The 175,978-nt window shown below is 66.5% G+C and carries 149 protein-coding genes, 2 tRNA genes and 1 other RNA gene (1 of these 152 running past the window's edge); 82 read left to right on the forward strand and 70 right to left on the reverse strand.

Annotated elements, in window-relative coordinates; all coding sequences use genetic code 11:
• From leuS to BP26_RS0103630, 4 genes are all read left to right on the forward strand, one after another.
• Positions 1-2,278: the 3' portion of a leucine--tRNA ligase gene (gene leuS, locus BP26_RS0103615; RefSeq protein ID WP_029919220.1), read on the forward strand. The gene continues 320 nt to the left of window position 1, outside the view; 2,278 of the gene's 2,598 nt are visible here — the last part of the coding sequence; its start codon lies beyond the left edge, outside the window; it ends in the stop codon at positions 2,276-2,278.
• A complete protein-coding gene (locus BP26_RS0103620) occupies positions 2,275-2,928 on the forward strand; it encodes an LPS-assembly lipoprotein LptE (protein WP_029919221.1) in 654 nt (217 codons plus the stop codon). The genes leuS and BP26_RS0103620 overlap by 4 nt, the downstream gene beginning before the upstream one ends.
• A 149-nt stretch (positions 2,929-3,077) precedes the next feature.
• Entirely contained in the window at positions 3,078-3,797 is a 720-nt protein-coding gene (locus BP26_RS0103625; protein ID WP_029919222.1) for a DUF481 domain-containing protein, read from the forward strand.
• A 12-nt stretch (positions 3,798-3,809) separates the two neighbouring features.
• Entirely contained in the window at positions 3,810-4,124 is a 315-nt protein-coding gene (locus tag BP26_RS0103630) for a (2Fe-2S) ferredoxin domain-containing protein (protein ID WP_029919223.1), read from the forward strand.
• On the opposite strand, the gene mltF is transcribed toward BP26_RS0103630, so the two are convergent.
• Positions 4,090-5,565: a membrane-bound lytic murein transglycosylase MltF gene (gene mltF, locus BP26_RS0103635; RefSeq protein WP_051748224.1), complete on the reverse strand. Its 1,476-nt coding sequence runs from the start codon at positions 5,563-5,565 to the stop codon at positions 4,090-4,092. The two genes, BP26_RS0103630 and mltF, sit on opposite strands and share 35 nt — an antisense overlap.
• 296 nt (positions 5,566-5,861) lie before the next feature.
• Between mltF and BP26_RS0103640 the strand changes: the two genes are divergently transcribed.
• Positions 5,862-5,954: transfer RNA gene (locus tag BP26_RS0103640), tRNA-Ser, on the forward strand.
• Between the two features lie 110 nt (positions 5,955-6,064).
• Here BP26_RS0103640 and BP26_RS30050 read toward each other — a convergent pair.
• A complete protein-coding gene (locus tag BP26_RS30050) occupies positions 6,065-6,355 on the reverse strand; it encodes a putative quinol monooxygenase (protein WP_029919225.1) in 291 nt (96 codons plus the stop codon).
• A 393-nt stretch (positions 6,356-6,748) separates the two neighbouring features.
• Between BP26_RS30050 and BP26_RS0103650 the strand changes: the two genes are divergently transcribed.
• The 4 genes from BP26_RS0103650 (at position 6,749) to BP26_RS0103665 (ending at position 9,019) form a co-directional block, all read left to right on the forward strand.
• Positions 6,749-7,015 carry a hypothetical protein gene (locus BP26_RS0103650; RefSeq protein ID WP_029919226.1) on the forward strand — a complete coding sequence of 89 codons (267 nt, stop codon included), beginning with the start codon at positions 6,749-6,751 and terminating at the stop codon, positions 7,013-7,015.
• A gap of 96 nt (positions 7,016-7,111) precedes the next feature.
• Positions 7,112-7,537 carry an RNA polymerase-binding protein DksA gene (gene dksA / locus BP26_RS0103655; protein WP_029919227.1) on the forward strand — a complete coding sequence of 142 codons (426 nt, stop codon included), beginning with the start codon at positions 7,112-7,114 and terminating at the stop codon, positions 7,535-7,537.
• A gap of 280 nt (positions 7,538-7,817) precedes the next feature.
• Positions 7,818-8,030 (forward strand): cold-shock protein, encoded by a 213-nt coding sequence (locus tag BP26_RS0103660; protein ID WP_029919228.1) that lies wholly within the window; start codon positions 7,818-7,820, stop codon positions 8,028-8,030.
• 122 nt (positions 8,031-8,152) lie between these two features.
• Positions 8,153-9,019: a PA4780 family RIO1-like protein kinase gene (locus tag BP26_RS0103665; RefSeq protein WP_029919229.1), complete on the forward strand. Its 867-nt coding sequence runs from the start codon at positions 8,153-8,155 to the stop codon at positions 9,017-9,019.
• Positions 9,020-9,044: 25 nt separating this feature from the next.
• Here BP26_RS0103665 and BP26_RS0103670 read toward each other — a convergent pair whose 3' ends face one another.
• Positions 9,045-9,521, reverse strand: coding sequence for an Lrp/AsnC family transcriptional regulator (locus tag BP26_RS0103670; protein ID WP_029919230.1), 477 nt, complete (start codon positions 9,519-9,521; stop codon positions 9,045-9,047).
• 211 nt (positions 9,522-9,732) lie between these two features.
• On the opposite strand from BP26_RS0103670, the gene BP26_RS0103675 reads away from it, so the two are divergent.
• The 4 genes from BP26_RS0103675 to lpdA are packed head-to-tail and all read left to right on the forward strand — an operon-like array spanning position 9,733 to position 14,692.
• The gene (locus BP26_RS0103675; protein ID WP_029919231.1) at positions 9,733-10,980 is read left to right on the forward strand and encodes a 3-methyl-2-oxobutanoate dehydrogenase (2-methylpropanoyl-transferring) subunit alpha; all 1,248 of its coding nucleotides are present in this window, start codon (positions 9,733-9,735) and stop codon (positions 10,978-10,980) included.
• A 2-nt stretch (positions 10,981-10,982) separates the two neighbouring features.
• Positions 10,983-11,996, forward strand: coding sequence for an alpha-ketoacid dehydrogenase subunit beta (locus BP26_RS0103680; RefSeq protein ID WP_036516115.1), 1,014 nt, complete (start codon positions 10,983-10,985; stop codon positions 11,994-11,996).
• 1 nt (position 11,997) lies between these two features.
• A complete protein-coding gene (locus tag BP26_RS0103685; protein ID WP_029919233.1) occupies positions 11,998-13,284 on the forward strand; it encodes a dihydrolipoamide acetyltransferase family protein in 1,287 nt (428 codons plus the stop codon).
• A gap of 4 nt (positions 13,285-13,288) precedes the next feature.
• Positions 13,289-14,692 carry a dihydrolipoyl dehydrogenase gene (gene lpdA, locus BP26_RS0103690; RefSeq protein ID WP_029919234.1) on the forward strand — a complete coding sequence of 468 codons (1,404 nt, stop codon included), beginning with the start codon at positions 13,289-13,291 and terminating at the stop codon, positions 14,690-14,692.
• Positions 14,693-14,974: 282 nt separating this feature from the next.
• On the opposite strand, the gene BP26_RS0103695 is transcribed toward lpdA, so the two are convergent.
• Positions 14,975-17,635 carry an MMPL family transporter gene (locus BP26_RS0103695; RefSeq protein ID WP_029919235.1) on the reverse strand — a complete coding sequence of 887 codons (2,661 nt, stop codon included), beginning with the start codon at positions 17,633-17,635 and terminating at the stop codon, positions 14,975-14,977.
• On the opposite strand from BP26_RS0103695, the gene BP26_RS30055 reads away from it, so the two are divergent.
• Complete coding sequence (locus BP26_RS30055) at positions 17,618-18,421, forward strand: ABC transporter substrate-binding protein (RefSeq protein WP_281172674.1); 804 nt, start codon at positions 17,618-17,620, stop codon at positions 18,419-18,421. The two genes, BP26_RS0103695 and BP26_RS30055, sit on opposite strands and share 18 nt — an antisense overlap.
• Positions 18,422-18,528: 107 nt before the next feature.
• Positions 18,529-21,033 carry a TonB-dependent receptor gene (locus tag BP26_RS0103705; protein WP_169740639.1) on the forward strand — a complete coding sequence of 835 codons (2,505 nt, stop codon included), beginning with the start codon at positions 18,529-18,531 and terminating at the stop codon, positions 21,031-21,033.
• Between the two features lie 58 nt (positions 21,034-21,091).
• Here the strand turns inward: BP26_RS0103705 and BP26_RS0103710 are convergent, their stop codons facing one another.
• The 5 genes from BP26_RS0103710 to gloA form a co-directional block, all read right to left on the reverse strand.
• Complete coding sequence (locus tag BP26_RS0103710) at positions 21,092-21,706, reverse strand: PqiC family protein (protein ID WP_029919238.1); 615 nt, start codon at positions 21,704-21,706, stop codon at positions 21,092-21,094.
• Positions 21,706-22,659 carry an MlaD family protein gene (locus BP26_RS0103715; RefSeq protein WP_029919239.1) on the reverse strand — a complete coding sequence of 318 codons (954 nt, stop codon included), beginning with the start codon at positions 22,657-22,659 and terminating at the stop codon, positions 21,706-21,708. The genes BP26_RS0103710 and BP26_RS0103715 overlap by 1 nt, the downstream gene beginning before the upstream one ends.
• Before the next feature lie 39 nt (positions 22,660-22,698).
• Positions 22,699-23,511 carry an ABC transporter ATP-binding protein gene (locus BP26_RS0103720; RefSeq protein ID WP_029919240.1) on the reverse strand — a complete coding sequence of 271 codons (813 nt, stop codon included), beginning with the start codon at positions 23,509-23,511 and terminating at the stop codon, positions 22,699-22,701.
• Positions 23,495-24,655 carry an ABC transporter permease gene (locus BP26_RS0103725; RefSeq protein WP_084182771.1) on the reverse strand — a complete coding sequence of 387 codons (1,161 nt, stop codon included), beginning with the start codon at positions 24,653-24,655 and terminating at the stop codon, positions 23,495-23,497. The genes BP26_RS0103720 and BP26_RS0103725 overlap by 17 nt, the downstream gene beginning before the upstream one ends.
• Positions 24,656-24,744: 89 nt before the next feature.
• Positions 24,745-25,158 (reverse strand): lactoylglutathione lyase, encoded by a 414-nt coding sequence (gloA, locus tag BP26_RS0103730; protein WP_029919242.1) that lies wholly within the window; start codon positions 25,156-25,158, stop codon positions 24,745-24,747.
• Positions 25,159-25,408: 250 nt separating this feature from the next.
• On the opposite strand from gloA, the gene BP26_RS0103735 reads away from it, so the two are divergent.
• From BP26_RS0103735 to BP26_RS30825, 4 genes are all read left to right on the forward strand, one after another.
• Entirely contained in the window at positions 25,409-25,924 is a 516-nt protein-coding gene (locus BP26_RS0103735; protein WP_245611698.1) for an HNH endonuclease, read from the forward strand.
• Positions 25,925-25,997: 73 nt separating this feature from the next.
• The gene (locus BP26_RS0103740) at positions 25,998-26,684 is read left to right on the forward strand and encodes a M24 family metallopeptidase (protein WP_029919244.1); all 687 of its coding nucleotides are present in this window, start codon (positions 25,998-26,000) and stop codon (positions 26,682-26,684) included.
• 41 nt (positions 26,685-26,725) lie between these two features.
• Positions 26,726-28,084 (forward strand): DNA recombination protein RmuC, encoded by a 1,359-nt coding sequence (locus tag BP26_RS0103745; RefSeq protein ID WP_051748228.1) that lies wholly within the window; start codon positions 26,726-26,728, stop codon positions 28,082-28,084.
• Between the two features lie 243 nt (positions 28,085-28,327).
• Positions 28,328-28,456 (forward strand): hypothetical protein, encoded by a 129-nt coding sequence (locus tag BP26_RS30825; RefSeq protein ID WP_281172676.1) that lies wholly within the window; start codon positions 28,328-28,330, stop codon positions 28,454-28,456.
• Between the two features lie 169 nt (positions 28,457-28,625).
• On the opposite strand, the gene BP26_RS30280 is transcribed toward BP26_RS30825, so the two are convergent.
• Positions 28,626-30,386 (reverse strand): hypothetical protein, encoded by a 1,761-nt coding sequence (locus BP26_RS30280; RefSeq protein WP_211254818.1) that lies wholly within the window; start codon positions 30,384-30,386, stop codon positions 28,626-28,628.
• Between the two features lie 16 nt (positions 30,387-30,402).
• Here BP26_RS30280 and BP26_RS0103760 point away from each other — a divergent pair, with 16 nt between their 5' ends.
• Positions 30,403-30,873, forward strand: coding sequence for a hypothetical protein (locus tag BP26_RS0103760; RefSeq protein WP_157572343.1), 471 nt, complete (start codon positions 30,403-30,405; stop codon positions 30,871-30,873).
• A gap of 14 nt (positions 30,874-30,887) precedes the next feature.
• Here the strand turns inward: BP26_RS0103760 and BP26_RS0103765 are convergent, their stop codons facing one another.
• Positions 30,888-31,982 (reverse strand): OmpA family protein, encoded by a 1,095-nt coding sequence (locus tag BP26_RS0103765; RefSeq protein WP_084182772.1) that lies wholly within the window; start codon positions 31,980-31,982, stop codon positions 30,888-30,890.
• A gap of 438 nt (positions 31,983-32,420) precedes the next feature.
• A tRNA-Gly gene (locus tag BP26_RS0103770) sits at positions 32,421-32,494 on the reverse strand.
• 304 nt (positions 32,495-32,798) lie between these two features.
• On the opposite strand from BP26_RS0103770, the gene thiS reads away from it, so the two are divergent.
• The 5 genes from thiS to BP26_RS0103795 all read left to right on the forward strand — a co-directional run bounded on the left by thiS (position 32,799) and on the right by BP26_RS0103795 (position 36,683).
• A complete protein-coding gene (gene thiS, locus BP26_RS0103775) occupies positions 32,799-33,047 on the forward strand; it encodes a sulfur carrier protein ThiS (RefSeq protein ID WP_084182773.1) in 249 nt (82 codons plus the stop codon).
• Between the two features lie 106 nt (positions 33,048-33,153).
• Positions 33,154-33,960 carry a thiazole synthase gene (locus BP26_RS0103780; protein ID WP_029919250.1) on the forward strand — a complete coding sequence of 269 codons (807 nt, stop codon included), beginning with the start codon at positions 33,154-33,156 and terminating at the stop codon, positions 33,958-33,960.
• Between the two features lie 2 nt (positions 33,961-33,962).
• A complete protein-coding gene (trmB, locus tag BP26_RS0103785) occupies positions 33,963-34,691 on the forward strand; it encodes a tRNA (guanosine(46)-N7)-methyltransferase TrmB (RefSeq protein ID WP_029919251.1) in 729 nt (242 codons plus the stop codon).
• Positions 34,692-34,700: 9 nt separating this feature from the next.
• Positions 34,701-35,597: a phosphoribulokinase gene (locus tag BP26_RS0103790; protein WP_029919252.1), complete on the forward strand. Its 897-nt coding sequence runs from the start codon at positions 34,701-34,703 to the stop codon at positions 35,595-35,597.
• A 51-nt stretch (positions 35,598-35,648) separates the two neighbouring features.
• Positions 35,649-36,683 (forward strand): NADP(H)-dependent aldo-keto reductase, encoded by a 1,035-nt coding sequence (locus BP26_RS0103795; RefSeq protein WP_029919253.1) that lies wholly within the window; start codon positions 35,649-35,651, stop codon positions 36,681-36,683.
• A gap of 551 nt (positions 36,684-37,234) precedes the next feature.
• On the opposite strand, the gene BP26_RS0103800 is transcribed toward BP26_RS0103795, so the two are convergent.
• Positions 37,235-38,068, reverse strand: a complete 834-nt coding sequence (locus BP26_RS0103800; protein WP_029919254.1) for an MBL fold metallo-hydrolase — start codon at positions 38,066-38,068, stop codon at positions 37,235-37,237.
• Positions 38,069-38,105: 37 nt separating this feature from the next.
• Complete coding sequence (gene modB / locus BP26_RS0103805) at positions 38,106-38,810, reverse strand: molybdate ABC transporter permease subunit (protein WP_029919255.1); 705 nt, start codon at positions 38,808-38,810, stop codon at positions 38,106-38,108.
• Between the two features lie 102 nt (positions 38,811-38,912).
• Between modB and BP26_RS0103810 the strand changes: the two genes are divergently transcribed.
• The gene (locus tag BP26_RS0103810; RefSeq protein ID WP_051748232.1) at positions 38,913-39,536 is read left to right on the forward strand and encodes a GNAT family N-acetyltransferase; all 624 of its coding nucleotides are present in this window, start codon (positions 38,913-38,915) and stop codon (positions 39,534-39,536) included.
• On the opposite strand, the gene BP26_RS0103815 is transcribed toward BP26_RS0103810, so the two are convergent.
• Together BP26_RS0103815 and BP26_RS0103820 are read right to left on the reverse strand one after the other, a co-directional pair.
• On the reverse strand, positions 39,496-40,836 hold the full coding sequence (locus BP26_RS0103815) for an AmpG family muropeptide MFS transporter (RefSeq protein ID WP_029919257.1): 1,341 nt from the start codon (positions 40,834-40,836) through the stop codon (positions 39,496-39,498). The two genes, BP26_RS0103810 and BP26_RS0103815, sit on opposite strands and share 41 nt — an antisense overlap.
• Before the next feature lie 8 nt (positions 40,837-40,844).
• Complete coding sequence (locus tag BP26_RS0103820; RefSeq protein ID WP_029919258.1) at positions 40,845-41,621, reverse strand: exodeoxyribonuclease III; 777 nt, start codon at positions 41,619-41,621, stop codon at positions 40,845-40,847.
• Between the two features lie 75 nt (positions 41,622-41,696).
• On the opposite strand from BP26_RS0103820, the gene pyrE reads away from it, so the two are divergent.
• The 10 genes from pyrE (at position 41,697) to coaD (ending at position 53,257) form a co-directional block, all read left to right on the forward strand.
• The gene (gene pyrE, locus BP26_RS0103825) at positions 41,697-42,350 is read left to right on the forward strand and encodes an orotate phosphoribosyltransferase (protein ID WP_029919259.1); all 654 of its coding nucleotides are present in this window, start codon (positions 41,697-41,699) and stop codon (positions 42,348-42,350) included.
• A 45-nt stretch (positions 42,351-42,395) separates the two neighbouring features.
• Positions 42,396-43,088 carry a hypothetical protein gene (locus BP26_RS0103830; RefSeq protein ID WP_029919260.1) on the forward strand — a complete coding sequence of 231 codons (693 nt, stop codon included), beginning with the start codon at positions 42,396-42,398 and terminating at the stop codon, positions 43,086-43,088.
• Positions 43,089-43,172: 84 nt separating this feature from the next.
• Positions 43,173-43,760 (forward strand): Maf family protein, encoded by a 588-nt coding sequence (locus BP26_RS0103835; RefSeq protein ID WP_029919261.1) that lies wholly within the window; start codon positions 43,173-43,175, stop codon positions 43,758-43,760.
• The gene (gene rng / locus BP26_RS0103840; protein WP_029919262.1) at positions 43,757-45,214 is read left to right on the forward strand and encodes a ribonuclease G; all 1,458 of its coding nucleotides are present in this window, start codon (positions 43,757-43,759) and stop codon (positions 45,212-45,214) included. Before BP26_RS0103835 ends, rng begins: the two co-directional genes overlap by 4 nt.
• Before the next feature lie 114 nt (positions 45,215-45,328).
• Complete coding sequence (locus BP26_RS0103845) at positions 45,329-49,306, forward strand: YhdP family protein (protein WP_169740640.1); 3,978 nt, start codon at positions 45,329-45,331, stop codon at positions 49,304-49,306.
• Between the two features lie 16 nt (positions 49,307-49,322).
• Complete coding sequence (locus tag BP26_RS0103850; protein WP_029919264.1) at positions 49,323-50,156, forward strand: carbon-nitrogen hydrolase family protein; 834 nt, start codon at positions 49,323-49,325, stop codon at positions 50,154-50,156.
• Positions 50,157-50,200: 44 nt separating this feature from the next.
• Positions 50,201-51,643, forward strand: a complete 1,443-nt coding sequence (gene tldD, locus BP26_RS0103855; protein WP_029919265.1) for a metalloprotease TldD — start codon at positions 50,201-50,203, stop codon at positions 51,641-51,643.
• A 45-nt stretch (positions 51,644-51,688) separates the two neighbouring features.
• Positions 51,689-52,171 (forward strand): Rv1443c family protein, encoded by a 483-nt coding sequence (locus BP26_RS0103860; RefSeq protein ID WP_051748236.1) that lies wholly within the window; start codon positions 51,689-51,691, stop codon positions 52,169-52,171.
• On the forward strand, positions 52,171-52,749 hold the full coding sequence (gene rsmD / locus BP26_RS0103865) for a 16S rRNA (guanine(966)-N(2))-methyltransferase RsmD (protein WP_029919267.1): 579 nt from the start codon (positions 52,171-52,173) through the stop codon (positions 52,747-52,749). Before BP26_RS0103860 ends, rsmD begins: the two co-directional genes overlap by 1 nt.
• A 19-nt stretch (positions 52,750-52,768) precedes the next feature.
• Complete coding sequence (gene coaD, locus BP26_RS0103870) at positions 52,769-53,257, forward strand: pantetheine-phosphate adenylyltransferase (protein ID WP_029919268.1); 489 nt, start codon at positions 52,769-52,771, stop codon at positions 53,255-53,257.
• A 1,069-nt stretch (positions 53,258-54,326) separates the two neighbouring features.
• Here the strand turns inward: coaD and BP26_RS0103875 are convergent.
• Together BP26_RS0103875 and BP26_RS0103880 are read right to left on the reverse strand one after the other, a co-directional pair.
• Complete coding sequence (locus BP26_RS0103875) at positions 54,327-55,604, reverse strand: metal-dependent hydrolase family protein (protein ID WP_029919269.1); 1,278 nt, start codon at positions 55,602-55,604, stop codon at positions 54,327-54,329.
• Positions 55,605-55,675: 71 nt separating this feature from the next.
• On the reverse strand, positions 55,676-56,641 hold the full coding sequence (locus BP26_RS0103880; protein WP_029919270.1) for an isoaspartyl peptidase/L-asparaginase family protein: 966 nt from the start codon (positions 56,639-56,641) through the stop codon (positions 55,676-55,678).
• A gap of 418 nt (positions 56,642-57,059) precedes the next feature.
• Between BP26_RS0103880 and BP26_RS0103885 the strand changes: the two genes are divergently transcribed.
• Together BP26_RS0103885 and BP26_RS0103890 are read left to right on the forward strand one after the other, a co-directional pair.
• Positions 57,060-57,728 carry a CsgG/HfaB family protein gene (locus BP26_RS0103885; protein WP_036516116.1) on the forward strand — a complete coding sequence of 223 codons (669 nt, stop codon included), beginning with the start codon at positions 57,060-57,062 and terminating at the stop codon, positions 57,726-57,728.
• A 29-nt stretch (positions 57,729-57,757) separates the two neighbouring features.
• Positions 57,758-58,612: a CsgG/HfaB family protein gene (locus BP26_RS0103890; protein ID WP_029919272.1), complete on the forward strand. Its 855-nt coding sequence runs from the start codon at positions 57,758-57,760 to the stop codon at positions 58,610-58,612.
• 39 nt (positions 58,613-58,651) lie between these two features.
• Here the strand turns inward: BP26_RS0103890 and BP26_RS0103895 are convergent, their stop codons facing one another.
• Positions 58,652-59,284 carry a thioredoxin family protein gene (locus BP26_RS0103895; RefSeq protein ID WP_029919273.1) on the reverse strand — a complete coding sequence of 211 codons (633 nt, stop codon included), beginning with the start codon at positions 59,282-59,284 and terminating at the stop codon, positions 58,652-58,654.
• A 42-nt stretch (positions 59,285-59,326) separates the two neighbouring features.
• Positions 59,327-61,450 (reverse strand): protein-disulfide reductase DsbD family protein, encoded by a 2,124-nt coding sequence (locus BP26_RS0103900; protein WP_029919274.1) that lies wholly within the window; start codon positions 61,448-61,450, stop codon positions 59,327-59,329.
• Positions 61,451-61,724: 274 nt separating this feature from the next.
• Between BP26_RS0103900 and cysC the strand changes: the two genes are divergently transcribed.
• The 3 genes from cysC (at position 61,725) to BP26_RS0103915 (ending at position 63,969) form a co-directional block, all read left to right on the forward strand.
• Positions 61,725-62,273, forward strand: a complete 549-nt coding sequence (cysC, locus tag BP26_RS0103905) for an adenylyl-sulfate kinase (RefSeq protein ID WP_036516117.1) — start codon at positions 61,725-61,727, stop codon at positions 62,271-62,273.
• A 137-nt stretch (positions 62,274-62,410) separates the two neighbouring features.
• On the forward strand, positions 62,411-63,586 hold the full coding sequence (locus BP26_RS0103910; protein ID WP_029919276.1) for a saccharopine dehydrogenase family protein: 1,176 nt from the start codon (positions 62,411-62,413) through the stop codon (positions 63,584-63,586).
• Positions 63,583-63,969 (forward strand): DUF423 domain-containing protein, encoded by a 387-nt coding sequence (locus BP26_RS0103915; protein WP_029919277.1) that lies wholly within the window; start codon positions 63,583-63,585, stop codon positions 63,967-63,969. Before BP26_RS0103910 ends, BP26_RS0103915 begins: the two co-directional genes overlap by 4 nt.
• Before the next feature lie 30 nt (positions 63,970-63,999).
• Here the strand turns inward: BP26_RS0103915 and BP26_RS27270 are convergent, their stop codons facing one another.
• Positions 64,000-65,004 (reverse strand): response regulator, encoded by a 1,005-nt coding sequence (locus BP26_RS27270; protein WP_029919278.1) that lies wholly within the window; start codon positions 65,002-65,004, stop codon positions 64,000-64,002.
• A gap of 193 nt (positions 65,005-65,197) precedes the next feature.
• Between BP26_RS27270 and BP26_RS0103925 the strand changes: the two genes are divergently transcribed.
• Positions 65,198-65,494, forward strand: coding sequence for a YciI family protein (locus BP26_RS0103925; RefSeq protein WP_029919279.1), 297 nt, complete (start codon positions 65,198-65,200; stop codon positions 65,492-65,494).
• A 6-nt stretch (positions 65,495-65,500) separates the two neighbouring features.
• On the opposite strand, the gene BP26_RS0103930 is transcribed toward BP26_RS0103925, so the two are convergent.
• The 6 genes from BP26_RS0103930 to BP26_RS0103960 all read right to left on the reverse strand — a co-directional run bounded on the left by BP26_RS0103930 (position 65,501) and on the right by BP26_RS0103960 (position 77,424).
• Complete coding sequence (locus BP26_RS0103930) at positions 65,501-66,094, reverse strand: DUF6438 domain-containing protein (RefSeq protein ID WP_029919280.1); 594 nt, start codon at positions 66,092-66,094, stop codon at positions 65,501-65,503.
• Between the two features lie 91 nt (positions 66,095-66,185).
• Positions 66,186-70,382 (reverse strand): M36 family metallopeptidase, encoded by a 4,197-nt coding sequence (locus BP26_RS0103935; protein ID WP_029919281.1) that lies wholly within the window; start codon positions 70,380-70,382, stop codon positions 66,186-66,188.
• 611 nt (positions 70,383-70,993) lie between these two features.
• Complete coding sequence (locus tag BP26_RS0103940; protein ID WP_169740641.1) at positions 70,994-73,726, reverse strand: choice-of-anchor D domain-containing protein; 2,733 nt, start codon at positions 73,724-73,726, stop codon at positions 70,994-70,996.
• Positions 73,727-74,095: 369 nt separating this feature from the next.
• Positions 74,096-75,106, reverse strand: a complete 1,011-nt coding sequence (locus tag BP26_RS0103945) for a hypothetical protein (protein WP_029919283.1) — start codon at positions 75,104-75,106, stop codon at positions 74,096-74,098.
• A 28-nt stretch (positions 75,107-75,134) separates the two neighbouring features.
• Positions 75,135-76,163: an AI-2E family transporter gene (locus BP26_RS0103950; RefSeq protein ID WP_029919284.1), complete on the reverse strand. Its 1,029-nt coding sequence runs from the start codon at positions 76,161-76,163 to the stop codon at positions 75,135-75,137.
• A gap of 550 nt (positions 76,164-76,713) precedes the next feature.
• Entirely contained in the window at positions 76,714-77,424 is a 711-nt protein-coding gene (locus tag BP26_RS0103960; protein ID WP_029919285.1) for an esterase/lipase family protein, read from the reverse strand.
• A gap of 67 nt (positions 77,425-77,491) precedes the next feature.
• On the opposite strand from BP26_RS0103960, the gene BP26_RS0103965 reads away from it, so the two are divergent.
• The gene (locus tag BP26_RS0103965) at positions 77,492-77,971 is read left to right on the forward strand and encodes an OsmC family protein (protein ID WP_029919286.1); all 480 of its coding nucleotides are present in this window, start codon (positions 77,492-77,494) and stop codon (positions 77,969-77,971) included.
• Between the two features lie 232 nt (positions 77,972-78,203).
• Here BP26_RS0103965 and BP26_RS0103970 read toward each other — a convergent pair whose 3' ends face one another.
• Entirely contained in the window at positions 78,204-78,557 is a 354-nt protein-coding gene (locus tag BP26_RS0103970; RefSeq protein WP_157572345.1) for a hypothetical protein, read from the reverse strand.
• Between the two features lie 527 nt (positions 78,558-79,084).
• Here BP26_RS0103970 and BP26_RS0103975 point away from each other — a divergent pair.
• The 3 genes from BP26_RS0103975 (at position 79,085) to BP26_RS0103985 (ending at position 82,040) form a co-directional block, all read left to right on the forward strand.
• Positions 79,085-79,297: a cold-shock protein gene (locus BP26_RS0103975; RefSeq protein ID WP_029919288.1), complete on the forward strand. Its 213-nt coding sequence runs from the start codon at positions 79,085-79,087 to the stop codon at positions 79,295-79,297.
• A 250-nt stretch (positions 79,298-79,547) separates the two neighbouring features.
• A complete protein-coding gene (locus BP26_RS0103980; protein ID WP_029919289.1) occupies positions 79,548-80,693 on the forward strand; it encodes an acyl-CoA desaturase in 1,146 nt (381 codons plus the stop codon).
• 93 nt (positions 80,694-80,786) lie between these two features.
• Complete coding sequence (locus BP26_RS0103985) at positions 80,787-82,040, forward strand: serine hydrolase domain-containing protein (protein ID WP_029919290.1); 1,254 nt, start codon at positions 80,787-80,789, stop codon at positions 82,038-82,040.
• 15 nt (positions 82,041-82,055) lie between these two features.
• On the opposite strand, the gene rluF is transcribed toward BP26_RS0103985, so the two are convergent.
• A complete protein-coding gene (gene rluF, locus BP26_RS0103990) occupies positions 82,056-82,754 on the reverse strand; it encodes a 23S rRNA pseudouridine(2604) synthase RluF (protein ID WP_029919291.1) in 699 nt (232 codons plus the stop codon).
• Positions 82,755-82,773: 19 nt separating this feature from the next.
• Complete coding sequence (locus tag BP26_RS0103995) at positions 82,774-84,432, reverse strand: AMP-binding protein (protein ID WP_051748237.1); 1,659 nt, start codon at positions 84,430-84,432, stop codon at positions 82,774-82,776.
• A gap of 376 nt (positions 84,433-84,808) precedes the next feature.
• On the opposite strand from BP26_RS0103995, the gene BP26_RS0104000 reads away from it, so the two are divergent.
• On the forward strand, positions 84,809-86,572 hold the full coding sequence (locus BP26_RS0104000; protein WP_029919293.1) for a TonB family protein: 1,764 nt from the start codon (positions 84,809-84,811) through the stop codon (positions 86,570-86,572).
• 131 nt (positions 86,573-86,703) lie between these two features.
• On the opposite strand, the gene BP26_RS0104005 is transcribed toward BP26_RS0104000, so the two are convergent.
• The 3 genes from BP26_RS0104005 to BP26_RS0104015 all read right to left on the reverse strand — a co-directional run bounded on the left by BP26_RS0104005 (position 86,704) and on the right by BP26_RS0104015 (position 92,412).
• Positions 86,704-88,974 (reverse strand): acyl-CoA dehydrogenase, encoded by a 2,271-nt coding sequence (locus BP26_RS0104005; protein WP_029919294.1) that lies wholly within the window; start codon positions 88,972-88,974, stop codon positions 86,704-86,706.
• Positions 88,975-89,036: 62 nt separating this feature from the next.
• Positions 89,037-91,184 carry a 3-hydroxyacyl-CoA dehydrogenase NAD-binding domain-containing protein gene (locus BP26_RS0104010; RefSeq protein ID WP_029919295.1) on the reverse strand — a complete coding sequence of 716 codons (2,148 nt, stop codon included), beginning with the start codon at positions 91,182-91,184 and terminating at the stop codon, positions 89,037-89,039.
• Positions 91,185-91,206: 22 nt separating this feature from the next.
• Positions 91,207-92,412 carry an acetyl-CoA C-acetyltransferase gene (locus tag BP26_RS0104015; protein ID WP_029919296.1) on the reverse strand — a complete coding sequence of 402 codons (1,206 nt, stop codon included), beginning with the start codon at positions 92,410-92,412 and terminating at the stop codon, positions 91,207-91,209.
• Between the two features lie 277 nt (positions 92,413-92,689).
• On the opposite strand from BP26_RS0104015, the gene BP26_RS0104020 reads away from it, so the two are divergent.
• Together BP26_RS0104020 and BP26_RS28270 are read left to right on the forward strand one after the other, a co-directional pair.
• Positions 92,690-93,337, forward strand: coding sequence for a TetR/AcrR family transcriptional regulator (locus tag BP26_RS0104020; RefSeq protein ID WP_245611700.1), 648 nt, complete (start codon positions 92,690-92,692; stop codon positions 93,335-93,337).
• Between the two features lie 72 nt (positions 93,338-93,409).
• Entirely contained in the window at positions 93,410-93,937 is a 528-nt protein-coding gene (locus tag BP26_RS28270; RefSeq protein WP_084182782.1) for an REP-associated tyrosine transposase, read from the forward strand.
• Positions 93,938-94,081: 144 nt separating this feature from the next.
• On the opposite strand, the gene BP26_RS0104030 is transcribed toward BP26_RS28270, so the two are convergent.
• The 3 genes from BP26_RS0104030 to BP26_RS0104040 all read right to left on the reverse strand — a co-directional run bounded on the left by BP26_RS0104030 (position 94,082) and on the right by BP26_RS0104040 (position 96,525).
• Positions 94,082-95,044 carry an alpha/beta hydrolase gene (locus BP26_RS0104030; protein WP_051748239.1) on the reverse strand — a complete coding sequence of 321 codons (963 nt, stop codon included), beginning with the start codon at positions 95,042-95,044 and terminating at the stop codon, positions 94,082-94,084.
• 69 nt (positions 95,045-95,113) lie between these two features.
• Positions 95,114-95,743 carry a LysE family translocator gene (locus tag BP26_RS0104035; protein WP_036516118.1) on the reverse strand — a complete coding sequence of 210 codons (630 nt, stop codon included), beginning with the start codon at positions 95,741-95,743 and terminating at the stop codon, positions 95,114-95,116.
• 2 nt (positions 95,744-95,745) lie between these two features.
• The gene (locus BP26_RS0104040; protein ID WP_029919300.1) at positions 95,746-96,525 is read right to left on the reverse strand and encodes a glutathione S-transferase N-terminal domain-containing protein; all 780 of its coding nucleotides are present in this window, start codon (positions 96,523-96,525) and stop codon (positions 95,746-95,748) included.
• Positions 96,526-96,710: 185 nt separating this feature from the next.
• Here BP26_RS0104040 and BP26_RS0104045 point away from each other — a divergent pair, with 185 nt between their 5' ends.
• From BP26_RS0104045 to BP26_RS27275, 3 genes are read left to right on the forward strand one after another with little or no spacing between them, the layout of a single operon-like run.
• On the forward strand, positions 96,711-97,331 hold the full coding sequence (locus BP26_RS0104045; protein WP_084182784.1) for an RNA polymerase sigma factor: 621 nt from the start codon (positions 96,711-96,713) through the stop codon (positions 97,329-97,331).
• On the forward strand, positions 97,328-97,840 hold the full coding sequence (locus BP26_RS0104050; RefSeq protein WP_029919302.1) for a hypothetical protein: 513 nt from the start codon (positions 97,328-97,330) through the stop codon (positions 97,838-97,840). The genes BP26_RS0104045 and BP26_RS0104050 overlap by 4 nt, the downstream gene beginning before the upstream one ends.
• Positions 97,837-99,186 (forward strand): DUF4097 family beta strand repeat-containing protein, encoded by a 1,350-nt coding sequence (locus BP26_RS27275; protein WP_051748241.1) that lies wholly within the window; start codon positions 97,837-97,839, stop codon positions 99,184-99,186. Before BP26_RS0104050 ends, BP26_RS27275 begins: the two co-directional genes overlap by 4 nt.
• Positions 99,187-99,340: 154 nt before the next feature.
• On the opposite strand, the gene purH is transcribed toward BP26_RS27275, so the two are convergent.
• The 9 genes from purH to cutA form a co-directional block, all read right to left on the reverse strand.
• Positions 99,341-100,909: a bifunctional phosphoribosylaminoimidazolecarboxamide formyltransferase/IMP cyclohydrolase gene (gene purH / locus BP26_RS0104060; protein ID WP_029919304.1), complete on the reverse strand. Its 1,569-nt coding sequence runs from the start codon at positions 100,907-100,909 to the stop codon at positions 99,341-99,343.
• Positions 100,906-101,226 carry a helix-turn-helix domain-containing protein gene (locus BP26_RS0104065; protein WP_084182785.1) on the reverse strand — a complete coding sequence of 107 codons (321 nt, stop codon included), beginning with the start codon at positions 101,224-101,226 and terminating at the stop codon, positions 100,906-100,908. The genes purH and BP26_RS0104065 overlap by 4 nt, the downstream gene beginning before the upstream one ends.
• Before the next feature lie 314 nt (positions 101,227-101,540).
• Positions 101,541-102,446: a 50S ribosomal protein L11 methyltransferase gene (gene prmA, locus BP26_RS0104070; protein WP_029919306.1), complete on the reverse strand. Its 906-nt coding sequence runs from the start codon at positions 102,444-102,446 to the stop codon at positions 101,541-101,543.
• Between the two features lie 115 nt (positions 102,447-102,561).
• Positions 102,562-103,917, reverse strand: coding sequence for an acetyl-CoA carboxylase biotin carboxylase subunit (accC, locus tag BP26_RS0104075; RefSeq protein ID WP_029919307.1), 1,356 nt, complete (start codon positions 103,915-103,917; stop codon positions 102,562-102,564).
• 109 nt (positions 103,918-104,026) lie between these two features.
• Positions 104,027-104,515, reverse strand: coding sequence for an acetyl-CoA carboxylase biotin carboxyl carrier protein (gene accB / locus BP26_RS0104085; RefSeq protein ID WP_029919308.1), 489 nt, complete (start codon positions 104,513-104,515; stop codon positions 104,027-104,029).
• A 46-nt stretch (positions 104,516-104,561) separates the two neighbouring features.
• The gene (gene aroQ / locus BP26_RS0104090; RefSeq protein WP_029919309.1) at positions 104,562-105,005 is read right to left on the reverse strand and encodes a type II 3-dehydroquinate dehydratase; all 444 of its coding nucleotides are present in this window, start codon (positions 105,003-105,005) and stop codon (positions 104,562-104,564) included.
• Between the two features lie 117 nt (positions 105,006-105,122).
• A complete protein-coding gene (locus BP26_RS0104095) occupies positions 105,123-105,656 on the reverse strand; it encodes a TlpA family protein disulfide reductase (RefSeq protein ID WP_029919310.1) in 534 nt (177 codons plus the stop codon).
• 20 nt (positions 105,657-105,676) lie between these two features.
• Positions 105,677-106,150 carry a protein-disulfide reductase DsbD domain-containing protein gene (locus BP26_RS0104100; RefSeq protein WP_029919311.1) on the reverse strand — a complete coding sequence of 158 codons (474 nt, stop codon included), beginning with the start codon at positions 106,148-106,150 and terminating at the stop codon, positions 105,677-105,679.
• Positions 106,147-106,473: a divalent-cation tolerance protein CutA gene (gene cutA, locus BP26_RS0104105; RefSeq protein WP_029919312.1), complete on the reverse strand. Its 327-nt coding sequence runs from the start codon at positions 106,471-106,473 to the stop codon at positions 106,147-106,149. The genes BP26_RS0104100 and cutA overlap by 4 nt, the downstream gene beginning before the upstream one ends.
• Before the next feature lie 107 nt (positions 106,474-106,580).
• Between cutA and BP26_RS0104110 the strand changes: the two genes are divergently transcribed.
• The 3 genes from BP26_RS0104110 to putA all read left to right on the forward strand — a co-directional run bounded on the left by BP26_RS0104110 (position 106,581) and on the right by putA (position 112,838).
• Entirely contained in the window at positions 106,581-108,752 is a 2,172-nt protein-coding gene (locus tag BP26_RS0104110) for a sensor histidine kinase (RefSeq protein ID WP_029919313.1), read from the forward strand.
• A gap of 184 nt (positions 108,753-108,936) precedes the next feature.
• Positions 108,937-109,584 carry a response regulator transcription factor gene (locus BP26_RS0104115; protein WP_029919314.1) on the forward strand — a complete coding sequence of 216 codons (648 nt, stop codon included), beginning with the start codon at positions 108,937-108,939 and terminating at the stop codon, positions 109,582-109,584.
• Between the two features lie 89 nt (positions 109,585-109,673).
• Entirely contained in the window at positions 109,674-112,838 is a 3,165-nt protein-coding gene (gene putA, locus BP26_RS0104120; protein ID WP_051748243.1) for a bifunctional proline dehydrogenase/L-glutamate gamma-semialdehyde dehydrogenase PutA, read from the forward strand.
• A gap of 789 nt (positions 112,839-113,627) precedes the next feature.
• Here the strand turns inward: putA and BP26_RS0104125 are convergent.
• Positions 113,628-114,983 carry an adenylate/guanylate cyclase domain-containing protein gene (locus BP26_RS0104125; protein ID WP_036516121.1) on the reverse strand — a complete coding sequence of 452 codons (1,356 nt, stop codon included), beginning with the start codon at positions 114,981-114,983 and terminating at the stop codon, positions 113,628-113,630.
• Positions 114,984-115,105: 122 nt separating this feature from the next.
• Between BP26_RS0104125 and BP26_RS0104130 the strand changes: the two genes are divergently transcribed.
• Together BP26_RS0104130 and BP26_RS0104135 are read left to right on the forward strand one after the other, a co-directional pair.
• Positions 115,106-116,497: an MATE family efflux transporter gene (locus BP26_RS0104130; protein WP_029919317.1), complete on the forward strand. Its 1,392-nt coding sequence runs from the start codon at positions 115,106-115,108 to the stop codon at positions 116,495-116,497.
• Between the two features lie 106 nt (positions 116,498-116,603).
• On the forward strand, positions 116,604-117,239 hold the full coding sequence (locus tag BP26_RS0104135; protein ID WP_029919318.1) for a peroxiredoxin: 636 nt from the start codon (positions 116,604-116,606) through the stop codon (positions 117,237-117,239).
• A 179-nt stretch (positions 117,240-117,418) separates the two neighbouring features.
• On the opposite strand, the gene ilvD is transcribed toward BP26_RS0104135, so the two are convergent.
• Positions 117,419-119,338, reverse strand: coding sequence for a dihydroxy-acid dehydratase (ilvD, locus tag BP26_RS0104140; RefSeq protein ID WP_084182787.1), 1,920 nt, complete (start codon positions 119,336-119,338; stop codon positions 117,419-117,421).
• A gap of 395 nt (positions 119,339-119,733) precedes the next feature.
• Between ilvD and BP26_RS0104145 the strand changes: the two genes are divergently transcribed.
• From BP26_RS0104145 to lysM, 6 genes are all read left to right on the forward strand, one after another.
• Positions 119,734-120,219, forward strand: coding sequence for a hypothetical protein (locus BP26_RS0104145; protein ID WP_029919320.1), 486 nt, complete (start codon positions 119,734-119,736; stop codon positions 120,217-120,219).
• Between the two features lie 51 nt (positions 120,220-120,270).
• Complete coding sequence (locus tag BP26_RS0104150; protein ID WP_029919321.1) at positions 120,271-120,525, forward strand: type II toxin-antitoxin system HicA family toxin; 255 nt, start codon at positions 120,271-120,273, stop codon at positions 120,523-120,525.
• Positions 120,522-120,857, forward strand: coding sequence for a type II toxin-antitoxin system HicB family antitoxin (locus BP26_RS0104155; RefSeq protein WP_029919322.1), 336 nt, complete (start codon positions 120,522-120,524; stop codon positions 120,855-120,857). The genes BP26_RS0104150 and BP26_RS0104155 overlap by 4 nt, the downstream gene beginning before the upstream one ends.
• 171 nt (positions 120,858-121,028) lie before the next feature.
• Entirely contained in the window at positions 121,029-122,444 is a 1,416-nt protein-coding gene (locus BP26_RS0104160) for an AAA family ATPase (protein ID WP_281172677.1), read from the forward strand.
• A 100-nt stretch (positions 122,445-122,544) separates the two neighbouring features.
• The gene (locus tag BP26_RS29165) at positions 122,545-122,766 is read left to right on the forward strand and encodes a hypothetical protein (protein WP_157572346.1); all 222 of its coding nucleotides are present in this window, start codon (positions 122,545-122,547) and stop codon (positions 122,764-122,766) included.
• 252 nt (positions 122,767-123,018) lie between these two features.
• The gene (gene lysM, locus BP26_RS0104170; RefSeq protein ID WP_029919324.1) at positions 123,019-123,519 is read left to right on the forward strand and encodes a peptidoglycan-binding protein LysM; all 501 of its coding nucleotides are present in this window, start codon (positions 123,019-123,021) and stop codon (positions 123,517-123,519) included.
• A gap of 202 nt (positions 123,520-123,721) precedes the next feature.
• On the opposite strand, the gene BP26_RS0104175 is transcribed toward lysM, so the two are convergent.
• The 3 genes from BP26_RS0104175 to BP26_RS0104185 form a co-directional block, all read right to left on the reverse strand.
• Complete coding sequence (locus BP26_RS0104175; RefSeq protein ID WP_029919325.1) at positions 123,722-124,504, reverse strand: TatD family hydrolase; 783 nt, start codon at positions 124,502-124,504, stop codon at positions 123,722-123,724.
• A 240-nt stretch (positions 124,505-124,744) separates the two neighbouring features.
• The gene (locus BP26_RS0104180; RefSeq protein ID WP_029919326.1) at positions 124,745-126,583 is read right to left on the reverse strand and encodes an HTTM domain-containing protein; all 1,839 of its coding nucleotides are present in this window, start codon (positions 126,581-126,583) and stop codon (positions 124,745-124,747) included.
• A gap of 173 nt (positions 126,584-126,756) precedes the next feature.
• Positions 126,757-127,404, reverse strand: coding sequence for a hypothetical protein (locus BP26_RS0104185; RefSeq protein ID WP_029919327.1), 648 nt, complete (start codon positions 127,402-127,404; stop codon positions 126,757-126,759).
• Positions 127,405-127,660: 256 nt separating this feature from the next.
• Between BP26_RS0104185 and BP26_RS0104190 the strand changes: the two genes are divergently transcribed.
• The 3 genes from BP26_RS0104190 (at position 127,661) to BP26_RS0104200 (ending at position 129,497) form a co-directional block, all read left to right on the forward strand.
• Positions 127,661-128,344: an alpha/beta hydrolase gene (locus BP26_RS0104190; protein ID WP_029919328.1), complete on the forward strand. Its 684-nt coding sequence runs from the start codon at positions 127,661-127,663 to the stop codon at positions 128,342-128,344.
• Complete coding sequence (locus BP26_RS0104195; protein ID WP_051748247.1) at positions 128,341-128,991, forward strand: DUF3047 domain-containing protein; 651 nt, start codon at positions 128,341-128,343, stop codon at positions 128,989-128,991. The genes BP26_RS0104190 and BP26_RS0104195 overlap by 4 nt, the downstream gene beginning before the upstream one ends.
• 71 nt (positions 128,992-129,062) lie before the next feature.
• A complete protein-coding gene (locus BP26_RS0104200; RefSeq protein WP_029919330.1) occupies positions 129,063-129,497 on the forward strand; it encodes a tellurite resistance TerB family protein in 435 nt (144 codons plus the stop codon).
• Between the two features lie 7 nt (positions 129,498-129,504).
• Here BP26_RS0104200 and metW read toward each other — a convergent pair whose 3' ends face one another.
• The 4 genes from metW to proC form a co-directional block, all read right to left on the reverse strand.
• Entirely contained in the window at positions 129,505-130,128 is a 624-nt protein-coding gene (gene metW / locus BP26_RS0104205; RefSeq protein WP_029919331.1) for a methionine biosynthesis protein MetW, read from the reverse strand.
• Positions 130,129-130,911: 783 nt separating this feature from the next.
• Entirely contained in the window at positions 130,912-132,081 is a 1,170-nt protein-coding gene (gene metX, locus BP26_RS0104210; RefSeq protein WP_029919332.1) for a homoserine O-succinyltransferase MetX, read from the reverse strand.
• A 1-nt stretch (position 132,082) separates the two neighbouring features.
• Positions 132,083-132,637 carry a YggT family protein gene (locus tag BP26_RS0104215; protein ID WP_029919333.1) on the reverse strand — a complete coding sequence of 185 codons (555 nt, stop codon included), beginning with the start codon at positions 132,635-132,637 and terminating at the stop codon, positions 132,083-132,085.
• 15 nt (positions 132,638-132,652) lie between these two features.
• On the reverse strand, positions 132,653-133,483 hold the full coding sequence (proC, locus tag BP26_RS0104220; protein WP_029919334.1) for a pyrroline-5-carboxylate reductase: 831 nt from the start codon (positions 133,481-133,483) through the stop codon (positions 132,653-132,655).
• A 129-nt stretch (positions 133,484-133,612) separates the two neighbouring features.
• Between proC and ilvA the strand changes: the two genes are divergently transcribed.
• Positions 133,613-135,151, forward strand: a complete 1,539-nt coding sequence (gene ilvA, locus BP26_RS0104225; RefSeq protein WP_029919335.1) for a threonine ammonia-lyase, biosynthetic — start codon at positions 133,613-133,615, stop codon at positions 135,149-135,151.
• Positions 135,152-135,312: 161 nt separating this feature from the next.
• On the forward strand, positions 135,313-137,736 hold the full coding sequence (locus tag BP26_RS0104230; RefSeq protein WP_051748252.1) for a putative bifunctional diguanylate cyclase/phosphodiesterase: 2,424 nt from the start codon (positions 135,313-135,315) through the stop codon (positions 137,734-137,736).
• Positions 137,737-137,865: 129 nt separating this feature from the next.
• Here the strand turns inward: BP26_RS0104230 and BP26_RS0104235 are convergent, their stop codons facing one another.
• The 9 genes from BP26_RS0104235 to sohB form a co-directional block, all read right to left on the reverse strand.
• Positions 137,866-138,324, reverse strand: coding sequence for an EVE domain-containing protein (locus tag BP26_RS0104235; protein ID WP_029919337.1), 459 nt, complete (start codon positions 138,322-138,324; stop codon positions 137,866-137,868).
• An 11-nt stretch (positions 138,325-138,335) separates the two neighbouring features.
• On the reverse strand, positions 138,336-138,920 hold the full coding sequence (locus tag BP26_RS0104240; RefSeq protein WP_029919338.1) for a hypothetical protein: 585 nt from the start codon (positions 138,918-138,920) through the stop codon (positions 138,336-138,338).
• 125 nt (positions 138,921-139,045) lie between these two features.
• The gene (locus BP26_RS0104245; RefSeq protein ID WP_029919339.1) at positions 139,046-139,621 is read right to left on the reverse strand and encodes a 5-formyltetrahydrofolate cyclo-ligase; all 576 of its coding nucleotides are present in this window, start codon (positions 139,619-139,621) and stop codon (positions 139,046-139,048) included.
• A 163-nt stretch (positions 139,622-139,784) separates the two neighbouring features.
• A non-coding RNA gene (ssrS, locus tag BP26_RS28275) (6S RNA) lies at positions 139,785-139,968 on the reverse strand.
• A gap of 97 nt (positions 139,969-140,065) precedes the next feature.
• Positions 140,066-140,431 (reverse strand): cell division protein ZapA, encoded by a 366-nt coding sequence (locus BP26_RS0104250; protein WP_051748254.1) that lies wholly within the window; start codon positions 140,429-140,431, stop codon positions 140,066-140,068.
• 19 nt (positions 140,432-140,450) lie between these two features.
• A complete protein-coding gene (locus BP26_RS0104255; protein WP_245611702.1) occupies positions 140,451-140,744 on the reverse strand; it encodes a protein bicaudal D homolog in 294 nt (97 codons plus the stop codon).
• 49 nt (positions 140,745-140,793) lie between these two features.
• Positions 140,794-142,197: a DegQ family serine endoprotease gene (locus tag BP26_RS0104260; protein WP_211254822.1), complete on the reverse strand. Its 1,404-nt coding sequence runs from the start codon at positions 142,195-142,197 to the stop codon at positions 140,794-140,796.
• Positions 142,198-142,385: 188 nt separating this feature from the next.
• Positions 142,386-143,021, reverse strand: a complete 636-nt coding sequence (locus BP26_RS0104265; RefSeq protein ID WP_029919343.1) for a YbhB/YbcL family Raf kinase inhibitor-like protein — start codon at positions 143,019-143,021, stop codon at positions 142,386-142,388.
• A 35-nt stretch (positions 143,022-143,056) separates the two neighbouring features.
• A complete protein-coding gene (sohB, locus tag BP26_RS0104270; RefSeq protein ID WP_029919344.1) occupies positions 143,057-144,085 on the reverse strand; it encodes a protease SohB in 1,029 nt (342 codons plus the stop codon).
• A 144-nt stretch (positions 144,086-144,229) separates the two neighbouring features.
• Here sohB and BP26_RS30830 point away from each other — a divergent pair, with 144 nt between their 5' ends.
• Complete coding sequence (locus BP26_RS30830; protein ID WP_084182789.1) at positions 144,230-145,234, forward strand: OmpA family protein; 1,005 nt, start codon at positions 144,230-144,232, stop codon at positions 145,232-145,234.
• 108 nt (positions 145,235-145,342) lie between these two features.
• Here the strand turns inward: BP26_RS30830 and hemH are convergent, their stop codons facing one another.
• From hemH to BP26_RS0104290, 3 genes are read right to left on the reverse strand one after another with little or no spacing between them, the layout of a single operon-like run.
• Positions 145,343-146,446: a ferrochelatase gene (gene hemH / locus BP26_RS0104280; protein WP_051748256.1), complete on the reverse strand. Its 1,104-nt coding sequence runs from the start codon at positions 146,444-146,446 to the stop codon at positions 145,343-145,345.
• Positions 146,447-146,497: 51 nt separating this feature from the next.
• Entirely contained in the window at positions 146,498-148,162 is a 1,665-nt protein-coding gene (locus tag BP26_RS27280) for an alanine/glycine:cation symporter family protein (RefSeq protein ID WP_051748279.1), read from the reverse strand.
• An 11-nt stretch (positions 148,163-148,173) separates the two neighbouring features.
• A complete protein-coding gene (locus BP26_RS0104290) occupies positions 148,174-149,577 on the reverse strand; it encodes an amino acid permease (protein ID WP_029919348.1) in 1,404 nt (467 codons plus the stop codon).
• A gap of 360 nt (positions 149,578-149,937) precedes the next feature.
• Here BP26_RS0104290 and BP26_RS27285 point away from each other — a divergent pair, with 360 nt between their 5' ends.
• Positions 149,938-154,197 (forward strand): NAD(P)-binding protein, encoded by a 4,260-nt coding sequence (locus tag BP26_RS27285; protein ID WP_157572348.1) that lies wholly within the window; start codon positions 149,938-149,940, stop codon positions 154,195-154,197.
• Positions 154,198-154,361: 164 nt separating this feature from the next.
• Here BP26_RS27285 and BP26_RS0104300 read toward each other — a convergent pair whose 3' ends face one another.
• The 3 genes from BP26_RS0104300 to BP26_RS0104310 all read right to left on the reverse strand — a co-directional run bounded on the left by BP26_RS0104300 (position 154,362) and on the right by BP26_RS0104310 (position 161,211).
• Positions 154,362-155,387: an acetoacetate decarboxylase family protein gene (locus tag BP26_RS0104300; RefSeq protein ID WP_029919350.1), complete on the reverse strand. Its 1,026-nt coding sequence runs from the start codon at positions 155,385-155,387 to the stop codon at positions 154,362-154,364.
• A gap of 119 nt (positions 155,388-155,506) precedes the next feature.
• Positions 155,507-159,676, reverse strand: a complete 4,170-nt coding sequence (locus BP26_RS0104305; protein WP_029919351.1) for an AAA family ATPase — start codon at positions 159,674-159,676, stop codon at positions 155,507-155,509.
• Positions 159,677-159,933: 257 nt separating this feature from the next.
• A complete protein-coding gene (locus BP26_RS0104310) occupies positions 159,934-161,211 on the reverse strand; it encodes an acetyl-CoA C-acetyltransferase (RefSeq protein WP_029919352.1) in 1,278 nt (425 codons plus the stop codon).
• Positions 161,212-161,405: 194 nt separating this feature from the next.
• On the opposite strand from BP26_RS0104310, the gene BP26_RS27290 reads away from it, so the two are divergent.
• The 11 genes from BP26_RS27290 (at position 161,406) to BP26_RS0104365 (ending at position 171,810) form a co-directional block, all read left to right on the forward strand.
• The gene (locus BP26_RS27290) at positions 161,406-162,140 is read left to right on the forward strand and encodes a TorF family putative porin (RefSeq protein WP_051748283.1); all 735 of its coding nucleotides are present in this window, start codon (positions 161,406-161,408) and stop codon (positions 162,138-162,140) included.
• Positions 162,141-162,255: 115 nt separating this feature from the next.
• A complete protein-coding gene (locus tag BP26_RS0104320; RefSeq protein WP_029919354.1) occupies positions 162,256-162,843 on the forward strand; it encodes an RNA polymerase sigma factor in 588 nt (195 codons plus the stop codon).
• Complete coding sequence (locus BP26_RS30835) at positions 162,840-163,520, forward strand: zf-HC2 domain-containing protein (protein WP_051748285.1); 681 nt, start codon at positions 162,840-162,842, stop codon at positions 163,518-163,520. The genes BP26_RS0104320 and BP26_RS30835 overlap by 4 nt, the downstream gene beginning before the upstream one ends.
• Complete coding sequence (locus BP26_RS0104330) at positions 163,517-164,824, forward strand: S8 family peptidase (protein WP_036516122.1); 1,308 nt, start codon at positions 163,517-163,519, stop codon at positions 164,822-164,824. Before BP26_RS30835 ends, BP26_RS0104330 begins: the two co-directional genes overlap by 4 nt.
• A 263-nt stretch (positions 164,825-165,087) precedes the next feature.
• The gene (locus BP26_RS0104335) at positions 165,088-166,947 is read left to right on the forward strand and encodes a TIGR03118 family protein (RefSeq protein WP_169740642.1); all 1,860 of its coding nucleotides are present in this window, start codon (positions 165,088-165,090) and stop codon (positions 166,945-166,947) included.
• 76 nt (positions 166,948-167,023) lie between these two features.
• A complete protein-coding gene (locus BP26_RS27295) occupies positions 167,024-167,566 on the forward strand; it encodes a hypothetical protein (RefSeq protein ID WP_051748287.1) in 543 nt (180 codons plus the stop codon).
• On the forward strand, positions 167,563-168,660 hold the full coding sequence (locus BP26_RS0104345; RefSeq protein ID WP_029919359.1) for a putative porin: 1,098 nt from the start codon (positions 167,563-167,565) through the stop codon (positions 168,658-168,660). Before BP26_RS27295 ends, BP26_RS0104345 begins: the two co-directional genes overlap by 4 nt.
• A gap of 64 nt (positions 168,661-168,724) precedes the next feature.
• Positions 168,725-169,033: a hypothetical protein gene (locus tag BP26_RS0104350; protein WP_157572349.1), complete on the forward strand. Its 309-nt coding sequence runs from the start codon at positions 168,725-168,727 to the stop codon at positions 169,031-169,033.
• A 162-nt stretch (positions 169,034-169,195) separates the two neighbouring features.
• Positions 169,196-169,486 carry a co-chaperone GroES gene (locus BP26_RS0104355; protein ID WP_029919361.1) on the forward strand — a complete coding sequence of 97 codons (291 nt, stop codon included), beginning with the start codon at positions 169,196-169,198 and terminating at the stop codon, positions 169,484-169,486.
• A 77-nt stretch (positions 169,487-169,563) separates the two neighbouring features.
• The gene (gene groL / locus BP26_RS0104360; protein WP_029919362.1) at positions 169,564-171,204 is read left to right on the forward strand and encodes a chaperonin GroEL; all 1,641 of its coding nucleotides are present in this window, start codon (positions 169,564-169,566) and stop codon (positions 171,202-171,204) included.
• A 294-nt stretch (positions 171,205-171,498) separates the two neighbouring features.
• Complete coding sequence (locus BP26_RS0104365) at positions 171,499-171,810, forward strand: hypothetical protein (protein ID WP_029919363.1); 312 nt, start codon at positions 171,499-171,501, stop codon at positions 171,808-171,810.
• A gap of 12 nt (positions 171,811-171,822) precedes the next feature.
• Here the strand turns inward: BP26_RS0104365 and BP26_RS0104370 are convergent, their stop codons facing one another.
• Entirely contained in the window at positions 171,823-173,076 is a 1,254-nt protein-coding gene (locus BP26_RS0104370; RefSeq protein ID WP_029919364.1) for an NAD(P)/FAD-dependent oxidoreductase, read from the reverse strand.
• A gap of 68 nt (positions 173,077-173,144) precedes the next feature.
• Between BP26_RS0104370 and glnE the strand changes: the two genes are divergently transcribed.
• Positions 173,145-175,940, forward strand: a complete 2,796-nt coding sequence (glnE, locus tag BP26_RS0104375) for a bifunctional [glutamate--ammonia ligase]-adenylyl-L-tyrosine phosphorylase/[glutamate--ammonia-ligase] adenylyltransferase (protein WP_029919365.1) — start codon at positions 173,145-173,147, stop codon at positions 175,938-175,940.
• Positions 175,941-175,978: the final 38 nt, after the last annotated feature.

The following is a 175,978-nucleotide window of genomic DNA, read 5'->3' on the forward strand; positions in this document are numbered from 1 at the left end:
CATGTGCGGCCAGCTGCGCCAGCTCGGCTTCGCCTACGACTGGGAGCGCAAGTTCGCCACCTGCGAGCCGGACTACTATCGCTGGCAGCAGTGGTTCTTCGTCCAGTTGTTCCGCAAGGGCCTGATCTACCGCAAGAATTCCATCGTCAACTGGGATCCGGTGGACCAGACCGTGCTGGCCAACGAGCAGGTCATCGACGGCCGCGGCTGGCGTTCCGGCGCGGTGGTCGAGCAGCGCGAGATTCCGCAGTGGTTCCTCAAGATCACCGCCTACGCCGACGAGCTGCTGGACGAGCTGAAAAACCTGGAGCACTGGCCGGAAGCGGTCAAGACCATGCAGGCCAACTGGATCGGCCGCAGCGAAGGCCTGGAGATCGACTTCAGGCTGGGCCAGGCCAGCGCCACCGGCGCCGACCACCTGACCGTCTTCACCACCCGGCCGGACACCCTCTACGGCGTCACCTACCTCGCCGTCGCCGCCCAGCACCCGCTGGCGCTGGAAGCGGCACAACGCGATCCCAAGGTCGCCGCCTTCGTCGAAGAGTCCAAGCTGGGCGACGTCACCGAAGCCACGCTGGAGACGATGGAAAAGCGCGGCGTGCCCCTGGGGATCGACGTCATCCATCCGCTCACCGGCGCCAGGGTGCCGGTATGGGCCGCCAACTTCGTCCTGATGGGCTACGGCAGCGGCGCCGTCATGGCCGTTCCCGGCCATGACCAGCGCGACTGGGAATTCGCCCGCGCCTACGGTCTGCCGATCCAGGTCGTGATCGGCGCCGAGCCCGGCAAGCCGTCGGATATCAGCGAAGCCGCCCACGAGGACAAGGGTTGGCTGATCAACTCCGCCGAGTTCGACGGCCTCGAGTTCAAGCCGGCCTTCGACGCCATCGCCGCCCGCCTCGAAGTTCTGGGGCAGGGCCGCAAGCGCATCAACTACCGCCTGCGTGACTGGGGCGTCTCGCGCCAGCGCTACTGGGGCTGCCCGATCCCCATCATCTACTGCGAAAGCTGCGACGCCGTGCCGGTCCCCGAAGACCAGCTGCCGGTGCGCCTGCCGGAAGACCTGGTGCCGGACGGCCGCGGCAACCCGCTGCTGCGCCTGCCGGAATTCGTCAACGTGCCGTGCCCGCAATGCGGCAAGCCGGCGCGGCGCGAGACCGACACCTGCGACACCTTCGTCGATTCCTCCTGGTATTTCGCCCGCTTCGCCAGCGCCACGCAGAAGGATGCCATGCTCGACGGCCGTGCCGCCTACTGGCTGCCGGTGGACCAGTACATCGGCGGCATCGAGCACGCCATCCTGCACCTGCTTTACGCCCGCTTCTTCCAGAAGCTGATGCGCGATGTCGGCGTGTCCAACGTCGGCGAGCCGTTCAAGCGCCTGCTGACCCAGGGCATGGTGCTGGCCGAGGCCTACTACCGCACCACCGACAGCGGCGGCCGCGAGTGGATCGCCCCCAAGGATGTGGAAGTCGAGCGCGACGCCAAGGGCGCCGCCCTGGGCGCAGTGCTGAAAAGCACGCGCGAGCCGGTCACGGCCGCCGGCCTCGGCACCATGTCCAAGTCCAAGAACAACGGCGTCGACCCGCAGGAGATCATCGACTCCCACGGCGCCGACGCCGTGCGCCTGTTCATGATGTTCACCGCCCCGCCGGAACAGACCCTGGAATGGAGCGATGCCGGCATCGACGGCGCCGCGCGCTTCCTGCGCCGCGTCTGGAAGCTGGTCTACGAACACACCCAGCAGGGCGCAGTCCAGCCGCTGGACGTCGTCGCCCTCAGTGCGGACCAGAAAGAACTGCGGCGCAAGCTGCATGATTCCCTGGCCCGCATCGGCAACGACTTTGAACGCCGCTTCAACTTCAATACCGCCATCGCCGCCTGCATGGAGCTGGTCAATGCCGTCTCGCGCTTCGATGACACCAGCCCCAACGGCTGCGCCGTCATGCAGGAAGTGCTCGATGCCCTAGTGCGCGTGCTGTCGCCTATCGTGCCGCACATCACCCACCAGCTGTGGTTCGCGCTGGGGCATGCGCGGCCGGTGATCGACGCGGCTTGGCCCCAGGCCGAGGCCTCGGCTCGCGTGGCGGACACGGTCCTGCTGGTGGTGCAGATCAACGGCAAGCGGCGCAGCGAGATCACCGTGCCCAGCGACGCCGGCAAGGATCAGATCGTCGAAGCGGCCCTGGCGGACGAGAACGCGCAGAAATTCCTCGCCGGCCAGCCGCTCAAAAAGACCGTCGTGGTGCCGGGGAAGCTGGTAAATTTCGTAGTGTGAAAATCCGATCTCTCCATCAGCGGCCGCGCTGGTCCGGCCCATTCCTGGCGCTGGGCGGCCTGTTGCTCGCCGGGGCGCTTGCCGGCTGCGGCTTCCACCTGGCCGGTGACCGCCCCGTGCCGCCGGCCCTGAGCTCGGTCTATATCGACCTGGTGCAGCCCTACCGCGTGGGTACGCCGCCGCTGGAGACCTCCCTGCAGTCGCGCATCACCGCCCGCGGCGGGGTGGTCAAATCCCACATCGGCGATGCCAAAGCCGTTCTGCGCCTGTCCGATCTCAGCGAAACCCGCGAGACCCTGTCGGTCGGCGCCGACGGCGAGGCCAACGAATATCGCCTGGTGACCCAGGTCACCTACGAGCTGCACAGCGGCGATCAGGAACTGATCGCGCCGGAGGCGCAGGGCATCTCCCGCTCCTACAGCTTCAGCGTCAATGAAATCCTCGGCAAGGAAGCGGAAGAGGTGCGCCTGCGCAGCTACATGCAGGACGAACTCGCCGCCCTGATCCTGCTGCGCATCGACGCCACCCTGGCGCGCACCGCAAAGCCCATACCCGCAGCGGAGCCGAACCCGCCGGTACCCGCAGCGGAAGCGCCAGTCGCTCCCGCCGTGGTGCCGACGCCCCCCGAAGCCGCTACACCGCCGTCCTGAATCTCCGCCGTCCCGGTCCGCCGCGAAATTTCGCCGGCATTCCTGCTGGCCGCGCGTAAGGCAGCCTTCGTATAATTCGGCAGCCCTCGCGCAAGGACGCCGCGGCGGCCCACCCAATCCGATTTGATTTGCCAAGGAATACGATCATCATGAAGCAATGGAAGCTGATTGCCGTCGCCGCCTGCCTGAGCCCGCTGGCCTGCTTTGCCGATTCGCCCTGGAGCGGCGATGCCGCCGCCGGCTACATCCGCACCACCGGCACCAGCAACAGCACCGCGCTCAATTTCAAGGGCGACCTCGACTGGAAGTCCGCTCCCTGGAGCAACCATTTCCAGACGCAGGGCGCCTACGGCAGCAGCAAGGGCGAATCCTCCGCCGAGAATTACCAGTTCGGCGACAAGCTCAACTACGACCTCAATCCGGACAGCTACGTCTTCGCCAGCCTCGACTACTCCAACGACCGTTTTGCCGGCGTGGTGTCACGCTACTCCGAAGCGGTCGGTTACGGCCGTCATTTCCTCAAGACCGACCTGCAGACCCTGGACGTCGACGTCGGCGTCGGCGGCAGCCAGACGCGCGACGACTTGGCCACCGACTACGACAACCAGTTCATCGGCGTCTTCAACATCAATTACCTGCTGAAATTCGCTCCCAATGCGCAGTTCCATCAGACCCTGCACGTCGAAGGCGGCGCCGACAACGTCTTCATCAATCCCGTCGCCGAACTGAAGCTCAACATCATCGGTAACGTCTTCGCCACTTTCGCTTACGACTGGCGCCACAACACCTCCGTGCCCGACGGCAGCGTTCATACCGACACCATCACCACCATCAACTTCGGCTACACCTTCGGCAAGAAGCCGACCTGAGGCCACGCCGCCATGGACCCGAACTACTACAAGCATCACGTCTTCTTCTGCTGCAACCAGCGCGACGGCGGCCGCCCCAGCTGCAACGACAAGGGTGCCACCGATCTGCGCGACTACTGCAAGAAACAGGTCAAGAAACTTGGCCTGGCCGGCCAGGGGCGGGTCCGCGTCAATATGGCCGGCTGCCTGGATCGCTGTGAGGAGGGCCCGGTGGTGGTGGTCTATCCGGAAGGCGTGTGGTACCGCTACGCCGACCAGAGCGACGTCGACGAGATCGTCGAGAGTCACCTGCTCAATGGGCGTGTAGTGGAGCGTCTGCGGATCTGATCTCCGCCAACCTCGTCGTTGCGGGTTGCGCCGTAGCGGTGACTTTGTCGCCCGCGCCGGGCTGAGCCGGCGCGGCCTCTGCCTGCGTCATCCAGGCGAGCATGTCGTAGTAGTTGCGCACGTTGCCGACGAAGCCCACCGCCTCGCGGCCACGGGCATAGCCGTGGCGCGTCTTCTTGAACCAGCGTTCGCGGCTGAGCAGCGGCAGCGCATTGCGCACATCCAGCCAACGGTTGGGGTCGCCGCCGAGCTGCGCGGCGAGCGCGCGCGCATCGAGCAGGTGGCCCACGCCCTGGTTGTACGCCGCCAGCGCCATCCAGGTGCGGTCCGGCTCCGCGATCTGCGGCGGCAGCTGCCCCATGATCTGCTGGAAATAGCGCGCCCCGCCGCGGATGCTCTCCGCCGCGTTCTCGCGGTTCGCCACTTTCAGATCCGCAGCCGTTTCCGTGGTCAGCATCATGATGCCGCGCACACCGGTCGGACTGATCGCCGCCGGATCCCAATGCGATTCCTGGTAACCGATGGCCGCCACCACGCGCCAATCCAGCCCGTAGCGCTTAGCCGCATCCTCGAAATAGGCTCGGTAGCGGGGCAGTCGCGCCTGCACATCGGTGGTGAACTGCGTTACGCCCTGGTAGTCGGTCTCGTTGATGTGCCCGAAGTAACGGTCGCGCAGGCGCGCCATCTCGTTCTCGCCGAGCTGGCGCAGGTACTCCTGCACGGCGTTGTAGAGCGAGGCATCGCCGTCGTGAGGCAGCGCCCAGGCGAGATCCTGCTTGTCCGAAACCGCGAACGCCACCCGCAGGTTGGGGTAATAGCGCTGGTTGATTGCCACCAGGTCGGAATTGGCGACGGTGTAATCGATCTCGCCCTTGGACACCTGATACAGCAGGTCATCCACGTCGTTCTCCGGCTCCGCCCGGTTCCATTTCAGCGCCGGATAGCGCGCCTGGTCCGCGGTCAGGATTTCTTCCCCGCTGCTGCCCGGCACCACCTCCAGATCGCCGTCCAGGTCACCGAGATTCTGCGGCGCGATGTCGTCGCTGTTGTAGACCAGTTGCAGCACCACCTGCTGCAGCGGGTGGGAAAACCGCACGCGCGCCTGGCGCGCCGGCGTGATATTGATGCTTGCCGCGGCGACATCGGCCCTGCCCTCGGCCACTGCGTCCACCGTCTCCGGCGTGCTGTCGAAAAACTGCAGGTCGAGTTTCACGCCCAGCTTTTTGGCGAGCCCCTGCAGCAGATCGCACTCGTAGCCGGTCAGGCCTTGCGGACCGTCGTAACAGGTGGTGGGGCTGTTGGTGGTGGCCACCACCAGCTTGCCCGTCATCTGCATCCGTTGCAGCGCTGTGGGTTTGGGCGAGCACGTCGATAGCGGCAACAGGCTGAACAGCAGCAGCCACCGCAACACGGCGTTCGTCTGGCGCAACAGGGTATTCATCAGGTATTGCGGTGTTTCTTCCTAATTCCCGGCCGTATTTAATCCAGTGCGGGCGGGGACTTGGCCCCATTCTGGCTGCGGGTGGCCAGGATCGCTGGGCCATTTGACCGCATTTTCCTGCCTCAATTCCGTGCCGCCTGCCTCAGTGCCTCGTGGCGCTGCGGCCAATCGTGAAAAATGGAGCGCCGATTCGGCGGCGAAGCTGCTAAAATAACAGTTCGGGCGCCAGCATCGTGATTTCGGGCTCCCGCAGCAGCGTTAAAGATCATAAATCAGCGCTGCACAGCAACAAACCCGGAGAGGTACCGAAGCGGTCATAACGGCGCCGACTCGAAATCGGATGGGGGACGAAAATCCCCACAAGGGTTCGAATCCCTTCCTCTCCGCCATCTTCAAATGCAAAGCCGGCCTCGCGCCGGCTTTGCATATTTACCGGCGTGGCGAAAAGGCTGTCTTGCCCCTGTGCTGCTGATTCTGCGCCGTCACCGGGTGTCCGCACCTATTCCACCACGCCGTCGAAATACTCCACTTCGATACCGCTCAGCAGCGAGCGGATCGCCGGGAAATAGCGGGCACCGTAAGCCGATGCGCGGTGCGCGTCCAGCGCAGCCTGGTCGGCATATTGTTCATGCAGCACGTAGGAATCGCGGGTCATCCTGGAACTGAGCAGCACATAGGCCATGCAGCCCGGCTCGTTCCTGCGTATCTCTTCTCGGAGTTCCCGGAACAACTGCTCGAACTGTTTTTCGCGGCCCGGTTTCACCGACATGATCTTCATGCCGCCAATCATTGATGTTCCTTTACTGCTTCTGTTGGACTGCATGGAGCAACGCGGCTGTCGCATGCAGGTTGCAAATGGGACCGGTATTTCAGGGAGTTGATACAGGCGCCATGATGATCCGCTGCGTGTTCGCCCTGGCGGCCGGATGTGCGGCGAGGATGGGATACAGCGCCTGGAATGTTGCCGCGGAATGAGATGCAGGGCGCCTGAGTATGCGCCGATCATTTCCGCCTGTCCCAGGCAAGGCACGCATCGCCTTGCCGGATGCGCCGGAGCGGGCTGCGAATTGCTGCCGCTCGTCAGGGCCTGGCGTCGCAACAGGGCGGTTCGGAGTATGCTGCGTCCGCCCGACCGGATGCTGGGTCGCGCAAATCATGTTTTCGTTCCGCGGAGGAACCGGACATGTACGAGCTGACCGAGACCGAGCAGCACTGGCTCGCGGCACAGGCGGATGGTGAAAGAACTATTGTCGTGCCGGGCAGTCTAGAAGTGCGGTTGCGACAGATGGATCTCATCGCCGCACGTTACGACAGATCCTTCGTCCTCACCGGACTCGGACTGGGGTTGGCGCTGCGGCTCAAGTACCGTCTCAAGTTGTCGATTGGTTATGGGGCGGGCCGCAACCAGCTTCGGCCGGGGTTGCCTTTGCCGCCGCAAAATGTTTCATAATTCCACTTCGTTTCCTTCATGAAAAAGCCCGCCTTGTCCACTACCTCCAGCAAACCCGCCGCGGCCCGCAAGCCGTCCGCCAAGCCGGCGCATGCGCTGACCGAAGCGGAGATCCGCAGCATGCCGGCATCCGACTACATGAACGAGGCGCAGCTCGAGTTCTTCCGCAAGCGTCTCACCGAGATGCGCGAGGAGATGCTCAGCCGTGAGCAGGGCTCCAAGGAGCGCCTGCACCAGAACGAATCGCACGCCGATCCCGCGGACCGCGCCACCGCAGAGGAAGAGCACTTCCTCGACCTGCGCCTGCGCGAGCGCGAAGCCACGCTGCTGCGCAAGATCGACGAATCGCTGCGCCTGATCCATTCCAAGGATTACGGCTACTGCGCCAAGACCGGCGAACCGATCGGCATCCCGCGTCTGCTGGTGCGCCCCACGGCCACCGTCTGCATCGACGTCAAGGACCGCGACGAGCGGCTGGCAACGCACTCCTACGCGGCGCAGCACGCGAGCCGGCGCGGTTAGCAAGCAGGGCCGCCGGCGCTTCGGCGCCGCTCATGCGGCGAGCGGCTCTTGGACCATCAATGCGCGGGCTCCGCGCGGCATCTGCGCATTCCTTGCGCTTCTCGCAGATTCGACTTTTGGCGGTCAAGCGCGTATTGTGGCCCCCGCAGTCGCTCAAGCAGCTTAGTTCAGCGCGGTTTCCCTCAGTTTCTGTCGGGCTCGAATCTCACTCAGCTTTTTTCTTGATGGCCTGCAGCCTTGCGGGCGGCGTGCCCGCGCAATCGTCAAAGGAAACAAGCAAATGAGCGATGTATCTACCGGTACCGTGAAGTGGTTCAACGACGCCAAGGGTTTTGGCTTCATCACCCCGAGCGAAGGCGGTGAAGACCTCTTCGCCCACTTCAAGGAAGTGCAGGGCAGCGGCTTCAAGACCCTGACCGAAGGCCAGCGCGTCGAGTACAAGGCCGCGCGCGGCCCGAAGGGCATGCAGGCGACGCAGATCCGTCCCCTGTAAATAATGCGCAAGCATTGAAAGAAGCCGCGACTTCGGTCGCGGCTTCTTTTTTGGTGTCGACCCCTGATAAATTCTCCAAACATACCCCAAGAAAGACCTGATTCCGGTCCTCATGGTGCTCCATGAAAACCCCGCCTGGCCTGCAAGAGCTGATTGAAGACGGCATCATCGACGAGGTGATCCGCCCGCTCAAGAGCGGCAAGGAAGCCGCCGTCTACCTCGTCGCCAGCGGCGCGGTGATCCGCTGTGCCAAGGTCTACAAGGACGCCAACAAGCGCGGCTTCCACAAGCTCGCCGAATACCAGGAAGGCCGCAAGGCCCGCGGCAGCCGCGATGCGCGCGCCATGGGCAAGCGCAGCCGTCACGGCCGCAAGGAACAGGAAGCGGCGTGGAAGAACGCCGAGGTCGACGCGCTCTACCGTCTCGATGCCGCCGGCGTGCGCGTGCCCAAGCCCTACGGCTTCTTCAACGGCGTGCTGCTGATGGAAGTCATCACCGACGAACACGGCGACCCCGCCCCCCGCCTCAACGATGTACAGGCCACGCCCGAGCAGGCGCGCGAGTGGCAGAAATTCCTCATGTCGCAGATCGTGCGGATGCTCTGTGCCGGCCTGATCCACGGCGATCTGTCCGAATACAACGTGCTGCTCGATGCCAACGGCCCGGTCATCATCGACCTGCCGCAGGCGGTCGATGCCGCCAGCAACAACAACGCCTTCGCCATGCTGCAGCGGGATGTCGACAACATCACCGCCTACTGCGGCCGCTACGCCCCCGAGTTGCTCGAAACCGAATACGCCTACGAAATCTGGAAGCTGTTCCAGACCAGAAAGCTGCGCCCGGATTCCGAGCTGACCGGCCTGTTCGTGCACGACGAGACCGAGGCCGACGTCGACGGCGTGCTGCTGCAGATCGAAGAGGCGCGCCAGGAAGCCGAACGCCGCCAGCGCGGCCGCGACGAGGCGGAAGCCGCGCACGGCGCGGAATAGCGCCGCCAGCCGCAGGGGCGGACCCTTACTCCGATACTTCCAGCGGCAGCCGGTTTGCGTCAATCAACTGGTTCAACGAAATCGAAGAGCTGACCTCGCGCACGCCTTCGATCTGCGACAGCTCGTTCCAGACGAACTGCTGGTAGCGGTCCACGTCGCGCACCACGATCTTCAGCAGGAAATCCACGTCGCCCATCAGGGTATGGCATTCCACCACCTCGGGATGGCGGTTGATCGCCAGCACGAACTTGTGCAGCGCGTTCTTGCCATGCCGCGCCATCTTGACGTGGGCGAACACCGTCACCCCAAGCCCCACCTTCTTGGTGTCGAGCACCGCCACCCGCTGCTTGACGATGCCGCTGTCGAGGAAGCGCTGGATGCGGCGCCACACCACCGATTTGGAAGAGGCCACTTTTTCGGCGATGTCGTTGACCGGCGTGGTCACATCCTGCTGCAGCAATTCCAGGATGCGCAGGTCGAGTGCGTCGAGCGTTTCGGACATTTATTCCTCAAAATTTCATTTATGGGGAATATTATCCCAGGCATGTGATGTTTGCCGGGAAAATCAAGGAAGAAATACCCCCGGAAAGGTTTATGCTGATATGAACAATCGGCGGTCCCCGTGCGCGCCCTGGAATCCTGGGTGCGGCACGGATCGCCGGCCCCGCCAGCCGGCCTGCCGCCGCCTTGCCGGGATCAATCAGGAGGAGAGGATGGACAAGAGCACCCCCAAGCATGCGCAAGGCCCGCTGAGCCTGCACATCCCCGAGCCCACGGCCCGCCCCGGCGACGCCCCGGACTTCAGCAAGCTGACCATTCCCCCCGCCGGCAGCCAGGCGCGTCCCGCCGCCGACACGCCGGCCGCGCAGCTGCGTGATTGCGCCTACGACCTGGTGCGCGTGCTGGACGAGTCCGGCAACGCAGTCGGTCCGTGGAACCCCCGGCTTTCGCCCGACAGGCTGCGCAAGGGGCTGCGCGACATGCTGCTGACCCGGGTGTTCGACGAGCGCATGATCCGCGCCCAGCGCCAGGGCAAGACCTCGTTCTACATCAAGTGCACCGGCGAGGAAGCCGTCTCGGTGGCGCAGGCCTACGCGCTCGACCCGAAGGACATGCTGTTCCCCACCTATCGCCAGCAGGGTCTGCTGGTGGCGCGCGACTGGCCCCTGGTCGACCTGATGTGCCAGATCTACAACAACACCGGCGATCGCCTCAAGGGCCGCCAGCTGCCCATCATGTACTCGGTGCGCGACGTCGGCTTCTTCTCCATCTCCGGCAACCTCGGCACCCAGTTCCCGCAGGCGGTGGGCTGGGCCATGGCCTCGGCCTACAAGCACGACACCCGCATCGCCGCCGCCTGGGTCGGCGACGGTACCACCGCGGAAGGCGACTTCCACCACGCCCTCACCTTCGCCGCCGTGTACCGCGCGCCGGTAGTGCTCAACGTGGTCAACAACCAGTGGGCCATCTCCTCCTACCAGGGCTTCGCCGGCGGCGATGAAACCACCTTCGCCGCGCGCGCGGTCGGCTACGGCCTGCCGGGCCTGCGCGTCGACGGCAATGACTTCCTCGCCGTCTACGCCGTTACCCAATGGGCCGCGCAGCGCGCCCGCGACAACCACGGCCCCACCCTGATCGAGTTGTTCACCTATCGCGCCGCCGCTCATTCCACCAGCGACGATCCCTCCAAGTACCGCCCCGAGAACGAAGCCGAGAAATGGCCGCTGGGCGATCCCATCGCGCGCCTCAAGCAGCACCTGATCCGCATCGGCGAGTGGAGCGAGGAGCAGCACGCGGCACTGACCACCGAACTGGAAGAGCACGTGAAGACCGCGCAGAAGGAAGCGGAGAGCAAGGGCACCCTCGGCACCCAGCCGGCCAGCCCCAGCACCATGTTCGAGGACGTGTTCAAGGACATGCCCTGGCATCTGCGCAAACAGCGTCAGGAGGCCGGATACTAGCCATGGCGACGATGAACATGATCCAAGCCATCAACTCCGCCATGGACGTGATGCTGGCGCGCGATGAAAACGTGGTGATCTTCGGCGAGGACGTCGGCTACTTCGGCGGCGTGTTCCGCGCCACCGCCGGCCTGCAGCAGAAGCACGGCCGCACCCGTGTCTTCGACACGCCGATCTGCGAGGCCGGCATCATTGCCACCGCCATCGGCATGGGCGTCTACGGCCTGCGCCCGGTGGCGGAAATCCAGTTCGCCGACTACATCCTGCCGGCCTTCGACCAGCTGGTGTCCGAAGCCTCGCGCCTGCGCTACCGTTCCGGCGGCGAGTTCTGGGCGCCGATCACCGTGCGCACCCCCTGCGGCGGCGGCATCTTCGGCGGCCAGACCCACAGCCAGAGCCCGGAGTCGATCTTCACCCACGTCTCCGGCCTGAAGACCGTGATGCCGTCCAATCCCTACGACGCCAAGGGCCTGCTGATCAGCGCCATCGAGGAGGACGACCCGGTGATCTTCCTCGAGCCCAAGCGCATCTACAACGGCCCCTTCGACGGCCACCACGACCGGCCGCTCACCTCCTGGGCCAAGTACCCGCAGAGCGAAGTGCCGGACGGCTACTACAAGATCCCGCTGGGCAAGGCCGCCGTGGTGCGCGAGGGCAGCGCCGCCACCATCCTCACCTACGGCACCATGGTCCACGTCTCGCTCGCCGCCGTCGCCGAATCCGGTCTCGATGTCGAAGTGATCGACCTGCGCAGCCTGTTCCCGGTCGACGTCGAGGCCATCGCCGCCTCGGTGAAAAAGACCGGCCGCTGCGTCATCGTCCACGAAGCCAGCCGCACCTCCGGCCTGGGCGCGGAACTGATGGCCCTGGTGCAGGAAAACTGCTTCCATCATCTCGAAGCACCGGTGCAACGCGTCACCGGCTGGGACACGCCGTACCCGCACGCCTTCGAGTGGCAATACTTCCCCGGCCCCGACCGCGTGCGCGCGGCGCTGGCCAAGGTGATGGAGTCCTGACATGAGCAAATTCACCTTCAAGCTGCCGGACATCGGCGAAGGCATCACCGAGGCCGAGATCGCCACCTGGCGCGTCGCCGTCGGCGACACCGTCAAGGAAGACCAGCCCCTGGTCGACGTGCTGACCGAAAAGGCCGCGGTGGAAATCCCGTCGCCGTTCGCCGGCAAGGTGCTCGAGCTGAAGGGCAGCCCCGGCGACTTCGTGCCGGTGGGTTCGGTCATGGTGGTGCTGGAAGTGGCGGGCGAGGGTGCGGTTGAAGAACCAGCCGCCGCTGCTCCCGCCGCGCCAGTTCAGCCGGCAGCTGTCGCCAAGGAAAAGCCCGCGAAGCCAGTAGCTACGCCCGCTCCGACCGCCGCAGCGGTGGTGCAGCCAGCCCCCAGCGCACCCGTGCCCCTGGTGCCGCGCAGTGAAGGCGAGAAACCCCTGGCCACCCCTGCGGTGCGCCAGCGCGCCCGCGATCTCGGCATCCAGCTTTCCTACGTGCCCGGCAGTGGCCCGGCCGGCCACATCACCCACGCCGATCTCGATGCCTTCATCGCGCGCAAGCCGGTCAGCGGCGCCGCGGTATCGAACGCACGGCAGAAGCGCGAAGGCGTGGAGCAGTTCAAGGTCATCGGCCTGCGCCGCAAGATCGCCGAGGCGATGCAGCGCTCCAAGCAGCGCATTCCGCACTTCGCCTACGTCGAGGAAGTGGACGTCACCGAGCTGGAAGCCCTGCGCACCCATCTCAACAACAACCGCAAGCCCGATCAGACGAAGCTGACACTGCTGCCCTTCCTGGTGCTCGCCCTGGTGCGCGCCGTGCCGGATCATCCGGAAGTGAATGGCACCTTCGACGACGAAGCCGGCATCGTCCACCATCCCTCCGCCCTGCACATTGGCATCGCCGCCCAGACCCCGAACGGCCTGGTGGTTCCGGTGATCCGCCACGCCGAAACGCTGGACCTGTGGCAGGCCGCCGCCGAGATCAAGCGCCTGGCCGAGGCCGCGCGCAGCGGCAAGGCCAGCCGCGAGGAGCTGTCCGGCTCCAGCATCACCATCAGCAGCCTGGGCCCGATGGGCGGCATCGTCTCCACCCCGGTGATCAACGCCCCGGAAGTCGCCATCGTCGGCGTCAACAAGATGGTCGAGCGCCCCATGGTGCGTAACGGCCAGATCGTCACGCGCATGATGATGAACCTGTCCTCCTCCTTCGACCATCGCATCGTCGATGGCTGGAACGCGGCCGAGTTCATCCAGCACATCAAGCGCTTGTTCGAAAATCCCGCCACCCTGTTCATCGATTAAGCCCATGGCCAAGACGATCACGACGAAAGTACTGGTGGTGGGCGGCGGCCCCGGCGGCTATGTCGCTGCCATCCGTGCCGGCCAGCTCGGCCTGGACACCACCCTGGTCGAGGAAGACCGTCTCGGCGGCACCTGCCTGCTGCGCGGTTGCATTCCCTCCAAGGCCCTGATCCACGCGGCGAGCAAGTTCCACGAACTGGGCCATGCCGGCAACATCGGCATCACCTTGCCGCAGGCGGCGAGCTTCGACATGGCCAAGGCCGTCAGCTGGAAGGACGGCATCACCGGCAAGCTCAACAGCGGCGTCGCCGGCCTGCTGGCCAAGGCCAAGGTACGCACCGTCAGCGGCCGCGCCGTGTTCAGCGATGCCAAGACCTGCACGGTGCAAACCGCCGAAGGCCCGCAGACCATCACGGCCGAGCACGTCATCCTGGCCACCGGCTCGGTGCCGGTCGAGCTGAAGATCCTGCCTTTCGGCGGCGACATCCTCTCCTCCACCGAAGCCTTGTCCCTGGCCGAGGTGCCCAAGCGCCTGGCTGTGGTCGGGGCCGGCTACATCGGTCTGGAGCTGGGCATCGCCTTCGCCAAGCTCGGCAGCCAGGTCACCGTGGTCGAAGCGCAGGAACGCATCCTGCCGCTGTATGACGCGGAGTTGACCCGTCCGGTGGAGCGCTGGCTGAAGAAGAACGGCGTCACCGTCCACCTCAAGTCCATGACCACCGGCTTCGCCGGCAAGGGCAAGAGCCTCAAGCTGCAATATCAGTCGGCCGATGGCGCCAGCCAGGACATCCCCTGCGACAAGATCCTGGTCACCGTCGGCCGCCGTCCCAACACCCAGGGCTGGGGCCTGGAGAACATGGCCGTCGATCTGGCCGGCCCCTTCGTCAAGATCGACGAACAGTGCCGCACCTCGATGCGCAACGTCTGGGCCATCGGCGACCTCGTCGGCGAACCGATGCTGGCGCACAAGGCCTCCAAGCAGGGCGAGATGGTGGCCGAGATCATCGCCGGCCGGAAGCGCAGCTTCGATCACGTCTGCATCCCCGCCGTGTGCTTCACCGAGCCGGAGATCGTCAGCGCCGGCCTGAGCCCGGAGCAGGCCAAGGCCGCCGCGCATCAGGTCAAGGTCGGCATCTTCCCCTTCGCCGCCAGCGGCCGCGCCATGAGCATGGAAGCGGGCACCGATGGCGGCTTCGTGCGCGTCGTCGCGCGAGCCGATAACCACCTGGTGCTTGGCATCCAGGCCGTTGGGGCGCACGTCTCAGAACTGTCGGGCGAATTTGCGCATGCGCTGGAGATGGGTTCGCGCCTGGAAGACATCGCCGGAACCATCCATGCGCATCCGACCTTGAGTGAGGCTTTGCCGGAGGCGACGTTGGCGGCTTTGGGGCATGCGCTGCACATCTGAATTGTGGGGAATGTGTGCCGCAAGCTGCTTGCGGCTGTTTCCTCTCCCCATGTTCATGGGGAGAGGGCTGGGGTGAGGGGCCGCTTTCCTGTCTGAACAACACCTCCCTCCGTTCGCCCCGAGTGCCCGCGCAGCGGGTGTGCTTTTCCGAATGTCCCGAGTGAATCGCGCAGCGATTTGTATCGAGGGAGGGGCCAAGCACGGAACCCTTCCCCATTGTCATTCCCGCGCAGTCGGGAATGACGTTCGGTCAAGGGCGCGCGCCCCAAACAAAGACGCCTCTCACCCCTTCGGCTTCCCATACCGCCAAGCCAGCAAACTCGGCAACAACACCAACGCACAAATCAGGGTCATGCTCAGCCCCACCGTCAGCAAGATGCCCATGCTGACAATACCCGGATGCCTGGCCAGCATCAGATCGCCGAAGTTGGCCGTGGTGATCAGCGCCCCGAACAGCACCGCGCGCGCGGTGCCGGTCTGCAGCAGGTTGACGTTGGTGGAAGCGGCAACACGTCCGCGCTGCGCCAGGTACACGCCGTAGTCGACACCCACGCCAAGGATCAGCGGCAGCGCAATGACATTGGCGAAGTTGAACGGCACGTTGAACAGCACCGACCCGGCCACGGTGAGCAGCCCGGCCAGCAGCAGCGGAATCAGCACCAGCAACATGTCGGCGAAGCTGCGCAGCAGCACCAGCAGCAGGATGGTGATGGCGATGAAGGAGTAGACGAAGGCCTGGCGGAAAGCGCCGACCACGGCGTGGCCGGACTCGATGTAACCGATGGCGCCGCCGGTGGCCTTGGGCGCCGCGCTGCGTACCTGGGTGACGAAACGCTCCATCGGCTCGGGGCCGTCGAGCACTTCCTTCGGCCAGATTTCGACGCGGTACTGGCCATCGGCGCTCTTCCAGCGCCGCGTGATCTGCGCCGGCAGATCCTGCTCCGTCACCGGTGCCGCCTGCAAGGCATCGCGCAGGCCGCCGATCTGCCCCGGCAGGGCCGACAGCAGGCCGTCGCGCAGGCGCCCCAGCAGGTGCTCGTGGACGGCGCTGTCGCCCTGCTGCCAGGCGGTATCCAGCTTCTGTATGGCTTCGAGCAGCTTCTGCCCGGCAGCCGCGGCGGGCTTGCCCTGGTTCTGCTGGATGAAGGCGGGCAGGTCGGCGCCGAGCTGGTGGATGGCGGCGTAATCGTCTTCCCGCGCGGCGACCTTCAACGGGCTACCGTCGCCCATCAGGGTCGGGCCCAGGGTGAGGTTGAGATCGCTGACGATGCCGAGCTTGACGTCCTGATCGCTGGGCACCAAGTCGAGCAGGCTGATGGCGCGCCGCACCAGCGGCAGCTTGCCCAGCTGCTGTGACATGGCCTTGGCCTGGCCGGTGCTGTCGGTCAGCACCGACAACGTCAGGGTCGGGATGCTGGGATCGCGCAGCAGGTCGCGGAAGGTGCTGACCGACTCGCTGTTGGGATCGCGCAGGTCGATCGGGTCGTAGTCGAAGCGCGCCTTCGGCGCCAGCAGCAGCGAGCCCACGGCGAGCAGGGCGGCGCCGATCCAGATGGCGCGCGCATATCTGTACGGCCAGTTCAGCACGCGGCCCAGCAGGCCCTGGTCCGGCGGACTCAGCCTGACCTGCGCCGCGCTGGGCGGGAACAGGCTGATCAGCGCCGGCAGCAGGCTCAGGCTCACTACCAGGCTGATGAACATGCCGGCACCCGAGATGATGCCCAGCTCGGCGATGCCGGTGAACGGCGTGGGGATGAAGGCGAAGAAGCCGAGCGAGGTGGTGGCGGCACAGACCATCATGAAGCCGCCGACATCGCCTGCGGCGCGCGGCAGGGCCTGCTGCTGCGGCAGGCCGGCGCCCAGCAGCTCGCGGTACTGCATGCACAGGTACAGCGCGTAGTCGATGCCCAGGCCGACGTAGAGCACGCTGAAGGCGATGGAGATGAGGTTGAGGTGGCCCACGGCCGCGGCGGCGAAGCTGGCGGTGACCAGCAGGCCGAACAGCAGGGTGATGATGGCGGCCACCACCAGTCGGCCCGAGCGCAGCGCCAGGTAGAGCAGCACCACCACCATCAGCAGCCCCACGGCGAAGGCCTTGAGGCCGCCGCTGAAGGCCATCTTCAGCTCCTCGTGCTCCAGTGCCTTGGAACCGGTGAGGCGCACCGTCACGCCCTGCGCCTTGCCCAGGTGCAGCTCGGCGACAGTGGCGCGGAACGCGGCGATGGACTCCTCGGTGGGAAACAGCAGGGCGAAATCGAGCTTCGGCTTGATCTCGACGAAGCGCCGCGCGGCGTCGTCGGCAGTGACGCCGGTACCCATCAGTGTCTGCCAGGACAGCGGCTGGAAGCGGTCTGCGACGGCCGCATCGATGCCCCCGGCCACCTGGCCCAGGGCGGGAGACAGATCGAAGCTGCCCGCGGCCGGATTGGTGGCGGCGCGGTCGAGCAGGGTGAACAGCCCGTGCAGGCTCGGATCGTGGGTCAGCGCGCCGAGGAAGGGTTGCGCCGCATTGAGGCCGTCGGCGAGCTTCTGCAGTGCCGGGGTTTCCAGATACAGGAAGCCGTTGTGACGGAAATAGGGGTCGGTTTCGGCGGCATACACCTCCAGGAACTGCTGCGGCTGGGCGCGCAGGCGCTCCACCAGGCGGCGCTGTGCCTCGTCCGCCACTTCCGGCGTGCTGCCGTCGATCACCGCCACCAGCCCCTCATCGAGATCGGGGAACAGCTGGTCCATGCGATGCTCGGCCTGCCGCCAGGGCAGCTGGGCGGAGAGCATGTTCTCGGGGTTGGTGTCGACGCTCAGATGGGTCCAGGCATAGTGGCCCAGGCCGATGCCGAGCACGACGGCCACCGCCAGCACCCAGGCGGCGCGCCGCTGCATCAGGCCGACCCAGGCGAGCAGGGCGCGGGTGAGGGCGGTATCGGTATGTGCGGTCTGCGCCATGCTGTCTTTTTTCCGTCAAAATCAGGGCCAAATCAACGGGTTCCGCTTGCGTCCGGACTGCCGGAAGCGGCCCGGAGTCGTGTAAACTTATCGCCGCGTCGGCAGTCAAAAGGCGTGTGCGGTGACGTCTGGCGCCGCCCGACAGCTCAAACCCCGTTTTCGGAGAACGCTTTGCGACTCTTGCGAACCCCTCTATTGTCGCTTTTTTTCGGGCTCGTTTTCTGTGTCCCCGCGGCATTCGCTGCCGGCGCGCCGGCGGACGTGGTCAATAACCTTCATGCCGCGCTGCTCAACAACATGAAGCACGGCAAGGAATACGGCTGCGATGGCCGTATCAAGCACCTGCAACCGGTGCTCGATGCCAGCTTCGACGTGCCCCTGATCGCGCAGACGGTGATGCGCCGCCACTGGGCCGAGTTGTCCGAGGCGCAACGCAACCAGCTGATCGCCGAGTTCCGCGAAGTCACCGCGGTCACCTACGCCAGCAACTTCAACAGCTTCGACGGCGAAGCCTTCACCACCCAGGACACCCAGTCGCTGCCCAACGGCGACCAGCTGGTGCATGCCCGGTTGCAGCCCGGCCGGGGCGACAGCGTCGCCTTCGACTACATCCTGCACGGCGACAAGGACGGCAATTTCCGCATCATCAACGTCATCGCCGACGGCGTCAGCGACCTGGCGCTGCGTTCCACCCAGTACAACTCCCTGTTCGACCAGAAGGGCTTCAACGGCCTGATGAGCTGGCTGCAGGATCAAAGCAGGAAGATGCGCGCGAATTGCGATTGAGGCACAGCCGGCACAGACTGGCGCGGCAAGCGGCACCATAAAAAAGCCAAAGAATCCGGATATCAGGCGGGGGAGTGATGGGTCCCAGACTTCGCGGGCGGCGGAGAGTGGAGCGGTGCGGATATTTGCTGGCGGCCTGCGCCGCGGGTTTCAGTGTCGCGGCTCCGGCCGACGACAGTGCCGGCCAGCAACAGCTCAAGGAAGTGGTGGTTACCGCGCAGAAGATGCGTCAGACGCTGGAGCAGGTGCCGGCTTCGGTCACCTCCGTCGGCGGCGACTACATCCGCAGTACCGGCGCGCATGACTTCCAGGACCTGTCCAGCTACACCGCCAATACCAACCTGCAGGTCTCCTCGTCCTCGACCCAGCTGCTGGTGCGCGGCTTCGGCACGCTCAACGATGTTCCCGGCCTGGACCCTTCCGTCGGCGTGGTGGTGGACGGCGTGGTCTATACCTATCCCGAATACCTGACCGCCTTCTTCGGCGACCTCGATCGCTACGAAGTGCTGCGGGGCCCGCAGGGCACCCTGTTCGGCAAGAACGTCACCGCCGGCCTGCTCAACATCACCACCAATGCGCCGGACCAGCAGCGGCTGTTCCGCTGGGACCTGGACATGCGCAGCAGCGGCGACCGCGCCTTTCGCCCGGTGATCAACCTGCCGCTGGGGCGCGACATGGCCTTGCGCCTGACCGGCAACTTCGAGCACGGCGATCGCGGCCTGCTCTACAACACCGATCTCGACCGCCGCGAGCAGAACCAGCAGCAGGATTCGGGACGCGTACGCTTCCGCTACGACTCGCACGAAGGCTGGACCGTGGACATCGGCGCTTTCTTCGCTTACCACGAGGAAAACTTCGACAAGCAGCAACTGTTCATCGCCGGTCCCAACATGCAGGCGCTGGCCCGCAGCTTCGATCCCCGCTTCGAGACCCACATCGACAGCACCGTGTCGGAAGACGTGCCCGCCACCGAGAACGCCACCAGCCGCGGCGCCTCCGTCACCTTCGAAGGCGACCTCGGCCACCCCGGCGGCATGAAGTCGCTGAAGATCACCTCGATCAGCAGCGTCGCCGAGAACATCATCGGCGCGCGCGACATCGACGCCGACTTCAGCCCGGTACCCTTCATCCAGGACTCCCTCGGCGCGCCGGAGCCGGAGCGGCAGGTGACGCAGGAGCTGCGCGTTAGCGGCGTCGGCAAGGACCTGTTCGGCCTGGGTCACGAAGCCAACTTCGTCGCCGGCCTGTACTACGACAACTACACCCTGAGGACCTCGGACCGCTTCCTGGTCAAGGATCTCGGAGCCACGCTCAACTACGTCATCGCCGCCGGTTGTGACTCCAACAAGGTTCCTGTCGGCGCCTGTTCCCTGACCCGCGCCCTCGGCGTGGGGCTCGACGACGTACTGAATCTGTTGCAGGGCATCATCGGCCGGCCGCCGCTGGGCGAGCAGTCGGCGCTGTCCGGACTGGACCAGCGCACCAAGGACTACGCTGCCTTCGGCCAGGGCGAGTGGTATTTCCTCGAACACTGGTCGCTGATCGGCGGCCTGCGCTATGCCAAGGAGAACCGTACCGGCCAGCCGCACAGCTTTTCCAACAGCCTGATCATCAAGGCCATTGCCGACCAGAAGGATTTCGACGATACCGGTGCCAGCGCCCTGCGTCGCACCGAGACCGATTTCTCACCCAAGGCGGGCCTGAAATACCAGCCGAACAAGCATGTCGAGGGCTACCTGACCTGGGCCGAGGGTTACAAGAGCGGCGGCTTCAACGGCATTCCGCTCAATCCGAGCGCCATCGAATACGAACCGGAAAAGGCCACCAGCATCGAGGGCGGCTTCAAGATCAAGGACCGGCTGTTCGACGGGCCGATCCGCGGCTCCCTGTCGCTGTACCACACCAGCTTCAACAACCTGCAGGTCTCCACCTTCCAAGGCACCAACGTCATCATCGTCAACGCCGCGCAGGCGCGCTCGATAGGCTTCGAGGCCGACCTGATGTGGCTGCTGCCGATCCGCGGCCTGTCGCTGTACAGCTCCTTCGGCTTCGCCGACGCGCGCTACACGTCCTATCCCAACGGCCCGGCGCCGGGCGATTTCGACTGCGGCAAGGTGGGTGATTCAGGGCCGCCGGCACAATGTACCTGCCCCCCTGATAACGGCACCGTGCCGGGACAGCCCACACAGTCCGGCAGCAACAAGCTCCCAGGGCAACGTAGACAGGGTTGCGGCAAGAACCTCACCGGCCAGCCGCTGCCGTTCGCGCCGCAATGGACCGCGGCGATGACGCCGGCCTACACCTTCCTGCATCTGCCCTATGGCATCAGCGCCAGCCTCGCCACCGACGTGCTGTTCCAGGGCAAGCGCTACCTCAACTCGGAAGATGATCCGCGTCAATTACAGAAGGCCACGCTGATCGTCAATCCGCGCCTGGTCTTTGCCGATGAAACCAATGGCGACTGGGGCCTCAACCTGGGCATCCAGAACCTGACCCGCGAAACCTACAGCGACCAGGTCATCGACCAGCCGCTGGGTCCGGGCAATTTCGCCGCGATCCGCGGCGACCACGGGCGTCTCTACACCGGCAGCTTCTTCATCAACTTCCATTGAGGAAGGCGGCGCCGAAGGACTTCGCCAAGGGGGCTGTGCCCCGCCCTTGCAGGATTTTCTACTTGCCTGCCGATAGCGGCATCTGCCGAACCTGCGCAGCGATGCCGTCGCTGGCCTGCTTCAGCGCCGTGCGCATCGCCGCCACGGTCGTGGCCGCGTCGAGGGTGGCCATCGGCACATCGGCGGAGAGGCGCCCGTCCGTAACCGCGCCGCCGGCAAGATGCCAGGCGCCGCGCAGGCGCAGCATGGCGGCGCCGCCCGCGGCGGCGTCCGGTTCGAAGCTCTGCAACTCCATATTCAGGGCCAGCGCGGGCGACTTCTCGCTGGCCGCGCCGAAGGCTTCCACCTCGTAGGCGGGCAGATCCGCGGCCAACTGCAGCGCCATCCAGCGCGTCACGCTCTCGCCCAGGCGCTCGGCCCAGACCTGGTCCGGGAAGCGCTTCAGCTCGGCATCGGCGCTGCGGTAGAGGATGCTGCGGCGGTCGAGATATTCGGGCATGGTCACGGTACGCACCACCAGTATCGGGCGCTGTATCATGGCCGAGGCCGGCGGCACGGCGACATCGTTGCTGAGCAGCATCAGACGCGGCGGCGGGGCGCCGGCGCAGGCGCCCAGCAGTGCGGACCAGGCGAGGGCTGCGCCGAGGCAGAGGGACCGGAAGCAGGAAGTCATTACCGTTGTACTCCGGTGATCAGTGATTGCGGATTACGGTCGATGGTTTCGGAAAAGTTGCGCAGCGCTTCCGAGGCGATGGCCAGGTTGCGCAGCGCCTGCTCCAGGTCGGCGCGCATCGGCGCGCCGGGAGCGGTCAGTTCGGAGGTGTGGGCCAGGGTGGCGTCGGCATCCTTCAGCGCGCTCTGCGCCGTCAGCAGGGTCTGGTTCAATTGCGGCGACAGCGTGGTCACGGCGGTATCGACATGGTCGCTCAGCTTCTGCACCGAGGCCAGGGTGCGGGCGGTATCGCTCTGCAGCTGGCCGACCGCCTTGGTCAGGGCATCGGTGGTCTGGCGTGCCGAGCCGGCAGTGGAGGCCAACTCGGAATTGGCGGTAACGGCCAATTGCCGTACCACCTGCATGGTTTCGCGCAGTTCGTCGGTGATCTGGCGCAGCGGCAGCTGCGACAACTGATCGCGGAAGGTGTCGAAGTCCGAACGCATCGCCGGAATCTCGTTCGAGTCCGGATCGTCGCCAATGAACACCGCCGGCGTATCCGGCTGGAAGTCCAGTTCAACATCGAGCTGCCCGGTGACCAGGCTCTGGATCGCCAGCTGGGCACGCATGCCCTTCTCGATGAACTTCTCGAACGGCACATCGACCACGCTCAGCTTCTTGCCGCCGAGCATGCGGATCTTGCGCGGGTTGATGGTGATGTAGACCGGAATGCGTGCCGACAGGTTGCTGGCGTCGAACTGCAGGCGGATATCGGTGACCTGGCCGACACGCACGCCGCGGAAGTTCACCGGCGCGCCGATCGCCAGGCCGGTGACGGAGCCGCTGAAATAGATCACCGCATACTGCTTGCGCTGGAACAGCTGACCTCCGCCGATGGCCAGCACCGCCACCGCGCCAAGCAACAGGGCGCCGACGACGAAGCCGCCGATCAGCGCGGGATTGGCCTTTTTCATGACTGTGCCCTCATGCCCCTGCTCTCATGACATTCGCCTTCATGGCTCTTCCCTCACCACCGTATCGTGAGTGCCTGCGTCCTTCACCGGCTCGCGGCGCAGGAACGCCTGCACCGTCGGATGATCGCAATGCGCCAGCATTTCCTTGGGCGAACCGTGTGCGATGGGGCGCTTGCTGTCGGCATCGAGGAAAATGCCGTTGTCGCCGATGGCGAACAGGCTGGCCAGTTCGTGGCTGACCACCACGATGCTGGCGCCGATGCCGTCGCGCAATTGCAGGATCAGGTCGTCGAGGCGGCGCGAGCTGACCGGATCGAGGCCGGCGGAAGGCTCGTCGAGGAACAGCATCTCCGGATCCAGCGCCAGCGCGCGCGCCAGGCCGGCGCGCTTGCGCATGCCGCCGCTGATCTCGGAAGGATAGAACTCCTCGTAACCGCGCAGCCCCACCAGGCCCAGCTTGTAGCGCACCAGGGCGCGCGTCTCCACCGCGTTGGCCTCGGTGTAGAGCTGCAACGGCAAGGCCACGTTCTCGAACAGGGTCATGGCGCTGAACAGGGCGCTGCCCTGGAACAACACGCCGAAGCGCTGCCGGATGGTGTCCTGCTGCTGCGGCGTGCAGTCCCAGTAGTCCTTGCCGCCGAATCGGATGCGTCCGGCCGAAGGCTTGAGCAGGCCGATCATGTGGCGCAGCAGGGTGCTCTTGCCGCAGCCGCTGCCGCCCATGATGGTGAAGATCTCGCCGCGGCGGACCTCGAACGAGATGTCGGCCTGGATCAGGCGGCGGTCGAAGGACATGCGCAGTCCTTCGACCTGGCACATCACTTCTGCGGCGGACTCAGATGCCGAGGGCATTGGCGCACACCGCGAAGATGGCATCGACCACGATCACGCCGACGATGCCGGTGACCACCGCCGACGTGGTGGCTTCGCCCACCGCCGCCGCATTGCGCCCCGCGCGCAGGCCGTAATAGCAGCCGGCCATTGCCACCAGCGCGCCGAATACGAAACTCTTGGAAATGCCGATGGCGAACTGATGCCAGTTGAGCGCGTTGACGGTGCGTTCCACGTAATTGGCCAGCGACAGGTCGAGCATGCCGGTGCCGACCAGGAAGCCGCCGAGAATGCCCAGCGCGCAAGCGTAGAGGTAGAGCAATGGCGCCATCAGCGCCAGCGCCAGCACCCGCGGCAGCAGCAGGAACTCCACCACCGGGACACCCATCACGCGCAGCGCGTCGATCTCCTCGTTGCCCTGCATGGTGGCGATCTGGGCGGCGAAGGCGGCGCCGGTGCGGCCCGACAGCACCACCGCGGTGATCACCGCCGCCATCTCGCGCACGGTGGCGAGGGCCACGCCGTCGGCGAGCAACTCGCCGGCGCCGAACTGCTGAAGCTGCACCGAGCCGACGAAGGCGATGATCGCACCCACCAGCAGGTTGACCAGGCCGACGATGGGCAGGGCCTCGGCGCCGCAGGCCTGCAGCACCGCCCAGGCATCGGCACGGTAATAAGTGGCCTTGCCGCGCAGCAGCTGGCCGATGGCGATGACCACCTCGCCCAGCAGCGTCACCGTCTCGCCGGCCTTGGCGGAATATTGCAGGGTGCGCTGGCCGACGCGCCGCAGTACCGGCACCGGCCGTGGCGCACGCGCCGAGGCCGGCGGCGACAACTCGTCGGACATCTTCAGCACGGTGCGCAGCCCGCCGGGCAGGCGCCCCGCATCCAGCGTCCAGCCCTGGCTGCGGCAGTACTCCGCCAGCGCCAGCAGGAAAGCGGGGAGGGTGCTGTCCCAGCGAGTGATGCCGCTGGTGTCGATGCGCAGGCTTTGCCCGCTGGCGAGGTCGATCTGTGCCGCCGCCGACTCGGGGATGCCGCTCAGGCCGCTGTACAACGTCCAGTCGCCGGCCAGAGCCAGTTCCACCACGCCGGACTCCTTGCGCAGGGTCCAGCGGGGTGCGACGGTCGCGTCCGGCGTGAGTGTCGCAGTCTGAGCCCCCATGCCCCGAATCTTCGCAGATTTAGGGGGGTGGAGAAAGGCGAAACGCTGCTTGATTCCGGATCGCGCCCGCGCCCGATCCGGCGGCCGGTTTAAGCGGCCTGGCCCGGTTTGCGCTGGATGAATTCGATCTTGTAGCCGTCCGGATCCTCGACGAAGGCGATGACGGTGGTGCCGTGCTTCATCGGCCCGGCCTCGCGGGTGACCTTGCCGCCGCGCTGCTTGACCAGTTCGCAGGCCTGGTAGGCATCGTCCACCTGCAACGCGATGTGGCCGTAGGCGCTGCCCAGTTCGTACTTGTCGACACCCCAGTTATGGGTCAGCTCGATCTCGGCGTCGCCGACCTGCTTGCCGTCGACGCGGTCGTCGAAGCCGACGAAGGCCAGGGTGAACTTGCCGTCCGGATAGTCCTGCCGCGACAGCAGCTTCATGCCCAGGACCTTGGTGTAGAAGTCGAGGGAGCGATCGAGGTTGCCGACCCGCAGCATGGTATGGAGGATGCGCATGGGGGATTCCGGTTGGAGAATGGATGGTCGCTCAGGGACCGTGCGGCGGCCGGACGGTTCCGTGGATTTTCAGCGCATTTTAAGCCGCGGCTGGAGCCGGCTTCAGTGGATTCGCCGCTTTTTAGCGCCTCCGTGTCACGAAACTTGCGCAATTCGGTGCAACCATCGCTTTTGAAACACAAAAGGCAGGTTTTACGCTAGAGTTAGGGTTACGATGATTCCATCGATCCTCAAGCTTGATAAGGGCGGTATGCCAGTCGCTTGGATTCGCTGGCAGACGGCCGCCACTCTCTACGCCCGCAAGCGTGTGTGCTGGGAAGCGGGTGAGGAGCGTTTTGTCGTTCGCGGCGGCACCTGTGCCCGTACCGGCCGGGTTTCCGAGCTGCGCATCGGCTCCATCATCGCCGTCGCCGATCGCTCGCGGCGCTTCGAAGGCAGCGCCCCGCTGCTGACCAACCGCACCCTGTTCCAGCGCGACCATAACCTGTGCATGTACTGCGGCAACCAGTTCTCGCCTGGCCTGCTGACCCGCGACCATGTGGTACCGGCCTCCCGCGGAGGCTCCAGCGCCTGGGAGAACTGCGTCACCGCCTGCCGCCACTGCAACCAACGCAAGGACGACCGCACGCCCGAGGAAGCCGGCATGAAGCTGCTGGCGATTCCCTATACGCCGAATCTTGCGGAGTACCTGATCCTGAGCAACCGCCGCATCATGGCGGACCAGATGGAATTCCTGCTCAGTTTCGCCCGCAAGAAAGCGGCATAAGGATTCGCTGCGCCCGCGCGTTTCGGGTTCAATACGGACCCCAGGCCCGTATATCGCAGCCCTCCGACTTCCCATGCACAGTGAAACCCAGCGGGTCGCCGCGCTTGCCGAAGCGCAACGCAAAGCCGCGGCGTTTTTCGATCGCATCGCCGCGAGCCTGATCCGCCCGGGCATCAGCGAATCGCAGTTGACGCGCGAGATCGCCGAGTTGGGGTGCCGTGAATTCGGCATCGGGCGGAACTGGCACAAGCGCATCGTCCGCGCCGGCATCAACACCCTGGCGCCCTACGATGAAAATCCGCCGGACCTGACCCTCGGCGCGGACGACATCCTGTTCATCGACCTGGGGCCGGTGTTCGAGGAATGGGAGGCGGACTTCGGCCGCACCTACGTGATCGGCAGCGATCCGCACAAGCTGCGCCTGCGCGACGACGTGGCCGCGGCCTTCGCCGCCGGCAAGAAGTACTACCAGGAACATCCGCACATCACCGGCAGCGGGTTCTACGCCTACGTCCGGCAACTGGCGGAGCGGGCCGGCTGGGAATTCGGCGGCAGCCTCGCCGCCCACATGATCGGCGAGTTTCCGCACAAATCCCTGCCGGTGGACAAGAGCGTGGCCTGGGCCGATGCCGGCAATCACACGCCGATGCGCGGGCTCGATCCCCTGGGCCGCGAGCGCCACTGGATCCTGGAAATCCACTTCGTCGACCGCACGCGCGGTATCGGCGGTTTCTACGAAGAGCTGCTCACCATTGGCTGAAGCGCCGTGCCGGCTTGCCGCATAGGGCCTAAAATCGGCGGATGACGCCTTCCACCCTCCTGATCGTAGTCCTGGCCGCCGCGCTCGGCGCGCTGCTCGCCTGGCTGGCCGGACGGGCCCCCACCGAACGCCAGCGCGCCAATGCCGCCGCCGCCGAGGCGAGCGCAGCGGCACAGGCGCAGGCCGCGGCCGCGCGCGAGCAGGAACTGAGCGGTGCCCGCGCCGTCGGCGAGCAGCTGCGCGCGCAGCTGGCGGCGGCGCAGTCGGAAGGCGCCGTGCTGCGCATCACGCTCGACAAGGAGCGCGAGGCCGCCGCCGACAAGCTCAAGCTGCTGCAGCAGACCGGCGAAGAAATGACGCTGCGCTTCAAGCAGCTGTCGCAGGAGATCCTGGAAGACAAGTCGCGCCGCTTCACCGAGCAGAACCAGCTGAACATCGAGCAGATCCTCAAACCGCTGCGCGAGAAGATCGCCGGCTTCGAGCAGCAGGTGAAGCAGTCCTACGAACTGGAAACGCGCGACCGCGTCGCGCTGAAGGAGCAGATCGCCCAGCTGGCGCGGCTCAACCAGCAGGTCTCGGCCGAGGCCAACAACCTGGCCGGCGCGTTGCGCGGCCAGGCCCGCACCCAGGGCGCCTGGGGCGAGCTGATCCTGGAGCGCATCCTGGAGCTGTCCGGGCTGGAGAAGGGGCGCGAATACGAAACCCAGTTCGCCACCCGCGACGAGGCCGGCCAGCGCTACCGGCCCGACGTGGTGGTGCACCTGCCGGGCGGACGCGACATCATCATCGACGCCAAGGCCTCGCTCAGCGCCTATGCGCGCTTCAGCGAAGCGGTGGACGAGGCCGCGCGCGAAACCGCGCTGGCGGCCCATGTGACCTCTTTGCGCGGCCATATCCGCGAACTCGGCGGCAAGAACTACCAGTCGCTGGAAGGCATCGGCTCGCTCGATTTCGTGCTGATGTTCGTGCCCAACGAAGCGGCTTATATCGACGCGGTGCGCTCCGCCCCGGGGCTGTACGAGGAAGCGCTGACGCAGAATATCGGCCTGGTCTGTCCCTCGACCCTGCTGCCGACCCTGCGCACCGTCAACAACCTGTGGAAGGTCGAGCGCCAGGGCCGTAATGCGCAGCAGATCGCCGAGGAAGCCGGGCGTCTCTACGACAAGTTCGTCGGCTTCGAGCAGGATCTGAGCCGGCTCGGCAGCGCGCTCAACAGTGCCAGCAAGGCCTACGCCGATGCCCGTGGCAAGCTGCTGGAAGGGCCGGGCAACGTGGTGCGCAAGATCGAGCTGCTGAAGAAGATGGGGGCCAAAGCCAGCAAGCAGCTGCCCGATGCGCTGCGCAGCCAGGCGCTGCCCGATCTCGACGAGGAAATCGAAGAAGGCGGCGGGGAGTCCTGAGCGGTTCGAGCGCAGGCCGGCGTTTCCGGCGTTCTCAGGTGCATCGCCCGAGGCAAGCCCCCCGGCCTTCCACCCGGAGCCTGTCCCATGTCCCTCAAAGTGCTCTATAACCGCCCACGCCACCGCCGGCGGCGGCCGTAATGGCCATACCGCTTCGTCCGACGCATCGTCTCGGTCGATCTATCCTCTCCCAAGGCCACGGGCGGTTCCACCGATTTCGTCGCCAAGCAGCAGAAGCCGGCGGTGAGCGAAATCAAGATGGAGGCGGCACTGGGCATCGGCACCGTGTCCAAAGGCGGCTTCGGCCTCAAGGTCGACCGCACCGTCACCGTCAAGAGCATCGCCCAGGCCGAGGCCGAAAAGCCGGTGTAGGAGGCGCACCGGTATTCCAACGCCCCCGCGGCAACATCGAAGTCACGCTCAAGGCCATCGCTGCCTGAGCCGCCTTCCTGACCAGCTGCCCATCGGCGGGTCAGGATTCCAGGCAAAAAAAAAGCCCGGTGCGTCTTGCGACGGACCGGGCCGTAAGGAGTGTCGGATCCTAGGGCGTGCTGACGCAGGCCTGGTAGAGATTGGCCTGGTCGAGCACCGCGAGCAGGTTGCCGTCGGTGAATGCCAGTCCGTTGAAGTCCTTGGTCGTCTTGAAGCTGACGAAGGAGGCGTTGGGGTTGGAGAGCAGGGTCAGCAGGTCGAGATGCAGCAGCCCGCTGGCGCCGGTCGCAGTCTCCAGCACTGTGCCATCCTTCAACGTGCTGATCGAAAAACTATTCAGCAGAGCCGCTGTAAGCAACTCGCCCGGCTTGGAGGCGATGAAGCCGGCGACAAGCCCACCGGTGAAGGTCTTCTTGTTGGTCACCACCAGCGACTCGGTTGAGAGCAGGCCTACCGCGGAGTTGACGATGGCGTAGTTGGTCGGATCCTGATTCAACACGTTCTGCGGCTGCTGCACCGAGCAGCCCACGCATATGCCGCTGCTGCGGCTGGCAACGCTGGCATCTGCATCGGTCCAGCTCAGGGTCGGCAACGCTGTGCCATCGGCTTTGACAGCCCCGCAATCGATGGCGGTAGGTGCCGGCAAGCCGACATACAGGCTTGCCGTAGCCGAGCTGGTGCCGCCCAACGGCACGCTGCAGCTGAGGCTGTAGGTGTAGATGTTGGGATTGGTCGGCGCGACCAGTATCAGGCTGCCGCCGGTGTCAGCCACCGGCTGGGACCAGTTCGGATCATTTGCCGTATTGGTTGCGGTGCAGGAATTGCCGCCGGTGGTGCCCGGGCCCGTGTAGGTCAGTTTGAAGGAGGCTCCGGGGACGACCACCGCACTCGGGGCGTTCGGGTCTGTCGACGAAATGGTGATCGACACCGGACCGGCCGGGGGCGTGGCGCCGCTGCTGCCCGAGGACGAGCCGCTGCTGGACGAACCTGAACTGCTGCCCGAGGACGAGCCGCCGCTGCTGCTCGAAGAGGACGAGCTGCTGCCGCCCGAAGAACTGCTCGAGGAAGACAGCTGGGTGCTGATGCAGGCCTGATAGACATTGGCCTGGTCGATTACCGTCACCAGGCCGCTGCTGACGACCTGCACCGCATCGAATTCCTTGGTGGTGGTAAACCCAAGGAACTTCGACTTCGGGCTGGCGAGCAGCGTCAGCAGGTCCAGGCGCAGCGGAGTGCTATCAGTCACGCCGGCCGAATCCTGCAAGGCGCCCTTCAGGTAGGTGTTGATCGTGAAGCCCCGGAGCAATTCGAGCGTCAACAACTGAGCCGGGTTGGATACCACGAAGCCCGCGATGTGCCCGGCCGTGTAGGAATTGACCGTATCGGTCACGGTCAACGCCTCGCTGCCGGCCAAGGAGACCGGCTTGTTCAAGGTCGCGTAGTCGGTCGGATCCTGGTCGACGACGTTGTTGGGCTGCGAGGTGGAGCAGCCGACGCACAGGCCGGCGGTGGTGGTTGACACCACAGCCTGCGGCGCGAGCATGTCCCGGGTGGGGATCGGCACACCGAAGTTGTCGGTGACGCCGCAATCGGTGGGCACCGGAATCGGCACGCCGTCGAACAGGAACGCCGAAGCGGACTCGGTCACCTTGTTGGCGCCGGTGCCGGTGGTGCAGCTGATGGCGTAGGTATAGATATTGGCCTTGGACGGAGCAGTCAAAGGCACCGTGCCGCCAGCGCTGGAGACCGTGCTGCCGGCGGTGCCACCCCAATTGGGGTCATTGGCCGAGTTGGTGGCGGTGCAGATCGTGCTGCTGTCCGGAGCCTTGGGGCCGGTATAGATCAGGTTGAACGCGCCGTTGGGCAACACCTGGTTGGGATCCAGCTTGATCGTTACGCCGGTGGCGCCGCCGCCGCTACTGCTGCTTGCGCCGCTGGAGGATGAGCCACTTGCTCCGCTCGACGAAGCGCCGCTGGACGCACCGGAAGATGCGCCGCTGCTGGCTCCGGAGGAAGCGCCGCTGCTGGCACCCGAGGAGGCGCCGCTGGACGCGCCGGAAGATGCGCCGCTGCTGGCTCCGGAGGAAGCGCCGCTGCTGGCGCCCGAGGAGGCGCCGCTGGACGCACCGGAAGATGCGCCGCTGCTGGCTCCGGAGGAAGCGCCGCTGCTGGCGCCCGAAGAGGCGCCGCTGGACGCACCGGAAGAAGTGCCGCTGCTGCCGCTACTGCCGACGCCGCCAGGGCCGCCGTTGGCCGAACAACCGGCCAGCGTCAGTCCCGCGGTGACCAGCAGCGCAGCCGCGCTGCGCGACAACCTACCCAACTTGATCGAGCTATTCATGATGACGTTTCCCTGAACCTGAGTCCTGTATTACTTATCCAGCACGCGGAATTCGACGCGACGGTTACGCTCGCGATCGTCCGCGGTCCGTTCCGGCGAGATCAGCGGCTCGGTCTTGCCGTAGCCCTTGGCGCGCAGCTGATCCGGCTTGGCGCCCTTGGCGATCAGGTACGCCCGCACCGCCTCGGCACGCTTCTGCGACAGCGTGAGGTTGGCGGCGGCGCTGCCGATGCTGTCGGTGTGGCCGGCGATCTCGACACGCAGGCCTGGCTGGCCGATGAAGGCCGGGGCGATGGTGTCGAGAATGGTCTGGGCGTTGGCGCTCAGGCGGGCCTTGTTGAACTCGAAGGTGACGCCGTTGAGCTCGATGGTCTGGCCGGGGATGACGCAACCGTGCGCATCGACCTTGAGGCCGTGCGGGGTGTTGGGGCACAGATCGTGCTCGTCGTCCACGCCGTCGCCGTCGCTGTCGATCCAGGGGCGCGGCACTTCCTTGACCAGCGGCTCCATCGTCGGCGGGATCGAGGGCGGCACTTCGATGACGCGCTCGACCACGCGACCCAGCGGGATTTCGATGCCGATCAGGGCACGGTAGTCGTTGAAGCCATCGTGATAGAAGTCGCGGATGTAGCGGCCTTCGCCGCGCAGCTTGATGCCGTCATACAGCGACTTGGTGACGAAGCCGATGCCGGCTTCGGCAACGAAACTGGTGCTGTCGTCGCTCTGCGGATTGACGTCCTGATACAGGGCGCCGATGCCGACCAGGCCGTACGGGGTGATCGCGGCCTTGCGGCGGTCCCACAGGCTGTATGCCAGGTCCACCGTGCCGCCCCACTGGTAGAAGTCCGTGCCGTGATTGCGGCCGGTCTCGAAGATCGAGCCCTGGATGTTCCCTTCGATCGAGAAGTGATCGCTGAACTGGTTGCCGTAGATCACCGAGGTGGTGAAGCCGTTCCGCTGGGTGCCGCGGCCGCTGTCCGGAATGGCGTATCCCGGCAGGATGGCGATGTAGTCGCTGGAGATCAGCTGCTCCTGGATGCGGACGACAGGAGCGTCCTGGGCAGTTGCAGCGGCGGAGAACATCGCGAGCACGGCGGCTGCGATAGGAGCTAGACGAATGCGCATTGGCACTACTTCCCTGCTTATAAGTCCCGATTTTCCCAAGCGCCCGAATGAACTTCAGGAGCGTGGCCCTGAGTACTGCTCACCATTCACGATGCCGAACGAACCACTTCACTTTGCAGTCGCAACCGCATCTGCCGGCGGCTTTTTTATTGGTGAATATTGAAAGCTGCATACCGCTACATACTGAGTGTAACTGAAATTGTTGGCAAAGGAGAAAGCATGTTTCGCGCCAGTACCCTGGCGTCGGGGCATAAGCCGGGTCTGACGCCGACATCAGGACGCCGGATAGGTGCCGGGCGGGGCTGGTACGGTTGTAGCTGCTGGAAACGGAGGCTGGGGGCCTTGATTTGACCCGAATTTCCAGCCTCGCAAAACCGTGGACCGGTCGCCGGCACCGCGCTGCGACGGAATTGTGCGGCCGGGACGGCAAGGGGAAAGTGGAGCGGGTGATGGGAATCGAACCCACGCTAGCAGCTTGGGAAGCTGCAGTTCTACCATTGAACTACACCCGCGTGCCCGTGCGAATAGTCTAAACGATGACCGGCTGGCGGGTGCAATGCCGGGGGCGGCTTTTAAGCGCTGGTGGAGGATCCGCCAGCTTTCAGGCTGCTACTGCCCGCCACAAACGGCCGGCAGGAACTGCTGCTCCAACCGCATGGCCCCGGAGTGCCTCGAGCCCGCTACCAGACGATTCCGGACGGTCGGGGGAGAAATAGGCAAAACCTGGGGTGCAAAGGCAGGGGTGATCCCGCTGGAGGTCGCGTTCCATCCGGAGGAGATGCAACACGGAGAGCCCCGTGGCTGGAGTAAAGTAAAATGAAGCGTTCCGACGCCCCCTTACCGGTATATTTCCTGGCCATCGTGATGCAGATTGTCGTCAACGGCGAAAATACCGCCGTCTCCGAGGGAATCACCCTAGCCGAGCTGGTCGGGAGCCTGCAGCTGGCCGGGCAGCGTCTGGCCATCGAATTGAACGGCGATATCGTGCCGCGCAGCCGCTGGCCGGAAGTACACCTGAACGGCGGCGACCGCGCCGAGATCGTCCGGGCCATCGGCGGCGGCTGAAACCGCGCCTGTCGCCCGATTTTCAGCATACTCGGCGGCCGCGGGGCGCCGCAGCCGCGCTTCCCGGTGCCTCTGCCCGGATGCCCGCAACCAAGGATTCTGACCGATGACCCAAGCCCAACCGACCCAGTCCCTGCCCGACGCCCTGCGCATTGCCGGGCGTTCCTACGCCTCGCGCCTGCTCGTCGGCACCGGCAAATACAAGGACCTGGAGCAGACGCGGCGCGCGGTCGAGGCCAGCGGCGCCGAAATCGTCACGGTCGCCGTCCGCCGGACCAACCTGGGACAGAAGCCGGGCGAGCCGAACCTGCTCGATGTCCTGCCGCCGGACCGCTACACCATCCTGCCCAATACCGCCGGCTGCTATAGCGCCGAGGACGCGCTGCGCACCTGCCGCCTGGCACGCGAACTGCTGGATGATCACCGGCTGGTCAAGCTGGAAGTGCTGGGCGATGCCAAGACCCTGTTCCCGGACGTGACCGCCACCCTGGCTGCCGCCGAGCAGCTGGTGAAAGAGGGCTTCGAGGTCATGGTCTACACCAGCGACGATCCGATCATCGCCAAGCGCCTGGAAGAACTCGGCTGCGTCGCGGTGATGCCGCTGGCGGCCCCCATCGGCTCCGGACTGGGCGTGCAGAACCGCTACAACATCCTCAGCATCATCGAGAACGCGCGGGTGCCGATCATCGTCGACGCCGGCGTCGGTACCGCCTCCGATGCCGCCATCGCCATGGAACTGGGCTGTGACGGCGTACTGATGAACACCGCCATCGCCGAGGCCAGGGACCCGGTGCTGATGGCCAGCGCCATGAAGCACGCCATCATCGGCGGCCGCGAAGCCTTCCGCGCCGGGCGCATGCCGCGGCGGCGTTACGCTTCGGCCTCGTCACCCCTCGACGGCACCGTCGTCTGATCGTGACCGAAGCCGCCCGCCACGATTCCGCCGATTCCGGCGCCCCCGTCGAGGGCGCGCCGGCGCACCATATCCGCAGCTACGTGCGCCGCGAGGGCCGCATCACCTCGGCCCAGGAAGAAGCGCTGGAACAGCTGTGGCCGCGCTACGGCATCGACCCCGCCGGTACGGTGCTCGACCTGCCGACGATCTTCGGGCGGCGGGCGCCGCTGGCGGTGGAGATCGGTTTCGGCAGCGGGGACCACCTGCTGAGCAGCGCCCAGGCGCGGCCGGATACCGACTTCATCGGCATCGAGGTGCATCGTCCCGGCGCCGGTCGCGTCCTGCAGCAGGCGGACAAGCTGGGACTGACCAACCTGCGCGTGCTGTGCACCGACGCGGTGGAAGTGCTGCGCCAGTCCCTGCCCGCGGCCAGCGTCGACGAGGTGGTGATCTTTTTCCCCGATCCCTGGCCCAAGAAGCGCCACCAGAAGCGGCGCCTGGTGCAGCCGGCCTTCGTCGAACTGCTGGCGCGGGTGCTGCGCCCCGGCGGGCGGCTGCGCATGGCCACCGACTGGGCCGACTATGCCCGCCACATGCTTGAAGTAATGGCTACGGCGTCGCAATTCAGCAACGTCGCGGGTGAAGGCGGCGCCATCCCGCGCCCGGCCGACCGGCCGCTGACCCGCTTCGAAGCGCGCGGCCTGCGCCTCGGCCACGAAGTCGCCGACTTCGAGTTCGTCCGGAAATAGCCTCTAACCATGTCCGTCGAACATCCCATCATCGCGGTCACCGGCTCCTCCGGCGCCGGCACCAGCACCGCCCGGCGGGTGTTCGAGCGCATCTTCGACAGCCTCAAGCTGGAAGCGGCCTACATCCCCGGCGACAGCTTCCACGCCTATGATCGCGAACAGATGCGCGCCCTGGTGGAGAAGGCGCGCATCCGCGGCGAGAACTTCAGCCACTTCGGTCCCGGCGCCAACCTGCTGGACCGCCTGGAAAAGCTGTTCCGCGACTACGGCGCGCGCGGCACCGGCATGGTGCGCAGCTACCTGCATACCGAGGCCGAGGCACAGGAAGCGGAGCAGCCGGTCGGCACCTTCACCCCCTGGACGCGCTTGCCGCCGGATACCGACGTGCTGTTCTATGAAGGCCTGCACGGCGGTGTCGTCACCTCCGAGGTCAACGTCGCGCGCCATGTCGACCTGCTGATCGGCGTGACGCCCATCGTCAACCTGGAGTGGATCCAGAAGATCAAGCGCGACCGCGACGAGCGCGGCCAGACCGTGGACGACGTCACCGGCACCATCCTGCGCCGCCTGCCGGACTACGTCACCTACATCACGCCGCAGTTCTCGCGCACCGACGTCAACTTCCAGCGCGTGCCGCTGGTGGATACCAGCAACCCCTTCGTCGAACGCGATATCCCCACCGCCGAGGAAAGCCTGGTGGTGATCAGCTTCCGCCTCAACTCCAGGGTCGAGGCCGACATCGGCAAGCTGGTCGACGGCATCCCCAACGCCTTCCTGTCGCGTTCCACCACCGTGGTGGTCCCCGGTACGGAGATGGAGGTGGCGATGGAAGCCACCCTGCGCCCGGCCGTGAAACGCCTCGCCGCCGCGCGGCGCAAGGCGCTCAAGGACAAAGAAAAGGACTAGGGCTGCACCAGCCTGCGTCCGTCCATTCATTCGCTATCAGGACCGATCCGCATGCGCACCCGCAAGCTTGGCCCCACCGACCTCGATGTCACCCGCATCTGCCTCGGCACCATGACCTGGGGCGAGCAGAACACCGAAGCCGAGGCGCACGAGCAGCTCGATTACGCCGTGGCCCAGGGCATCAATTTCATCGACGCCGCCGAGATGTACCCGGTGCCGCCCAAGGCCGAGACCCAGGGCCGCACCGAGCAATACCTCGGCACCTGGCTCAAGGCGCGCGGCAACCGCGACAAGCTCATCATCGCCACCAAGGTCATCGGCCCCGGCGAATTCCCCTGGCTCCGCGGCGGTCCGCGGCTGGATCGCGCCAGCGTGCTCGCCGCCTGCGACACCAGCCTGCAGCGCCTGCAGACCGACTACATCGACCTGTACCAGGTGCACTGGCCCGCGCGCAGCACCAACTACTTCGGCCAGCTCAACTACCGCGCCACCAACGATCGTGCCGCCACGCCCATCGAGGAAACCCTCGGCGCGCTGGGCGAGCTGGTGCGGCAGGGCAAGGTGCGCCACATCGGCATTTCCAACGAGACCCCCTGGGGCGTCGCCGAATACTTCCGCCTGGCGCGCGAGCGGAACCTGCCCAGGCCGGTGTCGATCCAGAATCCCTACAGCCTGCTCAACCGCAGCTTCGAGGTCGGCCTGTCGGAATTCTCGCACCGCGACAAGCTGGGCCTGCTGGCCTATTCGCCGCTCGCCTTCGGCGCCCTGTCCGGCAAATACCTCGGCGGCGCCCGGCCCCCGCAGGGGCGCCTCACCCTGTTCGCGCGCTTCAGCCGCTACAACGGCGAGCACGCCGACCACGCCATCGGCGAGTACGTCGCACTGGCGCGGCAGCACGGCCTCGACCCCGCGCAGATGGCCCTTGCCTTCGTCACCGCGCGGCCGTTCACCACCTCCACCATCATCGGCGCGACGACCATGGAGCAGCTACGCTCGAATATTGCTTCGAGCGAGATCAAGCTTTCGGATGAGGTGTTGCAGGGGATCGAGGCGATTCACAAGCGATACACGATTCCCTGTCCCTGATACCCCTGTTTTTCCCCATGGGTGCCATGCGTGCCAAGGTTTTTTGTTGGCACGCATGCGGCGAGCGTGTTCCTTTCCACCGGAAAAAAGGCCGCGAAAGTCGGGGCTGTACATCCCTGCGTTGAGGGCAGCAGAACTGTATCCCCGCCTGCGCGGGGATGACGAAAAGGGCTAGGGAGTGTTCAAGAGCGACGTTTCGGCTTTTGATGTTCCCCCCGTTGCCTGCGCCGAGCATCGCAGCCCGCGGCGACGTAGGCTCGCGCCTGTTTGGCGCGAGGCGAGGCAGGATGCCGAAGCGTTTTTGTACAGGCCAGGGATGGCCTGTACAAAAACCCCGCCGCGGGCGAGAAGCGCAGGGGACCCATCAATCACCAAAGGTGATTGATGGGCGCAGGCTCCGGGGCGGCGCTTCTTTGGTTACTTTCTTGTCGCTGGAGACAAGAAAGTGACCCGCCTTCAAGGCGGAACCGCAATCTCAATCTGCGACTCCAACGCCTCGCGCGCAAGCGCGTACATCAAGGTTTCAATGAGCATGCAAGGAGCTACGCAGGCTAGCCCGTATACCGCGCCAACTCCACCGGATCATGCGCACAAATCAACTCCACCTCCTCCCCCTTGCTGCGCGCCAGCTCCAGCAACCGCGCCTGGTTGGCCTTGCGCTGCTGGCCATCCACCTGCACCAGGTTCTGGAACAGGCTCAACCCCGGCGTGCAATACGGATGCGCCGGATTGACCTCGTCGCGATAGAAGTAGGCATCCCCGCAATGCAGCAGCCATCGGGCGCCATTCTTGCCGCCGCCGTTGATCGCCACGCCGCAATGGCCCCGCGTATGCCCGATCAAGGGCACCAGCAGGATTTCGTCGCGGCTGCCGGGCAGGGTGCGGATGCTGTCGAAGCCGTTCCAGCGCTCGCCCTGGATTTCGTGCATGACCCACTTCGGCCGGTGGGCGAAGTGCGCGGGCCGGTAGCGGCCTTTCTCGCCCAGGCTGGGGCGCTCCATCGCGGCGTGATGTTCAGGCTTGAAGATATGGACCTGCGCGTCGGGGAAATCGGACAGGCCGCCGGCATGGTCGAGGTCGAGGTGGGTGACGACGATGTGGCGCACGTCGGCGGCCTTGAAGCCCAGCGCCTGCACCTGGTGCAGGGCGGTCTCCTCCATCAGCAGCTTCGGCTGCACCACGAGGTTGAAGGCGGCGCCGAGCTGGCCGGGATTGCGCACGTCGCCGGTGCCGAGGCCGGTCTCCACCAGCACCAGGCCGTCGGCACCCTCGATCAGCAGGCAATGACAGCACATGTCGGCGGCTTCGAGCAGGCCGCCGTGGCCGTTGATCAGGCGCTTGCCGAGCGGGCACATGCTGCCGCAGTTGAGATGATGGATCTTCAATGACATGCGGGCTCCTCCCGGATCGTTGTTTGAACGGTCAGCGCGGCTGCGGCCTGGGCGGCGCCGGCGTGCGCTGGCGCAGCCAGGCGATGAACAGCAGCATCGCCAGGGACGAGGCCAGCAGCACCAGGGCGTAAGTATGCGCCACGCTGTAGTTGAGTTTCTGCGTTTCGTCGTACAGCGCGATGGAGGCGACCCGCGTCACGCCGGGGATGTTGCCGCCGAGCATCAGCACCACGCCGAACTCGCCCATGGTGTGGGCGAAGGACAGGGCGGCACCGGTGATGATGCCGTTGCGCGCCACCGGCACCATCACTTTCCAGAACACCTGCCGCGCACGGGCGCCGAGGGACACGGCCGCTTCGATCAGGCCGGCGTCGACATCACGCAGCGAGGACTGCATCGGCTGCACCGCGTAGGGCAGGCTGTACAGCACCGAGCCGACCACCAGGCCGGGGAAGCTGAAGGCCAGGGTGCTGCCGAACAGCGCCTGCCAGGCCTGTCCGATGGGGCTGCGGTTGCCCAGCGCCAGCAGCACGTAGAAGCCGATCACGGTTGGCGGCAGCACGATCGGCAAGGTCACCATGGCTTCCACCAGCGGCGCCGCGTGCGAACGCGAACGATTGAGCCAGCCCGCCAGCGGCAATCCCAAGGCCAGCAGGATCACGGTCGAGGTGGCCGCCAGGCGCACCGTCAGCCACAGCGAAGCCCACAGCTCGGGGCTGAGTGCGGCGAGATTCAAGTGACCGGTACTCCCGGCATGGCGGCGCTAATCCTGTGATCCGGGGCGCAGTGTGCCAGCAGGCTGCCGCCCGGTGCCAGACCGCGGTGCTAGACTCGATTCATGCTCGGGCTCTTCCGACCGGCAGCACCGCCCGCCGCCTGCGAATACGGACTGGCGGACGGCAGCCGCGCGCTCCTGCGCCGCCTGCGCCCGGACGACGCCGAACGCCTGCGCACCGGCTACATCCTCCTCTCCGAGGAATCGCGGCGCCTGCGTTTCTTCGACCAGGCCAGCGAGCCGCAACTGGATTTCCTCGATCGACTGGATGGGAAAGACCATGTCGGCTGGGGCGCGCTCGACGCCAAGGCGCCGGACGGCGTGTTCATGGGTATCGCCCGCTACGTGCGCACCGCGCCCAGGCTGGATTGCGCCGAGGTGGCGCTGACCGTGCTGGATCCCTACCAGAGCCGCGGCGTCCGCATCCTGCTGCACGCCTGCCTGCACCGCTGCGCCGCCAGCAACCGGGTGCGCCGTTTCTTCTACGACGTCAGCGAGGACAACCCGCGCTTCCTGCACCACCTGCGCGACCTCGGCGCCAAGCGCGGTCCCACCGAGCGTCACGTGGTGCGGCTGGAACTGCCGGTGTATGGGAAATCATCGCGGGTGCCCCGCGACACGCCGGCTGGCCGGCGCTTCCATGCCGTCATGTGCGGATTGGAGCGGGCGCGGGCGGTTGCCGCATGAGCCAGAACAGCAGCGCTACCCCGGGTATACCCAGCACGGCCGAGTAGACGAAAAATCCCGGATAGCCAATGGCATCGACCACATTGCCGGAGAATCCTGCGATGAACTTGCCAGGCAACGGCCAGAGAGAGCCGAACAGTGCGTACTGTGTCGCAGTGTAGGCTGCGCTGGTGAGGCCGGACAGGTAGGCGACGAAAGCGGTGCCGGCGATGCCGATGCCGAAGTTGTCCAGGCTGATCGCCGCAACCAGTCCGCTCATTCCCGGCTGGGCCCAGGCCATCCAGGCGTAAAACAGATTGGCAAAGAAAATAACCAGCGCACCGACGAGCAGCGTGCGCAGAATTCCATGTCGGGCCATCAAAGCGCCGGCGGCGGCGATGCCCACCATGGTCATGATCACGCCGTAGACCTTCGAAACACCCGCGATCTGCGTCAAACCGAAGCCCAGGGACAGGTAGAAATTGTTCGCCATCGCGCCCATGGTGTAGTCGGTGAGGCGGTAGAAGCCGATGAACAGCAGGATCAACAGTGCATGACGGACCGGGTAGCGATTGAAGAAGTCGACGAAAGGGCAAACCACCGCGCCGATGAACCAGCCGGCCACGCTGCGTGCCGATTCAGGCCAGTGTGCCGTCCTTTCCAGAAAATCGATCACCCGCTGTTCCTGCGCAAGTGTGCGGCGGTCGATGGCAACGGCAGGTTCGGAGATCAGCCAGGTCGTGATTGGTCCCACTAGGCCGAGTGCCGCCATGCACAGGTATGCCGCGCGCCAGCCGTAGGTCGAGGCCAGCACCAAGGCGCCGGCACCTGCAACGATCAGGGCCACGCGGTAGCCGAACTGGTAGGCCGCCGCTTTGGCGTCCTGGTGATCCAACGGCGGCGTCTCGATGCGAAACGCGTCCAGTGCGATGTCCTGCGTCGCCGAGCAGAAGGCGACGAACACGGCAAGCAAGGCGACGGTTGCCAGTTCAGTGGCAGGATCGCGAAGGGCGATTTGTGTGAGGCCCAGGGCAATGCCGCACTGTCCCAGCATCATCCAGCTTCGGCGCCGGCCAAGCTGGCCCAGCAGGGGCAGGTGCACGCGGTCCACCACGGGTGCCCAGACGATCTTGAGCGTGTAGGTCAACCCCACCCAAGCGAAGGATCCGATGGTGGCCCGCTTCACCCCGGCTTGGGTGAGCCACGCGGTCAGTGTCGAGAACACGAGTAGGAACGGCAGGCCAGCGGAGAAGCCCAGATACAACATGGACCGCAGCCCGGGTCGCGTGAACTGTTTCAGATTATCCAGCCAGCCCTGCACAGCTCGGTTCAAAGTTTGTAGTCCAGCGTCAACGGCGCATGGTCGGAAAATCTCCGATCCTTGTACACCGCCGCCTCCTTGATCTTGCTCTTCAGTCCCGGCGTGACGATGTGGTAGTCGATGCGCCATCCCACGTTGTTGGCGTAGGCATTGCCGCGGTTGCTCCACCAGGTATAGGCCTCGCCTTCCAGTGCGGGGTGGAGAGCGCGGTAGCCGTCGACCCAGCCGACCTCGTTGAACAGGGTGTCGAGCCAGGCGCGCTCGTGCGGCAGGAAGCCGGAATTCTTCTGGTTGCCGCGCCAGTTCTTCAGGTCGATGTTCTTGTGCGCGATGTTCCAGTCGCCGCAGATCACGTATTCGCGGCCGTTGGCTATCCACTCGCGCAGCTTGGGCAGAAAGAATTCCAGGAAGCGGTCCTTGGAGGCCTGCCGTTCCGGGCCGGCCGAGCCCGAAGGCAGGTACAGCGAGATCACGGAGAGATTGCCGTGGCGCAATTCGAGGTAGCGCCCCTCGTCGTCGAATTCCTTCTCTCCAAGCTTGTCCAGCACGTCGTCCGGCTGCTTGCGCGAGAACACGCCGACGCCGGCGTAGCCCTTCTTCTGCGCGTGGTTGAAATGCGCGTGCCAGCCCTTCGGCGAAAACGTGATGTCGCCCTCCAGGTCGCTGAGCTGGGCCTTGATCTCCTGCAGGCAGAGGTAGTCGGCTTTCTGCTCCGGCAGCCAGTCGAACAGGCCTTTTTTGGCGGCGGAGCGGATGCCGTTGGCATTGAGTGAGATGATGCGCACGCTGACCTCTGGAAAAGGGCTGTCGGAACTGCCGATTAGTCTTGCACAATAACGTACCGTTCGATGCCTATCCCCATGCAAAACTACAAGACCACCTTCTTCAAGCTCGCCCTCAAGCACGAAGTGCTGCGCTTCGGCTCCTTCACCCTCAAGTCCGGGCGCGTCAGCCCCTACTTCTTCAATCTCGGCCGTATCGCCAGCGGCGGCGCCCTGCGCGAACTGGCGCATGCCTATGCCGATGCCATCCAGGCTTCAGGGCTTGAATTCGACCTGCTGTTCGGGCCGGCCTACAAGGGCATCCCCCTGGCGGCGGCGGTGGCCTGCGCCATGGCCGAGCGCGGCCGCGACCTGCCCTTCGCCTACAACCGCAAGGAAGCCAAGGACCACGGCGAGGGTGGGGTGCTGGTCGGGGCGGACGTGAGCGGCAAACGCATCCTGATCGTCGACGACGTGCTCACCGCCGGCACCGCCCTGCGCGAATCGCATGGCCTGCTGGTCCGGGCCGGCGCATTGCCGGTTGCGGCAATAACTGCCCTGGATCGTCAGGAGGTCGGCCCGAATGGCCGTGGCGCGGTTGCAGAACTTGTTGAAAATACTAAGATCTCAGTGATATCCCTGGTCACGGTACAGGACTTGCTCCTGTACCTGCAGGGCAGCGATGGCGATCCGGCCACGATCGCTGCCATCCAGGCCTACCAGGCGCGCTACGGTGTTCCTGCGTCAGCATGATTTTTGGGGGGAGGGCCGCGTCGTTTGAGGACGCATACAAGGGCGTTGATCGGGCTGGCAGCCGTGCTGGTGAGCACGGCTGCCAATCTGCCTGCCAGCGCCGACGATCCAGGCAAGAACGGTATCGTCTGCTGGCTGGACGATCACGGCCAGCGTGCCTGCGGCGACCATGTACCGCCCCAATACGCCCGCAAGCAGCGCGAGATCTACGACCGGCGCGGCGTGCTGGTGCACACCCTGCCGGCGGAGCAGACCCCGGAGCAGCGCGCCGAGGATGAGCGCAAGCAGCGCGAGGCCCAGCGCCTCCTGCAGCAGCAGCAGAACGACGACTTCATGCTGCAGACCTACCGCAACGTCGACGAGTTGAAGGCGGTACGCGACGGCCGCCTGCAGACCCTGGACACCCGTATCGACCTGGCCGAAAAGGCGGTGCGCGATGGCGCCGCCTCGGTCAAGGACCTGCAGGACCGCGCCGAAGCCGAGCGCACTGCCGGCCGCGATGTCAGCCCCGAACTGCTCGGCCAGATCAAGACGTTCGAGGGCGCGCAGGCCGACAATATCCGTGCCCTGGCCCAGGTGAAACAGGATCGCGACGCCACCGCCAGCGAGTTCGAGCGCGAAATCCTGCACTTCCAGGAGATGCGCGGCGGTGCCGCAGGCACGCCAGCGCCCCCGGCCACGCCGCAGCCGCCTCCTCCAGCTGCCGCACCCAGTCCGCAGCAGGTGCCCAAGCCCTGAGCGGCCTCGACCCGGCAGCGGGTCGGGATGGCCTCGTCCCGCTGCGGGTTTCAGAGCACCGGCGAATCGCGGACAATCAGGCCCATGTCCGCCCAACTCTATCTCGCCTCGCGCTCGCCGCGCCGCGCCCAGTTCCTGCGCCAGTTGGGCCTGCGCTTCGAAACGCTGCCCGCCGATGTGCCGGAGCAGCCGGCCCCGGGACAACTGCCCGCCGACTACGCCCTGGCCACCGCGCTGGCCAAGGCCCGCGCCGCCGCCGCGGGGGCGACGCTGGCGCTGCCGGTGCTGGGCGCGGACACCGATGTTTCCATCGACGGCGAAATCCTCGGCAAGCCGCGCGACCGCGACGATGCCCTGGCCATGCTGGCGCGCCTGTCCGGCCGCACCCACGAGGTATGCAGCGCCGTGGTGGTGATCGCCGGTACGCGGGTGGAAAGCGCGCTGACGGTGACGCGCGTCAGCTTCGGCGCCATCGATCCGGCGCAGGCGCTGGCCTACTGGGCCTCGGGTGAGCCCGCGGACAAGGCCGGCGCCTATGCCATCCAGGGCCATGCCGCGCGCTGGGTGAAGCGCATCGAGGGCAGCTACAGCGGCGTGGTCGGCCTGCCGCTGTACGAAACCTGCGAGCTGCTGCAGCGCTTCGGCGTGGATTGCACCGGTGCCCCCGCATGAGCACCGAGATCCTGGTCAACATCGGCACGCAGGAAACCCGCGTGGCCCTGGTGGAAGGCGGCGCGGCCCAGGAGATCTACGTGCAGCGCGCCGCCCGCCACGGCCTGGTCGGCAATATCTACAAGGGCGTGGTGAAGCGCGTGCTGCCTGGCATGCAGGCGGCATTTGTCGATATCGGCCTGGAGCGCACGGCGTTCCTGCACGTGGCCGACATGCTCAATACCGAGACCCATACCGCGCCGCTGCCGCCGGTGGAGCGTCTGCTGCACGAGGGCGAGGAAGTGCTGGTGCAGATTCTCAAGGATCCGCTCGGCACCAAGGGCGCGCGCCTCACCACGCTGCTGTCGATCCCCTCGCGCTACCTGGTGCTGATGCCGTTCGAGAAGCACGTCGGTGTCTCCGCCAAGATCGAGGACGAGGCCGAGCGCACGCGGCTCAAGGGCATCCTGGAGACGCTGGTGCCGGAGCTGGCGCCGGAGTGGGGCGTGATCGCCCGCACCGCGGGCGAGGGCGCCGACGCCGAAGCCTTGAAGCAGGACCTGCTGTTCCTGACCCGGTTGTGGGGCTCGGTCAGCCAGCAGGTGCGGCAGGCGCAGCCGGGAACCCTGGTGCACGGCGATCTGCCGCTGTCGATGCGCATCCTGCGCGATCTGCTCGGCACCGCGGTGGAGCGGGTGCGCATCGACAGCGCCGAGGAGGCGCGCCGGGTGCAGCAGTTCGCCAGGGTGTTCGTGCCGCAGGCGGCGGCGAAGATCGAGCCGTATTGCGGCCAGGCGCCGATCTTCGACCTCTACGGCGTCGAAGACGAATTGAACCGCGCGTTGGAGCGCAAGGTCGAACTGAAGTCGGGTGGGCATCTGGTGATCGACCAGACCGAAGCCATGACCACCATCGACGTCAATACCGGCGCCTTCACCGGCCATCGCAACCTTGAAGAGACCATCGTCAAGACCAACCTGGAAGCTGCCTCCGCCATCGCGCGGCAGCTGCGCCTGCGCAACCTGGGCGGCATCATCATTCTCGACTTCATCGACATGCGCAGCGAGGAGCACCGTGCCCAGGTGTTGCGCACCCTGGAGAAGGACGTGGCGCGCGATCCCGCGCGCACCCGCATCTACCCCTTCTCCGAACTGGGCCTGGTGCAGATGACGCGCAAGCGCACCCGCGAAAGCCTCGGCCACATCCTGTGCGAGCCCTGCGGCGCCTGCGGCGGCCGGGGTTGCGTCAAGACGGTGGAGACGGTGTGCCACGAGATCGCCCGCGAAGTGCAGCGCGCGGCGCGCATGTACGATCCGAAATCCTTCCTGGTGCTGGCGGCGCCCAGTGTCGTCGCGCGCCTGCAGGAAGAGCAGGCCGGCGGCGTGGCCGAACTCGAGGCCAGCCTGAAGCGGCCGATCAAGCTCCAGCCCGAGGCGCACTACCAGCAGGAAGTGTTCGACGTGGTTCCGGTGTGAGGCGCCTGCGGCGCAGTGACCAGTGGCTAGTGGTTGGTGGCCAGTTAAAAGCATGCGTGGCTTTTACTGGCCACTGGCCACTGATTACCAATCACTTGGCCCAGAGGGCCATGCGTGGAGCGTAAGCGCCGCCGCTGGTGGACCTGGGGTTTGAGCACGGTTGCGGCGCTGGTGGTGCTGGCCGCCACTGTGAGCCTGGTGTTCCGCCTGGTGGTCGACGCGGTGCCGGACTACCGCAACAAGCTGCAAGGCCTGGTGACGCAGGCCGCCGGGCATCCCACCCGCATCGGCTCGATGGCGCTGACCTGGCAGCGGCTGCAGCCCAGCCTCGACCTGCGCGACGTCGCCCTGCTCGACGAGCAGGGCAAGCCCCTGCTGCAGCTGTCGCGGCTGCGCCTGGGCTTCAGCCTGGGCCGGCTGCTCACCACCGACTGGATGCCGGGCACCATCGAGGTCTACGGCCTGCAGCTGGAGGCGGACGTCGATATCCTCGGGCGCTGGTCGCTACGCGGCTTCAGCGGCGCCGGCGGCAGCAAGCTCGGCGACGCCGAATTGCAACGCCTGGAGCGCCTGGACCGGGTGCGCCTGCGCGACAGCCTGCTGCTGGTGCACGATCCGCAGTTCAGCCGGCAGCCGCTGAGCGTCGGCGTCACCGATGCCGAGGTGCATCATGAGGGATCGCGTTACACCCTGACGGCGCGGCTGCGGCCGCCCCCTGAACTGGCCACCGCTGCCAGCGCTTCGGCCACCTTGCAGGGCGATCTGTCGCAGCCGCAAAGCTGGCAGGGCAGCGCCGCCTTGCAGCTCGACGACATCCAGGGCTGGCCCTGGCTGGCTGGCACGCTCGGGCCCGGCGTGCGGCTTACGCTGCAACAGGCGCAGCTGCGCCTGAGCGGCCGCGTCGAAGCCGGCCACATCGCCGAAATCGACGCGCAGGCCGGCGCCGCCGCGATTGCCGCGGTCCGCGGCAGCGATACGCTGGCCCGCGTAACCCAGCTGCAGCTCGATGTCGCCGCTTGGCCGGAACCGCAGGCCTGGCGCACTGAAGTGCGCAAGCTGGCACTGAACGGCGCGCGCGGCACGACGACTGCGCAAGGCCATTTCCGCTATGCAGTGAGCGACGACGGCACCAGCCTGGATGGCGGTGCCGATGGCTTGCGCCTGGACGATCTGGCGCCCTGGCTGGCGCTGCGGAAGGATCTCCCGGCCAGCGCGGCGCGCCTGCGCGATGTGCGCGGCGACGTGCATGAGCTGACGGTCCATTACGAGCAGGCCAACGCCGGCGGCTCCACGGCGGCCAGGTACAAGGTCCATGCGCGGCTGGCCGGCGCCGGGCTCGCCGCGGATGCGACGCAGGCCGGCTTCTCCGGTCTGGACGCCGTGGTCGAAGCCGACCAGGACGGCGGCCAACTGCAATTGCAGAAGGCCGCGCTGGGGGTGCAGTTGCCGGATGCGTTCGAGCAGGCGCTGCCGGTGGCCTCACTCAGCGGCGACTTCGGCTGGAAGCGCGACGCCGCCGCGCCCGGCTGGCGCATCGGCGCACCGCAGTTCGACTGGAAGCTGCTCGGCACCAGCGGCCACGGCCAGTTCAGCCTGCTGCTGCCGGAACAGGCCGATGCTTCACCGAACCTGCAGCTCACCGCGGATTTCGCGGCGGAAGACGTGATCGGCCTGAAGCCCTGGATCCCGAAGGACTGGGGTGCCGGTACCCGCGACTGGCTGACCCGCGCCCTGCAGCGCGGCCGCGTCTCGCAAGGGCATCTGCAACTCGATGGCCCGCTGGCCGATTATCCCTTCGTCGAAAAGCCCACCGGCCACTGGCTGCTCGACCTGGTCGTGGCCGATGGCACGCTGCTCTATGCGCCGGGCTGGCCGCAGGCGGAAAAGCTCCAGGCGCAACTGCGCTTTCGCGGCCATGGTTTGCAGATCAGTTCCAGCGGGGCGCAGATCGCCGGCAACGCGGTCGATCACATCGAGGCGCAGATTCCGGACTTCCGCCAGGCCCGCCTGACGGTGGACGGCAGCACCCACGGCGACGCCGCGCGCTACTACGCCCTGCTGCGCAACAGTCCGCTCAACAAGAAGCTGTCGAGTCTGCTGACGCAAACCGATGCTTCCGGTCCCGCGGCGGTGGACGTGCACCTGGACATCCCGCTCAACGTCGATGATCCGCCGGTGCATGTCGCGGGTACGGCGCGCTTCGACGGCGGCACGGTGAAGGTGCGCGCCATCGATCCTCCCGTAACCGGCCTGCGCGGCAGCCTGGCGTTCGACGATAACGGTGTCACCAGCAATGGCCTCAGCGGCCAGCTCTACGGCGCCACCCTCAACGCCACCATCCGCGCCGAGCCGGAGAGTCCCGATGGTGTGCTGCTGGTGCAGACCGACGCGCCGGCGCAGCAGGCCGACGGCCTGCTCGCCGCATACACGCCGGAATGGTTGCGGCAGCGCATCGACGGTACCGTGCATATCGCCGCGCGCCTGCCGTTCGCCGGTCCGCACAGCGGCCAGCTCAGCCTGAGCACGGATCTGCGCGGCGTCGCCGTGAAGCTGCCGCCGCCGGTGGCCAAAAGCGCCGAGGACAGCCTGCCGCTGACCGTCACCGTGGGCGAGGGCGGCAGCGCCAAGCCCAATGACGCCGATGCCTTGCGGGTGCGCATCGACGGCGGCGATCGTTTCGCCGTGGCCCTGCGCTTCGGCAAGGAGAAGCCCGGCGGCGATGCGCTGCTGACGCGCAGTGTCGAGGTGCGGCTCGGCTCCGGCGAGATGCCGCGCGCCGATGCCGGCGGCGTCTTCATCAGCGGCGCGCCCGCCGTGCTGGACGCGATCGCCTGGACCGATCTGTTCGATGCGATCGACGCCGCCGGCGGGCAGAAGCCGGAGAAGCCACCCGTCGCCGCAGCGGCGGTCGCCGAAAGCCTGCAGTTCCGCGGCTTCGACCTGACGCCGCAGCAGCTGGTGTATCGCGGCGCCACCCTGCAGCAGGCCCATCTGCTGGGCAAGCCCGAGGCCGACGGCTGGAGCGTGCAGGTCGACGGCGCCAACGCGCAGGGACACATCGCCTTCAGCCGCGCCAACGGCGGCCGCCTGCAGGCGCGTTTGCAGCGGCTGCAGCTGCAGCCGCTGGCCGAGATGAGCCAGCCTGGCGGCGGCGATGCCGCCGCGCCCAGCCCGCCCTTCGATCCCAACCAGGCGCCGCTGCTGGATCTTGCCTGCGACTCGCTCAAGCTCGGCGACGCCGATCTCGGCCGTTTCAGCATGCTCACCTCGCGCACCGCCGGCGGCCAGGCGCTGGATCTGCTGAAGTTCGAGGGCGGCCAGCTGCAAACCAATACGCGCGGCAGCTGGCTGCGCCGCAACGGCAGCTCCTATGCGGATTTGTCGTTCGAGTTCGATGCGCGCGACCTGGGCAAGGTGCTGCAGGCTTTCGGCTACGCCGAAACCATGGACGGCAAGAACGCCAAATTCTCCGGCACCCTGACCTGGCCGCAGAGCGCGAACGGCCTGGAGCTGGCGCAGGCGCGCGGCAAGGTCACCCTGGCGGTGCAGAAGGGTGCGCTGAAGGCGGTGAAGCCCGGCGCGGGCCGGGTGCTCGGCATCCTCAACCTGTATGCCCTGCCGCGGCGGCTGCTGACCCTGGATTTCCACGATGTGGTCTCCACCGGCCTGGGCTTCGACACCCTCGGCGGCAGCTTCAACCTGGCCGACGGCCAGGCCCAGACCACCGACCTACAGGTCGACGCGCCCTCGATGAAGCTGCAGATGAGCGGCCGCATCGGCCTCGCAGCGCGCGATTACGATCAGAAGATCACGGTCTATCCCAATGTCACCACCGGCGTCACCGTTGGCGCCACCCTGATCGGCGGCCCCATCGCCGGCGGCATCGCGCTGCTGGCGCAGGAAGTGTTCAACAAGCCGTTCAACGCGCTGAGCCAGTTCAGCTACCGCGTCACCGGCAGCTGGGACAATCCGCAGGTCAGGGTGGGTACGGTCAGGCCCAGCTCGGACAAGGACGCGCCGGATCCGCCGCAGCCCCCCGCACAGCCGGCGCCGGGCGCCGCACCGCCAGCCCCTTCTCAAAATGCCGGATAAGCAGGAGGATTCCGCCATGACTACTCCGGATGCGCCGATCGGCGCCGCCATCCAGCTCGCCTCCATCGCGGATCGCGACGCCAATCTCGCCGCCGCCGGACGCCTGCTGCGCCAGGCTGCCGCGGCCGGCGTCGCCCTGGCGGTGCTGCCGGAGAATTTCTCCTTCATGGGGGTGAAGGAGCGCGACAAGCTGGCCATCGCCGAGCCGGACGGCACGGGACCGATCCAGGATTTCCTCGCCGCCACGGCGCGCGAGCTGAAGCTGTGGATCGTGGCCGGCACGGTGCCGTTGCAGGTGCCCGGCGATGCCGACAAGGTTTACGCCGCCTGCCTGGTCTATGACGCGCAGGGCCGGCGCGCCGCGCGCTACGACAAGATCCACCTGTTCGACGTCGAAGTGCCGGGCGGCGAGCGCTACCGCGAATCCGCCAGCATTGCACCCGGTCCGATCACGCCGGTGGTGGTGCAGACCCCCATCGGCAGACTCGGCCTCAGCGTCTGCTACGACCTGCGCTTTCCGGAGCTGTACCGGGCGCTGGCGGCGCAGGGCGCCGAAGCCCTGTGCGTGCCGGCCTCCTTCACCGCCCGCACCGGCCAGGCCCATTGGGAGTCCCTGTTGCGCGCCCGCGCCATCGAAAACCAGTGCTTCCTCATCGCGCCCGGCCAGCACGGCATCAACCCCGGCGGCCGCGCCACCCACGGCCACAGCCTGATTCTCGATCCCTGGGGCGAAATCCTGGCCCAGCAGGCCGAGGGCGACGGCGTGGTGGCCGCGCCGCTGCCGCGCCAGCGGCTGGAGCAGGTGCGCAGCAGTTTCCCGGCGCTGACCCACCGCCGCATGGGCATTTAAGCCCATAATCTTGGAAGCGCCCGCTTTTCCCCCATAATTTCCCCATGAGCCAATCCCTAGACCTCGCCCGCCGCACCCTGCTGGCCCCCGCCGAACTCGATGAGTCGCGCATCCAGCGCGTGCTCAGCGGTCTGATGAAGCCCGGCGTCGACGCCGCCGACCTGTATTTCCAGCACGCGGTCACGGAGAGCTGGTTCTTCGAGGACGGCATCGTCAAGCAGGGCAGTCACCACACCGAGCAGGGCGTGGGTGTGCGCGCCATGGCCGGCGAGAAGCAGGGCTTCGCCTATTCCGACGAGATCGCCCTGCCGGCGCTGACCGATGCCGCCGGCGCCGCCGGCGCCATCGTGCGCCAGGGCCAGACCGGCAGCCTGGCGGTGGCGCATGCCACGGCCACGCCGGCGCTGTACGGCCCGGCCAATCCGCTCGACTCCTGGCCGGTGGAAAAGAAGCTGGACCTGCTGCGGCGCGCCGATGCCGCGGCGCGTGCCGCCGATGCGCGCGTCACCCAGGTGATGGTGACGCTGGCCGGCAGCCACGAAGTGATCCTGGTCGCGGCCACCGACGGCACCCTGGCCGCCGACGTGCGGCCGCTGGTGCGCCTGAACGTCTCGGTGATCGTGGAGGACAACGGCCGGCGCGAACAGTCCAGCACCGGCGGCGGCGGCCGCGGCGCTTATGCCGATTTCTTCGGCGGCGACACCGCCGAGCAGTATGCGAAGGAAGCGGTGCGCCAGGCCATCACCCTGCTGTCGGCGGTCGCGGCCCCCGCTGGCTCGATGCAGGTGGTGCTGGGCCCGGGCTGGCCCGGCGTGATGCTGCACGAGGCGGTGGGTCACGGCCTGGAAGGCGACTTCAACCGCAAGGGCACTTCCGCCTATTCCGGCCGCATCGGCCAGAAGGTGGCGAGCCCGCTGTGCACGGTGGTCGATGACGGCACCCTGCCGAACCGCCGCGGCTCGCTGACCCTCGACGACGAGGGCACGCCGACCCAGTGCACCACCCTGATCGAGAACGGCATCCTCAAGGGCTACATCCAGGACAAGCTGAATGCGCGCCTGATGGGCATGCAGCCCACCGGCAACGGCCGCCGCGAGTCCTTCGCCCACCTGCCGATGCCGCGCATGACCAACACCTACCTGCTGGCCGGTCCGCACGACCCGGAAGAGATCATCCGCTCGGTGAAGAAGGGCCTTTACGCCGTGAACTTCGCCGGCGGGCAGGTCGATATCACCAACGGCAACTACGTCTTCTCCGCCAGCGAGGCCTACCTGATCGAGGACGGCAAGGTGACGCGCCCGGTGAAGGGCGCCACCCTTACCGGCAACGGCCCGGAGTCGCTGTCGCGGGTGTCGATGCTGGGTACCGACATGAAGCTCGACAGCGGCATCGGCGTCTGCGGCAAGGACGGCCAGAGCGTGCCGGTGGGCGTGGGCCAGCCGACCCTGAAGATCGATGCCATGACCGTGGGCGGCACGCATGTCTGAGGGGGGACAGGAGGCCCGGTCCGCGTCATCCGCCGCACGCCGTCCTTGAGCGTCCGGCTGAATTTCAGCAGCGACGTGGCCGCACCGGTCGATACCGTGTGGGGCCATGTCAGCAGCATGGCCGGCGTCAACTACGAGCTGGGCCCCTGGGTGACGATGAGTTATCCGCCGCGTTACGCCAGCATCGAGGGTGCAACCGCGGAAGCGGAGCCGCTCGTGCCGGACCGCACCCTGTTCCATAGCTGGATCATGCTGGCGCGGCTGATTCCGCTGGATCGGCATGCGCTGGGGATGGATCGCATCCTGCCCGGCGAGGGCTTCGAGGAGCGTTCGCATTCCCTGACGCAGCGGGTATGGCTGCATCACCGCAGGCTGAGCGCCGTTGCCGGCGGCACGCGCGTCACCGACCTGCTGGAGTTCGAGCCGCGCCTGTCCCTGTGTGCGCCCACCCTGCGCTTCATCATCCACCTGCTGTTCCAGCACCGGCATCGCCGTCTGCGGCGGCACTTCGGCGAGATCACCGGCTAATGGCAAGACGTGCCCTCGGTACCCTGCGCATCATCGGCGGCGAATGGCGCAGCCGCTTGATCGAGTTCGACGCCGAGGCCGGTGTGCGGCCCACGCCGGACCGTGTGCGGCAGACCGTGTTCGACTGGTTGACGCCCCTGATTCCGGGCGCCAGCTGCCTGGACCTGTTCGCCGGCAGTGGCGCGCTCGGCTTCGAGGCCCTGTCGCGCGGCGGCGCCCATACCAGCTTCATCGAGCAGGGCCGGGAGCAGGCCGCGGCGCTGCGCGCCGCCGCCGCCAAGCTCGCCGCGGGTGAGCGCGCCGAAATCGTGCAGGGCGATGCCCTGTCCTGGCTGCGCAACACCGCGCGCCGCTACGACGTGGTGTTCCTCGATCCGCCCTACGATGCCAAGCTGTTGGTGCCTGCGTTGACGGCCTTGCCCCGCGTGCTGAAGTCGATGCATCGGGTGTACCTGGAGTGGCCGCAGGGACAGCCGCCGGAATGGCCGGCCGGCTACACCCTGTTGAAGGAAAAGAGCGCCGGTCAGGTAAGCTACGGGCTCGCGATCTTTAACGCCGAAGCGCCGCCGGGGAGCTGAGGCAACAGGGAGAAAACACGTGAGCGTCATCGCCGCCTACTCGGGCACCTTCGACCCGATCACGCTGGGCCACAACGACATCATTCACCGCGCCGCGCGCATGTTTCCCAAGCTGATCGTGGCGGTCGGCCTGAACATCACCAAGAATCCCAAGTTCACCATCGACGAGCGCATCGCGCTGATCCGCGCCTCGGTGCAGGACCTGGCCAATGTCGAGGTGGTCGGCTTCACCGGCCTGGTGGTGGACTTCGCGCGCGAGCATGGCGTCACCGTGCTGGTGCGCGGCGTGCGCACCGTCGGCGATGTCGATTACGAGAAGCAGATGGCGGTGATGAATCGCGACCTGTATCCGGAACTGGATACAGTGCTGCTGGCGCCTTCGCCACAGTTCGCGCATCTGTCTTCCAGCCTGGTGCGGGAGTTGACCAGCCTGGGGGCGCCGGTGAAGAAGCTGGTGCCGAAGGCGGTGATGCCGTTGTTGCTGGAGCGGTTTGGGCGGAAGAAGTAGGGCTTGTGGCTGTCATCCCCCGACTACAACCTCGAGGGCAGGCTCTGAGCGCAGCGAAGGATCTGGCCTCGCAGCTCTGAAACTTCACGACGTGCGCTTGCGCGCGTGCCGGATCCTCCTGAACGTCTGGGCGGAGTTTTCGCCTGCGGCGAGTCACTTTTCTTGACGCAAGAAAAGTAACCAAAAGAACATGCCCCGGAGTTTGCGCCGGACTATCGCAAAAGAAGAAGCGCGATAGCCCGGTGCCCTGCGCTTCTCGCTCGTGGCGGGGTCTGAAGACAGGCCATCCCTGGCCTGTCTTCAGACGCTTCGGCATCCTGCCTCGCCCGGCGCGAACACACGCGCCGGCTGATGCCGCCACGAGCTGTGATGCTCGGCGCAAACTACGGGGCGGAAAATCAAAAGCAAGAAGTCACAGCAACATCAAAAGCGTCACCACTCCACCCTCGTCATTCCCGCGAAAGCGGAAATCCAGAGCCCAAGCGCCGCACTCCGCTACCTGCCCCTCACCCTAACCCTCTCCCCACATTCGTGGGGAGAGGGGACTAAAGGCAGGGGGAGTGCGACGCTTTTGCCGTTGCTTTTGATTTGGCTTTTGATGTTCCCCCCGTTGCCTGCGCCGAGCATCGGAGTCCGCGGCGACGTAGGCTCGCGCCTGTTTGGCGCGAGGCGAGGCAGGATGCCGAAGCGTTTTCAGACAGGCCAGGGATGGCCTGTCTGAAAACCCCGCCGCGGGCGAGAAGCGCAGGGTGAGGGCCTGTTGGAGTGACTCAATGTCACTCCAACAGGCCCGAACGCCCGGCCATGGATGGCCGGGCCGGGGGTGGGTAACAGCAATGAAGTCTCGCCAGGGACGGCAAGGATGAACTCGAAAACGAAATGTGGGCGCAGGCTCCGGGGCGGCGCTTCTTTGGTCACTTTCTTGTCGCTGGAGACAAGAAAGTAACCCGCCTTCAGGGCGGAACCGCATTTTCAATCTGCGACTCCAATGCCTCGCGCGCTAGCGCGTACGCCGAGACTCCAGAGCGCATAGTGCAGAAAGCGCATGATGCAGAAAGAGCTCCAGCGCCTAAGGCTTCTTGTAAACCGTCCCCGCCTTCATCACAAACTCGACGTGTTGAAGGAGCTTCACGTCCTGCAAAGGATCGCCTTTCACCGCAATCAAATCAGCGGCATAACCCGGTGCAAGTTGCCCCAGCGTATCGGCATGTTTGAGCAACTCCGCCGCGTTGACGGTAGCCGCCCGGATGGTCTCGATGGCCGGCATGCCGGCCTGCACCATGTAGGAGAATTCCTGCGCGTTGTCGCCATGCGGGTAAACGCCGGCATCGGTGCCGAAGGCGATCTTGATGCCATACTTGTAGGCGCGGCCCAGGGTGTCGATGAGCTTGGGGCCGATGCCGGCGGCTTTCGATGCCACCTGCGGCGGGTAGTAGCCGGGGATTTGCGCCTTGGCGCTGGCGGTTTCGCCGGCGATGACGGTGGGCACGTACCAGGTGCCATGCTCCTTCATCAGCTTCATGTCCTGTTCATCCATGAAGGTGCCGTGCTCGATCGAGTCGACGCCGCCGACCACGGCGCGGCGGATGGCTTCGGCGCCGTGGGCATGGGCGGCGACGGTGAAGCCGTAGTCGTGCGCGGCGGCGACGACGGCCTTGATCTCTTCTTCGGTGAGTTGTGGATTGTCGACCGAGCGCGATTCGTCGAGCACGCCGCCGGAGGGCATGATCTTGATCAGGTCGGCGCCGTCCTTGTAATGCTGGCGCACCGCCTTCCAGGCGTCGGCCGGGCCGTTGATGATGCTGTGCATTGCGTCAGGATCGCCCGCCAGGTCGCTGCGGTAGCCGTCGCTGGGATCGGCGTGGCCGCCGGTGGAGCCGATCGGTTCGCCGGCGGTGTACATGCGCGGGCCATCCACCAGTCCGGCGTCGATGGCCTTGCGCAGGGCGATGGAGACGTTGTTGCTGTCGCCGAGATTACGCACGGTGGTGAAGCCGGCTTGCAGGGTGCGCTTTGCATAGACGGTGCCGCGGATGGCGTAGTCAGCGGGGTTGAGGCGGAACTGGTCGCTGTAGGTGGTGGGGCCGAACTGGTCGGTGAGATGGGTGTGGCTGTCGATCAGGCCGGGCAGGCAGTTATAGGCGCGCAGGTCGATATGGTCGCCGGCACCGCCGGGCTGCTGTGCGTCGATGGACACGATCTTGCCCTGGTCGATCACCACGCTGACGTTGTCGCGCCACTTGCCGGACTTGACGTCCAGCAGGTGGCCGCAGTCGACGGTCAGGGCCTGGGCGGAATTGGCGAACAGCAGGCTCAGCGCCAGCGGCGCGGCATATGAATAACGCATTGAATACTCCCCGGTTTATATGCGGGGAGCATAGCGCGTGCGATTGAAATCGTCAGCGCCGCCGGTGGGGTTCAGGCCCCATCGCCGCCAGGTCCGATTGCAACCCGTATCCGTCCGTCCGCTTCGACCCAGGCGCGGTACATGCTGCGCGAGTTGAAGGGCAGGGCGATGTTGCCCTTGCTGTCGATGGCGATGCAGCCGCCGCGGCCGTGGTAATGCGCCACGGTATCCAGGGCCTCGGCGCAGGCGCGGTCGAGGTCCCAGCCGCACCAGGCGATACGCGCGTGCAGGGAGAAGCCGAAGCCGCTGCGGATGAAGGACTCGCCGGTACCGGTGCAGGAGACGGCGGCGCTGCGGTCGTCGGCGAAGGTGCCGGCGCCGATCACGGGAGTGTCGCCGACGCGGCCCGGCAGCTTGTTGGTGAGGCCGCCGGTGGAGGTGGCGGCGGCGAGATGACCCTGCGCGTCGCGGGCCACGGCGCCGACGGTGCCGAAGGCGGCATCGTCGTCGCAGAAAGCGTGGTCGTCGTGGTCCAGGGTGATGGCACCGGCCCGGCGCGCGGCTTCCAGCTGGTGCAGGCGCTCGGCGGTGATGAAGAAGCCGGGCTCGACCATTTCCATGCCCAGCTCGCGGGCCAGGTGTTCGGCGCCGGCGCCGCCGAAGAATACGTGCGGCGTGCGTTCCATGATGGCGCGGGCGAAGCGGATCGGGCTGCGCACCCGGCTGATACCGGTGACCGCGCCGCAGGCGCGGTCGGCGCCGTTGACGATGGCGGCATCCAGTTCCGGCTGGCCGTCACGGTTCAGTACCGCGCCAATGCCGGCGTTGAACAGCGGGCAATCTTCCATCAATTCGACGGCGCGGGTCACCGCGTCGAGGGCGGAGGCGCCGTTCCGCAGCAGGGCCAGGGCCTCGGTCGCCACGCGTTGCAGTGCAGCACGCTGTTCCGGCTGCGCGCCGGCGCCGGGGGGCGGGTCTCCCGCGCCGCCGTGCAGGGCGAAGCGGATCGGGTTCGAATCCTGGGTCGGGGTAGTCATGGGCGGAATTATGCGCGGAATCGCGCCGATCCTGGCGAGCCCGAATCCGCGGCACGGCTGTGGCGCAGGTCGCGGTACGGTGCGCTGGCTTTGGGTAAGCTAGGCGAATGCCGTACAGCCTTAAAATCTACAACAACAGCGGGGTCTGTTAACACTCATTTGATCGCTGCGTTGCCCCCGAAATAGCGCCAGGCTAGGCGCGAGGAGCGAAGTTTAGTATCACTAAATGAGCGACGAGCAACGACGCATGGCGCTATTTCGGGGGCAACCCTTCGGGACCGGGGTAATTTTCGCGCATTGCGTCGTCATTCCTCGCTTATGTATGGTTGATACACTTCGCTCGTCATTTCTAGCACTGCACGAAAATTACCCCCGTCGCAGCGATCAAATGAGTGTTAACAGACCCCAGGAGCATCCCATGCGTATCGTCAGCCCCCTCATCCGTCTGTCCCTGCTGGGCGCCCTGGCCCTGGCCGCCGGCTGCACCAGCACCGCCACGGTGGTCAGTTCCGGCAACGGTCCGACCATTGCGCAGGCGCAGGCCGTGCCGTACAACGGCCCACAATACCGCGTCGCCATCAGTGCCTTCGACTACAAGGCGGCCAAGGGCGCCGAGATCGGCGGCGGCATGGCCGACATGCTGGCCGACTCGTTGTTCAACACCGGCCGCTTCATCGTGCTGGAGCGCGAGCACCTCAACGAGGTGACGCAGGAGCAGGATCTGTCCAACAGCAGCCGTTTCAAGCCGCAAACCGCGGCGCCGATCGGCCAGCTGGAAGGCGCGCAGTTGCTGATCCGCGGCTCCATCACCGCCTTCGAGCCGGCCTGCAAGGGCGGCTCACTGATCATCCTCTCCGGCAACCAGGCCTGCGTCACCATCAACATCCGCATCATCGACGCCGCCACCGGCCGCGTGGTCAACGCCACCACGGTCAACGGCACCTCGGCCAGCAACACCGTGGGCCTGGTCTTCGCCCGCGGCGATATGCCGATCGGGCTGGGCGCCTACAGCAAGACGCCGATGGAGCAGGCGATCCGCAACTGCATCGAGGCGGCCGTGAACAGCATCGCGGCGACCAAGCTCTAACGCTCCACGCACCGATGTCAGGGGGAGCGATGCGCGCACTGGCGCTGGCCGGCATGGCGCTGCTGCTGTGCGCCTGTACCAGTACCACGGTAACGCGCGGCGGTGGCCAGACCATCACCGAGGCGCAGGCCGAGGTGTCCAACGGGCCGAAGTATCGCATCGCCGTCGGCGGCATCCTCGACAAGACCGATCCGCTGACCGATCAGTCGGTGGTGAAGCAACTCGGCCTGCTCAACGCCGGCAGGCCGCAGGACCAGCAGATGACGCCGGACGCCCTGACCCAAGGCGTGCGCGACATGCTGGTGACCGAGCTGTTCAACACCGGCCAGTTCATTGTGCTGGAGCGTGACGCGCTCAACGAGGTGACGCTGGAGCAGGAGTTCTCCGCCTCGGCCCGGGCCGGCGATGCCACGCGCATTCCGCAGGGGCAACTGGAAGGCGCGGAACTGCTGGTGGTGGGCGCCATCACCGCCTTCGACGCGGGGGCGGGTCCGGGCGGGTTCGCCTTGCCCATCCCGGTGCCGCTCGGCACCAATTACAGCAACGGCGCCGCGGTGTTCAGCCTCAGTTTCAAGCGCGGCTACGTGGCGATGGACCTGCGCATCATCGACGTCGCCACCGGCCGCATCGTCGCCACCACCGCGGTGGAAGGCAAGAACACCAAGTACGGACTCAGCCTGAAAGGCCTGGCGGGCGGCCACTTCGGCTACGTCCCGCTGCCCAAGGGTCTGGTCGGTTATTTCCAGAACACGCCGGTGGAGGAGGCGCTGCAGAAGATGGTGACCGCCGCCATCGGCGCCATTGCGGCGCAGAAGCCGAGCAAGACCTTGCCGGCGATGCCCGTGGCGAGCCCGGCGCCGAGGACCGCGGTAACGACGCCCTAGGGGGCGAATGGATTCCTGTCGCCTCGATTTTCCGCCTTCCTACTCGTACTTGACCGAACAGCCATAAGGCGACGTCAGCGGCTTGCTCACCGCCTTGCCCGCAAGCGCTTCGTCCAGCGCGGTCTTGACGTAGGGGCTGGCCCTGCCGATGTCGGCCGGATCGGTGCTGGGCAGGCTGTCGATGCCGCCGGCGTAGATCAGCTTGCCGTAGCCGTCGACAATGAACATGTCCGGCGTGGTCTTGGCGTCATACAGATGCCCCAGCTTGCCGCTCGGATCGAGCAGCACCGCGCTCGGTGCCGCCCCGCGCAGTTTCGTCAACCGGTCGGCGCGCGCGCCGTCGGCATAGCCCTGGGTGCCGGGGGCCGAAGAGATCACCGAGAGCCATACCACGCCCTTGCCGGTGTATTCCTTCTGCAGGGCCTGCATATTGCCCTGCTTGTAGTAATGCTGGACGAAGGGGCAGCCGTCGTTGGTCCACTCCAGCACCACCAGCTTGCCGCGGTAGTCGGAGAGCGAGACGGTCTTGCCGTGGCTGTCGACGGCGCTGAACTCCGGCGCCGGACGGCCGATGCGGGATGCGTCGGCTGCCTGTGCCGCGCCGCCCAGGATGGCGCCGAGAAGAGCAATCAGAAGTCCGCTTAATACAACTGGCTTGTGCTGTGTACGCATTGCAGCCTCCCTGAAGGCCTGGGGCGTTCTTTGGCCGGACCTTCAACTCGGCTTGAGCGAATCCACCACGATCGACGGCGTCAGCAGTTGCGGCAGCACTTTCGGCTCGCCGCCTTTCACGTATACCAGATAGAGCGGCACGCCGGAACGCCCATAGCGCGACAGCAGCTGGGTGATGGCCGGGTCGGCGCGGGTCCAGTCGCCTTGCAGCCACGCCACCTGCTGGTCGGCGAAGGCCTTGCGCACGGTATCGGTGTCCAGCGCCACATGTTCGTTGACCTTGCAGGTGATGCACCAGTCGGCGGTGAGGTCGACGAAGACGGTGCGACCCTGGCTGCGCAGTTCGCCGACGCGCTGCTCGCTCCAGGGTTCGATCGCCGCGCTGCCCGGCTTGGCGTTGGCCTCACCGGAGGACACAGTGCGGATCTGTGGCGAGGTGAGCAGGCCCAGCGCCGCCAGCAGCGCGGCGATCTTGAGCAGCAGGGCGACGCGCCCCGGCCGGTTCCACAGCCACAGGGCGAAGGCCAGCAGGGTCAGGCCGAGCAGGGCCACGGCCATGCCGCTGCGGTCGGTGATGCCGCCCAGCACCCATAGCAGCCAGACCACGCTGAGGTAGAGCGGGAAGGCCATCACCTGCTTGAAGGTTTCCATCCAGGCGCCGGGACGCGGCAGCAGCTTGCCCAGTTGCGGGAAGAAGCCGATCAGCAGGAACGGCAGCGCCAGGCCCAGACCCAGTGCCAGGAACACCAGCATGGCCACGGCCGTCGGTTGGCCCAGGGCGTAGCCCAGGGCAGTGCCCATGAAGGGCGCGGTGCAGGGGCTGGCCACCGCCACCGCCAGCACGCCGGTGAAGAAGGAACCGCGGTAGCCGCTGTCGGCGGCGAGGCCCTGGCCCACGCCCATCAGGCGCGTGCCGAACTGCACTACGCCGGACATGGACAGGCCCATGGCGAAGAACAGGTAGGCCAGCACCGCCACGAACACCGGCTGCTGCAGCTGGAAGCCCCAGCCGACGGCCGAGCCGCCGCCGCGCAGGGCCAGCAACAGGCCGGCCAGGCCACCGAAGGTGGCGAGCACGCCGAAGGTGTAGGCCAGGGCATGGCCTCGCTGGCGCCGGGCCACCTTGGCGCGCGCCTCGATCAGGCTGATGGCCTTGATCGACAGCACCGGGAAGACGCAGGGCATCAGGTTGAGAATCAGGCCGCCGAGCAGGGCCGAGAGCAGTACCAGCGCCAGGCTCAGCGGAGCAGCGGGTTCGCCGGCCACCGAGCTTGCGCCGGACGCGGTGCTTTTCGGCAGCGCTTCCACGGCACCGGGCTGGGCGTGGATCTCCCAGGCCTTGACCGTGTCGCCGTCGTGCACCACCAGGGCGCCGTCCACCTGGGCGGGCGCCTTGACGAAGTAGTCGCCCAGGGTCTGCGAGATGCGCAGGCCACGCTCGGCATTATTGGAGACCCGTTGCGGCGCCGAATGCTTGAGCAGGTCGCTGGTGTAGGGGAAGAACTCGATGGCGCCTCCGGCGGAGAACTGCGCGCCCTTCACCGCCAGCGAGAAGTCTCCCTCGCCGGCGCCGCCATGGGTGGCGAACTGCACTTTCCAGTCGGCCGGTGCCGGTTGCGGCAGCTGCGCGCGCGCGGCGCCGAAGGCGTCACGCCAGCGCGGATCGGCCTGCTCCGGGGTGCCGGCGGCGGTGACCGGGAGGGTCAGGCTGAGGTCGGCGCTGCCGGGGATGCAGATGTCCTTGCACACCAGCCATTTGGCCTTGACCTGCAGCGGCAGGGTGGCGCTGCCGGACCAGCCGGCGGGCACGGTCAGCGGCACCAGCATCAGGGTTTCCTTGCTGTAGCCGTAGTTGACGATGTCGCCCAGGGCGCTGCGGTGCGGATACGGCCACTGGATATCCCCGGCGCTGATCCCGGCCGGCAGGTTCCAGGTCAGGGTGGTAGCCAGCCCGGAGTCGCCGGGGTTGCGCCAGTAGACGTGCCAGCCGTCCTCGGGGGCGATGCGCAGGGCCACCCAGTTGTCGCCGCCGGCGGCGAGGCTGAGGTTTTCGGCGATCAGTTCCGCTTCGACGTGCTCGGCCTGGACCGGCGCGGCATGGCCGGGGAGGGTCAAGGCGGCAAGCAGCAGGCCGAGGGCCGGAAAACAGGAACGAAACGGGCGCATGCGGAAGGGAGGCCGTGACGGGGCAAGGGAAGGAGTGTAATGACCTTCGCCGGCGCGTGTGGTTCCGTGGCGCCGGCCCGGGCCGGCAAATATAAGATCCGACCGCAGTTCCGGGATTGGCGGAGCGCCTGACGACATGCCGGAAAGCATGGCTACAATAGGCTCATTACGGCCCGGGAGCCGCCGCCTGCGGGCTGCGGCAGTGGCCGGCTGCTGGCCCCCGGCATACGCCGGGGGCGACCAACACATAAATATCTTTGGGAGAGTGTTTGCAATGACCGCCAGCCCACGCCGCGGTTTCACCCTGTTCATGACCGGGCTTTCCGGTGCCGGCAAGTCGACCCTGTCCGAGCGCGTGGCGCAGGTGATCAAGTCCGACTACCAGCGTCCCGCCACCATCCTCGACGGCGACATCGTGCGCGAGATGCTGTCCAGCGGGCTGACCTTCTCCCGCGCCGATCGCGAGCTGAACATCCGCCGCATCGGCTACGTCGCCGGCGAGGTGACCAAGCATGGCGGCATCTGCATCTGCGCCGCCATCGCGCCGTTTCGCACCGCACGTTCCGAGGTGCGGGCGCGCATTTCCCAGCTCGGTGGTTTCTACGAGGTGTACATCGCCACGCCGCTGGCGGTGTGCGAGAGCCGCGATCCCAAGGGTCTCTACAAGAAGGCACGCCGCGGCGAGATCAAGGGTTTCACCGGCATAGACGATCCGTTCGAAATTCCGGAGCACGCGGAAATCTCCATCGACACCAGCAAGATCGCGATCGACGACGCGGTGAAGAAGATCCTGGCCCTGCCGGAGCGCGACGGACTGCTGTGAAGCAGTGACTAGTGGCCTGTGACTGGTGGTTGGTGGCCGCTGCGTCAATGACCCCGGGTGCCCCGAGCGTACAGACTGTCGTGCGGTTACCAACCACTAGTCACTAACCACGAATCACTTTCTTCCCAGGAATCCGCATGGCTGCCAAACGTCAATACGATCTCGTGCTGTTCGGCGCCACCGGCTTCACCGGCGGCCTTACCGCGGAATACCTGGCGCTGCATGCGCCGGCGACGACGCGCTGGGCGCTGGCCGGGCGCAACCGCTCCAAGCTCGAGGCGGTGCGGACGCGGTTGGCGGCGCTCAATCCGGCCTGCGCCAAACTGCCCCTGATCGAAGCCGACGTCGGCGACGCTGAAGCGCTGCGCCAGCTGGCGCAGTCGACCACGGTGGTGCTGACCACGGTCGGCCCCTACATCCTCCATGGCGAGCCGCTGGTGGCGGCCTGCGCCGCGGCGGGAACGCATTACGTCGATCTCACCGGCGAGCCCGAGTTTGTCGACCTGATGTGGCTGAAGTACCACGAGCTGGCGCAGAAAACCGGCGCGAAGATCGTGCACTGCTGCGGCTTCGACAGCATCCCGCACGATCTCGGCGCCTATTTCACGGTGCTGCAACTGCCGCAGGGCGTGCCGCTCAAGGTCGAGGGCTTCGTGCGCGCCGGCGGCACCTTCTCCGCCGGCACTTATCATTCCGCCATCAACGCCTTCGGCCGCATGCGCGAATACGCCAAGGTGGTGAAGCAGCGGCGGGCGCGCGAACAGTATCCGCAGGGACGCAGGATCGGCTCGACCCGCCAGGCGGTGCGCTACGAGAAGTCGCTGGGCACCTGGGTGGTGCCGTTCCCGACCGTCGATCCGCAGGTGGTGCGGCGTTCGGCGGCGGCGCTGGACCGTTACGGTCCGGAATTCCGTTATGGACATTACGTGCAGGTGAAGAAGCTGGCGAGCGTGGCGGCCTTGATCGGCGGTGTTAGCGCGCTGTTCACGCTGGCCCAGGCCGGCCCGACGCGGCGCTGGTTGCTGTCGAAACAGACCTCGGGCCAGGGCCCTTCGGCGGAGCGGCGCGCCAAGAGCTGGTTCCGTGTCCGCTTCCACGGCGAAGGCGGCGGCAAAAAGGTCGTTACCGAGGTGAAGGGCGGCGATCCGGGTTACAGCGAAACCGCCAAGATGCTGGCCGAGTCGGCGCTATGCCTGGCGCACGACAAGCTGCCGGATCGCGCCGGGCAACTCACCACCGCCGCGGCAATGGGCGATGCCCTGCTGGCGCGGCTGCAGCGCGCCGGCATCAGTTTCGAAGTGGTGGCGCAGTGAGCAGCGCCGCGCGCTTGTTCCTGCTGTTCGGGGCGGGCTATGGCCTGCTCGGCGTGGCTTTCGGCGCATTCGGCGCCCATGCCTTGCGCGCGCGTCTGGAGCCGGACCTGCTGGCGGTGTTCCACACCGGGGTCGAGTACCAGTTCTACCACGCCTTTGCCCTGCTGGCGGTCGGCGTGCTGCTGCTGGTGAAGCCGATGCCCGGCCTGACCGTGGCCGGCTGGTGCTTCGCTATCGGCGTGCTGCTGTTTTCCGGCAGCCTCTATGCGCTGGCCTTGAGCGGCACGCGCTGGCTCGGTGCCATCACACCGTTCGGCGGCCTGCTGTTCCTGGCGGGCTGGGGCGTGCTGTTCTGGAGCGTGTTGGGCTCCGACCGGGGCTGAATCCGGAAGTCCGGAATCAGCCCGCGCCGGCTAGCCCTGCGCCGCCGCCGGCTTGAGCACGCGCAGGATCGACTCGGCGATCTGGTCGGAAATGCGCTGCGCCGCGTTCATCATGACCCGTTCGGACACGGCGTGCGCTTCCTCGATCACCGCCTGCCGCAGGCTCTGGCCGAGCTGGTCGATGCGCTGATTCTGCGCCGCCAGCAGCTCGTCGACATCGCCACGCAGACGGGCCAGCAGGGTATCGACATTGCGGCTGAGGGAGTCGAGCTGCGGCTCCATCGCCCGCACGACCATATCCTGCAGATGCTGCTCATCCCGTGAGGACTGCGCGGCGCCCTCGACATGGGCCAGTTGCGCCCTGATCTCGCCGATCTGCACGAACAGGTCCTGGGTGATCTTGCGCAGGCGCGCTTCCATCTCCTCGCGCAGGTTGTCGATGCGCGGCGCGCTTTCATCGCGCGGTACGGGGCCGCGGACGGCCATCGGTTGTTCCTGCGGCGCGACGAAACGCGGCGCCGCGGCCAGCGGGGCCAGGGCTGCCGGCGGCAGGGCATCACGCAGGTTTTTCATCACCGCCTGCTCGATCGCCACTTCCGGTTCGCGGATCGACTGCACCTTGCTCGGCGCGGCCGGTGCCAGTGCGGCGGGCGGAGCGGCATCCTGCAGGCGCTTGAGGTTGTCCAGGACGCTACGGATCTGGTCCGGGCTGGGCGGCTTCTGCAGCACGTCGATGGCGCCGCAGACGCGGGCCTGGCGCAGGAAGTCGTCCCCCTCGTTGGAGGAACACAGCACCACCGGCAGGCCCGCGGTGAGGGCGTTCTGCTTGATCGCCTTGATCGCCTCGAAGCCGTCGGTGCCGGGCATGATGTGGTCGAGGAACATCACTTCCGGCAATTTCTTGCGCAGGTAGATGTAGGCGTCCTCGGCGCTTTCCGCGGTGTCGACCTGGTAGCCGAAGCTTTCCAGGAACTTGCGCATGGCGAAGCGCGCGGATTTCGAATCATCCACGACCAGTGCTGTTTTGGCGTTCATCCTTGATCCCCCAAAGATCATTCGGTCAATCTTGAATCACCCCGCATCTCGGCCGGGGGAACCACTTGTTACCATTGTCGGCGCCGCCGCGCAAGGGTTGGGCGGCGCCCGGACGGTCGTTTCCACCGAACGGCGGTTCCGCGCCGGCCCTGCGGTAGACTGCCGACCGGTCCCGTTTTCGAGGTTGCCGGCCATGTCGCATTACATCGTGGAAATCATCTACCGCGTACCCTTGTCACGGATCGAGCAGACGGTGACGGCACACCGTGCCCACCTGCAAACCGGCTACGATCGCGGCCTGTTGCTGGCTTCCGGACCGCAAAACCCGCGCCAGGGCGGCATCCTGATTGCCCGCGCCGCCGCGCGGACGGAGCTGGAGGCGTTCATCGCACAGGACCCCTACCGCCAGGAAAACCTGGCGGACTATCGCCTGATCGAGTTCCAGCCGGTCATGCACCAGTCCTGGACAGCGGAGTGGTTCGGCGCCTGATGGTGCTCAATAAGTAGACCGGCCCGAGACCCACTGTTCGGAGCGGCCGGCCGTGTCGATGGCGCGCTCCAGCGCCTTGAGCGCGGTGGGTGCCTTGTAGCAGCCCAGATCGTGATTGATGCGCTGCCAGCGGTCGCCGACATAGGCTTCAATCGTCACCCCGGGCATATCGGTGGCCCAGGGGCCGCAGCCGGGTTTGCCGCGGGTATAGCTGCCCCACAGATCGAACGCGGGATCGGCGAGCTGCGCGCGCAGCGCCGCCAGCGCCTGCATGTCGGCCTGGCCATGCTGGACCCCGCTGACCGCTACGTGACTGCCGCCGCGGAAATCAACTTCGCCGTTGCCATGGATGACGAGTTCATAGGCGGGACAGATGCCGTAGCAAGCGCTGCGCTGCATGCGCAATTCGAAGCCGTCGGCGGGTGCCGGGCGCGGAGGCGCGGGCAGAACATATTGCGTGCGCGGTTTTGTGTTGCCGAATACGGCGGATGGCGGCATGGCCGGCGCGGCGGTGGCGGGCGCAGCATCCGATTCCGCCGGTTGGGTCGCGGCGCAGGCGGCAGCGGACAGGATCAGGCCAAGACCGGCTGCGTATTTCATGGCTTCAGCTTACGCGCATGCCGGCGCCCGGACAAAAAAATCCCGGGGAGGCCTGGGGCCTCCCCGGGATGGTTACAAGGCTTGCTTCCGCTTAGCTGCGCTTGCGGCGCCGCAGACCAGCCAGGGCGAAGCCCGGCAGCAGCAGCCACAGGCCGAAGGCGCCGCCGCCGTCACCGCCGTGCGAGCCGACCGTGATGCTGACCGAAGCCGGGGCCGAGCTGCGGCCGACCTTGTCGGTGACCACCAGCTGGAAGCTGTACTGGTCGGCAAAGGTCGGCACGAACGTCGGATTGACGGTGTTGGCCCCATTCAGGTTCACCGTGGGCCCTCCGGTCTGCGTCCATGCATAGGTCAGCGCAGTGTTGTAAGGATCGCTGGACTTGCTGCCGTCCAGCGTCACCGTCGCACCGGTCTGTACCGTCTGAGCTGGGCCGGCATCGGCGGTCGGAACCCTGGTGGCGGTGCCTGCATCCGGCACGGTGATGCTGAAGGGCAGGTTGGTGACGCCGCCGAAGGTGATGTTGTCCACCACCCAGCCGAAGACGCCGGTTGCCTCGTCGGTGACTTCGCGGAAGCGCACCTTTACTTTCTGTCCCTTCAGCGTGTCGCCGAAGTTGATCACCACGTGCTCCAGCACCGGATTGTTCGGATCCTCGTTCTCGGCGATGAAGCCGGCGTGCAAGGGCTTCGGTGAAGTTTCCGAGGGATCGAATGTCCCATCGTCCGACAGGGACAGGATCAGGCCGTCGTAGCCCTGGCCGGTGGTGACCTGGCCGCCGATGTCGCTGCTGAAGGCATCCTTCCAGTTGTTGCCGCCATCGGTGCTGACCTCGATGACGCCGCCGTCGTAGCCGTAGGCGGTGCCCGCTTTGTCAAAGCCGGCGAATTCGAGGTAGTAGAAGTGATCGAAGGCCAGTGTGAAATTGCTGTCGCTTGCCACGTCCACTTCCGGGGAAGCCAGGGTGATGTCCGACGGATGATCGTTGTCCGGCCCGAACCAGTACTGGCCTGAGCCGAACAGTGAACCGCCGAACAAGGTATCGTCGGTCGCCAGCTGCCAGCCGGGGCCGGCTGTGCCGTTGACGCTCAAGGACCAGTCGCCGAGGTTGGCCTGGGTGTCGGAGACATCGTCGCTGGTCGAGGCCTTCTGCAGGTTGTAGTTGACCACCGTATCCAGCTCGGCGCCGGTGGCTACGGTGCCGCCGTCCGCAACGGTGCCCTGCGGGCTGTTGGCGTCGGGGAAAGTCAGCGTCAGCGCCACCGGTACCGCCGTGCCGGAAGCACTGCTGAGCGTGACGAGCACGGTGACCTTTTCGCTTTCGCCCACTTTAAGCGGCGGCACCGTCACGGCGCCGTTGCCGGGGATGCCGAAGCTGGCGCTGCCCGAGCCGGTTGCAGCGGCAGTCAGGGTGCCGGTGAGAGCGCCGGCCATGTCGGCCGTGCCGTTGTTGACCAGCGTGAAGTTCAGGCTGGCGGTTTCGCCCACATCGAGCACGCCGTCGCCATCGTTGTCGCCGACCGTGGTGGCAGGAACGCCGGTGAAGTCCAACGTCGCGTCCGTCACCTGCACGCCGGCGGCAATGGCGTTATAGCTTTCAACCACGCCGAGGTTCTGCGGATCGGCGCGATCGGGACCGATCGCGTCCACGCCCATGCCGCGCTTGGCGAAGGCCTTGGCCATCAGCGTGAAATCACCGTCGTCGGTGGCTTTCGCCGCCGCCAGCAGGGCATCGCGCGCTTCCAGGATGGTCGGCGCGTTCGGGGTCATTTTCAGACCCTCGATGATGTAGTCCTGCATACGGCTCCTGGCCTGCGCGAATGTATAGCGGGGGTCATTGAGCAGGCTGGCGTAGATCTCCCACAAGGTATTGCACCAGATCTCGCCGGTGTCGTGCACCTCGGCATTGCCGATGGGGTTGCCGGCGCTGTCGGTGAACGCCTTGCCGGTCAGATCCGTGCCCGGTGCGGCCGGGGCCGTGGTGGGCAGCGCCTGACCGAAGGAGATGTGCTTGAAGGTCAGCGGATCGATCGCCATGTCCGTGGAGTACGGATAGCGGCGGATGCCGAAATACTGATGGAAGGTCACGTACGAGGACAGCGGGTAGGCGCCCTGGTACTTGTCGTTGCCGCCGACCGCCGCGTCTTCCGGACGCACCGTCAACAGCATGGCGTCGAAGTCGCTCCAGCCCTCGCCCATGCCGCCGCCCTGGGTGCTGCTCAGTCCCAGCGCATCGCCGACCAGGCGGTTGCTGACGTAGTGGAAGAACTCGTGCGCCACGATCTGGATATCCATCGTGCCGTCGCGGTCGGCCTGGTACTGCACCACGACGTTCGCGCTCACCGCGCCGCCGGCCAGAGCCGTCTTGATGGCGGTGCCGGAGTCCTGGGTGACGGAGACCGTGCCGATGTTGATGGTATCGGTGATGGTGGCGTCATCGCCCAGTCCGGGCGGTGTCGAGCCTGCGGCGTTGTTGGCGATGATCACCGCAGCTGCGCCGGCCGTCTGCGCATGCAGGGTTTTGGTTTTGAACGAACAGCTGCCGCGATCGATCAGTGCAACGGCGCCGGTCATGTCGGTGGTGATGGCGGCGCAGCCGTTGGTGTTGCCGGTCTCGGCGACTTTCACGGCGCCGCTGGCGGTGAAGGCATGCGGACCGAAGTCGGCTGTGCCGAAAGGTACCGCGCCGACGCCCGCGGAGATGGTCACCGCGGCGGTGCCGGTGAGCGGACCATCCCACAGGAACATGCGCTGGATCGGCGAGCCGCCGTCTGGCGGCGTCTGCATGTTGGCGTTGTTGCGGCCGCTGTCATCCTGGGCCTGCGCCTGGATCGGATCGCTGTCGACGCCGCCGCGGCCGTAGTTGTTCGTCTGGGCGTTGCCGGAGGCTTCGTCGAAGCCGTGGTCGTACCAGGCATCATGCAGCCAGTTGTCGACGAAGAACTGGTTGACGATCGCCGCCTGCCGCTGGCTGGCGGTGGTGGGATCGGAGTCGATGGCATAGGGATAATCGAAGGTGTCGGCGCTGCTGATGGCGCCGCGGACGTCGCCGGCATCGAAGCCGTCGTCGCCGACCAGATTGGCGAAGGCGTCGACGTTGTTGCCGGTGGTGACCGTCGCGCCGGCTGGAAGCCAGGGATCGTTCTTGGCTGCAACGGTGGCGGTGGTATTGCCCAGCAGGGTGCTGTTGTTCAGGGCCACCAGGTTATAAGTCCCCTGGGTGCGGCCCTGGTCGCCGGTCGGGCCGGCGGTGAACGGATCCAGGGTGTTGTCGTTGATCGGTTCGTCTTCCGGCTGGAACGGCGCCGCCGAACCGGCGAAGACGCGGTAGCTGTAGCTCAAGGTGTCGGAAGCGGTCAGGTTCTTGCGGAACAGCACCTTGCCGTCCGCGGCGGAAATGACATAGCCGAAGGCGTCGTTGGTGGCGTTGTCGACGGTACGCGCATGCACCTCGACGAACCACGAAGGGATATAGCTCCCTTCGTTGTAGTAATACACCTGCTTGGCGCGCTGCGTGCCGAAGACGTGGTAGTCGCTGGTGGTCTTGCCGGCCGAGTAAAGGGCGTAGTCGCCCGATTTGCCCTTGGCGCTGAAGGCGAATGGGGAGACCTTGCCGCCCATGTCCGCGAACGCGCTGCTCAGCGCCGTCTCCGCGCTGATGGCGAAGTTCGGCTTGGCGGTGGCGGGTGCGGCGCCCAGGATCTTGGACTTCGATTTGGTCTGCACCGACGGCGCGAAATAGCCCGAGGTGGCGACCGCGTTCATGTTGCGGTCCATCATCACATTGAGCGAACGGCCGAACACTTCGAGGCCGTCCTTGTACTGCTGGAAGCGGGCGATGATCGGGCCGCGGCCGAGATCGTGCACGCTGTTCAGCTTGGCGTTGGCGACGCTGTCGCGGTCCAGGCGCAGGAATGACGCCTGCTGGCCGAGATAGCCGCGGGCGACGGTTTCGGCGCGCAGTTCGGGCTTCAACGGCGAATAGGCGAGCGATTTCGCCGTGGCGGTGGTGGCGGTCTTCGAGCCGGCCGGGGCCCACAGGAAGGTCGAGGTGCCCAGCTTCTTGTCGAAGCTGGACGGAAATCCCTTGATCTTGAGATTGGGTTTGCTCAGCAGGCTGGCATGCAGGCTCGCGTTGAGGCTCGCGAACTTGTTGCCGCCCTGCAGGGTGGAGCTGGATAGCGCAGTGTAGGAGGCGTCGTAATTCGGCCTCGCCGTGCCGCTGATGGAGCCGTAGGCGCTTGCGCTGGCAAGCACGCCCGCGGCCAAGAAGGCAACGAGTTTCTTCATCGAATTTCCCCTGTTTCGTTGTGGACGTCGCCCACGGGCGACTCCCTGTCGCATAACGGATGTCTCATCGAACCGCCGCGAGGCAGTGCGAGGTTGACGACAACAAAGCCCGCCATCCCCGGCGGGCTTTGTTGCAAACACGTGAAGCGATCTTAGGCGCGCATTCCCGCGCTTGCAAACCCCGCGCCCGGAGTACGGGTGGATGCTGTGATGCAACAAAATTTGCCGCGGCACCGTTGTGGTGCGGTATATCGCGCCGGCTGCGTTTGCCATCCGCGAAGCGCGGTCTTACGTACCGCAGCGTATGAGCGCGGCAATCGATATCAGGTCACGACGCGGGTGTTGTCGGTCCCGACCGATGCGGAATCCGCGACCGCTGCCGCTCTGGTTTTGTGCGGGGTGAATGCCGCGGCGCCCCCTGATCGTGCAATCGAATTCCGTATGGCGTCGGGCCGCCGCGACAATTTGATGCGCATGCGCGCATTCCCTCGGCTACAACGTGGTTCAGGCTGGTGACCCGGTTTCTACATTCAGCCGGGCAGTCCGCGAAGGCAAAAAAACCCCGGGGAGGCGTGAAGCCTCCCCGGGATGATGATCAGCCTGCTTCTTGTTTAGCTGCGCTTGCGGCGCCGCAAACCGGCCAGGGCGAAGCCGGGCAGCAACAGCCAGAGGCCGAAAGCGCCGCCGCCGTTATTGGCGTTTACCACCGCCGCAACCGACACGTTGGCCGTGCCGCCCGGCACATTGGTGGCATCGGTGGCGATGACCAGCGTCCCGATATCGGCACCGACGGTGCTGGTGTTCAGGGTCAGCGTCACCGTGCAGGTCGCGCCGGCTGCCAGCGGTGCATTGCAGGTGTTGGTCTGCGTCACCGAGGCCGGGCTTACGGTCACGCCGCTGACGGTCAGTTGCCCGAGTCCGGAATTCGTCACCGTCACCGCCTGTGTCGCGGTGCTGCCTTGCTGTGCCACCAGCTTGACCGATTGCGGCGCCACCGTGATCTGTGCCGGCACGCTGATCGCCACTGAAGCAGAGCCGCCTTGACCTTGTGCATTGGTGGCGAAGGTCAGCGCGCCCTGATTGCCGCTGGCGCCGGTCGCGCCAATGGTCAGCGTGATGGTGCAGCTTGCGCCCGCCGCGACGGTGGCCGGACAGTTGTTGGTCTGTGTCACGCCGGACGGGCTGACCTGGATATTGCCGACGGTCAACGGACCGGTGCCGGAATTGGTCACCGTCTCGGTCTGCGTGCCGGCGCTGCTGAAGGTCAACGTCGATGCGGACAGGGTGAGCTTGGCCGGCAGCAGGGCTGCGACCGCCGCGTCGGCCTGGAGGAAGCCGAAGCCGCTGTCATAATCGAAGCCGGGCGAGTTCATGTCCTGCGCCGATGCCATCATGGCGGCATAGACGTCGGTGTTCTTTACCGTGACATTCGCCGCCGCTGCCGCTTCGAGCATCAACGCTGCCACGCCGGCGGCATGGGGAGCGGCGGCCGAAGTGCCGGCGAAGCTGAACGGATAGCTGGTGCTCGGCTGGCATTCGGGAGCGGTCTCGTAAATGCCGTTGAGCGCGCCGCCAAAGAAGGTGTTGTTGCCACGGTCCGGCGCCACGATCTGCGGCTTCTGCGGGATGAACGATTTCGCCAGCGGCGCAGTGCTATGCAGATCGAAGAGGAAGGGGTCGCCGCCGGCCGAGGAGAACAGTTCCAGCGAGGCCGTGGAGTAGTTGCCGCACAATGTGGTGCGATAGTACGGGGCGGCACCCACCGCCATTGCACTTTCGGCCAGGGGATGGCCCTGGATGGTCGGGCTTGCGGTGACGAACTGGGTGATTTGCGTGCCGCGGCCATCATCCAGGGCGATCATCTTGATGCGGCCGGGAAGCGGCGACGGCGTCACGCCATCGGGCCCGGTGCCGGGCACGAAGCCGACGATCAGGCTCAGGTTGGTCGGGGCGCTGGTGGTCTTGCCACTATTGACGATCGGGACCAGATCCCAGGGGTCGGTGCCGGCCGGGCTGATGCCCCCGCAATAGATGATGTTGCCCTTGTCGTCGCCAATACAGATGTCGAGCGCGTTGGCGGATCCCTGCGGACTGGGGATGGTGGCGCCGGTGGCATAGGGCTGATCCCATTCCAGCAGCACGTAATAGCCATCGCCGGGCGCCAGGGAAGGAACCGTGAATGGCAGGTAGTCGGTGTGGGTGGCGCCGCTCGGGTCCATGTTGAGCAGCTGCTCGGCGCCGTCCGGTGTAGCGACCGCGGTGGTCTCGAACTGCGGCGCGGTGTTCTCGTAGGAGTCGCGGCCTTCATTGCCCGCGGCGGAGAAATACAGGGTGCCGAACTGTTGCGCTACCGTGTTGATGGCATCGCCGACGATGCCGTCCTGGTAGATCGGCTCGTCGAAGTAGCCCACGTCGTCCACCACCACCTGCGCGCCGCCGCCCGGGAAATTGTTCGGTGCGGGACCGGTCTGGGTGGTCGGGGTGGCAAGGGTAATGATGCCGTTGGCGAAATCGGCCTCGCTGTAATCGGCCGAGTAGAACGCCAGCTTGGCGCCCGGAGCGACGTCATAGGCGATCTGCGACATGGCGCGGCCTTCGTCGGTTCCGGATACGCAGTTGCCGGATTCGTCGACCGCGTCGTCCTCGATGACGTTGACGTCAGGCGGCAGATCCCCTGTCTTGATGTCCTGGGCGTAGCCACCCTGACAGTTGAAGCTGTCCGAGATCAGGCCGATGGTGATGCCGCTGCCGGTGAGGCCGGCGCCCTTGGCACCGGTGTAGAGCGTGGAGGCGCGCAAGCCCAGGCTTTTCTCGACGTAGTCGCCCTGGTCGTCGATGGCGCCGGTGCGCAGATGCATCATCGAAGCGTGCAGGTGGTGCACGCCACCGAGCGCCGCCGCGGCGCCGATCTTGTCCAGCGGCAGCCAGCCGCCGATGTCGTTTTTGTAGACGGCGTTGGTCTGGAAGCCGATTTTTTCCAGCTGTGCCCGGGTTGCCGCCGGGTCGCCCTTGGCGGTGACGTCGACCACGATGGACGGCTTGGCCAGCGGCGACCGCGGCGAGATATGGGCGTGTGGTGCCACGCTGCTCAGGTCGACGGCGGCCGGATTGCTTACGCCGGTGAGCTTCTGATTGATGTGCAGCAGGGTACTGTCGAGTTTCGCATTGACGCCGGATGAACGTTGCTTCAACGTCATCGCCGGCATCTGCACCTTGCGGAGTTGTGCGGTCAGATCGGCGCCCGCATCAACCTTGATTTCAGCTACAGCAGCAGAATAGACGGTTGGTGCGGCGACGATGGCCGAGGCGGAAAGGCAAAGCCCCGCCCAAAAAGGCTTTTTCAAGCGCATTCGTGAATCCCCCAAGTAGAAGTGGAAGCGTGGAACCGTCGGGTTCAGACGCTCCAGGCCGTTCCGGAATCCTCAGGGGCCGCGAGAAAAATCGAATCCCTGAAGACGAAAGACCTGCCAAGCCACGTCTATCCAACGATTGCACGCGAACGCTTCGATCTTAGGCGCGCTGTCACGGTACTGCAATAACTTATTGAATTGTAATGATTTTGTAAGGAATGTAATCCGCGCGCATCAAAGTGGTGCGCCCCGTCCTGCTTCCAGCGCACTGTGTCTTTCAGCAGCAAGGGCAGTGGATGCGATGTGCGAATTCGGTTCATCGCCGCGCGGGATGGATATACCGATTGGTACGATAGTGCCTCGCTAGTGCGCCCGCCGCGAAGCCTGCTGCGCCCCCCGCAACAAAGCCTGGTTGTAGCGCGCGATCTGCGCCAGTGCCGCAAACTCGAATTCCGCACCGAGGCGCAGCGGCGCGGTTGCCGCGGCGATGACCAGGCTCAGGTGCACATTGGGATCGGCTACGGCGTCGCCGACCTGTTCGCGGGGGCGCTTGCGCAGCGCGGCGAGGAATACCAGCAGGCCGCGGATGCGTGCCAGCACGTGATCCTTGGTTTTGGCATCGCCGCTGACGGCCTCGTGCACTTGCAACGCCGCGGCGATGATCGGGTGCGTGGCGTCCTCGGTGATCAGCGCTTCGATGCGGCCATCGCGGCTGAGCGCCGCCACGGCGCGCTCTTCGCTGGCCGTGTCACGGGTTTGCGCCAGGGTGGTGAAGCGCAGGAAGTAATCGTGGAAGCGATCGGGGCGGATCACGCGCAGCGGCTCGGCCGAAACGCTCCCCTGGTCGAGCATGGCGGCAGTGGCATCGAGGTGCACGGCAAGTGAGCGCAATTCCACGAGGCCGCGGCCGCCGAGGGTTTCGTCGTCGTTGCGCAGGCCCTCGTAGAGCCGGTAGATCGCCAATGCCAGCGTCTGGTGCGGAGCGGGCACACCCGGCTCCGCGGCGGCCACGTAATGCTCCAGCGCGCTCGCTGCCTTGAGCAGCGCGGGCGCCTGTGCCGCAGCCGCAGGCAACAGCCGGCTCAGTGCCTCGATCGCATCGGCGTCGGATACCGCTTCGAATTCCCCGTTGTTGTCGGCGCGGCCGAACACCAGTGCGTGGTGCGCGGACAGGGCCGCGCGCAGCAGCAGGATCAGCGCGCCGCCGCGGGTCCGGCCGGTGGTCGCCGCAGCGGCCAGCACCGCAAAGGCTTCGTCGGCTGGCGTCTCGCCGTCCAGCAGCACGCCATCCAGGTCGGACAACACCTGCCGGATCAGCTGCTCGGAAAAATCGTGGGGATGGGGGATGTCGTCGGCTGCGGGGGGCTGGTTCATGCGAGCTTCAACAAGGAGATAAGGAGTTTCAGACCAGGCCCTTTTCGGCGAGCTGGTTCTTGAAGTAGGCGTAGAAGATCGGTGCGGCGATCACGCCGGGAATGCCGAAGGTCGCTTCCATCAGCACCATCGCCACCAGCAGCTCCCAGGCCCTGGCGCGGATATGCGAGCCGATGATGCGCGCGTTGAGGAAATATTCCAGCTTGTGCACGCCGATCAGGAAGGCCAGCGAGGCCACGGCCACCGGCAGCGAGCTGCTCAGGCTGACGATGACGATGACCGAGTTGGAGATCAGGTTGCCGACGATCGGCACCAGCCCCGCGAACAGGGTCAGCGTCACCATGGTCTTGGTCAGCGGCAGGTGGATGCCGCACAGCGGCAGGATCACCATCAGGTAGATCGCGGTGAAGACGGCGTTGATGCCGGCGATCCAGGCCTGGGCGAAGACCACGCGGCGGAACGCCTCGCTCAGCTTCGCGCCCTGCTCGGCGATGGCCGCGGCAAGGGGGCCGCGCTCGGCCAGCTTGCCGCTGTCGCCGCGCAGGGCCAGCAGGGCGCCGATGACCATGCCGATCAGGATATGGGCGAAGACCCGGCCGGCAATGACACCGGCGCCGCCGACCGCGCCCGAATGCGCGCGCAGCCAGCCGGTGAGCTTTTCGCGCAGTTCGTCGGCGTCGGTCGGCAGGTAGTCGTTCAGCGATTCCGGCAGCCGCTGGCGCGAGTTGTCGAGGATCTCCGCCAGCTTTTGCAGCAGCGCCGGCAGGCTGTCGTTGCCATGGCGCAGCGCCGAGGCCACGCCGATGATCAGCAGGGTCAGTGCCAGAACCACGGTGCCGGTGAGCAGGGCCACCGCCACCAGTTTGGCGTTGTTGCGGCTGATCGAGCTGAGTTTGAAGCGGTCGGCCAACACATGCACCAGTTCGTACACCAGCAGTGCCGACAGCAGGCCCGAGAGCAGCTTGAGCTGCATGATCAGCACCAGGAACCCCGCCGCGACGGCCCAGGTGGCCAGATCGGCGTTGGCTACGGCGGGAAACGGGCGTTCGCGTTGCATGGGCGGCCAGAGCGGGGTCGGGCGCTCATCATAAACAAGCGCGGGGCGGGCTGGCCGCTTCGGACCCATGGGAAGTGGTGGCGAGGGCCGCGTCGGCGCCGCTGCGCCGGAAGTTACGGGGAATTACAGGAGGAAATCGCGGGCAATAAAAAAGGCCCGGCGTCTGGGGCGCCGGGCCTTAAGATCGGGGCAAACGCCGATTTACTTCTTTTTCTTCTTTGCGGCAGCCTTCTTCACCGGAGCCTTTTTCTTGGCAACGGCCTTCTTTTTCACAGCCTTCTTCGCAGCGGGCATGGGAACCTCCCAACTTCAAAATATGGCTAGTGCTATCAACGCCCATCGCTGACAGTCACGGGCCACGACCCATAGTGGCAAAGCTTGAGAAAAAACACAAGATCTAGTAGACGAAAATCTGTCAAGGCACAGAAGGCGAAATTTTCCCGTCCGCAAAAAAATGTTTCGTCCCCGCTTGCACAATTGCTCAAAACATGCGGTGGATACTGGGTTTTTTGCGATTTTGAAGACTTGATTTTTGTGCCGCGATGAGGGCCTAAACGCGCGTCAGGCGATCGGCGATGACGCGCAGCACCTGGCGGTTAACCACCAATCCGAAGTGACTTCCGCGCACTTCCGCGCATTCCGTGTTCGCCGCGGGGTCTTCCATCGAGCACTGCCAGGCGACGATGCCGTCGCTCTTCGAGTAGATCGCGGTGCATGGCACCGGCGGCGGCGTTGTGCGTTTGCGAAATCCTTCCCAGTCGAGATTCACCGGCTTGCCGCGATTGGCGAGACGGAACAATGCGAGCATGTTGTTGGCGTCGGGGCGTCCATTGATCGGACTGCCGAGCGTGAATACGCGCCGCACCAGTTGCGGCTGATGCCGCGCCATCTCACGCACGAACACGCCGCCGAGGCTCCAGCCGATCAGGCTCACCGGCGACTGGTGTTCGGAGCTGAGTTTCTCCAGCCGCTGCGTCAAAGCGTTCTTCAGCGCGGGACGCATGCCGAAGTTGGTGCCTTGATCCCAGCCGTAAGCCGCGTAACCCAGTTGATTCAATGCGCGGCGCAAAGGCAGCGTGGTGAGATCATTCGCGCCGAAGCCCGGCACGATCATCACCGGGTGGCCGTCGCCGGCCGGCATTCCGCGGATGCTCAGGCTGCGCAGCAGAAACCAGGGCATCTCTGCGAACACGCGCAGCTCCAGCGCAAGCAGGTGCAGGCGCGGTGCGCGGATGTCCGGCATCCCGGATGGCTGGCTCATGCTGATTCCCCCCTCGTTGTTTACGGTGCATTATCACCGCAACGCCTCGGATAAATCAGGAGCGGATATGAGCGGCGGCAAGCACGATTATTTCGCTACGGTCTTGTGGCAGCGCAACAATGACGAGAAGTACACCGATAACCGCTACTCGCGCGCGCATCAATGGCGCTTCGATGGCGGCGTGGTGGTGGCGGCTTCGAGTTCTCCCAAGGTGGTGCCGTTGCCGATGTCGGCGGAAGCCAACGTCGATCCGGAAGAGGCCTTCATCGCAGCGCTGTCGTCTTGCCACATGTTGTTCTTCCTTTCTTATGCGGCGCAACGCGGCTTCGTTGTCGATCGCTACGAGGACCAGGCGGTCGGCACCATGGGCAGGGATGCGCAAGGACGTACTGCGATGTTGAAGGTGACGCTGCGTCCACGCATCAGCTTCAGCGGCGACAAGCATCCGAGTGCCGCCGACATCGACACACTCCACCATCGTTCGCACGACGATTGTTTCCTGGCCAATTCGGTGAAGACCGAAGTGGTGGTGGAGAACCCTGCATGAAAGTGGAAAAAGATGCCCTGGCGGAGGGTTTCAGCCGATTGCCGCTTTCTTGCACTTTGCGGCCTAAAAGAGCCTGTTGATGTGGTTTTGGGGTTTTCCTGGGATGTTCCCGGGCGCTACCCTCCGAGCGGGTAGTCTGCACCAGAATAGTGCGTTTTGGGGAAGGATCAGCCTGCCGGTATTTTCCAGGCCTATGGGAGGACCGCCGGCGGATGAAAACGCTCAGCCTTGGCTAGGCGGGCTGGTGCGCCAGCCCGGTTTCGCAGACTTGCTCGGGCAGGCGCTCGAGCTCCATTGCGGTGAGTCGGGCCAGAATCAGGGTGCCGTGATTGCTCAGCAGCGGCTTGTAGCCGTCCCGGACAATGCCGGCGCGGGCCAGGGCGCGGTGCAGCTCGGCGTCGCGCAACACGATCTGGTCTTCCTCGCAGATCCAGTCGATATCGACGGTTGCCGGAAGCGGCGGTCCAAAGCCGCGCGGCTCGCGCAAGGACAGGCGCAGGCGCCGGCCGCCGGGGTACAGGCTCCAGATCGGGCGCAGGGAACGCCCCGAGTGTTGTACCAAGGCCAAGCCGTCTGTTGCTGGCATACGCATCCTTGCCGATCCAGATCCGGTAGTCATGGGCATGTGACACCGTAACCACGGCGGAACTCTGCGTCAGGTGGATCGGAGGACGGTCATGACCGATGGATGGCGCAAAATATGAATTAGTCCTCATGTTTTGCGTCTGCTGGAGTGGCCGATGACGAGCCGGAGCGGGCCGCGCCTGTCTGCCATCCCTTTTTGCGGATTTTCGATGCCGGCGCTCCTTATATAAGGAAGGCGCCTGCTCCGGCCCGCCCGGCCTGTGCCGGGGCCATGCCGGCGGCCCGCAAGGCGCGCCCCCGCCTGCTTTGCGGCCTTCAGCCCGGAAAGTCCCCGGGGCGTAAGGGATTCGACAGCGGCCAAAGAACGGGGTAGAGTGCTCTCCGCAATTGTTTCAAGCAGTCCGTACCGCGGTCCTTTACCCGCTTCCCAAAGCGGCGCTTTGTAATGTCTCCCGGCACCTCCTTGATCGCTTGCACACCCGGGTTAACGCCCGTCCATCATTTGTTTTATCGTAAAAGGAATGTCGTATGGCAGATAATTCTACTGGTACCGTGAAGTGGTTCAACGACGCGAAAGGCTTCGGCTTTATCACGCCGTCGGATGGTGGTGAAGACCTCTTCGCCCACTTCAAGGAAATCCAGGGCACGGGTTTCAAGACCCTCAAGGAAGGTCAGCGCGTTGAGTACAAAGCTGCGCGCGGCCCGAAGGGCATGCAGGCGACTCAGATTCGCCCGCTGTAACCCAAGCAGCACCGCTTAGAAAAACCGCGGCTAATCACCGCGGTTTTTTTTATGGGCGAAGGGTCTGCCGGAGCGGATCTCCCGGACCGGCCGGCCCCGGTGGTCCGGCCCCGCTTGACCGCTCGACGGGTGCCTTCGCTTCCAGTGAGTTTTGACTATTGGCGGCGCGCCCCGCGGCATGCTCCAATAGCCCTCGCAATCGACCCCGATTGTTTGCCGCATGCGGCCTGGATGCCGCCAGAGTCCATACATGACCGATGCTGTCGCGGAAGCCCCCAAGGCTTCCATCAACACCCCCGCCGTCATCATGTTTTCCATCTCCACGGTTGGCGCCCTGACGGTGCTGCCCTGGTATGCCTGGAGCCACCATCTCGGCGCCGGGCCCTGGATCTTCTTCGCCTTCACCATGTGGGCCACCGGCCTGTCGATCACCGCCGGCTACCACCGCCTGTGGTCGCACCGCGCCTATGAAGCGCACTGGACGCTGCGCCTCTTCTACATGCTGTTCGGCGCCATGTCGCTGCAGAACAGCACCCTGATCTGGGCCTCGATGCACCGCGTGCATCACAAGAACGTCGACGATATCGACAACGACCCGTATTCGATCAAGCGCGGCTTCTGGTACGCCCACATGGGCTGGATGCTGCGCAATTATCCCAGCAGCGCGCTGGACTTCAGCAATGCCCGCGACTTGCAGCAGGATCCGCTGGTGGCGTTCCAGCACCGGCATTACCTGGGCCTGGCGCTGGGCATGAACATCGCGTTCCCTGCCCTGGTCGGCGCTGCCTTCGACGATCCCTGGGGTTTCATGCTGATCGGCGGCCTGCTGCGCCTGGTGGTCAACCACCACCTCACCTTCTTCATCAACTCGCTGGCCCATTACTGGGGCCGCCGCCCATACACCGCCGACAACACCGCGCGCGACAACGACATCATCGCCCTGTTCACCTACGGCGAGGGGTACCACAATTTCCATCACCTGTTCCAGTGGGATTACCGCAACGGCGTGCGCTGGTGGCAGTTCGATCCGACCAAGTGGTGGATCGCCGGCTGGTCCGCCGTCGGCGTGACCCGCGGCCTCAGGCGCGTGCCCGAGTTCAAGATCCAGCGCGCCATGCTGCAGCGCCAGTTCGAGCGCACCCAGGAAAAGCTGCGCGCCTGCAGCCATCCGGGCCGCCTGGCCGAATTGCAGAAGCTGTTCGAGCACGAGATGGAGGCCTTCTCCGTCACGCTCAACGAGTGGAAGAAGCTGCAGGCCGAGCGCATCGATGCCGCGCGCAAGCAGATCGCCGGACAGTGGGAGCATAGCGAGGCGCGGCGCCGCTTCCAGGCGCTGGAGCATAGTCTGCGTCTACAGCGCCGGCGCGTGCGCCTGCTGCGTCTGCAGACCGCCTGATCGCCCGCCCCTGACATAAGAAACGCCGCGCCGGCAACCGGCGCGGCACCATCGCATCCAGGGCTCCAAGAAGCCCATCGGGAGAGCAGGCCAATGCCAGTGTTCCGCCGGCAGCAGCACAGCATCGTGGTCCCCCACGATCTGCGCGCGCTGACCACCATCGACCGCGCGCACGAGGTGTTTCCACCGCGCGCCGGCCTGGCCCGCGAAGATGCCCGCGAGATCTGGCACGCCGTGCAGGCCCTGTACCGCTCCGGCGCGCATCCGGCGATGAGCCTGTGCCTGCGGCGGCGCGGCCAGATCGTCTTCAACCGCAGCATCGGCCACGTCTTCGGCGGCGGCCCGCGCGACCTGCACGATGCCCATCGCATGCTGCTCACGCCGGAGATGCCGGTGTGCCTGTTCTCCGCGTCCAAGGCCGTCACCGCCATCCTGATCCACAAGCTGGCCGAAGACGGCGCCATCGATCTCGACGTCCCCGTGAGCCGCTACCTTCCCAAGTTCGGCCAGGCCGGCAAGCAGGGCATCAAGGTGGCGGATGTGCTGTCGCACCGCGGCGGCTTCCCCTCCATCGCCCTGCCCAAGGCCGAGCGCAAGATCGAGTTGCTCAATGATTGGGACCGGGTCATCGAGCTGATCTGCCGTGCGCCGCAGACCCACAGCCGCCAGCTGGCCTACCACGCCATCACCGGCGGCTTCATCCTGGCCGAGCTGCTGCAGCGGGTCACCGGGCGGTCCCTGCGCGAGTACCTGGATCAGCACATCCGCCAGCCGCTGGGCATGAAGCACTTCACCTACGGATTGCCGGCGCAGTACCGCGGCCAGGTGGCGGTGAACTACGTTGCCGGGCCGCCGGTGCGCTTCCCGCTATCCAAGGTGGTGGAGCGCGCCCTGCTGGCGCCGTTCGACGAAGTGGTGGAAGCATCCAACTCGCAGACCTTCATGGATGCCGTGATCCCCGCCGGCAACATCTACTCCACGGCCGAGGAGCTGTCGCGCTTCTTCCAGATGCTGCTCGATGGCGGCGTGTGGAACGGCCGGTGCATCCTCAAGCCCGAAACCGTGGCGCGGGCCGTGGCGCCGCGCGGCCGCCTGTCGGTCGATCGCATGCTGATGATCCCGATGCGCTACAGCGAGGGCATGATGCTCGGCGCCAATCCCTTCGGCCTCTACGGCCCGGATACGGCGCAGGCTTACGGCCATCTCGGCTTCATCAACATCCTCGGCTGGGCCGATCCGCAGCGCGAGATTTCCGCTGCCCTGCTCACCACCGGCAAGGCCATCCTGGGCAAGCACCTGGTGCTGCTGGGCAAGCTGCTCTCGGCCATCGCGCGGCGCTGCGAGTAGTTCGCGCCGCCCGCTTCAGAACTCGCGCCCCGGCAACAGCCCGCGCAATTCCTCGGCCGTCAGGTCGCGCCAGGCCCCGACCTTCAGGTTGCCCAGGCGCAGATTGATGATGCGCACCCGTTGCAGACGCCGCACGTCGTAGCCGAAGGCTTCGCACATGCGGCGGATCTGGCGATTCAGCCCCTGCGTCAGCACGATACGGAAGACGCGGTCGCCGACGCGGCTGGTGCGGCAGGGCTTGGTGGTCGTTTCCAGCTCCGGCAGGCGCACGCCCTTCGCCATCCCGTCGAGAAAGTCGGCCGTCACCGGGCGGTCCACGGTGACGATGTATTCCTTCTCGTGCTTGTTTTCGACGCGCAGGATCTCGTTGACGATGTCGCCGTTGTTGGTGAGCAGGATCAGTCCTTCGGAATCCTTGTCGAGGCGGCCGATGGGGAAGATGCGGTCGGGGTGGTTGACGAAGTCGATGATGTTGCCGGCGATGTGGCGTTCGGTGGTGCAGGTGATGCCCACCGGCTTGTTCAGCGCGATGTAGACCTGCCGCTTCTTCGCCCCCACCACGCGCCCATTGACCCGGACCTCGTCGCCCTCGCTGACCTGCGCGCCCAGCTCGGCGCGCTTGCCATTGATGCTGACGCGCCCCTGCTCGATCCAGCTGTCGGCTTCGCGGCGGGAGCAGATGCCGGTTTCGCTGATGTATTTGTTGAGGCGCATGCGTAATGCAAGAAGCAGCCTAAGCCTCCCAAACCACCTTCACATCCCGCCGGTTCTCACAAGCATGCAACGCATCCCCAAACCGCTTCTCCACCTCGTTGCGCCGCACCTTCATGGTCGGCGTCATCAGGTTGTTGTCGATGGTCCAGGCATCCTTGCAGATGTAGATCTTGGCGATGGCCTCGTGCGCTTCCAGGGCGGCGTTGACCTGCTCCATGGTGGCCACCAGTTCCTTCTCCACCACCTCGCGCGGCTTCTTGGCCGCATCGGGGGTCAGCGACAGGACCATGATCGGCTGGAACAGGCCGGAGCCGACCAGGCACATCTGGTCGATATCGTTGTTGCTGCTGAAGGCGCCTTCGATCGGGGCGGGCGTGACGTACTTTCCCTTCAGGGTCTTGAAGATTTCCTTGACGCGGCCGGTGATGTACAGATAGCCGTCCTGGTCGAGGCGGCCGACGTCGCCGGTGTGCAGCCAGCCGTCCGGGGTGAACAGCTCGGCGGTTTTCTGCGGGTCCTTGTAGTAGCCGGGTGTGACGCCGGGATGCTTGTTCTGGATCTCGCCACCGTCGCCGATGCGCATCAGTGAATCGGCGTAGGGCTTGCCGACGCTGCCGATGCGGTTGGCGCCGGGCAGGTTGACGCTGGCGTAGATCGAGTTCTCGGTCATGCCGTAGCCTTGGTAGATATCGATGCCGAGCTTGCTGTAGAAATTGAGCACCGGCACGGGCAGCGGTGCGGCGCCGCTGACGCGCAGCCAGCAGCGGTCCAGGCCCAGGCCCTTGCGGACCTTTTTCTTGATGTAGCCGGACAGCAGGGGAATCTTCAGCAGCTTGTCGAGTTTCTTCTGCGGCAGCTGCTTGAGGATCTGGCCCTGGATGCGGGTCCACACCAGGGGCACGCCGTAGAAGCGGGTCGGCCGCACTTCCTTCAGGGTGTCGCCCAGCTTTTCCAGGTTTTCCAGGAACCATACTTGCGCGCCGAGGTAGACACTGACGCTTTCCACCGCGCCGCGTTCGAAGGCGTGCGCCAGCGGCAGGTAGGACAGGAAATGCTCGCCTTCCGGGCGCGCCGGCATGGCTTTCACCGCGCCGGCGATGGTGAACATCAGGTTGCGCTCGGTGACGATCACGCCCTTGGGATTGCCGGTGGTGCCGGAGGTGTAGATCAGGCTCCAGGGATCGTCCGGCTGGCGCGGCGCCGGCTGCGCCAGGGGCGCGTGCTTGGCGATGAGGTCATCCCAGTTATGTTCGCAGGCGGGCACGCCGGGATAGGGCAGGGCGATGCGGATCACGTCCTTGGGCAGGCAGGACATGAAGCTGTCCACGTCCGGCATCGGCCCGACGAAGACCACCTTGGCCTCGCAGTGTTCCACGATGAAGCGCACCGCGTCCTCGGACTGCTTCGGGTACAGGCCGACGCCCACATAGCCGCCGATGCCGGCGGCGAAATCGGCCATGAACCAATGCGCGGTGTTCATGCCGGTAATGGCGATGGCGCTGCCGGCCGGTACGCCCAGCGCTTGCAGCGCGGCAGCCATGCGCCGCGACTGCTCGGCCACTTCGGCCCAGGTATAGGTCTGCCAGACGCCCTTGCGCGGCTGGTGCAGATAGGGGGTATTCGGCGTGGTTTGTGCCCTGTGAAGCAGCATCTGCACCGGGTTCAGCGTTTCGCTCATCGTCTCCTCGACTTTTTGGAGGTTTTTCGGGAATTTGGTGAAGCGGGCGGGTTTTTGCCAGAGCCCGTTCCTGAGGCGCTCATCGTAACCAAACGCCCGTCGCCACGCTCGAATCTGCGCATTTGGTGTGGGTTTTGGCCATTGCGCCAGAACTTTACGTGGGCGGCGGGCGCCGCCACTTGACGGCAAGATTGTTGCAACCCTGAAATACAGGCATATCAAGGTTCCGGTACCCGGCCGGCGGGTCCGCCCAGGCGGACTCCCCCCATGGCATCGGCACATCAACCAAGCGTGATGCCGGCGGATCCACAGGACCGCCGGCAGCCGTGCAATCGCCGAAACATACGGCGGGGCGCGGCGGGGAAAGGGAGTCACAATGAGTACTGCGCAGACTGCGTCGCCTCTGGCGGCGGGTACGCGGCTTGATGCGTATGAAATCGCCGGCGTACTGGAGCAAGGACGTTTCAGCATTACCTACCTGGCCCGAGACGGCGTCGGTGGCGAGGTAGCCATCCAGGAGTTCCTGCCGCACGAGTTCGCGGTGCGCGAGAATGGTGTGGTCCGGGCGCGGGAGGTGGACGATCGCACCCCTTTGCGTTTCTGGCTGCGCAGCTTCCTCGACAAGGCGATGCTGTTGCAGAAACTCAATCACCCCGGGCTGGTGCGCGTGCTGCGGCAGTTCGAAGCCAACGGTACCGGTTACTACGTCACCGAGCGTGTTGCCGGGGAGACCCTGGCCGCCATCGTCGAACGCGAAGGCGTACTGGGCGAGGCGCAACTGCGCCGTTTGTTGACGCCGGTGCTGGCCGGCCTGGAGCAGGCCCATGCGGTGGGGCTGCTGCACCGGGACATCCGCCCGGAAAACCTGCTGGTGCGGCCGGACGACAGCGCGGTGCTGACCGGATTCGGTGTGCTGCGGGCGCCCATCCGCTTCAAGGCGCGCACCGTGTTCAGCGCCGGCACGCCGCCTTACGCCGCGCCCGAAGAGTTCTACATGGCCGGCCCGCATGGTCCCTGGACCGACCTCTATGCGCTCGGCGCCACCGCCTACCGCGTCATCACCGGCGAAGCGCCGCCGGATGCGCGCAGCCGCGCCAGCGGCCCGGCCCTGGCCCCGGTGGCGATGAAAGCGCGGGTGCGCTGCTCCGAGGCCCTCGCCTCCGCCATCGATGAAGCCCTGCACCTGCCCGCCGAGCAGCGGCCGCAATCGGTAGCCGCCTGGCGCAATGCCTTGCAGGGTACGGGCTCCGAGGAGCGGGAGCCGATTGTCGAAGGCTTTCCCTCCCTGGCTCCGCGTGCGGCTCCCCGGTCGCGCTCCAAGCTGCCGTTGTTGATCGGCGTGGTGGCGATCGCGGCCGCGGCCGGCGGCTATTTCCTGCTGGACTCCAAGGGCGCCATGGAGCAGCCGACCGCGGCGGCGCCGCCGCCGCCGTCCCAGGCCCGAGCGGTCGCAGCGCCCGCACCGGCGGCCGCGGTGCCGCCAGTTGCGGATACCCCCAGCGCGGCGGCTGCGCCCGCACCGGCACAGGGCGACGCCGGGCTCGACCGCCTGGCGCTCGACCTGATGGCCAAGGAAAAGAAGGTCGCCGAGGCACGCGATCAGTTGCAGACGCAGCGGGAGCAGGCGGCGCAGGAAACGAAAACCAGCTCTGCCGCCAGCGGCAGGACGGCCGCCACGGCAGCTGCGGCGCCACCGGCGCCTTCGCAGGCGGAACTCGAGGCCGCCGAGCATCTGCGGCAACTGCAGGCGGAGGTGGACCGGCTGCGCAAGGAAAAGGAGGCGCAGGCCGCCGCCGCGCCGGCCATGGTTGCCAGTGCCGCCACGCCGACCCGCAGCGGTCCGGACTGGTCGACCTGGTATCGGGAAGCCACCGGCAACGTCCGGCAGAACCTGCACTATCCGCAGGACTCCCTGCAGTCCGGGGAGGAAGGCGACATCCTGGTCAAGGTCAGGCTGCGCCGCGACGGCACCGTGGTCCGTGCCGAGATGCAGCAGCGCAGTCCGTACTCTCAGCTCAATCGCGAGGCGCTCGAAGTATTTTCTCGCATCGGCCGTTTCGCGCCGTTGCCCAGCGATTACCAGCCGAACAACGCGGAAGTCGATCTCAGCATGCCGATCAACTTTAAATTGAACGACTGACGTCCTGTCCAAGCACCGCGCCGTCCCTGGCGCGGACTGTTGAAACAAGCGGGGCGCGGCTGCTTCTCCAGCTTCAAATAAAAAGCCCGTCGCGGGTATCCCGCGACGGGCTTCTTTTCTTCGAGCCGGGCTCAGCCGTTGGCGGCCCGCTTCAGCTGCGGGGCCTCGCCCAGCTGCAGGCCGCCGTTCTTGGCGACCACGCCGAAATACTGCTCCGGCGTGAACACGTCCACCTCGATCGCTTCCAGCCGTGCCGCGCTGGCCTTGCGCAGCAGGGCGGCTTCCTCGGCGCTGATGATGCTCTGGTTGGCCGCATCCTGAGCCAGTTCCTCGGCGGCGCCGCGCGGCAGCTGCTTGTTCTTCTGCGCCGCATGGATCTTGGCCAGTACCGGCTCGGCCTGGGCCAGCAGCTTGAACGCCTTGATCAGGCGGCCGGTGCCGAGGCTCTCGTCCGGCGAGATGAACACGCCGTTGGTGAGGCGACGGTACTGCTCGCTGGGCGACTGGATCGCCAGGGCGGCCTGGTTGCCGAGCTTGTCGCCGGGAAGGTGCCCGACCGGATTGATGCGCAGGAACAGCGTGCCCACGGTGCGCAGCCAGAAGCCGAGCAGGCCGCCGCCGAAATTGGCGTAGATGCCGGCGAAGGCTTCCTGCACCCTGGCCAGGGCGTACTGCACCGAGTAATGCACCAGCGGCAGGTCTTCCTGCTTGCGGCCTTCGGCCTCGAAGCGGCGCAGCGCGCCGGTGGCCAGGATCATCCAGGCCAGCGCGTCGGAGTAGCGGCCGGTGAGCTTGCCGCGCACCTTGAGCTTGCCGCCGATGGTGAACATGGCCAGGTCGGTGAGCACGGCGAAGCGTGTCGCGCTCCAGCTCATCAGGCGATAGTAGCGGGCGGTGGGGCCGCTCACCGGCGAGCCGGCGGTGAGGCCGCGGGTCAGGTAATGCACCCAACTGCGCAGGATGTTGAGGATGAAGTGGCCGATCCAGCCCACCAGGTTCTTGCGGAACAGGGCGACATTGTTCTCCTCCACGCCCTGGACCACCTTGAGCGCGTAGGGATGGCAGCGGGTGGCGCCCTGGCCGAATACCATCAGGGTGCGCGTCATGATGTTGGCGCCTTCCACGGTGATGCCCACCGGCGCCGACTTGTAGCCCATGCCGAGGATGTTGTTCGGGCCCTGCATCACGCCCGAGCCGGAGAACACGTCCATGCCGTCGGCGGTGAGTTCGCGCGCGAGGTCCGTGGTGTAGGCCTTCATGATCGCCGACACCACCGGCGGCTGGATGCCGCTGTCCACCGCGGAGCAGCCGAAGACGCGCGCGCCGTCGAGCATGTAGGTGAGGGCGGCGATCTTGCCGATCTTCTCCTCGATGCCTTCCATGCGGCCGATGGAGATGCCGAACTGCTGGCGCACCATCGAGTAGGGGCCGGTGACGGCCGCCACCGCCTTGGCGCCGCCGACCGCGCCGGCCGGCAGGCTGACCATGCGGCCGCCGGCCAGCTGTTCCATCAGCATGCGCCAGCCCTGGCCGGCGCCTTTCTCGGCGCCGATGATGTTCTTCACCGGCACCACCACGTCCTTGCCGATCAGCGGGCCGTTGTAGAACGGATCGCCGATGGGATCATGGTGATCGCCGTTGGTGAAGCCCGGCGTGCCCTGATGCACCAGCACGCAGGTGATGCCCACGTCCTCGCCCTTGCCCAGCAGGTTCTGCGGATCGTGCAGGCGGCAGGCGATGGTGGCGAGATTGGCGATCGGCGCCAGCGTGATGTAGCGCTTGCGGAAGTTGAGCTTGATCTTGGTCTCGCCGTCGCTGTCCTTGAACACCAGGCCTTCGGCCTTGATCGAGGCGGCGTCGGAGCCGGCGGTCGGCTCGGTCAAGCCGAAGCAGGGCACATACTCGCCGGCGGCCAGCTTGGGCAGGTAGCTGTCCTTCTGCTCCTGCGTGCCGTAATGGATGATCAACTCGGCGGCGCCCAGCGAATTGGGGATCACCACGAAGGTACCCACCGTGGCGCTGACCGGGCCGATCTTGGCCATGATGGTGCTGATGCCCAGGATCGAGAACTGCTTGCCGCCGTACTGCTTCGGAATGAGGAAGCCCATCATGCCGGACTTCTTGATGAACGCGAGGATCTCCTCGGGCATCTGCTTGGTGCGCCCGATGTCGTAGCGGTCGACCATGCGGCACAGCTCTTCCACCGGTCCGTCGAGGAAGGCCTGCTCTTCCGCCGACAGCTTGTTGTAGTTCTCCGCCAGGATCTTCCTGAAATCCGGCTTGCCGGCGAAGAAGCCGCCGTCGATCCACACCTTGCCGGCTTCGAGGGCCTGCCGCTCGGTATCCGAGATCTGCGGCAGGATCTTGTTGGCCTTCATCCAGTTCATCAACAATCCAAACATGGCGTCTACTCCGGAATTCGTTTCATACGCACCGCTCATGCGGCGCGGCAACAACTAAAACATTACGTGAAGCTCTTGCCGGCCTTGGCCATTTCGACCAGGATCGCCGCCGGCTTGAAGCGCGGGCCGTATTTCGCCGCCAGCTCTTCCGCGCGCTTGACGAACTTGTCCACGCCGTAGGCATTGATGAACTGCAGCGCCCCGCCCTGGTGGGGTGCGAAGCCCCAGCCGAAGATCGAGCCGATATTGGCATCGGCCACGGTCATGACCACCTTCTCCTCGTAGCACCTTGCCGCCTCGTTGGCCTGGGCGAACATCAAACGGTCCATCAATTCCTGCTGGCTCAACTGGTCCTTCGACAACGGGAAGTACTTGCTTAGTTCCGGCCACAGGTATTTCTGCCCGCCCTGCGGGTACTCGTAGAAGCCCTTGCCGGCCTTCTTGCCCGGGCGGTCGAGTTCCTTGACCATCAGCACCACCGCCTTCTCGCCGGGATGACCGGTGTAGGTCTTGCCCTCGGCGGCGAAGTCCTTGCGGGTCTGTTCCATCACGTGCAGCGACAGCGACATCGAAACCTCGTCGTGCACCGCCAGCGGGCCGACCGGCATGCCGGCCTGCACGCCCGCCACCTCGATCGAACGCGGATGCTGTCCGTCCAGCAGCAGCGCCAGGCCCTCCATCACGTAGGTCGAGAACGAGCGCGAGGTGTAGAAGCCGCGCGAATCGTTGACCACGATCGGCGTCTTCTTGATCTGCTGCACGTAGTCGAAGCCCTTGGCCAGCGTCGCTTTGGAGGTCTGCTCGCCGAGGATGATCTCGACCAGCGGCATCTTGTCCACCGGCGAGAAGAAATGCAGGCCGATGAACTGGTCCGGCCGCAGGCTGGCCTTGGCCAGGCCGGTGATCGGCAGGGTCGAGGTGTTGGAGGCGAAGGTCGCCGTGGCCGGGATCACCGCTTCGGTCTTCTTCGTCACGTCGGCCTTGATGGCGCGATCCTCGAACACCGCTTCGATCACCAGGTCGCAGCCTTCCAGGTCCTTGTAGTCGGCGGTCGGCTTGATGCGGTCGAGGAACACGCCCTTGCCGGCCGGGGTCTCGCGGCCCTTCTTGATCGCCTTGTCGAGCAGGCCGGCGGAATAACTCTTGCCCTTCTCGGCGGCTTCGGCGGTCGCATCCAGCAGCACCACTTCGATGCCCGCCTTGGCCGAGGAGTAGGCGATGCCCGCGCCCATCATGCCGGCGCCGAGCACACCCAGCTTCTTCACCGTGGACTTTTCGAAGCCTTCCGGTCGCGACTTGCCCTTGTTGATGGCATTGAGCTGGAACCACAACGTGCCGATCATGTTCTTCGACACCTGGCTCACGCCGAGGTTGGCGAAGTAGCGCGACTCGATGCGGCAGCCGCTGTCGAAATCGACGATGCCGCCCTCGAACACGCAGCTCATGATGTTGGTCAGCGCCGGGTAATTGCCCTGGCTCTTGGCGTCCGCCATGGACGGGGCGATGGCCCACATCTGCGCATTGGCGGGGGACTTGGAATCGCCGCCCGGCCACTTGAACTTCTTGTCGTCCCAGGGCTGCACCGGCTTCGGATTGGCCAGGCACCAGGCCTTGGCGCGCGCCAGCATTTCGGCGCCGTCCTTCACCAATTCATTGAGGATGCCCTGCTGCCTGGCCTGGTCGGCGCGCAGTTCCTTGCCTTCCAGCATCAGCGGCAGCGAGGCCTGGATGCCGATCAGGCGCGGCAGGCGCTGCGTGCCGCCGCCGCCGGGCAGCAGGCCCAGCTTCACTTCCGGCAGGCCGAACTTGGCTTTGGGATTGTCGACCGCGATGCGGTAATGGCAGGCCAGCGCCAGTTCCAGTCCGCCGCCGAGGGCGGTGCCGTTGAGCGCGGCGACCACCGGCCGGCCGGACTTCTCCAGGCGGCGCAGGATGTCCTTGAAGGCTTCTGCCATGTCGTACACGGATTTGACGTCCGTGTTCTTGTAAAGGCCTTCGATGTCGGCGCCGGCGAGGAATTCCTTCTTGCCGGAGGTGACGATCACGCCCTTCACACCGGCATCCTTCTCGATGCGCGCCACCGCCTCGGCGAGGCCGCGGGTGAGGGTCTCGTCGAGCACGTTCATCGAACGGCCCGGCAGGTCCAGGGTCAGGGTCACGATGCCGTCGGCATCCTGCTCGTAGCGCACTGCGGTATTGGTGTCGGCCATGGTTCTGGTGCCTTGTTCCTGATTAGACGCGTTCGATGATGGTGGCGATGCCCATGCCGGCGCCGACGCACAGCGAGATCAGCGCGGTGGACTTGTCGGTGCGCTCGAGCTCGTCGAGCACGGTGCCGAGGATGATGCTGCCGGTGGCGCCCAGCGGGTGCCCCATGGCGATGGAGCCGCCGTTGACGTTGACCTTGGCCAGGTCGATGTCCAGCGCGCGCACCGCTTTCAGCACCACCGCGGCGAAGGCCTCGTTGATCTCGAACAGGTCGATGTCCTTCACCGCCATGCCGGCCTTCTTCAGCGCCTTCTGCGCCGCCGGGGCGATGCCGGTGAGCATGATGGTCGGCTCGCTGCCGATCACCGCCACCGAGCGGATGCGCGCGCGCGCCTTCAGGCCCAGCGACTTGCCCTTCTCGCCCGAACCGATCAGCACCAGCGCGGCGCCGTCGACGATGCCGGAGGAATTGCCGGCGTGGTGGACGTGATTGATCTTCTCGATGGTGGTGTACTTGCGCAGGGCGGTGGCGTCGAACGCCATCTGGCCCATCTGCTCGAACGAGGGCTTCAGCGTCGACAGCCCTTCGACCGTGGTTTCGGGACGGATGAACTCGTCGTGGTCCAGCACCACCATGCCGTTAAGGTCGGTGACCGGGATCACCGACTTCTTGAAATAGCCCGCTTCGCGCGCCTTGCCGGCCAGCTGCTGCGAGCGCACCGCGAAGCTGTCCACGTCGTTGCGGGTGAAGCCTTCCAGCGAGGCGATCAGGTCGGCGCCGATGCCCTGCGGGGCGAAGCCCAGCTGGTGGTTGATGCGCGGATCCATGGCCCAGGCGCCGCCGTCCGAGCCCATCGGCCAGCGCGACATGCTCTCCACGCCGCCGGCCACGATCAGGTCTTCCTGGCCCGACATCACCTTCATCGCCGCCAGGTTCACCGACTCCAGGCCGGAGGCGCAGAAACGGCTCTGCGTCACGCCCGGCACGTTCTCCGCCCAGCCGGCGTACAGCACCGCGGTGCGCGCGATGTCCGCGCCCTGCTCACCCACCGGAGTGACGCAGCCCAGCACCACGTCGTCGACCTGGCTGGTGTCCAGCTGGTTGCGCTGCTGCACGGCGTTGAACAGGTTGCCGAGCAGGTGCACGGGGGAGACCTCGTGCAGGCTGCCGTCCTTCTTGCCCTTGCCGCGCGGCGTGCGCACGGCGTCGTAGATGAAAGCTTCGGTCATGGGAGACGGTCCTTGGGGCGACGTTGGGGTTGAATAGCTTGTATTGGGGGGGGAGGGCGGTTGAAGATGGCGGTAATGTATATTACTCTTACATCTCGCCCTGCAGCCCGAGTCGAGGCTGGCGGCGAAGATAGCGTGGCGCTCCGCGCAGAAATCTTGACCCGGCGAGCATAATCCTATGCTACGCCGAGGTCAATACGCCTGCGTATGGTGTGGCGCCACATGGATTCAGCTCTAGTAACTACTATTACTGCGCTTCCGCGCTTCGGGAACGAACATGGGTACGGCTTTGGATGAGAACGGCGCGCCGGCGGAGCGCGAAATGCAGCCGGTTGCGGATCGCTCGCAACTCGATCCGGAAACGCGCCTGCGCATCGAGCAGGCGGTGCTGGATATCTTCTCGGAACGCGAATTCCATCGCGTCGGATTGATCGAGGTGGCGCGCGGCGCCAACGTTTCGCTGCAGACCATCTACAAGTATTACGGCAGCAAGGAAGCCCTCCTGTTCAGCAGCCTCGATACCTGGATGGGCAAGCTCGGCACCCGCATGATCGACCACCTGCAGGGCATCGAGGATTACAAGGAGCGCTTCCGCAAGGTGTTCTGGGTCTCGCTCGACTTCTTCGAGCGCAATCCCAAGGTCATGCAGCTGGTGATGAGCTCGGTCTACCTCAATACCTGGCGCAAGCAGGAAACCTTCCAGAACCCCGAACTGTTCGGCACCTTCATCCGCGTCCTCGGCGAAGGCCGCGCCAAGGGCGTGCTCAACGACCAGGTCGACGAGAAGATCCTGCTCGACTACATCTTCGGCGTCATGTTCCGGCTGGTGCAGATGTACTTCCACCGCGGGCAGCGCGAGTCGCTGACCAAGCAGGCGAATGTGTTGTTCGAGATGTTGTGGCGGGCCCTGTCCAAGCCGACGTGATGGGGCTTGACTCGTCGTGGGTAGGGCGGGAGTAGCGCAGCGAATCCCGCCTTCCGCGCCGACACTTCAGACATGTCGCAATACGTCCGAGCTTTCGTCCCTGGTGGAACATTCTTTTTCACTGTTGCCACTCTGGAACGACGACGTCAGCTATTGACCGCGCATGTCGATCTGTTACGCCGATCACTTTCAAACGTCCGCGCCGTGCGACCATTTCGCATCGATGCCATGGTGGTTTTGCCGGACCACTTGCACTGCATCTGGACCCTGCCGCCGGACGATGCGGATTTTTCATCCCGCTGGCATGCTGTGAAATCGACTTTCTCGCGTGGTATTGCGCGAGGGGAACGGTTATCGGAACGACGGCTGATCAAAGGCGAGCGCGGCATCTGGCAGCGGAGATTCTGGGAACATGCCATTCGTGATGAACGAGATTTTGAAAGACACGCGGATTACATTCACCACAATCCGGTCAAGCACGGTCATGCGCGGACGGTAGCGGATTGGCCTCATAGCAGCTTTCACCGGTTTGTGGCTGCCGGAATCTACCCTTCGAATTGGGCGGCAGGAGACGAGGTTCGAAAGCTGGAATTTGAGTGAGCACGCGACAGGCGGGATTCGCTGCGCTACTCCCGCCCTACTACGGTGTTCATGGCCCCAAGATATGGCCCACATCAAATCAGCATGGTAGGGCGGGAGTAGCGCAGCGAATCCCGCCTTCCGCGAAAGCACCGCCCGCTGCTTTTACTTCGCCTTCAACACCCGCACAAAAAACTCCGTCTGATCCCGCGAAGCATTCTCGAACCCCTCATCGACATAAATGTCGAAATGCCCGATGGGATACCGCTTCACCTCGACCTTGCCGCCGCTGCGCCGTGCACCATCCTCCATCGCCCCCGGCGGCACCACCACATCCCCGGTGGCAATGCAGAACAGCGCCGGGCAAGGCAACCGCGGCGTCATCGTATTGGGCCGGTACATCGCCAGTCCCAGCGCCCAGGTACAGGTGATCTCGTTGCGCCAGTCCGCCGGCGCGATATTCAGATAGCCCGGCTTTGAATCCGGCGTGGTCAGCGCCGCGTTCTCACCCGGCATGCCCACCACCGGAATCCGCACCCGCCCGAGCCCCAGCGCGCCGCGCATGCCATCGGCCAGGCCGAAGGCGGTGAGCTTGAGCACATGCACCGGCCCGACCTTGCGCAGCAGATTGAGCAGGGAGGCGAAGCCATCCATCATCGCGCCCTGCGAGCTGACCGCCGCGATCTTGCCGTCCGCTACCGCGGCGGCCACCGAATGCGCCCCGGAGAACGAACTGCCCCAGGTGGCGATGCGGCTGGCATCCACGCCGGGCAGCGTGCGCGCATAAGCGATCGCCACGGCGAAGTCCTGCAACTGCCGTCCCACGCTGACCCACTGCCGCGGTTCGCCGTCGCTCTTGCCGAAATAGCGGTAGTCGAAACACAGCACGTGCAGGCCGGCTGCGGCGAAGCGCCGCGCGAACGGCTCCAGGCCGGCGGCGCGGGTGCCGCCCAGACCGTGGGCCATGACCACGCAGGGCAACTCGCCCCGGGCGTTCTTCAGGGATTCCTGCCCCGCGCCGGCGGCCGGCAGGAAATGCCCGCCGCGCAGCGTGACGCCATGGCTCGGAAACTCGACTTCCTCGACCGTGACGGCCAGTTCCGCCGCGCTCAGCTTCACATTCCCCATCCTGTTCTCCCCTCAAGCCTGTTGTGTGTCCCGCACTTTACGCCCCGGGCGATTGCACGGCCGTGTCGCTCAACCGACCAAACCCTCCAGCAGCATGCCGCAACCCAGCACCAGCAGGATCGCACCCATCACCCGGTCGATCCAGTGTCCGTAAGCCTGCAGCCGCGCGCGCACCCGCGGATGGCCCAGGGTCCAGGCGACGAAGCAGAACCACAGCCCGGTGGCGAAAATCATCCAGGCCCCCAGTGCCAGCCGCAGTTGTACCGAGGTGCCCACGGTAATCACCGCCGAGCACAGCGCGACGAAGAACAGCATCGCCTTCACATTCAGCGCATTGGTCAGGAAGCCGATGCCGAAGTCGCGCGCCGCGGCGCGCGCACCGGCGGCGACCGGCACCGCCCCGGTGGAGGGTTTTGCGCGCAGCGCGCCCCAGCCGATCCACAACAGCAGCAGGGCGCCGATATAACGCAGTCCCGTCAGCAGCGGCGGGTACTGCTGAATCGCCCAGGCCAGGCCGAACATGGCGTAGGTGATGTGCACCGAGATGCCGCTGGCGATGCCCAGCGCCGTGCGCAGCCCGGCGGCGCGGCCGTGCGCCAGGGTCTGGCGGGTGACGATGGCCAGGTCCGGCCCCGGGCTCATCACCGCCAGGGCATGCGCGGCCGCCACCACTGCGAACAGGGAAGCGGGATCAGCCAAGTTCAGATCTCTGCGACGCCGTATTGCCGCTTCAGGTAGCGGATGATGTCGTCCGACTCATACATCGCCGTGCCGGTATTGGCGTCCACCAGGTAAGGTACCTGCACCCGCCCGGTCAGCTCGAGCAGGCGCAAGCGATTGCGCCCCTCCACCGGCAGGTCGGGAAACAGCTTGCGGCGCAGCGAAGGCGGCCCCATGTCCTCCCAGCGCGCCTTGGCCGTGTTGCGCAGCAGGTAGGGCAACTCCAGCTCGCACAACAGTTCCCGCACCGGGCGCGAATAGGGGCTGGATTCGAAGCTGTACAGCTCCAGCGGCTGCGCCGGGGCCCGCGAAGGCCGCGCGCTGTAGCCGCGGAAGCTGCGCAGATTGGTCCGGGCGCAGGCGGCGAGGAAGGCGCTGCCCACCGCCACGCCGCGCAGGCTCCGGCTGGCCGGCGCGCGCCCGCCATAGTTGGCACGGAGGTAGTCGATGATGTCGGCCGACTCATACAGCTCCCGGCCGCTGTTCGGATCGACCAGGTAGGGAAACTGCTGCTTGCCGCCCCGCGCCTGTACTTCCGGCCGGAAGCGGCTGCCGCCCTGCGGGCACGGCAGGATCAGCGCGTCCAGGTCCAGCTCGGTCAGCGCCTCGCGCACCAGCCGGCAATAGGGGCTGGCCTCGTATTCATACAACCGTAACGGCTGCTCCGGTTGCACGGTGCGCGGCCGGAAGGCGGCGGTGCCGCGCCAGCCGCGCAGGCTGCTGGCCACGAGCGAACTGGTGAGGACGAGGGGATTGGGCACGGGTCGGTTCGGCGGCGGGAGTCGCCCATTATGCGTCTCCCGCCCCCCGCTCTGCATGCAAGCCGATGATTTCAGGTGGGTACTTCCCGGGAAGGCGTAGAATCACGGCCATGGGCGGCTACGCCATCCGGCGCGGGGCGCAAGGGGTTCAAACCTTACGCGGCGCTGGCGTATCTGAATAGCAAATGACGACGGCAACCCTATGTCCCACCCTGGAAGCCGGCTTGACTGCCGTGGCGGCGAGCGTGGTTAGCGGAAGCGCGGTAGTGGATTCCGAAGACCTGGCGCTGGTGCGGCAAGCCGCCGCCGGGGATTCGCGCGCCTTCGAGCAACTGTATCGACTGCACGTCGACCGGATTTACGGCCTGTGCTGCCGCCTGTGTCACGGCGACACCGCGCGCGCCGAGCAGTCCACCCAGGACGCCTTCGTGCGCGCCTGGGAGAAGCTCGGCAGCTTCCGCGGCGAGAGCCGTTTCGGCACCTGGCTGCACCGCCTGACGGTGAACGTGGTGCTGGGCGAGCACCGCCTGCTCAAGCGCTGGGTCACTTTCGAGGATGGGGTCGGCACGGAAGATGATTCCTCAAACGATGCGGTGATTCCATCGCAGCATGAGGATGCCGGCCTGAAGATGGATTTGGAGCGCGCGCTTTCACGCTTGCCGAACGGCGCGCGCACGGTATTGGTGCTGCATGACATCGAGGGCTACCAGCACGAGGAGATTTCCTCGCTGACCGGCATCGCTGTCGGAACTTCGAAAGCGCAGTTGCACCGCGCGCGGCGCCTGATGAGAGGATGGTTGGAATGAACGAGTTCGAACAGCGGCGCATGCAGGATGCGCACGGCGGCGATGAACAGCCGCCGATTCCCGGCCTGTCGGCCTTGAAGAAGGATTGTGCCCCGCAGCGCGACCTGTGGACCGGCATCGATTCCCGCATCCGCGTGCAGCGCGTCCGCCAGCAGCGCGCCCCCTGGCTCGCCGCGGTCGGCATCGCCGCCTCGCTGGTGCTGGTGCTGACCGCGTCCATCGGCCTGCAGGGCCTGCGCGGCAACCACCAGTCTTCCCCACTGCACGCCCCGGCCAACCTGCCGGTGATGGCTTCCGCCGCCGACAACTCCCTGCTGCCCGCCACCAACCGCATGCATCCGGAAACGCGGGCCCTGGTCAAGGCCAACCTGAAGATCGTGGACAGCGCGGAAAACCAGCTCAAGCGCGCCATCGCGGCCGATCCCGAGAGCGAATACCTGAAGAGCCTGCTGACCACCACCCGTCAGCAGAAGGAACAACTGCACGTGGTGCTGGCGGACGCGCGATGAACAGGCTGATTTTCACCCGGGCGCAGCCGAAGCTGTTGCTCGCCATCCTGCTCGCCGCTGCCTGCGTGGCGCCGGCTTATGCCGGCGAAACCGAAGGCCAGGATGAGCGGCAGCGTATTGCCGACGATGCGCGGCAAGCAGCGGCCGATGCCCGGCAGGCCGCGATGGACCGGCTGGAGGCGGCGCAGGAGCGGGCGAACGACGCACAGGTCGAAGCCACCCTCGATCATCAGGCCCTGGCCGAAGTCCAGGCCGAGGCGAAAGCCGAAGCCGCGCGGGTAAAGGCCTTCAAGCAATACGACCAGGCCCGCATCGAGAAGCTGACCGAGCTCGCCGCGCTCAACAGCCTGCCCTTCCTGGCGGTTTCCCCGGAGTCGCACAAGCATCGCCATGAAGATGCCGATTCCAGCGAGGACTCCGGCGGCCGCAACGACAGCCAGGTCAACGAACGTCACCCGCTCAACGGCGACGGCAGGATCTATGTCAACAATGTTTCCGGCACCGTGGTGGTCAATGCCTGGGACAAGAACGAGGTTCAGATCAACGGCAGCCTCGGCTACGGCGTCGACCACCTGGAAGTGACCGGTGATGCCGGCAACCTCAGCGTGGTGGTGAAGCTGCCCAAGCATTCGCACAACTCCGGCGAAAGCGACCTGCGCCTGATGGTGCCGGTGGGCGCGAGCGTCGAGCTGGAAACGGTCAGCGCCGACGCTTCGGTGCGCGGCACCCGCGGTCCGGTCAAGATCAGCACCGTCAGCGGCGACGTCGGCATCGACGTGCAGTCGCAGCAGGTGGCGGTGCAGACCGTCAGCGGCGACATGATCCTGCGCGCGCCCTCCAGGCTTACCCAGGCCAACACGGTCAGCGGTGACGTGCACCTGAGCGGTCTGGAAGGCAAGCTTTCGGTGGAAACGGTTTCCGGCAACCTTTCGGTCAAGGGCAGCCGCTTCTCCGAGCTCAAGCTCAAATCCGTCTCCGGCGACATGGGGCTGGATGCTTCGTTCCTGCGGGAAGCAATGGTGACCGGCGAGACCCTCTCCGGCAACATCACCCTGCATGTGCCGACCGATGTGTCCGGCACCGCCATGATCAAGAGCTTCAGCGGCGAAGCGCAATGCGACCTGCCGCAGAGTGCTTCCGCTTCCGCTGCTTCCAGTTCGCGCAATTCCAGCAGCAAGAAGCGGGAGTTCGTGTTCGGCGACGGCAAGGGCGTCAACCTGCAGCTGTCCACCTTCAGCGGTGACGTGCGCATCGACCGCCTGATGAGCCCGCCCGCACCACCTGCCCCCCCCGCACCGCCGGCTCCGCCTTCGCCGCCGTCTCCGCCGTCGCCGCGCGGCGGCTAGGCAGGATTGTTCGCCTCCTCTCCTGGTACACGGGAAGAGGATCGAACTGGAGAGGGAGCGTTCTGAATTGGCCCGGGTCGGGATGAGCGCAGCGAATCGCGACACCTCGCGACCAGGCAGGCGAGAGGTGCCTTGCGAAAACGGTTCCCGGCAATCAGTGCCTGAAGTGCCGGATGCCCGTGAACACCATCGCCATATCGTGCTCGTCGGCGGCGGCGATGACTTCGCCGTCGCGCATCGAGCCGCCCGGCTGAATCACCGCGCGGATGCCGGCGGCAGCGGCGGCGTCGATGCCGTCGCGGAACGGGAAGAAGGCGTCACTGGCCATCACCGAACCGGCCACCGTCAGCTTCTCGTCGGCGGCCTTGATGCCGGCGATTTTCGCCGAGTAGACCCGGCTCATTTGGCCGGCGCCGACGCCGATGGTCTGGCGGTTGCGGGCATAGACGATGGCGTTGGATTTGACGAAGGTCGCCACTTTCCAGGCGAACACCAGGTCATGCAGCTCGGCCTCGGTCGGCGCCCGCCTGGTCACCACCTTCAGCTCTTCCACCTTGATGCGGTGGGCGTCGCGGTCCTGCACCAGCAGGCCGCCGCCGACGCGCTTGTAGTCCAGCGCCGGCGCGGGCTCGTCCGGCCAGGGGCCGGTTTCGAGCAGGCGCACGTTCTGCTTGGCGGCGACCACCTTCTTTGCCGCTTCGGACACCAGCGGCGCGATGATCACCTCGACGAATTGGCGGTCGACGATGGCCTGCGCGGTGGCGGCGTCGAGCTCGCGGTTGAAGGCGATGATGCCGCCGAAGGCTGAAGTCGGATCGGTCTGGTAGGCCAGGTCATAGGCCTTGCCGATGCCGTCCAGGCTCACCGCCACGCCGCAGGGATTGGCATGCTTGACGATGACGCAGGCCGGCTTGACGAAGGACTTGACGCATTCCAGCGCGGCGTCGGCGTCGGCCAGGTTGTTGTAGGACAGTTCCTTGCCCTGGATCTGGTGCGCGGCGCCGACGCTGCCCAGCGGCGCATTGCGTTCGGTATAGAACGCGGCGCGCTGGTGCGGGTTCTCGCCGTAGCGCATCACCTGCTTCTTGTCGAATTGCAGGCCTAGCACGCCGGGGAAGAAATCGCGCGTGCCGTCGGCTTCCAGGCTGGAGAGGTAGGCCGCCACCGCCGCGTCGTAACGCGAGGTGTGGGCAAAGGCCTTGGTCGCCAGGGTGCGGCGCATGGTGTCGCCGATGCCGCCGCCGTCCAGCGCGGCCAGCACCGCGGCGTAGTCGGCCGGGTCGACCACGATGGCGACGTGATCATGATTCTTGGCGGAGGCGCGCACCATCGCCGGGCCGCCGATGTCGATGTTCTCGATCGCCTCGGCGACGCTGACGCCGGGCTTGGCCACGGTCTGCTCGAAGGGATACAGATTGACCACGATCAGGTCGATCGCCGTGATGCCGTGCTCGGCCATCACCGCTTCGTCGGTGCCGCGGCGCGCCAGGATGCCGCCGTGGATCTTCGGATGCAGCGTCTTGACGCGGCCGTCCATGATCTCCGGGAAGCCGGTGACATCGGACACTTCCTGCGCCGCGATGCCGGCGGCGTGCAGCGACTTCCAGGTGCCGCCGGTGGAGATCAGTTCGACGCCGTGCGCCGCCAGCTGCGCGGCGAATTCGATCAGGCCGTGTTTGTCGGAAACCGACAGCAGGGCGCGGCGCGGCTTGAGCGCGCTCATCGGACGTACGACGCGTCGGACGGCAGGTCGGTGGATCGGTCGGATTGGTGATCGGATGAGCGGTCGGAGCGTGCGGCGATCTTGTACTGGCTCAGTTTCTTGCGCAGCGTGGCGCGGTTGAGGCCGAGCAGGTCCGCGGCCCGGGACTGGTTGCCGTCGCAGTAACGCAGCGTGGCGCGCAGCAGCGGCGGCTCCACCTGGCCGAGGATCGTTTCGTACAGATCCTTCGGCGCATGGCCGTTGAGCGTACTGAAATATTCGTCGAGGCAGTCCGCCACCGAGTGGCAGAGCGCTTTGTTGTCGTCAGATTTGGACATACAAGAGAATGATGCAGCCCTGTTTGTCATGGTTGTTATCGATAAGGCCCGCAACATCCTTGCTGGCCTCCTTCAGGCGGACTACGCGCGGCGGGGGCCGCGACCATCCATTGATTCCAATGATTCAACAAGCCGAATCGTTGACGACAGCGTCATTCGGTCAGGCCGGTGCGATGCTTGAAATTAACCCGTTCGATCGTCCGGCTCTGCCTCCGTCCGTGGACACTTTTTGGCCAGATCGAAAAACGGGGAGGCGATAATACTCAAGTCGTTGCGGCAGCGAAAGCACCGTTCGTCACGTTACAGTCATCAAATCACGACGACGTCACACGCCGCGTGCCGCTGATGCGCGCCCAGTCTTCCTGGTGGCTGTCCTCGTCGAAGTCGAACCACGGCGCATAAGCGCCGCGCACCTCGTCCGCCTGCGATTGCAGCACCCCGGCGAGGACGATGTTGCCGCCGGCGCGGACCCGCTGCGCCAGCATCGGCGCGAGCTGCATCAGCGGCTTGGCCAGAATATTCGCCAACACGATGTCCACAGGTTGATCCACAGCTTGTTCAGTGAATTGTTCAACGCTCGCGCAACGCAAACGCTCATGCACATCATTGAGTTGGGCGTTGCCGACGGTCGCGATGAGGGCTTGCGGATCGATGTCCACTGCATCAGCATGCACCGCGCCCCGTTTCAGCGCAGCGATGGCCAGGATGCCCGAACCACAGCCGTAATCGAGCACGCGCTTGCCGGCCAGCGTGTGCAGTGCCAGCCATTGCAGGCACATCGCGGTGCTGGGATGGGTGCCGGTGCCGAAGGCCAGGCCCGGATCGAGCTGCACCACGGTGGCGCCCGCTTCCTCGATGCGGTGGCCGCTGGGACAGATCCACAGCCCCGGCGTCTCCGCCGCGCCGAAGCGCATCGGCTTGGCATGCTGCAGCCAGGCGTTGATCCAGTCCTTGTCCTCCACCGTGCGCAGCTCGAACACCAGCTCGTCGCCGTCGGGCAGCAAGTCGCGCAACACCTTGCGCACCTGCTCCAGGTCGATCTCCGGATGGAACAGGCCGCGCGTGATGGTATGCGGCCACAACGGCGTCGCGCCCGGCGCCGGTTCCAGCACCGGTTCGTCGGCGGCGTCGGTCATGGTGACGGAGACCGCGCCCTGCGCCAGCAGCGCCTCCTCGGCGAAATCGGGATAGCGGCTGGCGACGAGAAGTTCGTTCCACATAAAGGCAGTGATTAGTGGTTAGTGACTAGTGGTTAGTAAAAGCAAAAGCAGTGGAGTGGCCGGATTCCGTCTTTACTAACCACTAATCACTGACCACTAACCACTAACCACTGCTTCACTGCTCCGCCGCCCACTCCGGTATCCGCTCGCCGAGATAGTGGATGTGGTGCTCGCCGCGCACGAACACCTCGTCTTCGAGGATTTTGCGCTGCAGCGGGATATTGGTGTGGATGCCTTCCACGATCATCTCCGCCAGCGCCGTGCGCATGCGGGCGATGGCCGACTCGCGCGTCGGGCCATAGGCGATCAGCTTGCCGATCATCGAATCGTAGTTCGGCGGCACGCGATAGCCGGCGTAGACGTGCGAGTCCATGCGGATGCCCGGCCCGCCGGGCGCATGGTACTTCTTCACCTCGCCCGGCGAGGGAATGAACTTGAACGGGTCTTCGGCGTTGATGCGGCACTCGATGGCGTGGCCGCGCAACTGGATGTCCTCCTGCCGGAACGGCAGCGGCTCGCCGGCCGCCACCATGATCTGCTGGCGGATCAGGTCGATGCCGGTGACCATCTCCGTCACCGGATGCTCCACCTGGATGCGGGTGTTCATCTCGATGAAGTAGAAGCGGCCGTTGTCGTAGAGGAATTCCATGGTGCCGGCGCCGCGGTAGCCGATGCGCCTGCAGGCGTCGGTGCAGAGCTTGCCGATTTCCTCGCGCTGCGCCTGCGTGATGTGCGGCGCCAGGGCCTCTTCCACCACCTTCTGGTTGCGGCGCTGCATCGAGCAGTCGCGCTCGCCCAGGTAGACGGCGTTGCCGTGCTCGTCGGCCAGCACCTGGATCTCGATATGGCGCGGCACCTCGAGATACTTCTCCAGGAACACCGAGCCGTCCTTGAACGCCTGCAGCGCCTCGTTGCGGGCCAGCTGGATCGAGTGGATCAGATCCTCTTCCCTGCGCACCACGTGCATGCCGCGGCCGCCGCCGCCGGCGGCGGCCTTGATCAGCACCGGGTAACCGACCTTGGCGGCCGTCTCGCGGCACTTGGCCTCGTCGTCCGGCAGGATGCCGTCGGAGCCGGGCACGCAGGGCACGCCGGCGGCGATCATCTCGGCCTTGGCGGTGGTCTTGCCGCCCATCAGGCGGATCGTTTCCGAGCGCGGGCCGATGAAGACGAAGCCGCTCTTCTCCACGCTTTCGGCGAAGTCGGCGTTTTCCGACATGAAGCCGTAGCCGGGATGGATCGCATCCGCCTCGGTGACCTCGGCGGCGCTGATGATCGCCGCCATGTTGAGGTAGCTGCCGGTGGCCGGCGCCGGGCCGATGCACACGGTCTCGTCGGCCAGGCGCACATGCTTGAGGTCGCGGTCGGCGGTGGAGTGCACCGCCACCGTCTTGATGCCCAACTCGCGGCAGCAGCGCAGGATGCGCAGCGCGATCTCGCCACGGTTGGCGATCAGGATTTTCTGGAACATATAAGTAGCACCACCCTGCGATGTCAGCGCAACCGCGTGTGGATTTCGCTGACCTGATTATTTGAATAGTCCCGGCCATGGATGGCCGGGTGCTTGAACAGGATGTTCACTACGCCGGATCTATTGCGAAAAGGGGCTGATCGAATTCGACCGGCTTCTCGTTGTCGGCCAGCACCTCGACCACCACGCCGGCGCGATCGGCCTCGATCTGGTTGAGCATCTTCATCGCCTCGATGATGCACAGGGTCTGTCCGGCCTTGACCGTCTGGCCCACTTCGACGAACGACTTGGCGCCCGGCGAGGGCGAACGGTAGAAGGTGCCGACCATCGGCGACTTGACGATATGGCGGTTGTCCGCGGCCTTCGGCGCCGGCGCGGCCGGTGCGGCGGCCACGGGCGCGGGTGCGGGGGTAGCCGCCGGAGCGGGCGCCGGTGCCGTCAGCTGTTGCGGAGGCGGCGCGTAATACTGTGCCGGCATCGGCGCGCCGGTGGGCTGGCGGCTGATGCGGACGGATTCCTCGCCCTCCTTGACCTCCAGTTCGGAGATGCCGGATTCCTCGACGAGTTCGATGAGGGTCTTGATTTTGCGCAGGTCCATGGCCTTGCTGTCTCCCTGGTATTACTTGATGTCGGTTTTGTGTGGGTCAGATCTGCTGGAGCCGCTCGTGCGCGGCCAGCAGCGCCAGCCGGTAACCCAGCGGCCCCAGGCCGAGGATCACGCCGGCGGCGATATCCGAAAAGTAGGATTTGTGGCGGAATGTCTCGCGTGCGTGGACGTTCGACAGGTGAATCTCGATGAACGGAATCGCCACCCCCAGCAGGGCATCGCGCAAGGCGACGCTGGTGTGGGTGAAGCCGCCCGGATTGAACAGGATGAATGCCGCCCCATCCTGCCGCGCCTGGTGGATGCGTTCGATCAGCAGGCCTTCATGATTGCCCTGGAAGCAGTCCAGCACATGCCCCAGTCGCTGCGCTTCCCCGCTCAGGCCGGCCTCGATCTGCGCCAGCGTCTGCGTGCCGTAGACCCCGGGCTCGCGCGTACCGAGCAGGTTCAGGTTGGGGCCATTCAGCAGCAGCAATCGGCTCACGCAATGCGCTCGTCAAGGTGTCGCCGCATTGTGCATGAATCGTCTTCCGGAAACAACACGGAAGCGAAGTTAAGCGATTATCGCCGCATGATGGCAGCGGTTAGGCGCAGATTCGAGCTACTGAGCAGCGGCCGGAGGGAGGTGGCTTTCGATCAGCTTGACCAGCTGCGCCGGAGTGAATTCACCCAGCTGGCGATCCAGGATCAGGCCGTCCGGGCTGACCAGGATCGAGAACGGCAGGCCGCCCGGACCGTTGCCGAGCTTTTCCATGATATCGATCATGGAATCCGGCGTACCCGACAGTACAGGGTAGTTGATGCCGAGCGGGCCCAGCATGCTGCGCACCGCATCGGGATCATCCACCGCAGGCCCTACGATCTGCAAGCCGCGTGCCGCGTACTGCTTCTGCAACTTCACCAGCTCCGGAATCTCGTGCAGGCAGGGCGTGCACCAGGTAGCCCAGAAATTCACCAGCAGCAGCTTGCCGCGCCATTCCTCGAAGCCGTGCGGCTTGCCGTCCAGGCCACTCAATTGCAGGCCGGCCGGCAGGGGTTCGGCGGCGACCGTGCCCTCGTGCGCGTAGCGGTAGAAGCCGTAACCCGCCGCCGCCGCGATGATGCAGGCAACCACAATCAGGATGATGGAACGCATTGTGTTCTCGGAATATTAAGTTAGTGCGACAGGTCGATCACATCGATCGTCCTGCTCTGCGGCGGATAACACACGCCGGCTTCGGCGCAGCCCTGATAGCTCACCCGCAGCCGCTGCGGCGCGGCGGCGCCCTGCGGCCAGTGCAGGTCCGCCTTCAGGCTGCCCCGGTAGATCTCGGTCTTGCCTTCATGTTCGTCCTGGATCGGCTCGCCCCTGGGCAGTTCCGGCGTGTCCAGCCGCGCACCCTCCGGGGCCAGCGCCAGGAAGGCGATCCGCTTGCGGTACAGATAGTATCCCGGGGCGATTTCCCAGCTTACCTTGAGGGAATTCCCCTCGCGTTCCGCGGCCAGCAGCTGGAAGGCCTGGTCGGCTTTCAGCAGTTCATGGCTGGCGCCGGCGGCTGCTCCGTCCTTTTTCGGCCAAAAGCCGTCCGCCGCCGCCGTGCCGGTGAGCAGGGCGGCACCGATCGCCATGCAGAGCGCGGCGTTTTTCATGTGGTTGAATCGTGGATCCATTGCAGGTAGGCGGGCAGCCCGCAAGCCAGATTGACCGCAACCACTTCGGGAAGTTCGTAAGGATGGAGCCGCCGCACTTCCGCCTCCAGCTCCGTATAGCGGGCCTGGCTGGTCTTGGCGATGAGCTGGACCTCCTCGGCGCGTTCCACCGTCCCCTGCCAGCGGTATATCGAGCGGCCCGCCGGCAGCAGATGGACGCAAGCGGCCAGCCGCGCCTCCACCAAGGCGCCGGCCAGGGCATCGGCGGCGGCGGCAGGGCAGGTGACGAATACCAGGAGGGTATCTTGCGGGGAAACGGACATGGAGCGCGCAAAAGGCGTGGGCAGCGGAGTCTAAAGCGGCCGCGGTTGCCTCGCTACTGTGCGCTGCGGCATGGCGCCGGGCCGGCGGCCTCGCTACAGTCGCAGCAATGAGCAGCCTTGCCGCCAGCCCCGATAGCGCCAGCCAGGCCCGCGCCCTGCCGCCCTCGCGGGCGATCGGCTTTGCCGTGGCGCTGTCGCTGGCCACCATCGTGCTGTGCCTGGAACTTGCCTCCGGCCGGCCGCATCCCGGCATCGAGCTGCACAGCGTCGGCGCCGATCGGCCGCCCATGCTGTACGAAGCCGACATCCAGCCCGAGCCATTCGAGCCGGGCACCGTCATCGCCGCCATCTCCACCGCCGGCGGTCAGCCTTTCGCCCTGCGCGGAGACGATCTCTCGGAGGAGCCGGATTCGATGTTCATCGGCTACCCGGCGTTCAACGCCTTCTTCCAGAGGCAGCAGCAGATCGCCGCCATCCAGCGCGCGCCCGAGATGGAACTGCACGCCGCCGACGGCCGCATTGCCACGCTGCGGCCGGCGCGGCACCGCCCCCTGTCCGATCTGCCTTTCATCTTCTGGCTGCAGCTGGTCTGCGCAGTGGGTTGCTGGATCACCGGCGCCGCCATCTTCGCCTTCCGCCCGGAGCAGGCCGTCGCCCGCTACTGCGCGGTGACCGGCTTCGGTGCGCTGCTCATGGCCGGAAGCGCCGCCATCTACAGTTCGCGCGAGCTGGCGCTGCCCGGCGAGCTGTTCCGGACGCTGTCGAGCGTCAACCACTTCGGCGCCTTGTTGACCATCGGCGCCTTCGCCGCGGTGATGTGGCACTACCCGCATCCGCTGGGCCGGGCAAGGCCCGCGCCCTGGCTGATCGCCGGCTGCCTGCTGGTGTGGCTGGCCGACTTCCTGCAATGGCTGCCCTTCGGCAATCTGTTCCAGCAGGCCGTCATCATCCTGGGCTATGTGTGCAGCTGGTCGCTGGCCGTCTTTCAGTGGCGTGCCGCGCGTGGCGATCCGCTGCGGCGCGCCGCGTTGCAGTGGTTCCTCCTGTCCTGGTTCGTCGGCAGCGGCGCGGTGCTGGCGCTGGTGTCGGTGCCGGCCATGGCCGGCATCGACAGCGGCAGCCTGCAGGCCTACGCCTTCGGCTTCCTGCTGCTCAATTCGGTGGGCCTGGCGCTGGGCATCTCGCGTTACCGCCTGTTCGACCTGGAAACCTGGTGGTTCCGCGCGGTGGTGCTGGTGGTGGGCGGCTTCTCGGTGGTGGTGCTGGACGTGATCTTCGCCGCCGCCCTGCATTTCGAGGCGCCGGCCGCGCTCGCGGCCTCGCTGATCCTCTCCGGCTGGATGTATTTCCCGGCGCGGCAGTGGCTGATGTCGCGCTTCCTCACCGGCGCCCGGCAGCTGCGCGTCGACGACGTGCCGAGCCTGCTGCGCGACGTGCTGGCGCCGAATGCCTATGCCGTGGACGAGCTGCTGCCGGAAGCGCTGCGGCAGCTGTTCAACCCGCTGTCGCTGCATCCGCAGCAGACGCCGCAGACGGAAGTGGCCATCGCCGAAAACGGCCTGGCCCTGCGCGTGCCGGGTATCGGCGCGCTGCCGGCCTGGGAGGCGCGCTTCGCCGGCGACGGCCAGCGACTGTTCACGCGCCGCGATGTGCAGGTCGCCTCGGCGGTGCGCGCGGTGCTGGATCGCGTCGCCGCCTACCAGGTGGCGGTGGAGCGCAGCATCGAGCAGGAGCGCGCGCGCGTGGCGCAGGACCTGCACGACGATATCGGCGCGCGCCTGCTGACTTTGCTGCACCGCTCGGAAGGCGAGGCGGCGCAGTCGATCCGCGAAGTGCTGGCCAGCTTGCGGTTGACGGTCTACGGCCTGGGCGCGCGGCCGCAGTCCGTCGGCAATTGTCTGGCGCACTGGCGCGCCGAGGCGGGCGAACGCTGCGAGGCCAGCGGCGTGCAACTGGTCTGGACCGAGCGTGCCTTGCTCGCGACCACGCTGCTCGATGCGCCGCAGCAGCTCAACCTGGCGCGGGTGCTGCGCGAGGCGCTGAGCAATGCCCTGCGCCATGCCGCGCCGACACGCATCGGCATCGACGTCGCCATCGTCGAACAGGCGCTGGAAATCACCGTGGTCAACGACGGCGCGACGGCGCCGCCCGAGCAGTGGCGCAGCGGCCTGGGTCTGCGCGGCATGGACCAGCGCATGCAGCGCCTCGGCGGCAGCCTTACACTGCATGGCGACAGCGGCAGCACCCGGGTGGTCATCCGCCTGCCCTTGCACGCGTGACCGCTTCACCGATAGGCGCTTAACCGTTTCTTTACACGCCCGGCAATTCCCTATACGCCGTTATTGCGTTAAAACCGCCATGGCCGGGTATCACGGCTTATCCACCCCTTTTCAGGGGGTGACTAGAATCAAGGATGAGGACGACACTGTGACGCAGCGCAGACAATTTCTGGGAGTGGCGGAGATGCGGCACGGGTTGGTGGTGGAGGATCTTGCCGCCTCGGCGCAGTGGCTTGCGCGGGTATTGACGGAAGCCTTCCCCGGAATTGTCGCCATCACCGCCGAAACCCTGCAGGAAGCCCGCGCCGCCGCTCTGAAAACCGAACCCGACATCGCCCTGGTCGATCTCGATCTGCCCGATGGTTCCGGTGTCGACCTGATCCGCGAATTCACCCGCGCCTATCCGTCCTGCCGTTGCATCGTCGCCACCATCTATGCCGACGACCGCCACCTGTTTCCGGCGCTGCGCGCCGGCGCTCAGGGCTACCTGCTCAAGGACCAGCCGATCGACCGCGTGGTCGCGGCCCTGCAGGCCATCGGCGGCGGCGAGCCACCGCTGTCGCCCGCCATCGCCCAGCGCCTGCTGCGCGTATTCAGCGACGAGCTGACCCAGAATGCCTCCGAAGAGGCGCGACTGACCGCGCGCGAACGCGAAACCCTGGTGCTGATCGCCAAGGGTTTCCGCCTGCCGGACGTGGCGCAGCAACTGGGCGTGACCCGCCATACCGCCGCCGGCTTCATCAAGGCCATCTATCGCAAGCTCAATATCTCCAGCCGGGCCGAAGCCGCGCTGGAGGCTGCCCGCATGGGGCTGGTCCGCACCGACCTGTAGGACCCCCCTACGTTCTGGCTTCCCCGGCCCCTCCGCCCGGGGTTGCGGCATGCGAAAATGGGAATATTCCCATTCCTTCTCGCATGCAAATGCCCAATCCCCAACCGTCTTTCCTGTTCGCGGAGCCCCTGCCGGCGCGCACGCCGCTGCGTGCCGCGATCACCGAGCTGTACCTCGCCGACGAGACCGCCCTGGTCAACCGCCTGCTGGCCATCGCCGAACCGCCGCCCGAGCTGAGCGGCCGTATCATCGAACAGGCCTCCGACTGGGTGCGGCGGGTGCGCCTGCTGAAGGAATCGCAGAGCGCGCTGGACGCCTTCATGCGCGAGTACGACCTGTCCTCCGAGGAAGGTGTGCTGCTGATGTGCCTGGCCGAGGCGCTCTTGCGCATCCCGGATGACGAGACGGCGGAGAAGCTGATCGCCGACAAGCTGTCCGAGGCCGACTGGGACAAGCACCTGGGCGCCAGCGATTCGCTGTTCGTCAACGCCTCCACCTGGGGCCTGATGCTGACCGGCCGCATCGTGCGCCTGCCGCTGGAAACCCCCGGCAACTTCCGCTCGGTGTGGTCGCGCCTGATCAACCGCAGCAGCGAGCCGGTGATCCGCGTCGCGGTGCGCCGCGCCATGCGCATGATGGGTAGCCAGTTCGTCATGGGCCGCACCATCGAGGAAGCGCTGAAGCGCTCGCAGAGCCGCGACCAGCGCGCCTACCTGCATTCCTTCGACATGCTGGGTGAAGCGGCGCTGACCGCCGCCGACGCCGAGCGTTATTTCAAGTCCTACCAGGCCGCCATCGCCAGCATCGGCAGTTTCGGCAGCGATCACGCCAGCCTGCCGGTATTCCTGCGCCCGAGCATCTCGGTCAAGCTGTCGGCGCTGCATCCGCGCTACGAATACGGCAACCGCGCCCGTGTGCTGGCCGAGCTGACGCCCAAGCTGCTGATCCTGGCGCAGGCCGCGCGCGCCCACGACATCGGGCTCACCGTCGACGCCGAGGAAGCCGACCGCCTGGAGCTGTCGCTGGACGTACTGGAGGCGGTCTACCGCGATCACTCCCTGCGCGGCTGGGAAGGCCTGGGCCTGGCGGTGCAGGCGTTCCAGAAGCGCGGCATCGCCGTGATCGAGTGGCTCGAAGGCCTGGTGCGCGAAGTCGGCCGCCGTATGCCGGTGCGCCTGGTCAAGGGCGCTTACTGGGATACCGAGGTCAAGCGCGCCCAGGAGCAGGGCCTGCCGGGCTACCCGGTGTTCACCCGCAAGGCCAATACCGATGTGGCCTATCTGGCCTGCGCGCGCCGCCTGATCGCCGCGCGCGAACTGTTCTATCCGCAGCTGGCTACGCATAACGCCCACACCGTGGCCGCGGTGCGCGCCTATGCCGGCAACGACCAGGGCTATGAATTCCAGCGCCTGCACGGCATGGGCGAGGCCCTGTACCAGGTGGTACACGAGGACGCCGCCATTCCCTGCCGCGTCTACGCGCCGGTGGGCAGCCATGAGGACCTTTTGCCCTACCTGGTGCGGCGCCTGCTGGAGAACGGCGCCAACACCTCTTTCGTCAACCGCATCTTCGACGAGGCCGTTCCCGCCGAGCAGCTGGTGGCTGATCCCGTCGCCGCGGTGAAGGCCCTGGCGGTCAAGCCCAATCCCGCGCTGCCGCTGCCGGGCGAGCTGTATGGCGCGACGCGGCGCAACTCCGCTGGCCTCAACCTGCCGGACGAAGCCCTGCAGACCGCCTTCGCGCGCGAGCTGGCCGCGGTGCCGTCCCTGCCGCGCGCCGCTTCGCTGATCTACGACGGCGCCGTCAGCATCGGCGACGTGCGCGCCATCACCAGCCCCGCCGATCGTCACCAGGTGGTGGGCGAATGGCTGGCACTGGAGCCGGGCAAGGTGGGCGATGTGGTGGCCGCCGCCGTCGCCGCCTATCCGCGCTGGAACGCGACGCCGGTGGAAAGCCGCGCCGCCATCCTCGAGCGCGCCGCCGACCGCCTCGAAGCGCGCCGCGCCGAGTTCATGCGCCTGCTGATCCTCGAAGCCGGCAAGACCGTGCTCGACGCCCTTGCCGAAGTGCGCGAAGCGGTGGACTTCCTGCGCTACTACGCCGCCCTGGCGCGGCGCCTGCTGGCCCATGCCGAGACCCTGCCCGGGCCCACCGGCGAGCACAACGAGCTGCAGCTGCACGGCCGCGGCGTGTTCGTCTGCATCAGCCCGTGGAATTTCCCGTTGGCCATCTACACCGGCCAGATCGCCGCCGCCCTCGTGGCCGGCAACCCGGTCATCGCCAAGCCGGCGGAACAGACCAACCTGGTCGCCGCGCAGATGGCGCAGCTGCTGCGCGATGCCGGCGTGCCCAGCTACGTCTTCCAGAACGTGCTGGGCGAGGGCAACGTCGGCGCCGAACTGGTGGCCGATCCGCGCATCGCCGGCGTCGCCTTCACCGGCTCGGTGGAAGTGGCGCAGCTGATCAACCGCAAGCTCGCCGCCCGCACCGGCCCCATCGCCACCCTGATCGCCGAGACCGGCGGCCAGAACGCGATGATCGTCGATTCCTCGGCGCTGCCGGAGCAGGTGGTGAAGGACGCGCTGTACTCGTCCTTCTACTCCGCCGGCCAGCGCTGCTCGGCGCTGCGCGTGCTGTTCCTGCAGGAAGAGATCGCCGACAAGACCATCCACATGCTCAAGGGCGCGATGCAGGAACTGAGCATCGGCGATCCGGCCCTGCTCGCCACCGACGTCGGCCCGGTCATCGACGAAACCGCGCGCGCGCGGCTTGCCGCACACGGCGAGGCCATCGGCAGGATCGGCAAGACCATCCACCAGCTGGCCCTGCCGGCGAGTTGTGCCCGCGGCACCTACTTCGCGCCGCTGGCGGTGGAGATCGAGAAGCTGGAACAACTCGAACAGGAACACTTCGGCCCGATCCTGCACATCGCCCGCTTCCCCGGCCGCGGCCTGGAGCGGGTGATCGAGTCGATCAACCAGTCGCAATTCGGCCTGACCCTGGGCGTGCACAGCCGCATCGAATCCACCTGGCGCAAGGTGCAGACCCTGGCGCATGTCGGCAACTGCTACATCAATCGCGGCATGACCGGCGCGGTGGTCGGGGTGCAGCCGTTCGGCGGTGAGGGACTGTCCGGTACCGGGCCGAAGGCGGGTGGGCCGCATTACCTGCTGCGGTTCATCACCGAACGCACGCTGACGGTGAATACCGCAGCGGTTGGCGGCAATGCACGTCTGCTGGCTGCGTCGGGCTAAAGCCCGGCTTGGTTTGACCCCCCTGCTGTTCCCCCTCTCCCCACGCATGTGGGGAGAGGGTCGGGGTGAGGGGTGCTTTTCACCTGACTGAACACCACCCTCCGTTCGCCCCGAGTGCCCGCGAAGCGGGTGTGCTTTCCCGAATGTCCCGAGTGAATCGCAAAGCGATTTGTATCGAGGGAGGGGCCAAGCGCGGACCTCTCTCCCGTCGTCATTCCGGCGAAAGCCGGAATCCAGGCTTCGGTGAACTTGGGTGCTGGATCAACTCGCTTTGGACGCTGAAACCTCCGCGTACGCGCTTGCGCGCGAGGCATTGACAGCGCTTGCTGAGAGCCCGGTTCCGCCTTGAAGGCGGGTCACTTTCTTGTCTCCAGCGACAAGAAAGTAACCAAAGAAGCGCCGCCCCGGAGCCTGCGCCCATCAATCACCTGTCGGTGATTGATGGGTTCCCTGCGCTTCTCGCCCGCGGCGGGGTTTTCAGACAGGCCATCCCTGGCCTGTCTGAAAACGCTTCGGCATCCTGCCTCGCCTCGCGCCAAACAGGCGCGAGCCCATGTCGCCGCGGACTGCGATGCTCGGCGCAGGCAACGGGGGGAACGTCAAAAACCACGTCAAAAGCGCAAAGCAACGTCAACAGCCTAAAACAACAGCAAAAGCGGTCTGCGGCTGATTTTTAAATGGGTTTCCGTCCTTCCCGCCGGTTCAAAATGCGCTGGCACATAGCGCGCTGGCCGCATGCGTGCCAACAACAAACCTTGGCACGCATGGCACGCATGGAGAATTCGGCCCTCAATCCCGCTTCGGCGCTTCCACCGAATACAGCGGCCACTTGCTCGGCACGCCCTTCAGCTCATGGATGCCGCGCTCCTTGAACTTGTAGCGCGATCCGATCAGCACGTCGCGCACGGTGCGCGACACCAGCACGTCGCCGCCGTGGGCCAGGCCGAGGACGCGGGCGCCGATGTGTACGGCGGTGCCGCCGACGCGGCCGTCCTCGCGCAGTTCGAGTTCGCCGATGTGCAGGCCGGCGCGGATCTTGATCTTGAGGTTCAGTTCCTTCAGCTCGGCGTGCAGGGCATGGGCGCAATCGATGGCGTTGCCGGGGGTGTTGAAGATGGACAGGGCGCCGTCGCCGGCGGAGTCGACCAGGCGGCCGCCGTAGCGTTCGATCTGGCCGCGTACGACCTGGTCGTGACGGTCGAGGACCTGGCGCCAGGCGGCGTCGCCGATCTTGGCGGCGAGGCGGGTCGAGTCGACCATGTCGGTGAACAGGACCGTGGCCAGCACCCGTTCCGGCTGGCTGCCGCGGCGCTGGCCGGTGATGAATTCCTCCATCAGGCCCAGGTATTCGTCGGCGCCATCCCAGGCGAAGTCGCCGTCGCCGCCGGACAGCTCGACATACTGCGCGCCGGGGATGTGCTCGGCGATGTAGCGCGATTGCGCGGCGGTGAACAGCTTCGCCTCGCGCCGGCCCAGCACCAGCGTCGGCACGCGCACCGTCGGCAGCACCGGGCGTGCGTCGATCCGCTGGCTTTCGCTGAGGTTTTCCACCACCTTGCGCGGCGAGGCCATGGCGCGCTGGAATTTGGCGAACCAGCGCATCACGGCCGGGTTCTGCGCCTGGCTCGGCACCCATAGCGCGGCGAATTCCTCGCTGCCCCATTTCTCGGCCACCAGCTCCAACAGCTGCTTCGCCGCCTTCGGCGAATGGCCCTGTGGATAGCCTTCGGCCTGAAGCAGGCTGGCGGTGGTGCTGCCCAGGATCAGGCCGGAGCAGCGCTGCGGGTGCTGTTCCACGAATTTCAGGATCAGCGGCCCGGCGTCCACCGTCCCGGCCAGTACCGGCGCTCTTGCGCCGGTGGCTTCGAGCACGGCGAGCAGGTCCTGCGCCCAGTGCAGGTCGATGGAGCCGCCGTCATCGGGGCGCGGGTCGGAAACGCCGGAGCCGCGCCGGTCGAAGCGGATCAGCCGGCAGAAGGAAGCGATGCGGCGGTTGATGCGCGCATAGCTCGGCTCCTCCAGCTGGAGGTCGAGATGGCTCCATAGGCCGCTGGAGAAAACCATGTCGCGCGGCCCCTCGCCGAAGACCTGGTAGGCCACGCGGTCGTTGCCGACCTTGGTGAACTTCGTTTCTGGCTGAATCAACGGCTTTTTCTGCCTGTTTTGCTTGTTCCGTATCGTAGCTGTACGGGGCGCCGCTTGTCCCGCTGGCTTATCATTGCGCCCCGGTACCGGGCCCCAATCCGGTGCAAGAAAATCCGCCTGTCATGTCCCAGCCGTCCTCCAGTCCTGTCAGCGCCGCCGTCCGCACGGAGATCCGCGCCAACCTGAAGCTGGCGCTGCCGCTGATCGCCGCGCAGCTGGCCGGTGTGGGCATGGGCGCCATCGACACCATCTTCGCCGGGCGCCTCGGCGCGCAGGCGCTGGCGGCGGTGGCGGTGGGCGTCAATTTCAACGTCATCTTCTTCGTGCTGTTCATGGGCCTGTTCATGGCCTGCTCGCCGGTGGTGGCGCACATGGTCGGGGCGGGGCGGCCGCAGGCGGACATCGGCGCTTTCATCCGCAAGGCGAGCCGCTTCGCCTGGATCGCCGGCGCGGTGTGGGTGCTGCTGCTGAATCTGAGCGCGGCCCCGGCCCTGCGGCAGCTCAACTTGGACCCGCGCACCACCGACCTTGCCATCACCTTCGTCCGCGCCCTGTCCGGCAGCGGCTTCGGCCTGAGCCTGTGGTTCACCCTGCGCTTTTCCGCCGAGGGCCTGGGGCAGGTGCGGCCGATCCTCTATGCGGGGCTGGTGGGCCTGCTGTGCAACGCGGTGCTGGACTGGCTGCTGCTGTTCGGCCACTTCGGCATGCCGCGCCTGGGCGCGCCGGGCTGCGGCGTCGCCACCACCGTGTCCAGCCTGGCCATGGCCGGCGTGCTGCAATGGCAGTTCGGCCGCCGCGCCGGCCTGCGCGAAGTGATGCGGGCCAGCGCCAACGGCGCCGTCTGCGCCGAGGGCGTGCGCGAGATCCTGCGCATCGGCACGCCCATCGGCCTGATCCTGCTGGCCGAGGCCGGCCTGTTCGTCACGGCGGCGATGCTGATGGCGGAGTTCGGCGACACCACCGTGGCGGCCTACCAGGTGGCGATCAACTTCGCCTCGATGGTGTTCATGATCCCGGTGGGCGTGGCCCTGGCCACCACCGTGCGCGTCGGCCATGCCGCCGGCGCCGGCCAGCACCGCACGGCGCGCTTCCGCGGCTTCGTCGGCATGGGCCTGGGACTGGCCAACGCCGCTTCCAACGCCGCCATCATGGCGCTGTTCGGCGGCGTCATCGCGGGGTTCTACACTGCGGACGCCGGCATCGCGGCGGAAGCGACCTATTTCATGCTGCTGGCCGCCGCCTTCCAGTTCTTCGACGGCCTGCAGGCCACCGCCAACGGCGCCCTGCGCGGGGTCAAGGATACGCGCCTGCCGATGCTGATCACCCTGGTGTCCTACTGGCTGGTCGGCATGCCGGTGGCGTGGTGGCTGGCGTTCCACGGCGGCCTGGGGCCGGGCGGGCTGTGGTGGGGCCTCACCGCCGGCCTCGGCGCGGCCTCGATCGGGCTGTCGCTGCGTTACTGGCTGCAGACACGGCACGCGGCCGAGGCGAATCGATCTGAGCTTATGGCTTGATTAGTTCTAAGGCCGGTGCATCATAATGGACATCCTGCCCAAGCCGCCGGGCATCCATGCCCGGACTGTTGAAACAAGCGGGCACCTGCCCACCGGAGGAAACAACATGTCACTGCAACTCGGCGATATCGCCCCCGATTTCGAAGCGGAAACCACCCAGGGCAAGATCAAGTTCCACGACTGGCTGGGCAACTCCTGGGGCGTGCTGTTCTCGCACCCCAAGGACTACACCCCGGTCTGCACCACCGAGCTGGGCTACACCGCCAAGCTCAAGCCGGAATTCGACAAACGCGGCGTCAAGGCCATCGGCCTGTCGGTCGACGCGCTCGGCGCGCACGAAGGCTGGTCGAAGGATATCGAGGAAACCCAGGGCCACGCGGTCAATTTCCCGATGATCGCCGACGCCGACCGCAAGGTCTCCACCCTGTACGGCATGATCCATCCCAACGCCAGCGACACCTTCACCGTGCGCTCGCTGTTCATCATCGACCCGAACAAGAAGATCCGCCTGACCATCACCTATCCGGCCAGCACCGGCCGCAATTTCGACGAGGTGCTGCGCGTCATCGACTCGCTGCAGCTCACCGACAAGCACAAGGTGGCCACCCCGGTGAACTGGAAGCAGGGCGAGGACGTGATCATCGTCCCCTCGGTCAAGGACGAGGACGCGCAGAAGCTGTTCCCCAAGGGCTGGAAGGCGCTGAAGCCCTACCTGCGCCTGGTGCCGCAGCCCAAGAATTGACCGGCGGCCAACGGCCGCCGACCACCGTCCCTCTCCCTTTGGGAGAGGGGAGGGCCGAGCGCGGAGCGCTTGGCGGGGTGAGGGCGCACTTTCCACATTGCGGCTCACTCGTTGAGTGAGTCCCTCACCCCTGCCCCTCTCCCGGAGGGAGAGGGGAAAGCCCGTGTGTTTGAATCGCCTTAGCTGCGCGGTTCCTTGATCGGCGCCTGCGCGGGCTTGGCGGTGGGGCCTACGCCGGGCAGGCGGATGCTCGACAGGTCGCGCACCGCGCCGCGATCGGCCGATGTCGCCATCAGCGCGTAGGCCTGCAGGGCTTGCGAGACGTAGCGCGTGCGGTTTTCCGGCTGCCAGCTCGCCGGGCCGCGCGCTTCCATCGCCTGGCGGCGTGCCGCCAGCTGCTCTTCGCTGACCACCAGGCGGATGCTGCGCTTCGGGATGTCGATGGCGATGGTGTCGCCGTCCTCCACCAGGCCGATCATTCCGCCTTCCGCCGCTTCCGGCGAGACGTGGCCGATCACCAGGCCGGAGGAGCCGCCGGAGAAGCGGCCGTCGGTCAGCAGCGCGCATTGCTTGCCCAGGCCCTTCGACTTGATGTACGAAGTCGGGTAGAGCATTTCCTGCATGCCGGGGCCGCCGCGCGGGCCCTCGTAGCGGATGACGATGACGTCGCCGGGCTGCACCTGGTCGCCGAGGATGCCGTCGACGGCGTCTTCCTGGCTTTCGAACACGCGGGCGCGGCCGGTGAATTTGAGGATGCTGTCGTCCACGCCCGCGGTCTTGACGATGCAGCCGCGCTCGGCGATGTTGCCGTAAAGCACGGCGAGGCCGCCGTCCTGGCTGTAGGCATGGGCGCGGTCGCGGATGCAGCCGTTGGCGCGGTCGAAGTCCAGCTTGTCGAAGCGGCGGTTCTGGCTGAAGGCCACCTGCGTCGGCACGCCGCCCGGCGCGGCGAGAAACATCTGGTGCAGTTCCGCGCTGTCGTTGAGCAGCACGTCATTGGCTTCGATGGCCGCGCCCAGGCTGGGAGCGTGCACGCTGCCCACCGAGGTATCCAGCAGACCGGCGCGCGACAGCTCGCCGAGGATGGCGAAGATGCCGCCGGCGCGGTGCACGTCCTCGATGTGGTACTTCTGCGAGGCCGGCGCCACCTTGCACAGGCAGGGCACGCGGCGCGAGATGCGGTCGATGTCCGCCATCAGGAAATCCACGCCGCCTTCCTGCGCCGCCGCCAGCAGGTGCAGCACGGTGTTGGTGGAGCCGCCCATGGCCACGTCCAGCGTGATCGCATTCTCGAACGCCGCCTTGGTGGCGATGGAGCGCGGCAGCACGCTGGCGTCGTCGTTCACGTACCAGCGCTTGCACAGCTCCACCACCAGGCGCCCGGCCTTCAGGAACAGCTCCTTGCGGTCGGCATGGGTGGCCAGGATGGTGCCGTTGCCCGGCAGCGACAGGCCCAGCGCCTCGGTCAGGCAGTTCATCGAATTGGCGGTGAACATGCCCGAGCAGGAGCCGCAGGTGGGGCAGGCCGAGCGCTCGACGGCGGCCACGTCCTCGTCCGACACGTTGATGTCGCCGGCCTGGATCATCGCGTCGATCAGGTCCAGCTTCACCACCTCGTCCTTGCCGTGCTTCGAGGCAATGACGCGGCCGGCTTCCATCGGGCCGCCGGAGACGAACACCACCGGGATGTTCAGGCGCATCGCCGCCAGCAGCATGCCCGGCGTGATCTTGTCGCAGTTGGAAATGCACACCATGGCATCGGCGCAGTGCGCGTTGACCATGTATTCCACCGAATCGGCGATCAGCTCGCGCGAGGGCAGCGAATAGAGCATGCCGCCGTGGCCCATGGCGATGCCGTCGTCCACGGCGATGGTGTTGAATTCCTTGGCCACGCCGCCGGCCGCCTCGATCTCGCGGGCGACCATCTGGCCCAGGTCCTTCAGGTGCACGTGTCCGGGCACGAACTGGGTGAAGGAATTGACCACGGCGACGATGGGCTTGCCGAAATCGCCGTCCTTCATGCCGGTGGCGCGCCACAGCGCGCGGGCGCCGGCCATGTTGCGGCCGTGGGTGGAAGTGCGGGAGCGATAGTGCGGCATGGTCTGGCCTGCGCGAAGAATGCGGTGGGGTCTGCAATTCTAGCCCGTATTGCCCGCGGAAACAGGTGCGCCGGGGTGCCCGGGCGGTCAAACCTGCTTTGTGATGAAGGGGTTAGCGGGCACGGAGCTGGCTGCCTTGCGCCGGAAGCCGTGTTGCGTGCGTGCACGTGCGGGGGGAGTTGCGCGCGCACGCGCCGGGTGCGGGCGGGGCAGGGTTGCCGCCCCGGCGAAGGCGCCCGTCGTTTATCCCGCCGGTGGGCGCGGGCATACTGGCGCACCCCCTTCTGGCCGCGCGGCGGTAAAGGAAGCCGCGCCTGCCGACCCAGCCCAAGCCCAAGAAGCCGCCCGCGCGGGGCACGCCCACGCTGCGCCTGACGGCGCGGCACCGTGCGCTGGTGCTGGAGGACCTGCTCAACATTCCCGCGCGTGATCCGCGGGCTGCCGCGCTGATCAAGCAACTGGAAACCCTGCTGGCGGTGGGCCGTGCGGAACTGACGCGCGTAGCCATGGAGCCGCTGGCGCCGCATCTGCGCGCCGAGATCAAGCCCATCGCCGCCGCCGCGAAGAAGCTGGCGGCCCTGCTCGATCCGCAACAGCACACTGGCGCCGCCCGCTCGCGCCTGGCCAAGCACGGGGGGCCGAACCCGGACCTGCTGCGCAAGCACCTGGCCGGCCTGGAATTCGCCTGCGCACAGGCCGACAAGGCGCTGCTGGCGCAAGGCAAGGGCAGCGGCGGCGAATTGCGGCGGCGGCAGAAGCAGGTGCGCGACACGCATCGGCGCATGCACAGCAGCTTCTTCGACCGCTGCGCCGTGGACGGCACCGCCGAGGACAAGCAGGAATTCCTTGAGCTGTGCGAGAAGTATCTGCGCGCCGCATAGGATGAAGGATGGTAATTGTAAGTAGTATCTATTAGTGATACTATTTGGGTGGTGAAACGCAAGCATGCCAAAACCCTTGCCACGATCTTCGCGCGCCCGACCTCGGCCAATATCCAGTGGCGTGATGTCGAGGCTTTGTTCAAGTCCCTCGGCGCGGACATTGAAGAGCGGGAAGGTTCGCGGGTTGCGGTGATCCTGTTCGGTGAAGTCCAGGTATACCACCGGCCTCACCCGGAGCCGACAACCGATAAAGGGGTGGTGGCCAGCGTTCGCAAATGGCTGGAGTCACACGGAGTTATCCCATGAACAACGTAATGAACATCGAGGGCCACACGGCCGTCATCACCTTCGATCCTGAGCTGAACCAGTTTCGCGGCGAATTCACAGGGCTTAACGGCGGCGCGGATTTCTATGCAAGCAGCGTTGACGCATTGCGCAAAGAGGGGGTGCGTTCGCTCAAGACGTTCCTGGCGGTATGCAAGGAGCGCGGCATCGAGCCGCGCAAGACATTCTCCGGCAAGTTTGTAGTCCGGGTTCCGGCGAATCTGCATGCCCGTGTCACCGAGGCGGCCAGCGCCGCCGGCGTGAGTCTGAATCAATGGGTGCAGCAGGCTCTTGAGCGCGAGGTTCACCCGTAGGAGCTGTAACGGGCCGCTCAAAATCGCGTCAGGCAATCCGCAACAAGCCTTCCATCGCGCCCCGCCGAAAGCGGGTATCCGCCACCCGCATTCACTCCGGCCGCCCCCGGCAAGAGGCATAAAACAGCAGGCGTACTTTCCATCCGGAGCACGCCCATCAGCACCGTTTCCATCACCGCCAGCCGCTCTCTCCACGCCCCCGGCAATACCGACGCGGAGCATTTCGTCCTCGGCGCCCTGCTGAGCCGGCCGCAAGCCTGGCCCCAGGTGCGCGGCCTGGTCCAGGCCGAGGACTTCAGCGGGGCCAATGCCGTCGTCTTCACCGCCCTGGCGCAGCTGCTCGAAAGCGGCGCGGCGGTGGATTACGCCACCCTCGGCGAACACCTGCGCGCCTGCGGCCGGCTGGAGGCGGCGGGCGGCATCCACCACATCGCCCAGCTTCAGCTCGACGCCGTCGCCCCCGGCAATTGCGTCGCCCACGCCCGCATCGTCGCCGACTACGCCGGGCGGCGGCGCCTGCAACAGGCCCTGCGTCAAGGTGCCGATGCCTTGCAGACACAGGGCATCGGCCACATCGCGCCGCTGCTGCTGGACGAAGTGCAGCACGCCCTGCGCCGCGCCGACCCGGAGCAGGACCGCGGCCCCCGCGTCTGCAGCGCCGAGGAACTGCTGAAGATGGAGCTGCCGCCCCGGCAGGTGCTGTTGGCGCCGTGGCTGCTGTCGCAGTCCCTGGCCATGGTCCACGCCTGGCGCGGCGTCGGCAAAACCCACTTCTGCCTCAACATCGCCCACGCCCTGGCCAGTGGCGGCAGCTTCCTCGGCTGGCGCGCCGTCGCCGCCGTGCCGGTGCTCTATATCGACGGCGAAATGGCCGCCGTCGATCTGCAACAGCGCCTAGAGCAGATCGTCGCCAGCAGTCCCATCCGCATGCCGAAAAACCACCTGCGCCTCATCACCCCCGACCTGCAAAACAACCAGCCGGTACCCGACCTCTCCACCCACGAAGGCCAGCAGGCCCTCGAATCCCGCATCGGCGATGCCCGCGTCATCATCGCCGACAACATCAGCTGCCTCGTCCGCCAGGGCAAGGAAAACGAAAGCGAGAGCTGGATGCCGGTCGCCGCCTGGGCCCTGCGCATGCGCGCCCTGGGCCGCAGCGTCGTCTTCGTCCATCACGCCGGCAAGGGCGGCCAGCAGCGCGGCACCTCCAAGCGCGAAGACCTGCTCGATACCGTCATCGCCCTCAAGCGCCCCAACGACTACCGCTCCGAACAGGGCGCCCGCTTCGAAATCCACTTCGAGAAGGCCCGCAGCCTCCATGGTGGCGATGCGCAGTCCATGGAAGTGCAACTGGAGAAACTGCCGGACGGCACCCAGCGCTGGTCCTCACAATTCTGCGCCGACCAGACCGAGCAGCAAATGATCGAACGCGCCAACCTCGGCCTCAACTACACCGAGATCGGCCAGGAACTGGGATGTCATCGCTCGACGGTGATGCGGACGTTGAAGAAAGCGGCGGCGGAGGGGCGATACAAGCCCGCTATCGGCGGGAAGGAGGAGCAGCTTGTGCTTGGGGAGGGGGCTTGAGGGGAGTGTTGCGTGCGTGCGCGTATAGGGGGATGCACGCACGCGTCCGGATGAAATTCGTAGGGCGGCTCCGCGACCCGCCTGTCGCGAAGAGGACGCGGTGAACGGCGGGTCGCAGACCCGCCCTACGGTCCTGATTGGTTTAAATGCCGCAGCCTGTTTTGGCGCGCCAGAATTGCTCCTGGCATCGGGTTTGGCTGCTAGTGGAGTGAAAATGGTGGCTGACAAGATCGACGAATTGAAAGAACAGAATCAGCTTAGGGAATTCAAGCATTACTTTCTTTGGAAGGTGTCCCACGATGCTGGAAAGCGTAACTCGTAGGGCGGTGCATCGATCCGCCTGTCCCGAAGTAGCCCCACGGTCCCGGATGATGGGCGTGTTGCAGCGTGCGTATGTATGGGGATGCACGTACGCACGTTTGAATGCGGATTCACGGCTCGCCGGCTCGTGCGAGCCCCGGGTAACGTTGTATGTTTCACGGGCTACGGCGCCTGGCCGCGAAGTGACATATTGAAGTCATTGCCGATGCGCTAAGCTGAACCCGCGTCGCATCCACCACACGGAGGTAGTGCCATGGGTCTGTTCAGTTTCGTCAAGGCGGCCGGGGAAGCGTTGGCGGGCGGCAAGCCGCCCAGCGCCGAGAGCCTGGTCGAGCACATCAAGGCTTTGAACCTGAAGATCGACAAGCTGTTCATCTCCTGGGACGGCAAGACCTGCATCCTGTTCGGCAACGTGCCCGACCAGGCGGAGAAGGAGAAGGCGATTCTCGCGGTGGGCAACCTCAGCGGCGTCGACCAGGTGGTGGACAAGCTGAAGATCGAGGCGGGCGCCGGTGCCGGCGGTACCAGCACCGCGGCGGCGGCGCCGGAAGTAGTTGACCCGTCCAAGGAGCCGGCCGGGCAGAGCGATGCGGCGTTCTATACGGTCAAGTCGGGCGACAACCTGTCGAAGATCGCCAAGGAGCACTACGGCGACGCCAACAAGTACCCGGCGGTGTTCGAAGCCAACAAGCCGATGCTGAAGAGCCCGGACAAGATTTATCCCGGGCAGGTTTTGCGTCTGCCGAAGTTGTAGGGGGCGCCGGACAGGTCGTAGGGCGGGTCTGCGACCCGCCGATCGTGAAGAGCGCTCGGTGAACGGCGGGTCGCAGACCTGCCCTACGGTCTGGGTTGCTCCGGGTTTGGCGACCAAAGTGGATTCATCCAGAACTCGGTTTCGCCGAAGCCTGGATTCCCGCGTTCGCGGGAATGACGATACTTGCCGGTCGGGAATTTCCTCAGGTGATCCCGAATAGCCGCCGCGTATTGGCGGCGGTTTGCGCCGCCAGTTGCGCGGCATCATCGCCGCGCACTTCGGCGATGGCCTTCAGCACCCAGGGCAGGTAGGCCGGTTCGTTGCGGCGGTCCTTCGGCGAAGGCTTGATGCTGCGCGGCAGCAGGTAGGGCGCGTCGGTTTCGATCAGCAGGCGCTCGGCGGGGATGCGCTTCACCAGTTCGCGCAGGCCCAGGCCGCGGCGTTCGTCGCAGACCCAGCCGGTGATGCCGATGTAGCAGTCCAGCGCGAGGTAGGCGTCGAGGGCTTCGGCGTTGTCGGTGAAGCAGTGCACCACGCAGCCGGGAATGGCGCGGCGGTAGTCGCGCAGGATGGCGTGGAAGTCGGCGTGGGCGTCGCGCTGGTGCAGGAAGACCGGCTTGTCCGCCTGTATGGCCAGGCCCAGTTGCGCGATGAAGGCGCGGCGCTGGTCTTCGTGTGGCGAGTGGTTGCGGAAATAGTCCAGGCCGCATTCGCCCAGGGCCACCACCTGCGGCTCGCGGGCCAGTTCGGCGATGCGCGCGGCCAGCGTTTCGTCCCACTCGGTGGCGTGGTGCGGGTGCAGGCCGGCGGTGGAATAGAGCCGGCGGGGATGGGCGCGCGCCAGCTGCAGCGCCTGCTCGTTGCTGGCGGCGCTGCTGCCGGTGACGATGATGGCTTCGAGCCCGGCATCCCAGGCGCGCTGGAGGAGCGCCTCGCGGTCGGCGTCGAAGCTGTCGTGCGCGAGGTTGGCGCCGATGTCGATCAAAACGTGTTTCCTATCAACGTAATTCAAATCGTAGGGCGGCCCCGACACGGTGTTTGCGAAGCAATGGGCGCGGGAGGGGCCGCTGACGCCCGCGCTAACTGTATCTTACGGGGCCGCATCCGCCCGCTCCCGCACCCACCGTTCCGGGCACCGTGTCGCGGGCGGCCTGTGGCCGCCGGCTTTTTTGCATTTGAATGCGGCGCAGCGGCGGCCACGGGCCGCCCTACAAAAGCGGCGGCTTCAGTTGGCGTGCAGCGGGATGATTCCATCCGAACCGGGGACGGGATCGCTACCGCATTCCTGCCGCCACAGGATGCGCTGCTCCACGGCGGCGGGTGCCTGCCCCGGCGGCGGCGACAGTTCCAGCATGTAGATCATCTTGAAGCCCTTCAGCGCCTGTTGCGCGGGGTGCGCGCTGTTCCACTGGCGGCACAGGTAGCGGCCGAAGTAGGGGCGGTTGTTGGCGTACTGCGGCAGCCAGAGGTTTTCCTCGTACTGGTGCCAGCGGCTGTCCGGATAGCTGCTGGAGATGGTTGCCGGCTTGTCGTAGCTGATGCCGGAATGTCCCGGGCGCAGCACGTCGAGCTGCGTGCCGTCCGCCAGTTCGCCGGGGAAGACGAACCAGCCGTCGTCCTTCGAAGGCGCCGGGGCGAACAGATTCCACTGCTGGTCGATGCGCAGCAGGCGCAGCGGCGGCGTCAGGGCGCGGTGCAGCAGTTGCGGCAGCCAGTGCACGGTGCACAGGTTCCAGGCCAGCACGATGAACAGGAAGAATCCGGCCAGGCGCTGCATGAAGCGTCCACCTTCCAAGGCGGTCTCGCGGTAGGGCAGCAGCGCGCCGGAGAGCTTGCCCAGCGCGCCGCGGCGGCGGCCGACGAAATCGTACAGCGCGTTACCCGGCGCCACCGCCCAGCCTCCGGAGAGCAGCCAGCCCTTCCAGGCGAACAGGGGCGAGCGCCGCAGCAGCAGCACGAACGCCGGCCATTTCAGGTAGGCGTGGTCGTCGTGGTCGATGACGACCCAGGAGCGGTTCGCTTCCAGCAGCGCGCGGGCGCGCGGGTAATCCTGTGCCGGCACGATCTCGGCGCGGGGCAGGATCAGGAAGGTGCGCAGCAGCAGGCACTGCTTCAGGCAGAACTCGCAGTCGCGGTCGTAGTAGAGGCGCAACGGCAGGGTGCCGAGCGCCTGCTCGCGGCGCTGGGCGCGCCCCCCGAGCCCGTCCCAGATCCAGCCGCCCGCCAGCACGGTGAGCGCGGCAAGACTGACACAGGGGAAGACGCCCAGTTCCAGGCACAGCAGCAGGCCCAGTTGCATGGCGGTGAACAGCAGCATCACCAGGAAGCGCAGCGGACGGCCCAACACCGGGGAGAACACCAGCAGGGGCCCGAACAGTTCAATGAACCAGATGGCATAGGTCAGCACCGGCAGCAGGTCCGCGTACTGGCGCAGCCACAGCCCGGTTGGTGTGGCGTAGCGGTCGAGCTGGAGGGCGTAATACACCGCGCTGCCGTCCGGCCACCACTCGGCGCCGCTTTGCAGGACGGCGCCGAAGAAGTAGACCGACATCACCTGCACCAGCAGCGCCGCCGAGGCCCAGGACAGGTACTGATGGTCCCGCGGCGGCGGCAGCTTGCTGAGGGCGGCATCGACGCTCCAGCGCGCCCCCAGCGGCAGGAACAGGCTCCAGAACAGCAGGCAGACCGCCAGCACGTCGCCGCCGTTCAGCACCAGCTCGTTGCGGTTGAGCAGCGAGGCTTCCAGCACGAAGCAGAGCAGGACGGCGAGGCGCGTGCGCCAGCCCAGCAGCAGGGCCAGGGCGGCCAGGGCCTGCAGCGCCAGCAGGGCGATGGCGAACCAGGCCTGGCCGTTGGCCAGGTAGAGCGAGGCGCGCCAGGATTCGCCATAGGCCGCCAGCCAGCTGCGCGGCAGCACGCCGCCGTCGCTGTAGAGGCTGCCGGCGTCGCCCACGCGGCGGCACAGGTCGACGAACAGCACCGCGCCGAGCGCGGCGCGGAACAGCGCCAGCGTGCGCAGGTCGATGCCGAACATCAGCGGCAGGCGGGAGCGTAGCCAGTTCATCGCCGGTTGATTGATGGGGGAGTGGTCCTTTGTTCCATGATATATGCAGCCACGGCGGCCGTCCCGTCTTCGGCGCGCCGGCGGACCGCGGAGCGTCGGCCCGGGGCGGCTTGTCCGAACGTGCAAACAAAAAGGGGAGCCCGGAGGCTCCCCTTGAGTCGGTGCGGAGCGGCTCAGCGGCGGCTGAGGTCGCCCATGTGGCCGGTGCCGCCGTCGAGCCACTGGATCTGCTCGGGGGTGACCTGCTCGTAGTTGATGCCGCTGCCGTCCGAAGTCAGGCAGCCGCTGCCGATGACGCCGAGAATGCAACCACCGCCGCTGCTGGAACCGGAACTGCTGCCCGGCTTGGCGTCCGGGCTGTCGTGGCCCTTGGTGGCGTCATAGATCAGGTAGCCGGCGCCGCCGACACCCACGGCCAGCAAGGTCCAGTCGAAGAACGACCAGCCGGAATCGCTGCTGCCGCCGGTGCTGGAACTGCTGCCCGAGCTGTCGCTCTGGTGCAGCCGCAGGTTGCGGCCGGCGAAGGTGATGCCGCTGGCCGAGGCCAGGGTCTGGCCGCGGCTGTCGTGATCGAGCTGCAGCACGGCCGGCAGGGTGCCGAAGCTGCCATCGCCGGCGCGGCTCTCATGGTCGAGGCGCAGGCCGTAATGCAGGGGGGCGGGCATGGTGCGGTCGTTGTGGCCGCCGAAGCTGTAGCTCAGGTAAGCGCGCGCGGCGGGCTGATCATGGAACTGCTGCTGGTACTGTTCCGGATACGAGGCATCCGCAAAGGCCGCACCCATGGTGGTGGCCGCAATGATGGCTACAAATGTCTTACGCATCCTGATCTCCCCGCGCTGGCATGTTTTTTAGTCGCGCCTTGCCGCTCGTGGCGCGTTGCCTTTGCACTATAAGGGCCGGTGCGCAGGCCTGACAAGCCCGTCACGGCTCCGCCGTGGGCGGCCGGGCGCGGCGGGGACATGGACCGGGGCGGCATGGAAATTGAACCCTGGAAGCTCCGGGCCGGTCATACCCGGCGCATGCCCGGCCAGCCGTGGCATGCTTGCACCCCGATCAACGCATCCACCCAGCCTGAAGATGCCCCCCCATACCGTCGATCTGCCCGCTGATCTGCCTGCTCCGGGTGAAACCCGGCAATTGTTCGTCGACGGCCCGGCCGGTCGCCTGGAAACCCTGCTCGCCGCGCCACGCGAGGGCGCCCCGGTCGGCATCTGCGTGGTCTGCCATCCGCATCCGCAATTCGGCGGCGCCATGAGCAACAAGGTGGTGTACGCGCTGGCCTCGACGGCGTTGCAGGCCGGATTGCTGACCGCGCGTTTCAACTTTCGCGGTGTCGGCCGCAGCGAGGGCCAGTACGACCAGGCGCGCGGCGAGACCGACGATGCCCTGGCGGTGACCGACTGGCTGCGGCGGCAACTGCCGGGGGTGCCGCTGGTGCTGGCCGGCTTTTCCTTCGGCGCTTTCGTCAGCCTCAAGGCCGCGGCCGAGGCCCGGCCCGCGGCGCTGGTCAGCATCAGCGCGCCGTTCGGCAAATATGTGGAGGGTGCCGCGCCGCCGCCCCATCCGGGGTGCCCCTGGCTGGAAGTGCACAGCACCGACGACGACGTGGTGAGTTACGAGGAGACCATGGCCGCGCTGCAAACCTATACGCCGCCGCCGCAACTGGTGCGCTTCGAGGGCGCGGGACATTTCTATCATGGCCGCTTGACCGAACTGCAGCAGGCGGTGCTGCCGTTCCTGCAGCAGCATCTGCAGGCATGAGGGCGCTGGCTTTGTGGGGGCTGTGCCTGTGCACGGCGGCAGCGGCGGATGGCCCGCCGCGCTTCTCCGTCGGCGGCCTCGACGGCTGGACGGCGGAAAAGATCCTGTCGGTGAAGCCCACTGCGTACTCGGTGGTCGAAGACGCCGGCATCAAGGTGGTGGCGGCGCAGTGCGAGGACAGCGCCTCGTTCGAGGGCTGGGCCGGCGCGATCGACCTGAAGCAGACGCCGATGCTGGCCTGGCGCTGGAAGATCGAACATCTCTTCACCGGACTGGACGAACGGGTCAAGGGCGGCTCCGACTTTCCCGCGCGGGTGTATGTGATCGCCGGCAAGCGCTGGCTGCCGTGGAGTTTGCATACCCTGGAATACGCGTGGTCCAACGGCGAGTACAAGGCCGCGTCCTGGCCCAGCCCCTACTCCGGGGCGATGGGGCAGGCGGTGATCGTGCCGGTGCGCGCCGGTGCCGAGGGCATCGGCGAATGGCGCGAGGAGCAGCGCGACGTGCAGGCCGACTTCAAGCAGTTCTTCGGCATGGATGTCGACAAGATCGGCGCGGTGGCGGTGATGAGCGACTGCGACGATTCGCACGGCAAGGCGCACGCCTGGTTCGGCGATGTGCAGTTCGGTGCGCGTGGCGGGAAGTGAGCGGCGTGGTTTTGGTCATCCCGCTTGTTAAAATCGCCCCTGCCGAAAAAATGAATCCCGAAGTGTGAAACATGCTTGATCGATTGCTGGCCCTGCTCGGCGGCACCGCTCCCGCCGCCCGCGAAGTGCCGAGCGAGCCGCTCGCCGTGGCCTTGCTGCTGCTGGAACTGGCACGCTCCGATTTCGACTTCCCGGAAGTCGAGCGCGACAAGATCCGCGACCTGCTGGCGCAGCGGTATCAGCTGGATGCAGCGCGGGCGGACGCGCTGCTGCAGCAGGCCCAGGCCACCACGCGGGAGGCGGTGTCCCTCTACGACTACGTCAAGGCGCTGAACGACCGGCTCGATCCCGCGGGCAAGCTCGGCCTGATGGAGATGCTGTGGCAGGTGGCCTATGCCGACGGCCGGCTCGACAAATACGAGGAGGGCCTGCTGCGCAAGCTGGCCGGGCTGCTCTACGTGTCCGACGCGGATTTCATCCGCGCCAAGCTCAGCGTGACCGGCTGAGGAATTTCTATCCGACCGGTACGATATTCGCCGGCTTGCGCAGGCGGTACAGCGCGATCTCGCAGAAAAGCCCCGGCAGCAGGGTGATCGCCGCGCCGCGGTGATGCGCCCGGTCCAGCAGCACGCGCTCCAGCACGTTCCAGCCGGACTTGCGGCACAGGTCCTCGAAATCCGCCACCGTGCACAGGTGGATGTTCTCGGTATTGAACCACTGCGCCGGCAGCGCCGGCGTCATCGGCATGTGGCCGTTCATGATGGCCCAGCGCGCGCGCCAGTGGCCGAAATTGGGAAAGGTGACGATGGCCTCGCGGCCGACGCGCAGCATCTCCGCCACCGCCAGGTCCGGCCGCGCCAGCGCCTGCAGGGCCTGGGTCATCACCACGTAGTCGAAGGAGCCGTCGGCGAAATCGGCCAGGCCTTCGTCAAGGTCGGCCTGGATCACATTGACCCCGGCGGCGACACAGGCGGCGACGTTGGCCGGGTCGATCTCCAGGCCGTAGCCGCGCACGCCGCGTGTCCGCGCCAGGTGTGACAGCAGGGCGCCGTCGCCGCAGCCCAGGTCGAGGATGCGGGTATCGGGTTTGATCAGGTCGCCGATGATGGCGAGGTCGGGGCGCAGGGCTGGGTTCATGTTTTTATGCCTGCTGCTTCGGGTTGTTCTGCATCTGCATGCTCTGCTTGTTCTGCTCTGAAACTTTCGCGTACGCGCTAGCGCGCGAGGCATTGGAGTCGCAGATTGAAATTGCGGTTCCGCCTTGAAGGCGGGTTACTTTCTTGTCTCCAGCGACAAGAAAGTAACCAAAGAAACACCGCCCCGATGTCTGCGCCGTCCAATCGCGGAGCGATTGGACGGTACCCTGCGCTTCTCGCTCGCGGCGGGTTTCACAGACAGGCCATCCCTGGCCGAGAAGCGCAGGGGTGAGGGCCTGTTGGAGTGACTCAATGTCACTCCAACAGGCCCGAACGCCCGGCCATGGATGGCCGGGCCGGGGGTGGGAAAGAGCAATGAAGCCTCGCCAGGGACGGCAAGGATGAACTCGAAAACGAAATGTCGGCGCAGACATCGGGTCGCATTTCTTTTGGTTACTTTTCTTTGGGCGAAACCCAAAGAAAAGTAACCCGCCATCAGGGCGGAACCAGGGTTTCAGGTAGCGCAGGCAAGGAGCCGCGCGCAAGCGCGTACGCCGAGGTTTCAGAGTACCGATCGAATCCCGCACGAACACGTAGTCCGCTAAAACTGGATTCCCGCCTTCGCGGGAATGACGCTGGGGGAGAGGTCCGCTCCTGGCCCCTCGATACGCCCGCCTTGCGGGCACTCGGGGCGAATGGGGCTTTGTGCTGCGTGAAGAAAAAGCGCCCCTCACCCCGGCCCTCTCCCCTTGTTCATGGAGAGAGGGGGAGTAAGCCGTAGCGCTCACGTGCCCACCTCGTCCGCCACCCGCGAGAGATAGTTGCGCAACACCCGGTGATACTCCGGCAACGGCATCAGGAAATCGTCATGCCCCAGGTCGGAATCGATCTGCGCATACGTCACCTCGCGCCCGGCGGCGACCAGCGCCTTGACGATCTCGCGCGAGCGCGCCGGCGAGAAGCGCCAGTCGGCTTCGAACGAGGCCACCAGGAATCGGGCGGTGGCGCCGCGGAAGGCGGCGGCGAGATCGTCGCCGTATTCGCGCGCCGGGTCGAAGTAGTCCAGCGCCTTGGTCATCAGTAGGTAGGTGTTGGCGTCGAAGCGGTCGACGAAGCTCTGGCCCTGGTGGCGCAGGTAGCTTTCCACTTCGAATTCGACGTCGTAGTTGTAGTTGAACTGGCCGTCGCCGTCGCGCAGCACGCGGCCGAAGCGCGCGCGCATGGCCTCGTCCGACAGGTAGGTGATGTGGCCGAGCATGCGCGCCAGCTTGAGGCCGTGCGAGGGCACCACGCCGTGGGCGTAGTAGCGCCCGTCGTGGAACTCGGGGTCGGACATGATGGCCTGCCGCGCGATCTCGTTGAAGGCGATGTTCTGCGCCGAGATCTTCGGCGCGGCGGCGATGATCAGGGCGTGGCCGATGCGCTGCGGCAGGTCGATGGCCCACTGCATCACCTGCATGCCGCCGAGCGAGCCGCCGATCACCGCGGCCCAGCGGGCGATGCCGAGCCGGTCGGCGAGCAGGGCCTGCGAGCGCACCCAGTCGCGCACGGTGATGATGGGGAAGTCGGGGCCGTAGGGAATGCCGGTGGCCGGATCGAGGGTGGCCGGGCCGGTGGAGCCGCGGCAGCCGCCGAGGTTGTTGAGGCAGACGACGTGGAAGCGCCGCGTGTCGATGGGTTTGCCGGGGCCGATGGCGGAATCCCACCAGCCGGGCTTGCGGTCGCTGTCGCTGTGGTAGCCGGCGGCGTGGTGATCGCCGGAGAGGGCGTGGCAGATCAGCACGGCATTGCTGCGCGCGGCGTTGAGCTCGCCGTAGGTCTCCACCATCAGCTCATGGCGCGGCAGGGTGCGGCCGCAGTCCAGCAGCAGCGGCTGCTCGATGGCGAACTTGCGCGGAACGACGATGCCGACCGAGTCGGCGCTGGCTGCGTGCTGCGGAGGCGTCCCGGTCATTTCAGGCGAAGTGACCCAATTGGGCGCTCAATACGTGATCGATGGTCAGCAGGATCAGGATCACCGGGATCGGCGACAGGTCCAGGCCGGAGAGGGGCGGCAGGATGCGCCGCACCGGCCGCAGCAGCGGCTCGTTCAGGCTCCACAGGATGTTGGCGTTGGGATTGTTCACGCCGGGGCCGACCCAGGACAGCAGGGCCTGGGCGAAGAGGCTCAGCACGTACAGCTTGGCGGTGAGGTTGATGATGATCAGCAGGGCCAGTTCCAGCACGTCGAGCCAGCCGCTGACGTAGAAGAACACCGGCACCAGGGCGTTGAGGATCCAGACGTAGGCGATGGTCACCGCCAGCAGCACCAGCAGGCCGGCGATATCCAGGGTCTTCCAGCGCGGGATGACGCGCGCCAGGGGGCCGACCACCGGCGTGGTGACGCGCCAGATCAGCTGCGAGATCGGGTTGTAGAAATTGGCGCGGACCAGTTGCAGCAGGATGCGCAGGATCAGCACCGACAGGACGATGTTGAAGATCGCGGGGACCAGGAAAACCACGGCGTTCATTTTGTTTAAGGCTTTTCAGTTCGTGGAGGAGGCGGCCAGCTGCGCCAGTTCTTCGCCGCGCAGGCGCGCGCGAAGGTCGGCGGCAGCCAGCGCCTCCTTGAAGATACGGCCCAGGCCGGCCGCTTCAAGATGGGCCAGGGCGGCTTCGGTGCTGCCCCCCTTGGAGGTCACCTGGGCGCGCAGCACGGCGACGTCCTCGCCGGCGTCGCGCGCCATCTGCGCGGCGCCGATGAAGGTGCTGTGGGCCAGCTGCGCCGCCACCACCGGGTCCAGCCCCAGGGCGGTGCCGGCGTCGCGCAGCACCTCGGTCAGCAGGAAGTAGTAGGCCGGGCCGCAGCCGGACAGGGCGGTGACGGCGTCGATCTGCTCCTCGCGTTCGACCCAGCAGGTTTCGCCGACGCAGCCCAGCACGCCCTCGGCGCGCTGGCGCGACTCGGCCGGCACTTCCGGCGCCGCGTAGAGGCCGCTGACGCCGCAGCGGAACAGGGCCGGGGTGTTGGGCATCGAGCGCACCACCGCCGTCGTGCCCAGCCATTGCGCCAGGGTGGCGACCTGCACGCCGGCGGCCACCGAGATCACCGTGGCGCCCGGCTCCACGCGCAGGCCGCGCAGCGCTTCGGCCATCTGCTGCGGCTTCACCGCCAGCACCACGATGTCGGCGCCACGGATCGCCCGGGCGCTGTCGGTCAATGCCGCCACGCCGAAACGCTCGGCGACGCGCGCGGCGCTTTCCGCCGTACGCACCGCCACGCGCAGGCGCGCCGCCGGATGGCCGGCCGCAAGCAGGCCGCCGATCAGGCTGGCCGCCATGTTGCCGCCGCCGACAAAAGCGATGAGTTCGTGCATTGGGGGGGTGTGGCACCAGGAACTGATAAATTACGTCCCCTTATGATAAGTGACGCCGACCCCCGGCACGAACCCGTGCGCCCCGCCGAGCTGCCCGACAGCCCCTCCTCCCCCGAAAGCCGCGAGCGTTTGCTGCGGCAGTACCGCAGCCGCATCGAGCAGGCGCGGGTCTACGACGTGGCGATCGTCACCGCCCTGGAGGAGGCGCCCAAGCTGTCGGCGCGCATCGGCAACCGCCTGCTGCTGAAGCGCGAGGACCAGCAGAGCGTCTACTCGTTCAAGCTGCGCGGCGCCTACAACAAGATCGTGCGGGTGCCGGAAGCGCAGCGCGCCCGCGGCGTGGTCTGCGCCTCGGCCGGCAACCACGCCCAGGGCGTGGCGCTGGCTGCGAAGCGGCTGGGCATCCCGGCCTGGATCGTGATGCCGCGCACCACCCCGGCGATCAAGGTGGACGCGGTGCGCCTGCTCGGCGGCCGCGCCGTGCTGCACGGCGACACCTTCGACGATGCCGCCGCCCACGCCGCGACGCTGGCGGAGGAAAAAGGCCTGGCCTCGATCCCGCCTTACGACGATGCCGACGTCATCGCCGGGCAGGGCACGGTGGGCAAGGAGATCCTGGAGCAAATTGGCACCGGGCCGCTGGACGCGGTGTTCGTGCCCACCGGCGGCGGCGGCCTGCTGGCCGGCATCGCCGCCTACATCAAGGCGGTGCGGCCGGGCGTGCAGGTGATCAGCGTCGAGCCGGAGGATTCGGACTGCATGGCGCAGGCGCTGGAAGCCGGGCGCCGGGTCAAGCTGGCCCAGGTGGGCCTGTTCGCCGACGGCGTGGCGGTGCGCCAGGCCGGCGCCGAGCCGTTCCGGGTGGCGCGCGAGACGGTGGATGCGGCGATCCGCGTCAGCATCGACGAAATCTGCGCCGCGATCCGCGACCTGTTCCAGGAAAACCGCAGCCTGCCGGAACCGGCGGGCGCCCTGGCGGTGGCCGGGGTGAAGCGCTGGGCGGCCATGCACGGCGCCCAGGGCAAGACCTACGTCGCCGTGATCTCCGGCGGCAATCTGAATTTCGACCGGCTGCGCCATATCGCCGAACGCGCCGAGGTGGGCGAAGGCCGCGAAACCCTGATGGCGGTGACCATTCCCGAGAAGCCTGGCAGCTTCAAGCGCTTCCTCAAGGAGATCGGCCGCCGGCCGTTGACCGAGTTCAACTATCGCTATGCCTCGCCGGCGCAGGCGCATGTCTTCGCCGGCGTGCATTTTTCCGGCCCGGAGGATCGCGACGGCGTCATCGCCAAGCTGCGCGGCGACGGCTATCCGGTGGTCGACCTGACCGGCAACGAGATGGCCAAGCTGCATGTGCGCTACATGGTCGGCGGGCGTGCGCCGGGCCTGAGCGACGAGCGGTTGTACCGCTTCGAATTCCCGGAACGCCCCGGCGCCTGCCTGGACTTCCTCAACGCCGTCGGCGGCCGCTGGAACATCTCGCTGTTCCACTACCGCAACCATGGCGCCGCCTATGGCCGGGTGCTGTGCGGCCTGCAAGTCCCGCGGGCGGAGCGCGCCGAGTGCCGGCGCGCCCTGGACCAATTGGGATATCCCTATTGGGACGAGACCGAAAACCCCGCGTATGCCCTGTTTCTCGGCACGCAGGAAGCGTCGGCAGGCACCTGAGTCCGGTGCCGGATTGGCCGGCGGGCCAATCAAGCCGGCGGGCGCTTGTGCTTTCCGGACGCGTCATGTGGGTAAAACTGCCTATGGGGGCGTTTTCCAGCCATTGGCAGGCCGAGAATGTAAATTGAAGTCTTCCAGACGAGGGAAGCGTCTACGGACAGATGAAGCCTCTCAACTTCATGCAGGGTGGCAAGCGCGCGGTGGCGCCGGTGGCGATCATGCTGCTGGGCGTCGCCTTGTACCTGCTCGCCTGCAGTTATGCCCGCGAGAGCGAGTGGTGGGCGCCGGTGATGCTGGCCTGCGGCGCCATGCTGGGCTTCCTGTTCTACGTGGTGCTCAACATGCTCGGCGCCAACGAACGCCGGGCGCAGCGGCTCGCCACCGAGATGATGGCGGCGCAGCAGGCTTCCGAACAGCGCTTCCGCCTGCTGGTCGAGGGCGTGGCGGAATACGCCATCTTCATGCTCGCTCCCGATGGCACGGTAGCCTCCTGGAACGCCGGCGCGGAACGCATCAACGGCTACACCGAAGCCGAGGTGCTGAACCGGCCGATCGCCCTGTTCTACCCGCCCGAGGATGTCGCCGACGGCAAGCCCGACATGGACCTGCGCATGGCCGCGGCCGAAGGCCGCTTCGAGGACGAGGGCTGGCGCCTGCGCAAGGACGGTTCGCGCTACTGGAGCAACGTGGTGGTCACCGCGCTGTACGGCGGTGACGGCGGCCTGATCGGCTATTCCAAGCTGTCGCGCGACCTGAGCGAACGCCGCGAGATGGAGCAGCAGCTGGCGCAGGCCAACCGCCTGCAGCAGGCGATTCTCGACTTCGCCCCCTTCGCCATCATTTCCACCAATGCCGAAGGGGTGATCCGCAGCGTCAACCCCGCGGCGGAGCGCATGCTCGGCCAGTCCGCCGAGGACCTGGTGGAGCAGACCCGTTTCGCCACCCTGTTCGAACCGGCCGACGTGGCGGCGCGCGCCGCCGAGCTGTCGCTGGAAGCGGGCGCGCGCGTGGCGCCGGGCTTCGAGGTATTCGCCCACAAGGCGCGGCAGGGCCTCACCGACGAGCGCGAGTGGAACCTGATGTGCGGCGACGGCTCCTCGCTGCCGGCGCATGTCTCGGTCACCGGCCTGCGCGACGGCAACGGCGTGCTCAACGGCTTCCTCGGCATCGCCTACGACATCACCGAGCGCAAGCGCCGCGACGATTACACGCGGCACATCGCCCATCACGATGCCGTCACCGGCCTGCCCAACCGCGTGCTGCTGCAGGACCGCCTGCAGATGGCGATGAAGCGCAGCCGCCGCGACGGTTCGCAGGTCGGCGTGCTGATGATCGACCTGGATCATTTCAAGCGCATCAACGATTCGCTCGGCCACCATATCGGCGACCTGATGCTGTCGAAGATTTCCGAGCGCCTTGGCGCCTGCGTGCGTGCCGGCGACACGGTGGCGCGCATGGGCGGCGACGAGTTCGTGGTGCTGCTGCCCGACGTCACCGATGTGGACGGCATCAAGCGCATCGCGGCCTCCATCGTCGAGCGGGTGTCGGCGCCGATCATGGCCGGCCACCATGAGCTGCATGTCACGCCCAGCGTCGGCGTCAGCATGTTCCCCACCGACGGCCACGACGTGCACACCCTGCTGCGCCATGCCGACATGGCGATGTACCAGGCCAAGGCGTCCGGCCGCCGCTGCTTCCGTATCTTCAGCAGCGCCATGGAGCGCGCCGCGGCGGAGAAGCTGGAGCTGGAGGCGGCGATGCGCCGCGCGCTGGAGCGCGAGGAATTCGTGGTGCACTACCAGCCGCAGGTGTGCCTCAACAGCGGCCGCGTGGTCGGCGTCGAGGCCTTGTTGCGCTGGAACGATGCGCTGCATGGCGCGGTGCCGCCGAGCCGCTTCATTCCGGTGGCGGAGGAAACCGGCCTGATCGTGCCGCTCGGCGCCTGGGTGCTGCGCACCGCCTGCCGCGATGCGGTGCGGCTGCAGCGGGCTGTCGGCGCGCCGGTGCGCCTGGCGGTGAACCTGTCGCCGCGCCAGTTCCGCCAGGGCAATCTGCAGACGCTGATCGAGCAGGCGCTGGCCGACAGCGGGCTGGATCCGGCGCACCTGGAACTGGAGATCACCGAAGGCGTGCTGATGGACAGCAGCGATGAGCTGGCGGAGCGCCTGCAACGCCTGCGCGCGCTGGGCCTGGCCTTCGCGGTGGACGATTTCGGCACGGGTTATTCCAGCCTGTCCTACATCACGCGCTTCCCCATCGATACGCTGAAGATCGACCGCTCCTTCGTCAGCCGCCTGCCCGACAGCGCCGGCGACGCGGCGGTGGCGCAGACCATCATCGCCCTGGCGCACAGCCTGCGCATCAAGGTGGTGGGAGAGGGCGTGGAGACCGAGCAGCAGTTCGATTTCCTGCGCGCGCGCCATTGCGACATGGGCCAGGGCTTCCGCTTCGGCCGGGGTGGCACCGTCGACGACCTGCTGGCGCTGGATTTCCGTTACGGCGAAGTCGAGCCCTGGGAGAATCCGCAGATCTTCAAGGGGCCGCAGGAAACGGGCTTGCACCGTCTGCGCGTGGCCAACAGCTAGGCGGCGTTGCCGCCAGCGACTGGTGTCCAGTGCCTGGTAAAAGCATGCTTTTTCTAGCCACTAGCCACTAGCCACTAGCCACTAGCCACTAGCCACTAGCCACTAGCCACTAGCCACCAGCCACCAGCTTCATTCCAGCTTGAGGATGTACTCCCACTGCGCCGGCGTCACCGGCAGCACCGACAGGCGCGTGCCGCGGGCCAGCAGGCGGAAATTCGACAGCTTGCCTTCGTGCTCGCGCAGTTCCGTCAGGGTGATGACGCGCTTGAGCTTGCGTTCGAACTTCATGTCCACCAGCGACCAGCGCGGTTCTTCGGGCTTGCTCGCCGGGTCGTAGTGATGGTGCCCGGCATCGAACTGGGTCGGATCCGGGTAGGCCTCGGCCACCACCTTCATCAGGCCGACGATGCCCGGCACTTCGCAGCTGGAGTGATAGAAAAAGGCCTGGTCGCCCAGCTTCATCTGGCGCATGAAATTGCGCGCCTGATAATTCCTTACTCCATCCCAGGCCTCGATCTTCTTCGGCCGGCGCTGCAGGTCGTCGATGGAAAAGGAGTCGGGTTCGGACTTCATCAACCAGTAGGCCATGGCCATGGGACTTACTTTTCGTCGCTGGTTTCCGGCAGGATCATCACCGGTTCGTCGCCCATCGATTGCAGATCGGAAAGGAATTCCAGCACCGATTGCTTGACGATGATGGAGAACGCTTCGTCCAGCGAATGCGGCTGGCCGTAACTGGGCGGCACGGCGCGGCCGGAGACGGTGATCATGGCGTGCCGGTAGAGGCCGGTTTGCGGTTTTTCCACGCCCGCGGTCTGCATGGTGTAGGTGAAGTGGTATTCGTCCTTGGTGGTGCTGCCGGTCATGCCTTCGGTCAGTCCATTGACCAATCCGTTGTGGCGTGCGGCATCGAGGTCGACGGTATCGTCGACGATCACGTGCAGGCTGGCGCCGGGATTGCCGCTGACCGGCTGCAGCACCTGGGTGCGCTGCAGGACGCGCACGATTTCATTGAACACCGCCTGGTTGACTTCCGGACGCGGCTCGCCGTTGACGCGGAATTCGGCGGTGACCTTGACTGGCGTAGGCGGCGTGCGCGGTTTCAGCTCACGAAAATCGGCCTTGTCGTGTCCGTTTTCGACATAGGCATTGGTGGAGACGCAGCCGCTCGCGACGAGGGCCACAAGTAGACAGCCGACCATCCTGGAAAGGCTTAGGAACATGGTGGATTCGTTGATCTGCGGGGCTGCGGCAGTGTGGCATGTGAAGGCGGCACTTGGCCAGCCGTGGCCGCGGACGGTAGCTTTTCTCAGAAGAAACGGCGCAGCCCTTTCTCGGTGATGACCGCGTCGAGTCTCACATCCCAGGATTCGGCCGGAATCGCGGCCATCTCCTGTGCCGAGTAGGCGTAACCCACCAGCAGCGGCCGGCGTCCGGGACGGGAGCCGGCGAGTGCCCGGTCATAGTAGCCGCCGCCATTGCCGAGGCGATGGCCGCGCGCGTCGAAGCCGAGCAGCGGCAGCAGGATCAGGTCGATGCGCGCCGCGCTGCGCCTGGGCCGGGTGCTTGCGGGTTGCGGCAGGTTCAGGGGGCCGCGCCGCGTTTTGCTTTCGCGCCGCAGCGGCACGAAATGCATCCCCGCATCGGGGCCGGTGACCGGAGCCCATAACTTGCGACCCTGGCGCAGCAGGTATTCGATCAGGATTGCAGTGGAGAGTTCGGAGCGCGCCGAAAGATAGACCGCGATATGGCGCGCCTGGCGCAGGCGCCGCCAGCGCAGCAGCTGCAGGGCGGCGCGGCGCGCGCAGCGGTTGCGCTGCGCGCGGTTGATGGCGATGCGCCGTCGCCGCAAGGTTTGGCGCAGCTCGCTTTTGCGGGCCGCCAAAGAGAGCCCGCCTGAAAGAGCGTCGCGCGAATCGTGTTCCGGAGTGGGGCGGTCTCCCCTCACCCCACCATCGGCATCCGCCGATGGTCCCCCCCTCTCCCGCTCCGCGGGCGAGGGATGTGGGTCGACAGCCGTTGGCTGTCGATCATTTTGTTGGGAAAGGGTGTCTCCCGCCTGTGCCGTCATCCGTCTTCGACCTTGAGACAGCGTCTCAAGTGGGCGCCGCGCCGCGTATTTGGGCTTTCCGCTGCAAGGCGGACCTGCGCTCCCTACGCGGGTGAGGCTCCCTTTGCATAGCAATTAGGCTCAAGGGGTTCTGAGATGGATCACGAACACCGCAGGAGACACCGGTAACAAAGATAACACCAAAGGGGTGCAAAGACGAGCCTTGCGCATCGGATCAAAGCGGGCGCATGCAATCGACTGCCTTGCGGAATCGGCGGATCAATCCGCGGTATTCAGCGTATGGTCGATATCCAGGCCGAGTTGATGCACCTTGTCGATGGCTTCGGCGTCCTGCGGCGTGACGCCGCTATGGCCTTTCATGGCCAGCAGTTCGCGCGCGAGGTTGAGCGCGGTCATCACGGCGATGCGCTCGGCGCCCAGTGCCTTGCCGCGGCGGCGGATGCCGGTCATGCGTTCGTTGAGGTAGTCGGCGGACGCGACGAGGGCTTCGTGCTCTTCCGCCGGGCAGGCCACGGTGTATTCGCGGCTCATGATGCGTACGGTGACGGTCAGCGGATCGTCCTTGCGCGCGCCTTCCACGATCAGCGCGCCTTCCTTCCTGGGGTCCTTCGCAGCCTCTTTCATGATTCCTTGATCGCCCCCGTCATTGCGCCTGATCGCTTTCGAGCAGGCGGATGCGTTCGACCACGCCTTCGATGCGGCGTTTCAGTTCCGCATTGAGCGCGAGCAGGCGGTCACGCTCCTGCAGCGCGCGCTTCCGCTCCAGGCGCGCCTGACGATATGCGGCGATCAGGCGTTGTACCCGCTCGTCGAGTTGCGCGAGTTCCTTGTGGAGCATGGACAAACCGGCGGTTGACTCGTTGCAGTATAGCGTAGCGTTTGCACCGGAAGCTGCCCGCACCGGCTTGCCGCCCGCGTCGTGTGACAGGAGCGCCAAAGCAAACGCCCGGCTTTGCGGGCCGGGCGTCTGATGAGGCGCAGTGAAGCTATTGCAAGGCGAGGTAGAGAGCGCCGTCGCCGCGGCGCACGTAGAGCAGCAGGTCGCCGTTGCCGCTGGCGAGCTTCTGGAAGTCGGCCAGGCCGGTTACCGGATGGCGGTTGACGCTGAGGATGATGTCGCCCGGCTGCAGGCCGGCTTCCGCTGCCGGCGAATCGCGGTCGAGTTCGATCACCTGCACGCCCTTGCTGTCGCTGTCCTGCACCGGGCCGAAGGTGGCGCCCTTGAGCTTGGGATTGAGGCCCTTGCCGCCGGCGGTGCCCCCGTCCTTGCCGTTGTCGTTGCCGCCGGCGCTGACCTTTTCGTCCGGGCTCTTGCCGACCACCACGGTGATCTGCTTGGTGGCGCCGTCGCGCAGCACGGTGAGGTCGACCTTCTCGCCGATCTTGAGCAGGCCGATCAGGTTGCGCAGCTCGGGCATGTCCTTGATGGTCTTGCCGTTGGCCTGGATCACCACGTCGCCGTCCTTCAGGCCGGCCTTGTCGGCGGGGGTGCCCGGGGCGACCTTGGCCACCAGCGCGCCGTGAGTGTTTTCCTTCAGCCCCAGGGCCTTGACCAGTTCAGGGGTCAGGTTCTGGCCGACGATGCCGATGCGGCCGCGCTCGAACTTGCCGGTGGCGATGAGCTGGCTCATCACCGACTTGGCCAGGTTCACCGGAATGGAGAAGCCGATGCCGATGCTGCCGCCGCTCTGGCTGTAGATCTGCGAATTGATGCCGACCAGTTCGCCGCGCAGGTTGATCAGGGCGCCGCCGGAGTTGCCGGGGTTGATCGAAGCGTCGGTCTGGATGAAGTCCTGGTAGCTGCCGTCGTCGGCGCCGGTGTTGCGGCCGAGGCCGCTGACGATGCCGGAAGTGACGGTCTGGCGCAGGTTGAAGGGGCTGCCGATGGCGACCACGAAGTCGCCCACCTGCAGCTGCGCCGAGTCGCCCAGCGGCAGCGCGTTGAGGCCGTCGGCCTTGATCTGCAGCACGGCCAGGTCGGTCTGCGGGTCGGTGCCGATCAGCTTGGCGTCGAACTGGCGGTCGTCGTTGAGGCGCACCTTGATCTTGTCGGCGTGCTCGACCACGTGGTTGTTGGTCAGCACGTAACCCTTGGCGGCATCGACGATGACGCCGGAGCCGATGGCCTGTTCCTCACGTTCCTGCGGCTGCTGCTGGCCGGGCGGGACGTTGAAGAAGCGGCGGAAGAAGGGGTCGTTGAGCAGTGGATTCTGGATTTGCACCTTGCTGCTGACGGCGATGTTGACCACGGTCGGCAGCACGGTCTTGAGCATCGGCGCCAGGGAGGGCACCTGGCCGGGGGCGCTCGGCGCCAGCATGGCCGGCGGAATGTCCGCATGCACCGGGGCGGGGGAGGTGGTGGTCAGCGCGAGGGTCGCGACGGTTGCCATGAGGGCGGCGCCGCCGGCAACTATGGTGGTTTTCAGAAACGACATACGGGCCATATTGTGAATAATCCTTATGGATAAACGACCGCGCGGTAGCGGCGTGCGCTTTCAGACCATGCGCCGGACGGCAAGTTTCCCGCCGCCGGCACGGTTTTTTTAACTTTAAGCTGTTTGTTCAGGCTGTCTGGGGGTCAGCGCAGCCGAATCAAGGGGTTGAGGGCATAGCGGCCGCCGATGGCGGCACTGGCCAGGATATGGCCGTCCAGCGCCTTGCGCACCTGGGCGGCGGTGAACTCGCCGTCCACCGGGCAGCGCTCCAGGTCCACCGCCAGCAGCTGGAAGGTGTAGTGGTGGGGAATGCTGTCGTTCCAGGGCGGGCAGGGGCCGTCGTAGCCGAAATACGGCCCTCCCATGTCCTTGTCGCCGGCGAACCAGGCGGTGTAGTCGTTGATGCCCTGGCGGCTGCCTTCGGGGCCGTCGGGCTGGCGTTTGCCGCCCGGGGTGATGCCCGAGCCGCAAGCGCCTTCGGCGATGCCCGTGGTGGTGGGCGGCATGTCGACCATGACCCAGTGCACGAACTCTCCGCGCGGCAGCTTCGGGCTGAGGATGGCGCCTTCGGTATTGACGTCCGCCGGCTTGGGTGAAGGCGCATCGGCGTCGGTGCACAGCAGCACCAGGCTGCGGGTGCCGGCCGGCACGTCGCTCCAGTGCAGTTCCGGGTTGAGGTTCTGCGACAGGCGCACGTGACCGACCGGCGCCTTCGCCGCAAAGGCGCAGCGGCCGGGGATGACGCCGCCATCGGAAAAGCTGCGGCTGGCTAGTTTCATGGATGAATCCTGTAGGGGCCTGGGGGAGGGCGCTTTTATAACATCCCGGCAGGGCGTTGCCACGGCAGGGTGGTGCCCGCCGAAAGGCGGGCGAGAGCGCCGAAGATCTGGTCGCGCAGGTTGCGGCGCACGCGGTAGTGCAGTTCGTAGACGTCGACTTCCTTGACCCGCTGCAGCAGGTAGTCGTCGCTGGTGCGCACCTCGTCGATCAGCTTCAGCTCCAGCGCCTGGGTGCCGTACCAGTGCTCGCCGGTGGCGACCTGCGGCAGCGACAGCTGCGGGCGGTTGGCGGCGACGAAGGACTTGAACAGGGTGTGCGTCTCGTCCAGCTCCTCGCGGAACTTGGCGCGCGCCGCGTCGTTGTTTTCGCCGAACATGGTCAGGGTGCGCTTGAATTCACCGGCGGTGTGCAGTTCGTAGTCGATGTGCTTTTCGCGCAGCAGGCGGTTGAAATTGGGCATCTGGCCGACCACGCCGATGGAGCCGACGATGGCGAACGGGGCCGCCGTGACATGGTGGGCGACGCAGGCCATCAGGTAGCCGCCGCTGGCCGCGACCTTGTCGATGGCCACCACCAGGCGCAGGCCATGGTCGCGGATGCGCCGCAACTGCGAGGCGGCAAGGCCGTAGCCATGCACCACGCCGCCGGCGCTCTCCAGCCGCAGCAGCACCTCGTCCCGCGGCTGCGCCACCTGCAACAGGGCGCTGATTTCCTCGCGCAGGGCGTTGACCCGGCTGGCTTCCAGGTCGCCGTGGAAGTCCAGCACGAACAGGCGCGGCCGGGTCGGGCCACCTTTCTCGAGTGCATGCTCGCGGGCCTTGTCCTCCCGTTTGAGCCGCTTGTGTTCCCGCTTCAGCTGGTCGGCACCAAGCAGCTCCTGGTTGAGGATGTCGGCCAGGCGCCGCAGGCGTTGGTTCAGGTTCTTGACCTCCAGCCGTTCGCCGCCTTCCTGCCGGGCGGCACGGACCAGGTTGGCCGCGGCAATGCCGATGACGATGATTGCTGCGACCCAGGTCACGGTCCGGGCAAGAAACAGGCCGTATTCGAGTAAAAATTGATGCACTTACTGCTCCCTGCACGCTAAAATTCGGGGATGTGTGTACTGCCGCACATTCTGCGCAATTCCAAAATGTCATGATCCTTGCGTATACTAAGATGGCACGGGCGTGGCTGCTCGGGGATATTCCACAGGATAGGGATAAGCACAATGAATAAGCTCATGCGTTCGGGGCTCATCGGTACCGGGTTGGCCCTGGCGACCGTCCTGCCGGCTCATGCCGACGACGTGACGATGCGTCCGTTCATCAGCGAAAGCCTGATGTACACCTTTGCCGACAACAGCCGGCACTCCGATGGGGGCATCGGCGGCATGCTCGGCGGCGGCATTCCGATCAACCGCTTCTACACCGTGGAACTGGACGGCGCGTATTCGCACTTCAATGCGAATGACGATGCCGGCAGCAACCCGTGGAAGCAGTATCTGGCCAAGGTCGACAACCAGTTCTACTTCTCGCGCAGTGCGGCGTTCTCCCCGTACTTCGGCCTGGGCCTGGGCTACTCCAAGGAAAAGCTGGACAACTCCGGCAGCGACGGCGCCTTCATGGCCGACGCCGGCGTGGGCGCCATCCATTACTTCAAGGTCTTCAACACCGACTTCGGCGTGCGCGGCGACGTCCGCTACCGCTGGGTCGATACCGACAGCTCCAAGTTCCCCGGCAAGAACGTCAACCGCTTCGGCGAGCCGGTGGTCAGCCTCGGTCTGCTGATTCCGCTGTCCTTCGGCGGCACCACCGCGGTGGCTCCCGAAACCCTGCCGCCGCCGCCCCCGGTCGTTTCGACCCCGACCGACACGTTGGCCGCCAACCATCGCTTCGAGGACGTGCACTTCGCCTTCGACAAGTACAACCTGACCGAGTACGCACAGGCCAGCCTGGACAGCGACGTCACCACCATCAACAAGCTCAGCAGCACCTACCCGAGCTTGAAGGTGGACGTCTCCGGCCACACCGACTGGATCGGCACCGACGCCTACAACCAGGCCCTGTCCGAGCGCCGCGCCACCGCGGTCAAGGACTACCTGGTACGCAAGGGCGTCGACGCGGGCCGCATCCGCACCTACGCCTACGGCGAAAGCCAGCCGGTGGCTCCGAACACGACCGCCGAAGGCCGTGCCCTGAACCGTCGCGCCGAGATCAGCACCAAGGGCGAGTAAGGGCTCAAGAGGTTTGCGGGACCAGACCCCCGTCGCGATGCGACGGGGGTTTTTTATTGGCCGGGTGGGGAGCGGGAGGCCGGTATCGCCGCGGCTTCCGGAGATGGATCAGCCGGCGGGCGAGTTTCCGGAAAAGCCCGGTCGCAGTGCGGCGGCGCGCTGCTGGCGCGCGGCGAGGTCCGCCGCGTCGGCGGCGGCGGGAAGCCAGCCCTGCAGTTGCCGCAGGACGATGCCGCCCAGCACGTCGAGGTGCGCGGGACTGTCGTTCAGGGCGGGGATGTAGCGCAGGGCCGTCCCGCCGGCGGCGGTGAAGGTCTCGGCATAGCGCAGCTGGATTTCCTCCAGCGTCTCCAGGCAGTCGGCGGCGAAGCCGGGGCAGAGTACGTCGAGCTGGCGTATGCCGCGTGCCGGCAGCGCGGCGATGGTCGGCTCGGCGTAGGGCTGCACCCAGGGCAGCTTGCCGAAGCGGCTCTGGAAGGCCACGCTGAATTCGCCTTCGCGAAGCTCCAGGGCCCCGGCCAGCAGGCGGCCGGTCTTCTGGCACTGGCAGTAGTACGGATCGCCGGCCAGCACCGTGCGCTGCGGCAGGCCATGGAAGGACAGCAGCAGGTAGTCACCGCGGCCCCGCGCCTGCCAGTGGGCGCGGACGCTTTGCGCCAGGGCGGCGATATAGGCGGGCTCGTCGTGGTAGCTGTTGACGGTGCGCAGCTCGGGCACCCAGCGGCGCGTGTTCAGTTCGGCGAACAGCGCGTCGAGCGCGGCCGCGTTGGTGGAGCAGGAATATTGCGGATAGAGCGGCAGCACGGCGATGCGCCGCACCCGCCGCGCTTCCAGCTCCGCCAGGGCGGTGGCGATGGACGGTGTGCCGTAGGTCATGCCCAGGGCTACCGGCACGTCCCGGCCCAGCGTTTCCCCCAGACGCCGCTCCAGCCCGCTTGCCAGCCGTTTCGAGATCGCCAGCAGGGGCGAGCCCTCCTCGGTCCAGATCTTCTCGTAGGCGTGCACCAGGCGGCCCGGACGGAACGGCAGGATGAAGCCGTAGAGCAGCGGCAGCCACAGCAGCGGCGTCAGCTCCACCACCCGGTGGTCGGACAGGAACTGCGCCAGGTAGCGGCGGATCGCGGCGGGCGTCGGCGCATCCGGCGTGCCGAGGTTGATCAGCAATACGCCGGTGGCGGGGTCAGTTCGATGCTCTAGAACCTGATCAGTCATTTGTTTGTTTCAACAGTCGCGGCCATGGATGGCCGCGTTCTTGACAGGATGTCATACAGCCCTACGGATCTGCCCGAGCTTCAACCTGCGGAAGTAATCCTTGTAAGCGCTCATCGCCCGCGAGCCGAGCAGCAGCATCAACGGCAGGTTCACCAGGTACATGAAGCCCATGCCGACGGTGCTGATCGCATCCAGCTCCACCGAGGTGCGGATGAAGCCGAAGCAGGCGGCCGCGGCGGCGAAGCACCACAGCCAGCGGTAGATGGTGACCGCTCCGGCGCCGAACAGGTAGATCACGCCCTGTTCGCCGTAGTAGCCGTAGCTGATCACGGTGGAGAGCGCGAACACCCAGACCACGATGGTGATCAGCCAGCGGCCGAAGCCGTCATGCACCGTGTCGAAGGACTTGGCCACCAGGGTGGCGCCGCGGTAGTCGGCGAACAGGCCCGGTTCGGCGACCTGCGGTGCCGTGGCGGCGGAGATGCTTTGCCAGGTGATGGCGGCGATACCCTGGTCCAGGTGCACGGCGCCATAGACGCGTACGCGATGGTCGCCGTTGTCGGCGATGACGAAGACCGGCGCGTTCTCCTTCCACTCGACCTTGCCGTTTTCGCTGGGCGGGGTTGTGAGCTGCGGCTGCCACTGCCCGGGCATCACTTCGATGAAAGCCGGTGGCGTGTCCCAGCGCGCGGCCGGCGCGCGGTTCCAGATGCCGCTGCACAGGATGACCAGGCCGGTGACGGTGCAGACGAACATGGTGTCGATGAAAGGCTCCAGCCCGGCTACCACGCCTTCGGTCACCGGCTCCGGCGTCTTCACCGCGGCATGGGCGATCGGCGCGGTGCCCAGGCCCGCCTCGCTGGAAAACAGCGCGCGCTTCATGCCCCAGAGGAAGGCGTTGCCCATGACGCCGCCGGTGAAGGCGCCCACCGCCTGCGACTTGGAGAAGGCCGAGACGAAGATCAGCCGTACCAGGTCCGGCAGCTCCGACGCATGCAGCAGGATCACGTAGAGCCCGCACAGCACATAGATGCCGCATTTCAGCGGCACCAGGATGCCGGTGACATTGCCGATGCGCTTGATGCCGCCGAGGATGACCACGCCGGCCAGCGTGGCGAGGATCACGCCGGTGATCCAGGTCGGCACGCCGAAGTATTCGCGGGTGACGTCGGCGGCGCTCCAGGTCTGGAACATGTTGCCGCCGGTCACGGCGAACAGCAGCAGCGCCAGGCAGAAGAACCCGCCGACGAACTTGCCGAAGCCCTGCATGCCGGGAAGCATCCTGCCGAGCGCGTTGCGCGCCACGTACATGGCGCCGCCGTGCGGGTTTTCGGGTTCCGAGGTGTCGCGGTAGAGCAGCGACAGCGTCACCTCGGTGGTCTTCAGCGCCATGCCGAGCAGGCCTACCAGCCACATCCAGAACATCGCACCCGGGCCGCCGAAATCCACCGCGATGGCCATGCCGGCGATGGCGCCCAGGCCGACCGTGCCGGACATGGCGGCGGTCAGCGCCTGGAAGTGGGTCAGGGCGCCGCTGCCGTGGCCGGTGTCGATGCCCTTGCCGGCCACCAGGGCGATGCCGTGGGTCAGCGAGCGGTACTGGCAGAAGCCGCTCCACAGGGTGAACAGCAGGCCGATGGCCAGCAGGGCCAGCAGCATCGGCACCGACAGCAGGGTGTTGTTGATCGCGTCAACCGCGGTCCAGAAGCCGTTCATGGCGGCTCCGTTCAGCTTTTTTGGGCGAGTTCGCTATGACTGCGCGAATAGAGGAAGAAGATCGCCAGTCCGAACGCCGACCAGATGGCGAAACCGATCCAGGTGATGGTCGGCAATCCCGCCATGAGGAAGCCGCAGAAGCCCATGCCCAGCAGCGGCACCAGCGGTACCCAAGGTGTGCGGAAGGGGCGTTTCAGTTCGGGACGGGTCTTGCGCAGCACGATGACGCTGGCGCAGACCAGGAAGAAGGCGGCCAGCGTGCCCAGGTTGACCAGCTCCGCCACCTTGCCGATCGGCGACAGGCCGGCGATCAGGGCGATGACCACGCCGGAGCCGAGGATCAGGCGCACCGGCGTCTGCGTTTTCGGATTGATCCTGGCCATCAGGGTAGGTAGCAGGCCATCGCGCGACATGGCCAGGATCACCCGGGTCAGGCCGAAGTACAGAACCAGCATGACGGTGGTGATGCCGGCCAGGGCGCCGATCGAGATCAGGGCTTCGGCCCAGCCGATGCCGAGTTGCTTGAGCGCGTCGGCGATGGGCGCCTTGATATCGATCTGGTCGTAGTGGACCACGCCGGTGAGGATGCCGGAGACGACGATGTAGAGGATGGTGCAGATCACCAGCGACGCTATGATGCCGATCGGCAGGTTGCGTTGCGGGTTGATGGTTTCCTCCGCCGCGGTGGAAACGGCGTCGAAGCCGATGTAGGCGAAGAAGATCAGCGAGGCGCCGGTGAGGATGCCGCCGTAGCCGAAATGCGATTGGCCGCCGGCATCGGTGGTGGCCGGCGGAATGAAGGGATGCCAGTTGGCCGGGTTGACGTGGGGCCCGGCGACGACAATGAAGATGGCCACGGCGGCCAGCTTGACGAACACCATGATGGTGTTGAAACGCGCCGATTCGCTGACGCCGATCGACAGCAGCACCGACAGCAGCAGCACGATGACCATCGCCGGCACGTTGGCGATGCCGCCATCGAGCGGGGCATTGGTCAGGGCATGCGGCAGGTGCAGGCCGAGCAGTTCCAGGATCTTGCCGAAGTAGCCGGACCAGCCGATGGCCACGGTGGAGGTGGCGATGGCGTATTCCAGGATCAGGTCCCAGCCGATGATCCAGGCGATCAACTCGCCGATGCCGGAATAGGCGTAGCCGTAAGCGCTGCCGGCGCCGCCGATGGCGCCCGCCAATTCGGCATAGGACAGGGCGGCGAAGGCGCAGGCGGTGCCGGAGAGGATGAAGGACAGCACGATCGCCGGGCCCGAGTGCTGGGCCGCGACCACGCCGGTGAGGACGAAAATGCCCGTGCCGATGATGCAGCCGATGCCCAGCATGGTCAGGTCGAAAGCGCCCAGGGCGCGTTTCAGGCCCGTATCGGCATTGACGTCGATCGGTTTGGTGCGGAACAGACTCATGCGTTCTCCCTCGGAATTCTGTGGTTATTGCAGGTGCGAGGCCTGCCTGATGCCAGAAGTATGCCCGGCGCGGGGCTTGGCCGCATAGCCGGGCCGGTCCCCCCGGTGGTTACCCAAGCGAGCCGGGTGGACGGGGCGCCCCGCGCCATCCCCGCTACCGCTCCCCGGATATCGTGTCCGGCTTGTGATCGGGGTCACTTTCCCCGGCCCGCATCCGGGGTAAGGTCTACCAGGCGCCGCGCCGTTACGGTCCGGCGCCTCCATCGTCGGCGACGCTGCCGGTAACATCCGGTCCTGGTCAAGCAGAACAACAACCGCCAGGGATTGGCTCCGCACCCGTGCAACGGGCAAGGGGACAAAGTGACGCGACGCAAGCGGATTGTGATTCTGGGCGGCGGTATCGGCGCGCTCACCACCGCTTATCACCTCAGCAGCGCTCCGGACTGGCGCGAGCGTTACGACATCACGCTGTACCAGATGGGCTGGCGGCTGGGCGGCAAGTGCGCCAGCAGCCGCAACCCGGAGCATGGCCTGCGCATCGAGGAGCATGGCCTGCACGTCTGGTTCGGTTTTTACGAAAACGCCTTTCGCATGATGCGCGAGTGCTATCGCGAACTGGATCGGCCGCCGGGCTCGGCCTTGTCCAGCCTCGATGAGGCTTTCAGCGGGCAGACCCTGGTCTCGATGCTCGAGCAATGCGGCACGGAGGCCCAGTCGCAGTGGACCCGTTGGACCGTGCCGTTCCGCCATCCGCTGATTCCCGGGCGGCCCGGAACGGACGAAGGCTTGCAGGCGCCCGATGGCGGCGGCCCGGCTGCGGACCATCTTCACGCGGCCAGCCATTGGGATATTCCGCGGCGCCTGCTGGAGCGCATGATCGACTGGCTGGAAGATCCGGAACTGGCCGAGCATACGCAGGGGCCGGTCGCCGCGCCGCTCAGGCTCCTGCAGGAACGGATCCAGGCGCATGACCGGGCAGGCACCGTGGAGCGGCTGGCGGTCGAGATCATCATCGGAGAGTTGAAGGCGCTGCGCTTCACGTTGCACGAGTGCCTGAAGCTTGCCGCCAAGGCGATAGCGCAACTGCGCCGGGTCCGGCTGATGGTCGATCTCGGGCTCACGGTGGTCATCGGCATGTTGCAGGACGATCTGTTCCGTCACGGCCTCGGCTCGATCGACCATCTCGACCTGCGGGAATGGTTGCGCCTGCATGGCGCTGCCGGGGAAACGACCCATTCGGTGCTGCTGCGCGCACTGTACGACTGCTGTTTCGCTTATCGCGACGGCGAGATGGCGCGGCCGGACTTCGCCGCCGGCGCCGCGCTGGGCTGCGCGTTGCGCATCGCCCTGCTGTGGCGCGGCAGGGTGTTCTACCTCATGAACGCCGGCATGGGCGACATCGTCGTCGCGCCCCTCTACGAAGTGCTGACCCGCCGTGGAGTGAAGTTCGAATTCTTCCAGCGGGTGCGCAAGCTGGAGCTGGATCCGCAGCACAATCGCGTCGCGCGTATCCATTTCGGCCGCCAGGCCACCGTCAAGCCGGAATGCGGGACCTACGATCCGCTGCTGCGCAGCGAGGAGCTGTCCTACCCGTGCTGGCCGCACGCGCCCCTGCTGGAACAGTTGGTGGAGGGCAAGGCGCTGCAAGGGGTCAACCTGGAATCGCATTGGTCGCAGTGGCAGGACGTCGAGGACTGGACCCTGGAGCTGGAGCCGGACGATGCCGTGGTCCTGGGCATCTCGCTGGGCGCGCTGATGCCGATCTGCGGGGAATTGGCCGCAGCCAACGCGGACTGGAGGAACATGCTGGAGCAGTTGCCGACCATGCAGACGCAGTCGGCCCAACTCTGGTTCACCAAGGACCAGCAGGAACTGGGCTGGAACAACCCGGGCTATCCGGACGATACCCGGCCGGTCATGGTGGCGGCGCCCGAACTGCTCGATGTGTGGGCCGACATGAGCCATGGCCTCGCGCAGGAGCGCTGGGGCGAATCACCGCCCCGCTGCGTGCAATATTTCTGTGGTCCCTTGCCCGGCGACCTGGCGCGGCATCGCGCTCGCGACGATGCATCGGTGCCGGAGGTGGCGCTGGCGCAGGTGCGCACCGAGGCCTTGCGCTGGTTCGGTGCCTATACCCGGACGCTGTGGCCGGGCGCCGCGCAAGCCGATGGCGAAGGGCTGGACTGGAATCTGCTGCACCATGCCGGCGGCGCGCAGGGGCCGGCCCGTCTCGACGGACAGTACCTGCGCGCCAACATCGATCCCAGCGAGCGCTACGTGCTGTCGCCCAGGGGCGCCAACAAGCTGCGGCTGCGCGCCGATCGCAGCGGCTTCGACAACCTGTTCCTGGCCGGCGACTGGACGCACACCGCGATCAATGCGGGCTGTGTCGAGGCCACGGTCATGTCGGGTATGACCGCCAGCCGCGCCCTGTGCGGTTATCCGCAGCGGATTCACGGCGAGCATTTCCTGCAGGGAGTGCCTGCGGAAGCTGCGCCGCCGCTCAAGGTGGCGGTGCTCGGCAGCGGCTGCGGGGCACTCTCGGCCGCCTACTGGCTGAGCCATACGGAGGAATTGCGCCGGCGTTACCAGGTCACCGTGTATGCGCCCGGCTGGCGGCTCGGCGGCAAGGGTGCCAGCGGTCGCGACCAGGCCGGGCACAACTGCATCCATGAGCACGGCCTGCACCTGATGATGGGGTTCTACGAAACCACCTTCCGCGTGATCCGCGATTGCTACGACTCCATGGAGAAGCCGCCGAAGGCGGTCTTCAAGGGCTGGCGCGACGCGTTCGAGGAGCAGTACCGCGTCACCCTGTGGCGGCAGCACGGCGGCAATGCGGGCGAAACGCGTCTCAGCGCCTGGAATCTGGATTTCCCCAGCCGCCCGGGATTGCCCGGCGATGGATTGACGCAAATGGAATCGGATCCGCTGTGGCTGACGCATCAGGCGCACCAGCTGCTGAGCTGGCTGGTGGGCGAGGGGATGCCGGCGGCCGCCGGCAGGCCGCAACACGATCCGGCTCCGCCATCGGGCTCGCTGTTGCGGAGCGTCTTGGCACGCGTGTGCGAAACGGAGACGGCGTCGGGCGCCGAGGCGGATTTCCTGTTGGTCTGCTTCACCCGGCATGCCGTGCGCGCACCTTTGGAATACGTCGAGGAGCATTGGCGCAGCCTGCATGCCGATCTGCGCGAATGCCACGACTGGCTGCATCGGGTGGGTGCTTCACCGCAGGGCGTGGGCCCTTTCGGGAAGGGCTTGTTCAGCAGCGACTGGCACCACGATCTGGTACTGCTCAATCTCTCCATGGCCGCTCTGCGCGGCCTGCTGGAAGACGTGCTGCCGCATGGCCTGGACGGATTCGCGCGGATCGATCACCTGGATTTCAAGGACTGGTTGCGCAGCCACGGCGCCTGGGACGAGGCGGCGCGCGATCCCCTGGTCATGTGCCTGTACGACCTCGCCTTCGCTTACCAGGACGGCGATTCATCCAGCCCGGAACACGGCAAGGCCGCCGCCGGCGCGCTGCTGCGCCTGATCCTGCGCATGGCTTTCACCTACCGGGGCGCGCCGCTGTGGAAGATGCGCGCGGGCATGGGCGATGTGATCTTCACGCCCTTGTATCAGACCTTGAAACAGCGTGGCGTGCGTTTCGAGTTCTTCCATCGTGTCGAGGAAGTGCACGTCGCCGCGGAGAGCCGTTGCATCACCGGCATCGATCTGCAGCGCCAGGCGCGGCTGAAGGACGATGCCTATCGCCCACTGCTGCGCATCGCCGATGCCGACGGCGGCAACAGCTGGGATTGCTGGCCCGCCGAGCCCCTGTGGGAGCAGCTCGTGGACGGCGCGGCGCTGAAGCGCCGGCACGTCGATTTCGAGGATCCCTGGACCCTGCAGCCGGCGGACCCGCGCCGGCTCGAGCTGGGCCGCGACTTCGATGCCGTGGTGTTCGGCATCCCGCCGGCCGCGGCTGCGCCGATCACCACGCAACTGAGCCGGGCCAGCAAGGGCTGGGCGGACATGCTGGGCAATAGCGCTTCGGTGGCGACGCTGTCGGCGCAGCTGTGGCTGAAGCCGGACCTGGAACGGCTGGGCTGGCCGCACGGCGTGACCGTGTCCACCACCTTTGCCGATCCCCTGCGTTCCTGGGGCGAGATGTCGCAGGTACTGGACACCGAACAATGGCCGCAAGGCGCCGCACCCCGGTCCTGCGAATATCTCTGCGGCACCTTCAAGCCGGCACAGGTCCAGCCCGCGGCCGGCACCTCGGATCCGGCGTATATCCCGTCGCAGAACCGGGTGGTCGAGCAGATCGGCCGGACCTGGTTTGCCGCCCATGCCGGCGCCCTGTGGCCGAACGCCTGCGATGCGGGCGGGGCCCTGGACTGGCAGCAGGTCGCCGGGGTCTACTGGCGCGCCAACGTGGCCTGGTCGGAGCTCTATGTGCAGAGCCTGCCGGGCACGCTGCGTTATCGGCTGGCTCCGGGCGGCAGTGGTTTCGACAACCTGTTCCTGGCCGGCGACTGGACCCGTACCTCGCTCAATGGCGGCTGTGCCGAAGCGGCGTTCGAGTCGGGCATGCTGGCGGCGCGCGCCATCACGCAGAAGGTTTTTCGCTAGAGCATTTTCGATTCAACTGCGTACACATCATGAGCCGCCTGAAGGCGGCTCATCGCCTCTCCCTCTGGGAGAGGCCGTGCCGCCAGGTACAATTTATATGCAACTAAACGAAAAATGCTCTAGTTACGCGCCCTTGGTCCAGGTTTGCGGAATGATCTCAAGTTTCAGGTTGCCTGCCACTCGATGCTGCCCGCCAGCGTTCTGAAGCCCATGTCGCACCAGAAGCCATAGAGCGGCTTGATCAGGGTGCTGTCGGGGCCGACTTGGTCGGCAAGGCCCAGGTCATTGACGATCTGGTGGCTGTCGCAGGTGGCGATTTCGATTTCGTAGTCGCCGTCGAGAAAGTGGCCGCCTTTCCAGTCGATGATTTCGCAGGGGCTGCTGACCAGGGCCTGGTAGCAGGCGCGGCTGCTGTCCACCGCGTCGCGGAATTGCTTGAGATTGATCACCGGCAGCGGATGTTTGCTGAGGTAGAGGTTGAACAGTTCATCGGCCACTTTGGCGAGGCCTGAGTCGAGCCCGATGCGCTCGATCAGCTCGCGCGCCATGTGCTGGTACTCCGTCCACACCGGCTGTACCTGGCCGTTACGGGAGGTGCCGCGCACCTGGATAATCTTGCCCCACTGGCCTGCGGTGTCTGGCGCGAATTTCTTGAACAGGATTGGTTCGCAGCTCAGATAGCTGGCATTGGCCGGTCCGGTGGGCAACTCGATCTTGGCGAACGACTTGCGGTAGCCCCAGACCTCGCGTCCGGTCACCAGGCCCTCGCTGACGTCGATGAACAGGTAGGGAATCCAGACCCGCAGCTGCGGCAGCAGCGAACCCCGGCGGTGCTGCCACACCGGAATCAGGAAGGCCGCCTCGCGATCCGGCATGTGGCCGATGATCTCGGGTTCCGGCGTGCAATGCCGGGCATCGTTGTAGCAGTGGAACATGAAGCTGGCATCGCGGTCGCAGGGCACTTCCACCGCGCTGTAGCGCAGTTCCCCATCGCTCGCGGCATTGAGCTGCTGGTCGATGAAGGCCTGCAGCTTGTGCCGGCGTGCTTTCAGCGCGAAACCATAGGCGGTTACATTGGTGATGCGCAGCGGCGCGGCGAACGAGGCTTCGCCATGTCCGCGGTCCGAGATGTACAGGGGCAGCTGGGCCGACTTCTTGCGGCTCCCCGGCCACGGTAGCAGGCGCATCATGGTTGAACTCTCCCCGGACCTTCGGCGCGTTGGTTTGTGATGGGCAGGGCGCAGCTTGGCGCAACCCGGCCCTTGGAATCAGAGCCTAATCCGAATCGCCGGCTTGACCCGTGATCCAGTTAACAAACCGTCGGCGGCAGTGCGGATTTTCCATGCAGAGCCAGCAGCTCCGCGCAGATGTTCGCGTCATGCACCGCGCCGATGCGCTGGAAAATCGCCTGGGCCTGCCGCAGTGACGGCATCCCGCCGCCTTCTGCTTCCGGCAGGGCGATGCCCAACTGGCGCAGCGCAAGGCCCTGTTCGAGTGCGGTATTCATTTGCTCCGCGGCAGTCGCTGCGCGCCGCCACCAGGCGATCGCGGAGCGATGACGTCCGCTCAACTGGTGGTAGCGCGCGTACTGTACTGCCGCGGCGGGAAAGCCGGAGGGCACACGGCGCGCGAAATTGAGCATGGCCTTGCACACTTCCCGCGATTTTTTCTGTGCTTGCGGATCGGGGCCGCCGCTTTCCCACTGGTCCATGTAGACCTCCGCCAGCGCGGCGATGCCATCGCAAACGTGGTAGGGCGTAGGCAGGCTTTGCCGCACCAGATCGAGGGCGGCATCCGCGGCAGCCGCTGCTTCGGCGCGCCGGCCGAGGCGCCACTGCGCCTTGGCGATGAGCCCAAGCGAGCGCATGCGGTCGGCGCGGTGCAGGTCGCTGCCCTGTGTCGCTTCCAGTCCCGCGATCAACGGTTCCAGCGGCTGCGCGCGGACCAGGGCCAGGTCCAGCATCGAGCAGTGCCAGAACGACAGGATCTGCGAGGGCACATCCGGGTTCATCGCCGCCTTGGCGCCTTGCAGCACCGTTTCGGCTTCGTCGTAACGCCCCTGCAGGATCAGCGCGGTATAGGTGACGGACTGCGTCTGCTGCCAGCGCACCGCGCCCCCCAGCTGGCGATAGATCTGTTCCGACGGGGCACGGGACAGCGCCTGCCGGTCCCAGACGCCGAGTGTGGCCCAGTAGACCATGTCGACCAGGTAGCCGTAGGCGGCGTCCACCGGGTTGCCGGCGCCGCGGGTGATCTCCATCGAGCGGCGATTGTAATAGTGCGAGGCACGGCGCAGCCCGGCCGCCACGGCGACCACCGCGATGGCGCCGAAGCCGTCGACGATCTCGCGCGTCGCACCGGAGCGTTCGGCCAGGTTGACCGAAGCGATGATCTGGTAGAGCAGATCCAGCGGGCGGTTGTCGAAGAACGAGGACTCGGCCAGGCGCTGATAGATGTGCGCGGCGCGCCGGATCCTGGACCCCACCCCCGCATCCGGAGCCGGGATCGGCGCCGCGGAAGCGCGCCGCGGGAGCAGGCGCAGGCGCAGCTGCAACAGCAGCTCCTTCAGCAGGCCGGCCGCCAGGCCCACCCGGCTTTCGGGCATCGGCAGGTCGAGATGGCCCAGGCAACGCTTGAAGTGCACCGCCGCCTTGTCGTATTCGAACAGTTCCTGGTGGCTGTCGCCGAGGATGCCCTCGCAGATGGCGATGCGCTCCCGCTCCAGCGTGATGCCGTGGCGCTGGGCCAGCGCATAAGCCTTGCGGATGTGCTGGATCGCCGGCCGGTTGGCGAAGCGGTCGAACGCCAGGGCGCCGGCCTTCTCCAGGTAATCGATGGCCTGACTGACTTCGCCGGCTTTTTCCCAATGCAGGGCGAGTTCGGCGTAGTAGGGCTCCAGGTGGCGTGCGTGGCCTCTCTCGATCCACAGCGCGATGTCGCGATGGAATTGGCGGCGCTGCGCATAGGGCAGCAGGTCGTAGATCACCTCGCGCAGGATGGCGTGCTTCACCGCGTACTCGCCGCCGGTTCCGGATGCCGCCGGCTTGATGATGTCGGCGGCCTGCAGGGCGCTGAAGATCGCTTCGAGTCCCGCGGCATCTTCCGCCACCGGATGCAGCTGGCGCAGCATCGCCAGCGAGAACTCGCGTCCGATCACGCTGATCAGCTTCAGCGTCAGCTGCTCGGCCGGCGCCAGCCGGTCGACGCGGCTGATGATCACCCCGTGCAGGGTGGTCGGCATGGTGGCGAGGCCGGTGCTGAGGAATTCGGCGCCGACCCTGCATTCGCCGTCGCTGGTTTCGATCAGCGCCGCGCTGTGCAGTGCCAGCAGCAGCTCCTCGCTGTAGAAGGGATTGCCGCCGGTGCGGGCATAGACGAAGTCGCCGAGTTCCCGCGGCAGTTCGCGCACGCTCAGCTTGTTGCAGGCCAGCAGGTCCAGTTCTTCACGCGGCAGCTGGTCGAGCAGCAGGGTCTGTGTCTCCCCCGCGCGCAGCAGCTTCGCCGTGGTCTCCGCCGCCGAGGGCTCCAGCGGGCGTGTGCCGGCCAGCAACAGCAATTGCGGCACCGCCTCCACCGCCGCCGCCAGGATGCCGGCGGAGGCCTCGTCGCACCAGTGCAGATCGTCCACCGCCAGCAGCGTCGCGCGCTCCGCGGCGAGCTGGCGCAACAGGTGGATCAGCAGCGCGCGGGTGCTGGAGGCGCGTGAGCCGGATTCCATCTGGCGGGTGATGGTGTTGTCCGGGATTTCCAGCGGCAGGATGTCGTTGAGCAGGGGCGCCCAGCTGCCCAGCAGTTCCTCGCCGCGCAGCCGCCGTTCGAGTTCGGCGCGTGCCGCCGTGCTGTCGAATGGCGCGTCGCCGAGCAGCATCTGCTGCAACAGGCGGCGCCAGGCGAAGTAAGGGGTCGCCGATTCGATCGAGGAAGCGTGGCTGATCAGCCCCCGGATGGCGCGCTGCCGCGCCTGCTGCACGGCGTCGCGCAACAGGCGCGACTTGCCGATGCCCGCTTCGCCGCGCAGCAGCAGCAGTCCGCCGTTGCCGTGCAGCAGGGCCTGCAGATCCAGCGCGATGCGTTGTCTTTCGAGGGTGCGGCCGATGATCGGGACTTCCTGCCGCAAGGGTTCGGCCGCGCCGGAGAGCCCCGGGATATAGACCGCTACCGCCTGCGGCCGCCCTTTCACCTGGAGCGGCACGCCGGCGGAGAAGCCCAGCGCCGGCCCCGCGCTGCGCCGCGTCGGTTCGTCGCACAGGATGCCGCCGCCGGCCGCCTGCATCAGACGGGCGGCCAGGTTCACCATGCCGCCGACCAGCGCGACATGCCGCCGGCTCGCGCCGCCGCTGTCGCCGTAGAAGACGCGTCCGTGGGTGATGCCGATGGAACAGTCGATGTCGCGCGCCTTCAGCCGCGCCGCCAGCGACATGGCGGCGCGCACCGCGCGGACGCTGTCGTCTTCGTGCATGCCGGCGGGCAGGCCGAAGGCCGCCAGGGCGCTGACGCCCTTGTCGTCCATCGACAGGTTTTCGAGACTGCCGCCGTAGCGACCGAACTCGCGCTGGGCGCAGTCCACGGCGTATTGGAGGTCGTCCAGCGCGACGGGAGAACTGACGTCCAGCCCCGGAAAGCCGACGAATACCGCGCTGACATTGCGGAATTCACCGAGCCAGTCCCAGTGGCCCGCGCGGAAGCGCTCCAGCAAGGGCCGCGCCACGAATTCCTCCAGGTGCGTGGTCGCCGCGCCGGAATGGGCCGACGCGGCGCGTCGCGCCAGCCGTGTCGGCGGTAAGATCTGATCCACCAGCGCATGGCCCGCATCCAGTTCGCGCCCACGACAGCGTTCGCGGATCAGCTTCCAGGCCGGCGCGCAGACCAGCACCTCGCCGGGCTGCGCCTGGTGATTGGAGGCACCGGCCTGCCGCATCGGCTCTCCGGCGATCAGCCAGCGCCACTTGCCGTCGACGCCGCCGACGATGAACTGGGCCAGCTCGCCGGCGCTGATCGAGACCCGCTGCTGCAACGGCAGGCCGGTGGCGGCCATGACGTCCTTCAGGGCGTTCTGCAATTCCAGGCCGCAGTACACGGCGGCGGCGACGCTGTCGGCGAGGCCGTTCGCACCCGGCCACATGACGACGATGGCATCGCCGACGAAATCCACCACGTCGCCACCGTGGTCGAGGGCGATTTCACTCATGCGCCCGAAGTAGTTGTCGAGCATGTTCGACAACTGCTCCACGCCTTCCGGGCCACGGGCGGAGAACTGGTCGGTGAGGCGGCTGAATCCGGCGATGTCGGTGAACAGCACCACGCCATCGAAGCGGTCGAGGCTGGCATGGCGCTGTTTCACGCCCGGCGGCTCGAGCTGTTCGAGCACGCAATGCGGCAGGTACCGCGACAGCCCGGCCTCGTTTGCCGGGTCGGCTGACGGCGCCGTCATGCCGCCGGCCGCGAGGCGGGTTTCCAGCAGGGTGCGTTCAACCGCCATTGCCGTACCGTTCGCGTGAACGGCCGCGCGGCAGCAGGCTGCAGGACCGATTGGTAACCGGCAAGACCACCTTCCCTGGGGCCGTGCATCTCAGGCAAGGAACCTCGAACACACTCCCCCCAAAAAAACCAGAGCTGCGGTGCCAAGTGAAACGCACCCGTTTACATCCGTCAACGTAGTCGCCGGCCGCGCTATCCCCGGGGCGGCCGGCGCTTTGCCCGGCCCTGTGGGGGCCGGGCCTCAAGCATACACCGGGCTCAGCCCTCGACGATCGCCGTCACGCCCATGCCGCCGGCGGTGCAGATCGAGATCAGGCCGCGGCCGCCGCCGTTCTCGGAGATGATCTTGGCCAGGGTGGCGAGGATGCGTCCGCCGGTGGCGGCGAAGGGATGGCCCAGTGCCAGGCTGCTGCCGTGGATGTTGAGCTTGGCGCGGTCGATGCTGCCCAGCGGCTTGGCCAGGCCCAGCCGCTCCTTGCAGAATTTCGGGTCTTCCCAGGCCTTGAGGGTGCACAGCACCTGGGCGGCGAAGGCTTCATGGATCTCGTAGAAATCGAAGTCCTGCAGCTTCAGGCCGTTGCGCTCCAGCATGCGCGGTACCGCATAGGATGGGGCCATCAGCAGGCCTTCCTTGCGCTCGAAAAAATCCACCGCCGCCGTCTCGTAGCTGGTCAGATACGCCAGGGTCTTGAGGCCGCGCGCCCTGGCCCAGTCCTCCGAGGCCAGCAGCACGGCGGAGGCGCCGTCGGTGAGCGGCGTGCTGTTGGCGGCGGTAAGGGTGCCGTTGACCTTGTCGAAGGCGGGCTTGAGCTTGGCCAGCTTCTCCAGGGTGGAATCGGCGCGCAGGTTGTTGTCGCGCTCCAGCCCCGCGTAGGGGACGATCATGTCGGCGAAGAAGCCGTTTTCGTAGGCCAGCGCGGCCTTCTGGTGCGATTCCAGCGCCAGCTGGTCCTGCGCCTCGCGCGGGATCTTCCATTCCTTGGCCATCACCTCGGTGTGCTGGCCCATCGACATCTTGGTGCGCGGCTCGCTGACGCCGGGAATCAGCGGCGTCAGGTCGCGGGGCCGGAATTTGGCCAGCGCGGCCAGGCGCTGGCCGGTGGTCTTGGCGCGGTTGGCCTCCAACAGGATCCTGCGCAGGCCCTCGCTGACGCCGATCGGCGCGTCGGAGGCGGTATCGACGCCGCCGGCGATGCCGGATTCGATCATCCCCAGGGCGATCTTGCTGCCGACGGTGATGGCCGTTTCCAGGCTGGTGCCGCAGGCCTGCTGCAGGTCATAGGCCGGGGTTTCCATGGCCAGGCCGCAGGACAGCGTGCTTTCCCGGGTCAGGTTGAAGTCGCGCGAATGCTTCAGCACGGCGCCGGCGGCCACCTCGCCCAGGCGCTCGCCATGCAGCTGGAATTTGTCCACCACGCCCTTCAGCGCGGCGGTGAGCATGTCCTGGTTGCTGCGTGTGGCGTAAGCGGTGTTCTGGCGGGCGAAGGGGATGCGCGCGCCGCCGAGGATGGCGACTTTGCGACCATAGGGTTTCATCTGGACACTCCGGGCAGGAAACTTCCGCCGGATTCTAGCTGGTGCCTGTGCCCTGCGCCGCCCGGGCTGTCCGGGGCCGGGAGGGATTACTGCCACGGGTGCTGTGGCCCGGCGGCCATCGGCCCCCGACTTTGCCAAAGTCTGCCGCGACATGCTGATAATTGCCGTCTGTGACGAGGCGGGACAAACCACGGATGCGATTTTCCAAAGCCAGCGGCGTTAGCGCCTGCGGCCTGGCGTTGGGCGCGTTGGCGCTGGGCGCGCCGGCTGCCGCCCAGGCGCAGGGTTGGGGCGCCTCGCTCGGCCTGAGCAGCGATTACGTCTACCGCGGCCAAACACAAAGCGACAACCGGCCGGCCGCACAGGCGGATCTGCACTATTACGCCGCCTCCGGCTGGTTCGCCGGCCTGTGGACCAGCAGCGTGAAGCGCAGCCCGTTCGATTCGACCAGCGTGGAATTCGATCCGTACCTCGGCGTCCAGCGGCCCTTCGCCGGTGACTGGAGCGTGCGTGTCGAGGCGGTGCGCCATCAATATCCCTGGAGCAATTCAGGGCGGCACTACAATTACGATGAGGTGTCGGGCACCCTGGCCTATTCCGATCGCGCCTTTGTGACCGTCGCGTTCTCGCCGGATACCGCGGTCGAGGCCCGCAACGGTAATGTCAGCGGCCGTGCCGCGCTGTCCTATGACCTGGCCCTGCACCAGCCCCTGCCGCATGCCTTCTCCCTCAATGCCGGCGTTGGGTACTACGACCTGCGCTGGGCGGTGGATACCGGCTACGTCTACTGGAATGCCGGCGTCGGCTACGATTTCGGCCGGGTGCAACTGGATCTGTCCTATGTCGGCACCGACGGCACGGCACGGCGCCTGTTTTACGACCAGATGGCGGTGAACCGGCCGATGGCGACGCTGTTGTGGCATTTTTGAGTGGTTCCGGAGCGTTGGCTGCCGCCACCGCAACCTTTGGGGCGGATGGGGGCACTCACCGCCAGGAAGACTCAATCAGCTCAGGAGCGGAACCGGTGCCATGCGAGCCGAAGCGGTGACCCCACCCCAGCCGGGGACAAAAGCGGCTGACAACGATCGTGAACTGGCGCTGCTGCGCCTGGTGGCGCAGGGCGACCGGCAGGCCTTCGAGACCCTGTATGCCGACTATTACCGGCGCCTGGGGCGGTTCCTGGCCCGTCTGACCCAACGCCAGGAACTGATCGAGGAAGCCGTCAACGACACCTTCTGGGTGGTCTGGCAGAAGAGCGGCGAGTTCCGCGGCGATTCCCTGGTTTCCACCTGGATCATGGGCATCGCCTATCGCTGCACCCTCAAGACCCTGCGGCGTGCCGGTGGCGCGGCCACCGAGCCGCTGGTCGAGGAATACGAGGACACCGGCGCGCCGGAGGTGCATGCCCAGCAGGAACTGCGCGACTGGGTCGGCAAGGGCTTGCGTCATCTGCCGCTGGAGCAGCGCACCACCCTGGAACTGGCGTACTACATGGGGCATTCCTGCGAGGAAATCGGCGAGATCATGGATTGCTCGGTGGGCACGGTGAAGGCGCGCATGTTTCACGCGCGGGTCAAGTTGCGCAATCTGCTGCCGGCGCTCGGCGGCATGACGGGAAGAGCCAAGGCATGAACCAGTCGGATGATGTTTTCTCCATTCACCGCCGAGTCTGGGAGTTGATTCCCTGGGTGGTGAATGGGCGCGCATCGGGCGAAGAGCTGCGCATGGTGGAAGAGCACTTGGCGGACTGTAGCGACTGCCGCGAAGAACACGAGTTCCAGACGCGGCTGCGCGCCGCGATGAGCGCCGAGCCGCGTCCCGACACCAAGGCCGACGGCGTTGCCGCCGCCGCGTCCCTGCAGCGTCTGTGGCAGCGCGTCGACGGCGAGGAGGAACCGGCGCTTCCGGTCGTCCGCCGCAGGGCTTCGAGTTCGTTCGCCCGCGGCCTGCTGCTGGCGGTGCTGATCGAGGCGGTCGGCATGGTCGCGCTCAGCGCCGCCCTGTGGACGCGGGACTCGCCGCCGCCCGGCGCGCCGCTGTACCGGACCCTCAGCGCGCCCGCGGAAAATGCATCGCGCGCCACCATCCGCGCCGTGCTGCAGCCGACGCTGACGCTGGGTGAGTTGCAGGCCCTGCTGGAGCGGGCGCAATTGCAGATCGTCGCCGGCCCCAGCGACGCCGGCGTCTACTCCCTGGCCCCGCAGCCGGCGCTGGCTGTCGCGAGTGCGCAGCCGGCGCTGGCGCAGCTGCGCGCGCATCCGGGGGTGCGCTTCGCCGAGCCGATCGATGCGGCGCGGCAGCCGCCATGATGCGGCTGGCCTGCGCGCTGCTGGCCATCGCCCTGGGCCTTGGCCTGGCGGCCTGCGCCACGGTGCCCGGCAGCGCCGACCCTGCCGCCGCGCGGATGCGCGTCGACCCGGCAAGCCTGATCCTGCTGACCGTTGCCAATCCGGCGGGTTCGGTGGCGGCGCATGCCGGCTCCTCCCTGCGCGGCTACGACAGCATCCCCTTGTATACCTCCGGCGACAGGGCGCACGCCGCGGTGGTCGCGATCGAACAGGATTACGGCCTGCGCGAGGTCGCTGCCTGGCCGATCATGCCGCTGCGGGTGCATTGCGTCGTGCTGGAGGTGCCGTCAGGCGCCTTGCGCGAGGAAGTGCTGTCGCGACTGTCGCGCGATCCGCGCGTCGGCCTGGCGCAGCCGATGCAGACCTTCGGCACGCTGAGCAGCGCCTACAACGATCCGTATTTCGGCTTGCAGCGCGGCTTTGCGCAGATCGACGCCGCCGACGCGCAGCAATGGTCGCGCGGCGACGGCGTGCGTGTGGCGGTGATCGATACCGGCATGGACAGTGCGCATCCCGACTTGCAGGGACGGGTGGAAACGCAGCGCAATTTCGTCGACGACGACAGCCGCCAGTTCGACGCCGACCGTCATGGCACCGAGGTCGCGGGAATAATCGCCGCCGCGGCCAACAACCGTGAGGGCATCGTCGGCATCGCGCCCGGCGTGCATATCTTTGCACTGAAGGCCTGCTGGGAGGTGCAGCCGCACGCCGACGGGGCGCAGTGCAACTCCTTCACCCTGGCGCAAGCCCTGACTGTCGCCATCGAATCCGGCGCGCGGGTCATCAATCTCAGCCTGGGTGGACCGGCCGATCCGCTGCTGGCGCAACTGGTGAGCTACGCCCTGAAGCGCGGCATCGTGGTGATCGGCGCGGTGCCGCCCGACGGCCGTGTCGACGGCTTTCCCGTCGGCGTGTCCGGCGTCATCGCCGTCGACGCCATCGAACGCAGCTCCGCCAGTACCGCGGTGCTGCATGCGCCGGGGCGCGAGGTATTGACCCTGACGCCGGGCGGCCACTACGACTTCGTCTCCGGCTCCTCGTTGGCGGCGGCGCACGTCACCGGCGCGGTGGCCCTGCTGCTGGCGATGAATCCGCATCTGGACGCTTCGTCCGTCTACAGCCTGCTGAGCCGCACCAGTGTTGCGGACAGCGGCGGGATCACCGCCATCAACGTCTGCGCCGCAGCGGCGCTGCTGCGGCCCGAAGGCGGCTGCGGTACCGTGCGGTCCGCTAATGCCGATGTGCGCGGAGCGACCGCGCACTGAAGGTTCTGCGCCTGCCGCCGCCTGACGGATCAATCGGGTACTCGATATAACCGTATGACAGGCGCGAAGCGGCGCGGTCCCGGCACTCCCTGAAAATTCCTCCTGTTGTGCGCAACCTTTGTCTCGCGCACCGGTACTCATCCACAGACGGCAAATCCTGAAGCGGGCATTCGCGGCAGCAACCCCTGGTTGCGGCCGCGGCGCCTACGCGGCAAGCGGACATTTGCGCGTCATGGATTGCATTACAGGACAGGAGAGACGACATGGAATTTCGTGGGGCTTCATTGAAAGGTTTATCGTTTGCACTGTGCATGGCCTTGCTCTCCGCCTGCGGCGGAAACGACGGTTCGGGCTCATCGTCGGGCAGTTCCGGCGGCATATACGGCGGTTCGAGCAGCTCATCCGGCAGCGGCGGCTCCAGCAGTTCCGGCAGCTCGAGCGGCAGCGCGAGCGCCGCTCCCTATACCGTGACCAACCTGGTGGCGGACATCAGCGGCCTGCAGTCCGGCGCCGGTACGCCCGCGACCCGGCTCGACAAGAACCTGGTCAATCCCTGGGGCCTGGTGTTCGCGCCCTCGGCGCCGGTATGGATCGCCAACAACGGCAGCCAGACGTCCACGCTGTATGACGGTGACGGCATGGTGCAGAAGGGGCCCTTCGTGGTTCCGGCCGGAGCCAACGGCGACGCCGATCCCACCGGCATCGTCTTCAACGGCACCGCCGCGGATTTCGTGGTGAGCGAGGCCGGCAAGTCCGGCGGCTCGGTCTTCATCTTCGACGGCGAGGGCGGCACCATCGCCGGCTGGTCGCCGACGGTCGATCCGGTCAACGCGGTGACGGTTTACAGCGACGCCGGCGGCGCGGTCTACAAGGGGCTGGCGGAAGCCGCGAACGGCGGCGCCAACTTCCTTTACGCCACCGACTTCCACAACAACAAGGTCGACGTGTTCGATCGCACCTTCGCCAAGGTTTCCGGCGGCAGCAACTTCGCCTTCAAGGATCCCGCGCTGCCTGCCGGCTACGCGCCGTTCGGCATCGCCGCCCTGACGGTCAAGGGGCAGGTGCAGCTGTACGTGAGCTACGCCAAGCAGCAGGCGCCGGACAACCACGACAACGCCGACGGCGCGGGACTGGGCATCGTCGATGTGTACACCACGGCGGGCGTGCTGGTGAAGACGCTGGTCGCGACAGGCGGCGCACTCAATGCGCCCTGGGGCATGGCCCTGGCGCCGGCCGATTTCGGCGCGGTCAGCAACGAGCTGCTGGTGGGCAACTTCGGCGACGGCAAGATCAACGTCTATGATCCTGCCGCCGGCACCTTCATCGGCACCCTGGCCGACAGCAGCAACAAGCCGATCGCGCTCAGCGGACTGTGGGGCATCGCCTTCGGCAATGATGCCACCGGCCTGAACCAGCCGCACAACACCCTGTTCTTCACCGCCGGCACCAACGGTGAAGCGGACGGCGTGTACGGCCGCATCGACGCCGGCCCCGGCGCGCCGAGCTTCAAGCCCACGGTCACGCTGAGCGCGCCCAGCGGCACACTCAAGGGGACGGTGACCCTGACCGCCACGGCCACCGACAGCGTCGGCATCAAGCAGGTGCAGTTCATGGCCAACGGCACCCCCATCGGCACCGCCACCACCGCACCGTTCAGCGTGCAATGGGATACCACCAAGGTGGCGGACGGTTCGGTGACGCTGAACGCCACCGCCACGGACGTCGACGGCAATACCGGCACGGCCGCGCCGCAGACCGTGACCGTCACCAATGCCGCCGCACCGGCGGCGACCACTCTGACGCAGCTGCAGACGAACTTCTTCACGCCGATCTGCTCAGGCTGCCACAGCGGTTTCGGCACCTCGCTGCCGGGAAGCCAGAACCTGACCGCGGGCAACAGCTTCGGCCAGATCGTCAATGTGCCCAGCGTGGAACAACCGGCACTGTTCCGGATCAAGCCGGGCGATCCAACCAACAGCTATCTGATCCAGAAGATCATGGGCACGGCGGCGGTCGGCTCGCGCATGCCGCTGGGTTGCGGCAGCGCACAGGACCCCTGCCTGACGCAAGCGCAGATCGACATGTTCATCTCCTGGGTCAATGCCGGGGCGCTGAACAACTGAGGACGCGGCGCGCCCCGCCGGATGGCGGGGCGCGCACCGCGGCAGCGGTGTCACTAAACAGCGGGGGAATTCAACGATGCGACAGCTTGTTGCGGCTTCACTGTGGCTGGCCGGCGCGCTGATGCTGAGCGCATGCGCCGGCAGCGGCGATGGCCTGGACCAGAACGGCCAGCCGATCGGCTCCGGTTCGAGTTCCGGAGGCGGCGGCAGTTCCAGTTCCAGCTCCGGTTCCGGCTCGGGCAGCAGCGGCGCCACGGTGTCGTTCCAGACCATCCAGGATCAAGTGTTCACGCCGATTTGCGCCCAATGCCATGCCGGCGCCTCGGCGCCGCAAGGCTTGCAACTCACCCAGGGCGCGGCCTACGCGATGATCGTCGGCGTACCCAGCCAGGAGCAGCCGACGCTGAAGCGCATCGCGCCCGGCGATCCGGATAACAGCTACCTCGTGCAGAAAATCATGGGCACGGCGGCAGTCGGCGCGCAGATGCCGGATGGTTGCCCCGTCACCCAGCCCTGCCTGAGCACGGCGACCATCGACCTGATCCGCCAGTGGGTCAGTGAAGGCGCGCCGCCGCCACCTTCGTCTTCCAATGACGCCGGCACCCCGGGGGAACAATGAACCTGCGCGCCTTGAAGTTCTGGTCCCTGTGCCTGCTGCTGGCGACACAGCTGCTGGGCGTGCGTGCGCATGCCGAGCCCTACCTGGCCCTGCGTGAAGGCCTGCCTTGTGGTGCCTGTCACGTCAATCCCACCGGCGGCGGCATGCGCAACACCTACGGCGATGTCTATTCGCAGACGCAGATGCCGCAGCAGCAGGTCGATCTCGGCGGCCGCGGCTTGTGGCTCGGTAACCTCACCGACTTCCTGCGCATCGGCGGCAACCTGCGCGACGACTTCACCTGGAACGACACGCCGCACCAGAAGAAAGCCGACAGCTTCGCCATCGACGACTTCCGCATCTACGGCGCCGCCGACGTCATCCAGAACCGCTTGCAGCTATACGTGGACGAGCGCCTGGCCCCGGGCGGCACGCAGAGTCGCGAAGCCTATGGCCTGCTCTGGCTCGACCAACACCAGGTCTACGTCAAGGCCGGACAGATGTACCTGCCGTATGGCTTGCGCCTGCAGGACGACGAGGCCTTCGTGCGCCAAGCCACCGGCATCAACTACACCACGCCGGACAACGGCGCGGAGTTCGGCTATCAACATGGTTCCTGGAACGCGCAACTTGCGATCACCAACGGTACCGCCGGTGCCGCCGAGAACAACCAGGGCAAGCAGATCACCGGCAGCGCGGTCTACATCAAGCCGGGATGGCGCCTCGGCGTCAGCTACAGCGACAACGACGGCAGCGTCGGCAAGCGGCAGATGAGCGGCCTGTTCGGCGGCTTCCGCACCGGTCCGGTGGCCTGGCTGGCGGAAGTCGACTACATTGCCGACCACACTGTCGCGCCGCGGCTGGACGAGTACGCCGGCCTGCTGGAGGCGGACTGGGCTTTCCTGCGCGGCAACAATCTGAAGCTCACCGCCGAGTACCTCGATCCAGATACGCACATCGCCCACAACAACCAGAACCGCTTCAGCATCGTGTGGGAATACACGCCGATGCAGTTCCTGCAGACGCGCCTGGGCGTGCGCAAGCTCGACGGCATTCCGCAGAACGACTTGCAGAACGCCACCGAAGGATTCATGGAAGCGCACGTCTTTTTCTAGGATTTCGTCGAGGCACTGCTTTACCGCAACGCCCGCTCCGGATGATCGGAGCGGGCGTTTGCGTATGCGGCAGGCCCGCTGCTACACGCGTTCACCATTCTGTCTTGATGCCGGAGTAATTTCCGCGAAGAAGCTCGTCGTTCAAGGCAGGAAGCCGATGGCAAACCAGCTTGGAAAGGTCAACCACATCGTCCAGCTGATGCTGGAGAACCGCTCATTCGAGCAGATGCTCGGCTTTCTCTATAGCGGCAGCAGCAATGTTTCCGCGGCGGGGGAGCTGCCATACTCGCGCCTGCACCGGCTCCGGCGGCCCGAAGCGAGCAGGAGGGGCAGCCCAAGGGCCGTCGCCGGTGACCAAAGGCGCAATGGGTGAAAAAAAAGAAAAGCTCCCCTTTCCGCCTCAGCCCCTTGAACTTTCCCGTCCCGTCCTCAAGAATTAGCAGCCTTCATGGGAGAGTGCTAACAGCTGTTGGCCGGCTGTGGCGGAAGTTCCGTGAAAAATACTGCGCAGTCAACTGCTTAGAGGAGTTTTGGTATGAAGCTACGTCCCTTGCACGATCGCGTGATCGTGAAGCGTCTGGAAGAAGAGAAGAAAACCGCTGGTGGAATCATCATCCCGGATCAGGCCGCCGAAAAGCCGTTGAAGGCTGAAGTGGTCGCGGTCGGCCCCGGCAAGATCACCGACGACGGCAAGCTGCAGGCCCCCGACATCAAGAAGGGCGATCACGTCCTGATCGGCAAGTACTCGGGCACTGAAGTCCGCGTCGAAGGCGAGGACCTGGTGGTCCTGCGCGAAGACGACATCATGGCCGTCTTCACCAAGTGATTTTCACGCAGTGAAAATCATCCCCGCGAAGGCGGGGATCCAGATCAAAAGATCAACAGATTCCTGAGGAATAGAACATGGCAGCTAAAGAAGTTAAGTTCGCTGATGACGCCCGCAGCCGCATGGCCGCCGGCGTCAACATCCTGGCGAACGCAGTCAAGGTCACCCTCGGCCCGAAGGGCCGCAACGTCATTCTCGACAAGTCCTACGGCGCCCCGACCGTCACCAAGGACGGCGTCAGCGTGGCCAAGGAAATCGAGCTGAAGGACAAGTTCGAGAACATGGGCGCGCAGCTGGTGAAGGAAGTCGCCTCCAAGACTTCCGACGCCGCCGGCGACGGCACCACCACCGCCACCGTGCTGGCCCAGGCGATCCTCGCCGAAGGCCTGAAGTCGGTCGCCGCTGGCGTCGACCCGATGGACATCAAGCGCGGCATCGACAAGGCCGTGGAAGTCCTCACCGCCGAGATCAAGAAGATCTCCGTGCCGTGCAAGGACCGCAAGGCCATCGCCCAGGTCGGCACCGTGTCGGCCAACAGCGATGAGGCGATCGGCGAGATCATCGCCAACGCCATGGACAAGGTCGGCAAGGAAGGCGTCATCACCGTCGAAGACGGCTCCGGCCTCGAAAACGAGCTGGATGTGGTCGAAGGCATGCAGTTCGACCGCGGCTATCTCAGCCCGTACTTCATCAACAACGCGCAGAGCCAGCAGGTCGAGCTGGAAAACCCGCTGATCCTGATCAACGAGAAGAAGATCTCCAACATCCGCGAGCTGCTGCCGGTGCTGGAAGGCGTGGCCAAGTCCGGCCGTCCGCTGCTGATCATCTCCGAAGACGTCGAAGGCGAAGCGCTGGCCACCCTGGTGGTCAACAACCTGCGCGGCATCCTCAAGGTCGCGGCCGTCAAGGCCCCGGGCTTCGGCGACCGCCGCAAGGAAATGCTGAAGGACATCGCCATCCTCACCGGCGGCCAGGTCATCGCCGAGGAAATCGGCCTGTCCCTGGAAAAGGCCACCGTGGCCGATCTGGGCACCGCCAAGAAGGTGCAGATCACCAAGGAAAACACCACGATCATTGATGGCGCCGGCGCCACCAAGGAAATCGAGGCCCGCGTCAAGGAAATCCGCCAGCAGCGCGACGACGCCACCAGCGACTACGACCGCGAGAAGCTCGACGAGCGGATCGCCAAGCTCGCCGGCGGCGTGGCCGTGATCAAGGTCGGTGCCGCCACCGAAGTGGCCATGAAGGAAAAGAAGGCCCGCGTCGAAGACGCCCTGCACGCCACCCGTGCGGCCGTCGAGGAAGGCATTGTCCCGGGCGGCGGCGTCGCCCTGGTCCGCGCCTCCAAGGTGCTCGAGAAGCTGAAGGGCGCCAATGACGACCAGACGGTCGGCATCCGCATCCTGTACCGCGCCATCCAGGAGCCGCTGCGCCAGATCGTGAAGAACGCTGGTGAAGAGCCCTCCGTGGTGCTGAACAAGGTGCTGGAAGGCAAGGATGCGTTCGGCTACAACGCCGCCAACGGCACCTACGGCGACCTGCTCGAACTTGGCATCATCGACCCGGCCAAGGTGACGCGCCTGGCCCTGCAGAACTCGGCCTCCGTGGCCGGCCTGCTGCTCACCACCGAAGCGATGGTGGCCGAGCTGCCGAAGAAGGACGAGCCGGCAATGCCGGGCGGCGGTGGCGGCATGGGCGGCATGGGCGGCGACTTCTAAGTCCCGCTTCACCGCAACGCCAAAGCTGTAAAGCTGTGACGCAAGGCCCCGGCGACGGGGCCTTGTTTTTGTGTGCGTGGAAACGCTCCGGTGGCGGGCTGGCTTTTCTGCCGGGGCGGCGGCTTGCGCCGCGGTCATCGTTTCGCCGATCGCCTTGATTGCCCCCAGGCCAGGCACCAGAATCGGAGTTGTCCGAGACAGCGGCTTCACCGTGGCGAGGGCCGGGCTGCTTTTTCCGCTTTCCGCAACATTGGCCGGGCAGGCGTCACGCCGCGGCAGACGAGGTCGTCGAGCATGTTCCTGCTGGTGCGCAACAAGTGCTGTCCCGAGTGCCGCGCGCCGCACCAGGAACTGCTGCAGGACACGCGCGTGGCAGGGGGCTCGGTTGCCGGTGCTTTTCTGGCCAGCTTCGCGCCCGAGCTGGTGGTATGGCTTGCCGTCGGTGCCGGCCTGCTCGCCAGGGGGCTGCTCGGGGTCAGCGTCGGCATCGCCGTGTTCTGCCTGCTGCTGCTCGGTGCCTGGTGGCTCGAGCGCCGGCTCACCATCTACCTCTGCCTGGTGTGCGGGCGCAAATCGCGCTACGCCGAATTGCTGCGGGTCAAATGAGGCCTGCGCGTCTCAACGCATGAAGCGTTCAGGCCGGTAAGGCGCCGGGTCCAGGCTCGGCGTCCGGCCGGTCAGCGATTCCATCACCAGTTGCGCGGTGATTGCCGACAGACTCACGCCGAGCATGCCGTGGCCGGTGGCCAGGGTCAGATTGGAGACGTCCGGGGCGCGCCCGATGATCGGCAGGTCGTCATAGGTCATCGGCCGCCAGCCATACCATTGCTCTTCCACAGAGGGGCCTTCCGGCTCTTCCAGGTACTCGGCGGCGCCGCGCTTGAGCGCATCCAGGCGCCGCTGGTTGAGCGTCGTGTCGTAGCCGGAGAATTCCATGGTGCTGCCCAGGCGATAGCCGCTGTCCCAGGCGGTGACGCAGACGCTGCGCTCCTGCAGCACCAGGGGGATCCGCGTGCCGCGTTGCGGCCGCGAATAGGTGATCGAATAGCCCTTGCCCGGCTGGATCGGCAGGTGCAGGCCCAATTGCTTGCCGAGCTGCGGCGACCAGGCGCCGAGCGCGAGCACCACTTCATCCGCGTTAATTTCGCCCTGTGCCGTGATGACTCCTGTCAGGCGATCACCGTTGCGATGGAAGCCCTGCATGGTGGTCTGTTCGAGGATGGTGCCGCCGGCCGCGCGCACCGCGCGCGCCAGTTCGGCCATGTAACGGTCCGGGCGCAGGCGCGCATCGCCGGAATGCCAGTGGCCGCCGGCCATGCCATCCTTCAACGCGGGTTCTTTTGCCCGCAGCGCGGCGCCGTCGAGCAGCTCCACCGGTACGCCCACCTCGCGCAGCATTGCATAGTCGCGGTGTGCCCTGGCCAGGGCCTGTTCCGTGCGCCAGACGTAGAGCGTGCCGCTGTCGACGAACTCGCAGTCGAGCAGCTCGTCGCGGATCAGCGCGCCCAGGCGTTCGCGCGAACGCAGCAGCAATTCGGTTTTGACGTGCGCGGTGCGGCGAAAATCATCTTCGTTGCAGCGCCGGGCGAAATTCAGCATCCAGCCGAGCAATTCCGGGTCGAGCGTCGGCTTGACGTAGAACGGCGCGTCGCGCTTGAGCATCCATTTCAACGCCTTGCCCACCGTGCCGGGCGCGTGCAGCGGCAGGTGGCTCGGTGTGATGGTGCCGCAATTGCCGCGCGAGCTGCCGTGGCCGACCACGCCCTTGTCCAATAGGGTGACGCCGCGGCCGGCCCGCAGCAGCAGCAATGCACAGGACAGGCCGATGACGCCGCCGCCCAGGATCAGGATTTCGCTCTTGGTGGATCGCACCCGCTTATTGTCGCATCGGGCGCGCCATCGGGGCGAGGGGCATCGGTCGCCGGTAAACTGGGCCGTCCATGGATATCTTGTCCGAATTGCAGTCTGTTTCCCCGGCCGGGATCGCCGCACTCCTGCCGCGCGTATTCCGTGCCAGCCCCTTTGTCGCCGGCATCTTTGCGCGCCAGCAGGACTGGGCGAAGGCGGCGCTGGCCGGGGGTGAACTGGAACAGGCTCCCGTGCTGCCGGTTGCGGAGCGCCTGGACGCGACGCTGGCCGGCGCGGCGGACGAAGCCGCCGTGATGCGCGAGCTGCGCGCCTTCCGCAACCGCGAAATGGCGCGCATTGCGGTTCGTGATATCGCCGGTTGGGCGGGGCTGGACGAAACCCTGAGGGCCTTGTCCGATCTGGCGGATGCCAGTTGCGAGTCCGCCCTGCGTTTTGCCGCCGGTGTGCTGCAGGCCCGTCACGGCGTGCCGCGTGACGAGGATGGCGCGGAAGCCAGGCCGATCGTGCTCGGCATGGGCAAGCTCGGCGGCCGCGAACTGAATTTCTCTTCCGATATCGACCTGATCTTCGTCTTCACCGGCAACGGCGACACCGACGGTTCGCGCCCGGTGAGCAATGCCGAGTACTTCGCGCGGCTGGCGCAGGACACCGGCAAGCTGCTGTCGACCCGCACCGCCGACGGTTTCGTTTTCCGGGTCGATACCCTGCTGCGTCCCTTCGGCAGCGTCGGCGCCCCGGCGGTATCGATGGACGCAATGGAAATGTATTACCAGCAGCATGGCCGCGAATGGGAACGTTACGCCATGATCAAGGCGCGGCCCGTCGCCGGTGATCTCGAGGCGGGACAGCAACTGCTGCAGGGCCTGCGCCCCTTCGTCTATCGGCGCTACCTCGATTTCGGAGCTTTGGGCGCCCTGCGCGAACTGAAGGCGATGATCGACCAGGACGCGCACAAGCGCGGCGCCGAGGACAATCTGAAGCTGGGGCCCGGCGGCATCCGCGAACTGGAATTCATCGTGCAGCTGTTCCAGCTGATCCGCGGCGGCCAGGATGCGCGCCTGCGCGACAACCGCCTGCGCCCGGTGCTGCACTACCTGGGCGAGGCCGGGCACCTGCCGCCGGAAACGGTGGCCGCGCTGGACCAGGCCTATGTATTCCTGCGCCGCAGCGAGAATGCGGTGCAGATGTATGCGGACGAGCAGACGCACCGCTTGCCGCAGGCACAGGAGGCGCGCGAAGCGCTGTGCGCGGCGCTGGATATCGACGACGGCTGGGCCGGCCTGCTGCTGCGGCTGGACCCGCTGCGCGTCCGCGTCCGTGCCGAATTCGAGCGCCTGTTCGCCCAGCCGGTGGCGGGAACGGCGCATGCGCCGTCGGCCGTGGCCGAAGACCTGTGGCAGGACGAAGGCGAAGAGCTCGAAGCCACACTGCGCGGTCTCGGTTTTGTGCAGCGCCCGCAGGACGTGGCGCGCAGCCTGCAGGACCTGCGCCAGTCGCGCCAGGTGCGCGCCCTCAAGGACGCCGCGCGGCCGCGTCTCCAGGCCGTGCTCGGCGCGCTGGTGCACGAGGCCGTCACCCAGGCCGATCCGGAGGAGGCGCTGATCCGCACCCTGCGGGTGCTCGCCGCCATCGTCGGCCGCAGCACCTACCTGGCCCTGCTCGCCGAAAGCCTGGGGGCGCGCCGGCAGCTGCTCAAGCTGTGCGGCGCCAGCCCCTGGATCGTCGACCTGCTGGCGCAGACCCCGGCCCTGCTCGATACCCTGCTCGACGCGCGCCTGGCCAACGAGGCGCCGGACCGCGCCGCCCTGCGCGAGGAGCTGCGGCGGCGGGCGGCGGGCGTCCCGGCGGCGGAAGCGGAAACGGTGATGGACCTGCTGCGCGGCTATCGGCAGGAGATGACCCTGCGCATCGCCGCCGCCGACCTGTCCGGTGCCTTGCCGCTGGTGCAGGTCAGCGACCGTCTCACCTGGCTGGCCGAGGCCATCGTGGCGCAGGCACTGGACTATGCCCGCGAGCAACTGGCGCCGCAGCTTGGAACGCCGCCGGGCGGGGACGACGACCTGGCCCTCATCGCCTACGGCAAGTTCGGCAGCATCGAGCTGGGCTACGGCTCCGATCTCGACCTGGTGTTCGTCTACCAGGCCGAAGATCCGGACGCCGGCACCGGGGGCGGCACGCGCAGCGTCGCCGCTTCGGAATACTTCGTGCGCCTGGTGCAGCGCGTGGTGCAGTTGCTGTCGGCGCGTACCGTTGCCGGCCGCGCCTACGAGATCGACCTGCAGCTGCGGCCCAGCGGTAATTCCGGCCTGGTGGTCACCGGGCTGGCCGGCTTCGCCCGCTACCAGCGCGAGAGCGCCTGGACCTGGGAGCATCAGGCCCTGCTGCGCGCGCGCAGCGTCGCCGGCGGCGCGCCGCTGTGCGCGGCCATCGAGGCCATCCGCCGCGAGGTGCTGATGCGCCCCCGCGATGCGGGCAAGCTGCGGGCGGAAGTGGTGGAGATGCGCGCGAAAATGCGCGCCAGCCTGGAAAAGCGCCAGGTCGGGCGCTGGGACGTGAAGCAGGGCGGCGGCGGCCTGATCGACGCCGAATTCATCACCCAGTACCTGTGCCTGCGCCATGCCGCGCAGCATGCCGGCGTGGTCGAATACACCGACAACTGGCGCCAGCTCGAGGCCCTGGCCGCGGCCGGCCTGGTCGAGGCGCCGCAAAAGGACGCCCTGCTGGCCGCCGAGCGGGCCTACCGCGGCTGGCTGCACCGGCGCTCGTTGCAGAGCCAGGATGCTTTGGCCGATGATGCGGACCTCAAGGAACACCGCGCCGCTGTTTCGGCGCTGTGGAATCATTTCATGCTGGGAGAATCGATTTGATCGTAGTGACTGGCGCCGCCGGCTTCATCGGCGCGAAC

Source organism: Nevskia soli DSM 19509, assembly GCF_000711955.1.
Taxonomy (GTDB): Bacteria; Pseudomonadota; Gammaproteobacteria; order Nevskiales; family Nevskiaceae; genus Nevskia; species Nevskia soli.

Bases quoted from the DNA above. Each gene is read 5' to 3' on its own strand.
- BP26_RS0103680 (WP_036516115.1), top strand. From the start codon at position 10,983: ATGGCGACGATGAACATGATCCAAGCCATCAACTCCGCCATGGACGTG.
- rng (WP_029919262.1), top strand. From the start codon at position 43,757: ATGAGCACCGAGATCCTGGTCAACATCGGCACGCAGGAAACCCGCGTG.
- BP26_RS30835 (WP_051748285.1), top strand. From the start codon at position 162,840: ATGAACCAGTCGGATGATGTTTTCTCCATTCACCGCCGAGTCTGGGAG.
- BP26_RS0104300 (WP_029919350.1), bottom strand. From the start codon at position 155,387: ATGATGCGCCTGCTACCGTGGCCGGGGAGCCGCAAGAAGTCGGCCCAG.
- BP26_RS0104185 (WP_029919327.1), bottom strand. From the start codon at position 127,404: ATGCGTAAGACATTTGTAGCCATCATTGCGGCCACCACCATGGGTGCG.
- lysM (WP_029919324.1), top strand. From the start codon at position 123,019: ATGGGTCTGTTCAGTTTCGTCAAGGCGGCCGGGGAAGCGTTGGCGGGC.
- metX (WP_029919332.1), bottom strand. From the start codon at position 132,081: ATGACCGGGACGCCTCCGCAGCACGCAGCCAGCGCCGACTCGGTCGGC.
- BP26_RS0104290 (WP_029919348.1), bottom strand. From the start codon at position 149,577: ATGAGTCTGTTCCGCACCAAACCGATCGACGTCAATGCCGATACGGGC.
- BP26_RS0103995 (WP_051748237.1), bottom strand. From the start codon at position 84,432: ATGAGCGAAACGCTGAACCCGGTGCAGATGCTGCTTCACAGGGCACAA.
- BP26_RS30050 (WP_029919225.1), bottom strand. From the start codon at position 6,355: ATGATTGGCGGCATGAAGATCATGTCGGTGAAACCGGGCCGCGAAAAA.
- BP26_RS0103985 (WP_029919290.1), top strand. From the start codon at position 80,787: ATGCCAGTGTTCCGCCGGCAGCAGCACAGCATCGTGGTCCCCCACGAT.
- BP26_RS27275 (WP_051748241.1), top strand. From the start codon at position 97,837: ATGAACAGGCTGATTTTCACCCGGGCGCAGCCGAAGCTGTTGCTCGCC.
- BP26_RS0103980 (WP_029919289.1), top strand. From the start codon at position 79,548: ATGACCGATGCTGTCGCGGAAGCCCCCAAGGCTTCCATCAACACCCCC.
- BP26_RS0104065 (WP_084182785.1), bottom strand. From the start codon at position 101,226: ATGTCCAAATCTGACGACAACAAAGCGCTCTGCCACTCGGTGGCGGAC.
- BP26_RS0103650 (WP_029919226.1), top strand. From the start codon at position 6,749: ATGTACGAGCTGACCGAGACCGAGCAGCACTGGCTCGCGGCACAGGCG.
- ilvD (WP_084182787.1), bottom strand. From the start codon at position 119,338: ATGCCGCACTATCGCTCCCGCACTTCCACCCACGGCCGCAACATGGCC.
- BP26_RS0104355 (WP_029919361.1), top strand. From the start codon at position 169,196: ATGAAGCTACGTCCCTTGCACGATCGCGTGATCGTGAAGCGTCTGGAA.
- BP26_RS27270 (WP_029919278.1), bottom strand. From the start codon at position 65,004: ATGAACGCCAAAACAGCACTGGTCGTGGATGATTCGAAATCCGCGCGC.
- BP26_RS28270 (WP_084182782.1), top strand. From the start codon at position 93,410: ATGTCGCAATACGTCCGAGCTTTCGTCCCTGGTGGAACATTCTTTTTC.
- BP26_RS30055 (WP_281172674.1), top strand. From the start codon at position 17,618: ATGTGCGGTCTGCGCCATGCTGTCTTTTTTCCGTCAAAATCAGGGCCA.
- pyrE (WP_029919259.1), top strand. From the start codon at position 41,697: ATGCAAAACTACAAGACCACCTTCTTCAAGCTCGCCCTCAAGCACGAA.
- BP26_RS0103725 (WP_084182771.1), bottom strand. From the start codon at position 24,655: ATGGGGGCTCAGACTGCGACACTCACGCCGGACGCGACCGTCGCACCC.
- glnE (WP_029919365.1), top strand. From the start codon at position 173,145: ATGGATATCTTGTCCGAATTGCAGTCTGTTTCCCCGGCCGGGATCGCC.
- BP26_RS0104020 (WP_245611700.1), top strand. From the start codon at position 92,690: ATGGGTACGGCTTTGGATGAGAACGGCGCGCCGGCGGAGCGCGAAATG.
- gloA (WP_029919242.1), bottom strand. From the start codon at position 25,158: ATGCGCATCCTCCATACCATGCTGCGGGTCGGCAACCTCGATCGCTCC.
- hemH (WP_051748256.1), bottom strand. From the start codon at position 146,446: ATGACTGATCAGGTTCTAGAGCATCGAACTGACCCCGCCACCGGCGTA.
- rluF (WP_029919291.1), bottom strand. From the start codon at position 82,754: ATGCGCCTCAACAAATACATCAGCGAAACCGGCATCTGCTCCCGCCGC.
- BP26_RS0104250 (WP_051748254.1), bottom strand. From the start codon at position 140,431: ATGAAAGAGGCTGCGAAGGACCCCAGGAAGGAAGGCGCGCTGATCGTG.
- BP26_RS0104305 (WP_029919351.1), bottom strand. From the start codon at position 159,676: ATGGCGGTTGAACGCACCCTGCTGGAAACCCGCCTCGCGGCCGGCGGC.
- BP26_RS0103630 (WP_029919223.1), top strand. From the start codon at position 3,810: ATGGACCCGAACTACTACAAGCATCACGTCTTCTTCTGCTGCAACCAG.
- BP26_RS0104110 (WP_029919313.1), top strand. From the start codon at position 106,581: ATGAGCAGCCTTGCCGCCAGCCCCGATAGCGCCAGCCAGGCCCGCGCC.
- BP26_RS0103875 (WP_029919269.1), bottom strand. From the start codon at position 55,604: ATGCGTTATTCATATGCCGCGCCGCTGGCGCTGAGCCTGCTGTTCGCC.
- BP26_RS0103685 (WP_029919233.1), top strand. From the start codon at position 11,998: ATGAGCAAATTCACCTTCAAGCTGCCGGACATCGGCGAAGGCATCACC.
- cysC (WP_036516117.1), top strand. From the start codon at position 61,725: ATGACCGCCAGCCCACGCCGCGGTTTCACCCTGTTCATGACCGGGCTT.
- BP26_RS0103945 (WP_029919283.1), bottom strand. From the start codon at position 75,106: ATGAACCAGCCCCCCGCAGCCGACGACATCCCCCATCCCCACGATTTT.
- accC (WP_029919307.1), bottom strand. From the start codon at position 103,917: ATGTTCCAGAAAATCCTGATCGCCAACCGTGGCGAGATCGCGCTGCGC.
- mltF (WP_051748224.1), bottom strand. From the start codon at position 5,565: ATGAATACCCTGTTGCGCCAGACGAACGCCGTGTTGCGGTGGCTGCTG.
- BP26_RS0104095 (WP_029919310.1), bottom strand. From the start codon at position 105,656: ATGCGTTCCATCATCCTGATTGTGGTTGCCTGCATCATCGCGGCGGCG.
- BP26_RS0103885 (WP_036516116.1), top strand. From the start codon at position 57,060: ATGCGTATCGTCAGCCCCCTCATCCGTCTGTCCCTGCTGGGCGCCCTG.
- BP26_RS0104345 (WP_029919359.1), top strand. From the start codon at position 167,563: ATGAACCTGCGCGCCTTGAAGTTCTGGTCCCTGTGCCTGCTGCTGGCG.
- BP26_RS0103735 (WP_245611698.1), top strand. From the start codon at position 25,409: ATGCCAGTCGCTTGGATTCGCTGGCAGACGGCCGCCACTCTCTACGCC.
- BP26_RS0104130 (WP_029919317.1), top strand. From the start codon at position 115,106: ATGTCCCAGCCGTCCTCCAGTCCTGTCAGCGCCGCCGTCCGCACGGAG.
- BP26_RS0103880 (WP_029919270.1), bottom strand. From the start codon at position 56,641: ATGACTACCCCGACCCAGGATTCGAACCCGATCCGCTTCGCCCTGCAC.
- BP26_RS0103975 (WP_029919288.1), top strand. From the start codon at position 79,085: ATGGCAGATAATTCTACTGGTACCGTGAAGTGGTTCAACGACGCGAAA.
- BP26_RS30830 (WP_084182789.1), top strand. From the start codon at position 144,230: ATGAATAAGCTCATGCGTTCGGGGCTCATCGGTACCGGGTTGGCCCTG.
- lpdA (WP_029919234.1), top strand. From the start codon at position 13,289: ATGGCCAAGACGATCACGACGAAAGTACTGGTGGTGGGCGGCGGCCCC.
- BP26_RS0104365 (WP_029919363.1), top strand. From the start codon at position 171,499: ATGTTCCTGCTGGTGCGCAACAAGTGCTGTCCCGAGTGCCGCGCGCCG.
- BP26_RS0104100 (WP_029919311.1), bottom strand. From the start codon at position 106,150: ATGAAAAACGCCGCGCTCTGCATGGCGATCGGTGCCGCCCTGCTCACC.
- BP26_RS0103935 (WP_029919281.1), bottom strand. From the start codon at position 70,382: ATGAAGAAACTCGTTGCCTTCTTGGCCGCGGGCGTGCTTGCCAGCGCA.
- BP26_RS0104215 (WP_029919333.1), bottom strand. From the start codon at position 132,637: ATGAACGCCGTGGTTTTCCTGGTCCCCGCGATCTTCAACATCGTCCTG.
- BP26_RS0104235 (WP_029919337.1), bottom strand. From the start codon at position 138,324: ATGGCCTACTGGTTGATGAAGTCCGAACCCGACTCCTTTTCCATCGAC.
- BP26_RS0103745 (WP_051748228.1), top strand. From the start codon at position 26,726: ATGACGCCTTCCACCCTCCTGATCGTAGTCCTGGCCGCCGCGCTCGGC.
- BP26_RS0103740 (WP_029919244.1), top strand. From the start codon at position 25,998: ATGCACAGTGAAACCCAGCGGGTCGCCGCGCTTGCCGAAGCGCAACGC.
- BP26_RS0103780 (WP_029919250.1), top strand. From the start codon at position 33,154: ATGACCCAAGCCCAACCGACCCAGTCCCTGCCCGACGCCCTGCGCATT.
- BP26_RS0103790 (WP_029919252.1), top strand. From the start codon at position 34,701: ATGTCCGTCGAACATCCCATCATCGCGGTCACCGGCTCCTCCGGCGCC.
- groL (WP_029919362.1), top strand. From the start codon at position 169,564: ATGGCAGCTAAAGAAGTTAAGTTCGCTGATGACGCCCGCAGCCGCATG.
- BP26_RS27295 (WP_051748287.1), top strand. From the start codon at position 167,024: ATGCGACAGCTTGTTGCGGCTTCACTGTGGCTGGCCGGCGCGCTGATG.
- BP26_RS0103660 (WP_029919228.1), top strand. From the start codon at position 7,818: ATGAGCGATGTATCTACCGGTACCGTGAAGTGGTTCAACGACGCCAAG.
- BP26_RS0103925 (WP_029919279.1), top strand. From the start codon at position 65,198: ATGTCGCATTACATCGTGGAAATCATCTACCGCGTACCCTTGTCACGG.
- BP26_RS0104180 (WP_029919326.1), bottom strand. From the start codon at position 126,583: ATGAACTGGCTACGCTCCCGCCTGCCGCTGATGTTCGGCATCGACCTG.
- BP26_RS0103835 (WP_029919261.1), top strand. From the start codon at position 43,173: ATGTCCGCCCAACTCTATCTCGCCTCGCGCTCGCCGCGCCGCGCCCAG.
- BP26_RS0104350 (WP_157572349.1), top strand. From the start codon at position 168,725: ATGCGGCAGGCCCGCTGCTACACGCGTTCACCATTCTGTCTTGATGCC.
- BP26_RS0104000 (WP_029919293.1), top strand. From the start codon at position 84,809: ATGAGTACTGCGCAGACTGCGTCGCCTCTGGCGGCGGGTACGCGGCTT.
- putA (WP_051748243.1), top strand. From the start codon at position 109,674: ATGCCCAATCCCCAACCGTCTTTCCTGTTCGCGGAGCCCCTGCCGGCG.
- BP26_RS0104010 (WP_029919295.1), bottom strand. From the start codon at position 91,184: ATGGCCGACACCAATACCGCAGTGCGCTACGAGCAGGATGCCGACGGC.
- BP26_RS0104310 (WP_029919352.1), bottom strand. From the start codon at position 161,211: ATGAAACCCTATGGTCGCAAAGTCGCCATCCTCGGCGGCGCGCGCATC.
- BP26_RS0104330 (WP_036516122.1), top strand. From the start codon at position 163,517: ATGATGCGGCTGGCCTGCGCGCTGCTGGCCATCGCCCTGGGCCTTGGC.
- BP26_RS0103910 (WP_029919276.1), top strand. From the start codon at position 62,411: ATGGCTGCCAAACGTCAATACGATCTCGTGCTGTTCGGCGCCACCGGC.
- BP26_RS0103970 (WP_157572345.1), bottom strand. From the start codon at position 78,557: ATGCCAGCAACAGACGGCTTGGCCTTGGTACAACACTCGGGGCGTTCC.
- BP26_RS27280 (WP_051748279.1), bottom strand. From the start codon at position 148,162: ATGAACGGCTTCTGGACCGCGGTTGACGCGATCAACAACACCCTGCTG.
- BP26_RS0104200 (WP_029919330.1), top strand. From the start codon at position 129,063: ATGCTTGATCGATTGCTGGCCCTGCTCGGCGGCACCGCTCCCGCCGCC.
- prmA (WP_029919306.1), bottom strand. From the start codon at position 102,446: ATGTGGAACGAACTTCTCGTCGCCAGCCGCTATCCCGATTTCGCCGAG.
- BP26_RS0103810 (WP_051748232.1), top strand. From the start codon at position 38,913: ATGCTCGGGCTCTTCCGACCGGCAGCACCGCCCGCCGCCTGCGAATAC.
- BP26_RS0103665 (WP_029919229.1), top strand. From the start codon at position 8,153: ATGAAAACCCCGCCTGGCCTGCAAGAGCTGATTGAAGACGGCATCATC.
- BP26_RS0104155 (WP_029919322.1), top strand. From the start codon at position 120,522: ATGAACAACGTAATGAACATCGAGGGCCACACGGCCGTCATCACCTTC.
- BP26_RS0104135 (WP_029919318.1), top strand. From the start codon at position 116,604: ATGTCACTGCAACTCGGCGATATCGCCCCCGATTTCGAAGCGGAAACC.
- purH (WP_029919304.1), bottom strand. From the start codon at position 100,909: ATGAGCGCGCTCAAGCCGCGCCGCGCCCTGCTGTCGGTTTCCGACAAA.
- BP26_RS0104230 (WP_051748252.1), top strand. From the start codon at position 135,313: ATGAAGCCTCTCAACTTCATGCAGGGTGGCAAGCGCGCGGTGGCGCCG.
- BP26_RS0103795 (WP_029919253.1), top strand. From the start codon at position 35,649: ATGCGCACCCGCAAGCTTGGCCCCACCGACCTCGATGTCACCCGCATC.
- BP26_RS0104045 (WP_084182784.1), top strand. From the start codon at position 96,711: ATGACGACGGCAACCCTATGTCCCACCCTGGAAGCCGGCTTGACTGCC.
- BP26_RS0104115 (WP_029919314.1), top strand. From the start codon at position 108,937: ATGCGGCACGGGTTGGTGGTGGAGGATCTTGCCGCCTCGGCGCAGTGG.
- BP26_RS0103720 (WP_029919240.1), bottom strand. From the start codon at position 23,511: ATGCCCTCGGCATCTGAGTCCGCCGCAGAAGTGATGTGCCAGGTCGAA.
- BP26_RS0103850 (WP_029919264.1), top strand. From the start codon at position 49,323: ATGACTACTCCGGATGCGCCGATCGGCGCCGCCATCCAGCTCGCCTCC.
- proC (WP_029919334.1), bottom strand. From the start codon at position 133,483: ATGCACGAACTCATCGCTTTTGTCGGCGGCGGCAACATGGCGGCCAGC.
- BP26_RS0103675 (WP_029919231.1), top strand. From the start codon at position 9,733: ATGGACAAGAGCACCCCCAAGCATGCGCAAGGCCCGCTGAGCCTGCAC.
- BP26_RS0103930 (WP_029919280.1), bottom strand. From the start codon at position 66,094: ATGAAATACGCAGCCGGTCTTGGCCTGATCCTGTCCGCTGCCGCCTGC.
- BP26_RS0104190 (WP_029919328.1), top strand. From the start codon at position 127,661: ATGCCCCCCCATACCGTCGATCTGCCCGCTGATCTGCCTGCTCCGGGT.
- accB (WP_029919308.1), bottom strand. From the start codon at position 104,515: ATGGACCTGCGCAAAATCAAGACCCTCATCGAACTCGTCGAGGAATCC.
- BP26_RS0103710 (WP_029919238.1), bottom strand. From the start codon at position 21,706: ATGACTTCCTGCTTCCGGTCCCTCTGCCTCGGCGCAGCCCTCGCCTGG.
- BP26_RS0104050 (WP_029919302.1), top strand. From the start codon at position 97,328: ATGAACGAGTTCGAACAGCGGCGCATGCAGGATGCGCACGGCGGCGAT.
- BP26_RS0103895 (WP_029919273.1), bottom strand. From the start codon at position 59,284: ATGCGTACACAGCACAAGCCAGTTGTATTAAGCGGACTTCTGATTGCT.
- BP26_RS27290 (WP_051748283.1), top strand. From the start codon at position 161,406: ATGCGATTTTCCAAAGCCAGCGGCGTTAGCGCCTGCGGCCTGGCGTTG.
- BP26_RS0104195 (WP_051748247.1), top strand. From the start codon at position 128,341: ATGAGGGCGCTGGCTTTGTGGGGGCTGTGCCTGTGCACGGCGGCAGCG.
- BP26_RS0103765 (WP_084182772.1), bottom strand. From the start codon at position 31,982: ATGCGCATTCGTCTAGCTCCTATCGCAGCCGCCGTGCTCGCGATGTTC.
- cutA (WP_029919312.1), bottom strand. From the start codon at position 106,473: ATGTCCGTTTCCCCGCAAGATACCCTCCTGGTATTCGTCACCTGCCCT.
- BP26_RS0104260 (WP_211254822.1), bottom strand. From the start codon at position 142,197: ATGGCAACCGTCGCGACCCTCGCGCTGACCACCACCTCCCCCGCCCCG.
- tldD (WP_029919265.1), top strand. From the start codon at position 50,201: ATGAGCCAATCCCTAGACCTCGCCCGCCGCACCCTGCTGGCCCCCGCC.
- thiS (WP_084182773.1), top strand. From the start codon at position 32,799: ATGAAGCGTTCCGACGCCCCCTTACCGGTATATTTCCTGGCCATCGTG.
- BP26_RS0104030 (WP_051748239.1), bottom strand. From the start codon at position 95,044: ATGGGGAATGTGAAGCTGAGCGCGGCGGAACTGGCCGTCACGGTCGAG.
- BP26_RS0103900 (WP_029919274.1), bottom strand. From the start codon at position 61,450: ATGCGCCCGTTTCGTTCCTGTTTTCCGGCCCTCGGCCTGCTGCTTGCC.
- BP26_RS0103625 (WP_029919222.1), top strand. From the start codon at position 3,078: ATGAAGCAATGGAAGCTGATTGCCGTCGCCGCCTGCCTGAGCCCGCTG.
- metW (WP_029919331.1), bottom strand. From the start codon at position 130,128: ATGAACCCAGCCCTGCGCCCCGACCTCGCCATCATCGGCGACCTGATC.
- BP26_RS0104005 (WP_029919294.1), bottom strand. From the start codon at position 88,974: ATGTTTGGATTGTTGATGAACTGGATGAAGGCCAACAAGATCCTGCCG.
- BP26_RS0103670 (WP_029919230.1), bottom strand. From the start codon at position 9,521: ATGTCCGAAACGCTCGACGCACTCGACCTGCGCATCCTGGAATTGCTG.
- BP26_RS0103695 (WP_029919235.1), bottom strand. From the start codon at position 17,635: ATGGCGCAGACCGCACATACCGATACCGCCCTCACCCGCGCCCTGCTC.
- BP26_RS0103965 (WP_029919286.1), top strand. From the start codon at position 77,492: ATGAGCGGCGGCAAGCACGATTATTTCGCTACGGTCTTGTGGCAGCGC.
- BP26_RS0103890 (WP_029919272.1), top strand. From the start codon at position 57,758: ATGCGCGCACTGGCGCTGGCCGGCATGGCGCTGCTGCTGTGCGCCTGT.
- BP26_RS0104335 (WP_169740642.1), top strand. From the start codon at position 165,088: ATGGAATTTCGTGGGGCTTCATTGAAAGGTTTATCGTTTGCACTGTGC.
- BP26_RS0104265 (WP_029919343.1), bottom strand. From the start codon at position 143,021: ATGAAACTAGCCAGCCGCAGCTTTTCCGATGGCGGCGTCATCCCCGGC.
- BP26_RS0103950 (WP_029919284.1), bottom strand. From the start codon at position 76,163: ATGCAACGCGAACGCCCGTTTCCCGCCGTAGCCAACGCCGATCTGGCC.
- rsmD (WP_029919267.1), top strand. From the start codon at position 52,171: ATGGCAAGACGTGCCCTCGGTACCCTGCGCATCATCGGCGGCGAATGG.
- BP26_RS0104015 (WP_029919296.1), bottom strand. From the start codon at position 92,412: ATGACCGAAGCTTTCATCTACGACGCCGTGCGCACGCCGCGCGGCAAG.
- BP26_RS0103715 (WP_029919239.1), bottom strand. From the start codon at position 22,659: ATGAAAAAGGCCAATCCCGCGCTGATCGGCGGCTTCGTCGTCGGCGCC.
- BP26_RS0103960 (WP_029919285.1), bottom strand. From the start codon at position 77,424: ATGAGCCAGCCATCCGGGATGCCGGACATCCGCGCACCGCGCCTGCAC.